General features: G+C 58.3%; 222 protein-coding genes, 10 tRNA genes, 4 pseudogenes and 1 riboswitch (2 of these 237 running past the window's edge). Of the genes and pseudogenes, 137 read left to right on the top strand and 99 right to left on the bottom strand.

What is annotated here, in order from left to right; genetic code table 11:
• The 5 genes from AC6I8F_RS14045 to AC6I8F_RS14025 all read left to right on the top strand — a co-directional run.
• Positions 1-19, top strand: the end of a protein-coding gene (locus tag AC6I8F_RS14045; RefSeq protein WP_498028128.1) for a hypothetical protein. 605 nt of this gene lie to the left of the window's left edge; 19 of the gene's 624 nt are visible here — the last part of the coding sequence; its start codon lies off the left edge, out of view; the stop codon is at positions 17-19.
• Positions 20-225: 206 nt separating this feature from the next.
• On the top strand, positions 226-1,044 hold the full coding sequence (locus tag AC6I8F_RS14040; protein ID WP_498028127.1) for a hypothetical protein: 819 nt from the start codon (positions 226-228) through the stop codon (positions 1,042-1,044).
• 254 nt (positions 1,045-1,298) lie between these two features.
• Entirely contained in the window at positions 1,299-1,631 is a 333-nt protein-coding gene (locus AC6I8F_RS14035) for a phage holin family protein (RefSeq protein ID WP_498028126.1), read from the top strand.
• Entirely contained in the window at positions 1,618-2,094 is a 477-nt protein-coding gene (locus tag AC6I8F_RS14030; RefSeq protein ID WP_498028125.1) for a glycoside hydrolase family 19 protein, read from the top strand. The genes AC6I8F_RS14035 and AC6I8F_RS14030 overlap by 14 nt, the downstream gene beginning before the upstream one ends.
• A 62-nt stretch (positions 2,095-2,156) precedes the next feature.
• Positions 2,157-2,624 (top strand): hypothetical protein, encoded by a 468-nt coding sequence (locus tag AC6I8F_RS14025; RefSeq protein WP_498028124.1) that lies wholly within the window; start codon positions 2,157-2,159, stop codon positions 2,622-2,624.
• A 146-nt stretch (positions 2,625-2,770) separates the two neighbouring features.
• Here the strand turns inward: AC6I8F_RS14025 and AC6I8F_RS14020 are convergent, their stop codons facing one another.
• A complete protein-coding gene (locus AC6I8F_RS14020; RefSeq protein ID WP_498028123.1) occupies positions 2,771-3,166 on the bottom strand; it encodes a hypothetical protein in 396 nt (131 codons plus the stop codon).
• Positions 3,167-3,244: 78 nt separating this feature from the next.
• Here AC6I8F_RS14020 and AC6I8F_RS14015 point away from each other — a divergent pair, with 78 nt between their 5' ends.
• From AC6I8F_RS14015 to AC6I8F_RS14005, 3 genes and pseudogenes are all read left to right on the top strand, one after another.
• The gene (locus AC6I8F_RS14015) at positions 3,245-3,679 is read left to right on the top strand and encodes a terminase small subunit-like protein (protein WP_498028122.1); all 435 of its coding nucleotides are present in this window, start codon (positions 3,245-3,247) and stop codon (positions 3,677-3,679) included.
• Positions 3,676-3,843: pseudogene (locus AC6I8F_RS14010) on the top strand (PBSX family phage terminase large subunit); the annotation flags it as partial. The gene AC6I8F_RS14015 and the pseudogene AC6I8F_RS14010, both read left to right, overlap by 4 nt.
• Positions 3,844-3,924: 81 nt before the next feature.
• Positions 3,925-4,508 (top strand): annotated as a pseudogene (locus AC6I8F_RS14005) (DUF6246 family protein).
• Here AC6I8F_RS14005 and AC6I8F_RS14000 read toward each other — a convergent pair.
• Positions 4,505-5,652, bottom strand: a protein-coding gene (locus tag AC6I8F_RS14000; RefSeq protein ID WP_117111563.1) for an IS3 family transposase whose coding sequence is annotated in 2 segments (ribosomal slippage) — positions 4,505-5,415 and positions 5,415-5,652 — 1,149 coding nt in all. Because the reading frame shifts where the segments join, the coding sequence is not laid out codon by codon here. The pseudogene AC6I8F_RS14005 and the gene AC6I8F_RS14000 sit on opposite strands and share 4 nt — an antisense overlap.
• 22 nt (positions 5,653-5,674) lie before the next feature.
• Complete coding sequence (locus AC6I8F_RS13995) at positions 5,675-6,025, bottom strand: hypothetical protein (RefSeq protein ID WP_498028121.1); 351 nt, start codon at positions 6,023-6,025, stop codon at positions 5,675-5,677.
• A 99-nt stretch (positions 6,026-6,124) separates the two neighbouring features.
• On the opposite strand from AC6I8F_RS13995, the gene AC6I8F_RS13990 reads away from it, so the two are divergent.
• The gene (locus tag AC6I8F_RS13990; RefSeq protein ID WP_498028120.1) at positions 6,125-6,265 is read left to right on the top strand and encodes a hypothetical protein; all 141 of its coding nucleotides are present in this window, start codon (positions 6,125-6,127) and stop codon (positions 6,263-6,265) included.
• Positions 6,266-6,273: 8 nt separating this feature from the next.
• Here AC6I8F_RS13990 and AC6I8F_RS13985 read toward each other — a convergent pair whose 3' ends face one another.
• Both AC6I8F_RS13985 and AC6I8F_RS13980 read right to left on the bottom strand, forming a co-directional pair.
• Positions 6,274-6,720: a hypothetical protein gene (locus AC6I8F_RS13985; protein ID WP_498028119.1), complete on the bottom strand. Its 447-nt coding sequence runs from the start codon at positions 6,718-6,720 to the stop codon at positions 6,274-6,276.
• Positions 6,721-6,794: 74 nt separating this feature from the next.
• A complete protein-coding gene (locus AC6I8F_RS13980) occupies positions 6,795-7,322 on the bottom strand; it encodes a hypothetical protein (protein ID WP_498028810.1) in 528 nt (175 codons plus the stop codon).
• Here AC6I8F_RS13980 and AC6I8F_RS13975 point away from each other — a divergent pair.
• Positions 7,297-7,557, top strand: a pseudogene (locus AC6I8F_RS13975) (hypothetical protein); the annotation flags it as partial. The gene AC6I8F_RS13980 and the pseudogene AC6I8F_RS13975 sit on opposite strands and share 26 nt — an antisense overlap.
• Before the next feature lie 236 nt (positions 7,558-7,793).
• Here AC6I8F_RS13975 and AC6I8F_RS13970 read toward each other — a convergent pair.
• A pseudogene (locus AC6I8F_RS13970) lies at positions 7,794-7,963 on the bottom strand (integrase); the annotation flags it as partial.
• Positions 7,964-8,359: 396 nt separating this feature from the next.
• Here AC6I8F_RS13970 and AC6I8F_RS13965 point away from each other — a divergent pair.
• From AC6I8F_RS13965 to AC6I8F_RS13950, 4 genes are all read left to right on the top strand, one after another.
• Complete coding sequence (locus AC6I8F_RS13965) at positions 8,360-8,605, top strand: hypothetical protein (protein ID WP_498028118.1); 246 nt, start codon at positions 8,360-8,362, stop codon at positions 8,603-8,605.
• 158 nt (positions 8,606-8,763) lie between these two features.
• Positions 8,764-10,308, top strand: a complete 1,545-nt coding sequence (locus AC6I8F_RS13960) for a methyl-accepting chemotaxis protein (RefSeq protein WP_058769414.1) — start codon at positions 8,764-8,766, stop codon at positions 10,306-10,308.
• 360 nt (positions 10,309-10,668) lie between these two features.
• Positions 10,669-11,094: a cell envelope integrity TolA C-terminal domain-containing protein gene (locus tag AC6I8F_RS13955; RefSeq protein ID WP_233209851.1), complete on the top strand. Its 426-nt coding sequence runs from the start codon at positions 10,669-10,671 to the stop codon at positions 11,092-11,094.
• 150 nt (positions 11,095-11,244) lie between these two features.
• On the top strand, positions 11,245-11,460 hold the full coding sequence (locus tag AC6I8F_RS13950; protein ID WP_021508621.1) for a hypothetical protein: 216 nt from the start codon (positions 11,245-11,247) through the stop codon (positions 11,458-11,460).
• A 31-nt stretch (positions 11,461-11,491) separates the two neighbouring features.
• On the opposite strand, the gene AC6I8F_RS13945 is transcribed toward AC6I8F_RS13950, so the two are convergent.
• Positions 11,492-12,571, bottom strand: a complete 1,080-nt coding sequence (locus AC6I8F_RS13945; protein WP_498028117.1) for an FAD-dependent oxidoreductase — start codon at positions 12,569-12,571, stop codon at positions 11,492-11,494.
• A gap of 77 nt (positions 12,572-12,648) precedes the next feature.
• Between AC6I8F_RS13945 and AC6I8F_RS13940 the strand changes: the two genes are divergently transcribed.
• The gene (locus tag AC6I8F_RS13940; protein WP_058769416.1) at positions 12,649-13,104 is read left to right on the top strand and encodes a MarR family winged helix-turn-helix transcriptional regulator; all 456 of its coding nucleotides are present in this window, start codon (positions 12,649-12,651) and stop codon (positions 13,102-13,104) included.
• Positions 13,105-13,304: 200 nt separating this feature from the next.
• Positions 13,305-14,084 (top strand): BPL-N domain-containing protein, encoded by a 780-nt coding sequence (locus AC6I8F_RS13935; protein WP_498028804.1) that lies wholly within the window; start codon positions 13,305-13,307, stop codon positions 14,082-14,084.
• 23 nt (positions 14,085-14,107) lie between these two features.
• Here AC6I8F_RS13935 and AC6I8F_RS13930 read toward each other — a convergent pair whose 3' ends face one another.
• The gene (locus tag AC6I8F_RS13930) at positions 14,108-14,683 is read right to left on the bottom strand and encodes a TetR/AcrR family transcriptional regulator (RefSeq protein ID WP_058757919.1); all 576 of its coding nucleotides are present in this window, start codon (positions 14,681-14,683) and stop codon (positions 14,108-14,110) included.
• Between the two features lie 342 nt (positions 14,684-15,025).
• Between AC6I8F_RS13930 and AC6I8F_RS13925 the strand changes: the two genes are divergently transcribed.
• On the top strand, positions 15,026-16,489 hold the full coding sequence (locus AC6I8F_RS13925; RefSeq protein ID WP_481657774.1) for a sugar porter family MFS transporter: 1,464 nt from the start codon (positions 15,026-15,028) through the stop codon (positions 16,487-16,489).
• 200 nt (positions 16,490-16,689) lie between these two features.
• Positions 16,690-16,950 carry a hypothetical protein gene (locus tag AC6I8F_RS13920; RefSeq protein WP_031279895.1) on the top strand — a complete coding sequence of 87 codons (261 nt, stop codon included), beginning with the start codon at positions 16,690-16,692 and terminating at the stop codon, positions 16,948-16,950.
• A gap of 221 nt (positions 16,951-17,171) precedes the next feature.
• Here the strand turns inward: AC6I8F_RS13920 and AC6I8F_RS13915 are convergent, their stop codons facing one another.
• The gene (locus AC6I8F_RS13915; RefSeq protein ID WP_021508614.1) at positions 17,172-17,411 is read right to left on the bottom strand and encodes a biofilm development regulator YmgB/AriR family protein; all 240 of its coding nucleotides are present in this window, start codon (positions 17,409-17,411) and stop codon (positions 17,172-17,174) included.
• A 312-nt stretch (positions 17,412-17,723) separates the two neighbouring features.
• Here AC6I8F_RS13915 and ycgZ point away from each other — a divergent pair, with 312 nt between their 5' ends.
• From ycgZ to AC6I8F_RS13900, 3 genes are all read left to right on the top strand, one after another.
• The gene (ycgZ, locus tag AC6I8F_RS13910) at positions 17,724-17,966 is read left to right on the top strand and encodes a regulatory protein YcgZ (protein ID WP_021508613.1); all 243 of its coding nucleotides are present in this window, start codon (positions 17,724-17,726) and stop codon (positions 17,964-17,966) included.
• 99 nt (positions 17,967-18,065) lie between these two features.
• Positions 18,066-18,335: a hypothetical protein gene (locus tag AC6I8F_RS13905; RefSeq protein WP_211725768.1), complete on the top strand. Its 270-nt coding sequence runs from the start codon at positions 18,066-18,068 to the stop codon at positions 18,333-18,335.
• A gap of 134 nt (positions 18,336-18,469) precedes the next feature.
• Entirely contained in the window at positions 18,470-18,736 is a 267-nt protein-coding gene (locus AC6I8F_RS13900) for a biofilm development regulator YmgB/AriR family protein (RefSeq protein ID WP_262264294.1), read from the top strand.
• A gap of 32 nt (positions 18,737-18,768) precedes the next feature.
• Here the strand turns inward: AC6I8F_RS13900 and AC6I8F_RS13895 are convergent, their stop codons facing one another.
• From AC6I8F_RS13895 to AC6I8F_RS13875, 5 genes are all read right to left on the bottom strand, one after another.
• The gene (locus AC6I8F_RS13895; RefSeq protein ID WP_021508610.1) at positions 18,769-18,966 is read right to left on the bottom strand and encodes a hypothetical protein; all 198 of its coding nucleotides are present in this window, start codon (positions 18,964-18,966) and stop codon (positions 18,769-18,771) included.
• Positions 18,967-19,046: 80 nt separating this feature from the next.
• Positions 19,047-19,307 (bottom strand): hypothetical protein, encoded by a 261-nt coding sequence (locus AC6I8F_RS13890; RefSeq protein WP_021508609.1) that lies wholly within the window; start codon positions 19,305-19,307, stop codon positions 19,047-19,049.
• 180 nt (positions 19,308-19,487) lie between these two features.
• Complete coding sequence (locus AC6I8F_RS13885) at positions 19,488-19,769, bottom strand: hypothetical protein (protein WP_088516275.1); 282 nt, start codon at positions 19,767-19,769, stop codon at positions 19,488-19,490.
• Positions 19,770-19,835: 66 nt separating this feature from the next.
• Positions 19,836-20,996, bottom strand: a complete 1,161-nt coding sequence (locus AC6I8F_RS13880; protein WP_498028116.1) for a diguanylate phosphodiesterase — start codon at positions 20,994-20,996, stop codon at positions 19,836-19,838.
• A gap of 264 nt (positions 20,997-21,260) precedes the next feature.
• Positions 21,261-22,364 (bottom strand): AI-2E family transporter, encoded by a 1,104-nt coding sequence (locus AC6I8F_RS13875; protein ID WP_058769423.1) that lies wholly within the window; start codon positions 22,362-22,364, stop codon positions 21,261-21,263.
• Positions 22,365-22,556: 192 nt separating this feature from the next.
• Here AC6I8F_RS13875 and AC6I8F_RS13870 point away from each other — a divergent pair, with 192 nt between their 5' ends.
• The 3 genes from AC6I8F_RS13870 (at position 22,557) to AC6I8F_RS13860 (ending at position 24,974) form a co-directional block, all read left to right on the top strand.
• A complete protein-coding gene (locus AC6I8F_RS13870; RefSeq protein ID WP_058781242.1) occupies positions 22,557-22,796 on the top strand; it encodes a DUF1272 domain-containing protein in 240 nt (79 codons plus the stop codon).
• A gap of 779 nt (positions 22,797-23,575) precedes the next feature.
• Positions 23,576-24,037: an RcnB family protein gene (locus AC6I8F_RS13865; RefSeq protein WP_058781243.1), complete on the top strand. Its 462-nt coding sequence runs from the start codon at positions 23,576-23,578 to the stop codon at positions 24,035-24,037.
• A gap of 109 nt (positions 24,038-24,146) precedes the next feature.
• Positions 24,147-24,974 (top strand): Cof-type HAD-IIB family hydrolase, encoded by an 828-nt coding sequence (locus AC6I8F_RS13860; protein WP_021508604.1) that lies wholly within the window; start codon positions 24,147-24,149, stop codon positions 24,972-24,974.
• A gap of 34 nt (positions 24,975-25,008) precedes the next feature.
• Here the strand turns inward: AC6I8F_RS13860 and AC6I8F_RS13855 are convergent, their stop codons facing one another.
• On the bottom strand, positions 25,009-26,154 hold the full coding sequence (locus AC6I8F_RS13855; protein ID WP_058781296.1) for an iron-containing alcohol dehydrogenase: 1,146 nt from the start codon (positions 26,152-26,154) through the stop codon (positions 25,009-25,011).
• A 277-nt stretch (positions 26,155-26,431) separates the two neighbouring features.
• Here AC6I8F_RS13855 and gntT point away from each other — a divergent pair, with 277 nt between their 5' ends.
• Entirely contained in the window at positions 26,432-27,748 is a 1,317-nt protein-coding gene (gntT, locus tag AC6I8F_RS13850) for a gluconate transporter (protein ID WP_021508602.1), read from the top strand.
• 33 nt (positions 27,749-27,781) lie between these two features.
• Here the strand turns inward: gntT and AC6I8F_RS13845 are convergent, their stop codons facing one another.
• Positions 27,782-28,864, bottom strand: a complete 1,083-nt coding sequence (locus AC6I8F_RS13845; RefSeq protein ID WP_058781244.1) for a malate/lactate/ureidoglycolate dehydrogenase — start codon at positions 28,862-28,864, stop codon at positions 27,782-27,784.
• Between the two features lie 101 nt (positions 28,865-28,965).
• The gene (locus AC6I8F_RS13840; RefSeq protein WP_058781245.1) at positions 28,966-29,211 is read right to left on the bottom strand and encodes a hypothetical protein; all 246 of its coding nucleotides are present in this window, start codon (positions 29,209-29,211) and stop codon (positions 28,966-28,968) included.
• Positions 29,212-29,429: 218 nt separating this feature from the next.
• Here AC6I8F_RS13840 and AC6I8F_RS13835 point away from each other — a divergent pair, with 218 nt between their 5' ends.
• Positions 29,430-29,552: a small membrane protein YohP gene (locus tag AC6I8F_RS13835; RefSeq protein ID WP_445081475.1), complete on the top strand. Its 123-nt coding sequence runs from the start codon at positions 29,430-29,432 to the stop codon at positions 29,550-29,552.
• A gap of 33 nt (positions 29,553-29,585) precedes the next feature.
• On the opposite strand, the gene AC6I8F_RS13830 is transcribed toward AC6I8F_RS13835, so the two are convergent.
• Positions 29,586-29,771 carry a hypothetical protein gene (locus AC6I8F_RS13830; RefSeq protein WP_058781246.1) on the bottom strand — a complete coding sequence of 62 codons (186 nt, stop codon included), beginning with the start codon at positions 29,769-29,771 and terminating at the stop codon, positions 29,586-29,588.
• 398 nt (positions 29,772-30,169) lie between these two features.
• On the opposite strand from AC6I8F_RS13830, the gene pagP reads away from it, so the two are divergent.
• From pagP to AC6I8F_RS13815, 3 genes are all read left to right on the top strand, one after another.
• On the top strand, positions 30,170-30,742 hold the full coding sequence (pagP, locus tag AC6I8F_RS13825) for a lipid IV(A) palmitoyltransferase PagP (protein WP_021508599.1): 573 nt from the start codon (positions 30,170-30,172) through the stop codon (positions 30,740-30,742).
• Between the two features lie 150 nt (positions 30,743-30,892).
• Entirely contained in the window at positions 30,893-31,102 is a 210-nt protein-coding gene (cspE, locus tag AC6I8F_RS13820; protein WP_010615627.1) for a transcription antiterminator/RNA stability regulator CspE, read from the top strand.
• Between the two features lie 358 nt (positions 31,103-31,460).
• Positions 31,461-31,886: a GNAT family N-acetyltransferase gene (locus AC6I8F_RS13815; RefSeq protein WP_058769427.1), complete on the top strand. Its 426-nt coding sequence runs from the start codon at positions 31,461-31,463 to the stop codon at positions 31,884-31,886.
• On the opposite strand, the gene AC6I8F_RS13810 is transcribed toward AC6I8F_RS13815, so the two are convergent.
• Positions 31,870-33,225 carry an aminotransferase class I/II-fold pyridoxal phosphate-dependent enzyme gene (locus AC6I8F_RS13810; protein WP_150360912.1) on the bottom strand — a complete coding sequence of 452 codons (1,356 nt, stop codon included), beginning with the start codon at positions 33,223-33,225 and terminating at the stop codon, positions 31,870-31,872. The genes AC6I8F_RS13815 and AC6I8F_RS13810 overlap by 17 nt on opposite strands.
• A 136-nt stretch (positions 33,226-33,361) precedes the next feature.
• Between AC6I8F_RS13810 and AC6I8F_RS13805 the strand changes: the two genes are divergently transcribed.
• From AC6I8F_RS13805 to tatE, 6 genes are all read left to right on the top strand, one after another.
• Positions 33,362-34,321, top strand: a complete 960-nt coding sequence (locus AC6I8F_RS13805) for a substrate-binding domain-containing protein (protein ID WP_481657771.1) — start codon at positions 33,362-33,364, stop codon at positions 34,319-34,321.
• Positions 34,322-34,323: 2 nt separating this feature from the next.
• Complete coding sequence (locus tag AC6I8F_RS13800; RefSeq protein WP_059010522.1) at positions 34,324-35,118, top strand: deaminated glutathione amidase; 795 nt, start codon at positions 34,324-34,326, stop codon at positions 35,116-35,118.
• A 22-nt stretch (positions 35,119-35,140) separates the two neighbouring features.
• Complete coding sequence (locus AC6I8F_RS13795; RefSeq protein WP_058769431.1) at positions 35,141-36,028, top strand: ABC transporter substrate-binding protein; 888 nt, start codon at positions 35,141-35,143, stop codon at positions 36,026-36,028.
• Positions 36,025-36,984, top strand: a complete 960-nt coding sequence (locus tag AC6I8F_RS13790) for an amino acid ABC transporter permease (RefSeq protein ID WP_132465587.1) — start codon at positions 36,025-36,027, stop codon at positions 36,982-36,984. The genes AC6I8F_RS13795 and AC6I8F_RS13790 overlap by 4 nt, the downstream gene beginning before the upstream one ends.
• Entirely contained in the window at positions 36,981-37,751 is a 771-nt protein-coding gene (locus AC6I8F_RS13785; protein ID WP_058757904.1) for an amino acid ABC transporter ATP-binding protein, read from the top strand. The genes AC6I8F_RS13790 and AC6I8F_RS13785 overlap by 4 nt, the downstream gene beginning before the upstream one ends.
• 98 nt (positions 37,752-37,849) lie before the next feature.
• A complete protein-coding gene (tatE, locus tag AC6I8F_RS13780) occupies positions 37,850-38,053 on the top strand; it encodes a twin-arginine translocase subunit TatE (RefSeq protein WP_010618871.1) in 204 nt (67 codons plus the stop codon).
• Between the two features lie 77 nt (positions 38,054-38,130).
• Here the strand turns inward: tatE and AC6I8F_RS13775 are convergent, their stop codons facing one another.
• The 14 genes from AC6I8F_RS13775 to leuS all read right to left on the bottom strand — a co-directional run bounded on the left by AC6I8F_RS13775 (position 38,131) and on the right by leuS (position 52,809).
• Positions 38,131-39,186, bottom strand: coding sequence for a hypothetical protein (locus AC6I8F_RS13775; protein ID WP_211725132.1), 1,056 nt, complete (start codon positions 39,184-39,186; stop codon positions 38,131-38,133).
• A gap of 157 nt (positions 39,187-39,343) precedes the next feature.
• Positions 39,344-40,309, bottom strand: coding sequence for a lipoyl synthase (lipA, locus tag AC6I8F_RS13770; protein ID WP_058757902.1), 966 nt, complete (start codon positions 40,307-40,309; stop codon positions 39,344-39,346).
• A 176-nt stretch (positions 40,310-40,485) separates the two neighbouring features.
• Positions 40,486-41,136: a lipoyl(octanoyl) transferase LipB gene (lipB, locus tag AC6I8F_RS13765; protein ID WP_278427522.1), complete on the bottom strand. Its 651-nt coding sequence runs from the start codon at positions 41,134-41,136 to the stop codon at positions 40,486-40,488.
• Positions 41,137-41,205: 69 nt separating this feature from the next.
• Entirely contained in the window at positions 41,206-41,469 is a 264-nt protein-coding gene (gene ybeD / locus AC6I8F_RS13760; protein WP_010618866.1) for a DUF493 family protein YbeD, read from the bottom strand.
• Positions 41,470-41,562: 93 nt separating this feature from the next.
• Positions 41,563-42,774, bottom strand: coding sequence for a D-alanyl-D-alanine carboxypeptidase DacA (dacA, locus tag AC6I8F_RS13755; protein ID WP_021508587.1), 1,212 nt, complete (start codon positions 42,772-42,774; stop codon positions 41,563-41,565).
• A 118-nt stretch (positions 42,775-42,892) separates the two neighbouring features.
• Entirely contained in the window at positions 42,893-43,993 is a 1,101-nt protein-coding gene (gene rlpA / locus AC6I8F_RS13750; RefSeq protein WP_132465575.1) for an endolytic peptidoglycan transglycosylase RlpA, read from the bottom strand.
• A 10-nt stretch (positions 43,994-44,003) separates the two neighbouring features.
• Positions 44,004-45,116: a peptidoglycan glycosyltransferase MrdB gene (gene mrdB / locus AC6I8F_RS13745; RefSeq protein WP_031279886.1), complete on the bottom strand. Its 1,113-nt coding sequence runs from the start codon at positions 45,114-45,116 to the stop codon at positions 44,004-44,006.
• An 8-nt stretch (positions 45,117-45,124) separates the two neighbouring features.
• Entirely contained in the window at positions 45,125-47,029 is a 1,905-nt protein-coding gene (mrdA, locus tag AC6I8F_RS13740) for a peptidoglycan DD-transpeptidase MrdA (RefSeq protein WP_021508584.1), read from the bottom strand.
• A gap of 34 nt (positions 47,030-47,063) precedes the next feature.
• The gene (gene rlmH / locus AC6I8F_RS13735; RefSeq protein WP_058757899.1) at positions 47,064-47,534 is read right to left on the bottom strand and encodes a 23S rRNA (pseudouridine(1915)-N(3))-methyltransferase RlmH; all 471 of its coding nucleotides are present in this window, start codon (positions 47,532-47,534) and stop codon (positions 47,064-47,066) included.
• Between the two features lie 3 nt (positions 47,535-47,537).
• Positions 47,538-47,855 carry a ribosome silencing factor gene (gene rsfS / locus AC6I8F_RS13730; RefSeq protein WP_021508582.1) on the bottom strand — a complete coding sequence of 106 codons (318 nt, stop codon included), beginning with the start codon at positions 47,853-47,855 and terminating at the stop codon, positions 47,538-47,540.
• A gap of 92 nt (positions 47,856-47,947) precedes the next feature.
• Positions 47,948-48,592 (bottom strand): nicotinate-nucleotide adenylyltransferase, encoded by a 645-nt coding sequence (gene nadD, locus AC6I8F_RS13725; RefSeq protein ID WP_058769435.1) that lies wholly within the window; start codon positions 48,590-48,592, stop codon positions 47,948-47,950.
• The gene (gene holA / locus AC6I8F_RS13720; protein ID WP_021508580.1) at positions 48,585-49,616 is read right to left on the bottom strand and encodes a DNA polymerase III subunit delta; all 1,032 of its coding nucleotides are present in this window, start codon (positions 49,614-49,616) and stop codon (positions 48,585-48,587) included. The genes nadD and holA overlap by 8 nt, the downstream gene beginning before the upstream one ends.
• Positions 49,613-50,212 carry an LPS assembly lipoprotein LptE gene (lptE, locus tag AC6I8F_RS13715; protein WP_021508579.1) on the bottom strand — a complete coding sequence of 200 codons (600 nt, stop codon included), beginning with the start codon at positions 50,210-50,212 and terminating at the stop codon, positions 49,613-49,615. Before lptE ends, holA begins: the two co-directional genes overlap by 4 nt.
• A 14-nt stretch (positions 50,213-50,226) precedes the next feature.
• The gene (gene leuS, locus AC6I8F_RS13710; protein WP_152391253.1) at positions 50,227-52,809 is read right to left on the bottom strand and encodes a leucine--tRNA ligase; all 2,583 of its coding nucleotides are present in this window, start codon (positions 52,807-52,809) and stop codon (positions 50,227-50,229) included.
• 221 nt (positions 52,810-53,030) lie between these two features.
• Between leuS and AC6I8F_RS13705 the strand changes: the two genes are divergently transcribed.
• Positions 53,031-53,513 carry a zinc ribbon-containing protein gene (locus AC6I8F_RS13705; protein ID WP_021508577.1) on the top strand — a complete coding sequence of 161 codons (483 nt, stop codon included), beginning with the start codon at positions 53,031-53,033 and terminating at the stop codon, positions 53,511-53,513.
• 435 nt (positions 53,514-53,948) lie between these two features.
• Here the strand turns inward: AC6I8F_RS13705 and AC6I8F_RS13700 are convergent, their stop codons facing one another.
• The 9 genes from AC6I8F_RS13700 to miaB form a co-directional block, all read right to left on the bottom strand.
• Complete coding sequence (locus AC6I8F_RS13700) at positions 53,949-54,674, bottom strand: amino acid ABC transporter ATP-binding protein (RefSeq protein WP_058757895.1); 726 nt, start codon at positions 54,672-54,674, stop codon at positions 53,949-53,951.
• Positions 54,675-55,352 (bottom strand): glutamate/aspartate ABC transporter permease GltK, encoded by a 678-nt coding sequence (gene gltK, locus AC6I8F_RS13695; RefSeq protein WP_021508575.1) that lies wholly within the window; start codon positions 55,350-55,352, stop codon positions 54,675-54,677.
• Positions 55,352-56,092 (bottom strand): amino acid ABC transporter permease, encoded by a 741-nt coding sequence (locus AC6I8F_RS13690; protein WP_021508574.1) that lies wholly within the window; start codon positions 56,090-56,092, stop codon positions 55,352-55,354. The genes gltK and AC6I8F_RS13690 overlap by 1 nt, the downstream gene beginning before the upstream one ends.
• 161 nt (positions 56,093-56,253) lie before the next feature.
• The gene (locus tag AC6I8F_RS13685; RefSeq protein WP_021508573.1) at positions 56,254-57,147 is read right to left on the bottom strand and encodes a glutamate/aspartate ABC transporter substrate-binding protein; all 894 of its coding nucleotides are present in this window, start codon (positions 57,145-57,147) and stop codon (positions 56,254-56,256) included.
• A gap of 438 nt (positions 57,148-57,585) precedes the next feature.
• On the bottom strand, positions 57,586-59,112 hold the full coding sequence (gene lnt / locus AC6I8F_RS13680) for an apolipoprotein N-acyltransferase (RefSeq protein ID WP_477529667.1): 1,527 nt from the start codon (positions 59,110-59,112) through the stop codon (positions 57,586-57,588).
• A 4-nt stretch (positions 59,113-59,116) separates the two neighbouring features.
• The gene (gene corC / locus AC6I8F_RS13675) at positions 59,117-59,998 is read right to left on the bottom strand and encodes a CNNM family magnesium/cobalt transport protein CorC (RefSeq protein WP_021508571.1); all 882 of its coding nucleotides are present in this window, start codon (positions 59,996-59,998) and stop codon (positions 59,117-59,119) included.
• Positions 59,999-60,080: 82 nt separating this feature from the next.
• Positions 60,081-60,554, bottom strand: coding sequence for an rRNA maturation RNase YbeY (gene ybeY / locus AC6I8F_RS13670; protein WP_010616134.1), 474 nt, complete (start codon positions 60,552-60,554; stop codon positions 60,081-60,083).
• Positions 60,551-61,624: a PhoH family protein gene (locus AC6I8F_RS13665; protein ID WP_058769440.1), complete on the bottom strand. Its 1,074-nt coding sequence runs from the start codon at positions 61,622-61,624 to the stop codon at positions 60,551-60,553. The genes ybeY and AC6I8F_RS13665 overlap by 4 nt, the downstream gene beginning before the upstream one ends.
• 205 nt (positions 61,625-61,829) lie before the next feature.
• Positions 61,830-63,254: a tRNA (N6-isopentenyl adenosine(37)-C2)-methylthiotransferase MiaB gene (gene miaB, locus AC6I8F_RS13660; RefSeq protein WP_021508568.1), complete on the bottom strand. Its 1,425-nt coding sequence runs from the start codon at positions 63,252-63,254 to the stop codon at positions 61,830-61,832.
• 482 nt (positions 63,255-63,736) lie between these two features.
• Here miaB and ubiF point away from each other — a divergent pair, with 482 nt between their 5' ends.
• On the top strand, positions 63,737-64,909 hold the full coding sequence (gene ubiF, locus AC6I8F_RS13655) for a 3-demethoxyubiquinol 3-hydroxylase (protein WP_498028115.1): 1,173 nt from the start codon (positions 63,737-63,739) through the stop codon (positions 64,907-64,909).
• Between the two features lie 106 nt (positions 64,910-65,015).
• Here the strand turns inward: ubiF and AC6I8F_RS13650 are convergent.
• The 12 genes from AC6I8F_RS13650 to nagB form a co-directional block, all read right to left on the bottom strand.
• Positions 65,016-65,090, bottom strand: a tRNA-Gln gene (locus AC6I8F_RS13650).
• 28 nt (positions 65,091-65,118) lie between these two features.
• A tRNA-Gln gene (locus AC6I8F_RS13645) sits at positions 65,119-65,193 on the bottom strand.
• Between the two features lie 7 nt (positions 65,194-65,200).
• Positions 65,201-65,277: transfer RNA gene (locus AC6I8F_RS13640), tRNA-Met, on the bottom strand.
• Between the two features lie 29 nt (positions 65,278-65,306).
• Positions 65,307-65,381: transfer RNA gene (locus AC6I8F_RS13635), tRNA-Gln, on the bottom strand.
• 34 nt (positions 65,382-65,415) lie between these two features.
• A tRNA-Gln gene (locus AC6I8F_RS13630) sits at positions 65,416-65,490 on the bottom strand.
• Between the two features lie 21 nt (positions 65,491-65,511).
• Positions 65,512-65,596: transfer RNA gene (locus AC6I8F_RS13625), tRNA-Leu, on the bottom strand.
• 7 nt (positions 65,597-65,603) lie between these two features.
• A tRNA-Met gene (locus tag AC6I8F_RS13620) sits at positions 65,604-65,680 on the bottom strand.
• Positions 65,681-65,896: 216 nt separating this feature from the next.
• Positions 65,897-67,564 carry an asparagine synthase B gene (gene asnB / locus AC6I8F_RS13615; RefSeq protein WP_058757891.1) on the bottom strand — a complete coding sequence of 556 codons (1,668 nt, stop codon included), beginning with the start codon at positions 67,562-67,564 and terminating at the stop codon, positions 65,897-65,899.
• A gap of 339 nt (positions 67,565-67,903) precedes the next feature.
• Positions 67,904-68,656, bottom strand: a complete 753-nt coding sequence (locus tag AC6I8F_RS13610; RefSeq protein ID WP_021508565.1) for an HAD-IIA family hydrolase — start codon at positions 68,654-68,656, stop codon at positions 67,904-67,906.
• A 41-nt stretch (positions 68,657-68,697) separates the two neighbouring features.
• The gene (nagC, locus tag AC6I8F_RS13605; protein WP_021508564.1) at positions 68,698-69,918 is read right to left on the bottom strand and encodes a DNA-binding transcriptional regulator NagC; all 1,221 of its coding nucleotides are present in this window, start codon (positions 69,916-69,918) and stop codon (positions 68,698-68,700) included.
• Positions 69,919-69,925: 7 nt separating this feature from the next.
• Positions 69,926-71,074 (bottom strand): N-acetylglucosamine-6-phosphate deacetylase, encoded by a 1,149-nt coding sequence (gene nagA, locus AC6I8F_RS13600; protein ID WP_498028803.1) that lies wholly within the window; start codon positions 71,072-71,074, stop codon positions 69,926-69,928.
• 58 nt (positions 71,075-71,132) lie between these two features.
• Entirely contained in the window at positions 71,133-71,933 is an 801-nt protein-coding gene (nagB, locus tag AC6I8F_RS13595) for a glucosamine-6-phosphate deaminase (protein ID WP_325967014.1), read from the bottom strand.
• Between the two features lie 343 nt (positions 71,934-72,276).
• Here nagB and nagE point away from each other — a divergent pair, with 343 nt between their 5' ends.
• The 3 genes from nagE (at position 72,277) to AC6I8F_RS13580 (ending at position 76,761) form a co-directional block, all read left to right on the top strand.
• Positions 72,277-74,310 carry an N-acetylglucosamine-specific PTS transporter subunit IIBC gene (gene nagE, locus AC6I8F_RS13590; RefSeq protein WP_058758041.1) on the top strand — a complete coding sequence of 678 codons (2,034 nt, stop codon included), beginning with the start codon at positions 72,277-72,279 and terminating at the stop codon, positions 74,308-74,310.
• A 151-nt stretch (positions 74,311-74,461) separates the two neighbouring features.
• Entirely contained in the window at positions 74,462-76,129 is a 1,668-nt protein-coding gene (gene glnS, locus AC6I8F_RS13585; protein ID WP_058757889.1) for a glutamine--tRNA ligase, read from the top strand.
• 236 nt (positions 76,130-76,365) lie between these two features.
• Positions 76,366-76,761, top strand: a complete 396-nt coding sequence (locus AC6I8F_RS13580) for a hypothetical protein (RefSeq protein ID WP_021508559.1) — start codon at positions 76,366-76,368, stop codon at positions 76,759-76,761.
• A 61-nt stretch (positions 76,762-76,822) separates the two neighbouring features.
• Here the strand turns inward: AC6I8F_RS13580 and fur are convergent, their stop codons facing one another.
• The 4 genes from fur to ybfF form a co-directional block, all read right to left on the bottom strand.
• On the bottom strand, positions 76,823-77,272 hold the full coding sequence (gene fur / locus AC6I8F_RS13575; RefSeq protein WP_021508558.1) for a ferric iron uptake transcriptional regulator: 450 nt from the start codon (positions 77,270-77,272) through the stop codon (positions 76,823-76,825).
• A 352-nt stretch (positions 77,273-77,624) separates the two neighbouring features.
• Positions 77,625-78,155, bottom strand: coding sequence for a flavodoxin FldA (gene fldA / locus AC6I8F_RS13570; RefSeq protein ID WP_021508557.1), 531 nt, complete (start codon positions 78,153-78,155; stop codon positions 77,625-77,627).
• A gap of 137 nt (positions 78,156-78,292) precedes the next feature.
• Complete coding sequence (ybfE, locus tag AC6I8F_RS13565) at positions 78,293-78,568, bottom strand: LexA regulated protein (RefSeq protein ID WP_010616122.1); 276 nt, start codon at positions 78,566-78,568, stop codon at positions 78,293-78,295.
• A 169-nt stretch (positions 78,569-78,737) separates the two neighbouring features.
• Positions 78,738-79,502: an esterase gene (gene ybfF, locus AC6I8F_RS13560; RefSeq protein ID WP_021508556.1), complete on the bottom strand. Its 765-nt coding sequence runs from the start codon at positions 79,500-79,502 to the stop codon at positions 78,738-78,740.
• A gap of 248 nt (positions 79,503-79,750) precedes the next feature.
• Here ybfF and seqA point away from each other — a divergent pair, with 248 nt between their 5' ends.
• Together seqA and pgm are read left to right on the top strand one after the other, a co-directional pair.
• Positions 79,751-80,290 carry a replication initiation negative regulator SeqA gene (seqA, locus tag AC6I8F_RS13555; protein ID WP_010616121.1) on the top strand — a complete coding sequence of 180 codons (540 nt, stop codon included), beginning with the start codon at positions 79,751-79,753 and terminating at the stop codon, positions 80,288-80,290.
• A gap of 25 nt (positions 80,291-80,315) precedes the next feature.
• A complete protein-coding gene (pgm, locus tag AC6I8F_RS13550; protein WP_498028114.1) occupies positions 80,316-81,956 on the top strand; it encodes a phosphoglucomutase (alpha-D-glucose-1,6-bisphosphate-dependent) in 1,641 nt (546 codons plus the stop codon).
• 42 nt (positions 81,957-81,998) lie between these two features.
• On the opposite strand, the gene kdpE is transcribed toward pgm, so the two are convergent.
• Positions 81,999-82,673 carry a two-component system response regulator KdpE gene (gene kdpE, locus AC6I8F_RS13545; protein WP_021508554.1) on the bottom strand — a complete coding sequence of 225 codons (675 nt, stop codon included), beginning with the start codon at positions 82,671-82,673 and terminating at the stop codon, positions 81,999-82,001.
• 246 nt (positions 82,674-82,919) lie between these two features.
• Between kdpE and AC6I8F_RS13540 the strand changes: the two genes are divergently transcribed.
• From AC6I8F_RS13540 to nei, 11 genes are all read left to right on the top strand, one after another.
• Positions 82,920-83,120 (top strand): YbfA family protein, encoded by a 201-nt coding sequence (locus AC6I8F_RS13540; protein ID WP_031279882.1) that lies wholly within the window; start codon positions 82,920-82,922, stop codon positions 83,118-83,120.
• A 151-nt stretch (positions 83,121-83,271) separates the two neighbouring features.
• Positions 83,272-84,228 carry a YbgA family protein gene (locus AC6I8F_RS13535; RefSeq protein ID WP_498028113.1) on the top strand — a complete coding sequence of 319 codons (957 nt, stop codon included), beginning with the start codon at positions 83,272-83,274 and terminating at the stop codon, positions 84,226-84,228.
• A 12-nt stretch (positions 84,229-84,240) separates the two neighbouring features.
• On the top strand, positions 84,241-85,668 hold the full coding sequence (phrB, locus tag AC6I8F_RS13530) for a deoxyribodipyrimidine photo-lyase (RefSeq protein ID WP_059010770.1): 1,428 nt from the start codon (positions 84,241-84,243) through the stop codon (positions 85,666-85,668).
• Between the two features lie 18 nt (positions 85,669-85,686).
• Positions 85,687-86,430 carry a type 2 GTP cyclohydrolase I gene (locus tag AC6I8F_RS13525; RefSeq protein ID WP_021508550.1) on the top strand — a complete coding sequence of 248 codons (744 nt, stop codon included), beginning with the start codon at positions 85,687-85,689 and terminating at the stop codon, positions 86,428-86,430.
• Positions 86,431-86,591: 161 nt separating this feature from the next.
• A complete protein-coding gene (gene pxpB / locus AC6I8F_RS13520) occupies positions 86,592-87,248 on the top strand; it encodes a 5-oxoprolinase subunit PxpB (protein ID WP_498028112.1) in 657 nt (218 codons plus the stop codon).
• The gene (gene pxpC, locus AC6I8F_RS13515; RefSeq protein WP_058757884.1) at positions 87,242-88,180 is read left to right on the top strand and encodes a 5-oxoprolinase subunit PxpC; all 939 of its coding nucleotides are present in this window, start codon (positions 87,242-87,244) and stop codon (positions 88,178-88,180) included. Before pxpB ends, pxpC begins: the two co-directional genes overlap by 7 nt.
• Complete coding sequence (pxpA, locus tag AC6I8F_RS13510; RefSeq protein ID WP_058769446.1) at positions 88,164-88,901, top strand: 5-oxoprolinase subunit PxpA; 738 nt, start codon at positions 88,164-88,166, stop codon at positions 88,899-88,901. The genes pxpC and pxpA overlap by 17 nt, the downstream gene beginning before the upstream one ends.
• A 57-nt stretch (positions 88,902-88,958) precedes the next feature.
• Positions 88,959-89,687 (top strand): DUF969 domain-containing protein, encoded by a 729-nt coding sequence (locus tag AC6I8F_RS13505; RefSeq protein ID WP_021508546.1) that lies wholly within the window; start codon positions 88,959-88,961, stop codon positions 89,685-89,687.
• Positions 89,687-90,703 (top strand): DUF979 domain-containing protein, encoded by a 1,017-nt coding sequence (locus AC6I8F_RS13500; protein ID WP_058757881.1) that lies wholly within the window; start codon positions 89,687-89,689, stop codon positions 90,701-90,703. Before AC6I8F_RS13505 ends, AC6I8F_RS13500 begins: the two co-directional genes overlap by 1 nt.
• Before the next feature lie 7 nt (positions 90,704-90,710).
• Complete coding sequence (pcp, locus tag AC6I8F_RS13495) at positions 90,711-91,358, top strand: pyroglutamyl-peptidase I (protein ID WP_211726304.1); 648 nt, start codon at positions 90,711-90,713, stop codon at positions 91,356-91,358.
• 12 nt (positions 91,359-91,370) lie between these two features.
• A complete protein-coding gene (nei, locus tag AC6I8F_RS13490) occupies positions 91,371-92,159 on the top strand; it encodes an endonuclease VIII (RefSeq protein ID WP_058769449.1) in 789 nt (262 codons plus the stop codon).
• A 345-nt stretch (positions 92,160-92,504) separates the two neighbouring features.
• Here nei and AC6I8F_RS13485 read toward each other — a convergent pair whose 3' ends face one another.
• The gene (locus AC6I8F_RS13485; RefSeq protein WP_021508542.1) at positions 92,505-93,788 is read right to left on the bottom strand and encodes a citrate synthase; all 1,284 of its coding nucleotides are present in this window, start codon (positions 93,786-93,788) and stop codon (positions 92,505-92,507) included.
• A gap of 755 nt (positions 93,789-94,543) precedes the next feature.
• On the opposite strand from AC6I8F_RS13485, the gene sdhC reads away from it, so the two are divergent.
• From sdhC to AC6I8F_RS13375, 22 genes are all read left to right on the top strand, one after another.
• Positions 94,544-94,933: a succinate dehydrogenase cytochrome b556 subunit gene (sdhC, locus tag AC6I8F_RS13480; protein WP_021508541.1), complete on the top strand. Its 390-nt coding sequence runs from the start codon at positions 94,544-94,546 to the stop codon at positions 94,931-94,933.
• A complete protein-coding gene (sdhD, locus tag AC6I8F_RS13475; protein WP_021508540.1) occupies positions 94,927-95,274 on the top strand; it encodes a succinate dehydrogenase membrane anchor subunit in 348 nt (115 codons plus the stop codon). Before sdhC ends, sdhD begins: the two co-directional genes overlap by 7 nt.
• Positions 95,275-97,041 carry a succinate dehydrogenase flavoprotein subunit gene (sdhA, locus tag AC6I8F_RS13470; protein WP_021508539.1) on the top strand — a complete coding sequence of 589 codons (1,767 nt, stop codon included), beginning with the start codon at positions 95,275-95,277 and terminating at the stop codon, positions 97,039-97,041. It abuts the gene before it with no gap.
• Between the two features lie 14 nt (positions 97,042-97,055).
• On the top strand, positions 97,056-97,772 hold the full coding sequence (locus tag AC6I8F_RS13465; RefSeq protein WP_021508538.1) for a succinate dehydrogenase iron-sulfur subunit: 717 nt from the start codon (positions 97,056-97,058) through the stop codon (positions 97,770-97,772).
• A 206-nt stretch (positions 97,773-97,978) separates the two neighbouring features.
• Positions 97,979-100,786 carry a 2-oxoglutarate dehydrogenase E1 component gene (gene sucA, locus AC6I8F_RS13460; RefSeq protein ID WP_021508537.1) on the top strand — a complete coding sequence of 936 codons (2,808 nt, stop codon included), beginning with the start codon at positions 97,979-97,981 and terminating at the stop codon, positions 100,784-100,786.
• Positions 100,787-100,801: 15 nt separating this feature from the next.
• Positions 100,802-102,016, top strand: a complete 1,215-nt coding sequence (odhB, locus tag AC6I8F_RS13455; protein WP_021508536.1) for a 2-oxoglutarate dehydrogenase complex dihydrolipoyllysine-residue succinyltransferase — start codon at positions 100,802-100,804, stop codon at positions 102,014-102,016.
• A 70-nt stretch (positions 102,017-102,086) separates the two neighbouring features.
• On the top strand, positions 102,087-103,253 hold the full coding sequence (gene sucC / locus AC6I8F_RS13450; RefSeq protein WP_006118458.1) for an ADP-forming succinate--CoA ligase subunit beta: 1,167 nt from the start codon (positions 102,087-102,089) through the stop codon (positions 103,251-103,253).
• The gene (gene sucD / locus AC6I8F_RS13445) at positions 103,253-104,128 is read left to right on the top strand and encodes a succinate--CoA ligase subunit alpha (protein ID WP_021508535.1); all 876 of its coding nucleotides are present in this window, start codon (positions 103,253-103,255) and stop codon (positions 104,126-104,128) included. The genes sucC and sucD overlap by 1 nt, the downstream gene beginning before the upstream one ends.
• 676 nt (positions 104,129-104,804) lie before the next feature.
• Positions 104,805-106,376 carry a cytochrome ubiquinol oxidase subunit I gene (cydA, locus tag AC6I8F_RS13440; RefSeq protein ID WP_498028111.1) on the top strand — a complete coding sequence of 524 codons (1,572 nt, stop codon included), beginning with the start codon at positions 104,805-104,807 and terminating at the stop codon, positions 106,374-106,376.
• Positions 106,377-106,387: 11 nt separating this feature from the next.
• Positions 106,388-107,527, top strand: coding sequence for a cytochrome d ubiquinol oxidase subunit II (gene cydB / locus AC6I8F_RS13435; protein ID WP_021508533.1), 1,140 nt, complete (start codon positions 106,388-106,390; stop codon positions 107,525-107,527).
• A gap of 15 nt (positions 107,528-107,542) precedes the next feature.
• A complete protein-coding gene (gene cydX, locus AC6I8F_RS13430; protein WP_010615998.1) occupies positions 107,543-107,656 on the top strand; it encodes a cytochrome bd-I oxidase subunit CydX in 114 nt (37 codons plus the stop codon).
• Positions 107,656-107,949, top strand: a complete 294-nt coding sequence (gene ybgE, locus AC6I8F_RS13425; RefSeq protein ID WP_058775290.1) for a cyd operon protein YbgE — start codon at positions 107,656-107,658, stop codon at positions 107,947-107,949. The genes cydX and ybgE overlap by 1 nt, the downstream gene beginning before the upstream one ends.
• A 177-nt stretch (positions 107,950-108,126) precedes the next feature.
• Complete coding sequence (gene ybgC / locus AC6I8F_RS13420; RefSeq protein WP_168714917.1) at positions 108,127-108,549, top strand: tol-pal system-associated acyl-CoA thioesterase; 423 nt, start codon at positions 108,127-108,129, stop codon at positions 108,547-108,549.
• Positions 108,546-109,232, top strand: a complete 687-nt coding sequence (gene tolQ, locus AC6I8F_RS13415; protein ID WP_010616001.1) for a Tol-Pal system protein TolQ — start codon at positions 108,546-108,548, stop codon at positions 109,230-109,232. The genes ybgC and tolQ overlap by 4 nt, the downstream gene beginning before the upstream one ends.
• A gap of 13 nt (positions 109,233-109,245) precedes the next feature.
• Positions 109,246-109,674, top strand: coding sequence for a colicin uptake protein TolR (gene tolR / locus AC6I8F_RS13410; protein ID WP_021508530.1), 429 nt, complete (start codon positions 109,246-109,248; stop codon positions 109,672-109,674).
• A 25-nt stretch (positions 109,675-109,699) separates the two neighbouring features.
• A complete protein-coding gene (tolA, locus tag AC6I8F_RS13405) occupies positions 109,700-110,959 on the top strand; it encodes a cell envelope integrity protein TolA (RefSeq protein ID WP_021508529.1) in 1,260 nt (419 codons plus the stop codon).
• A 116-nt stretch (positions 110,960-111,075) separates the two neighbouring features.
• The gene (gene tolB / locus AC6I8F_RS13400; protein WP_021508528.1) at positions 111,076-112,371 is read left to right on the top strand and encodes a Tol-Pal system beta propeller repeat protein TolB; all 1,296 of its coding nucleotides are present in this window, start codon (positions 111,076-111,078) and stop codon (positions 112,369-112,371) included.
• 64 nt (positions 112,372-112,435) lie between these two features.
• Positions 112,436-112,954, top strand: a complete 519-nt coding sequence (gene pal / locus AC6I8F_RS13395) for a peptidoglycan-associated lipoprotein Pal (protein WP_021508527.1) — start codon at positions 112,436-112,438, stop codon at positions 112,952-112,954.
• A gap of 9 nt (positions 112,955-112,963) precedes the next feature.
• The gene (gene cpoB, locus AC6I8F_RS13390) at positions 112,964-113,755 is read left to right on the top strand and encodes a cell division protein CpoB (RefSeq protein ID WP_058757869.1); all 792 of its coding nucleotides are present in this window, start codon (positions 112,964-112,966) and stop codon (positions 113,753-113,755) included.
• 166 nt (positions 113,756-113,921) lie between these two features.
• A tRNA-Lys gene (locus AC6I8F_RS13385) sits at positions 113,922-113,997 on the top strand.
• A gap of 50 nt (positions 113,998-114,047) precedes the next feature.
• Positions 114,048-114,123, top strand: a tRNA-Lys gene (locus AC6I8F_RS13380).
• A 32-nt stretch (positions 114,124-114,155) separates the two neighbouring features.
• A tRNA-Lys gene (locus AC6I8F_RS13375) sits at positions 114,156-114,231 on the top strand.
• Between the two features lie 449 nt (positions 114,232-114,680).
• Here AC6I8F_RS13375 and AC6I8F_RS13370 read toward each other — a convergent pair.
• Positions 114,681-116,147, bottom strand: coding sequence for an AlkA N-terminal domain-containing protein (locus AC6I8F_RS13370; protein ID WP_498028802.1), 1,467 nt, complete (start codon positions 116,145-116,147; stop codon positions 114,681-114,683).
• 158 nt (positions 116,148-116,305) lie between these two features.
• Here AC6I8F_RS13370 and AC6I8F_RS13365 point away from each other — a divergent pair, with 158 nt between their 5' ends.
• The 3 genes from AC6I8F_RS13365 (at position 116,306) to pnuC (ending at position 118,754) form a co-directional block, all read left to right on the top strand.
• On the top strand, positions 116,306-116,821 hold the full coding sequence (locus tag AC6I8F_RS13365) for a methylated-DNA--[protein]-cysteine S-methyltransferase (protein WP_021508524.1): 516 nt from the start codon (positions 116,306-116,308) through the stop codon (positions 116,819-116,821).
• A 126-nt stretch (positions 116,822-116,947) separates the two neighbouring features.
• Positions 116,948-118,009, top strand: coding sequence for a quinolinate synthase NadA (nadA, locus tag AC6I8F_RS13360; RefSeq protein WP_498028110.1), 1,062 nt, complete (start codon positions 116,948-116,950; stop codon positions 118,007-118,009).
• 25 nt (positions 118,010-118,034) lie between these two features.
• On the top strand, positions 118,035-118,754 hold the full coding sequence (gene pnuC, locus AC6I8F_RS13355; RefSeq protein ID WP_058781268.1) for a nicotinamide riboside transporter PnuC: 720 nt from the start codon (positions 118,035-118,037) through the stop codon (positions 118,752-118,754).
• Here the strand turns inward: pnuC and zitB are convergent.
• The 4 genes from zitB to AC6I8F_RS13335 form a co-directional block, all read right to left on the bottom strand.
• Positions 118,751-119,707, bottom strand: a complete 957-nt coding sequence (gene zitB, locus AC6I8F_RS13350; protein ID WP_021508521.1) for a CDF family zinc transporter ZitB — start codon at positions 119,705-119,707, stop codon at positions 118,751-118,753. The two genes, pnuC and zitB, sit on opposite strands and share 4 nt — an antisense overlap.
• Positions 119,682-122,762, bottom strand: coding sequence for an ATP-binding protein (locus tag AC6I8F_RS13345; protein WP_498028109.1), 3,081 nt, complete (start codon positions 122,760-122,762; stop codon positions 119,682-119,684). The genes zitB and AC6I8F_RS13345 overlap by 26 nt, the downstream gene beginning before the upstream one ends.
• Positions 122,744-123,328, bottom strand: a complete 585-nt coding sequence (locus tag AC6I8F_RS13340; protein ID WP_021508519.1) for a response regulator transcription factor — start codon at positions 123,326-123,328, stop codon at positions 122,744-122,746. Before AC6I8F_RS13340 ends, AC6I8F_RS13345 begins: the two co-directional genes overlap by 19 nt.
• Positions 123,329-123,431: 103 nt before the next feature.
• Entirely contained in the window at positions 123,432-123,791 is a 360-nt protein-coding gene (locus AC6I8F_RS13335) for a YbgS-like family protein (RefSeq protein ID WP_058757861.1), read from the bottom strand.
• A gap of 294 nt (positions 123,792-124,085) precedes the next feature.
• On the opposite strand from AC6I8F_RS13335, the gene aroG reads away from it, so the two are divergent.
• A complete protein-coding gene (gene aroG, locus AC6I8F_RS13330; protein WP_021508517.1) occupies positions 124,086-125,138 on the top strand; it encodes a 3-deoxy-7-phosphoheptulonate synthase AroG in 1,053 nt (350 codons plus the stop codon).
• Positions 125,139-125,201: 63 nt separating this feature from the next.
• Here the strand turns inward: aroG and gpmA are convergent, their stop codons facing one another.
• From gpmA to modE, 6 genes are all read right to left on the bottom strand, one after another.
• Positions 125,202-125,954, bottom strand: coding sequence for a 2,3-diphosphoglycerate-dependent phosphoglycerate mutase (gpmA, locus tag AC6I8F_RS13325; protein ID WP_010616013.1), 753 nt, complete (start codon positions 125,952-125,954; stop codon positions 125,202-125,204).
• Between the two features lie 152 nt (positions 125,955-126,106).
• Positions 126,107-127,141, bottom strand: a complete 1,035-nt coding sequence (gene galM, locus AC6I8F_RS13320) for a galactose-1-epimerase (protein WP_058757860.1) — start codon at positions 127,139-127,141, stop codon at positions 126,107-126,109.
• Positions 127,135-128,283, bottom strand: a complete 1,149-nt coding sequence (gene galK, locus AC6I8F_RS13315) for a galactokinase (RefSeq protein WP_059010748.1) — start codon at positions 128,281-128,283, stop codon at positions 127,135-127,137. Before galK ends, galM begins: the two co-directional genes overlap by 7 nt.
• Positions 128,284-129,327, bottom strand: a complete 1,044-nt coding sequence (galT, locus tag AC6I8F_RS13310) for a galactose-1-phosphate uridylyltransferase (protein WP_498028108.1) — start codon at positions 129,325-129,327, stop codon at positions 128,284-128,286.
• 262 nt (positions 129,328-129,589) lie between these two features.
• Positions 129,590-131,062 carry a molybdate ABC transporter ATP-binding protein ModF gene (gene modF / locus AC6I8F_RS13305; RefSeq protein WP_278427496.1) on the bottom strand — a complete coding sequence of 491 codons (1,473 nt, stop codon included), beginning with the start codon at positions 131,060-131,062 and terminating at the stop codon, positions 129,590-129,592.
• A 76-nt stretch (positions 131,063-131,138) separates the two neighbouring features.
• On the bottom strand, positions 131,139-131,921 hold the full coding sequence (gene modE, locus AC6I8F_RS13300) for a molybdenum-dependent transcriptional regulator (protein WP_278427495.1): 783 nt from the start codon (positions 131,919-131,921) through the stop codon (positions 131,139-131,141).
• Between the two features lie 117 nt (positions 131,922-132,038).
• Between modE and AC6I8F_RS13295 the strand changes: the two genes are divergently transcribed.
• The 4 genes from AC6I8F_RS13295 (at position 132,039) to modC (ending at position 134,845) form a co-directional block, all read left to right on the top strand.
• The gene (locus tag AC6I8F_RS13295; RefSeq protein ID WP_021508511.1) at positions 132,039-132,197 is read left to right on the top strand and encodes an AcrZ family multidrug efflux pump-associated protein; all 159 of its coding nucleotides are present in this window, start codon (positions 132,039-132,041) and stop codon (positions 132,195-132,197) included.
• Positions 132,198-132,324: 127 nt separating this feature from the next.
• Positions 132,325-133,098: a molybdate ABC transporter substrate-binding protein gene (gene modA, locus AC6I8F_RS13290; protein ID WP_278427493.1), complete on the top strand. Its 774-nt coding sequence runs from the start codon at positions 132,325-132,327 to the stop codon at positions 133,096-133,098.
• Positions 133,095-133,787, top strand: a complete 693-nt coding sequence (gene modB, locus AC6I8F_RS13285; protein WP_021508509.1) for a molybdate ABC transporter permease subunit — start codon at positions 133,095-133,097, stop codon at positions 133,785-133,787. The genes modA and modB overlap by 4 nt, the downstream gene beginning before the upstream one ends.
• A complete protein-coding gene (gene modC, locus AC6I8F_RS13280) occupies positions 133,787-134,845 on the top strand; it encodes a molybdenum ABC transporter ATP-binding protein ModC (protein ID WP_211726297.1) in 1,059 nt (352 codons plus the stop codon). The genes modB and modC overlap by 1 nt, the downstream gene beginning before the upstream one ends.
• A 107-nt stretch (positions 134,846-134,952) precedes the next feature.
• Here the strand turns inward: modC and AC6I8F_RS13275 are convergent, their stop codons facing one another.
• A complete protein-coding gene (locus AC6I8F_RS13275) occupies positions 134,953-135,771 on the bottom strand; it encodes a pyridoxal phosphatase (protein ID WP_088516308.1) in 819 nt (272 codons plus the stop codon).
• 148 nt (positions 135,772-135,919) lie between these two features.
• On the opposite strand from AC6I8F_RS13275, the gene pgl reads away from it, so the two are divergent.
• Entirely contained in the window at positions 135,920-136,915 is a 996-nt protein-coding gene (gene pgl, locus AC6I8F_RS13270) for a 6-phosphogluconolactonase (protein ID WP_058781274.1), read from the top strand.
• A 78-nt stretch (positions 136,916-136,993) separates the two neighbouring features.
• On the opposite strand, the gene AC6I8F_RS13265 is transcribed toward pgl, so the two are convergent.
• A complete protein-coding gene (locus AC6I8F_RS13265; protein ID WP_058781275.1) occupies positions 136,994-137,470 on the bottom strand; it encodes a kinase inhibitor in 477 nt (158 codons plus the stop codon).
• Between the two features lie 67 nt (positions 137,471-137,537).
• Positions 137,538-138,830 (bottom strand): adenosylmethionine--8-amino-7-oxononanoate transaminase, encoded by a 1,293-nt coding sequence (bioA, locus tag AC6I8F_RS13260; RefSeq protein ID WP_058781276.1) that lies wholly within the window; start codon positions 138,828-138,830, stop codon positions 137,538-137,540.
• A gap of 87 nt (positions 138,831-138,917) precedes the next feature.
• Between bioA and bioB the strand changes: the two genes are divergently transcribed.
• The 4 genes from bioB to bioD are packed head-to-tail and all read left to right on the top strand — an operon-like array spanning position 138,918 to position 142,505.
• Positions 138,918-139,949 carry a biotin synthase BioB gene (bioB, locus tag AC6I8F_RS13255; RefSeq protein WP_058757850.1) on the top strand — a complete coding sequence of 344 codons (1,032 nt, stop codon included), beginning with the start codon at positions 138,918-138,920 and terminating at the stop codon, positions 139,947-139,949.
• A complete protein-coding gene (bioF, locus tag AC6I8F_RS13250; RefSeq protein ID WP_498028107.1) occupies positions 139,950-141,101 on the top strand; it encodes an 8-amino-7-oxononanoate synthase in 1,152 nt (383 codons plus the stop codon).
• A complete protein-coding gene (gene bioC / locus AC6I8F_RS13245; protein ID WP_260641222.1) occupies positions 141,082-141,837 on the top strand; it encodes a malonyl-ACP O-methyltransferase BioC in 756 nt (251 codons plus the stop codon). The genes bioF and bioC overlap by 20 nt, the downstream gene beginning before the upstream one ends.
• Positions 141,834-142,505 carry a dethiobiotin synthase gene (gene bioD / locus AC6I8F_RS13240; RefSeq protein ID WP_498028106.1) on the top strand — a complete coding sequence of 224 codons (672 nt, stop codon included), beginning with the start codon at positions 141,834-141,836 and terminating at the stop codon, positions 142,503-142,505. The genes bioC and bioD overlap by 4 nt, the downstream gene beginning before the upstream one ends.
• A 42-nt stretch (positions 142,506-142,547) precedes the next feature.
• Here the strand turns inward: bioD and AC6I8F_RS13235 are convergent, their stop codons facing one another.
• The gene (locus AC6I8F_RS13235; RefSeq protein ID WP_021508499.1) at positions 142,548-143,264 is read right to left on the bottom strand and encodes an ABC transporter ATP-binding protein; all 717 of its coding nucleotides are present in this window, start codon (positions 143,262-143,264) and stop codon (positions 142,548-142,550) included.
• A 918-nt stretch (positions 143,265-144,182) separates the two neighbouring features.
• Here AC6I8F_RS13235 and uvrB point away from each other — a divergent pair.
• A complete protein-coding gene (gene uvrB / locus AC6I8F_RS13230) occupies positions 144,183-146,204 on the top strand; it encodes an excinuclease ABC subunit UvrB (RefSeq protein WP_021508497.1) in 2,022 nt (673 codons plus the stop codon).
• Positions 146,205-146,234: 30 nt separating this feature from the next.
• Here the strand turns inward: uvrB and AC6I8F_RS13225 are convergent, their stop codons facing one another.
• Positions 146,235-147,137, bottom strand: coding sequence for a gluconeogenesis factor YvcK family protein (locus tag AC6I8F_RS13225; protein ID WP_021508496.1), 903 nt, complete (start codon positions 147,135-147,137; stop codon positions 146,235-146,237).
• Between the two features lie 194 nt (positions 147,138-147,331).
• Positions 147,332-147,468, top strand: a riboswitch (molybdenum cofactor riboswitch).
• Here AC6I8F_RS13225 and moaA point away from each other — a divergent pair.
• From moaA to AC6I8F_RS13190, 7 genes are all read left to right on the top strand, one after another.
• Complete coding sequence (moaA, locus tag AC6I8F_RS13220; protein ID WP_058781280.1) at positions 147,457-148,443, top strand: GTP 3',8-cyclase MoaA; 987 nt, start codon at positions 147,457-147,459, stop codon at positions 148,441-148,443. It overlaps the preceding riboswitch by 12 nt.
• 17 nt (positions 148,444-148,460) lie before the next feature.
• Complete coding sequence (gene moaB / locus AC6I8F_RS13215) at positions 148,461-148,976, top strand: molybdenum cofactor biosynthesis protein B (RefSeq protein ID WP_021508494.1); 516 nt, start codon at positions 148,461-148,463, stop codon at positions 148,974-148,976.
• Positions 148,977-148,978: 2 nt separating this feature from the next.
• Positions 148,979-149,464: a cyclic pyranopterin monophosphate synthase MoaC gene (moaC, locus tag AC6I8F_RS13210; RefSeq protein ID WP_058757847.1), complete on the top strand. Its 486-nt coding sequence runs from the start codon at positions 148,979-148,981 to the stop codon at positions 149,462-149,464.
• The gene (gene moaD, locus AC6I8F_RS13205; RefSeq protein WP_021508492.1) at positions 149,457-149,702 is read left to right on the top strand and encodes a molybdopterin synthase sulfur carrier subunit; all 246 of its coding nucleotides are present in this window, start codon (positions 149,457-149,459) and stop codon (positions 149,700-149,702) included. The genes moaC and moaD overlap by 8 nt, the downstream gene beginning before the upstream one ends.
• 2 nt (positions 149,703-149,704) lie before the next feature.
• Positions 149,705-150,157 carry a molybdopterin synthase catalytic subunit MoaE gene (gene moaE, locus AC6I8F_RS13200; RefSeq protein WP_021508491.1) on the top strand — a complete coding sequence of 151 codons (453 nt, stop codon included), beginning with the start codon at positions 149,705-149,707 and terminating at the stop codon, positions 150,155-150,157.
• A gap of 82 nt (positions 150,158-150,239) precedes the next feature.
• Positions 150,240-151,334 (top strand): DUF1615 domain-containing protein, encoded by a 1,095-nt coding sequence (locus AC6I8F_RS13195; RefSeq protein ID WP_498028105.1) that lies wholly within the window; start codon positions 150,240-150,242, stop codon positions 151,332-151,334.
• 57 nt (positions 151,335-151,391) lie between these two features.
• Positions 151,392-152,099, top strand: coding sequence for a Bax inhibitor-1/YccA family protein (locus AC6I8F_RS13190; protein ID WP_021508489.1), 708 nt, complete (start codon positions 151,392-151,394; stop codon positions 152,097-152,099).
• Positions 152,100-152,235: 136 nt separating this feature from the next.
• Here the strand turns inward: AC6I8F_RS13190 and AC6I8F_RS13185 are convergent, their stop codons facing one another.
• The 3 genes from AC6I8F_RS13185 to AC6I8F_RS13175 are packed head-to-tail and all read right to left on the bottom strand — an operon-like array spanning position 152,236 to position 155,203.
• Positions 152,236-153,201, bottom strand: a complete 966-nt coding sequence (locus tag AC6I8F_RS13185; RefSeq protein WP_021508488.1) for a lysylphosphatidylglycerol synthase domain-containing protein — start codon at positions 153,199-153,201, stop codon at positions 152,236-152,238.
• Positions 153,201-154,445: a cardiolipin synthase ClsB gene (gene clsB, locus AC6I8F_RS13180; protein ID WP_058757843.1), complete on the bottom strand. Its 1,245-nt coding sequence runs from the start codon at positions 154,443-154,445 to the stop codon at positions 153,201-153,203. Before clsB ends, AC6I8F_RS13185 begins: the two co-directional genes overlap by 1 nt.
• The gene (locus AC6I8F_RS13175) at positions 154,442-155,203 is read right to left on the bottom strand and encodes an endonuclease/exonuclease/phosphatase family protein (protein ID WP_021508486.1); all 762 of its coding nucleotides are present in this window, start codon (positions 155,201-155,203) and stop codon (positions 154,442-154,444) included. The genes clsB and AC6I8F_RS13175 overlap by 4 nt, the downstream gene beginning before the upstream one ends.
• A gap of 176 nt (positions 155,204-155,379) precedes the next feature.
• On the opposite strand from AC6I8F_RS13175, the gene AC6I8F_RS13170 reads away from it, so the two are divergent.
• From AC6I8F_RS13170 to AC6I8F_RS13155, 4 genes are all read left to right on the top strand, one after another.
• Positions 155,380-155,772: a YbhQ family protein gene (locus tag AC6I8F_RS13170; RefSeq protein WP_021508485.1), complete on the top strand. Its 393-nt coding sequence runs from the start codon at positions 155,380-155,382 to the stop codon at positions 155,770-155,772.
• Between the two features lie 239 nt (positions 155,773-156,011).
• On the top strand, positions 156,012-157,418 hold the full coding sequence (gene rhlE, locus AC6I8F_RS13165; RefSeq protein WP_278706925.1) for an ATP-dependent RNA helicase RhlE: 1,407 nt from the start codon (positions 156,012-156,014) through the stop codon (positions 157,416-157,418).
• 4 nt (positions 157,419-157,422) lie between these two features.
• Positions 157,423-158,385 carry a tRNA dihydrouridine(16) synthase DusC gene (gene dusC, locus AC6I8F_RS13160; RefSeq protein ID WP_031279875.1) on the top strand — a complete coding sequence of 321 codons (963 nt, stop codon included), beginning with the start codon at positions 157,423-157,425 and terminating at the stop codon, positions 158,383-158,385.
• Positions 158,386-158,559: 174 nt separating this feature from the next.
• A complete protein-coding gene (locus AC6I8F_RS13155) occupies positions 158,560-159,759 on the top strand; it encodes an MFS transporter (RefSeq protein ID WP_222951147.1) in 1,200 nt (399 codons plus the stop codon).
• Here the strand turns inward: AC6I8F_RS13155 and AC6I8F_RS13150 are convergent.
• Positions 159,743-161,350, bottom strand: coding sequence for an inorganic phosphate transporter (locus AC6I8F_RS13150; protein ID WP_338670395.1), 1,608 nt, complete (start codon positions 161,348-161,350; stop codon positions 159,743-159,745). The genes AC6I8F_RS13155 and AC6I8F_RS13150 overlap by 17 nt on opposite strands.
• A gap of 166 nt (positions 161,351-161,516) precedes the next feature.
• On the opposite strand from AC6I8F_RS13150, the gene AC6I8F_RS13145 reads away from it, so the two are divergent.
• Positions 161,517-162,542 (top strand): transporter, encoded by a 1,026-nt coding sequence (locus tag AC6I8F_RS13145; protein WP_058775307.1) that lies wholly within the window; start codon positions 161,517-161,519, stop codon positions 162,540-162,542.
• A 123-nt stretch (positions 162,543-162,665) separates the two neighbouring features.
• On the opposite strand, the gene AC6I8F_RS13140 is transcribed toward AC6I8F_RS13145, so the two are convergent.
• Positions 162,666-163,778 (bottom strand): L,D-transpeptidase family protein, encoded by a 1,113-nt coding sequence (locus tag AC6I8F_RS13140; RefSeq protein WP_058775308.1) that lies wholly within the window; start codon positions 163,776-163,778, stop codon positions 162,666-162,668.
• 199 nt (positions 163,779-163,977) lie between these two features.
• The gene (locus AC6I8F_RS13135; protein WP_394520992.1) at positions 163,978-165,792 is read right to left on the bottom strand and encodes a glycoside hydrolase family 15 protein; all 1,815 of its coding nucleotides are present in this window, start codon (positions 165,790-165,792) and stop codon (positions 163,978-163,980) included.
• A gap of 118 nt (positions 165,793-165,910) precedes the next feature.
• Between AC6I8F_RS13135 and AC6I8F_RS13130 the strand changes: the two genes are divergently transcribed.
• Positions 165,911-166,690 (top strand): SDR family oxidoreductase, encoded by a 780-nt coding sequence (locus tag AC6I8F_RS13130; RefSeq protein ID WP_394520991.1) that lies wholly within the window; start codon positions 165,911-165,913, stop codon positions 166,688-166,690.
• On the opposite strand, the gene AC6I8F_RS13125 is transcribed toward AC6I8F_RS13130, so the two are convergent.
• Entirely contained in the window at positions 166,687-167,262 is a 576-nt protein-coding gene (locus AC6I8F_RS13125; protein WP_021508476.1) for a DedA family protein, read from the bottom strand. The genes AC6I8F_RS13130 and AC6I8F_RS13125 overlap by 4 nt on opposite strands.
• Positions 167,263-167,426: 164 nt before the next feature.
• Here AC6I8F_RS13125 and AC6I8F_RS13120 point away from each other — a divergent pair, with 164 nt between their 5' ends.
• The 3 genes from AC6I8F_RS13120 (at position 167,427) to AC6I8F_RS13110 (ending at position 171,846) form a co-directional block, all read left to right on the top strand.
• Complete coding sequence (locus AC6I8F_RS13120) at positions 167,427-168,014, top strand: Yip1 family protein (protein WP_021508475.1); 588 nt, start codon at positions 167,427-167,429, stop codon at positions 168,012-168,014.
• Positions 168,015-168,238: 224 nt separating this feature from the next.
• Complete coding sequence (pbpG, locus tag AC6I8F_RS13115) at positions 168,239-169,177, top strand: D-alanyl-D-alanine endopeptidase (RefSeq protein ID WP_058781286.1); 939 nt, start codon at positions 168,239-168,241, stop codon at positions 169,175-169,177.
• Between the two features lie 224 nt (positions 169,178-169,401).
• Positions 169,402-171,846 carry a DUF3772 domain-containing protein gene (locus tag AC6I8F_RS13110; protein ID WP_498028104.1) on the top strand — a complete coding sequence of 815 codons (2,445 nt, stop codon included), beginning with the start codon at positions 169,402-169,404 and terminating at the stop codon, positions 171,844-171,846.
• Between the two features lie 109 nt (positions 171,847-171,955).
• Here the strand turns inward: AC6I8F_RS13110 and dld are convergent, their stop codons facing one another.
• Positions 171,956-173,665, bottom strand: coding sequence for a D-lactate dehydrogenase (dld, locus tag AC6I8F_RS13105; RefSeq protein WP_498028103.1), 1,710 nt, complete (start codon positions 173,663-173,665; stop codon positions 171,956-171,958).
• A gap of 155 nt (positions 173,666-173,820) precedes the next feature.
• Between dld and bglX the strand changes: the two genes are divergently transcribed.
• Both bglX and AC6I8F_RS13095 read left to right on the top strand, forming a co-directional pair.
• Positions 173,821-176,118, top strand: coding sequence for a beta-glucosidase BglX (gene bglX, locus AC6I8F_RS13100; RefSeq protein WP_031279874.1), 2,298 nt, complete (start codon positions 173,821-173,823; stop codon positions 176,116-176,118).
• A gap of 145 nt (positions 176,119-176,263) precedes the next feature.
• Positions 176,264-177,145 (top strand): oxygenase MpaB family protein, encoded by an 882-nt coding sequence (locus tag AC6I8F_RS13095; protein WP_141496528.1) that lies wholly within the window; start codon positions 176,264-176,266, stop codon positions 177,143-177,145.
• Here the strand turns inward: AC6I8F_RS13095 and AC6I8F_RS13090 are convergent.
• Positions 177,136-177,429 carry a hypothetical protein gene (locus AC6I8F_RS13090; protein ID WP_058757834.1) on the bottom strand — a complete coding sequence of 98 codons (294 nt, stop codon included), beginning with the start codon at positions 177,427-177,429 and terminating at the stop codon, positions 177,136-177,138. The genes AC6I8F_RS13095 and AC6I8F_RS13090 overlap by 10 nt on opposite strands.
• 226 nt (positions 177,430-177,655) lie before the next feature.
• On the opposite strand from AC6I8F_RS13090, the gene AC6I8F_RS13085 reads away from it, so the two are divergent.
• Positions 177,656-178,765, top strand: coding sequence for a suppressor of fused domain protein (locus AC6I8F_RS13085; RefSeq protein ID WP_166709811.1), 1,110 nt, complete (start codon positions 177,656-177,658; stop codon positions 178,763-178,765).
• A 51-nt stretch (positions 178,766-178,816) separates the two neighbouring features.
• Here the strand turns inward: AC6I8F_RS13085 and AC6I8F_RS13080 are convergent, their stop codons facing one another.
• On the bottom strand, positions 178,817-179,710 hold the full coding sequence (locus AC6I8F_RS13080) for a LysR substrate-binding domain-containing protein (protein ID WP_282954257.1): 894 nt from the start codon (positions 179,708-179,710) through the stop codon (positions 178,817-178,819).
• Positions 179,711-179,810: 100 nt separating this feature from the next.
• Here AC6I8F_RS13080 and AC6I8F_RS13075 point away from each other — a divergent pair, with 100 nt between their 5' ends.
• Both AC6I8F_RS13075 and AC6I8F_RS13070 read left to right on the top strand, forming a co-directional pair.
• Positions 179,811-179,969, top strand: coding sequence for a hypothetical protein (locus AC6I8F_RS13075; RefSeq protein WP_498028102.1), 159 nt, complete (start codon positions 179,811-179,813; stop codon positions 179,967-179,969).
• A gap of 40 nt (positions 179,970-180,009) precedes the next feature.
• The gene (locus AC6I8F_RS13070; protein ID WP_498028101.1) at positions 180,010-180,513 is read left to right on the top strand and encodes a TSUP family transporter; all 504 of its coding nucleotides are present in this window, start codon (positions 180,010-180,012) and stop codon (positions 180,511-180,513) included.
• Between the two features lie 158 nt (positions 180,514-180,671).
• Here the strand turns inward: AC6I8F_RS13070 and AC6I8F_RS13065 are convergent, their stop codons facing one another.
• Positions 180,672-181,244, bottom strand: coding sequence for a hypothetical protein (locus AC6I8F_RS13065; protein WP_152391209.1), 573 nt, complete (start codon positions 181,242-181,244; stop codon positions 180,672-180,674).
• A gap of 43 nt (positions 181,245-181,287) precedes the next feature.
• Positions 181,288-182,700 (bottom strand): hypothetical protein, encoded by a 1,413-nt coding sequence (locus tag AC6I8F_RS13060; protein ID WP_498028100.1) that lies wholly within the window; start codon positions 182,698-182,700, stop codon positions 181,288-181,290.
• Positions 182,701-183,097: 397 nt separating this feature from the next.
• Between AC6I8F_RS13060 and AC6I8F_RS13055 the strand changes: the two genes are divergently transcribed.
• Positions 183,098-184,993 carry a methyl-accepting chemotaxis protein gene (locus tag AC6I8F_RS13055; RefSeq protein ID WP_498028099.1) on the top strand — a complete coding sequence of 632 codons (1,896 nt, stop codon included), beginning with the start codon at positions 183,098-183,100 and terminating at the stop codon, positions 184,991-184,993.
• Between the two features lie 193 nt (positions 184,994-185,186).
• Positions 185,187-185,720, top strand: coding sequence for an isopentenyl-diphosphate Delta-isomerase (gene idi, locus AC6I8F_RS13050; RefSeq protein ID WP_282954256.1), 534 nt, complete (start codon positions 185,187-185,189; stop codon positions 185,718-185,720).
• Between the two features lie 31 nt (positions 185,721-185,751).
• Here the strand turns inward: idi and AC6I8F_RS13045 are convergent, their stop codons facing one another.
• Positions 185,752-187,218 carry an MFS transporter gene (locus tag AC6I8F_RS13045; RefSeq protein WP_498007624.1) on the bottom strand — a complete coding sequence of 489 codons (1,467 nt, stop codon included), beginning with the start codon at positions 187,216-187,218 and terminating at the stop codon, positions 185,752-185,754.
• A gap of 218 nt (positions 187,219-187,436) precedes the next feature.
• Between AC6I8F_RS13045 and osmF the strand changes: the two genes are divergently transcribed.
• The 4 genes from osmF to AC6I8F_RS13025 are packed head-to-tail and all read left to right on the top strand — an operon-like array spanning position 187,437 to position 191,174.
• Positions 187,437-188,345, top strand: a complete 909-nt coding sequence (gene osmF, locus AC6I8F_RS13040) for a glycine betaine ABC transporter substrate-binding protein OsmF (RefSeq protein WP_058757827.1) — start codon at positions 187,437-187,439, stop codon at positions 188,343-188,345.
• Positions 188,346-188,348: 3 nt separating this feature from the next.
• A complete protein-coding gene (locus AC6I8F_RS13035) occupies positions 188,349-189,515 on the top strand; it encodes an ABC transporter permease (RefSeq protein ID WP_166709816.1) in 1,167 nt (388 codons plus the stop codon).
• Positions 189,508-190,443: an ABC transporter ATP-binding protein gene (locus AC6I8F_RS13030; RefSeq protein WP_021508457.1), complete on the top strand. Its 936-nt coding sequence runs from the start codon at positions 189,508-189,510 to the stop codon at positions 190,441-190,443. The genes AC6I8F_RS13035 and AC6I8F_RS13030 overlap by 8 nt, the downstream gene beginning before the upstream one ends.
• Positions 190,443-191,174, top strand: coding sequence for an ABC transporter permease (locus tag AC6I8F_RS13025; RefSeq protein WP_021508456.1), 732 nt, complete (start codon positions 190,443-190,445; stop codon positions 191,172-191,174). The genes AC6I8F_RS13030 and AC6I8F_RS13025 overlap by 1 nt, the downstream gene beginning before the upstream one ends.
• Here the strand turns inward: AC6I8F_RS13025 and AC6I8F_RS13020 are convergent.
• Together AC6I8F_RS13020 and AC6I8F_RS13015 are read right to left on the bottom strand one after the other, a co-directional pair.
• Positions 191,155-191,262 carry a YohO family small membrane protein gene (locus tag AC6I8F_RS13020; protein ID WP_021508455.1) on the bottom strand — a complete coding sequence of 36 codons (108 nt, stop codon included), beginning with the start codon at positions 191,260-191,262 and terminating at the stop codon, positions 191,155-191,157. The two genes, AC6I8F_RS13025 and AC6I8F_RS13020, sit on opposite strands and share 20 nt — an antisense overlap.
• Before the next feature lie 79 nt (positions 191,263-191,341).
• Positions 191,342-192,076 (bottom strand): MerR family transcriptional regulator, encoded by a 735-nt coding sequence (locus AC6I8F_RS13015; RefSeq protein ID WP_031279872.1) that lies wholly within the window; start codon positions 192,074-192,076, stop codon positions 191,342-191,344.
• A gap of 152 nt (positions 192,077-192,228) precedes the next feature.
• Here AC6I8F_RS13015 and AC6I8F_RS13010 point away from each other — a divergent pair, with 152 nt between their 5' ends.
• Entirely contained in the window at positions 192,229-192,792 is a 564-nt protein-coding gene (locus AC6I8F_RS13010) for a helix-turn-helix domain-containing protein (protein ID WP_058757823.1), read from the top strand.
• Positions 192,789-193,307, top strand: a complete 519-nt coding sequence (locus tag AC6I8F_RS13005; RefSeq protein ID WP_021508452.1) for a GNAT family N-acetyltransferase — start codon at positions 192,789-192,791, stop codon at positions 193,305-193,307. The genes AC6I8F_RS13010 and AC6I8F_RS13005 overlap by 4 nt, the downstream gene beginning before the upstream one ends.
• Positions 193,308-193,495: 188 nt before the next feature.
• On the opposite strand, the gene AC6I8F_RS13000 is transcribed toward AC6I8F_RS13005, so the two are convergent.
• Positions 193,496-194,467 carry a LysR family transcriptional regulator gene (locus AC6I8F_RS13000; RefSeq protein WP_021508451.1) on the bottom strand — a complete coding sequence of 324 codons (972 nt, stop codon included), beginning with the start codon at positions 194,465-194,467 and terminating at the stop codon, positions 193,496-193,498.
• Between the two features lie 156 nt (positions 194,468-194,623).
• On the opposite strand from AC6I8F_RS13000, the gene argH reads away from it, so the two are divergent.
• From argH to AC6I8F_RS12965, 7 genes are read left to right on the top strand one after another with little or no spacing between them, the layout of a single operon-like run.
• Entirely contained in the window at positions 194,624-196,051 is a 1,428-nt protein-coding gene (gene argH, locus AC6I8F_RS12995; protein ID WP_498028098.1) for an argininosuccinate lyase, read from the top strand.
• Between the two features lie 9 nt (positions 196,052-196,060).
• Positions 196,061-196,939, top strand: coding sequence for an amino acid ABC transporter permease (locus tag AC6I8F_RS12990; protein WP_021508449.1), 879 nt, complete (start codon positions 196,061-196,063; stop codon positions 196,937-196,939).
• 13 nt (positions 196,940-196,952) lie between these two features.
• Positions 196,953-197,717 (top strand): amino acid ABC transporter ATP-binding protein, encoded by a 765-nt coding sequence (locus tag AC6I8F_RS12985; protein ID WP_021508448.1) that lies wholly within the window; start codon positions 196,953-196,955, stop codon positions 197,715-197,717.
• An 18-nt stretch (positions 197,718-197,735) separates the two neighbouring features.
• Positions 197,736-198,557, top strand: a complete 822-nt coding sequence (locus AC6I8F_RS12980) for an ABC transporter substrate-binding protein (RefSeq protein WP_021508447.1) — start codon at positions 197,736-197,738, stop codon at positions 198,555-198,557.
• Between the two features lie 11 nt (positions 198,558-198,568).
• A complete protein-coding gene (locus AC6I8F_RS12975; protein ID WP_421039390.1) occupies positions 198,569-199,414 on the top strand; it encodes a polysaccharide deacetylase family protein in 846 nt (281 codons plus the stop codon).
• On the top strand, positions 199,407-200,294 hold the full coding sequence (locus AC6I8F_RS12970) for a polysaccharide deacetylase family protein (protein ID WP_498028097.1): 888 nt from the start codon (positions 199,407-199,409) through the stop codon (positions 200,292-200,294). Before AC6I8F_RS12975 ends, AC6I8F_RS12970 begins: the two co-directional genes overlap by 8 nt.
• Complete coding sequence (locus AC6I8F_RS12965; RefSeq protein WP_498028096.1) at positions 200,278-201,639, top strand: MmgE/PrpD family protein; 1,362 nt, start codon at positions 200,278-200,280, stop codon at positions 201,637-201,639. Before AC6I8F_RS12970 ends, AC6I8F_RS12965 begins: the two co-directional genes overlap by 17 nt.
• 181 nt (positions 201,640-201,820) lie before the next feature.
• Here AC6I8F_RS12965 and AC6I8F_RS12960 read toward each other — a convergent pair whose 3' ends face one another.
• Entirely contained in the window at positions 201,821-202,906 is a 1,086-nt protein-coding gene (locus AC6I8F_RS12960) for an iron-containing alcohol dehydrogenase family protein (RefSeq protein WP_498028095.1), read from the bottom strand.
• A 128-nt stretch (positions 202,907-203,034) separates the two neighbouring features.
• Between AC6I8F_RS12960 and AC6I8F_RS12955 the strand changes: the two genes are divergently transcribed.
• From AC6I8F_RS12955 to ybiB, 3 genes are all read left to right on the top strand, one after another.
• Positions 203,035-203,931, top strand: coding sequence for a LysR family transcriptional regulator (locus AC6I8F_RS12955; RefSeq protein WP_104187046.1), 897 nt, complete (start codon positions 203,035-203,037; stop codon positions 203,929-203,931).
• A 54-nt stretch (positions 203,932-203,985) separates the two neighbouring features.
• Positions 203,986-206,121 (top strand): ATP-dependent DNA helicase DinG, encoded by a 2,136-nt coding sequence (gene dinG, locus AC6I8F_RS12950; RefSeq protein ID WP_498028094.1) that lies wholly within the window; start codon positions 203,986-203,988, stop codon positions 206,119-206,121.
• A 72-nt stretch (positions 206,122-206,193) separates the two neighbouring features.
• The gene (ybiB, locus tag AC6I8F_RS12945) at positions 206,194-207,162 is read left to right on the top strand and encodes a DNA-binding protein YbiB (protein ID WP_058769851.1); all 969 of its coding nucleotides are present in this window, start codon (positions 206,194-206,196) and stop codon (positions 207,160-207,162) included.
• Positions 207,163-207,276: 114 nt separating this feature from the next.
• Here ybiB and AC6I8F_RS12940 read toward each other — a convergent pair whose 3' ends face one another.
• From AC6I8F_RS12940 to hutH, 3 genes are all read right to left on the bottom strand, one after another.
• Positions 207,277-208,434: a M20 aminoacylase family protein gene (locus AC6I8F_RS12940; RefSeq protein ID WP_021508439.1), complete on the bottom strand. Its 1,158-nt coding sequence runs from the start codon at positions 208,432-208,434 to the stop codon at positions 207,277-207,279.
• A gap of 467 nt (positions 208,435-208,901) precedes the next feature.
• Positions 208,902-210,587: a urocanate hydratase gene (gene hutU / locus AC6I8F_RS12935; protein ID WP_498028801.1), complete on the bottom strand. Its 1,686-nt coding sequence runs from the start codon at positions 210,585-210,587 to the stop codon at positions 208,902-208,904.
• 10 nt (positions 210,588-210,597) lie between these two features.
• The gene (hutH, locus tag AC6I8F_RS12930; RefSeq protein WP_058757812.1) at positions 210,598-212,151 is read right to left on the bottom strand and encodes a histidine ammonia-lyase; all 1,554 of its coding nucleotides are present in this window, start codon (positions 212,149-212,151) and stop codon (positions 210,598-210,600) included.
• 319 nt (positions 212,152-212,470) lie between these two features.
• Between hutH and hutC the strand changes: the two genes are divergently transcribed.
• Entirely contained in the window at positions 212,471-213,226 is a 756-nt protein-coding gene (gene hutC, locus AC6I8F_RS12925; RefSeq protein WP_021508436.1) for a histidine utilization transcriptional repressor HutC, read from the top strand.
• Here the strand turns inward: hutC and AC6I8F_RS12920 are convergent.
• The gene (locus tag AC6I8F_RS12920; protein ID WP_498028093.1) at positions 213,210-213,749 is read right to left on the bottom strand and encodes a HutD/Ves family protein; all 540 of its coding nucleotides are present in this window, start codon (positions 213,747-213,749) and stop codon (positions 213,210-213,212) included. The two genes, hutC and AC6I8F_RS12920, sit on opposite strands and share 17 nt — an antisense overlap.
• Positions 213,746-215,101, bottom strand: coding sequence for a formimidoylglutamate deiminase (locus tag AC6I8F_RS12915; RefSeq protein ID WP_498028092.1), 1,356 nt, complete (start codon positions 215,099-215,101; stop codon positions 213,746-213,748). Before AC6I8F_RS12915 ends, AC6I8F_RS12920 begins: the two co-directional genes overlap by 4 nt.
• An 84-nt stretch (positions 215,102-215,185) precedes the next feature.
• Here AC6I8F_RS12915 and hutI point away from each other — a divergent pair, with 84 nt between their 5' ends.
• The 7 genes from hutI to AC6I8F_RS12880 all read left to right on the top strand — a co-directional run bounded on the left by hutI (position 215,186) and on the right by AC6I8F_RS12880 (position 222,143).
• On the top strand, positions 215,186-216,400 hold the full coding sequence (hutI, locus tag AC6I8F_RS12910; protein WP_498028091.1) for an imidazolonepropionase: 1,215 nt from the start codon (positions 215,186-215,188) through the stop codon (positions 216,398-216,400).
• Positions 216,397-217,188, top strand: a complete 792-nt coding sequence (gene hutG / locus AC6I8F_RS12905) for an N-formylglutamate deformylase (protein WP_021508432.1) — start codon at positions 216,397-216,399, stop codon at positions 217,186-217,188. Before hutI ends, hutG begins: the two co-directional genes overlap by 4 nt.
• Before the next feature lie 348 nt (positions 217,189-217,536).
• A complete protein-coding gene (locus AC6I8F_RS12900; protein WP_058769505.1) occupies positions 217,537-218,388 on the top strand; it encodes a transporter substrate-binding domain-containing protein in 852 nt (283 codons plus the stop codon).
• Between the two features lie 12 nt (positions 218,389-218,400).
• Positions 218,401-219,120 (top strand): ABC transporter permease, encoded by a 720-nt coding sequence (locus tag AC6I8F_RS12895; RefSeq protein WP_031279871.1) that lies wholly within the window; start codon positions 218,401-218,403, stop codon positions 219,118-219,120.
• 11 nt (positions 219,121-219,131) lie between these two features.
• The gene (locus AC6I8F_RS12890; RefSeq protein ID WP_104187034.1) at positions 219,132-219,860 is read left to right on the top strand and encodes an ABC transporter permease; all 729 of its coding nucleotides are present in this window, start codon (positions 219,132-219,134) and stop codon (positions 219,858-219,860) included.
• 1 nt (position 219,861) lies between these two features.
• Complete coding sequence (locus AC6I8F_RS12885; RefSeq protein WP_127833847.1) at positions 219,862-220,662, top strand: ABC transporter ATP-binding protein; 801 nt, start codon at positions 219,862-219,864, stop codon at positions 220,660-220,662.
• Entirely contained in the window at positions 220,659-222,143 is a 1,485-nt protein-coding gene (locus tag AC6I8F_RS12880; protein WP_211726420.1) for an HAL/PAL/TAL family ammonia-lyase, read from the top strand. The genes AC6I8F_RS12885 and AC6I8F_RS12880 overlap by 4 nt, the downstream gene beginning before the upstream one ends.
• 33 nt (positions 222,144-222,176) lie before the next feature.
• On the opposite strand, the gene AC6I8F_RS12875 is transcribed toward AC6I8F_RS12880, so the two are convergent.
• Positions 222,177-222,806, bottom strand: a complete 630-nt coding sequence (locus AC6I8F_RS12875) for a flavin reductase family protein (protein WP_498028090.1) — start codon at positions 222,804-222,806, stop codon at positions 222,177-222,179.
• A 179-nt stretch (positions 222,807-222,985) separates the two neighbouring features.
• Between AC6I8F_RS12875 and rlmF the strand changes: the two genes are divergently transcribed.
• On the top strand, positions 222,986-223,321 hold the 5' portion of the coding sequence (gene rlmF, locus AC6I8F_RS12870) for a 23S rRNA (adenine(1618)-N(6))-methyltransferase RlmF (RefSeq protein ID WP_021508425.1). Its footprint extends 591 nt past the window's final position; the window shows 336 of its 927 coding nt (coding positions 1-336); it begins with the start codon at positions 222,986-222,988; the stop codon falls past the right edge of the window.

The following is a 223,321-nucleotide window of genomic DNA, read 5'->3' as shown; positions in this document are numbered from 1 at the left end:
TCCTAATTTAGCTGCTTGAATAGAAATAAAGCACAAATAGCTAAAAACAAAGGGCATGTTACCTAGCATATTTCACATAAGCTCGGGGCGTAAAAGCGAACTGAGCAGGTAACAAATTCCATCACTCTGTGATAATCAAAAAGCCCTGCGGCCTCACCAGCTGCGAGGGCTTTTTTGTTATGCCCAAGATCATGTATGTTGTTTCCTTTTGACAAGGAAATCATCATGGCTTGGCAGGGTACACCGTTTCTGTTTGATCAAGGTCTTTCGACAAGTGATTTAGTAATAGCTTTAAGCCGCATGCCTAAAATTATTGTGGATTCGCCTCCTGATTATACAAATCTTGTTGTCACGGCGCTTGTAAGTTTGGTTGCTGGTCTTTTTCCAGCTCTTATAGCAGTTTGGACATTTAAGCGTAACGCCGATAATGTGAGAACTGAGCGAGAGATTCAACAAGAGTTTTTGCGTGAAGAGCGAAGAAATCAGCAAATGTCATTTGAGGAAGATAGAAAAACTCAAATTATAATCGCAGAAAGAAATTTCAATATGCAGGTTCTTTCAGGTAATAGGCAAAGCTGGATAAATGCCTTGAGAGACATAGTTGCCGATTATATGGTTGAAGCGCCTGCTCTGGTTGATGCTACTAATAGTTACAGGTTGCAAACTGAGCATGTGAGAAAGTTTCATAAAATTTTAGAGCAAAAAAAATTAGAGGATCAAAGCGATTACTTTAGAGTTGAGCACGATAAAGCTTTGCAAGAGCTTAGTTCTTCCTCTAAAAAAATGGATGAGAAAAATGAAAAGGTTTCTCTCCTTTCTTCTAAGATTTTAATGATGTTAAACCCTGCTGAAGATGAATATCAAAAGATTAAAAGTTTATTTGGGCGTGTTCGAGTAATCAATTCAGTTGTGGTGAAGCCTGATTTTGATAATGATAAATTTGGACGTGAATATGCGGAAGTCTTAGACATAACGAACAATCTTCTGATATATGCTCAATCTATTTTTAAGAGGGAGTGGGAAAGGGTTAAAGCTGGAATTTGATTTAAATATAGACTCTAAGTATTTGAGTCCTTTTATTATCGCCCCTGCCAATCATTTTAAACCTCACTCGTGATCCTGTGTGGCAGCGGGCGACTTTTCTGCACAAAAAATCCGCACTCAGGCGGATTATTTCTTCGGCTACCCAACGGCGCAAGGCGGGGCTTCTCTCTCGACAAGATGAAGCTTAACCGGGCTTGTTCTGTTCAATATTTAGATAATTCCTATTTGGACAAGTCCCCTATGCGGGGGTGGAAATGAAACGTATGCCTTACAAATCCGATCCTGGCTTAATTGCCGCGCTGATCGCGCTGGGCATGACAGTGCTCGGCTCGGTTGCGGCCTATGCCTATAAGGTTCTGAGCGGCGACTCATTCAGCTGGCGCACGCTCTGTCTTCAGTTAATCGTATCCGTGTTCGCTGGCTTTCTGATGATGCTGCTGGCGACATACTGGACTGGCCTCAGGAAGTCACCGGCGCAATATGTGGTATGGCTGGCTGGTCCGGCTCATCGCTTATCAAAGCACTGGAAAAGCGTTTCCTGCAAAAAGCTTCAGGAGATGCAGGGGTGCCGCAATGATGAATCGTGAGCAGTTTAAGAAGGCCGCAGACATCAGTGATGCGCTGGCCGATAAGTGGTTTCCGCATGTAATGGCGACCATGAAAGAGTTCGGCATTGATACGGCAAAGCGCCAGGCGCACTTCATCGCTCAGGTCGGCACAGAATCCGCTGGATTCACGCGAGTGTCTGAGAATCTCAATTACAGCGTGGAAGGCCTGAAGATTTTTGGCGAGCGTTTAAATCCTGCACAGCGAGAGCAACTTGGACGTCAGCCCGGCGCCGCTTCATTATCTGCAGAGCGTCAGGCAGCGATCGCCAATCTTGTTTACGGCGGCAGATACAGGAATAACCTCAACGGTGACGGCTGGAAGTATCGTGATTGCGGGCTTGAACAGGTAACTTTCCGCGCAAATTACGAAACGTGCGGCAAAGCGCTGAACCTGCCGCTGCTGGATAGCCACGCTGTGAAGCGTTGCGACACTGTGAGATAAAATCTCTTCACTAGGATTAATCCTGGCGCTAATGTATGGATTCCATTTGCTAAGGAGGAACCATGACATCGCTCCGCAACTTGCTTGTAATAGGCACAAACTATCTGGTTGATAATAAACTTATAAATTTAGATAGCAGCAAGGATATAGATGATCCATCTGGGCATGCGTTTACCGAGATATCAGGAAAAAAATCAGTGATAATCTGGCAGGGGATAAGCTGCGAAGAAATTAAGATCTCAGTATGGTGGGACTATGATCACGAAAATCACCCGCAGGCAAATAAAGCGGGTTCATCAAAGGAAAGATTCCAGACAAGTAGGCCCTTAGCAAAATCCCAGCATTATCCAAAATTCATTGGAGCAATGGTGAGTGGATGGCTCGAAAGAAAAACGAGTAAACATCTGCAGGGAGAAAAAAACGAAGGGCTTGTTGATACTTACATCCGGCGTACAAATAAAATCGAATTAGAAGGCCTGCCTAAAACAGATGGCAAAGGTTTTAAATCATCCGGAAAGTTCTTTAGATAACCGCCTACGGGCGGTTTTTTGTTGTTCATATGGCGCTTGGGTAGACCTCGTGCCGGATGACGTGCTTAAGATGGAGTACGTGCCGGTGGATGGGGACAGTAATCAGTAAAGTTGATCACTGCCAGCCTCATGCTGAGCCTAACTTTTTAGTAAGGGAAGGGAATGTTGTCGAGCCAATCTACAATGTTCTTCTTTCCAAACTTACCTGGATCTCCTGGTTCATAACTGGCAGCTTCCGCGCCGTCTAATACACCACGACCAAATTGAGTATCAGGGTTATAGCCAGAGGATGAATGGGCATCAATCGACATTCTGTCTAATGTCACTTGAGGATTGTTAGCAAAATAAGACCTGAAAAGCATCAGTGCTGGAACAATATGATTGAGCCAATCTTCGACAGGTTGATCAGTGGTGTCAAGCTTTGGGTAACGGTATGAGGTGCCACCTAAGTCTTCCCATCCGTACCGTTCAAACATCGTCTTAATACGTCCGTGGTCATTCGCTCCATAACCACTTAAATCAAATGTGACTATAACCGGCATAGCACTCTCCTTTGTTATTTGGATGATCATTCGGCACGGAGACACTTTTCTTTAATAAAAATATCTTATGGAGTTTCTATGGCGACCAAAACAAAAACTGGCCGCCCTTCTGATTATCTACCAGAGGTGGCTGCTGATATCTGCTCACTGCTTGCCGATGGTGAAAGCCTGCGCAAAGTTTGTGAGCGCCCGGGGATGCCGAATAAGGCAACTGTATTCCGCTGGCTTGCTCAGCATGAAGAGTTTCGCGACCAATACGCGAAAGCCACCGAGACCCGCGCCGATGCAATTTTAGAAGAGATGTTCGACATAGCAGACAGTGTTGCCGAAGAGGCCGCAGCTGTAGGTAAAGCACGACTCCGCATCGACGCCCGCAAATGGGCACTAGCGCGAATGAACCCGAAGAAGTACGGCGATAAAGTCAGCCAGGAAATAGATCACAAGTCATCTGATGGCAGCATGGCAACCAAGCCGACGACCATTCAGCTTCTTCCCGTTGAACCAAAAGAATGAGTGATGCCGTTCAACTTCCAATACCCGCCAAACTTGCGCCACTTTTTACTGCCATCAATAAACGCTACCGCTGTTCACACGGTGGTCGTGGTAGCGCCAAGACGCGCACATTTGCTCTGATGACAGCGGTGAAAGCGTACCAGGCGATGATGAATGGCGTTACCTGCGCAGTTAAAGTTACGGGCTCGTAACCATTACAAGGGCGGTTGCGACTGACTGCCCTTGATAATGATTCTGGAGAAACTATGGCCCCGGCAAAAGAGATAGGCGAATGCCTGTTTACAGTGGGTGAGGATGACTATTTCTTCAGGCCATCATTCGCAAACATGATGCGAATCGGCGACCCGCAGGAGATAGTTCAGGCCTTCTTCGACCTGTATGATGATGAGCAATCATCACTGGTAAGGAGCGCTGTCGCGGCTTTTGGCGGTATTCCAGCTTGGCTGGCGAGTTATCTGAGCCGCCCGCAGTCCAGTAAGCGGCTGTGTACGCGGCGATGAATGTGATGGCGGCATGCTGTGATGAAGATATCAGCATCCTGATTGGCGAGTTAAAACCGGGAAAGTCCGGTAAGTGGCTATTCGTCTACCGGAAAGGCTTAATGCCGGTCAGTGACATGTTGCTGATCGCACAGTCACTCATTCAACATGGAATCATCGGCAAGGCAAAGGTAAGGAAACTGCAGCGCCATGAGGGCAGTCAGTCATCATCTGAATTCAATGCTTTCGAGTACATCAACGCAGCGCGAACGCACCTCGGTATGAGCAGGGAAGAGGCTGAGAGACTGACAATGATGGAGTTTCAGATTGAATCGCCACGGATAATCTAGACACTTTCGAGCCGTTGATAATATTTGTTTTCGTATTCAGTTGGTGGCATCTGATCGCTCGAGCCATGCCGACGCTTACTGTTATAAAACATTTCGATGTAATCAAAAATATCACTGCGGGCTTCTTCCCGTGTTCCGTAGATCTTTTTCTTAATCCGTTCGCGTTTCAGTAGCTGGAAAAAGCTTTCCGCAACCGCGTTGTCGTGACAGTTACCGCGACGACTCATGCTGCCTTCCAGACCGTGTGATTTCAGGAACGATTGCCACTCATGGCTCGTGTATTGACTGCCCTGATCAGAATGAACCAGTACCTGTTTTTGAGGATTACGCCTCCACACCGCCATTAATAATGCGTTCAGGACAATCTCTTTTGTCATGCGGGGTTGCATTGACCAGCCGACAACTTTCCGGGAGAACAGGTCAACCACCACGGCCAGATACAGCCAGCCTTCGTGAGTTCGGATGTAGGTTATGTCCGTCACCCAACGCTCATCTGGTGAGTCCGGATTGAACTGCCGCTGGAGCCTGTTCGGTACCACGATGCTGGCTTCGCCTTTACGTGCCCGTGGGCTACGGTACCCAACCTGAGCTTTTATACCGGCACGCTTCATCAGCCGCCAGACCCGGTTCACTCCGCACTGCTGCCCGCTATCCCGCAGGTCCAGATGGATCTTGCGATAACCATAGACGCAGCCAGACGCAAGCCAGAACTGTTTGATCTGCCCGGTCAGCATCTGGTCTGCCTGGTGACGCTGTGAATGTGGCTGCTGAAGCCAGACATAAAATCCACTCGGATGGACGTCCAGAACCCGACAGAGCAAACGAACAGGCCAGCAACGGCGGTTGTCGCGGATAAAGGCGTACCTCAGTCGGACAGTTTTGCGAAGTACGCCGCGGCTTTTTTTAGTATGTCTCTCTCGTCGGTAACCCGCTTCAGCTCTTTCTGGAGTCGGCGGATCTCGGCCTGAGCATCTGACTGTTCTTTATTAGTGGATGAGTCCGGGCCGTACTTCTTTATCCAGGCGTAAAGACTGTGGGTGGTGATATCGAGACGTGTTGCAACGCTGGAAACAGAATGACCGCGATCAACAACCTGTTTGACTGCTTCGATTTTAAACTCTTCGGGATAACGCTTACCGCTCATGGGCACCTCTCTTTAAGCCATCTTAAATGACTCCGAGGTGTCTGTTAAAGCCGTGGCGATTCACCTTGCCATTAAGTAGCATTTCTACGCACTGCGTAGGATAAAGGTCATCAGCAGGTTGAAACCGTTGATAATCTGAGTCAGCACTAAGCATCACATCGTGATTCACACTGACTATCCAACCATCTGGATTAGTGGGATTAGGCTCCCGGACACACAAAAGCCTAGCCTGAAAAAAATTATCAGGTAGGCCATCAAGCATACAGCCTGTTGCCCATTGAAGAAGCTCTTCTGTTGAATGTCCTAGCTTGGAGTTTTGTTGTTTTTGCTGGTTAGTGATTAGTCGCTTGAATGTGGTGAGAAAAGAAAACATACCGCCTCCTTGGTTTTGCCAAAGTTAACATATTATTGCCATCACCATGGACTGTCTCATTTTGATGTCAATATATCTGGGGGGATAAAGAGGTTCTCAATGTCCGACACCTACCGCATTACAGTAACCACCAAATCCGGTGAAACGCTTGAAGGCCTGATGAACAGCTCTCAGCCAGAAGTAGTCAACGGCTTCATTGGAATTGATCTACGGTGGCGGTTGGTTATATCTGGCTCCTAATGACGTGCTTAAGATGGAATATGTGCCAATGCAAGCTGAATACGATCCCAGCGAGCTAGATACTTTTCATCGTCTGCTTTAGATATTTTGAAAAGTGGCACCTGATGATGCCACGTTGACTGAGCATCAACGTCGTTGCTTGGGACAATATACACCGTAGGAACTGAAGTGTTTTTTATATCTTCAGACATATTACAGAAGACATAAAACAAGTCTGGCGACACGATTGGCCTATGATTGCCAACGGTCGATTGCCTTGGAGCAGATCTGGCCCAAGAACCTTTTATCTGAATACTTATGCTTTTAGAACCGTCAACTGTCGCAATGATATCGACCCTGCTTGAACCGCTCGTTGTTAAAGCTGCGCTTATGCCAAGGCGAGAAAGCATATAGGAAATATAATATTCTCCTGCATCACCGGCATTCTTTGCGGTACGTTTAGTAACTTCTGACATATTAAATTCCTGAAATTAAAATGGCACTCACCGACAAACAAGAGATGTTCTGTCGCGAGTGATAATGTTGAATGTCAGTTTTTTTGACGCTCAAAGCGGATATTAACCTTATGCCCTTTGATGGTTACATCTTGTTGCTGACCGGGCAAAATTATACCAGCCCAGTAAATTGATTGACCATTGAGCGCCCGCAGGAAGCGAACAGTATATTTATTATTTTTCTTAGTGACCTGAACTGTTAAGAATTGCATCTCGTCACTCTCTTGGTGAGATGACGTTTGCGGCACGATCAGGCCTAACCCTTGTGTCATAAAGCGCACACCATCAATCGTTACCGATACCCAAAAGGATTCATAGGGGTCAGCACAATCTCTGACAGTCTGCTTAGGTTCCCCGAAGGCTTCAAAAGTAACGGTTGAACATAAATCGCTGTTAGCCAGAGCGGGGTAAGATAGACCTAAAAGGATGAGCGCAAATGCATTGGCGTTAGTTCGTATGTTCATAGTCACCATGAGTGAAAAGGGTTTTAAGAGTATATCGGCCTTATCTATAAAAACTTGATGGGAAATATTGAAAATGGCATCACCAGATTGGGAGGCCATCGAGTCGGCTTACCGGGCTGGGTTGATGTCTATCCGCGAGATTGCATCGCAGCAAGGCATTACCCATACCGCGATTAACAAGCGGGCGAAGAAATAGGGATGGGAGCGCGACCTAAAGGCGAAGATAAAAGCCAAGGCTGAATCACTGGTTTCCAAACGTGAGGTTTCCAGGCAGGTTTCCAGCGAAAAAATGGTTTCCGAACGGCAGATGATTGAGGCTAATCGGCCGATAATCTGAATGGGAATGCAAAAGTATTTGCGTAATCCAGACCTTTGCACTCTGTGTCGTATTTGTGTCGCCACAGAATGCATGCCGACGAAGGTGAATTACATTGAATGACGCTTACGACATAATACGTGTTGCGAGCATGGATTAATGGTCTTGTTTCAATGGTTTATATTAAGGTCTACTATCTTCTAAGCCGTAGGTCACAGGTTCGAATCCTGTAGGGGCCAAGCAAAATCAATTACTTAACAACCTCCTTCAGCCTTCAAAATTTCACCGTGGGACAGATTTGGGACACGACGCCAAAAATCGCGTCAATTTGCCTCGCGTGCTCTGTCAGATGGTTAGGTGACAGATATGCATACCTGCGAACCATTTCGATGCGCTTCCATCCGCCCATCTCTGTGCTGAGGCTACAGCACGGCGTGAAGCGACAAAACGCCAGCTCATTGTGGCCTATGCGCCCTGATGAAATACTCCCGCTGACAGTCAACACGCGATGCCTTTTCAGGCCGGAATTATATACGTTAACCTGATCATTCAGGATAGATACGAGGTTTCCTGCCAGGTGAATTTTCTGAATCTCTGTCAGTCAGGCGCGGATGACGATATTCATTGAAAATGTTTGAGAAATAATTATGGCGCCTGATTCGGGAGCGCGTCAGGCCATTCCTGCTAAATACTTACGGCCGTTAATATCAACCTGTCACCTTTTAAGTGGGGATAGTAAATAATAATTAACCTTTTATAAAAACTTTGCGGGCTATTTTTCTTTTTCTGGTTTAGTGGCGTTACGGCTGGATGATAACAGGTGTTTAGCGTTGGCAGGATTGCAGGTCAGTTGAAGAAAATTCATTCATTATTTTTTTCATTAAAATCAATTGATTGGTTATTGCTCTTGAACGTTGCCAGAATTATTGCGTCAGGAAAAGAAGAGGGTGTCAGCGGTAGCATATCGGTGAAAAATTTCCTGGTGCGGAGGGTTTTAAGCCAGGTATTGATTACCTGCATGCAAGAATTATTTTTCTCAAAAAGCCGCGGATTAATTTTATATTGAGAGTGTCACTAATATAGCGATATGTAACCCGCGTAAATCTGAATAACGGGTCCGAAATTAATTTTAAAATTAACTATTCCGGGTGATGAATCTGCGTCACACAATGCCGATAACACATTCATATCTGACACTCTCATCTACTTACAGCGAGAATTAATATGAAAATATCCACCCGACTTGCAACGGGCTTTGGCCTGCTTGTTGTACTTTTTATTATCTGTACCGGCATTGCGCTCAACGCCCTGAGTAATGCGAGCAAAGGTATGGACGATGCGGTTAACGTCAAAATGAAAAAGTATCAGCTGGTGCTGGATATGCGTGGCAGCATCAGGGATATGGGCATTGCGGTTCGTAACCTGGCGCTCTTAACAGATATTGAGGCAATGAAGCCTGAATGGGAGCGCGTACAAAAACAAGAAGCGCAGTATATAGCCAGCCGTAAGGCTCTGGCTGAGGTGATGCAGGAGGATTCAACACCGCAGGGGCGGGAAGTCATGAGCCGCATTACTGAAGCTGAGGAGCCTGCACTTGCGTCGCTGAAGCAGGCTGGCCGGCTCGGGCTTGAAAATCGTGCCGAGGAAGCCACTGCCTATCTGCTGAATGTCACGCGCCCGGTGCAGAGTACCTTGCTCAAAGCGCTTAATGACATGACGCTGGTTCAGATGAAAAATACGCAGTCCGCTGTTGAAACCAACAGTCAGGCGACACGCCGGGCATCGCTGATCCTGATGTTGCTCGCGGCCGCATCAGCACTGCTGGCAGTGGGAACGTGCGTTATGACCATTCGCGTACTGATGCGTCAGCTGGGCGGCGAGCCTGTACAGGCGCAGACTCTTGCGGCAACCATTGCTTCTGGCGATTTGACGACGCCTGTAACGCTGCGAAACAATGACAGTACCAGCCTGATGGCTTCTCTGGATGGCATGCAGGCAAACCTGCGTGGTCTGGTGTCAAAGATAAAAGACTCTGCTGCTTCAGTGGCGCTGGCGGCGGATGAGATATCACAGGGCAATACAGAATTGTCATCCCGCACCGAGGAGCAGGCTGCAGCGCTGCAGGAAACTGCGGCCAGTATGGAGCAGCTTACCGCCACCGTGAAAAGTAATACGGCCGGCGCGCAGCAGACCGCTGGGTCTGCCCGGGATGCGGCAACGCTGGCACGCGCAGGAGAGGCCGACGTACAGCGTATGTCTGAAACCATGAATGAGATCTCATTGAGCGCGACAAAGGTACGGGACATCACCTCCGTGATCGAAAGCATTGCCTTCCAGACCAACATTCTGGCGCTCAACGCAGCGGTGGAGGCCGCACGGGCAGGTGAAGAAGGACGCGGTTTTGCCGTGGTTGCCGGTGAAGTCAGAACGCTTGCACAGCGCAGTGCAAATGCTGCTCGCGACATCAAACAGCTGATTGAACAGGCCGTTGAGCAAGTCGAAAGCGGCGTTGAGGTGGCAGCAGGTACAGGGCAGAGCATATTGAAGATTGTCAGCATGGTGGGCGAACTGGCAGAGGCCATGGATAATATTTCACTGGCTTCTTCAGAACAGATGCAGGGCATTTCTCAGGTTAGCATTGCGGTAAGTCAGATGGATGGTGTCACGCAGAATAACGCTGCGCTGGTTGAAGAGTCCTCTTCGGCGTCTCAGTCTCTCTCTGAGCAGGCGCACGCTCTGCGGGGGATGGTGGACACATTTCGTGTCTGACGTAAAAGGGCTCAGCGTTCCTGAGTAGAAATCAGACTAAGGACGCCCAATAAATCACTTGCATATTGGGGATTGAGTCGGGTGGGGCGGAAAGATCTTTGCTGAATTTATTCTGCAGCCGTCCCGACCTTTCAACAGAAACTTATCCCTGCATGTCAGGCTGGCCGAAACGCGCCGGCCTTATTCCACAGCCTCAAATGGGCCTGCAAACTGGCTTAATACCTTACGCTGTTTATTCCCACATCTGTAATGCGGTCGGTTGCTGGGTTGTGAGTATTCGCTGCCAATGCGAAAGCAACCCGATAGCAGGCGCGGTTTCCGCAATCTGTCCGGGATGATATAAATGCATAAATGATCTGCATGGAAGCCATGATGAAAAAAACACTCTCACTTATCGCCGTCATGTTATTAGTCGGCTGCCAGTCCCATACTAAACAAACAGCAAGGCAGTCATTCAGGTTTCCAACCGCTTCCGAGATAAGAAGCGAGTGCGAATCGCAAACCTCCTCGCAAATAGCAAATAAAGATACTCATCTGTGGCTTTGTCAGGCCGTTACCGCAATACAGTATCGGTTTTTTGACGCGAATTTATATCACGGTAAGACCTGTGATTTGGTCATTACGCAGCCCTTAGGTCAGCCACCGACAAACGTCACTGCGCAGGGCGGAGATGCTGATCTGTGCGCCGTCGCTATCGACGCGGTAAAGCAGGCGATAGATGCCAACACCTTTCCCATGCGGCCTGCGTATCTGAAAGAAAAGATACCGGTGCGTTTTGCGCCCTGACTGACTTTGTCCTGAGCAGACCGTTGCTGCATAAGCGTAACCATAGGTAACAAAGTTCGCCGTTTAACCCCTGTATATCACGCCGTCAGTTCTGCCAGGCTATGCTCAGCATTACTGACATAACACGTATCTTTATGGAGATTCAAGGCAATGAAAAAACAGTGGATTGCGGCCCTGGCAGCGGCAGGCCTTCTTTTAGTCGTTAGCGCCCAGGCAGAGGCAAAAGGGTGTCTGAAAGGCGCCGTCGCTGGCGGCGTGGCAGGTCATCTGGTTCATCATGGCGTTGCCGGAGCGGCAGCGGGCTGCGCGGTGGGCCACCACATGGCCGCCAAAAAACAGAAAGAGGCGGAACAAAAGCAACAGTAAACCGCGGGTGGCGGGTCACGTAAAACTGGCGTCAGGCTTTCTCATCGAACCAGTTCTGAAACCCCGCTATTGCATCAGGCATCATGTCGCGGGCGCGTTCCATTATCAGGGTCTCCGCAGAGCGTAGTCCGTTCTGCGGGTGCGGGGCTTCGCACAGTGCCTGAGCCAGATCGGCAGCATCAAGCATCGCCAGGTTGACCCCTACGCCAACCGGCGGCATCAGGTGAGCGGCATCGCCAATCAGGGTGATGCCCGGACGCGGTACCCAGCCAAAATCGGCGGGCAGGCTGTAAATCGGACGCCTGATATAGTCACCGGTGGCGTTCACTACCGACTGCAGGGAAGCAGCCCAGTCGCGGTAGCTGTCGCGTACCCAGGCGTTGATGCCGTGAGACGCTATATGCTGATCGATGACATCAATGTCTCGCTTCATCGCCGCATACACGCATATTCTTCCGCCACCGTTGCGTTGCGTGACCAGCGCCTGCGCTCCGCCAAAGCTGAACGCGGTCCCGTTGCCGGCAATGCTGTTGATTTGGTCGGACGGGTGATCTATCCAGCCTTCGAAAAAGGTAATGCCGGTATAAACCGGACGTACCGGTGTCAGATAACGGCGGACCCGCGACCAGGCACCGTCAGCACCAATCACGATATCGGCTTCGTAGCGCCTGCCGTTTCTGAATACCAGCCCGTGCGCTTTTTGCTGGCCATAGTCAACGTAATGCAGTTTGTGATCCCACTGCAGGGTCTGCGGTAACAGGGCGCTCAGCAGCAGGTTTTTCAACTCACCGCGATCGATTTCCGGTTTATCCATTTCACCTTCCGGTGTGAATCTGTCGACCTCAATGTCTCCGGTAAGGTAATTCAGCATCCGGCTTTCCTGATCCTCGTGCCTGGCGATGTTGATGAACTGTTCGAGCAGGCCCGCTCTGCGCAGCGCCGCCTGGCCGCTGTCAGCATGCAAATCAAGCGAGCCGCCCTGACTCTGTGCAGCATCCGCCGGCTCATCCTCAAACACCGTTACGTTAAAACCGTGGCGCTGAAGAATCACGGCCGCCGTGAGGCCTGCCGGGCCGCCGCCCACGATAGCGATAGTCAGTTTGTCCGACATGTCTTTTCTTCCCCAATGTGAAAGTGGATACTGTATAATCACAAAGTTGACATATCAACTACGCCACGGGATAAATAATGGGCAGCACAGAGATTTCAGACGCAGAGTGGCAGGCATGGCGCGGATATCGCCGGCTTGCTGAAATCATCACCGGACGCATTGTCAGAGAGATCAATGAGGCGACCGGGTTGTCCGGTCCGGATTTCATGATCCTGATGGAAATCAACCGCAGTCCGCAGGGCGTACTGCTGCAGCGTGAGCTGCTGGAATACCTTGAATGGGACAAGTCGCGGCTATCGCACCAGCTTTCACGTATGGCCGCCCGGGATCTGGTACAGCGCAGCCGCACGACTCGCGCAGGGATTTCAGTCCGCATGACAGAGGCAGGGAGCCAGCTGCTTGCTACAGCGCGGCCGATACATGCCGCGGGCGTGCGGCGAAATTTCCTCGATTTGCTGACGCCGGAAGACATCGAAGGGTTGATCGCTATCACCGGGCGGTTACGGCAGTCTGCCAGCGGTTTTATCGAATAATTCCCGGCCGGTCAGCTTCAGACACTCCTTCTGCAACCTGCACAATCACGGAAGCCGTTGACGGGATCATGTGAAAGAATAATTAAAACAGGGGTTTGTATTTTTCGCGCTGTCAGGCTGTTGACAGCCTCTTCGTGCTGGCCCTAAATTGAGCGGTCGCTCTAATTTTGAGCCTGGTCCTGCCGCTGATGGTGAAAACAATGTTACTGAGAGCCACCTCCCGTTTCTGGCGTTATCTGATGAAGAACCTTCTGACGTATGCTGCCATTCTGCTTGCCGGCGGATTAGCCACCGCGAATATGGCCAGTGCTGCCGTCACCCATGTCGCTATCTATCGCGGCGGTGCGGGCTGTCCGGGCTGCTCCGAAATGGTCCGTAAATCGCTGGAACAGAGCGGTCTGCCGCTGGACATCGCGTATGTCGGAGAGCAGGAAAAAATAAAGGTCACGGAGGATAATCTCGCCACTTTTGATGTGTACATCCAGCCCGGAGGCGGACAGGACATCCCCGGCGCCTTTGCTGCGCTGGGCGACGAAGGGGCTGAGGCCATACGCAAATTTGTCCGCAATGGAAAAAGCTTTCTCGGATTGTGTATGGGCGCGTATCTGGCTGATGAAAACTGGCTGGGGCTGATCCCCTCATCGCTGGACTCTGAAGTCATGCGCAAGGGGACTAACATACCCGACGAAGGCGATTACGTTGTCGATGTTGTCTGGCAGGGGAAAACCGAAAAATTTTATTATCAGGATGGTCCTTACCTGAATGCCGAAGACGCGCACGGCTTCGTCGCTCTGGCGCGCTATGCCAACGGTGATATCGCGCTGGCGAAATATACTTACGGTAAAGGCACGGTGCTCCTGAGCGGACCGCATCCGGAAGCGGATGAAAGCTGGATGGCGCCGGAGAAAAACAATCCGGCCTACACCTCAGCCGGCAGCAAGATGGCCAGACTGATTAATGATTTAAAGCCCGGGAGGTAAGCGGCTATGTGGAAAAATCCCTGCTAGCGACAAAGTTTCTGCAAGGCGGCCATTATCTCAAGAAAAAAATGTGTCCGCTTATCCGCAGAGTAGTTAAGAATAAGCGCGCTTGAGTAACCGTCAATCAGGGCGTGAAGATTACGCGCCACCTCGTCTTTACCTGCTTCGCTGAGGTGGCCAAATGCCTGGCCTGATAAGCCCTGACGGATGATCGCCGTCCACGTCTGCGTGCTGGAGAGCAGCAGCTGCTCAAATTGCGTATCCCTTGCCGCCAGCGGCCACAACTCGAGGTAGATCAACCAGTGAGAAGCCGGCCCGTCTGGCAGGAGATAATCCACCAGCGCACGAAAAAAGGCGTCATGCTGTGAATCATCCCTCTTTTCGCTCTCTACAGAGAAAGCGGCAACGTCCTCATCCAGCATGAAAGCAATCGAGTCCAGCCTCAGCGCATCCCAGTTTTTGAAATAGTGGTAGATGTGGCTGCGGGATATGCCCAGCGTGTTGGTCAGATCGCGGGTTGAAACATTGTTGAAGCCGCGCTCCCGAAACAGCTGCAGCGCCGCGAGAATGATATTTTTCTTAACCGTTTCTTTTTTCACGTTCAACCTTAAAAGACACCGTTTTCCTGAACGTTAATTCAGCAACCTGTCGACGGACCTGCCTTTCTGCGTTACGCCTCAGCGTGTTTCTCTTTAACCAGCCAGCGTACCTTAGCAGAAAATTTTCCCCCTGTCGGGGGCGGGATCGCAGCAGGCCAGCCAGGATTTGAGCGCAGTGCGAGCGCGCGGCTGCGGCGCAAACATGTGCTGTGCAGTCAGGGCGGTGCGGAATTTTAATCAGTCGCCATCCGGTAAAAATCGTGACCGGCCTCACACTTTCTCGTTTCTGACTATACTCAAACCTCCTTTTTATCCCGTCATTGACCAGGTCTTGAATCACCCATGGACGATAGCAAGCAAAATCCTTTGCAGTCTCAATCAGATGATGGCGGCAGCCTGACGTTTACTGTTCAGCAGCGCCTGTTTTTTGTGGTGTTAGTCGCCACGATGGGCGCGCTGGCGTTTGGCTACGACACCGGCATTATTTCCGGCGCGCTGCCCTACATGACGCTGCCCGTCGCGCAGGGCGGTCTCGATCTCACGCCATTTACCGAAGGGCTGGTGACCTCTGCGCTCACCTTTGGCTCCGCGCTCGGCGCGTTCATCAGCGGTTATGTCTCGGACCGCTTTGGTCGCCGTATCACGTTACGCAGCCTTGCCCTGTTGTTCATTGCCGGAGCGTTAGGCACCACGGTTGCGCCGAATCTGGAAATCATGGTGGTGATGCGCTTTATTCTGGGTTTCGCGGTGGGCGGCGGATCGTCAACGGTTCCGGTCTTTATCGCTGAAATTGCCGGTCCTAAGCGCCGGGCACCGCTGGTCAGCCGCAACGAACTGATGATTGTGTCAGGGCAACTGCTGGCTTACGTCGTCAGCGCCGCCATGAGTTTGCTGCTGCACGATCCGGGCATGTGGCGCTATATGCTGTCGCTGGCGATGATCCCCGGCATTCTGCTGTTTATTGGCACCTTTTTTGTCCCGGCCTCACCGCACTGGATGGTGGCGGAAGGACGCTTTAATGAGGCGCTGCGTATCCTGCGCAAACTGCGGGAAAATCCGCGCGAGATTAAAAAAGAGATGGCAGAGATGCGGCAGAATGCCCGCGAAGCCCGTCAGGGGCCACCCGCGCGCGAACTGTTAAAAGAGAAATGGATTGTGCGTCTGCTGCTGCTGGGCTGCGGCATGGGCATTGTCGCGCAGTTTACCGGCGTCAACGCCTTCATGTATTACACGCCAGTCATTCTGAAAAGTACCGGGCTGGGCACCAGTGCTTCGATTGCGGCTACCATCGGCAACGGGGTGGTATCGGTACTGGCCACCTTTGCCGGCATTAAAGCCATCAGTCATTTCGGCCGGCGCCCGATGCTGATGACCGGGCTGTCGGTGGTGATTGCGATGCAGCTGGCGCTGGGCGCGGTGCTGGTTCTCATGCCACAAAGCCTGACGCAAAGCCTGCTGGCGCTGGCGTGTATTCTGGTGTTCCTGTTCTTTATGCAGATGTGCATTTCCCCGGTTTACTGGCTGCTGATGTCGGAGTTGTTTCCGATGAAAGTTCGCGGGGTATTAACCGGTTCAGCGGTAGCATTTCAGTGGATATGCAACGCCGTGGTGGCGCTGGCGTTTCCGCCTTTGCTGTCGCTGGTGGGTAATAAGGCGTTCTTTATCTTTGCCGCAATCAATGTGGCTTCTCTGGTGTTTATTGCCGTGATGTTACCGGAAACCCGGGGGAAATCACTGGAAGAAATTGAATCCCACATGCGCGAGCATTTTGGTGAACCTGCGGATCAAGCCGCGTCATCAGGCTGAATCGTCGTCATGCTGCGGCAGGTTGCGTCAGCGCCTGCCGACAAAAACCTTTGTCGCGACACCCGCCGCGGCATTTTTTCATGCTCGCTAAAATAAATCCTGTTACAGGCTTCATTTCAGAACTTGCCTGCACCGGTTCGCTCAATAGGGTCTACAGTGTGACGTGAGGTTCTCATCAACGTGAAATGGAGGAAGTAAATTTGTCTATTCAACACGACGGGAAAGGGCACGTCATTATTGGCGAAGCGGCACTAAGCCTGGCTTTGGGCAAAAAGAAGATCAGCGTTAATACGCTTATCGACGAGCTCAGACACATGAAACGCGCTGGCGGCAGCGACACACGTTTGTCCGCGATTTCAGAGGCGATCGGCTGGCTCAGAAGCTTTGATGAGCCTGAGCAGGCCGCGATCCATGTGCCGTACCTGCAGACGCTTGCAGGCCTGAACGACGAGAAGAACTGACGCCATAAGACGTAGTCCGGCTCTGGCCGGAAGACGACAACGTAGATGACCTCATCGGACGCGCGTTAGCGTGTACCGGCCGGAGAAAACTGTCAGGGATGACGTCTTCACCACCATCAAACCTCGTATAAACGATTTTCGGCAACGCGGCATGTGACAATGGATGCGGGCTTTAGCGACGGATGTGCAACGCGCAGAAGGTGAGCGGATGAATCAAACGATCAGCGACCAAACAGCATCGCCAGCAGGGACCGTGCCTGTTCCGCTTCGACGTCATCGTCCGTGTCATTGATGTGCCCGATAAGCTTGAGGCAGATCGCGGTGCGCGTCAGCCGACGTTCCTGACGCAAAATTTCAACGGTGATGCGTCCCAGTAGCGCAATCTGGCGGGGATCGGTGACCTGACTGAAGTAACCGGCTAGTCCGGTATTGTGACAAGGCGGCAGCCCGTTGTTTCTCATTTGTCCACCTGCAGCTCACGATCATCTTGTAGGGCGCAAAGTAACCGATACGATATCGTCTGTACAGCAACAATCCTCTCCCCGTGTCAGGAAATCAGCGGGTTGTTCAGACCTATACCGTTTTTCCTGCCGCTGAACCCATCCATCATGCCGGTTATTTCAGCACGTAAACCCCTGAGATTAAGGTGTTAGCATTTTTTGCACAAGAACGTAGCTAATAAAGAAACAGTATTGCTGTACAAGTTTTATTTCTTTGTATAAGTTTACGCACAGAGAAAAGCGGCGGTATTTTAACCATTCGAGGGGATCATCATGCGTCAGAATGTTGCAAAATTTCCAGATAGCGCCAGTGAGATTGCCCGCTATTTCAGCAGAGCGACAGCACCTACTCAGCAGGAAACGCTGGGGCAGATTGTCGTTGAGATCCTGCGCGCAGGAAAAAACCTCAACCGTAAGGCGATCTGCACCAAACTGCTGAGACGCCTTGAGGTCGCGGCGAATTATGAAGAAGAGCGTCATTACCAGACGCTGATTGGCATGCTGTTTGAACGCTGATACGAAAAGGGATAATCGGTGGTACCTGCAGCATGCGCTTTATGACCCGGGAAGGGTCAGCCACTTGTCCGAAAGGGCACAGTCCCGCAGGGGGTGGGCATGCAGAGAAGTCAAATTGAACGTTTAACCGAAATCGTTCTGGGCGAGGCGGTGGTCAGGCTGCTCGATAATAATGAACGAATCAATGTGGCGACCGTTTCAGCGCGGCTCCGGTCAATGGCCGCAGAGGAATTTAATCCCGACCGTCTGGAGGCGATCAGGATCGCCATCAGTGAGCTGCAGAAGCAGTCAGCAGCCCGGGAAAATCGTGAAAAGCCGATGGCTGCTCTGGGCGGGATGTCACAACCCAGGGCTGGTAAAAAGCATTAATGACAGGGACGGTACGATCTCGTGATTAACCGGAGTGTGGCAGGACGCCCGGCATAACACGGCCATCTCAGGATGGCCTATTTTTTTGGCGACCACCGGGCTGTCAGCAGTGCCCGGTTTACGGATAACGACACATGCAAACCAACGAACACCCATTCAGCGCGGAAGCGACCCTTATTCACCATTTTCGCAGCGGCGGTGAGCGCTATGCAGCCGAAGCCGCGGCCCTGGATGCCGTAATTCGCGATATCGTCATCCATGGCCAAAAAGTGACGAGCAAAACCATCATCCTGTATCTCATCGCAGAGCTTGAGATGACTACCGATATTGTCAAACTGGATGTACTGCGCAACGTGCTTGAAATCGTGGTCGGCAGAACGCCGGATGATGAAGGGTTCTGAAAAGGTTAGTAAGCCGGAGCAGTAGATTAAGCTTAGTGCATCTGCTTCACAAGCATACTGATGGCGTTTAAACAGGCCTGCCGCAGTTCATCTTCACTTGCCGTTTCGCCAAGATGATGCAGTGCATGGGTAATGTCCTGAAGTGTCAGGTGCTGGTCCGGCTTAAGAAGGCGCGCCACAACCGTTCCAATAACGGCGTAGATATCTTCGGCGGTAGTGTCATCGCTCAAATGACCTCCATCCGTTGGTGGATAAGCATACAGTATAGCAGAAACCACAGCGTCAGGCGCGGCAGATTGTCAGGCAGCGATCAGTGCAGCTTGCCGGAAAAAGAAAAATGCCCGGCAGTGAACGCCTCTTTCTTCACCGCGCTCATCTCCATTTCCCGTCTGACGTCCTCAATGACACGCAGCACAGCACGAATGCGGTCACTGTCTGTTTCGCGGTCAAGCATCGCCTGCAGCCTGTCGTTGAGGGCCGCCCAGCTTATGGCGACGTTATCATCGAGTAACGCCGTTACGGCTTCTCCGATGATGATATCCGCCATTTTATCGTCAAAATTGTTTTTCATCAGTCTGTCCGGCTGCGGTTAGGGCAATGAGCTTACCACAGGAATCTCACCCGGACACATTGAGCACATCAAACTCCGCTAAAAGATGCCGGACGCGGGTTATCGGCGCAATGATCAGCATATTGAGTTGCCGGCGTTGCAAAGAGGATGACATTTGCGTTTGCGCCGGCCATCACGGCGCTACTTTCTGACGGGTTCCGCGGCTTCAGCGCGCCCGCTGACCTCTGAAGCCGCCTGATCCAGACGATAAAGTAAGGTGTCGCCGCGTTCGCAGTAACGCGCCGGCCAGATCATCGCCCCGTTACCGTCCTCCACGTACTTCACACCCAGTGCCTCCACCACAGCCCATGGCTGCGCCAGCGCACTGCGGTACCGAAGTAACTCGCGCGCCATGGAAACCGCCTCCGGTTCGTTCTCCTCCGGATGGCTGGATATAAACTGCAGTCGGGCATCGCTCAGCATTGTCTTCTCCTGTGAGCCTGACGTTTTATCTCTTCAGAGGTTCTGCGTCGTCAGGTTTAACCGCTTTCAGATCGCCTCGCGGCTCTCAGGCCATGCCACGGCGCCGCCCTCAGGCGTAAACAGGCTGCCCTGGAAATCGATGATCCCGGCCGCCTCCAGCCACATCCACTCTTCGGGACGCTCAATACCGGCCGCAATGACGTTGATTTCCAGCGCCGAACAACAGCGGATGACCGCCTGCATCACCGCCTGCTTCGGGCCGCTACGATGAATATCACGTACAATATTTGCGCCGATACGTACCCGGTCAGGCTGGACGTGCGCCAGTAAAGAGAGACCGGCCGAGCCGTCGCCGAAGTTATCAATTGAAAGGCTGATGCCCGCCTCTTTCAGCTGTCTGACCGCCGTGGAAAAGTCTTCGAGCCGGGAGATGACTTCCGTTTCGCTCACGCCAAGAATGATTTGCTGCGGCACCAGCTCCGCCTGCGCGATGGCGGTGACCAGTTGACTTACCGCATCGGGAAGACAAACCAGCGTCATCGGCAGGATACTGATATACAGCGTCATGCCATCGGGACAGGCCTGGCCGGCTTTATGCAGTGCGTCTGTCACCACGTTGAGGTCATGAGTGTAACGCTCATGTTCCTCTAATCCGGCGGGTTGCGCGTGCGGAATCGCCTCAATGGCCGTCACTTCACGGCCGAGGGGATCAACCACTGGGCGGAAAGTGACGCCACTGGCCGGCGCGGGAGATTGCCCTTCCGCGGGGATGAACTCCCAGCAATCAGCCGGCGGCACTTCAAAGTAGTTCTCTTTTTCACGCGCTTCGACAAAGGTTCTGAGGAACTGTAGCCCGCGATCGTCATAGGTCAGCTGATATTTCGACGTGCCGCGATCAAGCACCGCCTGCAGCACACTGCTGCTGTGGTGATTACGCAAATCGAACAGCTCCATGCCAGCATTACCGAAACGCCGCGAAGGGGAGTAGTCGCGCATCAGCTCGACCACATTGTGATGACGCCGGTCGGCACAGATGCGGGCGTAGATTGCCAGAACGCCTTGCTCCGGCCCTTCCAGGATTTGAAAAAAGTGCGTGCCGTTAAACAGCAGGATGCCGGTAACATGATGCTCAGCATTGAGCAGACTCGCTTTTGCCACCATCTCCGGCAGGATATTGACGGGAACATCTTTAGAGATGTGGCTGCGATAAATTATTGTTGTAAGCATTATACGCTCCAGATTGTCGCGATTGTCCTCTGACACCTTAGCAGCATGGGTTTAATTGTGAAACGTCCGGGCTGAGTGCTGACTGAGCCCGGTAAAAGGGTGAAGGCAGGAGGGAAAGGTCAATAAAGGCGCAGACAGCGTTGCGTGCGAGACAGCCTGGCGGCCGCGCTGAAAAGACAAGCGGCGCTTTAAAGCGCCGCTTTGGATGAGCCTGCCAGTGAGCGATAGTGGCCCGTCAGCAGGTCTTTAGTTGTTATACCGCTGCTACTCGCGGGTTTTACCCTCTTCGATAAACTCTTCGTCGATCTCTTCGACATTTTCCCGGTTGTCGCGGCCGGAGAGCAGATTCCAGCAGGCGATGAACAGGGCAGCGATCAAGGGACCAATCACGAAGCCGTTGATGCCGTACACTTCCATGCCGCCCAGCGTGGCAATCAGGATCAGGTAATCCGGCATTTTGGTATCTTTGCCAACCAGCAGCGGACGCAGGATGTTGTCCACCAGCCCGACCACGATAACGAAGAAGCCCACCAGGAACAGGCCTTTCCACAGCGCACCGGTGGCGAAGAAGAAGATGGCCGCTGGCACCCAGACGATGGCCGAGCCGACTGCCGGAATCAGCGACAGGAACGCCATCAGCGCGCCCCACAGCAGGCTGCCGTCGATGTCGGTGATCCAGAAGGCGAAGCCACCAAGCACCCCCTGAACCACGGCCACCACCACCGTGCCCTTGACCGTCGCGCGCGATACGGCGGCGAATTTCATCAGCAGATGGTGCTTAACATAGGTGGAGAGCGGCAGCGCTTCGAGAATCAGCCCGACCAGCCAGGCGCCGTCTTTCAACAGGAAAAACAGCAGATAAAGCATCACGCCAAAGCCCACGGTGAAGGTGAAAGTCCCTTTACCGATCAGGAACACGCTGCCCGCCATGTATTGTCCGCCCTTCAGCGCAAAGCCGGAGAGTTTTTGCTGAATCTGTGCGGCATTGTTCAGATCGTGATCCGCCAGCCAGGTTTGTGCCCACTCCGGCAGATGCTGCAGCAGCGAGGCAAACACCGTCGGGAACTGCGCGGAATTGGTTTGCAGCTTGGTGTACACCGTATTGATCTCGACCACCAGCGACGAAGTGATGATCGCCAGCGGCGTGAACACGATCAGGCAGATAATCAGTAAGGTCACAAAAGAGGCCAGCCCGTTGCGGTCGCCCATTTTGCGCCGCAGCAGTGACTTCAGCGGCGCAAAGATCACCGCCAGAATCGCCGCCCACAAAATGGCGGAGAAATAGGGCGCCAGCACATCAAAAAAGGCGATCGTGACAATCGCCAGAATTACTATAAAGAAACCGATATTTAACCCTTTAACACGCATGCAAAAGCCTCGCAGATAAACGTAGCGAATGAACTATAGAACGGCTTTTGCGGAATGTAATGTTTTTAGCGCGCAAGGCAAGGCATGCAGGATGAAAAGCTGTCCCGAACTGTCCGCGCGATGTCCGCTCACAGGCTGGCGCGCCAGGGCGGCGGCGGCGATGATAGCCCTGAACCCTGACAGGAGAGTGCCATGCTGGAATTACGTCCTAACTGTGAATGCTGCGATAAAGATCTGCCGCCGGCCTCGCCTGATGCGCGCATCTGCTCGTTTGAGTGCACGTTTTGCGTTGACTGTGCGGAAGGCGTGCTGGCGCAGCACTGCCCGAACTGTGCGGGTGAGCTGGTACGGCGGCCGATACGTCCGGCGCAGGCGCTGCTGCGCCATCCGGCTGCAACTCAGCGATATCCTGTTTCTGCGCCACCCCGCTAAATTCGCCAGCGCAATTGGATTAATAGCCGGCGCATAATTATTGTGCGCCCGCTTGCTGGTTATTTAACCTTACGCTTCAGCGCAGTGAAAAATTAGCGTTATATTAATCACGCACATCGATTAATTGCCAGGGCAGCAATAGGGCTCGCATTATCAATGAAATGTGTCGGCCAGCTAGTTTGCCGGTCGGCTTAAATGGCGGCATAACTAAAAAATGGTATGGCTTAATTTTTATCTCTTAAATTCAATGCATTGTGATTTTGTGTCGATATCTTATACGGGCTGACTATATTTTCTGACGACAGCTGGTCAGAGCACGGACCTTATTTCCTTTCACGTTATGTACCTTTGGTGGTTATTTTCGCTGCCGTGAACATTTTTACGGTTTTTTCTGAAAATAGAAGTTTTCTGAAAGTATTTTGCCCTGATGAATGTTATTCTTTCCGGGCAATGCTAGTGATGTGGCGTTGTGTGCTTCAGTTTTACCCTCTTTTTAGCAGGGTTTCCCCGCTTTATGCTTTTTATGGAAATAGCATTGTCCGCCCGATCCCCGCGATCGGGTTTTCTTTATTCCCGCTGAATTAACTGCTTATTTCCCTGCCAGCCTTATCGTGCCACGCCACCATAAAGTCTCCACAATCGTTAAGAAAGCGCTAACCTGGCGTAATGTATTGTAAGTATCCGATTTTTAAGACTTTTGGAAATGCTGTTTTAGCTTTGTTTAGGCAATAGTAAGCCTCAACGGCGCGCAGACTGCCGTTATCCCTGGAGGTAACACCATGAAAAAAACAACACTTACGATTATTGCGTCATTTATTGCATGCAGCACACTGTTTTCCAGCGTCTCCTGGGCCGACGGTCCCGGTGACCATCGCTGGGACCCGCACGGCGGCGACCGCCATCAGGATCGCGGCCCGGGTCCCGATCATCATGATCGTCGTGACTTTGGCCACGATCGCGGACCGGGCCCGGATCGTCACGACCACTATGCTGACCACCGTATGCCGGAGGGACATCGCGGCGGCGATCGCTTTGCCTGGCGCGGTCATGATTTTCGCCGTGGTTATCCGGCACCGCCGGAGTTTCGCGGTCCACACTATCGCGTCGACGACTGGCGGGCTCGCGGTCTGTATGAGCCGCCGCGCGGCGAGCACTGGGCCTTTATCGACGGAAATTATGTGTTAGTGGCGGCCGCGACCGGCATTATCACCGCCATTTTGCTGAATAACGCATTTAACTAATCCTGCCGCACGGATGGCGACGGCCATCCGTGTTTCTCTCCGCTTTCACCGCTCACCAGGTTATTCTCTGGACAACCCGTTTTTCCTTTCAACGCGTTAAGGAGTCATGATGACCATGGTAAAAATGGTGGCGGTGGATATGGACGGCACCTTTCTCGACGATAAAAAACAGTACAACCGGGCACGTTTTCAGGCCTGCTATCAGGAGATGACGCGGCGCGGCATCAAATTTGTGGTCGCCAGCGGTAATCAGTATTACCAGCTCAAATCCTTCTTTCCCGACATCGCCAGTGAGATCGCCTTTGTCGCCGAAAATGGCGCGTGGATCCTCGATAGGGATGAGGAGCTGTTCTGCGGCGCGTTCTCGCGTGAGGACGTTAATGCCGTGCTCGATACCCTGCAGCGCGGTAACTATCCCAACCTGAAATACATCCTCTGCGGCCGTAACAGCGCTTATCACTTCAACACCATGGATGAGCAGTGGCTGGTCAAAATGCGTCACTACTGCCATCGCCTCAAGGCGATCGATAGCCTCGCGGACGTGGGCGATGACCGGCTGTTCAAGTTTGCGCTGAATCTGTCCGATGATTATGTCGATATTCTGATGGCTGACATTGAGCGTCTGCATCAGGGCGCAGCAGCGGCGACTTCCAGCGGGCACGGCTCGGTGGATTTGATTGTGCCCGGCTTGCACAAAGCCAACGGTCTGCGCCTGCTGCAGCAGCGCTGGGACATCAGCAGCGATGAGGTGCTGGCGTTTGGCGACGGCGGCAACGATCTGGAGATGCTGGTGCAGTCGCGCTTCAGCTTTGCCATGCAGAATGCGCCGCAGCGGGTCAAAGACGCTGCGCGCTACGGCGCACCGTCCAATAACCAGGAAGGCGTGCTGCAGGTGATTGAGCAGATGCTGGCGGGGGAAGGGCCGTTTGCTGGCTGAATAAGCAACGGGCAGCCTGCGCTGCCCGAAAGGCTCAGGCGACGCGCCACGCGGCGGTAATCATCTCCGTGAGCGTGGCGGGATCATAATTGACCCAGCCGTTTTTGCTGTTGGCGCGCGCCACAATCCAGTCGACCTCTTCCGCAGCGAGGGTTGGTCCTTCCAGCCAGAACGGCACGATAGCCTGCTGCTGCAGCCAGGCTTTCAGCGCCAGCGCCGGCGGTGCCGTTTCATCGGGCAGCAGGCGTTCAGCCAGCGCCGCCATCAGCCGCTGCTGTTCGGGGTGCGCGCTCTCCGCCAGTACATCCAGGAACGGGAACAGCAGACGACCGCAGACTTCGCCGTGATGGAACGGTTTAATCGCCCCCAGCTCGCCGGCAATACCGTGGATCACCCCCAAACCGGCGCTGCTCAGGCTGACGCCGCCGAGCCATGATGCCATCATCATCGCTTCACGTGCCGCATCGCCGCGGCTGTCGTCCTGATTGAGGTACGGCCACGCCTGCATGAACAGTTGCAGGCCGTTGAGCGCGTTTTGCTGACTGAACAGGTTGCCCTTGCGTGACAGATAAGCCTCGAACAGGTGGGTAAAGGCATCAATGGCGCAGGTGGCCAGCACGCGATCCGGCGCCCCTTTGAGCAGATCGGGATCGAGAATCGCCACCTGCGGCACAAACACCGGATGGCGCAGTGAGGCCTTCACCTTAATGTGCTGCTGATCGGTTACCACCGCATTTTGCGTGACCTCGCTGCCGGTGCCGGCGGTGGTAGGAATGGCGATCAGCGGCAGCGTGACCGCCTGTACCGGCGTATCGCCCACTTTCTCGAGGTAGCGCGCGATATTCAGCGGATGCTGCATCATGGCGCCAAAGGCTTTGGCCGCATCCAGCACGCTGCCGCCGCCGATGGTGACAACGCGATCGACGTGGCCACGCCAGCGCGTCACCCAGCCATCGATCTCGTCTGGCGAGGCTTCATGGCTGACAATTTCATAGCCCAGAATGTGATCGTTCAGCGTCGCGCCCAGGCGTGCCCACGCCGGACTGTTGAGAAATGAGCGGCCGCAGAACAGCAGCGTGGGCTGCGGATTCGCCGCCAGCAGCGGGACCAGGCGGTCGATGCTGCCACGGCCAAACAGGGTTTGTTGATTACTGTACAGCTCAATCAGATTCTCACTCACCTGCAGATCCTTATCGGTTGGCATAAAACAGCTAGTGTAACCAAAAGCCACGCCGCTGCCGGGGCAAACATTCTGATAACCCTCCGACAAAAAGTTGATCACCTTCGCAAAACAGAAATTCACCCGCTGCACCAGGTGCTTTCCCGTCAATGTTACCCTTAACATGATACCGGTAACAGGATGTCGCATTCTGAAACATCTGGCACTGATAACCCCTTTGTCCCATTACAACAAACCGCTGCCGGTAATACGCCGAGCGCAAAAGTGGAGAAAAATTATGCCATTACTCTATGTGGCAATTGGCGTGGCGTTACTGCTGCTGCTGATGATTCGCTTCAAACTTAACGGCTTCATCGCGCTGATTCTGGTGGCACTGGCGGTGGGCATGATGCAGGGCATGCCGGTCAATAAAGTGATTGGATCGATCAAAACCGGCGTCGGCGGTACCCTGGGCAGCCTGGCGCTGATCATGGGCTTTGGCGCGATGCTGGGGAAACTGCTGGCCGACTGCGGCGGTGCGCAGCGTATCGCCACCACGCTGATCGAAAAATTCGGCCAGAAGCACATTCAGTGGGCGCTGGTGCTCACCGGCTTCACCGTGGGCTTTGCGCTGTTTTATGAAGTCGGGTTCGTGCTGATGCTGCCACTGGTGTTCAGCATTGCCGCATCGGCGCGCGTGCCGCTGCTGTATGTCGGCGTGCCGATGGCGGCCGCCTTATCCGTCACGCACGGCTTTCTGCCACCGCATCCGGGCCCGACCGCGATCGCCACGTTATTTAATGCCGACATGGGGAAAACCCTGCTGTACGGTACGCTGCTGGGTATTCCGACGGTGATTCTGGCCGGGCCGGTGTATGCGCGTTTTCTGAAAGGCATTGATAAGCCGATTCCGGAAGGGCTGTGGAACCCGAAAACTTTCAGTGAAGCGGAGATGCCAGGCTTTGGTGTTAGCGTGTGGACGGCGCTGGTGCCAGTGATCCTGATGGCGCTGCGTGCCGTGGCAGAAATGCTGCTGCCGAAAGGTCATGTGCTGCTGCCGTACGCGGAATTTTTTGGCGATCCAATCATGGCGACGCTGATTGCGGTGCTGATTGCCATCTTCACCTTTGGCCTTAACCGTGGCCGCAGCATGGATGAGGTGATGGGCACCATCACTGACTCGATCAAAATCATCGCCATGATGCTGTTGATCATCGGCGGCGGTGGCGCCTTCAAACAGGTGCTGGTGGACAGCGGCGTGGATAAATACATCGCTGGCATGATGCACGAAACCAACGTCTCGCCAATCTTTATGGCGTGGTCAATTGCAGCGGTGCTACGTATTGCGCTGGGGTCAGCCACCGTCGCGGCGATTACCGCCGGCGGCATTGTGGCACCGCTGATTGCCACCAGCGGCGCCAGCCCCGAGCTGATGGTCATTGCCGTCGGTTCCGGCAGTGTCATCTTCTCGCACGTCAACGATCCGGGTTTCTGGCTGTTCAAGGAGTACTTCAACCTGACCATCGGTGAAACTATTCGCTCGTGGTCGGCGCTGGAAACCATCATCTCGGTGTGCGGTCTGCTGGGCTGTTTGCTGCTGTCCGCTGCGCTGTAACCGGCTGAGGCACCGCGCCTCAGCCCCGGCGGCTTACTGCGCTAAGGCGCGGAAGGCCGCCAGTTCGTCCTCCGGCATGCCAGCCTGGCGTGCCGCTGCGCAAATCTGCTGCCAGCTGTTGCTGTCCAGCGGAATGCCCTCGCGTTCACGTGCTGCCCGGTTGCGCGTTTCCCATTCGCCTGGCACCAGAATCTCTGCCTCACCACTTTGCGGTGAACGCCTGACCCACGCGAGAAACTCTTCGGCTTCCTGCTGCATCGCCGGTGCGTCAAACGCGTCAGGGTTCAGGATAATGGTGGTCATGCCGTTGAAGATGGCGTCAGTGCCGGAAAGCAGCGTGGCGTCATGCGTAGTGCGACCGCCGGACAGCGCGCCGCCAAGGATTTCGCACATCGTCGCCAGCGCATAGCCTTTATGCAGGCCGAAGGCGGTCAGCGCGCCATACGGCGACTGATGCATCACGCCCGGATCGGTGGTCGGCTGGCCCTGCGCATCAAGCAAATAGCCCGGCGCGACCAGCTGACCTTTGTTATACGCCACACGCGTTTTACCAAAGGCGATGCCGCTGGTGGCAAAGTCCAGCAGCAGCGGTTCGCCGTCGCGACGCGGAAACACCGCGCAGAACGGATTGGTGCCGAAGCGGCGATCGCTGCCGTTAAACGGCGCCACCATCGGATCGCCCATCACATTAACGAAGTGAAAGGAGATAAAGCCCGCTGCGGCACACTGCTCCGCCCAGTGTCCGATACGGCCAATGTGGTGCGAATGATGCAGGCCGACCGCCGCGAGGCCAAACCTGTTCGCCCGCTCAATGCCGTGCTGCATGGCCTCGTACGCGGCCACCTGGCCAAAGCCTTTCTGGCCATTAAGGGTGAGGACCGCGCCAGCGTCTTTTTCGATGCTGACGTGCTGATTGAGCTGGAGAAAGCCCTGCGTCAGCGAGGCCATGTAGCTCGGTATCATACCGACGCCGTGGGAATCATGGCCCGCGAGGTTAGCAGCAACAAGATGGTCAGCCACCAGGCGCGCTTCTTCGGCACTGCTACCGGCATGCAGCCAGATAGCCTGAACAAACTGATGTAAGCGGGAAGGGGAAACACGATGCAGTTCAGTCACGCGGTTAATCTCCTTATGGGGGGAGAGAGCATCCTGCGCTGAAATGGATAATAACCGCAAGTAAGGGCTGATAAAGGGCCACAACACGTGGCCCAACAAACTCAGTGCGGCTGTTCGAAGCCGGCTTTAACCATCTGTTCACGCAGTGCGCGTGCAATTTCACGGTTCCCACCCGTGATTGGATAAATAACGTTGTTGACGACATCGTCAAGATAATGCTCATCAAACTCTTGCAGGGTGAGCTGCGTACCGCCTTCGTCATTAATCGCAATGCTGCCACGAATGTGACTGCCATAATCCTTTGCCTTGAGGCTGTAACGACCCATGCTGGTATTAATCGTGCTCATATTATCTCCTTGTTACGTAGACATAGCGAACAATTGAGGCCTGCTACAGGCGCTGTAATTTTAGACAATCAGCGCGCTACGCGTGCGGCGGGATAGCAACTTAAGCGATAAGCTGCGACCGGGCTCGCAGAAAAAAAGAGCAGGCAACAGTCTCTGAGGCAAGTGACTGGGATCGCGCTCGCAGCGTCCAGCGAAGCCGGAATAATCATCTATACTGAATGCACGATGCGTTATTTTTCATCCTGAAGGAGCGAACTATGAAAATAATACTGTGGATTATTGCCATCATCTTTATTGTCGGGTTACTGACGATAACTGGCGTGTTTAAACTGATTTTCTGACGCGTTCAGGCACCCGGCGGGTGCCTGAAAACATTATTCAACGTGACGGGCGGCAGAAGCCGGTTGCAGGGATGACAGCGGGATCACATCGCGCAGGCTGATCGGCTTGCCGCACGCGGCGCAACAGGCGCCGTGATGATCGGGATCGTCGACCTTTTCCTTGCCGGGTACTGTATAAAAAAATTTGGCGCAACCGCAGCGGCTGCAACGAATTGTCATCTCAGTTCCTCCTCTCTCCGTCCTGGAGTGATGAGATTTATCTCAATCATCGGGTGAGTTCAATTGATAAATTTTATTAATTTATTCATGAAATCAATTTCTACGGATAAGTTGCTGAATATTAAGTAATCACCCTAAGTAATCATCAACTGAGCGGTGCATTTTCTGCACCTTTTACCCTCTGCGTTTTGTTTATTTGCCGTTTCGACTCCGTTCGCGCAGTGAGGTAAAATTAACCAGCTGATTGCCAGCAGAGCCGGGTGCGACTGGCGCCATCGTGGCGCGCGCGCTGTACGCGCTCGTGGCATCAGCCATTAACCCACGGCAGCACGGTGCGGCGCGATGTGGCGCTACGCGGTGACTGCCGGATACAGGATGATTTAACAGGAAGCATTGTTGTGAACTGGCGTATTTCTGCAGCCTTTTGCGGCTGTATTTTGACTTCATCGGTCTCTTTTTCGACACCAGCGGCAACCACAGGCGAAGCGATTAAATCGGGCTGGAATACCTTCTCCGATAACGTGGCGCAAACCTGGACACAACCGCAAAATTACGATCTTTACGTCCCGGCTATCACCTGGCACAACCGCTTTACTTACGATGATGAACACATCAAAAAGTACAACGAGCGGCCGTGGGGCGCGGGCGGTGGCGTTTCGCGCTGGGATGAAAAGGGCAACTGGCACGGCCTGTATGCCATGGCGTTCAAAGACTCGTTTAACAAGTGGGAGCCCATCGCCGGCTACGGCTGGGAAGCGACCTGGCGACCGCTAAACGATCAGAATTTCCATCTGGGCGCCGGTTACACCGCAGGCGTGACGGCCAGGGATAACTGGCGATATATCCCGGTTCCGCTGGTATTGCCGCTGGCTTCGATAGGGTATGGCCCGGCAACCTTCCAAATGACTTACATTCCAGGCACTTATAACAACGGCAACGTCTATTTTGCCTGGTTAAGATTTCAGTTTTAATCGCTGAAGATGCGCAGAAAGTGTGAAGGGCATGGAAAAAATCAATATTTATCACTTTTTCATCAATTCGCGCTGGACAAATGTCACTGCAATTGCTGTACTAGATGCCGACACAGTTTAGTGTCCATTTTTCATGTAAAGGTAATATAGATGTCCAAGATCAAAGGTAACGTTAAGTGGTTTAATGAGTCCAAAGGATTCGGTTTCATTACTCCAGAAGATGGCAGCAAAGATGTATTCGTACACTTCTCTGCTATCCAGAGCAACGGCTTCAAAACTCTGGCTGAAGGTCAGCGTGTAGAGTTTGAAATCACCGACGGCGCTAAAGGCCCATCTGCTGCTAACGTTACCGCTCTGTAAGTTAACAGTCAGAATTTTAAAAACCCGCCTGATGGCGGGTTTTTTTTGTGCTTTTTTCAGCCCTGCCACCAGCTAATGGCCCAGGCGATAATCACCAGCGTACTGAGCGACAGCGCCAGCCATTCATTTAAACAGTGCGGTACCAGATTCTTCATGTGTCATGCCTCGCAACTTCATTTATGCCAGCATGGCAAAGCAAGATTAAGCCAGCCTTAAGCCAGCATGACAGCGGCATGACAAGGCACATTCTGCGGCGTCGCTCACAGATAATTCCCGTAACATACTCATAACAAAGCTTACTTGCAGATTTTTTAGCGGCAACGCTATATAACAGCAGTCAGGGAACGGAGGAGGCAGGATGAACATACGTGAAGCACAGGCCAAAGACAGCTTTGCCCTGAGTGCACTGTTAACCGAGCTGGGTTATCGCGGCACGGAAAAATTTATCAGCGAGCGGCTGGCGCAATTGTGCGCCCATCCCGACGAGACGCTGCTGGTGGCGGAACACGGTAACCAGGTGCTGGGATTTCTTTCGCTGCACTTTATTCCGCAGCTGGCATTAGCGGGCGATTTCGCGCGCATCAGCTATTTCTGTATCGCCGAGGGCGAGCGCAGTAAAGGCAGCGGCCAGCAACTGCTGAACCACGCCGAGCAACTGGCGCGCGCGCGCGGCTGCGACCGCATGGAAGTGCATTGTCACGCCTCGCGACTGAAAGCCAACCAGTTTTATGCGCGAGAAGGCTACGTTGAATCGCCACGCTATCACATCAAAGATCTGGGCTGATATTAAGCTCGCGTCCGCAGGCAATCACTAACGCATCGGCGATGCTGTCGAGCTGATCGGCCGGCAGCCGCGCAATGCTGACGCGAATGAACTGCCCGCTGTTGATGCTGCAGCGTTCGCCTGGCAGCACGGTGATGCCTCTGGCGGCGAGGGTGATCATGGCATACTGCTCTGATGCCACCGGCAGCATCACGCTCAGGCCGTCGCGATCTTCCTGTACCAGCCCGCGCCGCGCCAGTGCGGCCAGCAACTGCTGACGGCGCGCGGCATACGTGCCTTTGGCCTGCTGTATGCGCTGCTGGGTGGGCGCATCGCTCAGCATCCAGGCCACCGCATCCTGCAGAATACGGCTGGTCCAGCTGACCCCGAAGTTACGCCACGACTGCAGCCGTTTCACCAGTTCTGCCGTGCCGGATACTACCGCCAGCCGCAAATCCGGGCCGTAGGCTTTGGAAAAGGAGTGCACGTGCAGCGTGCGCTGCGGATAGTGGCGGCCGAGACTCCACACCGGCCAGCGCGACAAATCGCCGATGCCATCATCCTCGACAATCAGGGTGGCACTCTGCGCCAGCACCTGCGCCAGCGCTTCGCTTCGCTGCTGGCTGACGCTGTAGCCGGTTGCCGAGTGGGTGCGTGGCTGATAAATGAACATCGCTGGCGCTTTCTGTAAGTGTGTCGCCAGCACCTCAGGCAGCGGTCCCTGCTCATCACCGGGCAGCGGCAGGATCTCGGCACCGATGTTGTCGAGCATATCCAGCAGACGCGTCGCCGTCGGATCTTCAATCACTACCCGATCGCCGGGTGACAGCAGCGTCTGCACTATCAGGTTCATGGCATCGAAGCCGCCATCGGTCGCCAGCCACGCCTCCGCCGGACAGGGCCAGCGCGGCGCAATGGCCGCCTGCAGCTGTGGCGAAATCGCCTCACGCTGATAGCTATTCAGCTGCGGTGAAGCCAGCCCGGCCAGCATCGCCGGGCGCAGGTCCGGCAGCAGTGCCGGATCGGGCGCAGCCATCGCCAGCGCGGCTTTGACGTTTTCACCATAGTTGCCAATTTTCTCAAAGCGGACCGGTCGCGGCATCACACTGTTGCCGCACACCCAGATTCCGCTTCGCCCTTTACCCGCCAGCACTTTCTGCTTTTTCAGCTGGGCCCAGGCCGCGGATACCGTGGCCGGACTCACGCCCAGCCGTTCCGCCAAATCGCGCACCGCTGGCATCTGCATGCCCACGGCAATCTGTCCGTCGCGAATCAATGTTGACGCGGCGAGGGTAATGCCTTTTACCGAGGCGTCGTTAATCTGCTGGCTGAGCCACTCTGCATCCACAATTTGCGTCATAAGAAAAAGCTTTGTTCAGTAACAAAGAAATGATTGTTCAGATTAGTATTCGCGTTTTAGACTCAAATTCAAGCACAATTTGCAGAAAAAATGCACAGCGCCAGCGTGGCGGCTGAACAAATGGAGAAGCACAACGATGATCACTATCAGACTGGCGGTGCGCGACTGGGATTACTTCACGCCGCTGGCGCTGGGCGATATTCAGCCACAGGGCTTCAGGCTGGTCATTGACCGCGTAGGCACGCTGGTGGATAACCTGGCCAGCAGTGAACACTACGAAGGCGGTGAGGTGTCGTTCAGCCGCTATGCGCAGGCACGGGCGCGCGGCGACAGCTCACTGCTCGGCCTGCCGCACTTTCTGATGCGTGGCTTTCGCCAGCGCTGCATCATCACCACCACCGCCAGCCCGCTCACCACGCCAGCCCAGCTGAAAGGCAAAAGAATCGGCGTTACCGGCTGGCAGGACTCCGGCAATACCTGGACGCGCACCGTGCTGCGCGAAGCGGGCGTCGATATCAACGACGCCTTCTGGTTTGCCGGACGCCTGACCGCTGATCATCCGATTGTTGACCGGCTGGCGGGATTTGGTCGCCCGGGCCGCATCGAACCGGCGCCCGACGAGCGTCCGCTGATTGAACTGTTGAAAGCCGGCGAGCTGGATGCGGTGTTCACACCGTTTATGCCTGAGGGTTTTTTCCTGAAAGATTCCGGTCTGCGCCAGCTGCAGGCGGATTTCGTCAGTGCTGAGCGCGACTACTTCAACCGCGTCGGCTATGTGCCCGGTATTCATCTGCTGGCGCTGAAGCCGGCGCTGGCGGCGGCGCATCCGTGGTTGCCGCAGGCGCTGAGCGAGGTGATCGATCGCGCGTATCAGCTGTGGATGCGCAAACGCGAGAAGTACGCGGATACCACGCCGTGGCTGCTGGATGATTTGCGACGCACCGCGCAGGATTTGCCTGCCGACTGGAATCAAAACGGATTTACCGCTAACAAAAGGATGATTGCCGACTTCGCCCGTGAGCTGTTTCAGCAGGGCTTAACCACAACGTTGCTCTCGCCGGAGGAGATTTTCCCGGCGGCGGCCAGAGGGGAGTGAAGATGAAAGTAGCCATGGGGCAGTTCGCCGTTAGCCGCGAATGGCAGGAGAACACCGCCATTTGTCGCGGTCTGATGCAGGATGCGCTGGCGGCGGGCGCCGATCTGCTGGTGCTGCCGGAAGGCGTGCTGGCGCGCGATATCGCCGATCCCGATCTGGTGTTAAAAGCCGCACAGCCGCTGGATGGGCCGTTTGTCAGTCAGCTGCTGGAAACCAGCAAAGGTAACGCGCTGACCACCATGATGAGCGTGCACGTGCCGACGCAGGATAACAAAGCGCACAACGTGCTGATTGCCCTGCGTAATGGCGAAATCATCGCGCAGTACGTCAAGCTGCATCTGTACGATGCCTTCGCCATGCAGGAGTCGCAGCGGGTTAATCCGGGTGATGCCGTGCCGCCGCTGGTTGAGGTGGCCGGCATGAAAGTCGGGCTGATGACCTGCTACGACGTGCGTTTTCCCGAACTGGCGCGCCGGCTGGTGCTGGACGGTGCCGACGTGCTGGTGCTGCCTTCCGCCTGGGTAAAAGGACCGTTAAAGGAGATGCACTGGGAACTGCTGACCAGTGCGCGCGCGCTGGAAAACACCTGCTACATGGTGGCGGTAGGCGAGTGCGGGCCGCGCAACATTGGTAACAGTCTGGTGATCGATCCGCTTGGCGTGGTGATTGCTAAGGCACCGGAGTGCGCTGCACTGGTGTTTGCCGAACTGGATCCGGCCCGCATCGCCTACGCCCGCAGCGTGCTGCCGGTACTGGAAAATCGCCGCTTTGCCCGTCCGGAATTGCAATCACTTTGACCTGCCTGGGGGAAACTGACTGATGAAAATGCTTTTAACCGCCATCGCGCTGGCGACCGGCCTGACGGCGAGCGTCGCCCAGGCAGCGGACGCCATTCCGACGCAAAAAATGGATCAGGCGCTGCACGATCGACTGCCCGCGCAGATCAAGCAGGCTGGCAAAATGATCTCGGTAAACAACGGCTCCTTTCCGCCGTATGAGATCGTTAACGGGCCGCACTCAATGGATGGCGCCTCGGCCGATCTTACCGTGGCGCTCGGCCAGCTGTTGGGCGTGAAAATTGAACACGCGACGGTGAGCGGTCTGTCCGGCGTACTGGCCGGCATTAATTCCGGACGCTATCAGATGGCCATCGGGCCGATAGGTGATTATCCGGATCGCCAGCAAAAGGTGGACTTCATCGACTACGTGCAGGAGTTCGTGGTGTTTGGCGTGCAGAAGGGCAATCCGGCGCACATCAACGGTCTGGCAGATACCTGCGGCAAGCGCATCGCGGTAATGGCGGCCGGTTCGGCGGAGCAGGTGATCCGCAAACAGTCAGCCGCCTGTGAGGCTGCGGGCAAACCTGCAGTCGTGGTGCAGTCCTTCACCGATCAGCCTTCGTCGATACTGGCGGTGCGCTCGAAGCGTTCGGATGCCTTCTTCTCCTCGCAGGCGCCGCTGACCTATTTCATTGAGCAGGCGCAGGGGCAACTTGAACTGTCTGGTCAGGGGCAGAAAAACGGCTTTGGCGATATCTTTCAGGGCACGGTCGTTCCCAAAGGCTCGCCGCTGGGCGAGGTGGTGCTGGATGCCTACAAAGAACTGTTTGCCAACGGCACCTACGCGGCCATCATGAAAAAGTGGCAGCTGGACGGCAACATGCTGCCGCAGCCGGGACGTAACCTGGCGCAGGAGACGGCAAAATGAGTGCCGTCGGCCCCAACGCGCGCCCCACGGATCAGGGGGACGTGCCGCAGCGCGACGTCGCTTTTGCCCGTAGCGCGCCCGCGTATGGACGCTGGGTTAGCTGGATCGTGGTCCTGACGCTGGCAGCGAATGGTCTGTGGCTGGTGGCGACCAATCCCAATTTTGAGTGGCACGTGGTGCTGCAGTGGTTTACCGAAGGCTCGGTGCTGAAAGGGCTGCAGGTGACGCTCGGGCTGACGGTGGTGTCGATGGTGCTGGGCACCCTGCTGGGGCTGCTGCTGGCGGTCTGGCGGCTGTCAGAGAATAAACTGCTGAGCGGCGTGTCGGCGCTCTACATCTGGTTCTTTCGCGGTACGCCGCTGCTGGTGCAGCTGATATTCTGGTACAACCTGTCGACACTGTTTCCCACGCTTTCGATCACCGTGCCGTGGACGGACATCACCTTTGCCAGCTGGAATACTAACGATCTGATCACGCCGCTGACTGCCGCCATCGCCGGTCTGGCGCTCAACGAGGCTGCCTATATGGCGGAGATTATCCGTGCCGGCCTGCTGTCGGTCGATCACGGTCAGGTTGAAACCACTCAGGCGTTTGGCATGAGCCGCAGCCGCGCGCTGCGGCGTATCATCATTCCACAGGCGATGCGCGCCATTATTCCCCCGACCGGCAACCAGCTGATTAGCATGATCAAAGCCACGTCGCTGGTGAGCGTCATCGCGATGGGCGATCTGCTCTATTCGGTGCAGGCCGTTTATAACCGTACCTTTGAAATCATTCCGATGCTGATGGTGGCGGTGATCTGGTATCTGCTGATTACCTCGATCCTCAACGTCGGCCAGTCAGCCATTGAGCGCTACTACGCGCGCGGCAGCAAACGTACCGTGGTGATGAACAAACGACGCGCCAGCAGTGACACGGCGCTGGCCGCGGCCCCGCGTTTAAAGGAGGACGTATGAGCGAGATTCAGCCGCTGGTGCGTGCGCGTAATGTGCAAAAGAGCTTCGGTGATAACGCGGTGCTGAAAGGCATCGATCTCGATGTGTTTCCGGGCGAAGTGGTGGTGATTCTCGGGCCTTCGGGCTCAGGCAAGTCGACCTTTCTGCGCTGCATTAATCATCTGGAAGAGATGAATGCCGGCTCGATTATGGTGGGCGACGAGCAGATTGGTTACGCGCTAAAGCGCGGTCTGCTGCATCGCCTGTCGGCGCGGAAAATTGCCCATCAGCGGCAGAAAATCGGCATGGTGTTTCAGCAGTTCAATCTCTATCCCCATATGACGGTACTGCAAAACATCATGGAAGCGCCGATTGGCGTGCACAAGTTCCCACGTGATGAGGTGCTGCAACACGCGCGTGAGCTGCTGGCAACGGTCGGATTGAGCGATAAAGCCGACGCCTGGCCGCGGCATCTGTCGGGGGGACAACAGCAGCGCGTGGCGATCGCCCGTGCGCTGGCGATCAAACCGCTGCTGATGCTGTTCGATGAACCGACCTCAGCGCTGGATCCGGAGCTGGTGGGGGAAGTGCTGGCTACCATGCGTACCTTAGCCAATCGCGGCCTGACCATGATTGTGGTAACGCATGAGATTGGCTTTGCGCGTGAAGCCGCCGATCGCGTGGTGTTCATGGATGGTGGCGTGGTGGTGGAACAGGGACCGCCAGAGCAGGTGATTGGCAATCCGCAGCATCCGCGTACCCAGGCGTTTCTCAGCCGCTTTATCTGACGCTGAGATCTCACTCTGTTACAGATTGCAGTTGAGCGTGGTGAATAACTGCGCGTTAATAGTGCTGTCCGTTTTTCGCGAAGGTTGAAAGGTAAAATATGGAAGGTATCAGTATTGCCAAACTGCTGATCATCGGTGCGCTTATCGTACTGCTTTTTGGCACCAACAAGTTACGTTCACTGGGTGGCGATCTGGGTTCCGCAATCAAGGGCTTTAAAAAAGCCATGAAAGATGATGAATCCACCGCAACCAAAAGCAGTGCCGAAGAAACGCCTGCAGAACGCGTCGGCCACAAAGAGTAATCTCTGCGCTGAACGTCAATAAGTGTAAATATTTATTACGTTAAAAAACCAGACTGCCACAGTCTGGTTTTCGTTTTTTAGTGCCAGACAATGTGATGTTCCAGCGGTTCATCCCAGCCTGGCAGGTTGCCACCGTGATCGCCGCTGGCGGTTAGCGTGCTGTCAGCGCTGTGCCACTCATCCAGCCATGCTTCGCTGAAGGTCAGCGGCAGAAGAGCGGGCGCAATATCATCCTGCTGCATCGCCAGTTCCATCAGTGCACAATCAATCGCGCTGAGATCGCTGTCATCAATTGGCGTGATAATAGCGGCAGGCTGCGGCAGTACGGTAATCAACTTATTGTAACGGCTGCTGACATGCCCCTGTTCATCGACGAACTCTGCACTGAATACATGCTGTGCCGCGCTTAAATCGGCGGGCTGAGCGAACTGCCAGTGACCCTGTGCGTCGCCCGTTACCACTTCAATCAGCACATTATCGATATAAATATGCACCTGAGCGCCCGCCGCCAGCGTGCCGCTAAACATTTTCGGCTCACCGCTGTCGTCGTAATCCACCGCATAGTCGTGTTGCCGTATGTCGCGCAGCACAGCCACCTCTGGCAGACTCAGCGGCTGCCGGACTGGGAGCGTGGGGACAGGCGACGGGTGGGGCGTCTGGTGTTCTGCTGCATACCATGCCGCAGGCAGCGCGCTGACCAGCGACAGCGCCGGGCTGAGCGCCGGAACCTCAGGCAGGCTATGCCAGACGCTCTCGCCGGCGGCCTGCTGGGCTGACTCCAGCGGCAGCAGCGCTGGCAGCAACGGCGTTTCATCCGGCGTTACGCTGCGCAGTTCGGTGAACGGCAGTGCGGGCGCGGGCGCGGGCGCAGACGCAGGCTGCGCGCTTTGCGGCAGGTGCAGATGAATTTCGTCGTAGCGGTGGTCGATGCTGATGGCGGTTGCAAGAAACGCCAGTTCGCACGACGCATGGGGCGTTACGAACGGATTGGTGATATCCATGGGCGTGGTGCGCGCTTTTAGCGCATCCAGGCTTTCGCCCGACGCGCCGCTTCGCGGTCTACCAGAGGATGGACCTGACACATCCGCCGCCCGCATAAAATCGAGCTCATCGATATGAAAGGATGATTGCATAATCTGACCTTTATGAAAAAAACACTGAGAAAATAAAAAATAATAAACAGGCTCTTATGGCCTCAGCGGTTAAAGCGACAGATTTGCGACAGGAATTAAGCGGTTTAAGCAGAATTTTTGCGATTGCGCCGCAGCAGGGCGCAATCGCGGCAGGAGATTACTTCACTTCCAGGCCTTTGGCCTGCATATCAGCGTGATAAGACGAGCGGACGAACGGACCGCAGGCGGCGTGGGTAAAGCCCATCGCCAGCGCTTCCTCTTTCATCTCATCAAATTCAGCCGGGCTGACGTAACGCTGCACCGGCAGATGGTGACGGCTTGGCTGCAGATACTGGCCGAGAGTCAGCATGGTGACACCGTGGCGACGCAGATCGCGCATCACCTCGATGATTTCCGCATTGGTTTCCCCGAGACCGACCATCAGACCGGATTTGGTTGGCACGTCCGGATGCGCCTCTTTGAAACGCTCCAGCAGCTTCAGCGACCACTCATAGTTAGCGCCCGGACGCACCTGACGATAGACGCGCGGTACGTTTTCCAGGTTATGGTTGAACACATCCGGCGGCGTAGCCGTGAGGATCTCCAGCGCGCGATCCATACGCCCGCGGAAGTCCGGCACCAGCGTTTCAATTTTAATGGTCGGGCTTTTCTCGCGGATGGCGCTGATGCAGTCAGCAAAGTGCTGTGCACCGCCGTCACGCAGATCGTCGCGGTCCACCGAGGTGATCACCACATAGCGCAGCGCCATATCGGCGATGGTTTGTGCCAGCTTCAGCGGCTCGTTGGCGTCCGGCGCGTTTGGCCGACCGTGTGCCACATCGCAGAATGGACAGCGGCGGGTACAGATGGCACCGAGGATCATAAAGGTGGCGGTGCCGTGGTTAAAGCATTCGGCGAGGTTAGGGCAGGAAGCCTCTTCACACACCGAGTGCAGGCCGTTTTTACGCATCGCCGCTTTGATGCCCTGAATGCGGCTGGAATCCGCAGGCAGCTTGATCTTCATCCACTCCGGCTTACGCAGGATTTCCTGGCGTTCGGTGACCACGGTTTTTACCGGAATCAGCGCCATTTTGTCGGCATCGCGATACTTGACGCCACGTTCCATCTGAATTGGTTTACTCATAAATCTGCAGGTTCCGGTCGGGATTGCGATTTGAAAGCTTCCTCACTCAAACTGAGAACCAGGCTTTCAACTTTATTTGAAAAAATTGCAAAAATTATATCATCTCGCCGGGGCAGAAGCAGCCGATAAGCCGTGGCGAAAGTTACAATTTTGTAAATGCGCACGTACGGTCAAGGTCAGCACGCGACCTCATCATGCCATTCCGTATCGCTAAAGCCGGTCAGGCGCGCGAAATGCTGCACCAGGCGCGGCTGCACGTCCGCCGGCGTGATGCCGGGCCGGAAGGCGCTGATCTGCGTCATCTGCATGCCGGCATAGCCACAGGGATTGATGCGCAGGAAGGGCGCCAGATCCATCGCAACATTGAGCGCCAGACCGTGAAACGAGCAGCCTTTACGGATGCGCAGGCCGAGCGAACAGATTTTCGCATCGTCAACGTATACGCCGGGCGCATCCGCACGTGCACGCGCACTGATGTCGTAATCAGCCAGCGTAGCGATGACCGTCTCTTCCAGTGCGGTGACCAGATCGCGCACGCCCAGCTTGCGGCGTTTAACGTCAATCAGTACATACATCACCTGCTGGCCCGGGCCGTGATAGGTTACCTGGCCGCCACGATCGCTCTGTACCACCGGAATATCGCCCGGCACCAGCACATGTTCGGCTTTGCCCGCCTGGCCCTGAGTAAACACCGCGGGGTGTTCCACCAGCCAGAGTTCATCGGCGGTGGCGCTGTCGCGCCGATCGGTAAAGTGATGCATGGCATCGGAGACGGGCTGCCAGTCGCGCTGGCCAAGCTGACGAACAAGAAGCGTATTAGCAGACAAAGCAGAAGTCCGGTAGCGAGTGGAGGGCAGAGTATAACGCTGGCAAAGCGGCCTTTACCAGCGTCAGCATTACAGCACCATGCGCACGATTTCGATGTTGCCCAGCTCTTCGTACAGGGTTTCCACCTGTTCGATGTGGGTGGCGTTAATGGTGATCGAGACCGAGTGATAATTGCCTTTGCTGCTGGGCTTCACGTCAGGGCTGTAGTCGCCGGGCGCATGACGCTGCACCACTTCAACCACTTGATCAACCAGCTCCGGTTGCGCCAGGCCCATCACTTTGTAGGTAAAAGGCGTCGGGAATTCGAGCAGTTCATTCAGTTTGGTTTTCATATTAACTCCGGTGCATAAAAAACAGGCTCCCGCCGAAGCGGGAGCAATATAGTAGCTTATCTGGGGACGGATTGGCGATTTTTCAAGCGCGCCTTAGCCGAACCAGTGATGGAACATCAGTTTGATGTAATCGATGATGCGGCTGAAGAAACCGCCTTCCTGCACTTCGTTCAGCACCACCAGCGGACGCTGTTCGATGGTTTTACCATCCAGCTGGAAGTTGATGCTGCCCACGACCTGGTTTTTCTGCAGCGGCGCGTGCAGTTCGGTGTTGTTCAGCACGTAACTGGCCTTGAGGTCTTTCATGCGGCCGCGCGGGATGGTCAGGTAGGCATCTTTTTCCACGCCGAGCTGCACGCGATCGCTGTTGCCAAACCATACCGGCTCAGACGCAAACTCTTTGCCCGCCTTCAGCGGTGCCACGGTTTCGAAAAAGCGGAAGCCCCAGGTCAGCAGCTTTTTACTTTCGGTTTCACGGCCTTTGAAGGTGTGACCGCCCATCACCGCCGAGATCAGACGCATCTGGCCTTCGGTCGCTGACGCCACCAGGTTGTAGCCGGCGGCTTCGGTGTGGCCGGTTTTGATGCCGTCGACGTTCAGGCTGGTATCCCACAGCAGGCCGTTACGGTTCATCTGGCGGATGTTATTAAAGGTGAACTCTTTCTCTCTGTAGACCGCGTACTCATCCGGCACATCGCGAATCAGCGCCTGACCAATCAGCGCCATGTCACGCGCCGTACTGTACTGACCGTCAGCATCAAGACCGTGCACGGTCTGGAAATGGGTATTTTTCAGGCCCAGCGCGCCCACGTAGTTGTTCATCAGGTTAACGAACGCGTCCTGGCTGCCGGCGACGTAATCGGCCATCGCCACGCAGGCGTCGTTACCGGACTGCAGCACGATGCCGCGCGTCAGCTGAGAGACCGGTACGCGATCGCCCGGCTTGAGGAACATCAGCGAGGAGCCTTTGAACACCGGATTGCCGGTTGCCCAGGCATCTTTACCGACGGTAACAATGTCATCCTGATGGATTTTGCCCGCTTTGACTGCCTGGCCGATGACGTAGCTGGTCATCATTTTGGTCAGACTGGCCGGGTCGCGGCGCGCGTCCGCGTTCTTTTCCGCCAGCACTTTGCCGGAGTTATAGTCAATCAGCACGTAAGCTTCGGCATCGATGTCCGGCACGCCCGGAATCATGGTTTTCAGATTAACATCATCTGCAAAGGCAACGTGGCTGAGGGAGAGAGCGACCAGTGATCCCACTGTCAGGCGTTTCAGAAAACGAGAAGGTTTCAGCGTATTCATGTTCAGGACTACAGCATCCGTGGGGTTAAGAGTGAAAAAAGTGCCTTACTATAGCAAAGCTGCCATCGTGCGACATCTGGCTTTATGCCTCAGTGTCAGCAGGCAAGGGCACGGCCCGTCACATTGACGGGCGGGCCGTGGTAATAAAGGAGCTGATCTGCGCTTCAGTGCTCAGACGCTGCTGCAGCGCCGCGGCCTGAGCCCGGCTGCTGAAACCGCCAAGCTGCACGCGGTAGACGTTGCCATTGGCTTCAACCGCGCCGGGTACACCAAAGCGCTGGCCAAGGCTGTCCGCCATCTGCCGGGCGCGAGCGGCATCATTCAGGGCGCCAACCTGTACCACAAAACCGCTGCCGGCATGGGCGCTGGCGTTATGGCTGGCCGGAGCCGGACTCGCTGCCGCAGCCGCAGCCGGTGCGGCAGGGCTGGCGGCAACCGCTGTGGCCGGCGCGCTGCCTTCCAGTACGCCGCTGGCTAACGGCTGCGGTGCGCCGAGAAAGCCGCTGCTCTGCACCGGTGCACCGATGTTGCCGTTGCTCTGCAGTGAACTGTTATCCACCGCGCGGACGTCCTGTGCGGCAGGCGCTGGCGCGCTGCTGGCGCCGGTCATCACCATGCCGCCGCTCAGGTCAGGGCGCGCCGGCAGCGCATAGCTCTGTTTAGCCACGGTGGTGCCGATGGTGCCCGGGCCGGATACTGAACCGTCCGGCGCTACCTTGATGTAATCCACCCGCACGCGGGTGTTATTGGAAATATTCAGGCGATCGCCCGCGGCGCGCGACAGGTCGATAATCCGGCCCGGCGTATAAGGGCCGCGATCGTTGACGCGCACCACAATCTGCCGGCCGTTGGCCAGGTTGGTGACGCGCACGTAGCTTGGCAGCGGCAGGGTAGGGTGTGCGGCGCTTAACGCGTCCGGATCGTAGGTTTCACCCAGCGCGGTGCGGTTGCCCTGCGCCTCTTCGCCGTACCAGGTTGCCAGACCAACTTCACTGTAGTTAGACGGATCTTTAATCACCCGGTAGGTTTTGCCGTTGACGCTGTAGTCCTGGCTGGTAGAAGGATTGATCGGCTCATAGCGCGGCTCCACGCCGGGAATCTCCACCACCGGGCCATTGTAGGCCGGCTGCGGCGGGGCCGTGTTCGTCTGCTGTTCCGGTGTGGAACAGGCAGCCAGTACCAGTGATGCCAGAGCAACCCCAAGCCAGTCCTTACGCATGTGCAGCCTCTTAAACGCTTTTAGATAACATTTTTCGATGAGTGTGGATCGACATCACGATGCCAAATCCGGCCATTAACACAATCAGCGCCGATCCGCCGTAGCTCACCAGCGGCAGCGGCACGCCAACCACCGGTAAGATACCACTAACCATGCCAATGTTAACGAAAACATACACAAACAGAATCAGCATCAGGCCGCCGGACATTACGCGACCAAAGGTGGTTTGCGCGCGTGCGGCAATCACCAGCCCGCGCATGATCAGCAGCAGATAAAGTACCAGCAGCAGCAGGACGCCCACCAGGCCGAGCTCTTCCGCCAGCACCGCGAAGATAAAGTCGGTGTGACGTTCGGGCAGAAACTCCAGCTGCGACTGGGTGCCATGCAGCCAGCCTTTGCCGCGCAGGCCGCCGGAGCCGATAGCAATCTTGGACTGAATAATGTGGTAGCCGGCACCGAGCGGATCGCTCTCCGGATCGAGCAGCATCATCACACGGTCGCGCTGATAATCGTGCATCAGGAAGAACCACAGAATCGGGATGAACGCCGCCACCAGCAGCACGGCCACGCCAATCAGCTTCCAGCTCATGCCCGAGAGGAACAGCACGAACAGGCCGGAGGCGGCGATCAGAATGGAGGTACCGAGGTCCGGCTGCGCCGCTACCAGCAGCGTCGGCATGAAAATCAGCACCAGCGCGATGCCGGTGTTTTTCAGCGTTGGCGGGCAGACATCGCGGTTGATGAAGCGAGCCACCATCAGCGGCACGGCGATTTTAGCGATTTCCGACGGCTGGAAGCGCACAAAACCGAGATCCAGCCAGCGCTGTGCCCCTTTACTGATGTGGCCGAAGGCATCGACCGCCACCAGCAAAATCACGCAGACAATATAGAGGTAGGGCGCCCAGCTTTCATACACGCGCGGCGGCACCTGCGCCATCACCAGCATGATGATGGTGCCCATGGCAATCTGCCCGAGCTTGCGCTCCATCATGCCCGGATCCTGGCCGCTGGCGCTCCAGATAACAATGGCGCTGTAGGCCAGCAGGCTGATGATGATCAGCATAAACAGCGGGTCGATATGGATACGCGTCCAGATCGTTCTTTTCTGGGGACTATCGTTCATCGACATCGTTATTCACCTTCGTAGCCGGGCGGCATGGGTGCGGCTTCTGGCAGCACGGTATTGTTGTCGCCCAGCATTATGTGGTCGAGAATCTGGCGCATCACGGTGCCTACCGCCGGGCCGGCACCGCCGTTTTCCAGAATCATGGTGACGGCGACGCGCGGCTTGTCGTACGGCGCGAAGGCGGTCATCAGCTTATGGTCACGCAGCCGTTCGGCAATCTTGTGCGCGTTGTACGTCTCATTCTCTTTCAGGCCAAACACCTGTGCGGTACCGGATTTCGCCGCAATCTTGTATGGTGCGTCGGCAAAGCTTTTGTGCGCGGTACCGTTGGCGCGGTTGGCCACGCCATACATCCCGTCTTTGGCGATCTCCCAGTAGCCGGAATGAATGTCGCCAATCGGCGCATCCGGCGGCTGGCGATACGGCACCATGCTGTTGCCTTCACGGGTGGCACGCAGCAGGTGCGGCACTTTAATCACGCCGTCGTTAATCAGGATCATCAGCGCTTTGTTCATCTGCACCGGCGTCGCTGTCCAGTAGCCCTGGCCGATACCGACCGGAATGGTATCGCCCTGATACCACGGCTTTTTGAAGCGTTTCATCTTCCATTCGCGCGTCGGCATGTTACCGGGGCTCTCCTGCGGCAGGTCGATACCGGTACGGTGGCCGTAGCCGAATTTGGTCATCCACTCCGACAGGCGGTCGATGCCCATGTCATAGGCCACCTGATAGAAGAAGGTATCCGCCGACTCTTCCAGCGATTTGGTAACGTTGAGGCGACCGTGGCCCCACTTTTTCCAGTCGCGGTAGCGTTTTTCCGAGCCCGGCAGCTGCCACCAGCCCGGATCGAACAGGCTGGTATTGCGGTTGATCACGCCGGCGCTGAGCGCAGAAACCGCCACATAAGGTTTAACCGTGGAGGCTGGCGGATACGATGCCTGCAGCGCACGGTTATACAGCGGGCGGTTCTCATCGCCGAGCAGCGCCTTATAATCTTTACTCGAAATACCATCGACAAACAGATTCGGATCGTAACTGGGTGTGGAGACCAGCGCGAGAATCTCACCGGTGCGCGGATCGCTCACCACCACGGCGGCGCGGCTGCCGGTCAGCAGGGTTTCGATGTACTGCTGTAGCTTGAGATCGATGGTCAGCCAGATATCGCGTCCGGCCTGCGGTGACTGCTCATGCAACTGACGGATCACGCGACCGCGGTTGTTAACTTCCACCTCTTCGTAACCGGTTTTGCCGTGCAGCACATCTTCGTAATAGTTTTCGATGCCGAGCTTACCGATGTCGTGGGTGGCTGCGTAATTCGGCCATTTGCCTTCTTCATCAAGGCGCTTGACGTCACGATCGTTGATTTTCGAGACGTAGCCCACCACGTGCGTCAGCGTCTGGCCGTAAGGGTAGTAGCGGCGCTGGTAGCCTTTCACTTCCACGCCCGGGAAACGGTACTGGTTCACTGCAAAGCGCGCGACCTGCACTTCATTCAGGCCGGTTTTGACCGGAATGGAGGTAAAGCGGCGCGAGCGCTTGCGCTCTTTTTCAAACGCATCGATATCGTCGTCGGTCAAATCCAGCACCGGCCGCAGATCCTGCAGCGTCTGCTTCAGATCATCGACTTTTTCCGGCACCAGCTCGGCCTGGTAAATGGTGCGATTGAGCGCCAGCGGCACACCGTTGCGGTCATAGATGATGCCGCGGCTGGGGGCAACCGGCACCAGTTTGATGCGGTTTTCGTTTGAACGGGTGCTGTAGTCGTCGAAGCGCAGGATCTGCAGATGATACAGATTGACCACCAGCACGCTGGAGAGCAGCAGGATGCCGACAAAGGCCACCAGGGCGCGGCGGACAAACAGTTTCTGTTCGGCAGTGTAATCGCGAAAAGCGTTGCTCTGTAATTTCATCCGCTGCGTTTATTGTCTGGAGGTTGTCAGGCGTTTATTCACGGTGATAAGGGTGATTAGTGGTAATACTCCAGGCGCGATACAGGCTTTCCGCCACCAGCACACGCACCAGCGGGTGCGGCAGCGTTAACGCGGACAGTGACCAGCTTTGCTCGGCTGCCGCTTTACACGCCGGCGCCAGGCCTTCCGGCCCGCCAATCAGCAGGCTGACATCACGCCCGTCCAGCTTCCAGCGCTCTAACTGCTGCGCCAGCTGCGGCGTTTCCCACGGCTGTCCGGGAATATCCAGCGTCACAATGCGGTTGCCTTTGCCCACCGCCGCCAGCATCGCTTCACCCTCTTTTTCCAGAATGCGTTTGATGTCGGCGTTTTTGCCGCGTTTACCGGCCGGCACTTCAGTCAGCTCAAACGGCATATCTTTGGGAAAGCGACGCAGGTACTCCATGAAACCGGTCTGAACCCAGTCGGGCATTTTGGTGCCGACGGCGACAAGCTGCAGTTTCAACGTTTAGCTCCAGAGCTTTTCCAGCTCATACAGCTGGCGGCTCTCTTCCTGCATCACGTGCACGATCACTTCACCGAGATCGACCACAACCCAGTCAGCAGCCGCTTTGCCGTCGACGCCGAGCGGTTTCAGGCCAGCCGCGCGCGATTCCTGCATCACATGGTCAGCGATGGAGGAGACGTGACGGTTGGAGGTCCCGGTACAGATAATCATGCAATCGGTGATACTGGATTTGCCCTGCACATCAATCGCAACGATGTCCTGGCCTTTGAGATCATCAATCTTATCAATAACGAACTCTTGGAGTGCTTTGCCTTGCAAAAGGTTCCCCTTAAAAACAGGTGATTATGGGCAGGCTGAATGCCCCGGAAAACGCAGCCAAAAATGAAGCGGCGCAGTATAGCACGCGGCGATCAATCGCGATATAAGCCCGCGCGATCGATGTAGTCGATCACCGCCGCTGGCAGCAGATCGGCGCAGTCCTGGCCATGATGGCGGCGCTGGCGAATCTCAGTGGCAGAAATGTCGAACAGCGGCGTATCGGCCAGCCAGATGTGGCCTGCCGGCGCGCGATGCAGCTGCTGCACCTCATGCGCGCGGTGCGCATCCAGCCACTGCTGCATCTCTGGCGTAGCCATCTGCGCGGCGTAGCCTGGACGCTGACAGACCAGCAGGTGACACAGCGACAGCAACTCCTGCCAGCGATGCCATTTTCCTAACGTTAGCAGAGAATCCTGACCGATGATAAACCCGAGGGGCTGTTGTGCGCCGCGCTCGGCGCGCAGGGTTTCCAGCGTGTCCACCGTCCATGACGGCGTGGTGCGCGTCAGCTCGCGCGTGTCGATATCAAACAGCGGACGATCGGCAATGGCGCAGCGCAGCATCGCCACGCGCTGTTGTGCGCTGGCTTCCGGCTGTGGCCGGTGCGGCGGCACGTTGTTTGGCAGCAGCGTCACTTTTTGCAGGCCAACCTGCTGCGCCAGCGCGGTGACCGGACGCAGATGGCCGTAATGAATGGGATCGAAGGTGCCGCCAAACAGCGCGTAAAGGTCAGACATCAGTTAAACCCAGCGGAAAATCACGATGGCACAGCAGCAACGACAGCGTCTCCAGCTGCGGCCACAGATTCTGACCGTAGTCCTGCTTCATGGTCAGTTCGAGTTGAGCCAGCAGATGCACCGCTTGCTGCAGCCGTTGCGCATCCAGTCGCTGCAGCGCTTCAGTGAACAGGGCACGGCGGTTCTGCCAGATACGTTGTTGATCCATCAGCGTGCGCAGCGGCTGCTTCGCCTGCTGGCGTTGCAGCTGCAGTAGCGTCAGCAGATCGCGCTGCAGCGTGCGCAGCAGAATCACCACTTCGCTGTCCTCTTTTTGCAGCTGACGCAAAATGTGCAGCGCGCGTTTGCTCTTGCCGGCCAGCAGAGCATCAACCCAGTGAAACGGCGTGAAATGCGCGGCATCGTTCACCGCTTCTTCCACGCGGGGCAGCGTCAGTTTGCCGTCCGGCCACAGCAGCGACAGCCGCTCCAGCGCCTGGGCCAGCGCCAGCAGATTACCTTCATAACAGTAGCAGAGCAGCTGAATTGCCGCGTCATCAATACTCAGCTGCAGGGCTTTCGCGCGGGCGGCCACCCAGCGCGGCAGCTGCGCCTGTTCCGGCGTCTGGCACGGCACCAGCACCGCACTGGCGCTGAGCGCTTTGAACCACGCGCTGTTTTCCTGCGCTTTGGTCAGCTTCGCCATCCGCAGCACCAGCATAATGTCGCTGTGCAGCAGCGCCGCCAGTTTCACCAGCTGTTCGGCGATGGCGGCGTTGGGGCCGTTTTCCGGCAGTTGCAGCGTCAGCGTCTGGCGCTGTGTGAACAGGCTCAGCGACTGACAGCTGGCGAAAATCGCCTCCCAGTCAGTCTGCGCATCAACGCTGACGGAAAAATGCTCGTCGAAGCCCTGCTGAGCGGCGGCAGCGCGGATGGCATCTGCGCTCTCCTGAATCAGCAGGGGTTCATTACCGGTGAGAAAATAACAGGCGCGCAGCCCCTCTCGAAGCTGCGCGCGCAGTTGCTCAGGATAGATCCTGATCATTGCAGACTGGTGGCTGACGAGGAGGGCACTTCCGGTGAGTCCGCGCCTGGCGCAATCACTTCAGGTTGCGGCAGCGTCTCTTTGTTGCTCTCCTGCGCGGCGTGTACCGTCAGCAGCTTACGTACCAGCTGCTCGGCGGCACGCTGACGCATCTCCTGCACAATCATATCCTGCTCGGCATCCTTCGCCAGCGCGGCGTTCGGGTTGTCGAAGAACGAACGGTACACCGTGGTGCTGATCGGATAAATGCCTTTACCCGGCAGCAACACCTGCGCGCTGACGGTCATCACCAGCGAGTATTCCGCGGTGGTGCCGCTGATGAATACCGACGCGGTGTCGCGTCCCTGACTCTCCGCGCCGAGACGCAGCGTCGGGTATTGCGCACTGGCCGCTTTGCTGTCTTCAACGATTTTGACATCGTTGATGCGCAGTTGCTGACGCACGGTGCGCGCCAGCGGGCCATACGGATCGCCGCTCTGGACGATCAGCGTTTTCATTTCCGGTGGCACCTGCGTGGTGCCGCGCGGATGAAAACCACAGCCGGCAGTGACCAGCACTGCAAGCAGGACAAACAGCCTGATAACGAGTTGTCGCACAGTTCCTCCTGAACTTAACCTACGACCAGGTTAAGCAGTTTGCCAGGGACATAAATCACTTTACGAAGGGTGACGCCATCCAGATATTTCGCCACCAGATGCTCCTGTGCCGCACGCGCCTGCACCTGTTCCTGCGTCGCATCCGGCGCCACGGTAATTTTACCACGCACTTTACCGTTGACCTGCACCACCACCAGCAGCGAATCCTCAACCATTGCCGCTTCATCGGCAACCGGCCAGCTGGCGTCGTCGATGCTACCTTCGCCACCCAGTGCCTGCCACAGCACGTAGCTGGCGTGCGGGGTGAATGGGTAGAGCAGGCGCGTTACGGCGACCAGCGCTTCCTGCATCAGGGCGCGATCCTGTTCGCTCTCCTGCGGCGCGCGCAGCAGTTTGTTCATCAGCTCCATGATCGCCGCAATCGCGGTGTTGAAGGTCTGACGACGGCCGATGTCATCCGCCACTTTGGCGATGGTTTTGTGCAGATCGCGACGCAGCGCTTTCTGCTCATCGTTGAGCGCGTTGACATCCAGCGCCACGGTCGCGCCTTTGGCCACGTGATCGTACGCCAGCTTCCACACGCGTTTCAGGAAGCGGTTAGCGCCTTCCACGCCTGACTCCTGCCACTCCAGCGTCATTTCCGCCGGGGAGGCAAACATCATGAACAGACGCACGGTATCTGCGCCGTAGCGCTCAACCATCAGCTGCGGGTCGATGCCGTTGTTTTTGGACTTCGACATTTTGCTCATGCCCGCGTAGATCACTTCGCGGCCCTGATTGTCGATGGCTTTGGTGATGCGGCCTTTTTCGTCGCGCTCGACGTTAACGTCAACCGGAGAAACCCAGTTGCGCTCGCCGTTGGCACCGACGTAGTAGAAGGCGTCTGCCAGTACCATGCCCTGGCACAGCAGGCGTTTGGCCGGCTCGTCAGAGTTGACCAGGCCCGCGTCGCGCAGCAGCTTGTGGTAGAAGCGGAAATACATCAGGTGCATGATAGCGTGTTCGATACCGCCCACATACTGATCGACCGGCAGCCAGTAGTTCGCTGCCGCCGGATCCAGCATGCCTTCGTTGTAGTTCGCACAGGTGTAACGCGCGTAGTACCACGATGATTCCATAAAGGTGTCGAAGGTGTCGGTTTCACGCAGCGCCGGCTGACCGTTGACGGTGGTTTTCGCCCACTCCGGATCGGCTTTGATTGGGCTGGTGATACCGTCCATGACCACGTCTTCCGGCAGAATTACCGGCAGCTGATCTTCTGGCGTTGGCATCACGGTGCCATCTTCCAGCGTCACCATCGGAATTGGCGCACCCCAGTAGCGCTGACGTGACACACCCCAGTCGCGCAGGCGATAGTTTACTTTACGCACGCCGACGCCTTTGGCCGCCAGCGCATCGGCGATGGCGTTGAAGCCAGCGTCGTGGTCCAGACCGTCAAACTCGCCCGAGTTGAACAGCGTGCCTTTTTCGGTCATCGCCGCGGCGCTGATATCCGGCACGGTACCGTCGAGGTTGAGCACCACCGGTTTGATGTTGAGATCGTATTTGGTGGCGAATTCCCAGTCGCGCTGGTCATGACCCGGTACGGCCATTACGGCACCGGTGCCGTACTCCATCAGCACGAAGTTAGCGACCCAGACCGGAATCTCTTCGCCCGTCAGCGGATGGATAGCGTGCAGGCCGGTGGCCATGCCTTTCTTCTCCATCGTGGCCATGTCCGCTTCGGCGACTTTGGTGTTGCTGCATTCAGCAATGAAGTCAGCCAGCGCCGGGTTGTTGACGGCAGCCTGACGCGCCAGAGGATGACCGGCTGCCACGGCGACATAAGTTGCCCCCATGAAGGTGTCCGGACGGGTGGTGTAAACCGTGACTTTTTCCGCGCTGTTGGCCACGTCAAAGGTGATCTCCACACCTTCAGAACGGCCAATCCAGTTGCGCTGCATGGTCTTGACCTGCTCCGGCCAGTCTTCCAGCTTATCGAGGTCGTTGAGCAGCTCTTCGGCGTAATCGGTGATTTTCACGAACCACTGCGGGATCTCTTTGCGTTCGACTTTGGTGTCGCAGCGCCAGCAGCAGCCATCGATCACCTGTTCGTTCGCCAGTACGGTCTGGTCGTTCGGGCACCAGTTGACTGCGGAGGTTTTTTTGTAGACCAGACCTTTTTCGTACAGTTTGGTGAAGAACCACTGTTCCCAGCGGTAATACTCAGGCTGACAGGTCGCCAGTTCGCGACTCCAGTCATAGCCGAAGCCCAGCAGTTTCAGCTGGTTTTTCATGTATTCGATGTTGTCGTAGGTCCAGGGTGCTGGCGCAGTGTTGTTTTTCACCGCCGCCCCTTCGGCGGGCAGGCCAAAGGCATCCCAGCCAATCGGCTGCAGGACGTTTTTGCCCAGCATGCGCTGGTAGCGCGCAATCACATCGCCAATGGTGTAGTTACGCACGTGGCCCATGTGCAGGCGGCCAGAAGGATAGGGCAGCATAGACAGGCAATAGTATTTCTCTTTGCCTTCCTGCTCGGTCACTTTGAAGGTTTCGTTTTCGTCCCAGTGCTGCTGGACGCGGGATTCTATCTCTTCCGGGCGGTATTGCTCTTGCATGGCTGCCTGTGGTCCTTGTGAAATCGTTTTTTAAACACTTTTGATCCGCATAGCATACCCATAAGGCCGCCCCTCAACAACAATTGACGCCCTCCGGCGGCGTGATTTGTGCGGAATGCGCCAGCGCTTTCACCCTTTTGCGATTTCCTCTGCGCTAAGCGCAGCAAATATGGCAAAGCGGCTAAACTTAACTCAGCATCCGCAGCGGAAAGGAGAACAAAATGAATAATGTGGCGCAGGAGTATCGTGCAACCGTAGCAGCATTAACCCAGCGGCTGGAGCGTGGCGAGCGTGATGTCGACGCACTGGTCGCCGAGGCGCGCAGCGCGCTGCTGCAGAAACAGACGCTGACCACCGCCGAAGTCGACGAGGTCATGCGCGCGGTGCGGCGCGATTTGCACGAGTTCGCGCTCAGCTATCAGGAATCCAGCGAAGCGCTCGGCGATTCAGTGTTTCTGCGGGTGATCCGTGAAAGCCTGTGGAAAGAGCTGGCCGATATCACCGATAAGAGCCAGCTGGAGTGGCGCGAAGTGTTTCAGGATCTGCGGCATCACGGCGTGTATCAGAGCGGCGAAGTGGTGGGTCTGGGTAACCTGGTGTGTGAAAAGTGCGGCTTTACCCGGGCGATTTACACTCCGGAGAGCCTGACGCGCTGCCCGGAGTGCGGCCACGATCAGTTCCAGCGTCAGCCGTTTGAGCCCTGAATTATCACCGTGCTCTGTAGCAAAAAAAGTATTGCTGATGAAGGCGTGCGGACTGTCAGAAGGGAACCTGAACACGCCCGGATCGGCAAAACCCGCATCCCTGCGTGCCTCGACACGCGGCATCCCTGCCGCGTGACGTCCGGCTTAGTTCAGGATCCCTTCTGCCGTAAAAAAGCAGGTGCGGCGGTATGAGTGCATTTGTCACCGCGATGATGAAGCTTAATGATGCGCAAGGCATAGCGCCTTGCGGCAGCCTCCGCGCCAGGGAAGGCGCGGCGGCAGGCTCCAGGAGGATTCATGCCGGTGCGGCAAGACGCTATGCCTTGCGCAGTCGGGTACCGCATCACAGCAGCAATATATCGATTTTGGTGAAGTGCAGGAGGGGCAAGATAAGCCCTGATGCTGGCGGTCCGTGGACCGCCAGAATTGTGAGTATTAGTGCAGGATTTTCGCCAGGAAGTCTTTGGCACGGTCGGACTGTGGATTGCTGAAGAAGTCATCCTTGTTGGTATCTTCAACGATCTTCCCTTCATCCATGAAAATGACGCGATTCGCCACTTTGCGTGCAAAGCCCATCTCGTGCGTCACCACCATCATCGTCATGCCTTCGTTGGCTAACTCCACCATCACATCCAGCACTTCGTTGATCATCTCCGGATCCAGTGCGGAAGTCGGTTCATCGAACAGCATGGCGATAGGATCCATGCACAGCGCACGGGCGATGGCGACGCGCTGCTGCTGACCGCCAGACAGCTGACCAGGGAATTTCTCCGCATGCGCCGCCAGACCCACGCGCTTCAGCAGGGCAAGGCCCTTGTCGCGTGCGGCAGTTTTGTCGCGCTTCAGCACTTTCACCTGCGCCAGCACCAGGTTATCAATGATGCTGAGATGCGGGAACAGTTCGAAGTGCTGGAACACCATGCCCACTTTGCTGCGCAGTTGGGCGAGATTGGTTTTTTTGTTGTTCACCTCGGTACCGTTCACCTGAATGCTGCCCTGCTGCACGGGCTCCAGCCCGTTCACCGTTTTAATCAGCGTCGATTTACCGGAGCCGGACGGTCCGCAGACCACCACTACCTCACCTTTCTTCACTTCGGTGGAGCAGTCGGTCAGCACCTGAAAGTGCCCATACCACTTAGAAACATTTTTCAGGCTAATCATTTAAACCGTCCTTTTTCTTTTCAGATAACTTACCAACAGCGAAGCGCTCAGGCTGATCACGAAGTAGACCAGACCGGCAAACAGAACCATTTCTACCTGGGTACCGTCACGTTCACCGATGGTGGACGCGGTGCGGAAGAAGTCCGCCAGGCTTAACACATACACCAGCGAGGTGTCCTGGAACAGCACGATGCCCTGCGTCAGCAGCAGCGGCACCATGGCGCGGAACGCCTGTGGCAGGATGATCAGCTTCATCGACTGCCACTGCGTCATACCCAGCGCCAGCGCCGCGTTGGACTGGCCGCGCGAGATGCTCTGGATACCGGCGCGGATAATCTCCGAGTAGTAAGCGGCTTCAAACAGCGCAAACGCCACCATGGCGGAGATCAGGCGGATATCGGTTTTTGGCGACAGCCCAAGCACCTGCTGCAGGAAGCTGGGAACCACCAGATAGAACCACAGCAGCACCATCACCAGCGGCACCGAGCGGAACAGGTTCACGTACAGTTTGGCGAACCAGCGGATCGGGGCGAACGCGGACAAGCGCATCACCGCCAGAATGGTGCCCCAGATAATGCCAAACACTACCGCCACCGCCGTGATTTTCAGCGTAATGATCATGCCGTTCAGCAGATAGGGCAGGCTGGGCGGAATCGAACTCCAGTCAAAATCGTACATTATTTGCCTCCCAGGTTGCCGGGCAGGCGGATTTTGCGTTCTACCAGACTCATAATCAGCATGATCACCAGGTTAATACCGACGTAGGCCAGGGTGATAGCGGTGAAAGATTCATAGGCATGCGCCGAGTAATCCAGCAGCTTGCCCGCCTGCGCCGCCAGGTCGACCAGACCGATGGTAGAGGCGATGGCGGAGTTCTTCACCAGGTTAAGCATTTCCGAGGTCATCGGCGGCACAATCACGCGGTAGGCGTTAGGCAGCAGCACGTAGCGGTAGGTCTGCGGCAGCGTCAGGCCCATCGCCAGACCGGCGTTTTTCTGGCCGCGCGGCAACGACTGAATCGCGGCGCGCACCTGCTCACACACGCGTGCGGCGGTGAACAGACCGAGACAGATGGTTGAAGAGAGGAAAAACTGGATGTTCGGGTCCAGTTCAGCCTTAAACCACATGCCGAGCTTCTCCCCGACCAGTTCTGGCGCCACCAGATACCAGAAGAAGAACTGCACGATCAGCGGGATATTACGAAACAGCTCCACGTAGCAGGTGCCAATCGTGGACAGCCAGCGATTAGGCACGGTACGCAGAATGCCAAAGAAGGAACCTACCAGGAAGGCGATAATCCAGGCGCAGCAGGAGACCGCGACGGTCACCTGAAATCCGGACCACAGCCAGCCGAGGTAAGTCGTATTGCCGAACGGAGCCTGCTGTAAAAAGATGCCCCAGTTCCAATCGATACCCATAACGAGCTCCGGTAAAAAAAGGGTAGCGAGGCTACCCATAAGATTGTTGAGCGGTGTCTTGTGTCCTGCTTCAGGGGAACGGCCTGTTACAGTCTGTCTGTCCGCACCGCGTGTTCAGCAATCGAGAGGGCAGCAGTGCCGCCCTTGTTTTCATTGTTAATTCAGAGTGCTTTGTCGTTCGGTGCTTTAAACAGCGCCTGCATGTCAGAAGACAGCTCGAAGTTCAGGTTCAGGTTCTTCGGCGGAATTGGCTGTTTGAACCAGGTATCGAACCATTTGGTGGCTTCACCCGACGTCTGCGCTTTGGCGATGGTGTCATCCATCAGCTGTTTAAACGGCGCATCGTCTTTACGCAGCATGCAGCCGTAGGCTTCTTTGGACTGCGGCGTGCCAGTGATTTCCCAGTTATCCGGTTTCTTCGCCTTGGCTCGTTCACCGGCCAGCAGGGCGTCATCCATCATGAAGGCCACTGCGCGACCGGTTTCCAGCGTGCGGAACGAGTCACCGTGATCTTTCGCGCTGATGATGCGCATATCCATTTTCTTCTCGTCATTCAGCTTGCGCAGCAGAATCTCAGAGGTGGTGCCCGAGGTGACGACCACGGTTTTGCCTTTCAGATCGGCGAAATCTTTGATGTCGCCACCTTTCTTCACCAGCAGACGCGTACCGATGATGAAGATGGTGTCAGAGAACGCCGCCTGCTGCTGACGCTCTACGTTGTTGGTGGTCGAGCCACACTCGAAATCGTAGGTGCCGTTCTGCAGCAGCGGGATACGGTTTTGCGAGGTGATCGGCAGCATTTTGACCTGCAGATCCGGCTTATTCAGTTTCGCTTTGATGGCGGCAACGATGGCGTTGGAGTAGTCCTGTGAGTAGCCCACCACTTTCTGCTGGTTGTCGTAGTAAGAAAACGGAACGGATGACTCGCGATGCCCAACGACAATCACGCCGCTATCGTTAATCTTTTTCAGGGTACCGGTGAGATCTTCCGCCTGGGCCGCGCCCGCTGCTGCGCCTAACAGCAGAAGCGATAATGCCACTTTGCGAATCTGCATGTTCCTACTCCTTCGTGTGAATGTTGCGCAGAACATAAACTGCGCAGATTGTGATGTTGTGTGTATTTCCTGCTGCTTTTTTAATTATCCCTTAGCGCAACTGCGCGCAGGATAGTGATTAACATAGCGAATTGTTAACGTAATGAAACAAAAAAGTTTGTTTTTTGCGAGCCGCTCCGCACCAATAAGAGGCAAAAAACAGCCTCTGCGCCAATTAAGTGCGCTTCGGTGCCAGATAATAGTGCGCAAACATGGCATTACGCTGACAAATCACCGATGTTGCTAAAACCACTGAAATAATTAGCAATGATCGTGCCAGTACGCGGAGAGCGGATAAAAAGGCAGCAGAAAGTGGCGGTGACTGAGGATAAAGGGAGCGGAAAACTGCGCAGAAAAAAGGCGAAGCCTGCGCTTCGCCTGGTGAGAGAGGGCGGGATATCAGGTGCGGCGGCGTAAAATCGCCAGCACGATGCCCGCCAGCGTCAGCAGCCATACCGGCCAGATACCGACGCGTGCATACGGCGTTTCACCGCTGGCAGGCGTGACTGTTGCGCTCAACACTTCGCGGGTGAACTGCGGGATGATGTTCTCCACGTCTCCCTGCGCATTCACCACTGCGGTAACACCGTTATTCGTTGAGCGCAGCAGCGGACGACCCAGCTCCAGCGCACGCATGCGCGCCATCTGGAAATGCTGCCACGGACCAATCGAATGACCGAACCAGGCATCGTTCGACACCGTCAGCAGGAAGTTGGTGTCCGGACGGAAGTTGGCGCGCACCTGTTCGCCCAGCACGATCTCATAGCAAATTGCGCTGGTGAGGTTGTAGCCCGCCACTTTCAGCTGCGGCTGCAGGTAGGCGCCACGGCTGAACGAGGACATCGGCAGGTCGAAGAACGGAGCCAGCGGACGCAGCAGACCTTCCAGCGGTACAAACTCGCCAAACGGCACCAGATGGTTTTTCTGGTAACGGTTGCGGCTCTGATAGCTGTAAGGCTGCGCGCCACCCAGCACAATTACCGAGTTGTAATCGTGATAGCGGTTGTCGCTCTCAACGCGCGAATCAACAATGCCGGTGATCAGCGTGCTGCCACGCGCGCGCAGTTCGTCATCCAGCGCATGCAGAAACGGCTGCTGATTACTCTCCAGATCGGTAATTGCCGACTCCGGCCAGATGATGATTGGCGCTTTGCCGATAAACGGCTTGCTGTATGCGGTATAGACGCGCAGCGTGGTCAGCAGCTGCTGCGGATCCCACTTCATTGACTGCGGAATATTGCCCTGCACCATCGCCACATTGACGCTGCGCTGCGGCAGCGGCTGATACCACTGCAGCATCCGCAGTGGCCACGGCAGCAGCAGCAGCGCGACGGCGATAATCAGGTTTTTCACGCTGCGGTGATAGCAGGCTGAGGCCAGCATGCCGGCAATCACCATCAGCAGGAAGGTGATGGTTTCCACGCCAGCCAGCGGCGCCAGGCCTTTCAGCGGCCCATCGATCTGGCTGTAGCCAAACTGCAGCCACGGAAAGCCGGTCAGCACCCAGCCGCGCAGAAACTCGGTGATCTGCCACAGCGCCGGTGCCGCCAGCGCCATGCGCCACAGCGTGGCCCGTGGCCAGAAGCGGTTCAGCAGCAGGGCAAACAGCAGCGGGTAAAGCGCCAGATAGGCGGCGAGCAGCACCACGAGGAACACATTGACCGGGCCGGGCATGCCGCCAAACGTGGCAATGCTGACGTACACCCAGTTGATGCCGCTACCGAACAGGCCAAAGCCCCAGGCAAAACCGATGCCTGCCGCCTGCGCGCTGCGGCGATCCAGCAACAGCAGCTGCAAACCGGCCAGAGAGAGCAGGGCGGCGGGCCAGAAATCATACGGGGAAAAGGAAAGGGTGCCCGCGGCACCCAGAATTAATGCCAGCAGCAGGCGAACCCGCTGCTGCGAGTAGAGAGAGGCTAATGCCATAAAATTATTCGTCTTCCAGTTGCGGTTGCGGAGAGTCTTCCGGAATTTTCACATGCACCTGGATGATACGGCGGCTGTCAGCCATCGCAACTTTGAATTGGTAACCCTCAATGTCGATGCTTTCACCGCGCGCCGGCAGATGGCCGAATCCCTGCATCACCAGACCGCCAATGGTATCGACTTCGTCATCGCTGAAATCGCTACCAAATACCTCATTGAAATCCTCAATCGGCGTCAGCGCACGCACCGTATAGGTGTGGCGATTGAGCTGGCGGATATCGCGATCTTCTTCGTCGTCATATTCGTCTTCAATTTCGCCGACGATCAGCTCCAGGATATCTTCGATGGTCACCAGTCCGGAGACACCACCGAACTCATCAATGACGATCGCCATATGATAGCGCTGCGAGCGGAACTCTTTGAGCATGCGATCGACGCGCTTGCTCTCAGGCACCACCACGACCGGGCGCAGCACTTTTTCCATGCTGAATGGCTCGGCGCTGCTGCTCATAAACGGCAGCAGATCTTTCGCCATCAGAATGCCTTCAACATGGTCTTTATCTTCGCTGATTACCGGGAAGCGCGAGTGGGCAGATTCAATAATCACTGCCAGGCACTCTTCAAGGCTCTGGTTGCGCTTCAGGGTAATCATCTGCGAGCGCGGGATCATAATGTCGCGCACGCGCTGTTCGGCAATATCCAGCACCCCTTCCAGCATGTCGCGGGTGTCCTGGTCGATCAGCTCTTTTTGCTCAGAATCGCGGATCAGCCCCAGCAGTTCGTCACGGTTTTTGGGTTCGCCGTGGAAAAGCTGATTGATTAACAGGGAGAAAAAACCCTTTTTACTACTGGGTGCGTCGTTGTTTTGAGAATGGTCGTCGCTCATGGCGTTTTTATTTAGTTCTCTCGAATGAGGGAAAGGAACTGCCGGCATCCTCGCCAGCAGCGCAATGTCCTGAACCGGCGGTTCAGGCGTCTTCTTTTTCCGAAATGTACGGATCGGGATAGCCAAGAGCAAGCATTATCTCGGTCTCGAGCGCTTCCATCTCTTCAGCTTCCTCGTCTTCAATATGGTCATAACCCAGCAGATGCAGCGTGCCGTGAACCACCATGTGTGCCCAGTGCGCTTCAGGGCTTTTGCCCTGCTCGGCCGCTTCCTGCTCAACAACCTGACGACAAATAATCAGGTCGCCCAGCAGCGGCAGCTCAATGCCCGGCGGAGCTTCAAACGGGAACGACAGCACGTTAGTCGGCTTATCTTTGCCGCGATAAGTCAGATTAAGCTCATGACTCTCCGCTTCATCGACCAGCCGTATCGTGACTTCGCTCTCAGGCTGAAACGGCGTGACCGCCGCCTCCAGCCAGCGCTGAAACGCCGCTTCTGCGGGCAGGCCGTTTTCATCGGCACACGCCAACTGCAAATCTAAAATCACCGTGCTCATGAAGGCTCCTGCGGCGTCGGCTGGCTGGCAGGTTGTGCCGCCTGTGCTTCACGCTTACGCTCTTCCGCCAGTTTATCACGGCGTTTCTGGTCCGCTTCTTCCCAGGCTTCATAAGCATTAACAATGCGTGCGACCACCGGATGACGCACCACGTCTTCGCTGTGGAAAAAGTTGAAGCTGATCTCTTCCACATTGGCCAGCACTTCGATGGCGTGGCGCAGACCGGATTTGGTGCTGCGCGGCAGGTCAATCTGCGTCACGTCACCGGTAATCACCGCTTTGGAGTTGAAGCCGATACGCGTCAGGAACATCTTCATCTGTTCGATGGTGGTGTTCTGGCTCTCATCGAGAATCACGAATGCGTCGTTCAGCGTACGGCCGCGCATGTAGGCCAGCGGCGCGACTTCAATCACGTTGCGCTCCATCAGCTTCTCGACGCGCTCGAAGCCCAGCATTTCAAACAGGGCGTCATACAGCGGACGCAGGTAAGGATCGACTTTCTGACTGAGATCGCCGGGCAGGAAGCCGAGCTTTTCGCCGGCTTCGACCGCCGGACGCGTCAGCAGAATACGGCGAATCTCCTGCCGCTCCAGCGCATCCACCGCGGCGGCGACCGCCAGATAGGTTTTCCCGGTCCCGGCCGGCCCAATGCCGAAGGTGATGTCGTGATCGAGAATATTGGCGATGTACTGCGCCTGGTTTGGCGTACGCGGTTTAATCACGCCGCGCTTGGTCTTGATGTTTACCGCTTTACCGTACTCCGGCACGCTATCGGCCGTCTGTTCCAGCACGCGACTCTCTTTGATCGCCAGATGGATCTGATCCGGTTCAATGTCCGGGATCTGGCCGCGCACCGGCGCGGTATCAACGTACAGCGAACGCAGAATATTGGCGGCCGCCTCGACACTCAGCGCGCGGCCGACCAGCTTAAACAGGTTGTCGCGGCGATTAATCTCAATGCCCAGACGGCGCTCCAGCTGTTTAACGTTGTCATCAAACGGACCGCACAGGCTCATCAGTCGACGATTGTCTGCCGGTTCAAGGGCGATTTCACGAGTTTCGATATTCAAATGAATCCTTTGGGTCACTCAGGGCCAGTTGAAAGAAATAGCAGATACCGCACGCCAGGCGTCAGCATCTTTACGGAATTATTTATGGGGTCGCGCCTGGGCGCAAGCTTCAGGGGAGATATTTGGGCGGCAGCTGCGGAAAGCAAGGGCTGCGGGATGAAACAGGCGACAGCGCGTTGTGCGCTGTCGCTCAGTAATCGCGGTCTCAAGGTTGATACAGGCCCACGCCGATCTCATCCTCTTTACGCGTACGCGCAATCACCGATGCCGGACTCTCCGCGACGCGCAGGCCCATCTCCTCTTCGGTGCGAACCACGACGCCACGCAGCGAATTGGTATAAACATCGACGATTTCGACATCAACAAATTTACCGATCATGCGCACGTCGCCTTCAAAGTTGACCACGCGGTTGTTTTCGGTACGGCCGGTCAGCTCCATCACATTCTTACGTGAGGTACCTTCCACCAGAATACGCTGAACGGTACCAAGCATGCGGCGGCTCCATGCCATCGCCTGCTGATTGATGCGATCCTGCAAAATGTACAAACGCTGCTTCTTCTCCTCTTCCGGCACGTCGTCCGGCAGATCGGCCGCTGGCGTACCCGGACGCGCCGAATAGATAAAGCTGAAGCTGGTGTCGAAATTAACTTCGCCGATCAGCTTCATGGTCTGCTCGAAATCCTGCTGGGTTTCGCCCGGGAAGCCAATGATGAAATCTGAACTGATCTGGATATCCGGGCGCGCGGCCACCAGCTTACGGATAATCGCTTTGTACTCCAGCGCAGTGTGCGCTCGCTTCATCAGCGTCAGAATACGATCGGCACCGCTCTGCACTGGCAGGTGCAGGAAGCTCACCAGCTCCGGCGTATCACGATAAACGTCAATGATGTCGTCGGTGAACTCAATCGGATGGCTGGTGGTGAAACGAATCCGGTCAATCCCGTCAATCGCGGCTACCAGACGCAGCAGCTCGGCAAAGGTACAAATCTGGTCGTCAAAGGTCGCGCCGCGATAGGCGTTGACGTTCTGCCCCAGCAGATTCACTTCACGCACGCCCTGCGCCGCCAGCTGGGCAACTTCCAGCAGGATGTCATCGCAGGGACGGCTCACTTCCTCGCCGCGCGTATAAGGCACCACGCAGAAAGTGCAATATTTATTGCAGCCTTCCATGATCGAGACAAAAGCCGTAGGCCCTTCAGCGCGCGGCTCCGGCAGGCGATCAAACTTTTCGATTTCCGGGAACGAGACGTCAACAATCGGGCTTTTGCTGCCGCGTACCTGATTAATCATCTCCGGCAGACGATGCAGCGTCTGCGGGCCAAAAACGATGTCCACGCACTGCGCGCGCTGGCGAATTTTATCGCCCTCCTGCGAAGCCACACAGCCGCCCACGCCAATAATCAGCTCAGGATTCTTCGCCTTCAGCTTCTTCCAGCGTCCCAGCAAGTGAAACACTTTTTCCTGCGCCTTCTCACGGATGGAGCAGGTATTCAGCAGCAGTACGTCTGCGTCTTCGGCTTCCTCCGTCAGGGTATAGCCGTGCGTGCTGTTCAGTAGGTCAGCCATCTTCGATGAATCATATTCGTTCATCTGACAGCCCCAGGTTTTGATATGCAGTTTTTTGGTCATTGAACTAGCCATTGATTCTGAGCAGAGAAGTGCAGGGCGCGTATTGTAATGCTTTGGCGCGGGTGTGACCAGCATGCCCGTCATACTTCGCACGCCAGGTGCGTTGGCTGCGCGCGGCTCCCCCGGTCACTTACTGATGTAAGCTCCCGGGATGATCCTTGCTTGCCGCCTTCCCGGCATACGAATTATTTAGGGCATGATGCCCGGTTATATTTCACACGCCAGGTGCGTTGGCTGCGCGCGGCTCTCCCGGTCACTTACTGATGTAAGCTCCCGGGATGATCCTTGCTTGCCGCCTTCCCGGCGCACGAATTATTTTGGGCATGATGCCCGGTTATATTTCACGCGACAGGTGCGTTAAACATGCACGGCTGAAGCACAAGATTAGCAGGGCTTTTCTGCTGGTGCGGTAAATTTCCGGTACACTTTGCCACATAGAGTGCTGCCGCAAGGCGTCACGGCAATCAGAAGGATAAGAGTCGATGCAGGATTCACAGTTTGATGTGGTGGTAGTGGGCGGCGGCATGGTCGGTGCCGCGCTGGCCTGTGGTCTGGCGCAGCAGCAGTTTCGCATGGCGGTGATTGAACGTGCCGAGCCGGCCGCGTTTGACGCCAGCCTGGCGCCGGATATACGCATCTCCGCCATTGGTGCGTCATCGGTGGCGCTGCTGCGCCAGCTCAATGTCTGGCCGCGTGTCCAGGCGATGCGCAGCGCGCCCTACCGCAAGCTGGAAACCTGGGAGTGGCAAAGCGCGCACGTCACCTTTGACGCGGCTGCACTGGGCATTCCCGAGCTGGGCTATATGGTGGAAAACAGCGTGCTGCAGCGCGCGCTGTGGGAGCAGATGCAGCAGGATGGCGTAACGCTACTGTGTCCGGCCTCACTGCAGGCGCTGCAAGCGCACAGCGGCGGCTGGCAGCTGCAGCTGGATGACGGGAGCACGCTGGATAGCCAGTTGGTGGTGGGGGCCGATGGTGCTAATTCGCGCGTGCGCCAGCTGGCGGGTATCGGCGTGCGCGGCTGGAACTATGCGCAATCCTGCATGCTAATCAGCGTTGAGTGTGAACACGAGGCCGGCGATGCCACCTGGCAGCAATTTACGCCGGACGGACCGCGCGCGTTTCTGCCGCTGTTCGATCGCCACGCTTCGCTGGTGTGGTACGACGCGCCGGCGCGGATCCGTCAGCTGCAAAATCTGCCGCTCAGCCAGCTGGCCAAAGAAGTACAGGCCAACTTCCCGGCGCGTGTCGGCCGCTTCCAGGTGAAGAACGCGGCGTCGTTTCCGCTGGTGCGCCGCCATGCCACACGCTACGTGCTGCCGGGCCTGGCGCTGGTCGGTGATGCTGCACACACCATCAATCCGCTGGCCGGGCAGGGGGTTAATCTCGGCTACCGCGATGTGGATGCGCTGATTGATACGCTGGTGGACGCGCGCAGCCAGGCGCAGCGCTGGTCATCGCTGCCGGTTCTGCAGCGTTATCACCGTCAGCGCTACAAAGATAATTTGCTGATGCAGGGCGGTATGGATCTGTTCTACTTCGCCTTTAGCAACGCGCTGCCGCCGCTGCGTGTGGTGCGTAACCTTGGACTGATTGCGGCAGAGAATGCTGGCGTGCTCAAGCGTCAGGTGCTGCGTTACGCGCTGGGGTTGTAAACTCACCGGGCGCCGCAATCGTGGCGGCGCCATCTGTTGTATAAGGCGTGAAATTCAGGAACGACAAAAACAACAAAGCCCGCAAAAGCGGGCCTGTTGTGCAATTTGGCTGGGGTGCAGGGATTCGAACCCCGGAATGCCGGAATCAGAATCCGGTGCCTTACCGCTTGGCGACACCCCAATAGGTGTTTGGTCAAATTGTCTTTGTATGGCTGGGGTGCAGGGATTCGAACCCCGGAATGGTGGAATCAGAATCCACTGCCTTACCGCTTGGCGACACCCCAATTTGTTTGGTGGCTACGACGGGAATCGAACCTGTGACCCCATCATTATGAGTGATGTGCTCTAACCGACTGAGCTACGTAGCCAGATTGTACTGCTTTACTGCGCCCGATGATGGCTGGGATACCTGGATTCGAACCAGGGAATGCCGGTATCAAAAACCGGTGCCTTACCGCTTGGCGATATCCCATTCGTCGACTCGTATCCACGAGAGTGCATCGGATTGGCTGGGGTACCTGGATTCGAACCAGGGAATGCCGGTATCAAAAACCGGTGCCTTACCGCTTGGCGATACCCCATCCGGCTGCCGAAGACTGAAATGGTGCGGGAGGCGAGACTTGAACTCGCACACCTTGCGGCGCCAGAACCTAAATCTGGTGCGTCTACCAATTTCGCCACTCCCGCAAAAAGATGGTGGCTACGACGGGAATCGAACCTGTGACCCCATCATTATGAGTGATGTGCTCTAACCAACTGAGCTACGTAGCCATCTTTTTTCGCGTTACCTTCATCGGCGTTGCGGGGCGCATTATGCGTATTGAGCTTTGTAGCGTCAACAAATTTTTTGCCGTTTTTTGCCTTAACGCGCCTGTTTGTCTGGCTTGTAACCAGGCTGATGATTTATTCGGCAATTTTCGATCGTATCCGCGTCAGATGCAAGAAAAAGGGGCCACAATGGGCCCCTTATACGCATAAAGAAAATGCTTATTTGTACGCTGACTGATGCACGCCTACCGCACGTCCGGACGGATCGTCCATCGATTTAAACGCTTCATCCCACTCAATGGCTTTCGCCGACGAACAGGCCACGGATGGACCGCCCGGAACGCACTCTGCCGCGCTTGGCAGCGGGAACAGCTCCTCAAAGATTTCGCGGTACAGATACGCTTCTTTCGAGGTTGGCGTGTTGTGCGGGAAGCGGAAATGCGCGGTCGCCAGCTGCTGCTCGCTAATCTGCTTCGCCGCCACTTCTTTCAGCGTGTCAATCCAGCTGTAGCCTACGCCATCAGAGAACTGCTCTTTCTGACGCCACGCCACGCTCTCCGGCAGGTAAGAGGAGAAACATTCACGCAGAATGTGTTTTTCCATCTTACCGTTGCTGCCGCACATTTTGTCTTCCGGGTTGATGCGCATCGCCACATCAAGGAATTTCTTGTCGAGGAACGGCACACGCGCTTCCACGCCCCATGCCGACATCGCTTTGTTAGCGCGCGCGCAGTCAAACATGTGCAGCGCCAGCAGCTTACGCACGTTTTCTTCGTGGAACTCCTGGGCGTTCGGTGCTTTATGGAAGTAGAGGTAACCACCAAACACTTCATCCGCGCCTTCACCGGACAGCACCATTTTGATGCCCATCGCTTTGATTTTACGCGACATCAGATACATCGGTGTCGACGCGCGAATGGTGGTCACATCGTAGGTTTCGATGTGGTAAATCACATCGCGGATCGCATCCAGACCTTCCTGCACGGTGAAGTGAATTTCATGGTGCACGGTACCGAGGTGATCGGCCACCGCCTGCGCCGCTTTCAGATCCGGCGATCCTTCCAGACCGACGGCAAACGAGTGCAGCTGCGGCCACCATGCATCGCTCTTGTCCTGATCTTCCACTCGTTTGGCGGCATAGCGCTTGGTCACCGCAGAGATGATGGAAGAGTCGAGTCCGCCGGACAGCAGCACGCCGTACGGTACGTCTGACATCAGGTGACTCTTCACTGACTCTTCCAGCGCGTGCTTCAGGCCAGCGGCATCGGTGGTGTTTTGCGCCACGGCGGCAAAATCCATCCAGTCACGCTGCCAGTAACGACGGATTTCGCCATCGGTGCTGGAGAGGTAGCTTCCCGGCGGGAATTCTTTGATGCTGCGGCACACCGGCACCAGCGCTTTCATTTCAGAAGCAACATACAGGTTGCCGTGCTCATCGTTGCCCATATAGAGCGGAATAATACCGATGTGATCGCGGCCAATCAGATACTGCTGTTTGACGCTGTCCCACAGAATGAAGGCGAACATGCCCTGCAGGTCGTCGAGGAAGTCGAGGCCTTTTTCCTGATACAGCGCGAGGATGACTTCGCAGTCTGAACCCGTCTGGAACGCGTAGCGATCGCTCAGTTCCGCGCGCAGCGCCTGGTGGTTATAAATTTCGCCGTTAACAGCCAGTACGTGGGTGTGATCCGCGTTGTACAGCGGCTGGGCGCCGTTGTTCACGTCAACGATGGACAGGCGCTCGTGCACCAGAATGGCTTTCTCATCAGCGAAGACGCCTGACCAGTCCGGGCCGCGGTGACGCATCAGACGGGAACATTCCAGCGCTTTCTTGCGCAGTTCAACAGGATCGGTCTTCAGATCCAGCACACCAAAAATCGAACACATAACTGACTCCTGATCTCACCCTGTGGCGATGTTATTGACTTGTTTGTCCGGCAGACTGCGCTGCGTGATGTATAAGAAAATGCGCTAATTGATAGTGGTAACGCAAGCGAAATCACCAAATACTGATAAAAAGATTGTTGGCGTGAAGTAATGTTGAATTTTATTCAAAAAATTAACGATTAAATTAGATGGTGTCTAATGAATTGTCAGAAGTGATGGTTTTGTGCGCAACCGATGAGGCCGCGTCAGCGGCTGAATCACAGCGCTATGCCAGACACATAAAAAAGCCCTGCACACCGTAACGGCGAGCAGGGCCATAAGCAGACAGCATGACGCGAATCAGAACAGGTCGATATCAGCCACGGAAGGGTAGATCCAGTCCGGACGGAACGGCATGGCGTCGATATCGCTCAGCGTAGAGACGCCGGACAGCACCAGAATGGTTTCCAGACCGGCCTGGAAGCCAGCCAGAATATCGGTGCGCAGGTTATCGCCCACAATCACCGTCTCTTCTGAATGCGCATGCATTTTATTCAGTGCGGCGCGCATGATGTAAGGGCTGGGCTTACCGACATAAAACGGTTTGCGGCCGGAGATGGTTTCGATACCGGCACAGAGCGCGCCACAGGCCGGCACAAAGCCGCGTGCGTGGGTATCGGGATTGGTCGCGATAAAACGCGCACCGTTAGCCACAAAGAAGGCGGCTTTATGCATCATCTCCCAGTTAAACGATCGCGTCTCGCCGACGATGACGAAATCCGGGTTGACGTCAGTTATGGTAAAACCGGCCTTATACAGTTCATGAATCAGCGCGCCTTCACCAATCACGTAGGCTTTTTTGCCCTCCTGACGACGCAGGAAATCCGCGGTGGCCATGGCGGAGGTGTAAAACACCGAATCCGGGATGTCGACGCCGGCGTTGGCAAAGCGGTTGGCCAGATCCTGCGCAGTTTGTGACGGATAGTTGGTCAGTACCACCAGCGGCATCTCTTTTTCCAGAATGCGCTGCAGGAATTCGTTTGCGCCTTTCACGGCGGTATTGTCGTGCATCAACACGCCGTCGATGTCACAGATTACGCTTTTGATGGTCATAGGTGGCTTCCGGTCGGGCCTGCCAGCCGGCAGGCTTTCTATTATTCTTCCAGCAGGTGCTGCAGCAGAATGCCATTCAGCATAGCGCGTTTTGCCAGCGCGAAAGCGCCAATTGCCGAACGATGGTCCAGCTCTGACCGCACCACGGGCAGATTTTTGCGAAACGCGTTCAACGCCTGGGTGTTAATGCAGCCCTCAATCGCCGGGAACAGCACTTTATCGGCATCGGTAATTTCGCCGGCCAGCACCACTTTTTGCGGGTTAAACAGGTTAATGGCGATAGCGATCGCTTTGCCGAGATAGCGGCCAACGTACTCGATCACTTCGCAGGCCAGCGCGTCGCCCTGATTGGCGGCGCGACAGATTTGCGGCATCTGGCAATCATCCAGCGTCAGGCTGCTGGGATAACCCTGATTGAGCAGGTGGCGCACGCGGTTCTCAATCGCGCCGTTGGCGGCGATGGTTTCGAGGCAGCCAAAGTTGCCACAGTGGCAGCGTTCGCCGAGCGGATCGACCTGAATGTGGCCAATCTCACCTACGTTGCCATTGCTGCCGAGAAAAATGTGGCCGTTAGCGATGATGCCGGCGCCGGTTCCGCGGTGTAAACGCACCAGAATGGAGTCTGCACAGTCGCGACTTGCACCGAAATAGTGCTCAGCCAGCGCCAGGCTGCGGATATCGTGGCCGACAAAACTGGTGACGTTAAAGCGTTTTTTCAGGCTCGCCACCAGCGGCCAGTGGCTGACGGCAATGTGCGGCATGTAGCGAATGATGCCGTTAATCGGGTCGACCAGCCCCGGCAGGATCACCGCGATAGCGATCAGCTCATGAATTTTACGCTGGTGCGCGCTCATAAAGGCACTGATGGCGTTGAACAGCGCGTTCTCCAGCGTCTCCTGGGTGCGCTCCGGCAACGGATAATCTTCCTGCGCCAGCGATTTTCCGCTGAGATCGAACAGCGTCAGCGTGGCATCGTTGCGCCCCAGGCGCACGCCGATGGTATGAAAATGGCGGGTTTCGGTGATGATGGAGATGGCGCGGCGCCCACCGGTGGAGGCCTGTTGCTCCACCTCTTTGATGAGGCCGCGTTCGATAAGCTGACGGGTAATTTTGGTGACGCTGGCGGGCGCAAGCTGGCTGAGTTCGGCAATCTGAATACGCGAAATCGGCCCCTGTTGATCAATCAGCCGGTAAACAGCTGCACTGTTAAGTTGTTTGACAAGATCGACATTTCCTATTTGAGTCTGGCCGCCAGTGGTCATTCAGTACTTACTCGCTGAGGACGTTGTCTCCGTTGACGAACGTCTTAGTGATTTGATAATCGCGGGTAAAGACAGTGAGGTTGGCGACTTTTCCTGCTTCCACCGTACCAAACTGCTTTTCCACACCCATTGCCCTTGCCGGATACAGGGTCGCCATGCGCAGCGCTTCGTCCAGCGCGATACCACAATGTTCCACGCTATTCTGCACCGCTTCAATCATCGTCAGCGCAGATCCGCTCAGGGTACCGTTCTCATCTACGCACAGGCCGTCGCGATAGTATATTGTTTTACCTGCAAAAATGAATTGATCAATCGACGCACCGGCTGGCGCGGTGGCATCGGTCACCAGCACCAGTTTGTCGCCTTTGATTCGTTTTGCATTGCGCACGTTAGCGTAATTGACATGTAAACCGTCTGCAATAATGCCGCAGTATACATCAGGCGAATCAAACAGCGCACCGATAAGACCTGGCTCACGACCGCTAAAGGCGCTCATGGCGTTATACAGGTGGGTGGCAAAAGTGACGCCCGCGCTGATGCCCGCTTTGGCTTCGGCATAGGTGGCATTGGAGTGACCGGACGACACAATAATCCCGGCGTCACGCAGCTGGCGAATCACCGCGCTGCCCGCATTTTCCGGCGCCAGCGTAACTTTGGTGATGACGTCAGCGTTGGCGCACAGGAAATCCACCAGATCCGCATCCGGCAGACGAATCAGCTGCGGATTGTGGGTGCCTTTCTTCTCTTTATTCAGCCACGGACCTTCCAGATGCAGGCCCAGCGCCTGATTCTGATGCTTCGCCAGGTAAGCACGCATGGTTTCAATTGCGCGCTTCATCAGTTCATCACTGCTGGTAATCAGCGTCGGTAAATAGCTGGTGCAGCCGGATTTTTCATTGGCGCGCTGCATGATCTCCAGCGTTTCCACGCTCAGGGCATTGATGTCATCGTTGAACTGCACGCCGCCGCAGCCGTTGAGCTGCAGGTCGATAAATCCGGGAGCGATGAACGCACCAGCCACATCTTGTTGTGGAATCGCGGCGTCCAGCGCATCGCGCGGGCAGACACGCTCAATCAGGCCATTGGCAATCACCACGGCGTGATTGTCCAGAACTTCATGACCGGTAAAAATCCGGCCGTTAACTAATGCGTACATCATCTCTTCTCCCGGCTGAACCTGCTGCGCTTAACAGCAGGCTTTCTACAACGTGTTGTTACACACCCTTCATATTTTCCGCTTCCATTTCGCGGAAATATTTCACGGTTTTCACTTTCAGTTCCATGGTGGCTGGCTCATCACACACCACCACCGCTTTCGGGTGCAGCTGCAGGCAGCTGATGGTCCACATGTGGTTGACGTTACCTTCTACCGCCGCCTGCAGCGCCTGGGCTTTGACGTGGCCGGTCACCAGAATCATCACTTCTTCCGCATCCAGTAGCGTGCCGACGCCCACGGTCAGGGCATATTTAGGCACCTGATCAACATCGCCGTTGAAGAAACGCGAGTTCGCCACACGGGTGTCGTGCGTCAGGGTTTTAATGCGGGTGCGGGAAGAGAGCGAAGAAGCCGGCTCGTTGAACGCAATGTGGCCATCGTTGCCGACGCCGCCCATAAACAGGTGGATTTTACCCAGCGCGCGGATCTTCTCTTCGTATTGGCGACATTCTGCGTCAATATCTTCGGCATTGCCATTCAGAAGATTGATATTTTCTGGTTGAATATCAACGTGATCGAAAAAGTTACGGTACATAAAGCTGTGATAGCTTTCCGGATGCTCTTTCGGCAGACCGACATACTCATCCATATTGAAGGTGATCACGTGTTTGAAACTAACCTGGCCCGCTTTATGCATCTCGATCAGGTGCTTGTAGGCTTCCAGCGGCGTACCGCCGGTTGGCAGTCCCAGCACAAAGGGACGGTCTGCGCTGGGTTTAAAGGCATTGATGCGATTAACGATATGGCGTGCAGCCCATTTACCCACCTGGGTCGGTGTGGCCAAAGGGATCAGTCTCATGTCTTCACCTCAGTTAAGATTGGAAAGTTAGGGTCGCGTTTACTGCTGCAGCTGGCTGCTTATAGGGTAACCCGTTTGCGCGCTCGCGGCGTTGGAAAAGTGCGACCTGATATTTTTCATCATAAAATAAGTTTGTGGTGGTGGCTAGCATTTCGCAGTGAAAAACGTCCATTTTGGTGATTAAAGTCACAGTTACACTGGTTTTAATTTGCGAGGCGAATTAATTTATCTTTACACTGCGCCTCGTGGTGAAGTGTGTCATCAAGGTACCGGGTGCCGGGATAATAAAATCAACCCGCATCACGGCAAAACGCCAGTCTCATAGGGGGAGAATAAGGTGAGTATTTTAGGATATCTGCAAAAGGTCGGCCGCGCGCTTATGGTGCCGGTAGCGACCCTGCCGGCAGCGGCAATCCTGATGGGGGTAGGTTACTGGATCGATCCGGACAGCTGGGGCGCAGGCAATGCGCTGGCAGCACTGCTGATCAAATCGGGTTCTGCCATCATCGACAACATGTCCGTGCTGTTCGCCATCGGTGTGGCTTACGGCATGTCAAAAGATAAAGACGGTGCAGCGGCATTAACCGGCTTTGTAGGTTTCCTCGTGGTTACTACCCTGTGTTCACCCGCCGCGGTGGCCATGATTCAGAAAATGCCAGTGGAGCAGGTGCCTGCCGCCTTCGGTAAAATCAATAACCAGTTTGTCGGCATCCTGGTGGGCATTCTCTCGGCGGAAGTTTATAACCGCTTCAGCCACGTTGAGCTGCCTAAGGCGCTGTCGTTCTTCAGCGGTCGCCGTCTGGTGCCGATCCTGGTCTCCTTCCTGATGATCGTGGTCGCCTTTATCCTGATGTACGTCTGGCCGATCATTTTCGGCGGTCTGGTGAGCTTTGGTGAGCACATCCAGAAACTGGGCTCGGTCGGTGCGGGCGTGTACGCCTTCTTTAACCGTCTGCTGATTCCGGTTGGCCTGCACCACGCGCTGAACTCGGTGTTCTGGTTCGACGTGGCGGGCATCAACGACATTCCGAAATTCCTGGGTGGCGCGCAGTCAATTGCCAACGGTACTGGCATACCGGGTATCACCGGTCGCTATCAGGCGGGCTTCTTCCCGATCATGATGTTCGGTCTGCCGGGTGCGGCGCTGGCAATCTATCACTGCTCACGCCCGGAAAACCGCGCCAAAGTCGGTGGTATCATGCTGGCAGCGGCTTTTGCAGCCTTCTTCACCGGCATCACCGAGCCACTGGAATTCTCCTTCATGTTTGTGGCACCGGTGCTGTATGTCATCCACGCCGTGCTGACCGGTATTTCGGTCTTCATCGCTGCCAGCATGCACTGGATTGCCGGTTTCGGTTTCAGTGCCGGTCTGGTGGACATGGTGCTGTCGACGCGTAACCCGCTGGCGGTGCACTGGTGGATGCTGATCCCGCAGGGTCTGGTGTTCTTCGTCATCTACTATGTGGTGTTCCGCTTCACCATTCAGAAATTCAACCTGCTGACGCCGGGCCGCGAGCTGGCTGCCGGTGATGAGACAGACGGCTACGACGTCAACGTTGATCACAGCAGCAACGGTGAGAGCGAAACCGAATCTCTGGCGCGTCGCTATATCGGCGCGGTGGGCGGTTCTGACAACCTGACCAACATCGACGCCTGCATTACCCGTCTGCGCCTGAATGTGAAAGACTCGGCGCAGGTGAATGAGAGTGTGGCTAAACGCCTCGGTGCTTCTGGCGTGATCCGCCTTAACAAGCAGAGCGTGCAGATCATTGTTGGTACGCAGGCCGAAAGCATTGCGACCGCCATGAAAACCGTACTGAGCAAAGGCCCGGTGGCCGGCGCAGCGGCACCTGCTGCGGCAACCACCGCCGCGCCTGCGGCTGCTCAGCCCCAGGCCGTGCGCAACAGCGAGAAAAAGGTGATTGCAACGCTGCTGGCACCGGTCAGTGGCGAAGTGGTAGCGCTGGAAAACGTGCCGGATGAAGCCTTCGCCAGCAAAGCGGTAGGCGATGGTCTGGCGATCAAACCGAGCGATAAAACTGTCGTCGCGCCGGTGGCGGGTACCGTGGTGAAAATCTTCAACACCAACCATGCATTCTGCCTTGAAGCCGAAAATGGCGTCGAGATTGTCGTGCACATGGGTCTCGATACCGTCGCGCTGGAAGGTAAAGGGTTTACCCGTCTGGTGGAAGAGGGCGCAACCGTCACAGCGGGCCAGCCGATCCTCGAAATGGATCTGGACTTCCTCAACGCCAATGCGCGTTCGATGATCAGCCCGGTGGTGGTCAGCAACAGCGATGATTTTGCTGGTCTGAATCTGCTGGCAGGCGGTACCGTGGTGGCAGGCGTTACGCCGCTGTATGAAGTGAAAAATTAACACGTTTTGAGCGTCACTGAAGGCAGGAAGCAATTCCTGCCTTTTTTGTTTTAAAACGACCAACAAACGGTTGTTTCCCTTCAGCGCTTTGTGGATCATACTCCGTTACTTCGTGGTACAAATCACCCGCTATTGTTTTGAGGATTTTGAGATGAGTGAGGCTGAAGCCCGCCCAACGAACTTTATTCGTCAGATCATCGACGAAGATTTGGCGAGCGGTAAGCACAACAGTGTGCATACCCGTTTCCCGCCTGAGCCCAATGGTTACCTGCATATTGGCCATGCAAAATCGATCTGCCTGAACTTTGGTATCGCACAAGATTATCAGGGGCAGTGCAACCTGCGTTTCGACGACACCAATCCGGTCAAAGAGGATATGGAGTTCGTTGAATCGATCAAGAATGATGTGCAATGGCTGGGCTTTGAGTGGAGCGGCAACATTCGTTACTCCTCTGACTACTTTGACCAACTGTTCAACTACGCGGTTGAGCTGATCAACAAAGGCCTGGCCTACGTTGACGAGCTGTCGCCAGAGCAGATCCGTGAATACCGCGGCACGCTAACCGCGCCGGGCAAAAACAGCCCGTATCGCGATCGCAGCGTGGAAGAGAACCTGGCGCTGTTCCAGAAGATGCGTGATGGCGGCTTCGAAGAGGGCAAAGCCTGCCTGCGTGCCAAAATCGACATGGCATCCAGCTTTATTGTGATGCGCGATCCGGTGCTGTACCGCATTAAATTTGCCGAACACCACCAGACTGGCAACAAGTGGTGCATCTATCCGATGTACGACTTTACCCATTGCATCTCTGATGCGCTGGAAGGCATCACCCATTCCCTGTGTACGCTGGAGTTCCAGGATAACCGTCGTCTCTACGACTGGGTGCTGGATAACATCACTATTCCGGTGCATCCGCGTCAGTACGAGTTTTCGCGCCTGAATCTGGAATATGCGGTGATGTCGAAGCGTAAGCTGACGCAGCTGGTGAGCGAGAAGATTGTTGAAGGCTGGGACGATCCGCGCATGCTGACCGTATCCGGTCTGCGCCGTCGTGGCTATAGCGCGGCGTCAATCCGCGAATTCTGCCGCCGTATCGGTGTGACCAAGCAGGACAACATTGTTGAGATGGCGTCGCTGGAGTCGTGCATTCGTGACGACCTCAACGAGAACGCGCCGCGCGCTATGGCGGTGCTGGATCCGCTGAAAGTGGTGATCGAGAACCTGCCGGCCGGGCATGAAGAAATCATCAGCATGCCGAACCACCCGAACAAACCGGAGATGGGCACGCGTGAGGTGCCGTTCAGCCGTGAGGTGTGGATCGATCGCGCCGACTTCCGTGAAGAGGCCAACAAGCAGTACAAACGTCTGGTGCTGGGTAAAGAAGTTCGTCTGCGCAACGCTTATGTCATTCGTGCCGAGCGCGTGGCGAAAGATGAAGCCGGCAACATCACCTGCATCTACGCTACCTGCGATGTCGACACCCTGAGCAAAGATCCGGCCGATGGCCGTAAGGTGAAAGGCGTTATCCATTGGGTATCGGCGATTCACGCGCTGCCTGCCGAATTCCGCCTGTACGATCGTCTGTTCAGCGTGCCAAACCCGGGCGCGGCCGAGGATTTCCTCACCACCATCAATCCGAACTCGCTGGAGATCAAACAGGGCTTCGTTGAGCCGGGTCTGCGTGCCGCCAGCGCGCTGGCACCGTATCAGTTTGAGCGCGAAGGTTACTTCTGCGCTGATAGCGTGTACTCGCAGCCGTCGAAACTGGTGTTCAACCGCACCGTGGGTCTGCGTGATACCTGGGCAAAAATCGGCGAATAATTTTACTGCTTGATAGCACGATATGATCAGCAAAGGGCGAGCAATCGCCCTTTTTTATTGCCCGTTATCTGCAAACGGGAATCGATTATGCTGAACCAGACAAAAAACAGTAATTGCGCGCGATTACGACTAATCTGACTTTAATAAAATTAACTAATTTACCCGTGTGAAATCGTTATTTTCAGGTAGGCTATGCGCTCTTAAATGTTGCTGTGCGGGTTAGCGAAGGAAGAAAAATGACAAGTCTCGCTCTGGAAGCCAAACATAGCGTGGTGGTTTTACATCAGCTTATCGAACGTATTTTTAATCAGGCCGAAGGCAGCGATGACAGTATGGATCTGCTGCTGTCGCACTTTCATCCCGACTTCAAAATGGTGACGCCGCAAGGCAAACAGCTCGATCTCAATGACACTGAAACCCTGTTTCGCAAACTGCACGGGCAGCGGGAAGGGATGCGAATCGCCACCAGTGAGCATGCCATCATTTCCCAGCAGCAGCAGGAAGTGACCATTCAGTATCACGAACTGCAAATGCTTAACGGCAACAACCAGACCCGCATTTCGCTGGCGGTGCTGGACTGCAGCACGCCGGTTCCGCGCTGGCGCTATTTGCAGGAAACGCTGGTCGCCTGAACGCAGCCATAAAAAAACCGGTGCCTGGCACCGGTTTTTTTATACTGCATAGCATATTCAATTACTGATCGTGGAGCGTCTCGTCTTCGCGGCAGTCTCCCAGCGCACAGTGGCCGTATAGATACAGGCTGTGGTTGCTGAGTTTAATACCGTGGCGTGTCGCAATCTCACGCTGACGCGTTTCGATAGATTCATCGCTGAACTCGATCACTTTGCCGCAGTCGAGGCAAATCAGGTGATCGTGGTGATGCTGCTGGGTCAGTTCGAACACGGATTTCCCGCCTTCGAAGTTATGACGCGTCACGATGCCGGCGTCGTCAAACTGGTTCAGAACACGGTATACCGTCGCCAGACCAATCTCTTCGCCCATGTCGATCAGGCGTTTGTACAAATCTTCCGCACTGACATGATGGGACTCGGGTCCGGGTCCCTGAAGCACTTCCAGAATCTTCAGTCTGGGCAGCGTGACTTTCAGGCCAGCCTTTTTCAATGCGGAGTTGTTGTCAGTCATGCGGATATTGTCCTGTTACTTTGCTAGTCACTTACGGCGCAAAGGCCTTGAATGTGTGGTCAACGCGCATTCTCATTTGCGTCTCATTATAGAGCTCAGCCTGCGAAATGAAAACCGGCTGCGGCGGACAATTCCCCGGATGCTGTAAGGAGAAATGTCGTGAGCCTCAGCGGGATCGTGCAGATCGATGTTCCTTTTCGCGCAGTCTCAGTCTGATGCCCGAGGAATAAGCAGATGACCGTTGCGGGTATTCTACAGAATTGAGGGAAAAAGTTAAAAAACCGTAGCTATTATTTTTATAGGTAATTCCATTGCCCGATGTGAGCCAGCGCCCACATCGGACAGGAAAGCATCAGGCTTCGATGATCGCCTGCAGCTGCAGCTCGTCAAAGATCTGCTTAACCCATTTGTCGACGCGCTCGTTAGTCAGTTCAGGCTGACGATCTTCATCGATGGCGAGGCCGAGGAAGTGTTTGTCGTCTGCCAGTCCTTTAGAGGCTTCGAAGTGGTAACCTTCGGTTGGCCAGTGGCCCACAATCACTGCGCCGTTTGGCTCAATGATGTCGCGAATGGTGCCCATCGCGTCACAGAAGTACTCGGCATAATCTTCCTGATCGCCGCAGCCAAACAGCGCTACCAGCTTACCGTTGAAATCAATCTCTTCCAGCGTCGGGAAGAAGTCATCCCAGTCGCACTGGGCTTCACCGTAGTACCAGGTCGGAATACCCAGCAGCAGAATATCGAATGCTTCGAGATCTTCTTTGGTGCTCTTAGCAATGTCATGCACTTCGGCGACATCTTTACCCAGTTGTTTCTGGATCATTTTTGCAATGTTTTCAGTGTTGCCGGTATCGCTGCCGAAGAAAATGCCTACGATTGCCATGGAGTGAGTAACCTCTTAAATCCTGATTGTGAAAGTAAGTCAGAAGACGACACAGTTATGCGAATGATAGCAGACCGGCGAAAAGCGCGGAATGTGTAAAGCGCTGAGTTTGTGTTCCAGCGTGCGGTCTGCGCACGTTACGCCAGTTTGAGCTGCGCCAGCAGCATTTGTTCAATCAGTTCACTGCGGCTGATGTTCTGCTGCTCGGCCAGCGTATTAAGCGCGTCGACCGCTTCGCTGGACATTTTCAGCTCAACGCGGCGCAGGCCGCGCACCCGGTCGCGCTTCAGCTGGTTGCGCTTATTAATGCGCAGCTGCTCATCACGCGACAGCGGACTGGTTTTAGGGCGACCGGGACGCCGCTCGTCTGCGAAGAGATCGAGCGTGGTACGATCTGTCTGTTCTTTTGCCATGGTTTGTGAAACTGCGTGGGCGCGAACGGCGGAAAGGCGCTGCGCGATTTAAACATTTATCGGCCCGACCGCGGCGAAAAAAGCATCCGCGGCAAATTTTTAGCGCGACATCATACTCCAGCGCCCGGCGCGACGCCAACCCTAAACCGCCCGTAGCAAGCTTTTGCTTTTACAGGTTAAAAAAGCGGCGCACCGCGCGCAGTACGGCATCGGGTTTTTCGGCATGCACCCAGTGGCCGGCACCGCTGATAATGTGCGCCTGCGCCTGCGGGAACTGGCGCAGCAGCGCATCACGGTGCTGATTGTCCAGATAGGGTGAATCACCGCCGCGAATAAACAGCGCCGGATGAGGCCACGCGGGCACCTCCTGCCAGCCGGAGAGTACCGGATAATTGTCCCATAACACCGGCACGTTAAAGCGCCATTCGCCTTCATGGAAAGATTTCAGAATGAACTGAATCACGCCTTCTTCGCGCACGTGTTCACGCATCACGTCGGCCGCAGCGCTGCGGCGCGTGACGCCAGCTGCACTGACCGCGCGGATTGCCGCGAAGATCTCATCGTGGCGTCGCGTCTGGTAATCCACCGGCGCGATATCGATCAGCACCATTTTGCCAATTCGTTCGGGCGCAACGGCGCTCAGCGCCATGGCAATTTTGCCGCCCATTGAGTGGCCGATAACATCAACCCGTTCGATGTGGTGCGCATCCAGCGTATCGACCATATCCTGCGCCAGCGCAGCGTAGTGCATCTCTTCGCTGCGCGGTGACAGGCCGTGGTTACGGACATCCACCTGCAGCGTGGGTCGTGCATCGCGCACGCCGCGCGCCAGTACGCCGAGGTTATCCAGGCTACCAAACAGGCCATGAATTAACAGAATGGGCTGGGCATCAGGGGCAGATTGTTCAGTTTGCAGACGGGCGTTCAAAATCATGGCTAAAGTTCTTTCGGTTGAGACCTGGGCTTAGGGTATCATGGATTCACCTGTCCCGGCGCCAGGCGGTCAGGCATTAGGGCATATTCCGACTTTTGCCCGTAAACGATGCCAGCGCTATCGGCTGTCGCGGATTTAACTTTATAATCCTTATGTTAGAGCCCGCTCACATTTTGCACGACCGGATTTTGTTAAGGCCTTTGCAAAGTAGCGTGGTTCTGCCATTTGCCAGAATCGCACGGAAAAAGATGAAAACGATTGAAGTTGACGAAGAACTCTACCGTTATATTGCCAGCCACACGCAGCACATTGGTGAAAGCGCCTCGGACATTTTGCGCCGTATGCTGAAATTCACTGCCGGCCAGAGCGCATCCGCTGCGCCAGCGGCGAATGCGGCGGTAAAAGAAGCACCGGCTGCACGCAGCGAAGCGCGACCTCAGGATCGCGTGCGCGCCGTGCGTGAGCTGCTGCTGTCTGACGAGTATGCGGAGCAGAAGAAGGCGGTTAATCGCTTCATGCTGATCCTGTCAACGCTTTATCGTCTTGATCCGGCAGCCTTTGCTGATGCCACTGCCTCGCTGCAGGGCCGCACCCGCGTCTACTTTGCGGGTGACGAGCACACGCTGCTGCAAAATGGCACCCATACTAAGCCGAAGCACGTCCCCGGCACGCCGTACTGGGTGATCACCAATACCAATACAGGTCGTAAATGCAGCATGGTGGAACACATCATGCTTGCCATGCAGTTCCCGCAGGAACTGGCAGAGAAAGTTTGCGGCACCATTTAAACCGAAGCGTCAGGGAGAAGCGCCAATGGCCAATCACCCCCGTGCCGGGCAACCTGCCCAGCAGAGCGATTTGATTAACGTTGCACAATTAACCTCGCAGTACTACGTCCTGAAGCCGGATGCGGCGAACCCGGACCATGCGGTGAAATTTGGCACCTCCGGCCACCGCGGCAGCGCGGGACGTCATAGCTTCAACGAAGTACACATTCTGGCGATTGCGCAGGCGATCGCTGAAGAGCGTAAAAAGAACGGCATCACCGGCCCGTGCTACGTAGGTAAAGACACCCATGCGCTGTCTGAGCCGGCGATCCTGTCAGTGCTGGAAGTGCTGGCCGCCAACGGCGTTGATGTGATTGTGCAGCAGGACAACGGCTATACGCCGACGCCGGCGATCTCCAACGCCATTCTGGAGCACAACAAGCGCGGCGGCGCGCAGGCGGACGGTATCGTGATTACCCCGTCGCATAACCCGCCAGAAGACGGTGGCATCAAGTACAATCCGCCGAACGGTGGACCGGCTGACACCAACGTCACCAAAGTGGTGGAAGATCGCGCGAATCAGTTGATCAAAGGTGAGCTGAAAGAGGTTAAGCGTCTGGCGCTGGATCAGGCGTGGGCCAGTGGCCACATCGTTGAGCAGGATCTGATCCAGCCATACGTTGAAGGTCTGGCGCAGGTGATTGACTTCCCGGCGATCCAGAAAGCCGGCCTGAAAATCGGTGTCGATCCGCTCGGCGGTTCCGGCATGGCCTACTGGCAGCGCATTGCTGAGCACTACCAGCTGGATCTGACCATCGTCAATGATGCCATCGATCAGACGTTCCGCTTCATGCATCTGGATAAAGATGGCGTGGTGCGCATGGACTGTTCGTCCGAGTGCGCGATGGCCGGTCTGCTGGCGTACAAAGACAAGTTCGATCTGGCCTTCGGTAACGATCCGGATTACGACCGTCACGGCATCGTCACGCCCGCCGGTCTGATGAACCCGAACCACTATCTGGCGGTAGCGATCAACTACCTGTTCCAGCACCGTCCGCAGTGGGGCAAAGAGGTGGCCGTCGGTAAAACGCTGGTTTCCAGCGCGATGATTGACCGCGTGGTGAACGACATTAGTCGCAAGCTGGTGGAAGTCCCGGTCGGCTTCAAATGGTTCGTGGATGGTCTGTTCGACGGCAGCTTTGGCTTTGGCGGCGAAGAGAGCGCCGGCGCCTCGTTCCTGCGTTTTGACGGCTCCGCCTGGTCAACAGACAAAGACGGCATTATCCTGTGTCTGCTGGCGGCGGAAATCACTGCGGTTACCGGTAAGAACCCGCAGCAGCACTATGATGAGCTGGCCGCGCGTTTTGGTGCGCCAAGCTACAACCGTCTGCAGGCACCTGCCACTTCCGCGCAGAAAGCGGCACTGTCGAAGCTGTCACCTGAAATGGTCAGCGCCGATACGCTGGCGGGCGACCCGATCACCGCACGTCTGACCGCGGCACCGGGCAACGGCGCCTCGATTGGTGGTCTGAAAGTGATGACTGAAAACGGCTGGTTCGCGGCACGTCCGTCCGGCACGGAAGACGCCTACAAAATCTATTGTGAGAGCTTCCTCGGCGCTGAGCATCGCCAGCAGATCGAGAAAGAAGCGGTAGAAATTGTCAGTGAAGTGCTGAAAAACGCCTGACAGGGCATCCTGCGTGAAGAAGGCCGCGTTTGCGGCCTTTTTTTATGGCATGAAGCGATAGCCGATGCCGGTTTCTGTCAGCAGGTGCGTCGGCTGGGTGGGGTTGGCTTCCAGCTTTTGCCGCAGGTGTCCCATATAGATGCGCAGATAATGGCTGTGTTCAACGGCGTTAGGCCCCCACACCTGGTTAAGCAACTGGCGCTGGGTCAGCACTTTGCCGGCGTTATTCAGCAGCAGGCTGAGCAGGCGAAATTCGGTCGGTGTCAGATGTACCTCTTCACCGCTGCGCAGCACGCGCCGCGCGGCGAGATCAACGCTCACTTCGCCAAACTGCACCAGCGGTTCCGGCTGGCTGCGCTGATGACGACGCAGCGCCACGCGCACGCGCGCCAGCAGTTCGCCGATACCAAACGGCTTGGTGAGATAGTCGTCAGCGCCGGCATCCAGCGCCTCGATTTTATCCTGCTCATCGCTGCGCGCCGACAGCACAATCACCGGCATGCTGCTCCACTGCCGCACTTCGCGGATGAAGGCATTGCCATCGCCGTCCGGTAAACCGAGATCGAGAATCACCAAATCCGGTTTGCGCGTAGCCGCTTCAATCAGGCCGCGCTGCAGCTGCTCCGCTTCCACAATCTTCAGGCCTTCGCTCTCCAGCGCCAGGCGCACGAAACGGCGAATCTCCTTTTCATCTTCGACAATCAAGATGGTCGTCACGCTGACTCCTGCGGCAAATAAGGTTAACGCATTACTTTAACAATAAACCGCGACGGCGTCCGTCACGATCTCAGTAACTCGCCGTGATCCGAAATTTTACAAAAATGTAACTTCCTTTCATTCCGGCCAGGAAATGACTGAAAAAAGATCAAAATAGTGGTCGGATGAGTAGTAAAATTACACAACCAGGCGTAATATCTGATGCAGATCACATTTCAAAGCAAAATTTACCACGAGGAGGCATTGATGTATCAGGCATATCCACTCGCCAAAATTGTGCTGCGCCGTGTGCTGGTGGTATTGATTGGCGTACTGGCGCTGCCAGTGATGCTGTTCCGCCAGGATCGCGCGCGCTTCTACAGTTATCTGCACCGCATGTGGTGCAAAACCAGCACCAAACCGGTCTGGCTGGCGCAATCGGAAGCGGCAGGCGGTATCTACTGGTAACCCCCGGCTTCGCGGTGATAACCCGGTGACCTCGCTCGAGGCACCGGGTTTTTTTATCTTAAAGTGGTGCGACAAACGCATTGTCCCGCTGTTATCTCGCGGCATTTCAGCTACACTTAAACCTCTACAAGATTTTGGAGGTTGTACAAGTATGAGCGAGAAAATTCCTGTAGGTATCAGTGCCTGCCTGCTCGGGGATAGCGTCCGATTCGATGGCGGCCACAAGCGTTTTGCCTTTGCAACTGACGAGCTCGCGCCATTTGTGCGCTTCGAACCGGTCTGCCCGGAAATGGCCATCGGTCTGCCGACGCCGCGCCCGGCGCTGCGGCTGGTCAAACAGAGCGACGATCAGATCCACCTGTGTTTCAGTAAAGACGGCGGGGAAGAGCTGACCGACGACATGGCCCGCTGGTCTGCGGAGCGTGTCAAATCGCTGCACCATCTGTGCGGCTACATCCTGTGTGCCAAATCGCCGAGCTGCGGACTGGAGCGCGTGCGCGTCTACGAGCCTGACACTAACAACAATCGCAAAGCCGGCACCGGCGTGTTCACCTCATTCCTGCAAAAAGAGCTGCCGTGGCTGCCGCTGGAAGAGGATGGACGCCTGCACGATGATGCGATCCGCGAAAACTTCATGGGGCGCGTCTATGCGCTGCATGAGTTCAACGAAATGTGGCGCAGCGGGCTGACGCGCCACAAGCTGATTGCCTTCCATAGTCGCTACAAATTACTGCTGCTGTCGCATGCGCAGGATGAGTACCGCGAAATGGGGCGGTTTGTCGCAGCGATGGAACAGTGGGAGTCACTGGATGCGTACGCCTTTGAATACCGTAACCGTCTGATGCACCTGATGTCGCACCAGGCGTCGCGTCGTAATCACACCAATGTGCTGATGCACGTACAGGGCTATTTCCGGCCGAAGCTGAGTTCACCGCAGCGTCAGGAGCTGGCGCTGCTGATCGACCGCTACCGTCGCGGTGTGCAGCCGTTGCTGGCCCCCATCACCATGCTGAAACATTACATGGCAGAGTTCCCGCACCCGTGGCTGGCGCAGCAGCGTTATTTCGATCCCTACCCGGAAGCGCTGCGTCTGCGCTACGGCCAGTAAACACGGAGCGTTATGAGCACTCACTTAGTCTGGCTGCGTAACGATTTGCGCATGAATGATAACAGCGCACTGGCCGCGGCCTGCCGCGACAGTCAGGCCGAGGTGCTGGCGCTGTTCATCGCCACGCCCGGCCAGTGGCAGCAACACAGTATGGCCCCCAAACAGGCGGCTTTTATCCATCAAAACCTGTGCCTGCTGCAGCAGTCGCTGGCAGAACGCGGTATTAAGCTGCACTTTCATCAGTGCGATGACTTCGCCGCGTCGGTCGACTATCTGGCGACCTTCTGCCAGCAGCACAAGGTGGATGCGCTGTTTTACAACTATCAGTATGAAATCAATGAGCGTCAGCGCGATGCTGCGGTTGAGAAGCAGCTCGATCAGCAGGGCGTGGTGTGCCAGGGGTTCGATGACAGCCTGCTGTTACCGCCGGGCAGCGTACAGACCGGCAGCAACAGCATGTTCAAAGTGTTCACGCCGTTCAGCAAAGCGTTTATCCGGCGTCTGCAACAGGGGCTGCCAGAGTGCCATCACGCACCGAAAGCGCGCGCCGGGGCACCCGTGGCCGCCGGCAAAAAAATAGCAGCATTCGATTACCCTGTGGAAGAATTCGACGAAACCTGGTTCCCCGCCGGAGAAGAGGCGGCGCTGAAGCAGCTGCGCCAGTTTGCCCAGCAGCGGGTGGAAAAATATGACCAGCAGCGCGACATACCGGCGATTGACGGCACCAGCCGCCTGTCGCCGTATCTGGCGATTGGTGTACTGTCGCCGCGTCAGTGTTTGCATCGCATTCTGAAGGAGCATCCGCAGGCGCTGAACAACGGCAGCGCGCTGGTGTGGCTGAATGAACTGGTCTGGCGCGAATTTTATCGTCACCTGATGGTGGCCTTTCCGGCGCTGTGTAAGCATCAGCCGTTTGTCGACTGGACGCGCAACGTCAGCTGGCAACAGAATGAGCAACACCTTACCGCCTGGCAGCAGGGCAAAACCGGTTATCCGATTGTTGACGCAGCGATGCGCCAGCTCAATACGCTGGGCTGGATGCACAACCGGTTACGCATGATCACCGCCAGCTTTCTGGTGAAAGATCTGCTGATTGACTGGCGCGAGGGTGAACGCTATTTCATGCAGCAGCTGATTGACGGCGATCTGGCGGCCAATAACGGTGGCTGGCAGTGGGCCGCGTCGACCGGCACCGACGCCGCACCTTACTTCCGCATCTTCAACCCGACGACCCAGGGCGAGCGCTTTGATAAACAGGGCGAGTTTATCCGCCGGTGGCTGCCGGAGCTGCAAGACGTGCCGGACAGCGCCATCCATCAACCGCACGCCTGGGCAGAGAAAAATAACAAGAAACTCGATTATCCGGCGCCAATCGTGGAACATAAGGCGGCACGTAAAAAGACATTAGACGCCTTCGAGCGCGCGCGCAGCGCAGCCTGAGGCGGTCACGGAGCCGTTATGAACAATTTCGAGTTAGAACAGATCGTCAATCAGCAACTCAACACCAGTGCCTTCAGCGACTATGCGCCCAACGGTTTGCAGGTTGAGGGGCGTGAGCAGGTGCGCCGCGTAATAACCGGCGTGACGGCCTGTCAGGCGCTGCTGGATGAGGCGGTAAAACGCCAGGCCGATGCGATACTGGTGCATCATGGCTACTTCTGGAAGAGCGAAGCGCCGGTGATTAAAGGAATGAAACGCCAGCGTCTGCGCACGCTGCTGGCCAATGACATCAACCTGTACGGCTGGCACCTGCCGCTCGATGCTCACCCACAGCTCGGCAACAACGCCCAGCTGGCCACGCTGTTTGATATCGACGTCAAAGGTGAAATTCAGCCGCTGGTGCCCTGGGGCGAGCTGGCTGAGCCGCTAAGCGGTCCGGCGCTGGCGGAAAAGATCGCGGCGCGCCTCGGCCGCCAGCCGCTGCACTGCGGTGATAATGCTCCGGCGCTGATTCGCCGGGTGGCATGGTGCAGCGGTGGCGGCCAGGGCTTTATCGATGCGGCCGCCGCCTTTGGCGTTGACGCCTTTATCAGCGGTGAAGTCTCTGAGCAGACCATTCACAGCGCCCGGGAACAGGGACTGCATTTCTTTGCTGCCGGCCATCACGCCACTGAACGCGGCGGCATTAAAGCGCTCGGTGAGTGGCTCGCCAGCCAGCATGGTCTGGATGTGACTTTTATCGATATCGACAATCCCGCCTGACCGCCTCGCTTATGCGCCCGGAAAACACGTGCCGGGCGCAAATCAGTTGACACATCTCCTTCACTTTCGCATAACTTATTGACTTTTCGCATAAGCGAATGCCCTCAGGCGCGCCGTCACTGCGGTCACGGCGCGTTTTATTAATGACCGGGAGGTGGGTTTTGCAACGAGCACGTTGTTATCTGCTGGGTGAGCGGGCGGTGGTACTGGAGCTGGAACCGCCGGTTTCGCTCGTCAGCCAGCAGCGCATCTGGGGATTGTGCCAGCGGCTGCAGCAGAATGAGCAGATCGCGGAAGTGATTCCGGGCATGAATAACCTGACGCTGCTGCTGCGCGATCCGCAGCTGAAAGCGCTGGATGCCATCGAGCGTTTGCAGCGCTGGTGGGAAGAGAGCGAGGTGCTGCTGGCCGGGCCGCGTCAGGTTGAGATTCCGGTGGTGTATGGCGGCGCGGGCGGTCCGGATCTGGCGGAGGTCGCCCGTGCGGCGGAGCTGACCTCGCAACAGGTGGTGGAGCTGCACAGCAGCGCGGATTACGTGGTCTATTTCATTGGCTTTCAGCCGGGTTTCCCTTATCTCGGTGGGCTGGATGAGCGGCTGCACACGCCGCGTCGCGCCGAGCCCCGGCTGGTAGTGCCTGGCGGTTCGGTGGGCATTGGCGGCAGCCAGACCGGCATCTATCCGCTGGCCGCGCCCGGTGGCTGGCAGCTGATTGGCCACACGCCGCTCAACCTGTTCGATCCACAACAGCAGCCGCCGACGCTGTTGCGTCCCGGCGACAGCGTCCGCTTCGTGCCACAACGGGAGGGCGTATGTTAAACATTTTGCGTGCCGGATTAATGACCTCGGTGCAGGATCGCGGCCGCCACGGCTGGCGGCAATACGGTATCAGCCTAAGCGGCGCACTGGATGAGCCTTCAATGCGCACGGCCAATATGCTGGTCGGCAACGCGGAAAACAGCGCGGTGCTGGAAATTGTGCTCGGCCAGTTCAAAGCGGAGTTTCGTCGCGACGGCTGGTTTGCGCTGACCGGTGCCAGCTGCAGCGCCGAACTGGATGGCCAGCCGGTGTGGACCGGCTGGCGTCTGCCGGTGAAAAAAGGCCAGGTGCTGAGTCTGTCCATGCCCACGCGCGGTATGCGCAGCTATCTGGCGGTGAACGGCGGTTTCGCCATCGATGCGATGCTGGGCTCACACAGCACCGATCTCAAAGCAGCCTTTGGCGGCTGGCAGGGGCGTAAACTGCAGGATGGCGATCAGCTGCCGCTGGGCAAGCCGACGCGCCGCTTCAGCCATCAGGCTGGCGTCCGGCAGCTGCTGTGGGGCAACCGCATCCGCGCGCTGCCGGGGCCGGAGTACAACGAATTTACCCACGACGCGCAGGACGCATTCTGGCGTAACCCGTGGCAGCTCAGCCCGCAAAGTAACCGCATGGGCTACCGGCTGCAGGGCAGTCCGCTGCAGCGCAGTGTCGCACGTGAACTGCTGTCGCATGGCCTGGTGCCGGGTGTGGTGCAGGTGCCGCCGAACGGTCAGCCGATTGTGCTGATGGCCGATGCGCAAACCACCGGCGGCTATCCGCGTATTGCCTGCGTCATCGAGGCCGATCTCTATCAGCTGGCGCAGATTCGTCTGGGAGAACCGATTCACTTCATCCGCTGCACGCTGGAGGAGGCGCTGCTGGCCAAACAGCAGCAGCAACGTTCGCTTGATCAGATAGCCTGGGGGCTTGCTCATGAAGATCGATCTTAACGCCGACCTCGGTGAAGGCAGTGCCAGCGATCGGGCCCTGCTGGAGCTGGTGAGCTCGGCCAACATCGCCTGCGGTTTCCATGCCGGCGATGCCGAAACCATGCTGCAGTCGGTGCGCTGGGCCAGCGCCAACGGCGTGGCGATTGGTGCGCATCCGAGCTTTCCCGACCGGGAAAATTTTGGCCGGACCGCCATGCAGCTGCCACCGGAAACCGTCTACGCGCAGGTGATCTACCAGATTGGTGCCCTGAAAAGCCTCGCCGAAAGTGAGGGGGCGAAGCTGGTGCACGTGAAGCCGCACGGCATGCTGTATAACCAGGCGGCGGCCGATGCAGCGCTGGCGGATGCGATTGCGCGCGCGGTGAAAGCCGTCGATCCGGCGCTGATTCTGGTTGGCCTGGCGGGCAGCGCCTCAATTGCCGCCGCCGCGCATCATGGTCTGCGCACGCGCGAAGAAGTGTTTGCTGACCGCGGCTATCTGGCCAGTGGCGCGCTGGTGCCGCGCAGCCAGCCGGGGGCGTTAATCGAAGAGGCTGAGCAGGCGCTGGCGCAGACGCTCACCATGGTGCAGCAGCGTCAGGTGCGCAGCGTCAGCGGCGAATGGGTGGCGGTGAATGCGCAGACGGTCTGTCTGCACGGCGATGGCGCCCATGCGCTGGAATTCGCCCGCACGCTGCGCGCCGCTTTTGCGACAAATCAGATTGCTGTCACCAGCGCCTGATCATTGACTGTTAGCCCGGCCTGTTGCCGGGCTTTTTATTTCTGACGAGGGGAAAACATGGATAACGTGGTCAATCTCTGGCCGTTACTCGGCATTGCCGCGATTGTGCTCGGCTTTGTGCTGCGCTTCAACCCGGTGCTGGTGGTGATTGTTGCCGGTTTTGTCACCGGGCTGGCGGCGCATATGCCGCTCGGCGATATTCTGGAGAAGCTCGGTTCCGGCTTTCTCAATACCCGTAATCTGCCGCTGATCCTGCTGTTACCGCTGGCGGTTATTGGATTGCTGGAGCGCCACGGTTTGAAAGAGCGTGCGCAGACGTGGATCGCCCGGATCAAAACCGCCACCGCCGGCCGTTTACTGATCGTCTATCTGTTCGTGCGTGAACTGACTGCGGCGCTGGGGCTGACCAGCCTGGGCGGGCATCCGCAGATGGTGCGTCCGCTGCTGGCGCCGATGGCCGAAGGTGCCACTGAAAACCGTTACGGCAGCGTATCACCGGAGATTCGTCAGCGGCTGCGCGCCATGTCGGCGGCTACCGATAACGTCGGGCTGTTCTTCGGTGAAGACATTTTCGTGGCCTTCGGCGCGATCATATTTATGCACAACTTTATGCAGGAGTCGGCGGGCATCAGCACCGAGCCGTTGCACATCGCGTTGTGGGGCATTCCGACGGCGCTGTGTGCGTTCCTGATTCATGCTGCGCGACTGGTGCGGCTCGACCGTCAGCTGTCGCGTGAGCTGGGCGCGCTCAACCAGCAGGCGCTGCGCGCAAAAGGAGGTGAGTGATGTTTCAGCAACAGTATCTGATGTGGCTGGCCGGGGCGATCCTGCTGATTGTCGCGCTGCTGTCATGGCGCGATAGCGCTAATCCGCGCCGTTTTACCACCGGTTTATTCTGGGCGCTGTACGGTCTGATTTTCCTGATTGGCGACGGTGCTTATCAACTGATGGGGCAGTGGGCCGGTGATGCGGAGCTGGGACGTCGCTGGTTGCATATTGCCGTGGGCGCGGCGGTGGTGGTCATGGCGCTGATTGCCGGGTTCGGCGGCGTGCGCCTCGGTCGCTACCATCAGCGCAGCGATGAACAGAAGCAGCAGAGTGCGCAGCGTCTCGGCAATAAGCTGTTTCTGCCGGCGCTGGCGATCCCGCTGGTGACGGTGATTGGCGTGCTGGCGTTCAATCATATTCCCGGTCTGCAGGAACGGGTGTTTGGCCCGGGCAATCATTCGACGCTGGTCACGCTGTTTTCGATGATGATTGGCTGCGTGCTGGGCTGGCTGATCGCGCTGAAGTTTACCCACGAGAAGCCGCTGCAGTCGATGCAGGAGACGCGGCGTTTGCTGGATGCGGTGGGCTGGGCGTTTATTTTGCCGCAGATTCTCGCCACGCTTGGCCTGCTGTTTACCAGCGCTGGCGTCGGCACGGCGATTTCACATCTGACCGAACACTATCTGGCGGTGGATAACCGGCTGATTGCGGTGGCGGTGTATGCACTGGGCATGGCGCTGCTGACCATGGTGATGGGCAACGCGTTTGCGGCGTTCCCGATTGTCACCGCCGGCATCGGTATTCCGATTCTGGTGCTGCAGCACGGTGGCAATCCGGCGGTGATGGCGGCGATCGGCATGTTCTGCGGGTACTGCGGCACGCTGATGACGCCGATGGCTGCCAACTTCAATATTGTTCCGGCGCGTTTACTGGAGCTGCCGGATCGTAACGCGGTAATCAAGGCTCAGGTGCCAACCGGTGTGCTACTGTTACTGGTAAATATTTTCCTGCTTTATTTCCTGATGTTCCTGTGAGGTTGCGATGAAAACGGTGTTAATGACGGCGTTCGAGCCGTTTGGCGGCGAGCGCATTAATCCGTCGTGGGAAGCGGTGCGCAGCTTTGATGGTCGGGAGTTCGGCGGCGCGCGGATTGTGGTGCGCCAGCTGCCGGTGGTATTCGCCCGCTGCGGCCAGGTGCTGACCGCTGCGCTGGAAGAGCTGCAGCCGCACCGCGTGCTGTGCGTCGGCCAGGCTGGCGGGCGCAGCGATATCAGCATAGAGCGCGTGGCGATTAATGTGAACGATGCGCGCATTCCGGATAACGACCAGCAGCAGCCGGTCGATCAGCCGATTGTCGCCGGGGGACCGGCGGCCTATTTTTCCACGCTGCCGATCAAAGCGATGGTCGCGGCACTGCGCGAAGTGGGGATTCCGGCTTCGGTGTCGCAAACCGCCGGGACATTTACCTGCAATAACGTCATGTATCACCTGCTGCACTGGCTGCAGACCACAGGCAGCGTAGCTCGCGGCGGTTTCGTGCATATTCCTTATATGCCGCAGCAGGCGGCGCAGCATCCTGGTGCACCGAGTATGTCGACCGCCAGTGTGATTCAGGCGCTGGAAACGTCGCTGCAGGTGATTCTCAGCACAGAGAAAGACATTCGCGAAGTGGGCGGCGCAACCCATTAATCAGGAGCGGTTATGCCAGAGGGACCGGAGATCCGCCGCGCGGCGGATCAACTTGCAGCGGCAATGGTGGGCAAGCCTCTGACCGAGGTGTGGTTTGCTTTTCCGGCGCTGAAGACCTACGAACCGGCGCTGATGGGGGAAACCATCGACGCCTTTGAAACGCGCGGCAAGGCACTGCTGACGCACTTCTCCAACGGGCTGACGCTGTACAGCCATAATCAGCTGTACGGTGTGTGGCGTGTGGTGCCGAGCGGGACTGAGCCCAATACTTCGCGCCAGCTGCGCGTGCGGCTGGGTAATGCCGACCGGGCAATTTTGCTGTATAGCGCTTCGGATATTGAGCTGCTGAACGCAGATACGCTCGGCGCGCATCCGTTTTTGCAACGCGTCGGACCGGACGTGCTGGACGCTACGCTGACGGTGGAAGAGGTGCGCGAGCGGCTGCTGTCGCCGCGTTTTCGTCGCCGCCAGTTCAGCGGTTTGTTGCTGGATCAGGCATTTCTCGCCGGGCTCGGCAACTATCTGCGCGTCGAGATTTTATGGCACGCCGGTTTGCTGGCGCAGCATCGTGCACAGGATTTGAGCGACCAGCAGCTGGATGCGTTGAGCCACGCCATGCTGGCGGTGCCGCGTTTGTCTTATCAGATGCGTGGCAGCATGAAGAAGTATCACGAAGAGGCAGCGTTTCGTTTCGAGGTGTTTCACCGTCAGGGCAAAAAGTGCCGGCGCTGCGGTACCGTCATTGAGAAGGGTGTACTGTCCTCACGACCGTTTTACTGGTGTCCGGGCTGTCAGCATTGAGTTTTGGTCACTATTAGACGAGGCATGAGACAGGCCATCATCGTCTTGCGGCAAACTGCACCAGAGCTAATGCACTGACTGGCTGAGCCCCGGGGCAGGCAATCCGCAGCGCTGAACAGCATGAGGAAGTCAGGATGAGACCGCATGGATGCGGGCGAAAGCCGGAGCCGGGACAGGATGTCCCGTCGACGGCGGTCCGTCAGACTGACGAAGGGTGTGAAGGTACCGCGTCAGCGGCGCGAGGACGCCTGAAACGGGGCTCAGCCAGGCAGGGCTCGGCACGATGCGCCCCAAACTTTCGCCGTATACTAAAAAAGAAAAGGGCGGGATAACCCGCCCTGATTGTTATTTTTTCAGCGCCGAGCTGAATTCGCGCTCGGTGTAACCGGTGTAGAGCTGACGTGGGCGGGCAATCTTCATACCTTCGTCGTGCATCTCTTTCCAGTGCGCAATCCAGCCAACGGTACGCGCCATCGCGAAGATCACGGTAAACATTGATGACGGAATGCCCATCGCTTTCAGGATGATGCCGGAATAGAAATCGACGTTCGGATAGAGTTTACGCTCAATGAAGTACGGGTCGTTCAGCGCGATGTGCTCCAGCTCCATCGCCACTTCCAGCAGGTCGTCCTTCATGCCCAGCTCGTTCAGCACTTCATGACAGGTTTCACGCATCACGGTCGCGCGCGGGTCATAGTTCTTATACACACGGTGACCGAAGCCCATCAGACGGAACGAATCGTTCTTATCTTTGGCGCGACGCACGAATTCCGGGATGTGATCCACGGTGCTGATCTCTTCCAGCATACGCAGCGTGGCTTCGTTGGCACCACCGTGCGCAGGTCCCCACAGCGAGGCGATACCGGCGGCGATACAGGCAAACGGGTTGGCACCGGAAGAACCGGCGGTACGCACGGTAGAAGTTGATGCGTTCTGTTCGTGGTCAGCGTGCAGGATCAGGATACGGTCCATGGCGCGTTCCAGCACCGGGTTCACTTTGTACTCTTCACACGGCGTAGCAAACATCATGTGCAGGAAGTTACCGGCATAGGAGAGATCGTTACGCGGATACACAAACGGCTGGCCGATGGAGTATTTGTAACACATCGCGGCCATGGTCGGCATTTTTGACAGCAGGCGGAAGGCGGCGATTTCACGGTGACGTTCAATATTCACGTCTAATGAATCGTGATAGAAGGCAGCCAGCGCGCCGGTCACGCCGCACATCACCGCCATCGGGTGTGAATCACGACGGAAGCCGTGGAACAGGCGGGTGATCTGCTCGTGAATCATGGTGTGACGGGTTACGGTAGTGCGGAACTCGTCGTACTGCGCCTGAGTAGGGGCTTCGCCGTTCAGCAGGATGTAGCACACTTCCAGATAGTTGGAGTGGGTAGCCAGCTGATCGATAGGGAAACCGCGATGTAACAAAATCCCTTCATCACCATCAATAAAGGTAATTTTTGATTCGCAGGACGCCGTAGAGGTAAAACCGGGGTCGAAGGTGAACAGGCCTTTTGAGCCAAGGGCGCGGACATCAACAACATCCTGTCCCAGCGTGCCTTGCATCACATCCAGTTCCACGGAGTTGTTATCTTGTAGGGTTAGCGTCACTTTTTTATCTGTCATTTTTCGTCTCCATAGCGCCTTAGTAGGTAAGGATCTTAGACACCAGAACAGTCATCATGTTGCGTTTACCCGCCGTATTTTCGGGCCGCCGCTACACTGGCTGCGCGCGCGCAGTGCGGTCATTTACTTGCGTAAACGCCCATCATTTGCACGCTTACTGCCTTGTTGCAACCCGCACGACTTAGGCTAAAACAGAATCTTCACAGCATCACTCAGCGGTAACGTTCATGCTGCAAGGTTACGGAGCGAAATGTGTAAAGCCAATCGGTGGTGTCCGGGCATGACGCGCTGCACATCGTGGATGTTAAAGATCCTGTCACGACATAACTTCTTGGTAACCAATAACCTGACGGTTTGTGTTGCTCGTAAAGGCAATGTTACATAACTTGAGCTTAGGGGAAAGTGTATCCCCATAACTTTTATGCATCATAGGGTTTTAGTGCGTTCGTTTGTAACTGAAATGTTGATCTATTGTCAAATCAGATAATTAAAAATGTATAAATTGTGAAATACGTGAGGCGGATCACTGTTCAGCTTAAATGTGACCAAAGAGATTGTAGGGGAATTGTAATCAGAATGTGATCCTCCTATACTGCCGCCAGGTCTCCGGAATACCCTGACACCAGGAGCCACCCAGCGTTTTACCCGCTTCATTTAACACTGGATGTTGCTATTTTGGTGGCGGTTGCAGTCCGAACACGCACTGTGCTCTTCTGTAACTCAGGACCGGAGGAAGCAAAATAAAAAAGAGCTGTGTGGGCAAAACCGTGAAAAAACAAAGACCTGTTAACTTGGATCTCTCGACGATCCGGTTTCCCGTTACTGCAATATCGTCCATTCTCCACCGCGTCTCCGGCGTGATTACCTTTGTCGCTCTCGGAATTCTGCTCTGGTTACTGGGTCTCTCCCTCTCTTCTCCGGAAGGTTTCCAGCAAGCGGCATCCATCATGGATAGCTTCTTCGCCAAATTCATCATGTGGGGCATTCTGACCGCGCTGGCATATCACGCAGCAAGCGGCATTCGTCACATGCTGGCCGACTTCGGTTTTACGGCAGAAACCCTGCAGGTGGGAACCCGTACCGCGCAAGCGGTTTTTGTTATCACTGTCGTGCTCTCAATTCTGGCTGGAGTCCTCGTATGGTAAGCAATGCTTCTGCATTAGGACGCAACGGTATCCATGACTGGCTGTTACTGCGTGCTGCTGCAATCTTAATTACGCTCTACATTCTCTACATCCTCGGTTTTGTCGTGATGACCGGCACGCTGACGTATGACGTCTGGCGCGGCTTTTTCGCTTCCTCCTTTACCAAAGTGTTCACGTTGCTGACGCTGTTCTCGATTCTGGTCCACGGCTGGATTGGCATGTGGCAGGTCCTGACCGACTACGTGAAACCGCTGGCAACGCGTCTGGTGTTGCAACTGGTGATTGTGGTCGCGCTGTTGTCGTATGCAATTTATGGAACTGTTGTGGTGTGGGGTGTGTAAATGAGTTTGCCAGTCAGAGAATTTGATGCCGTGGTGATCGGCGCAGGTGGTGCGGGTATGCGCGCCGCGCTGCAAATCTCCCAATCGGGCCAGAGCTGTGCTCTGTTATCCAAAGTGTTCCCAACCCGTTCCCACACCGTATCGGCGCAGGGCGGGATTACCGTGGCGCTGGGTAACTCCCACGAAGATAACTGGGAATGGCACATGTACGATACCGTCAAAGGCTCCGATTACATCGGTGACCAGGACGCGATCGAATATATGTGTAAAACCGGTCCGGAAGCGATTCTGGAGCTGGAGCACATGGGCCTGCCATTCTCCCGTCTTGATGACGGCCGCGTTTATCAGCGTCCGTTTGGTGGTCAGTCGAAAAACTTCGGTGGTGAGCAGGCGGCGCGTACCGCTGCTGCTGCCGACCGTACCGGCCACGCCCTGCTGCATACGCTGTATCAGCAGAACCTGAAAAACAAAACCACCATCTTCTCCGAGTGGTATGCACTGGATCTGGTGAAAAACGCTGACGGCGCGATCGTCGGCTGTACCGCCATCTGCATCGAAACCGGTGAAACGGTCTACTTCAAAGCCAAAGCCACTATCCTCGCGACCGGCGGTGCTGGCCGTATCTATCAGTCCACCACCAACGCCCACATCAACACCGGCGATGGCGTCGGCATGGCGCTGCGTGCCGGCGTGCCAATGCAGGATATGGAGATGTGGCAGTTCCACCCAACCGGCATTGCGGGTGCCGGTGTGCTGGTGACCGAAGGCTGCCGTGGTGAAGGTGGCTATCTGCTGAACAAGCATGGCGAGCGTTTCATGGAGCGCTACGCGCCGAACGCTAAAGATCTGGCGGGCCGTGATGTGGTGGCGCGTTCAATGATGGTGGAAATTCGTGAAGGTCGCGGCTGCGACGGCCCGTGGGGTCCACACATCAAACTGAAACTCGACCATCTGGGCGCTGAAGTGCTGGAATCCCGTCTGCCGGGCATCCTCGAACTGTCGCGCACCTTTGCTCACGTCGACCCGATTAAAGAACCGATTCCGGTTATCCCGACCTGCCACTACATGATGGGCGGCGTGCCGACCCGCGTGACCGGTCAGGCGCTGCGCGTCAACGAGCAGGGCGAAGATGAAGTGATTCCGGGCCTGTTCGCGGTAGGCGAAATTGCCTGCGTATCGGTACACGGCGCAAACCGTCTTGGCGGCAACTCGCTGCTCGACCTGGTGGTATTTGGCCGCGCGGCCGGTGTTCACCTGATGGAGTGCATCGCTGAGCAGGGCGAACTGCGCGACGCCACCGAAGATGAAATCGACGCGGCGATGGCCCGCTTCAACCGCTGGGAAAACAACACCACCGGTGAAGACCCGGTTGAAATCCGCAAGGCGCTGCAGCGCTGCATGCAGAACAACTTCTCGGTATTCCGTGAAGGGGATGCGATGCGTGAAGGCCTGGCCGAGCTGAAAGAGATTCGTGAGCGCCTGAAAAACGCGCGTCTCGATGACCGTTCACCGGACTTCAACACCCAGCGTATCGAATGCCTTGAGCTGGATAACCTGATGGAAACCGCTTACGCCACCGCGGTAGCGGCTAACTTCCGCACCGAAAGCCGTGGCGCTCACAGCCGCTTCGACTATCCGGAGCGTGATGATGCCAACTGGCTGTGCCACAGCCTCTATGTTCCGCAAACGGAAAGCATGACGCGCCGTGAGGTGAACATGCAACCGAAACTGCGTGCGGCCTTCCCGCCGAAAGCGCGTACTTACTAATTGCGGAGATCATCATGAGACTCGAATTTTCTATCTATCGTTACAACCCGGAAGTCGATGACAAACCGCGCATGCAGGATTACACCCTCGAAGCGGAAGATGGTCGCGACATGATGCTGCTGGACGCGCTGATCCGTCTGAAAGAGAAGGATCCTACGCTGGCCTTCCGTCGCTCCTGCCGTGAAGGCGTGTGCGGCTCCGATGGCCTCAACATGAACGGTAAAAATGGCCTGGCGTGTATCACGCCGGTCTCCGCACTGGGCAATGGCAGCAAGAAGATTGTTATCCGTCCGCTGCCCGGTTTGCCGGTAATCCGCGACCTCGTGGTGGACATGGGACAATTCTATGCTCAGTATGAGAAGATTAAGCCTTTCCTGTTGAATAATGGGGAAAATCCGCCAGCGCGCGAGCATCTGCAAACGCCTGCGCAGCGCGAGCACCTGGACGGCCTGTACGAGTGTATTCTCTGTGCCTGCTGCTCCACGTCGTGCCCATCGTTCTGGTGGAATCCGGACAAGTTCATCGGTCCGGCCGGCCTGCTGGCGGCGTACCGCTTCCTGATTGACAGCCGCGACACCGAAACCGATGCGCGCCTCGACAATCTGAATGATGCTTTCAGTGTTTTCCGCTGTCACAGCATCATGAACTGTGTGAGCGTGTGCCCGAAAGGCTTAAACCCAACGCGCGCCATCGGCCACATTAAGTCGATGCTGCTGCAGCGCGGGGCGTAACAAACGGAAGTCACGGTCGGGAACTCAGGTTCCCGATCGTTTACGGAAGCCTCTATAAGCGCGGTACTGACCACGCTTATAAAGGTTCCCTTACGGGCCAGGCGCCGGTTGCGCACAGGTTCGTATCGCTGAACTCACTACGGCAAGCCGCGTAAGCGGCAACAAATGAAACCTCAAAAAAGCAGATTAATGCTTAAGGGATCACAATGCAGAACAGCGCGATGAAACCCTGGCTGGACTCCTCCTGGCTGGCCGGCGCGAACCAGTCCTACATAGAGCAACTCTATGAGGATTTCCTGACCGATCCTGACTCTGTTGATGAAGTGTGGCGCTCGATGTTCCAGCAGCTGCCGGGCACCGGTGTGAAACCTGAGCAGTTTCACTCCACGACGCGTGAATACTTCCGCCGCCTGGCGAAAGACGCCACCCGCTACACCTCCACAGTCACCGATCCGGCCGCTAATTCCAAACAGGTTAAAGTGCTGCAGCTGATTAATGCGTTCCGCTTCCGCGGCCATCAGCACGCTAACCTCGATCCGCTCGGCCTGTGGAAGCAGGAGCGCGTGGCGGATCTCGATCCGGCCTTCCACGATCTGACCGACGCCGATTTTCAGGAAAGCTTTAACGTAGGCTCTTTCGCCATTGGCAAAGAGACCATGAAGCTGGCCGATCTTTATGCCGCACTGCAGCAGACCTACTGTGGTTCGATTGGTGCAGAGTACATGCACATCAACAACACCGAAGAGAAGCGCTGGATTCAGCAGCGTCTGGAATCGGTGGTGGGCCATGCGTCATTCAGCGCGGACGAGAAAAAAGGTTTCCTGAAAGAGCTGACGGCGGCAGAGGGCCTGGAAAAATACCTCGGCGCGAAATTCCCGGGTGCCAAACGCTTCTCGCTGGAAGGCGGTGATGCGCTGGTACCCATGCTGCGCGAAATGATTCGCCACGCCGGCAAGAGCGGCACGCGTGAAGTGGTGCTGGGCATGGCGCACCGCGGTCGTCTCAACGTGCTGATCAATGTGCTGGGTAAAAAACCGCAGGATTTGTTCGACGAGTTCTCCGGCAAGCACAAAGAGCACCTCGGTACCGGTGACGTGAAGTACCACATGGGCTTCTCGTCAGACGTGGAAACCGAAGGCGGCCTGGTGCACCTGGCGCTGGCGTTCAACCCGTCGCATCTGGAAATTGTAAGCCCGGTAGTCATGGGCTCGGTGCGTGCGCGTCTGGATCGTCTGGCGGAGCCGGGCAGCAACAAAGTCCTGCCGATCACCATTCACGGTGATGCCGCGGTTATTGGCCAGGGCGTGGTGCAGGAAACCCTGAACATGTCGCAGGCTCGCGGTTACGAAGTGGGTGGCACCGTACGCATCGTGATTAACAACCAGGTGGGCTTCACCACCTCGAATCCAAAAGATGCGCGTTCTACCCCGTACTGCACCGACATCGGCAAAATGGTGCTGGCACCGATCTTCCACGTCAACGCGGACGATCCGGAGGCGGTGGCGTTTGTTACCCGCCTGGCGCTGGATTATCGCAACACCTTCAAACGCGATGTGTTCATCGACCTGGTGTGCTACCGCCGTCACGGCCATAACGAAGCCGACGAGCCAAGCGCAACCCAGCCGCTGATGTATCAGAAAATCAAAAAGCATCCGACGCCGCGCAAAATCTACGCCGATCAGCTGGAAAGCGAAGGCGTGGCCACGCAGGAAGATGCCACCGAGCTGGTAAACCTGTACCGCGATGCGCTGGATGAAGGCGAGTGCGTGGTGCCGGAATGGCGTCCGATGAGCCTGCACTCGTTCACCTGGTCTCCGTACCTCAACCACGAGTGGGATGAGAGCTACCCGGAAACCGTGGACATGAAACGTCTGCAGGAGCTGGCGCGCCGCATCAGCAGCATTCCGGAAGCGGTGGAAGTGCAGTCGCGCGTTGCCAAGATTTACAACGACCGCAAAGAGATGGCGGAAGGCAACAAGCTGTTCGACTGGGGCGGGGCGGAAAACCTCGCTTACGCCACGCTGGTGGACGAAGGCATTCCGGTGCGCCTGTCGGGTGAAGACTCCGGCCGCGGCACCTTCTTCCACCGTCACGCGGTGATTCACAACCAGCAGAACGGTTCGACTTACACTCCGCTGCACCACATCCATAACGGTCAGGGTCAGTTCAAGGTGTGGGATTCGGTGCTGTCGGAAGAAGCGGTTCTGGCGTTCGAATACGGTTACGCCACCGCCGAGCCGCGCGTGCTGACCATCTGGGAAGCGCAGTTCGGTGACTTCGCCAACGGCGCTCAGGTGGTGATCGATCAGTTCATCAGCTCCGGCGAGCAGAAATGGGGCCGCATGTGTGGTCTGGTGATGCTGCTGCCACACGGCTATGAAGGGCAGGGTCCGGAGCACTCCTCCGCGCGCCTTGAGCGCTATCTGCAGCTGTGTGCTGAGCAGAACATGCAGGTCTGCGTGCCATCAACGCCAGCACAGGTGTACCACATGCTGCGTCGTCAGGCGCTGCGCGGTATGCGCCGTCCGCTGATCGTGATGTCACCGAAGTCGCTGCTGCGTCATCCGCTGGCGGTATCCAGCCTTGATGAGCTGGCCAACGGCAGCTTCCAGCCGGCGATTGGTGAGATCGACGACCTCGATCCGCAGCAGGTGAAACGCGTGGTGCTGTGCTCCGGTAAAGTTTATTACGATCTGCTGGAACAGCGTCGTAAGAACGAGCAGACCGATGTCGCCATCGTGCGTATCGAACAGCTCTATCCGTTCCCGCACAAAGCGGTGCAGGAAGCGCTGAAGAATTACGCCCATGTTCAGGATTTCGTCTGGTGTCAGGAAGAGCCACTGAACCAGGGCGCATGGTATTGCAGTCAGCATCATTTCCGCGAAGTGGTTCCATTTGGTGCGTCACTGCGTTACGCAGGCCGTCCGGCTTCTGCTTCACCGGCCGTGGGCTATATGTCCGTACATCAACAACAGCAGCAAGACCTGGTCAATGACGCGCTGAACCTTGGTTAATTAAAAGGAAAGAAAATGAGTAGCGTAGAAATTCTCGTTCCCGATTTGCCTGAATCCGTAGCGGACGCCACGGTAGCCACCTGGCATAAAAAACCCGGCGACTCTGTGACCCGCGACGAAGTGCTGGTCGAGATCGAAACTGACAAAGTGGTACTGGAAGTGCCTGCCGCCGCTGACGGTGTGCTGGAAGCGGTGCTGGAAGACGAAGGCGCCACCGTAACATCGCGCCAGATCCTGGGCCGTCTGAAGGAAGGCAACAGCGGCGGGAAAGAGACCACGGCGAAAGTGGAAAGCAAGGAGTCTACGCCTGCACAGCGTCAGACTGCATCTCTGGAAGAAGAGAGCAATGACGCGCTCAGCCCGGCCGTGCGCCGCCTGATTGCGGAAAACAACCTCGACGCCAGCCAGATTAAAGGCACCGGTGTTGGCGGCCGTCTGACGCGCGAAGATGTGGAAAAACATCTGGCGAAGAAAGCCGACGGCGCGAAAGCGGCACCGGCAGCCGATGCGGCTCCGCAGGCCGTTGCCAACCGCAGCGAGAAGCGCGTGCCAATGACCCGTCTGCGCAAGCGCGTGGCCGAGCGTCTGCTGGAAGCGAAAAACAGCACCGCAATGCTGACCACCTTCAACGAAGTCAACATGAAGCCGATCATGGATCTGCGCAAGCAGTACGGCGATGCCTTCGAGAAGCGTCACGGCGTGCGTCTGGGCTTTATGTCCTTCTACATCAAAGCGGTGGTCGAAGCGCTGAAACGCTTCCCGGAAGTTAACGCGTCGATCGATGGCGATGATGTGGTGTACCACAACTATTTCGATGTCAGCATCGCGGTCTCGACGCCGCGTGGTCTGGTGACGCCAGTGCTGAAAGATGTTGATGCGCTGAGCATGGCCGACATCGAGAAGAAAATTAAAGAGCTGGCGGTGAAAGGCCGTGACGGCAAGCTGACGGTGGAAGAACTGACCGGCGGTAACTTCACCATCACCAACGGTGGTGTGTTCGGTTCGCTGATGTCTACGCCGATCATCAACCCGCCGCAGAGCGCGATCCTGGGGATGCACGCCATCAAAGATCGCCCAATGGCGGTGAATGGTCAGGTGGTGGTGCTGCCAATGATGTATCTGGCGCTCTCCTACGATCACCGTCTGATCGATGGTCGTGAATCTGTCGGCTATCTGGTCGCGGTGAAAGAGCTGCTGGAAGATCCGGCGCGTCTGCTGCTGGATGTCTGATTTTCGCCGGGCGCGCTGGCACGAGGCGCGCCCAAATTAACCCTGTTTAGATCTGAATGGATAGAACATCATGAACTTACACGAATACCAGGCGAAGCAGCTGTTTGCACGGTATGGTATGCCAGCACCGACTGGCTACGCCTGCACTACGCCACGTGAAGCCGAAGAAGCCGCCTCGAAAATTGGCGCGGGTCCGTGGGTGGTGAAATGTCAGGTTCATGCCGGTGGCCGCGGTAAAGCGGGCGGTGTGAAGGTGGTTAACAGTAAAGAAGACATTCGTGCTTTCGCTGAAAACTGGCTGGGCAAACGTCTGGTGACCTACCAGACTGACGCCAATGGCCAGCCGGTAAACCAGATCCTGGTTGAAGCGGCGACCGACATCGATCAGGAGCTGTATCTGGGTGCGGTGGTTGACCGTGCTACCCGTCGCGTGATCTTCATGGCGTCAACCGAAGGCGGCGTGGAAATCGAGAAAGTGGCGGAAGAAACCCCGCACCTGATCCATAAAATGGCGCTGGATCCGCTGACCGGCCCGCAGCCATACCAGGGCCGCGAGCTGGCATTCAAACTGGGCCTGACCGGCAAGCAGGTCAGCCAGTTCACCAAAATCTTCATGGGTCTGGCGACCATGTTCCTGGAGCGCGACCTGGCGATGGTTGAGATCAACCCGCTGGTGATCACCAAACAGGGCGACCTGATCTGTCTGGATGGCAAACTGGGTGCCGATGGCAATGCCCTGTTCCGTCAGCCAGAGCTGCGTGAAATGCGCGACCCAAGCCAGGAAGACCCACGTGAAGCCCACGCGACGCAGTGGGAACTGAACTACGTCGCGCTGGAAGGCAACATTGGCTGTATGGTCAACGGCGCTGGTCTGGCGATGGGCACCATGGACATCGTGAAACACCACGGTGGTCAGCCTGCAAACTTCCTTGATGTTGGCGGCGGCGCAACCAAAGAGCGCGTTACCGAAGCCTTCAAAATCATCCTGTCTGACGATGCTGTGAAAGCGGTATTCGTTAACATCTTCGGCGGCATCGTGCGCTGCGATCTGATCGCAGACGGCATCATCGGTGCTGTGGCTGAAGTGGGTGTCAACGTACCGGTCGTGGTACGTCTGGAAGGTAACAACGCCGAGCTGGGCGCGAAGAAACTGGCGGACAGCGGTCTTAACATCATTGCAGCAACCAGCCTGACAGACGCAGCACAGCGTGTTGTCGCTGCTGCGGAGGGTAAATAATGTCCATTCTGATCGACAAAAACACCAAAGTCATTTGCCAGGGTTTCACCGGTGGCCAGGGAACGTTCCACTCTGAGCAGGCGCTGGCCTATGGTACGCAGCTGGTTGGCGGTGTGACGCCAGGTAAAGGCGGCACCACCCATCTCGGTCTGCCGGTGTTTAACACCGTGCGCGAAGCAGTAGAAGCCACAGGCGCCACCGCTACCGTGATCTACGTGCCGGCACCGTTCTGCAAAGACGGTATCCTGGAAGCGATCGACGCGGGCATCAAACTGATCATCACCATCACCGAAGGTATCCCGACGCTGGATATGCTGACGGTGAAAGTGAAGCTGGACGAAGCAGGCGTGCGCATGATTGGCCCGAACTGCCCGGGTGTGATCACCCCAGGCGAATGTAAGATCGGTATTATGCCGGGCCACATTCACCAGCCAGGTCGCGTCGGTATCGTGTCACGTTCCGGTACGCTGACCTATGAAGCGGTTAAGCAGACCACCGACATCGGCTACGGCCAGTCCACCTGTGTGGGCATCGGCGGTGACCCGATCCCAGGCTCCAACTTCATCGACATCCTGAAAATGTTCCAGGACGATCCGCAGACCGAAGCGATCGTGATGATCGGTGAGATCGGCGGCAGCGCTGAAGAAGAGGCCGCGGCGTTCATCAAAGAGCATGTGACCAAGCCTGTCGTCGGCTATATCGCCGGCGTAACGGCGCCGAAAGGCAAGCGTATGGGTCACGCCGGCGCCATCATTGCCGGTGGTAAAGGCACCGCCGATGAGAAATTTGCTGCGCTGGAAGCGGCCGGTGTGAAAACCGTTCGCAGCCTGGCCGATATCGGCGACGCGGTGAAAGCGGTACTGCCAGCGAAATAACATTTTGCTGCTGAAAGAAAAAAGCCACCTGCGGGTGGCTTTTTTTATGGCTGTCATGCACGGCCATTAGCCGTCCTCACACATTTGCAGTAAAAACGTAACGGCAACATTTTCTGCGGCTATGCTTACTTTGTCGTTGAGTAAAGAAGGGCAAAGAGGCGTGCTTTTTCCCGTCAGCGTCCAGGCGTCTGGCTGGCACAGAGGTTAAATAATTACGGGAAAGGTAATTGTTTTCTTAATTGCGCTATCGATTTATGACAACTAATTAACAACAACTCTAACACTACATATCTGGAAAATTATTGTCTTAATCCAGATCAATAAAAGGCGATATATAGCAAACTTTACCGCTGGCTAAAAGCAACCCAACCGGTATAAATTGCGCTGCATCAATTCAGTCTTTTTCATCATTTTTCAGGAGTTTGTGCCAGGCGTTTTCATATCAATTCTGTCGCCTCCTCATCTTACTCCTGCTCGAAACAGGCTGAAGCGATCGGTTTTTCGGGGAATTTTCACCACTGTTACTCGCTCACTTCGGGCCGCAGTACGCATTGTGCTGTCGGTAACAAAACTGGAATCAATAATCAGTCGTTCCTGACCTTATTCTGCATCGCACTGCCCGCTATTTGTGGTTGTTATTCGCAGGATGAGTTCATGCGAGGAGCAAGGAGTCATCATGTTAGATATTGTCGAGCTGTCGCGTTTACAGTTTGCCCTGACGGCGATGTACCATTTCCTGTTCGTGCCCTTAACGCTCGGTATGGCGTTTTTACTGGCGATCATGGAAACGGTCTATGTCCTGTCGGGAAAACAGATTTATAAAGATATGACCAAATTCTGGGGCAAGTTGTTTGGTATCAACTTTGCGCTGGGTGTGGCCACCGGCCTGACCATGGAATTTCAGTTCGGTACCAACTGGTCTTATTACTCCCACTACGTCGGCGATATCTTCGGTGCGCCGCTGGCCATCGAAGGCCTGATGGCGTTCTTCCTTGAATCCACCTTTGTCGGCCTGTTCTTCTTCGGCTGGGATCGCCTCGGTAAAGTGCAGCACCTGGCGGTGACCTGGCTGGTGGCACTCGGCTCGAACATGTCCGCGCTGTGGATCCTGGTGGCGAACGGCTGGATGCAGAACCCGATCGCCTCCGAATTCAATTTCGAAACCATGCGTATGGAGATGGTGAGCTTCTCCGAGCTGGTGCTGAACCCGGTGGCGCAGGTGAAATTTGTGCATACCGTGGCCGCGGGTTACACCACCGGTGCGATGTTCATTCTGGGCATCAGCGCCTGGTATCTGCTGAAAGGGCGCGACATCGCGTTTGCCAAACGCTCCTTTGCGATCGCTGCCAGCTTCGGTATGGCTGCTGTGCTGTCGGTCATCGTGCTGGGTGACGAATCCGGCTATGAAATGGGCGACGTGCAGAAAACCAAGCTGGCCGCCATCGAAGCCGAATGGGAAACCCAGCCGGCGCCGGCGGCCTTTACGCTGTTTGGCGTGCCGGATCAGGCGACGCAGGAGAACAAGTACGCCATCCAGATCCCGTATCTGCTCGGTTTGATTGCTACGCGTTCCGTCGATACGCCGGTCACCGGCCTGAAAGATCTGCTGGCGCAGCATGAAGTGCGCATCCGCAACGGTATGAAAGCCTATGCGCTGCTGAACGAGCTGCGTGCCGGCAGTAAAGATCCGGCGGTGCGCAGTGAGTTTGAGACGCATAAACAGGATCTTGGCTACGGTCTGCTGCTCAAGCGTTATACCCCGGACGCGGCGAACGCTACGGAAGCGCAAATCCAGCAGGCAACGCAGGATTCGATTCCGCGCGTGGCGCCGCTCTATTTCGCCTTCCGCATCATGGTGCTGTGTGGCGTGCTGTTGCTGGGCATCATTGCGCTGTCGTTCTGGAGCGTGATTCGTAACCGCATCGGTAAGAATCGCTGGCTGCTGAAAGCGGCGCTGTACGGTATTCCACTGCCGTGGATTGCCGTCGAAGCTGGCTGGTTTGTCGCTGAATATGGCCGTCAGCCGTGGGCGATTGGTGAGGTGCTGCCAACCGCCGTGGCCAACTCGTCGCTGACCGTCGGCGATCTGCTGTTCTCGATGATCCTGATCTGCGGCCTGTATACCGTGTTCCTGGTGGCGGAGATGTATCTGATGTTCAAATTTGCCCGCCTTGGTCCAAGCAGCCTGAAAACCGGCCGCTATCACCATGAAACAGTGCAGGCTGTGACTCAACCGGCGCGCGGATAAGGAGAGCGACCATGTTTGACTATGAAGTGTTGCGTTTTGTCTGGTGGCTGCTGATTGGCATTCTGCTGATCGGTTTTGCCGTCACCGACGGCTTCGATATGGGCGTGGGAATGCTGACCCGCATCCTCGGTCGCACCGATACCGAGCGTCGCATCATGATTAACAGCATCGCGCCGCACTGGGACGGTAACCAGGTCTGGCTGATCACTGCCGGCGGGGCGCTGTTCGCCGCCTGGCCAATGGTCTATGCCGCCGCGTTCTCCGGTTTTTACGTGGCGATGATTCTGGTGCTGGCCTCGCTGTTCTTCCGTCCGGTCGGCTTTGATTACCGGTCGAAGATTGAAGATATGCGCTGGCGCGGTGCCTGGGACTGGGGCATCTTCATTGGCAGTTTTGTGCCGCCGCTGGTGATTGGCGTGGCGTTCGGTAACCTGCTGCAGGGCGTGCCGTTCCATGCTGATGAGTACCTGCGCCTGTTCTACACCGGTAATTTCTTCCAGCTGCTTAATCCGTTTGGCCTGCTGGCTGGGGTGATCAGCGTCGCGATGATTCTGGCCCAGGGCGCGACTTACCTGCAGATGCGCACCAGCGGCGAACTGCACCTGCGTTCCCGCACCGCGGCGCAAATCAGCGCGCTGGTGATGCTGGTAGGCTTTGTACTGGCCGGCGTGTGGGTGAAGTACGGCATTGATGGCTATGTGCTGAAAAGCGCAATCGATCATCACGCGGCGTCTAACCCGCTGGGTAAAGACGTGGTGCGTGAAGCCGGGGCCTGGCTGGTCAATTTTGAACAGATGCCGGTGCTGTGGCTGTTCCCGCTGCTCGGCGCGCTGCTGCCGCTGCTGACGATCCTGTGTTCGCGCATGGAGAAGGGCGCATGGGCGTTTATCTTCTCTTCGCTGACGCTGGCGTGCGTCATTATGACGGCGGGCATTGCGCTGTTCCCGTTCATCATGCCATCCAGTACCGTGCCAGGCACCAGTCTGACCATGTGGGACGCGACCTCCAGCCTGCTGACGCTGCAGATCATGACCGTGGCCGCCATCATCTTTGTGCCGATTATTCTGGCTTACACCAGCTGGTGTTACTACAAGATGTATGGCCGCATCACCAAAGAACACATTGAGCGCAATACGCACTCCCTGTACTGATTGAGGAGATTAAGCATGTGGTATTTTGCCTGGATTCTTGGCACCTTGCTGGCCTGTGCGTTTGGCGTGGTCACGGCACTGGCGATCGAGCATGTGGAAGAGGGCGGCGCGCAGGACGACAAGCTCTGATGCGCAGCCTGATACAGACGCTGTATCGTTTGATGGATAAGGGCCCGCTGCGGGCCCTTTCACTGATTCTGGCGCTGTGGCTGGCCGGATGCGTCATCTGGCAGCCGGCGCGCTTTGCCGCACGCACCAGTGAGCTCGCCATCTGGCACGGATTATTGTTAATCTGGGCGGTGTGCAGCGGCGTGATTCACGGCACCGGTTTCCGGCCACAGCGTGCCCGCTGGCAGGCGCTGTTTGCCCCGCTGCCGGCGCTGATCGTGCTGGCGCTGGGAATTTACTGGTTCTACCATTAAGTTCTGTCTCAGCCCGCAAGGGCTGTTTTACCGCTGCTGACGTGAGTTTTTGTCAGCGGTTGGTCAGGAAATCTCCCAAAAATCCTTCCAGTTGTTAACGTCTGATAATTATTTTCTCCTGGCTCTGGCGGACCATTCCCAAGCCGATCTCACTTGCGTATAGTAGCAACGTTTAAAATGAGACCGGGATGTAGAGTGAGTACAACGCTGTTTCGCTGGCCGGTTCGGGTCTATTACGAAGACACTGACGCCGGTGGTGTGGTTTACCACGCCAGCTATCTTGCTTTTTATGAACGAGCACGTACCGAGATGTTGCGCCAGCACCATTTCAATCAACAGGCCCTGTTGGAAGAGCAGGTGGCTTTTGTGGTACGGCGCATGACGGTGGACTTTATTGCCGCGGCACGTCTCGACGACCTTCTGGAGATCCAGAGCGAAGTGACAGCAATGACGCGCGCAACCATGACGTTCTCGCAGCGTATCGTGAATGCTGAAGGCAAAGTGCTCAATGAAGCAGACGTCCTGATTGCCTGCATCAACCCACATCTAATGAAGCCGATTGCGCTTCCCAAGTCTATTGTCGCGGAGTTCAAGCAGTGACTGACATGAACGTTCTTGATTTGTTCCTGAAGGCAAGCCTTCTGGTCAAACTTATCATGTTGATTTTGATCGGCTTTTCTATTGCCTCCTGGGCAATCATCATTCAGCGCACCCGCATTCTTAACGCGGCGGGGCGTGAGGCCGAGGCGTTCGAGGACAAGTTCTGGTCCGGTATCGAGCTGTCGCGTCTCTATCAGGAGAGCCAGGCGCGCCGTGACGAGCTGAGCGGGTCCGAACAGATTTTCTATTCTGGCTTCAAAGAGTTTGCCCGCCTGCACCGCGCCAACAGCCATGCGCCGGAAGCGGTGGTCGAAGGGGCTGGTCGCGCCATGCGCATCTCGATGAACCGTGAACTGGAAGCGCTGGAAAATCACATCCCATTCCTTGGCACCGTCGGTTCCATCAGCCCGTATATCGGTCTGTTTGGTACGGTGTGGGGGATCATGCATGCCTTTATCGCACTGGGTGCGGTGAAACAGGCCACGCTGCAAATGGTTGCGCCCGGTATCGCCGAAGCGCTGATCGCCACCGCAATCGGTCTGTTCGCGGCTATTCCTGCCGTTATGGCGTACAACCGTCTGAACCAGCGCGTGAACAAGCTGGAGCAGGGCTACGACAACTTTATGGAAGAGTTCACGGCTATCCTGCATCGTCAGGCTTTCTCTACCGACAACAGCAAGTAAGTCGAGGTTAACGATGGCCAGAACCCGTGGTCGCGGGCGTCGCGACCTTAAGTCGGAAATTAACATTGTTCCGCTGCTGGACGTGCTGCTGGTGTTGCTGCTCATCTTTATGGCAACCGCGCCGATTATTACACAGAGCGTGGAAGTGGACCTGCCGGACGCAACCGATTCGAAAACCGTTTCCAGCGACGATAATCCGCCGGTGATCGTGGAAGTGGCCGGGGTAGGGCAGTACAGCCTGGTGGTGGATCACGATCGTATGACGCAGCTGCCGCCGGAGCAGGTGGTGAGCGAAGCGCAGCGCCGTATTGAAGCCAATCCGAAGACGGTCTTCCTGATTGGTGGGGCGAAAGATGTGCCTTACGACGAAATCATCAAGGCGCTGAACCTGTTGCATCAGGCTGGCGTGAAATCCGTCGGTTTGATGACGCAGCCGATTTAACGCGAACCGTTTTTGGGAACCGAGAGTGTCGAAGGCAACCGAGCAGAACGAGAAGTTAAAACGCGCGATAATCATTTCGGTGATTCTGCACATCGTGCTGATCGCCCTGCTGATTTGGAGCTCGTTTAACGAACATATCGAAGCCAGCGGCGGCGGTGGCGGCAGTGATATCGACGCGGTGATGGTCGATCCTGGCGCGGTGGTTGAGCAGTATAACCGTCAGCAGAATCAGCAGAGTGATAGTCAGCGCGCCGAGCAGCAGCGCCAGAAGCAGGCACAGCAGCAGGCGGAAGAGTTGCAGCAGAAGCAGGCCGCTGAACAGCAGCGGCTGAAAGAGCTGGAAAAAGAGCGTCTGCAGGCGCAGCAGGAAGCCAAAGAGCAGGCGAAGCAGCAGGCAGAGCAGCAGAAGGCGGCTGAAGCAGCAGCGAAGCAGGCGCAGGAGCAGCAGAAAGCTGCAGAAGCGGCCGCAGCGAAAGCCAAAGCCGATGCCAAAGCGCAGGCCGATGCTCAGGCGAAGGCCGCAGCGGACGCGAAAGCCAAAGCGGAAGAGCAGGCGAAGCAGGCCGCTGCCGACGCGAAGAAGAAAGCGGAAGAGCAGGCGAAAGCCGCCGCAGCCGAAGCGGCGAAAGAGAAAGCCGCGCAGCAGGCGAAAGCCGCAGCTGAAGCAAAAGCCAAAGCGGAGGCAGAAGCCAAAGCTCAGGCCGCGGCAGATGCAAAAGCCAAAGCTGCACAGGAAGCCAAAGAGAAAGCTGCGGAAGCCGCGAAAGAGAAAGCGGCCGCCGAAGCCAAAGCGAAAGCTGAGGCAGCAGCCAAAGCCAAAGCGGATGCGGCGGCCAAAGCTAAAGCGGCCGCCGATGCGAAGAAGAAAGCGGCTGCCGAAGCGGCGAAGAACGAGAGCGATGTGGATGATCTGTTAGGCGGTCTCTCTTCCGGTAAGAATGCGCCGAAAAGCGGTGCCGCTTCCGGTGGTGGCGCGGCGGCAGGTCAGGGCAATCAGAAGAAGGCGGGTGCCTCAGGTGCTGAGGTGAATGCGTATCTGGGTCAGATCACCAGTGCGATTCAGAGCCGCTTCTACGATGCCGATCTGTATCGCGGTAAAAGCTGCGATCTGCGGATTAAACTGGCACCGGATGGTTTGCTGATTGACGTGAAAGCTGAAGGCGGCGATCCGGCGCTGTGTCAGGCGGCGATTACCGCAGCGAAGCAGGCACGCATTCCAAAGCCGCCTTCGCAGGCCGTATATGAAGTGTTTAAGAACGCACCGATGCGTTTCAAACCAGAATAATGCAGTAACGTACGGCAGGTTGAACTAAGGTTAGCTTGCCGTACTCTATGAGTACTCGTGTTTTTTCAGGAACTGTGCGAATTATCATGAACTCAGGTTCAGATAAGGGAGATAAGATGAAGCAGGCACTTCGTGTAACCTTAGGTTTTTTTGTACTGCTGTGGGCAGCGATGCTGCACGCGGAAGTACGCATTGAAATTACGCAGGGCGTGAATACCGCGCGCCCAATTGGTGTGGTGCCGTTCCAGTGGGCCGGTCCGGGCGCTGCACCTGAAGATATTGGTGGCATCGTCGCAGCAGACTTACGTAACAGCGGTAAATTCAACCCGCTGGATCGCTCTCGTCTGCCACAGCAGCCGACCAGCGCACAGGAAGTTCAGCCTGCCGCGTGGAGCGCACTGGGTATTGATGCCGTGGTCGTCGGGCAGGTTACGCCGAACGCCGATGGCAGCTACCAGGTGGCTTATCAGCTGGTGGATACCGGTGGCGCACCGGGTACTGTGCTGGCGCAGAACTCCTATAAAGTCACCAAACAGTGGCTGCGCTATGCAGCGCATACCGCCAGCGATGAAGTGTTTGAGAAGCTGACCGGTATCAAAGGCGCGTTCCGTACCCGTATCGCCTATGTGGTGCAGACCAACGGCGGTCAGTTCCCGTACGAGCTGCGCGTGTCTGACTACGATGGTTACAACCAGTTTGTGGTACACCGTTCGCCACAGCCGCTGATGTCACCGGCCTGGTCGCCAGATGGCAGCAAAGTGGCTTACGTGACCTTTGAAAGCGGTAAATCGGCGCTGGTGGTGCAAACGCTGGCCAACGGCGCTATCCGTCAGGTGGCTTCTTATCCACGTCACAACGGTGCGCCGGCCTTCTCGCCGGACGGCTCTAAGCTGGCCTTCGCCCTGTCGAAAACCGGTAGCCTGAACCTGTACGTGATGGATCTGGCCTCCGGTCAGACGCGTCAGGTGACCGATGGCCGCTACAACAGCACCGAACCTACCTGGTTCCCGGACAGCCAGACGCTGGCTTACACTTCGGATCAGGCCGGTGCGCCACAGATTTACAAAGTTAACGTTAACGGCGGAACGCCACAGCGCATTACCTGGGAAGGGGCTCAGAACCAGGATGCGGATGTGTCATCTGACGGTAAAACGATGGTGATGATCAGCAGCGCCGGTGGCGCGCAGCACGTCGCCAAACAGGATCTGGAAACGGGAGCCGTTCAGACAATAACGGACACGTTCCTGGATGAGACGCCAAGTCTGGCTCCTAACGGCACGATGGTAATCTATAGCTCTACTCAGGGGATGGGTTCCGTGTTGCAGTTGGTTTCAACCGATGGGCGTTTCAAAGCGCGTCTTCCGGCAACTGATGGACAGGTCAAATTCCCTGCCTGGTCGCCGTATCTGTGATGCATCGCTCCCTCGCCTGGCGGGGGAGTAAAATGTATGGCAAACAAAATAATAGGATAAAGAAATGCAACTGAACAAAGTGCTGAAGGGTTTGATGCTGGCTCTGCCGGTTATCGCGGTAGCTGCATGTAGCTCTCACAAAAACAACAACAACGATCAGACCGGTATGGGTGCTGACGGTGCATACGGCGCTGGCGCTGGCCAGAACGGCAACATGTCTTCTGACGAGCAGGCGCGTCTGCAGATGCAGCAGCTGCAGCAGAACAACATCGTTTACTTCGGTCTGGACAAGTATGACGTGCAGTCTGAATACGCTCAGATGCTGGATCAGCACGCTGCTTTCCTGCGCAGCAACCCATCTTACAAAGTGACCATCGAAGGTCACGCGGATGAGCGCGGCACCCCAGAGTACAACATCGCCCTGGGCGAGCGTCGTGCTAACGCCGTTAAAATGTACCTGCAGGGTAAAGGCGTGTCTGCTGACCAGATGTCTATCGTATCTTACGGTAAAGAGAAACCTGCTGTACTGGGCCACGACGAAGCGGCTTACGCTAAAAACCGTCGTGCCGTACTGGTTTACTAAGAGAATCACATGATTAGTAACTTCAGACTTCATCTGTTGAGTCTGTCGTTACTGGTTGGCGTAGCGGCCCCCTGGGCCGCTAATGCCCAGGCGTCAATCAGTAGCGTTGGCTCAGGCTCGGTCGAAGACCGTGTCACCACTCTTGAACGTATCTCCAATGCCCAGGCTCAGCTTCTGCAGCAGTTGCAGCAGCAGATGAGTGATAACCAAAGCGATATCGATTCGCTGCGCGGGCAGATCCAGCAGAACAGTTATCAGCTTAATCAGGTGATTGAGCGGCAGAAGCAGCTTTATCAGCAGATCGACAGTCTGAGCAGCAGTAATGGTGCACAGGCCAGCGGTGGTGCGGATGCAGCAGCCGGTGCCGCAGCGGGAAACGCTGATGCGGGGAGCAGCAATACGGCTGCCGCTGCACCCGCACAAACCGGCGATGCCAACACCGATTACAATGCTGCCGTTGCGCTGATTCTTGAGAAGAAACAGTACGACCAGGCGATTACTGCGCTGCAGGCGTGGGTGAAGAAGTATCCGGACTCCACCTATCAGCCGAATGCTAATTACTGGCTGGGTCAGTTGTTTTACAACAAAGGCAAAAAGGACGATGCGGCCTACTATTTTGCCACTGTAGTTAAAAACTACCCGAAATCGCCAAAAGCGGCGGAAGCGCTGTTTAAGGTTGGGGTGATCATGCAGGAGAAGAACGATACAGCAAAAGCGAAAGCGGTCTACCAGCAGGTGATCAAACAGTTCCCTAACTCTGAGTCTGCTAAGCAGGCACAAAAACGGCTCGCTGCGATGTAATTGCTGCAGTTAAGACCGGATTTCGTCTGATTTCTGGTCTTGCCGCATGAAAGGTAAGCAGTTGAGACATTTAGCGGAAAATAAGGGTTGCGCCCTCCCGCTAAATCAGTAATATATGCCGCCGTTGCCGGGACATATCTTAACAAGTATCGGCAGCACTGAAGATGGGTCGTTAGCTCAGTTGGTAGAGCAGTTGACTTTTAATCAATTGGTCGCAGGTTCGAATCCTGCACGACCCACCATCTCAACCGTTCAGTTTTGATGTCACTTCAGTTTGCTTCACAACCTTGATGGGTCGTTAGCTCAGTTGGTAGAGCAGTTGACTTTTAATCAATTGGTCGCAGGTTCGAATCCTGCACGACCCACCATCAAGTCGAAAGTTGTAAGCCACTTCCCGAGCGGGTCGTTAGCTCAGTTGGTAGAGCAGTTGACTTTTAATCAATTGGTCGCAGGTTCGAATCCTGCACGACCCACCAGTTATGTAGAAAGGCGCCCTAAAGGCGCCTTTTTGCTTTTTTACGTTTTTTACAGTGTTAGATGGGTTGCTTTGAGATTGTGCACCGGCCAGATAAGGCGGGGCGGATCGCAAAGGAACCTCACATCCCTGTGGATCGGCCTCGCCATCCATGGCTCGGACGCTTCGCTCCTCCGCCCCCGCCTTAACTGGCCATCAAGCCTTGTCATTGCTTTAGATAATCGCACCCATGCTCAAAGAAGACGGAAGGGCCGGGCGGTGGAGTAAAGCTTCCGGCGCATGGACAAAAATGCCGGGAGCATTTTTGAACAACGCGTAGCGTTGGCCCACGAGTGGGCGAGCCTCAGGGATGAGGCGAGTAAACCGCCGGCAGAGCCTACAGGGACGTATTCACGGCGACTTTACGGAACCGCCCGGTTCTTTCGGCTGGCTGCAAGGTTTCAAGCTGATCTACTTTTTTACCTTATCCGGCGTCAGGCTCTTCCAGATATGCAGCACCGCGTAACTGCGCCACGGGCGCCACACCTGCGACATCTGCTCTGCGACTTTTGCGCTCACGCCGCCGAGATTATTGCGGATCGCTATGTCCTCTTTCGGAAAGGCATCCGGCCAGCGCAGGGCGCGCATGGCGATATAACTCGCTGTCCATGGCCCGACCCCCTTCAGCGCCAGCAACTGCTGCTGCACCACGTCCGGATTTACCGCGCCATTGAAGCGCAGCGCTCCTGAGGCGCAGGACTCGGCCAGTGCCTTGATCGCCTGCGCGCGGGCGCTCACAATGCCGAGGCTGGCGATATCATCCAGGGTGGCAGTAGCCAGTGATTCGGCCTCTGGCGGTAAGCGGGAGAGTGCAGGCCACGGCGTGGTGAGGGGCGCGCCAAAACGCTCCGCCACGCGACTGCTCAGCGTCGTCGCGGCTTTCACCGTCACCTGCTGGCCGAGGATGGCGCGGACCGCCAGCTCGAAGCCGTCAAACGCACCAGGAACGCGTAAGCCGGGATAGCGTGCCAGACTCGCAGCTAATAGCGGATCCTGGCTGAGCTGCTCGCTGATGCGCTGTGGCTGGGCATCCAGATCAAACAGATCGCGCAAGCGGCGCAGCAGGGCAGGCAGCACCGGCGTCAGCGTGGTGGTAAATTGCACCTTCAGCGCCTGCTTCTCCGGCAAATGGCTAATGCGTACCCAGCCACGACACTGACCGAGCGCCACAGTACGATGATAAACGCCCTCGCTGACCCACTCGACTTGCTTCATCACGCGCTGTTGCAGGAAATCGAGGATGGCGTCCCAGTCATAAGGAGGCCGGTAGCTGAGGCGCAGTTCGGCGCTCTCCTGCTCACCATTCAGGGCTTCCGTCTGAATCTGCTTACGCAGACGCGATGGCGTCATGCGATAGCGAGCCTGAAACACGTCGTTAAAACGGCGCAGACTGCGAAAACCGCTGGCATAGGCAATTTCGGTCACCGGCAATGCGGTTTCAGTCAGTAGCTGCTTCGCCAGCAGCATGCGCCGGGTTTGCCGCAGTTCAAGTGGCGACACGCCCAGCTCCTGCTGAATCACCCGTCTTAGCTGGCGTTCACTCAGGTCAAACTCGCTGGCGATCTCAGCCAGCGTCTCCTGTTCTTCCAGTAAGCCTTCTTCGATACGGCGAATCAGCCGGTCGGCGATGCGATGATGGCTATCGACCGGTGCCGAACCAGGTGCCAGCTCGGGACGACAGCGCAGGCAGGGGCGAAAGTGCGCCTTTTCAGCCGCTTCGGCACTGGTGAAAAACAGGCAGTTCTTCTGCATCGGCGCTTTCACCGGACAGATCGGACGGCAGTAAATACCGGTGGAGGTCACGCCGACAAAAAACACCCCGTCGAAACGGCTGTCGCGCGCCGTCAGCGCCTGATAGGCAATTTCAGGATCAAACATCATCGTCTCCGGCAAATAAACACCATCGTCGCGCAGGTGCGGATGGAAAACTGGCTGCTTTCGGACAGCTAACCAGTTTATGCTCATGGCCGAAAACAGCCAGTTTCGCCGCGCAAAAGTGCGATAATCATCCGCATAGCCCACGCCGGAGGTGCAACATGTATCACGCTAAAATCATTACCACGCCCGTCGGAGAACTGACGCTCATTGCCACGGATCGCGGTCTGTCAGCCATTTTATGGGAAAACGAAGGCGCGCAGCGCGTGCCGCTGAAACCGATCGCGCGTAACGACCAGCATCCGATTCTCTGTGAGGCTGAGCGCCAGCTGCGCCAGTACTTTGCCGGCGAGCGCCAGCAGTTTGACATGCCTTACGACACCGTTGGCACTGCGTTTCAGAAAAAGGTCTGGCAGGCGCTGCTCACCATTCCGTTTGGTGAAACCCGCAGCTATCTGCAAATCGCGGAGCAGATCGGCAACCCGAAAGCGGTACGCGCCGTCGGGGCTGCCAACGGTAAAAATCCGTTGTCGATCATGGCGCCCTGTCATCGCGTTATCGGCAGCAACGGTAAGCTCACCGGCTTTGCAGGCGGCCTGGCGGTAAAAGCTTTTCTGCTTGAGCTGGAAAGCCCACAACAGGCGCAGGCTGGCGCGCAGCTGGTACTTCCCGCATAAAAATCACACGACAGGCTCGGTGTAATCCGCTATTGTGTTTAGCATATAAAACACGATGGCGGATTTAATGCCGCATCATCGTCCTGCTGGGCGATTTTGTTAAATCGATAAAACGAGAGCCGTGTCATGAGTGCAACGTTAGATGCTGAAAGCGCCATTTATCCCTTCCCGCCGAAACCGGCGCGCCTCAGCTCACAGGAAAAAGCCGGTTACATCGAAGAAATTAAACGTCTGCTCAAAGCACGCGATGCGGTGATGGTGGCGCATTACTACACCGATCCGGAAATCCAGGCGCTGGCCGAAGAGACCGGCGGCTGCGTGGCGGATTCTCTCGAGATGGCGCGCTTTGGCAGCCAGCATCCGGCGCAAACGCTGCTGGTGGCCGGCGTCCGTTTCATGGGCGAAACCGCCAAAATCCTTAGCCCGGAAAAAACCGTGCTGATGCCCACGCTGCAGGCGGAGTGCTCGCTTGACCTTGGTTGCCCGATTGACGAATTTAACCGCTTCTGCGATGCGCATCCGGATCGGACCGTGGTGGTGTATGCCAACACGTCGGCGGCGGTAAAAGCACGCGCCGATTGGGTGGTGACGTCCAGCATTGCGGTTGAGCTGATTGAACACCTCGACAGTCGCGGTGAGAAAATTATCTGGGCACCGGACCGCCATCTGGGCCGTTACGTCACGCAGCAAACCGGCGCTGATGTGCTGTGCTGGCAGGGCGCCTGCATCGTGCATGATGAGTTCAAAACCCAGGCGCTGCAGCGCATGAAAGCGCTCTATCCTGACGCGGCGGTGCTGGTGCACCCGGAGTCACCGCAGGCGATCGTCGACCTGGCCGATGCGGTCGGTTCCACCAGCCAGCTGATTCAGGCCGCCAAAACGCTGCCGCATCCACAGATGATTGTGGCGACCGATCGCGGCATCTTTTACAAAATGCAGCAGGCGGTACCGGATAAAGAGTTACTGGAAGCGCCAACCGCCGGCGAAGGCGCGACCTGCCGCAGCTGTGCGCACTGTCCGTGGATGGCGATGAATGGCCTGCAGGCCATCGCTGAAGGGCTGGCGCACGGCGGCGCACAGCATGAGATCCACGTTGATGCCGCGCTGCGTCAGGCGGCGTTACTGCCGCTCAACCGCATGCTAGACTTTGCAGCACAACTCAAACTTACGCTGAAAGGGAACGCCTGAGGCGGCTTGCAGACAGGTGAAGATGATGGACTTCTTTAGCACACACAATATCCTGGTACATATTCCTATTGGTGTCGGCGGCTACGATCTGTCATGGATTGAAGCGATCGGTACGCTGGCCGGCCTGCTGTGTATCTGGCTCGCCAGCCAGGAAAAAATCATCAACTACCTGTTTGGTCTGATTAACGTCACGCTGTTTGCGGTGATTTTCTTTCAGATTCAGCTGTATGCCAGCCTGCTGCTGCAGCTGTTCTTCTTTGTTGCTAATGTGTACGGCTGGTACGCGTGGAGCCGGCAGACCAGCAGCCATGAAGCGGCGCTGAAAATCCGCTGGCTGCCGCTGCCGAAAGCCATCGGCTGGGGCGCCGCCTGCGTGATCGCCATTGCGCTGATGACGCACTATATCGACCCGGTATTCGCTTTCCTCACGCGCACCGCGGTGGGTCTGATGCAGTCGCTCGGCCTTAACGTGGTGATGCCGCAGCTGCAGCCAGATGCCTTCCCGTTCTGGGATTCCTGCATGATGGTGCTGTCGATTGTGGCGATGATCCTGATGACGCGCAAATACGTCGAGAACTGGCTGCTGTGGGTGGTAATCAACGTTATCAGCGTGATGATCTTTGCGCGTCAGGGCGTGTATGCTATGGCGCTGGAGTACGCCATTCTGACGCTGATCGCGCTGAACGGCACGCGCCTGTGGATGCAGAGCGCACGGGAACAGGGTTCGCGCGCGCTGTCCCATTAGTGGTGGTGATGCGCGTGGCCTTCCAGCGCTGCGTGCTCGTGCTGCGTGCCGCTCTCCTCGCATAACTCGCAGTCCGGGCCGACGCAGGGCTGATACTCCATCTGCACCGTGGCATGGGCAATCTGATAATGCTGGTGCAGATACTGATGAATACGTCGCAGCAGGCCGTCGTGATCGTACGGCGGAATCACCTGCACGTGCAGCGTCAGTACCGGCTTTTCGCCCACCTGCCACACATGCACATGATGCACATTACGCACTTCATCAATGTGACGCGTCAGCGCCCGCGCCAGCTTATCCACGTCGATATGCGTCGGTGCGCCTTCCAGCAGCTCGTGCAGGCTCTCGCGCAGCAGCGCCCAGCCACTGCGCACCACCAGCAGCGCCACCAGCAGTGACAGAATCGGATCGATTGGCGTCCAGCCGGTCAGCATGATGATCACTGCCGCCACGATTGCGCCCACCGAACCGAGCAGATCGCCCAGCACGTGCAGCGCGGCAGCACGCACGTTGAGATTCTTCTCTTCGCTGCCGCGGTGCAGCAGCCAGAATGACAGCAGATTCGCCAGCAGGCCGGCAATGGCGATGCCGAGCATCAGGCCGCCTTCAATCGGCTCGGGCTGGTAAAAACGGCGCAGTGCTTCCCAGACGATCAGGACGGTAATCACCAGCAGCGCGATGGCGTTAACAAACGCGGCCAGCGTGGTAAGACGCAGCAAGCCAAAGGTGTGACGCGCATTCGGTTTGCGCCGGGCGAACTGCACGGCCAGCAGCGCCATCAGCAGCGCGGCGGCGTCGGTGAGCATATGTCCGGCATCGGCCAGCAGCGCCAGCGAGCCGGACACCAGTCCACCGATAACCTCGGCAACCATAAACAGCGCGGTGACGCCAAACGCGGCGGCGAGACGCGTGCGGTTGCCGCCGTGCTCACTGTGAGAATGAGTGTGTGCCATAACGTTCCAGTTGGTTAAGTAGCCTGTTCGTTAATGATATCAGTAAATTGAGATTATCACGGTCAGGCTGATGCTGTTTTGCCGCGTCGGCCAGCTGCTGGCAGTGGGCGGCCACGTCGTCAATGCCGAGCATCAGCCAGCTGCCTTTCAGGCGGTGCGCCGCGCGCGCCAGCTGGGGCCAGTCTGCGGCCGCGCTCGCCTGCAGCAGCGCATCACGATCCTGCTGCAGCGTACGCTGCAGGGTGTGGCAAATACGCGGGATGAAAGCCGGATTGTGCTGCGCCAGAATCTGCAGGCTGTCCGGCAGCACCTGCAGCGGATCGCGCACTGCCTGCGCCAGCAGCGGTGCAATATCCCGCAGCGTCACCGGCTTGACCAGCTGCGCTTCGTGCGCCTGCAGTGGCAGTTTCAGCAGCTGTACGTCGGCGGAGCACAGTATGCGCAGCGCAGGCTGCTCGCGCTGGCGCTGACGGCGGCGCAGGATGCGTAGCAGCGTCAGGCCATCCGGGCGTGGCATCATCTGGTCGATAAACAGCACATCAAACGGCTGCTGCGCATCGGCCCGCAGCAGTTCGCGGCCATCCTCAAACACCGCCGCAGTAATGCCAAAGCTCGCCAGCTGCTGCTGCATCACCAGCAGATTGGTCGGGTGATCGTCGACAATCGCCACGCGCAGCTGCGGATAGTGCGGCCAGTGCGTGGCGTCATCCGCCGCCGTCGCCGCACAGGGTTCCAGCGGCAGGCGCACGCTCACCGTGGTGCCCTGCTGCGGTGCGGAGTGCAGCGACAGCGTGCCGCCCATGCGCTGTACAATCTCGCGACAGATAAACAGCCCGAGGCCGCTGCCCTGCACCGCATGGCGCTTGCCCGACGGCGCCTGATACCACGGTTCAAACAGCTGCGCCTGCTCGCTGAGCGGAATGCCGCTGCCGCTGTCGCTCACCGTCAGCGCGATATCCCCGGCGACCGCCAGCGTCAGGCGAATTTCGCCGTGGCGGGTAAATTTCAGTGCATTGGCCACCAGGTTGTTCACCACCTGCTGCAGGCGATCGCTGTCGAGCATCACGCTGGCCGGCAGCGGCGTCAGCGCCGCTACGTGCAGCTGTGGCCCGCCATCGCGCATCAGCGGGTGGTAAAACTGTTGTTGCTGCTGTAGCCATAGCGTGAGATCGAGCGGGCGCGGCGTGAGGCGGAAGCTGTGATTCTCGATGCGCGCATGATCCTGCAGGTCGTTCAGCAGCGTCATCAGCGACCGTGCGCTGCTGTGCATCAGATCGAGCCGCGCGCTCGGATGCTGCTGCTGTTCCAGCTCCAGCAGACCCAGAATCGCCTGCATCGGCGTGCGCAGCTCGTGGCTGGCGGTGGCGAGAAACTGGCTTTTAGCGGCATTGGCGCGCTCTGCCTGCTCGCGCTGTAACCGCTCACGCCGCTGCTGCAGATAACGGCGCAGCAGCAATACCAGCAACAGCAGGATGATCACGGCGGCCGCAATTAAAATCAGCAGCGGCACATTGCGCATCGTCATGGTGGTGCCGGGCTGCGGCGGCTGCGACCAGCTGACGCGCATCTGGTTCAGCGTATCCGCCGGAATCTGCTGCAGCGCATGGTCGAGCAGGGCGCTCAGCTGCGGCTGCTGAGCGCTCACCTGCGGCGCCAGCGGCCAGGCGATATCGCTGGCCACAAACGCGAGATGCACGCGGTTGCCCTCATGGCTGGCCATGCGCCAGCGCGCCGACAGCACGTTATCCACCACTGCATCAATCTGGCCAGTGTTGAGGGCCTGCCACAGCTGGGCGCGATCGTCGAACAGCTGAGGCGCGATCTCAGCCGGAAGCAGACGCTGCGCCAGATCGCCACGCAGCACGCCGACGCGCTGAGCGTGCAGCGCGGACCAGTCCATCGGCTGCCTGTCGGACAGCGTGTAAATGCCCCAGATGGCGCGCCACACCGGCAGCGCGGTGCGGTTAGCATCGTCCCCGTACAGCGGCTGTAACAGGTTGAGCATCACCTGCTGCTGCTGCAACAGACTGGCGGCCTGCTGCGGATTATTGACCCAGCGCGGCGTGAAACGCAGGCCGGTGCTCTGGCTCAGGGCGTTAAGCAGGTCAATACCGAAGCCGCGCGCGTTGCCGCTGGCATCGCGATAGCTCCATGGCGCGTTATCGCTCTCGGCGGCATAAGGGATGGCATCCTGCTGCGCCAGCCACTGTTTCTCTTCGCCCGTCAGCATCAGGGTTTGCGTATCCTGATAGCGCAACAGCGGCGGACTCCAGCGCTGCTGCACGCGATTGCTGAACTCCGCTGGCAGCAAACGCAGCTGGCGGTTGAGCCAGGCAATCAGCGCCGGATCGCGCGTCAGTGCGCGCAGCGACAGCTCGCCGGCACCGGGATCGGCGGTGATTTGATAAATCTGTCCCTGCTGCAGCTGGCCGAGCAGGAAACCGGCACTGGCTTCATCGGCCACCAGATAGTCACTCTGCTGGTTCAGCAGCGCATACAGCGCCTGTAAATTGCCGGGCAGCGTCTGCCAGCGGTGACGATGTGCAAAGTTTTCCGGCAGCTGCGCCAGCGTGTCGGCGGCGATGGTCAGCTGAGCGTTGTCACTGTTGAACATCACCGCGCGCTGGTTGTCGCGATTGCGGTAGATGCGCATCGGGCTGGTGAACCAGCTATCGCTGGTCAGTACGTCGGCGGGCAGATCGCGCTGGCGGGTGCTCAGCACCATATCCACGTCGCCACGCTGCAGCGCCGCCAGCTGGGCGGCAAAGTCAGGATAGCCGTGCAGGCTGAATGTGCTGCCGCTCAGCTGGCTGAGGGCGCTGAGATAATCGGCATCAATGCCCCAGATGCGATCGCCAATGCGCATCGCCCAGGGCGCGCTGTTTTGCGCCGGCACCGCCACGCGCAGCACCGGTCCTGGCCACGGCTCGGCGTGCGGCGCGGGCATCATGGCGGGCAGCATCACGCTGCTGGCGGGCTGCAATCCGGCGCGCGCCAGCAGACTGAAAAACAGCGCGAACAGCAGCAGCCAGCGTGTCACTGCTGCGCTTTCCACAGTTCTGCCAGCTCGACTACCGACTGCACACCGGTCTTCTCAAGGATATTTTTTTTGTGGGTGCTGACGGTTTTATTGCTGATGTGCAGCTGTTCGCCAATCTGAATATTCGACAGCCCGCGCACCAGCAGCGCGACAATCTGCTGCTCTTTCTCCGTGAGCGGTAGCGCAATGCGCTCCGGCAGCGGCGGAAACGCCTGCTGGCCGCCCAGCACCGCCAGAATCGCGCTCAGCAACTGCGCCATGCTTTGACTCTTCACCACATAGCCGGCCGCGCCGAGCGAGGCGGCGCTGAGCAGCGTGTGACGGCTCTGCTGGGCCGAGTAAATCAGCACCGGACACTGCGGATGGCGCGCGCGCAGACGGCGCAGCAGCTCCAGACCATCGCTATCCGGCAGGCCGATATCCAGCACAATCAGGTCAATATGATGCTGTTGCAGCAGCTGGCGCGCCTGGGCTTCGTCACCGGCGGCGTACAGCTGTAATGGAATAGGGGCGTTGAGGCAGGCCGCTTCCAGCGCGACTTCAACTAAAGGGTGATCATCGATAAGCAGCAGCGCGGCCATGAAACAGTTCCTGTGAATTTCATAGCGTTAGCATAGCGGAAATAGGGCAGGGGAAAAACAACAGGGCGAGCCGAAGCTCGCCCTGCATCACGCTCCGCGTGGATTACTGCGTGGTGCCGTCAGTTTTGTGTTTAACGTGACCACCGCCTTCCTTGGTTTCAACTTTCTTGTTCATATCCGGGCAGCGACCATCTTTACACATGGTATTTTTGTGTTCCTGGCTGGCCGACATATTGCCAGAGGTGGTACCAGAAGTCGCGGCACCGTTGGTGTTCATGCTGCCGTTATTAATGTTGCTATTATCAACATTATTTGGCGGCAAATTCTCTTTCGCGCCGCCCGCGGCTGCGCCGGCTTCTGCTGACGCATTCGCCTGGCCGTTGTTGTTATCCGCAGCCAGTGCTGCGCCGCTGCCCAAAGTCATCGCTGCCGTCAGAAAAATCAATGCAAACTTATTCATCATTATGCTCCTGTAATAAATGGATAGTTGCCGCGTGACACCCGCTGGTGCTGTTTGACGAAAAAAGCGTGCCGCGACGGAATTTAATTCCGTCATGAGTGTTCGGCATGAATATAAATAGCGAAAGCACCTCATTCCTCAGTGCTTACGTTTAAAAAGCTTAGTTCAGAAACGAATAAATGCAAATCTGAGCGAGCCATTTGCGCACAGGACATAATTTACACCTGGTGCCTGAAGGGATACATTGGACGGGTTGCGCCCGGCGTACGCAGGGCCAGAAATTTGAATGGAATAAGTATGGATTACCAGAACGACGATTTACGCATCAGAGAGATCAAAGAGTTACTGCCCCCTGTTGCGCTGCTGGAAAAATTCCCCGCCACCGATAACGCTGCTCAAACCGTTGCCCAGGCCCGCCAGGCCATTCACCGCATTCTGCACGGTGAAGATGACCGCCTGCTGGTAGTGATTGGGCCATGCTCCATCCACGATACGCAGGCGGCCAAAGAGTATGCCGCTCGCTTGCTGACGTTGCGCGAGGAGCTGAAGGGTGAACTGGAAGTAGTGATGCGCGTGTACTTTGAAAAACCGCGTACCACGGTGGGCTGGAAAGGGCTGATCAACGATCCTTACATGGACGGTAGCTTCCAGATTAACGACGGCCTGCGCCTGGCGCGTAAGCTGCTGGTGGATATCAACGACACCGGACTGCCGGCTGCCGGTGAGTTCCTCGACATGATCACGCCGCAATACATGGCGGATTTGATGAGCTGGGGCGCCATTGGTGCGCGTACTACCGAATCGCAGGTGCACCGCGAGCTCTCGTCCGGGCTCTCCTGTCCGGTTGGCTTCAAAAACGGCACTGACGGCACCATCAAAGTGGCGATCGATGCCATCGGTGCTGCCAGCGCGCCGCACTGCTTCCTGTCGGTCACCAAATATGGTCATTCGGCGATTGTCGAAACCAGCGGTAATGAAGATTGCCACATCATTCTGCGCGGCGGCAAAGAGCCAAACTACAGTGCGGAACACGTTGCGGCGGTGAAAACCGGGCTGGAAAAAGCGGGCCTGCGTCCACAGGTGATGATCGACTTCAGCCACGCCAACAGCAGCAAGCAGTTCCAGCGTCAGATGGTGGTGGCCGCAGACGTGGCGCAGCAGATTGCCGGCGGCGAGCAGGCGATTACCGGCGTGATGATTGAGAGCCACCTGGTGGAAGGCAACCAGAGCCTCGACAGCGGCAAACCGCTGGTGTACGGCCAGAGCGTCACCGACGCCTGTATTGGCTGGGACGACACGGAAAAAGCGCTGCGTCAGCTGGCGCAGGCGATCAAAACCCGTCGCGGCTAACGGCAGCGCACGGCATAAAAAAAGGCCAGACTCGCGTCTGGCCTTTTGCGTTTCAGCGTGAACTTACTTCGCTTTACCCTGGTTAGCAACGGCGGCGGCTTTCGCTGCGATCTCGTCGGCATCACCCAGATAGTAATGTTTGATTGGCTTGAAGTTCTCGTCGAACTCATACACCAGCGGTACGCCGGTTGGGATGTTCAGTTCGAGGATCTCATCTTCGCTCATGTTATCGAGGTATTTCACCAGCGCGCGCAGTGAGTTACCGTGCGCGGCAACGATCACTTTCTCACCGCTCTTGATGCGCGGCAGAATGCTCTCGTTCCAGAATGGGATCACGCGATCGATGGTCAGTGCCAGGCTTTCGGTGGTTGGCAGCTGCGCGTCGGTCAGGGATTTGTAACGCGGGTCGTGGCCCGGGAAACGCTCGTCGTTACGATCCAGCTCTGGCGGCGTAACGGCAAAGCCGCGGCGCCACTGTTTCACCTGATCGTCGCCATATTTGGCGGCGGTTTCCGCTTTGTCCAGACCCTGCAGCGCACCGTAGTGACGCTCGTTCAGACGCCAGGTTTTTTCGACCGGCAGCCAGGCCTGATCCAGCTCATCCAGCACGTTCCACAGAGTGTGGATGGCACGCTTCAGCACGGAGGTGTAGGCAAAATCAAACACGAAACCTTCTTTTTTCAGCAGCTGACCGGCTGCTTTGGCTTCGGTGCGACCCTTGTCGGACAGATCCACGTCGTACCATCCGGTGAAGCGGTTTTCCTGATTCCACTGGCTTTCGCCGTGGCGCACCAGAACCAGCTTAGTTACGGCCATAGCTTTACTCCTTAATGCTTAATGTTTCGATGATGATAGAAACCGGCTGCGGCCGCTGATTTCAGCGGCACACTGATAGCGCCATACCATAGCGGAAAACAGCGCACGGCGTAAGCCTGTCGGCACCGCAGTGCGCGTTTTTCAACCGGCGCTTAGTGCGGGGTGAAGCGATAACGCGTCACGGAGTGCCATGTGTCGCCGGGCTGCAGCCAGCAATCAGGCTGCGGCCACTCGCTATGGTTGGGCGAATCCGGTAAAAACTCACTCTCCAGAGCGATGCCCTGGAAAGCAGTATAGCTGCCCTGTTCACGGGCGCGCGTTCCCTCCAGATAGTTGCCGGAGTAGAACTGCAGCGCCGGCGCGGCGGTGAACACGCTCACGCTAAGTTTGTCGTCCGCTGACCACAGCTGCGCAGCAGGCTGGCTGCTGTCACCGGCGGTGGTGAGCAGAAACGCGTGATCGTAACCTTTCACCGCGCGCTGATCGTCGTCGGCCAGGAACTCATCCGCCACGCGTTTCGGCTGGCGGAAATCAAAGCTGGTACCGTCTACCGCTTTCAGCGGCGCATTGGGAATGCCTGCGCTGTCCACCGGCAGATAACGATCGGCCTGCAGTTGTAAGCGATGCTGGCGCGCGTCGCCATGATGCGCATCAAGGTTGAAGTAAGCATGGTTGGTCAGGTTGACCGGACAGGCCTGATCGGTCTGCGCTTCATAGCGAATCGACAGGCAGTTATCGTCATCGAGCTGATAAATCACATCGGCAATCAGATTGCCGGGGTAGCCCTGGTCGCCGTCCGGCGAATCAAGACGATAGTGCACTTCGCTGTCACTCTGGCTGAGAATCTGCCAGCGGCGCTTGTCGAAACCCTGCGGCCCGCCATGCAGCTGGTGCGGACCCTGATTGGCCGCCAGCAGCCGGTTAAGCGGCTTCAGCTCAGCGAAGGCGATGCGGTTCGCGTAACGCCCGATGGTGGCACCGAGATAAGCATCCTGATGCAGATAGTCGGACGGCGTGGCGCAGCCGAGCAGCGCTTCGCGCACGCTGCCGTCCTGCATCGGCACGCGCGCCGACAGCCAGGTGGCGCCCCAGTCCATAAAGGTGGCGACCATGCCGTTGCGGTTGCGCAACACGGTGATGCGCCACGGCTGGCCGTCCGGCGCATGAGAGTTGACGTCGCTTACCATTGGCCGGCTCCTGCTGAGGCTTTACACACGTAAAAGGTCTCTTTGATGCCGGTCTGCGCTTCGTACTGCTGCGCCACCGCCGCTTTCACCCGATCGACCAGATCGGTTGGCATCAGGGCGACAATACAGCCACCGAAGCCGCCGCCGGTCATGCGCACGCCGCCGCGCGGGCCGATTTCCGCTTTAACAATCTCCACCAGCTGATCGATGGGCGGTACGGTGATCTCAAAATCGTCGCGCATTGAGGCGTGCGAGGCCGCCATCAGCTCACCCATGCGTTGCAGATCGCCGCTGCTCAGCGCGTCCGCCGCTTCCAGCGTACGCGCATTTTCGGTGATCACGTGACGCACGCGTTTGGCCACCAGCGGATCGAGCTGCTGTTCTGCCGCCGCAAACTCCTCCAGCGTCACGTCGCGCAGCGCCTTTTTGTTAAAGAAGCGCGCACCGGTTTCGCACTGCTCGCGGCGGGTATTGTATTCGCTGCCCACCAGATTACGGCGGAAGTTCGAGTTGATGATCACCACCGCGACATCCTCCGGCATGGATACGGCGCGCGTGCCCAGCGTGCGGCAGTCCAGCAGCATGGCGTGATCCTGCTGGCCGAGCGCTGAAATCAGCTGATCCATGATGCCGCAGTTGCAGCCAACAAACTGGTTCTCCGCTTCCTGCCCGTTAACGGCAATCGCTGCGCCGTCGAGCTTCAGCTGATACAGCTGCTGGAACACGGTGCCCACCGCCACTTCCAGCGAGGCGGACGAGCTGAGACCGGCACCCTGCGGCACGTTGCCGCTGATCACCATATCCACGCCGCCAAAGCTGGCGTCGCGCTGCTGCAGATGTTTCACCACGCCGCGCACGTAATTGGCCCACATCGGTTCGCTGAGCGGCTCAATCGGCGCATCCAGCGAGAAGCTATCCTGCTGATTGTCGTAATCCACCGCCACCACGCGCACCTGGCGATCGTCGCGGCGGGCGCAGGCAATCACGGTCTGATAGTCAATGGCGCAGGGCAGCACGAAGCCGTCGTTGTAATCGGTATGCTCGCCGATCAGGTTCACCCGGCCCGGTGCCTGAATGCTGTGGCTCGGCGCGTAGCCGAAGGTGTCAGCGAAAACCTGTTGAGTGATCGATTTTAAAGACATTTATTGTTCCTCGCGGAAATGGATAGCGCTGACAGAGCGCAGACGTTCTGCTGCCTGTTCCGCCGTTAAATCACGTTGGGTCTCGGCCAGCATCTCGTAGCCAACCATAAATTTTCGTACCGTCGCGGAGCGCAGCAGCGGGGGATAGAAGTGCGCGTGCAGCTGCCAGTGATCGTTGGCTTCGCCGTTAAACGGCGCGCCGTGCCAGCCCATCGAATAGGGGAACGAGCACTGGAACAGATTGTCGTAACGGCTGGTGAGCTGCTTGAGCGCCAGCGCCAGATCGGTGCGCTGCGCCTCGCTGAGATCGGTAATACGTTTCACGTGCGTTTTAGGCAGCAGCAGGGTTTCAAACGGCCAGGCCGCCCACCACGGCACTACCGCCAGCCAGTGTTCGGTTTCAACCACGGTACGACTGCCGTCCTGCAGTTCGCGCGTTACGTAATCCACCAGCAGCGGCGTACCTTTCTCAGCAAAGTAGCGGCGCTGGTTGTCATCCTCTTTTTGCGCTTCATTCGGCAGAAAACTGTTGGCCCACACCTGACCGTGCGGATGCGGATTCGAGCAGCCCATGGCTGCGCCTTTGTTTTCAAATACCTGCACCCACGGATAGTGCTGACCGAGTTCAGCGGTCTGCTCCTGCCAGGTACGCACGATGTCCTGCAAGTTGTGCAACGGCAGTTCGGGCAGGGTTTTGCTGTGATCCGGTGAGAAGCAGATCACCCGGCTGGTACCGCGCGCGCCTTCACAGCGCATCAGCACATCATCGCTCTGCGGCGCGTCCGGCGTATCGGTCATCAGCGCGGCAAAGTCATTAGTGAATACGTAAGTGCTTTTGTAATCGGGATTTTTGTCGCCGGTGATACGGGTATTACCGGCGCACAGGAAGCAGTCCGGATCGTGTGCGGGCAGTTGCTCCAGCGCCGGCGTCTCCTGCGCACCCTGCCACGGACGTTTGGCGCGATGCGGTGACACCAGCACCCATTGATCGATCAACGGGTTATAGCGGCGATGCGGATGATCGACCGGGTTAAATTTTTGCATAACAAGTCCTGGTAATCGGCAAACAGAAGAAAATCACTGCCTTCAACGTAGCATAACGGTGGCGCTGAAAGCGTGATCCAGTCTGGATAAATGGTATCGTTTACACAAGGTGACGATTCTCATTTTGTGGGTTTATGCGCAGCGTTTGCTGAATAATGCGGCAGGCTAGTGGTAGCGGTTACATTTTTAGGGAAGGAAATCTGTCAGGTGCGTACTGTTATCGCCGGGCCGCCATGGATGGCGACCCGCTCATCAATGAAAACTAACGCAACGCCTCCTGCTGATAGACATAGCCCGCGCCCTGTTTTACAAAACTCAGGCGGTGGGTGATGCACTGCGGCGCGTCCTCGGCGTGGTGGGACACAAACATCAGCTGGGTACGGCCTTCGCCGATCAGCACATCAACAAAGCGGCGCACCAGCTGGCGGTTAATGGGATCGAGCCCCTGCAGCGGTTCATCCAGGATTAACAGCGTCGGGTGCTTCACCAGCGCGCGCGCAATCAGCACCAGCCGCTGCTGGCCCCACGACAGGCTATGAAACGGCGCATCGGCCAGCGCATTGTCCATGCCAAGCAGCGCCAGCCACTGGCGCGCCAGCGCTTTCTGCCGATCCGATACCGCCTGATACAGACCGATCGAATCAAAAAAGCCTGAGAGGATCACCGTACGCACGTTACAGCTGACGCGGTAATCCAGATGCAGGCTGCTGCTGACGTAACCGATATGCTGCTTGATGTCCCAGATGGTTTCACCGCTGCCGCGCCGAATACCAAACAGCGTTAAATCATTGCTGTAGCCCTGCGGATGATCGCCGGTGACCAGGCTGAGCAGGGTCGATTTACCCGCGCCGTTGGGGCCGATGATCTGCCAGTGCTCGCCGGGATTGACCTGCCAGTTCAGGCCGTCGATCACCGCATGATCGTTATACGACACCACGCCGTTGCGCAGGATAACGCGCGGCGCATCTGCCGCCAGCTGCGGCAGCTGATCCGGCTGGTCCGGCTCCGGCAGCGCCATGCCCTGCAGGCGTTCGCTGTGCGCCAGCTGCGCCACCAGCGCTTCGGCGAGAATCGCCTGGCGCGCGCCCACGTGCGTCAGCGTGCACTCCGCCAGCACGCCGACCTGCTGGACAAAATCCGGAATATCGTCAAAGCGGTTCAGCACCAGTACCACGGTGTAGCCGTCGCGATTCAGCTGATGCAGCGTATCGGCGAGGCTGGCGCGCGATGCCACATCCAGACCATCAAAAGGTTCGTCGAGGATCAGCAAATCCGGCTGCGCCATCAGCGCCTGACACAGCAGCGTTTTGCGCGTTTCGCCGGTAGAAAGGTATTTGAAGCGGCGAGTCAGTAAAGCGCTGATGCCAAACTGCTGGGCCAGCGCCTGCGCCCGCGCCTCATCCTTTACTTCATCCTGAATGATCTCCAGCGCGGTGCGGCCGGTGTCATCTTCGCCTTCACTCAGCAGATCGGTGTTGTTGCGCTCCCACTCCTGCGTCACCAGCTGTTGCAGCTGCTCCAGCGACAGACGGGTGCGGCGCTGAAAATCCTGCCGCAGCTCGCCCTTTGCCGCCGTCAGCTCGCCGGACAGCGCGCGCGCCAGCGAAGATTTACCGCTGCCGTTGGCACCGACAAAGGCCCAACTTTCGCCGCTGTGCAGGGTTAAGTCCGGCAGGGTCAGGGTACGGCTATCGCTCAGGTGAAATATGCCTTGCGAAATTTGCAATGAGGCCATGATTTGTTCCGTTTTCTGCATCAAGTCGCTCAGTTGTAGCGAGCCAGCGAAATGAAGTCAAATCATGGCGGCCAGATCAGAGCAGTGTGGCGATGATGGCGTGTTCGGCATTAAAACAGGCGGTCACGGCGCTGCCGGGCTGCAGATTATGCTGGCGAAGCACCTGGCTGGGGACGGTGGCGCACAGCATTTCACCGCCCGTCAGCGCAATCAGCACTTCACTCTGCGTTTCGCCAGGTTCAATGGTGTGGACAACGCCCGGCAGCTGATTATTGCCCTCTGCGGCGTCAGGCGTCAGGCGGATCCACGGCGCTTTGATCAGCACCAGCACCTCTTTACCGCTGTCGAGCTGCAGCCGCTCCGCGCTGCGTTCGGTCAGGGCCACCTGCAGGCGCGTCACGCCGTCGTTCAGCAGTACCTCAACATGCTGTTGTACCTGCTGACGATCGCGCGCCTGCACCGTACCAAACAGCTGGTTGCGCGCGCTGGTTTGCAGGGAAAAGCGGGCGATCGCCGCCAGCAGGCTGTCGAGCGGCAGGCTGTCGTTTTGCAGCACGTCAAAGGCTTTTTGCTGGATCTGTTCCATCAGCTGAAACAGCTGAATTAATCGCTCGCCGTAGCGCGTCAGCCGGGCACCACCGCCGCCTTTGCCGCCGGTCGCGCGTTCGACCAGCGTCTGATCCGCCAGCTGATTCATCTCATTGATGGCGTCCCAGGCGCTTTTATAGCTGATGCCCGCCAGTCTGGCGCCCTGGCTGATGGAGCCGGTTTCCTGCACGCGCCTGAGCAGCTCGATACGGCGCGGATCGGCAAACAGCTTCTGCTGAAGACGAATGTGAAGAGAGAGTTCTGCCTGCATGTCAGCTCCTTAGGTGAATGCGCCAATTGTAAGGCCTAAAGTAAAAGCACGAAAAGGGCAGTGCCTTTTTTTCTCCAGCCGTTACAATCACTTTTTTACTCTTTGCGCGAGGTTTCCATGCTGGAACTGTTAAAAAGCCTGGCGGTCGCCATCATCATGGTGCCCATCGTGATGGCGATTATGCTGGGTCTGATTTACGGCCTGGGTGAAGTCTTTAACGTCATCTCTAAATTTGGCCGCCGCGACGACCGTCCCGCCAATAGCTCACACCACTGATTTTTAACGCCCGCACGCTGCGGGCGTTTTGCCCTTAACTTCCCGCCGTTTTTGCCGATATAAAGCTCATGACAGCTTTCAGGCTCGCGTTGTATTATCAACTATATAACGTAACCTGGAGCTCTCTATGCAAAATACGCTTTATCACTGGGCGGCGGCGGCCGTGGTCACCGTGTCGCTGTCGGGTCAGGCGCTGGCGGCGGAGAAAATTACTGTGTTCGCTGCGGCGTCGCTGACCAATGCTATGCAGCAGATTGCCACGCAATATCAGCAAAAAAGCGGCGTTGAAGTGGTATCCTCGTTCGCTTCCTCGTCGACGCTGGCGCGGCAAATCGAGCAGGGCGCCCCGGCAGATCTGTTTATCTCTGCCGATCAGCAGTGGATGGACGATGCGGTGGCAAAAAACAGCGTGATCGGCAGTACGCGCTACACGCTGCTGGGCAACGATCTGGTGCTGGTGGCGGCAAAAAGCGCTAACGCGCAGCCGGTGACCATCAATGCGCAGACCCACTGGCAGAACCTGCTTAAGGGCGAGCGCCTGGCGGTGGGCGATCCGGATCACGTGCCGGCAGGCATTTATGCCAAAGAAGCGCTGCAAAAGCTGGGCGCGTGGGACACGCTGGCTTCACGGCTCGCACCGGCTAACAACGTGCGTGCCGCGCTGGCGCTGGTGGAGCGACGCGAAACGCCGTATGGCATCGTGTACGGTTCCGACGCGGTAGCCAGTGATAAAGTGCAGGTGGTCGGACGCTTCCCCGAAGCGAGTCACAAACCCGTAGAGTACCCGATGGCGGTGGTCAGCGATCACCAGAACGCAGCGGTGCAGGCCTTCTATGACTATCTGCAGGGGCCGGATGCCGCTGCCGTGTTTAAACAGTATGGATTTACGCCGAAGAGATGATACTGAGCGATCCCGAATGGCAGGCCGTGTTCCTCAGCCTGAAAGTTTCCTGCGTGGCGGTGCTGTGCAGCCTGCCGTTTGGCATCCTGATGGCCTGGATTCTGGCGCGCTGTCGCTTTCCCGGCAAAACCCTGCTCGATAGCCTGATTCACCTGCCGCTGGTGCTGCCGCCGGTGGTGGTGGGCTATTTGTTGCTGCTGACGCTGGGCCGGCGCGGCCTGATTGGCAGCTGGCTGTATGACTGGTTCGGTATCACCTTCGCCTTCAGCTGGCGCGGTGCGGTGCTGGCCTCGGCGGTGATGGCGTTTCCGCTGATGGTGCGCGCCATTCGTCTGGCACTGGAAGCGGTAGACAGCCGGCTGGAGCAGGCGGCGCGGACCTTAGGCGCGGGCCGCTGGCGGGTGTTTTTCACCATCACGCTGCCGCTGACTTTTCCGGGCATCATCGTGGGCACCGTGCTGGCGTTTGCCCGCTCGCTCGGTGAGTTTGGTGCCACCATTACCTTTGTCTCCAACATTCCCGGCGAAACCCGCACCATCCCGTCAGCCATGTTTACCCTGATTGAAACGCCCGGCGCGGAAGGCACCGCGGCGCGGCTGTGCGCGGTGGCGATTGCGCTGGCGCTGCTGTCGCTGGTGGCCTCGGAGCTGCTGGCGCGCTGGGGCCGCAAGCGGCTGGGAGCGGCCTGATGCTGAAAATCAACATTGCGCAACAGCTCGGTGAGCATCAGCTCAACGTCGATGTGGAGATTCCGGCCAGCGGCATCACCGCGATCTTTGGCGTGTCCGGTGCAGGAAAAACCTCATTAATCAATGCCATAAGCGGTCTGACGCAGCCGCAGAGTGGCCAGATTGCGCTTAACGATCGTCTGTTGTTTGACCGCGACAGCGGCATCAATCTGCCGCCGGAAAAACGCCGCATCGGCTACGTGTTTCAGGATGCGCGCCTGTTTCCTCACTATCGCGTGCGCGGCAATCTGCAGTATGGCATGGCGCCTAAAATGAAGGCGCAGTTCGGGCCGCTGGTGACGCTGCTGGGACTGGATGCGCTGCTGGATCGCTATCCGGCCTCGCTGTCGGGTGGCGAAAAGCAGCGTGTGGCGATGGGCCGGGCGCTGCTGAGCGCGCCGGATATCCTGCTGATGGACGAACCGCTGGCGTCGCTCGATCTGCCACGCAAGCGCGAGCTGATGCCCTATTTGCAGAAGCTGGCGAAGCAGGTGGAGATTCCGCTGCTGTACGTGAGCCACAGCCTGGAGGAGATTGTCCAGCTGGCGAATCAGGTGCTGGTGCTGGATAACGGTAACGTCAAAGCCTTCGGCGCGCTGGAAAAAGTGTGGGGCAGCAGCGCGATGCGGCCCTGGCTGCCGGCGGCCGAGCGCAGCAGCGTGCTGCGCGTGCAGGTGCTGGAGCAGCATCCGGATTACCCGATGACCGCGCTGTCGCTTGGCGATCAGCACATCTGGGTCAGCCGGGTGAATCAGCCGGTGAAAAGCGTACTGCGCATCCGTATCGCCTCGGCGGACGTGTCGCTGGCGCTGCAGCCGCCGCAAAATACCTCGATCCGCAATATTTTACCGGCGCAGGTGGTGGAGCTGCTGGAGCTGGACGACCAGGTCGAAGTGAAGCTGCGCATCGGCGTCAGCGAGCTGTGGGCGCGCATTTCACCGTGGGCGCGCGACGAACTGAATATCCGGCCCGATCAGTGGCTGTATGCGCAGATCAAGAGCGTGTCGATTACCGCGTAACATAAACCGGACGACAGTGCGGTACGTCCGGTCTGCGGATCAGCGCGATTTTTCGCGCTTTTTTCGGGTTAACCTGACTGATGCCTTGTGCCGCGATCAGCCTGGCGTTACAGCACTTCCTGGTAGATCACCTGCGCAATGCCCGGCTCAAGGTTGGTGCCGATTACTTTGCGCGCGCGCGCTTTGATGGCGTCATCGGCATTGCCCATCGCCACGCCCAGTCCGGCCTGCTCCAGCATGCTGAGATCGTTGTAATTGTCGCCAAACGCCAGCACGTCCTGCATGCTCAGACCCTGACTCGCCACCCACTGCGCCAGGCGTTTGCCTTTGCTGTTGCCGGCCTGGGCGATGTCGACCTGATCGTGCCACGACCATTCACACGCCAGACCCAGCTCGCGTTCGGTGCGTTCGGCAAACTGCTGCAGCGCGCGGGTATCCGGATGCGACAGGGCAAATTTCCAGATCGACTGCGCGTCGTGCGCCGCCTGCGCCAGACTCGGCACCTGCACAAACAGCGGGCGCTGCGCTTCCGGCAGCGACTGCGCCCAGTTAAGGGTGCGCGTCACATGGCCGGTCGCTTCCTGGTACAGCATCGCATCATCGACATACAGCAGACCGTGAATATTCTCCTGATCGAGCATCTCAATCACCCGCGCCGCCTGACGTTTCTCCAGCGGATCGGCAGCCAGTACCCGTTGCGCCTGGTAATCGTACAGGTACGTGCCGTTACAGCAGATGGCGGGCGTTGTCAGCTGCAGCGCCTGATAAAACGGGTGAATCGCGCAGTGATGGCGACCGGTGACGATCAGCACCTGAACGCCAGCCTGTTGCGCGCGGGCTAAGGCTTCAAGGGATTCTGGCAGGATGGTTTTGTTTGGGGTCAGGAGGGTGCCGTCAAGGTCAAGGGCGATTACGCGGTAGCTCATTACACTTTCCGTCCGGAGTTAGCAAAGCATTAAGTCTACACCCGCCAGCGGCCCTGAGACAAAAAGCAGGGCACAAATCAGCCCAGCGCGCGGCGGTGAAACGCGCTACAGTTACTGTTTTTCATCAGGCAGCGAATAAGGAAAACGCATGAAACAAGTCGTGTATACCGCCAGTCCCGAGAGCCAGCAGATCCACGCCTGGCAGATGCAGGAAGATGGCGCACTGACGTTATTGCAGGTCACGGATGTGGCCGGCCAGGTGCAGCCGATGGTGGTGAGCCCGAAGAAAGATTTTCTCTATGTCGGCGTGCGTCCGAATTTTCGCGTACTGGCGTACCGCATTGCGGCCGACGGTACGTTGAGCCTGGCCGGTGAAGCGCCGCTGCCGGGCAGCCCGACTCACATTTCTACCGACCGCCAGGGCAACTATCTGTTCTGCGGCTCCTATAACGATGCCTGCGTCAGCATCAGCCCGATTGGCAGCGACGGCCTGCCGCAGGCGCCGCTGCAGGTGATTAACGGGCTGGAGGGCTGCCATTCGGCGAATATCGACCTCAGCAACCAGACCCTGTTTGTGCCGGCGCTGAAACAGGATCGCATCTGCCTGTATCAGCTGCAGGCGGACGGCACGCTGGCACCGCGCGCGCAGCCGCAGGTGACCACCGTAGAAGGCGCCGGCCCGCGTCATATGGCGTTCCACCCGAACGGCGCCTATGGCTATGTGGTTAACGAACTGGACAGCACCGTCGACGTCTGGGCGCTGAATAATGTTAACGGCCAGGTCGAGCGCGTGCAGAGTCTTGATATCATGCCACCGGGCTTCAGCGACACACGCTGGGCAGCGGATATCCATATCACCCCGGACGGTCGCTTCCTGTATGCCTGTGACCGCACCAGCAGCACGCTGACCGTGTTCAGTATCAGTGAGGACGGCTCGGTGCTGACGATTGAAGGTTATCAGCCGACCGAAACTCAGCCGCGTGGCTTTAACATTGATGGCAGCGGTCAGTATCTGGTAGCGGCGGGGCAGAAATCGCATCACATTGAAGTCTATCGCATTGGCGATCGTGGCCTGCTGCAACCGCTGGCGCGTTACGCCGTGGGTCAGGGGCCGATGTGGGTAGTGATTCACGCGCTGGACTGAGGAACGCGCTTCGGTCATGCAGGGTCGCCATCTACGGCGACCTCTGCCGGGGTGCGCAGCGATGCGCACCTTATGCAATCAGGCGTATTTCACCGTGATCGACGCGCTGGCCAGCGCATGGAAGTGCACGTTGAAGCCGACCATCGCGCCGCTGGCACCTTCGTCCACCTCAATTTTCTCCACGTCCAGCGCATGCACCGTAAAGATGTAGCGATGCGATTCGCCCTGCGGCGGTGCTGCACCACCGTAACCGCTCTGACCGAAATCGGTGCGCGTCTGAATGGCACCCTCCGGCAGTTCCGCCACGCCGGAACCGGCGCCCTGTGACAGCACGGTCACCTCAGCCGGAATATTGGCGACCACCCAGTGCCACCAGCCGGAGCCGGTCGGGGCATCCGGATCGTAGCAGGTCACCACAAAGCTTTTGGTGCCGGCCGGCACTTCATCCCATGCCAGGTGCGGCGACAGATTATCGCCCTGGTAACCCATGCCGTTAAACACGTGGCGCTCGGGCATTTTATCGCCATCGTTAAAATCCTGGCTCACTACGCGCATGATCTCTCCTTTCCTGTTGTGTACTGCTCTCCATGATGGTGGAAAATGGCGGCGAGTGCCAGCGGTGTCAGGGCTGAAAGTGGCCGTCCACCGCCAGTGCAGCGCTTAGCGCCGCCGTCAGCTGCGTCAGCTGTGCGGCAGAAATCAGATAAGGTGGCATCAGGTAAATCAGCTTACCGAACGGGCGAATCCACACGCCGCGTTCCACGAAGAACTGCTGCAGCGCCGCCATGTTCACCGGCTGATGGGTTTCAATCACGCCAATCGCCCCCAGCACGCGCGCATCCGCCACCATCGGATGGTCGCGCAGCGGCAGCAGTTCCGCACGCAGCTGCTGTTCAATCGCCGCTACCTGCGCCGGCCAGTGCCCTTCGTTGATCAGCTTCAGGCTTTCAACCGCCACCGCACAGGCCAGCGGATTGCCCATAAAGGTCGGACCATGCATAAAGCAGCCCGCCGCGCTGCGGCTGATGGTATCGGCGACGTCGCGCGTGGTCAGGGTGGCGGAAAGTGTCAGGGTGCCGCCGGTCAGCGCCTTGCCGAGGCACAAAATGTCCGGCGTGATGCCGGCGTGCTCGCAGGCAAACAGCTTGCCGCTGCGGCCGAAGCCGGTGGCGATCTCATCGGCGATCAGCAATAAACCGTAGCGATCGCACAGCGCCCGCACCTGTTGCAGATAGCGTGGATGGTAAAAGCGCATGCCGCCGGCACCCTGCACGATAGGTTCGAGGATCACCGCGGCGATACTGCGATGGTGCTGCTCGATTAGCCGGGCGAAATCGGCAATATCGTTGTCATCCCAGTCATCGTCAAAGCCACACTGCGGCGCACGGGCAAACAGATGCTCGGGCAGGTAGCCGCGCCACAGGCTGTGCATGGAGTTTTCCGGATCGCAGACCGACATGGCGGCAAACGTATCGCCGTGATAACCGCGCTGCAGCGTGAGGAATTTCTGCCGCGTCTCTCCGCGTCCCAGCCAGTACTGCAGCGCCATTTTCATCGACACTTCGACGGCGATCGAGCCGGAATCGGCGAGGAACACGCACTCCAGCGCCTCGGGCGTCATGGCGATCAGCTGGCGGCTCAGCTCTACGGCTGGCGGATGGGTGATGCCGCCAAACATCACGTGTGACATCTGCGCCATCTGTTGCTGCAACGCCTGATTGAGGCGCGGATGGTTATAGCCGTGGATCGCTGCCCACCACGACGACATGCCGTCGACCAGCTCACGTCCATCGGCAAGCTGCAGCGTGCAGCCGTGCGCGGCCACCACCGGGTAGCACGGCAGCGGATCGCGCATTGAGGTGTAAGGATGCCAGATATGCTGGCGGTCAAAGCGGAGGTCGTCCTGTGTGAACATCTGTCTTGTAAACCATTTTGAAAAGATTTAGTTTACAAGTATAACCACGTTAATCGTCAGGATGAACCCCCTTTTTTGGAGTAAGCAATGGCTAATCGCTGGACACTGGCTCAGGCTCAGGCGCTATTTGATAAACCTTTTCTCGAGCTGATGTTTGAAGCACAGCAGGTGCACCGCCAGCACTTCGACCCGCGTCAGGTGCAGGTCAGCACGCTGCTGTCGATCAAAACCGGCGCCTGTCCGGAAGACTGTAAATACTGTCCGCAGAGCGCGCGTTACAAAACCGGGCTGGAAACCGAGCGCCTGATGGAGGTGGAAGCGGTGCTGGAATCGGCGCGCAAGGCCAAAGCAGCCGGCTCCAGCCGCTTCTGCATGGGCGCGGCGTGGAAAAACCCGCACGAGCGCGACATGCCGTACCTTGAGCAGATGGTGCAGGGCGTGAAAGCCATGGGCATGGAAACCTGCATGACGCTGGGCACGCTCGACCACGATCAGGCGCAGCGGCTGGCCAGCGCCGGGCTCGATTTTTACAACCATAACCTCGACACCTCGCCGGAGTTTTACGGCAGCATCATCACCACCCGTACCTATCAGGAGCGTCTTGATACGCTGGATAAAGTGCGCAACGCCGGCATCAAAGTGTGCTCGGGCGGCATTGTCGGGCTGGGCGAAACGGTCAACGACCGCGCCGGATTGCTGGTGCAGCTGGCCAACCTGCCCACGCCGCCGGAGAGCGTGCCGATTAACATGCTGGTGAAAGTCAAAGGCACGCCGCTGGCGGATAACGATGACGTCGAGCCGTTCGACTTTATCCGCACCATTGCCGTGGCGCGCATCATGATGCCAACCTCGCACGTGCGCCTGTCGGCCGGTCGCGAGCAGATGAGCGAACAGACCCAGGCGATGTGCTTCATGGCGGGTGCCAACTCGATTTTCTACGGCTGCAAGCTGCTGACCACGCCAAACCCGGAAGAGGACAAAGATCTGATCCTGTTCCGCAAGCTGGGCCTGAATCCGGAGCACACCGCCACGACTGCAGGCGATAACGAACAGCAGCATCAGCTCAGCGAGCAGTTGCTGCACGCCGACAGCGCGCAGTTCTATAACGCGGCCGTGTAAATGTGGTCTGAACGTATTGCGCAGGCGCTGACGGCGCAGCGTGCCGCCGACGGCTGGCGGCAGCGGCGGCGCATTGAGCACAACAGCGTGCGTGAAATTACCCTCGACGGGCAGCGCTATCGCCACTTCTCCAGCAATGATTACCTCGGCCTGAGCCAGCATCCGGCGGTGATGGCCGCCTGGCAGCAGGGCGTACGCGAGGCGGGCGTCGGTGCCGGCGCTTCCGGCCACGTCACCGGCTACAGCCGTCACCATGCGCAGCTGGAGCAGCAGCTGGCGTCCTGGCTCGGCTATCCGCGCGCGCTGCTGTTTATCTCCGGCTTTGCCGCCAACCAGGCAGTGATCCATCTGCTGGCGCAAAAGTCGGATCGCATTATCGCTGACAAACTGGCGCACGCCTCGCTGCTGGATGCCGCCAGCCACAGTCCGGCAACGCTGCGCCGTTTTGCCCACAACCAGCCGGCCAGCCTGGCGAAGCTGCTGGCGACGCGCGCGGAAGGCGGCACGCTGGTGGTGACCGAGGGCGTATTCAGCATGGATGGCGACAGTGCGCCGCTGGCTGAACTTGCCGCCGAAACCCGGCGCGCGGGCGGCTGGCTGCTGGTGGACGATGCGCACGGCATTGGCGTCACCGGTGAGCAGGGGCGCGGCAGCTGCTGGCAGCAGCAGGTGAAACCGGAACTGCTGGTGGTGACCTTTGGTAAAGGCTTTGGCGTCAGCGGCGCCGCGCTGCTGTGTGATGACGCCACCGCAGATTACGTCGAGCAGTTCTCGCGCCATTTAATCTATTCCACCGCCATGCCGCCGGCGCAGTGCTGTGCGCTGCTGGCGGCACTGGCGCAGATCCAGCAGGGCGACGCGCTGCGCGCGCGGTTGCAGCAAAATATTGCCCGCTTTCGCGCGGGAGCGGCGCAGTTGCCGTGGCAGCTAATGGCCTCTGACAGCGCCATTCAGCCGCTGATCGTTGGCGAAAACCGTGCCGCGCTGGCGCTGGCGCAGCGGCTGACGCAGGCCGGTTGCTGGGTGAGCGCGATCCGGCCACCGACGGTGCCGCCGGGTACCGCGCGGCTGCGCATTACGCTCACCGCGGCGCATCATCCCGAAGATATCGACGCGTTGCTGGAGGCACTGTATGACGCTGCAGGTGAATAAACAGGCGGTGGCGCAGGCGTTTGGCCGGGCGGCCGCGCACTACGAACAGCATGCTCAGCTGCAGCGCCAGAGCGGCGAGGCGCTGCTGGCGCTGGCGCCGGCCGGATTTGGCCCGCAGCTGCTGGACGCCGGCTGCGGCACCGGCTGGTTCAGCCGCTACTGGCGCGATCGCGGTCGCCAGGTCTGCGCGCTGGATCTGTCACCGGCGATGCTGCAGGCGGCACGCGAACAGCACTCGGCGCACGACTATTTACAGGGCGATATCGACCAGTTACCGCTGGCGGATAACAGCGTCGACGGCGTCTGGAGCAACCTGGCGGTGCAGTGGAGCAGCGATCTGCGCACCGCGCTGCAGCAGTTTCTGCGCGTGACGCGCCCGGGCGGCAGCGTGCTGTTCTCGACGCTGCTCGACGGCTCGCTGCAGGAGGTGCACCAGGCGTGGGCGCAGATCGATGGTCGGCGTCACGCCAATCGCTTCCTCAGCGGCGATGCCTTTGCCCTGGTGACCGCGGGCCTGCCGCTGCGCAGCCAGACGCAGATTGTCACGCTGCACTTCCCCAGCGCGCTCAGTGCCATGCGCTCGCTGAAAGGCATCGGCGCAACGCATCTGCACGATGGGCGACACGCGGCTCTGCTGACGCGCCCCCAGCTGGCGCAGCTGGAGCAGCACTGGCCGCAGGATGCGCACGGCTATCGTCTGAGTTATCACCTGATGTATGGAGTTTTACAAAAATGACACTCTGGTTTATTACCGGAACTGACACCGAAGTGGGCAAAACAGTCGCCAGCGGCGCCCTGTTGCAGGCGGCCAGCGCTGCGGGATTACGCACTGCCGGCTACAAACCGGTGGCCTCCGGCTGCGAGGTCACGCCCGACGGCGTGCGCAACAGCGACGCGCTGGCGCTGCAGCGCTACAGCAGCCTGGCGCTGAGCTATGAGCAGGTAAACCCGCTGGCGTTCATCGAACCGACGTCGCCGCATATCGTCAGCGCAGAAGAGGGCAGACCGATTGAATTTGCGCAGCTCTCCGCTGGCTTACGCGCGCTGGAGCAGCAGGCTGAATGGGTGCTGGTGGAAGGCGCGGGCGGCTGGTTCACGCCGCTGTCCGCAACGCAAACCTACGCCGACTGGGTCGCCGCCGAGCAGCTGCCGGTGATTCTGGTGGTCGGCGTGAAGCTCGGCTGCATCAACCACGCCATGCTGACGGCGGAAGCGGTGAAGGCGCGCGGGTTGCGCCTTGCCGGCTGGATTGCCAATGACATCCAGCCGCCGGGTAAGCGACATGCGGAATATCTGGCGACGCTACAACAGCGCATTGCGGCCCCGTTCCTCGGTGAGATTCCGTGGCTGAGCAGCGCGGCGCAGCAGGCCGACTGTGGCCGTTACCTTACCCTGCCAGAGTAAATGGCGCGGCGGCGCAGCACTCTGCGCCGCAGGCTACCGACGCTAGGTGGCCGTTAACCACTTACTCACCGTTACATCATCCAGCTGCGCCACGCTGCCCTGCGCCACGTTGCGGCCACGATGCAGCAGCAGAAAATAGTCCGCCACGCGGCGAATGAACGACACATGCTGTTCGAGCAGCAGAATCGTCAGGCCATAGTCGCGGTTCAGGCGGCGAATCAGATTCCCCATCTCCTCCTCCAGCCACGGCGACATGCCTTCGGTGGGTTCATCCAGGATCAGCAGTTTCGGCTGCAGCACCAGCGCGCGCGCCAGGGCCAGCTGCTGCTGCTGATCCATCGGCAGTTCGCCGCTGCGCTGATGACGCAGCGAGTAGAGCGCCGGAAACAGATCAAACACCATCTCGGGAATGGCGCGGCTGCGATCGTCCTGTGCCGCCATCAGCGCAATCAGCAGGTTATCTTCCACGCTCATCTGGGAAAAGATGTGGCGTCCCTGTGGTACGTAGCCGATGCCCATGCGCGCGCGTTGCTCAGCAGGCTGCAGCAGCAGGTTTTCCGGCGGCGCGCCGTCTTCCTGCCAGGTCATCGATCCACTATTAATGGGCAGGCGACCCATAATACAGTTCACCAGCGTGGTTTTGCCCATCCCCGGGCTGCCCAGCACGCCGGTGCAGGTGCCTGGCGGCAGATCGAGATCCACATCCCATAAAATATGGTTCTGACCGTAAAATTGATTCACCGAACGTAAACTCAGCATCTGACATTCTCCTTCCAGATTATTCGCCTGAATGCTCCCGCTCTGTGTCGTCTGGCATACAGTCATGCACAATGGCTATTGGGACACTGCTGTCGCCGGCGGCGCTTGTTCATCCTGCCGGCATGGACTCGTCACTCTACCGTTAATTCACTGCAATTCTCAGGCCAGATCCGCCAAAGCAGCCTCAACCGGGGTAAAAGGCAGCGAAACTCGCCATAATTGATGAGAAAAGCTTAACAATTGCCCACAGTAATAACTCGCGTGCACTTTGACGGTGCTGACTGCTTAACGTTTCTGGTGCATCTGTGCTGTCATAAGGCAGGGACTGAAGAAATAAGTGGCCTTAACGCTTGGCTTTTTCCCGTTACGGCACGATGGGGTACGCCAAAAGAATAGTTAAAGCCGCACGGGATGGTGGAAAAATAATCGCAAAAAAAAATTTTTCGCACGGCAGGATAAGCGAGGGGAAAATTATACACAGCCGATGGACGTGGGGCTGGATTCAGTTATCCACTATTCCTGTGGATAACCTTGTGCATTAGCGACTGAAAACCGGGCGCAAGCGAGGAAATACGCGGGTTGCATACATAATGCTGCGAAACTGGGCTTATGAGTCAATCTCTTTTAAATCAGCAGGTTATTTAAAAGCAAGCCTGAGAATTGTCTGGCTTGTCATCAGACTGCAATTTAATGACGCTCTATTGACAATTGTTAAAAGCGTTGCTCGTCTGGGGATAACCTTGCGCAACAAACGCTTCCGGATTACCGCATAAATTACGCTGAAGCGAATCGCGACATCTCCCCATCATCGTGCAGCATATCTGTAATTATATCCAGTATTTTTTTCTGGCAAAATCGCCATAGCAGAGTAGAATTACCAGCCTGCCCGCCGACTTCTTCAGCAGGAACCGTAATACCATGAGTAAAGCCTTTAAACTCAACTCCGCTTTCAAACCTTCAGGCGATCAGCCTGAGGCGATTCGTCGCCTTGAAGAAGGGCTGGAGGATGGACTGGCGCACCAGACGCTGCTGGGGGTTACCGGTTCAGGAAAAACTTTTACCATCGCCAACGTCATTGCCGATCTCAACCGGCCGACCATGGTAATGGCACCGAATAAAACGCTGGCGGCACAGCTGTATGGCGAGATGAAAGAGTTCTTCCCGGATAACGCGGTCGAGTTCTTCGTCTCCTACTACGACTACTATCAGCCGGAAGCCTACGTGCCCAGTTCGGATACCTTCATCGAGAAAGATGCAGCGGTAAACGAGCACATCGAGCAGATGCGTCTCTCTGCCACTAAAGCGATGCTGGAGCGCCGCGACGTGATTGTGGTGGCGTCGGTTTCTGCTATCTACGGCCTGGGCGATCCCGATCTCTACCTGAAAATGATGCTGCATCTGACGCGCGGCATGATCATCGACCAGCGCAGCATCCTGCGCCGCCTCGCCGAACTGCAGTACACCCGCAACGATCAGGTTTTCCAGCGCGGCACCTTCCGCGTGCGTGGCGAAGTGATCGATATCTTCCCGGCGGAATCCGATGACATTGGTCTGCGTGTAGAGCTGTTTGATGAAGAGGTTGAGCGCCTGTCGCTGTTCGACCCGCTGACCGGCCAGGTGATCTCGGTGATTCCGCGTTTCACCATCTACCCGAAAACGCACTACGTGACGCCACGCGAGCGTATTCTGCAGGCGATGGAAGAGATCAAGGATGAGCTGGCGGTGCGGCGCAAGGTGCTGCTGGAGAACAACAAACTGCTGGAAGAGCAGCGCATCACCCAGCGCACCCAGTTTGACCTCGAAATGATGAACGAACTCGGCTACTGCTCGGGCATTGAAAACTATTCGCGCTATCTCTCCGGGCGCGGACCGGGCGAGCCGCCGCCGACGCTGTTTGATTACCTGCCGGCGGATGGCCTGCTGGTGGTCGATGAATCCCACGTGACTATTCCGCAGATTGGCGGCATGTATCGCGGTGACCGCGCGCGTAAAGAGACGCTGGTGGAGTACGGTTTCCGCCTGCCGTCGGCGCTGGACAACCGTCCGCTGCGCTTTGAAGAGTTTGAAGCGCTGGCACCGCAGACCATTTACGTCTCGGCCACGCCAGGTAACTACGAGCTGGAGAAATCGGGCGGCGACGTCATCGATCAGGTGGTGCGGCCTACCGGTCTGCTCGATCCGATCCTTGAGGTGCGTCCGGTGGCGACCCAGGTCGACGATCTGCTGTCGGAGATCCGCAAGCGCGTCGAAATCAACGAGCGCGTGCTGGTCACTACGCTGACCAAGCGCATGGCCGAAGACCTCACCGAGTATCTTGAGGAGCACGGTGAGAAGGTGCGTTATCTGCACTCCGACATTGATACCGTTGAGCGTATGGAGATCATTCGCGATCTGCGTCTCGGGGAGTTTGACGTGCTGGTGGGGATCAACCTGCTGCGCGAAGGGCTGGATATGCCGGAAGTGTCGCTGGTGGCGATTCTTGACGCCGATAAAGAGGGCTTCCTGCGCTCCGAGCGCTCGCTGATTCAGACCATCGGACGCGCGGCGCGTAACGTCAACGGCAGAGCGATTCTCTACGCAGATAAGATCACGCCGTCGATGGCGCGGGCGATGGAAGAGACCGAGCGCCGCCGCGAGAAGCAGCAGCGTTATAACGAAGAGCGGGGCATTGTGCCGCAGGGCCTGAACAAGAAAATCACCGATATTCTTGAGCTGGGCAAAAACGTGGTGAAAACGCGCGGCAAAGGTAAAACGGCTTCACGCACTGCCGCCGAGGCTGAGGCCAGCTATCTGGCGCTCACGCCACAGGCAATGCAGAAGAAGATTCACGAGCTGGAAGGGCAGATGCAGCAGCACGCGCAGAACCTGGAGTTCGAAGAGGCCGCGCGGGTGCGCGACCAGCTGCACGAGCTGCGTGAACTGTTTATCGCCGCCTCTTAATGTGAAGCCGGCTGTCGCGTTGCGCTCCGGCTAAACCGCCTGAATGGCATGTTCCAGCGCGCGGCGCAGCAGCTGGCGGTCGTGACGATAGCGGATATCGGCGGCTTCCAGCGGTTCGCGCACGATCAACCGCTCAGTGACGCCGCGCGTGTCTGCTGACGGGCCAACCACCACGGCGTCAATCACCCGTTTGCCAATGGCTTTTTCCATCATCGCCAGCTTGTCTGCGACCGTCAGGCTGGCCGCCGCCGGACTCAGTTCGCGCCCGAGATTTCCGATGAACACCATGGTGGCGGGCGTCCGGCGCAGCGCGCGTGCCATCTCCTCCATCAGCAGAATCGGCATCAGGCTGGTGTAAAAACTGCCGGGACCAATCAGGATCAAATCGGCCTCGGCGACGGCGTCCAGCGCTTCACGCGTCGGCACCACATTGGGGTGCAGCATCAGCTCTTCCGGCGCCTGCTTCATTTCGTCAATCGCCGTTTCGCCGTACACCATATTACCTTCGCTATCCTGCGCGACCAGGTCCACCGGCTGCTCAGACATCGGAATCAGAAACGCATCCACCTTCAGCAGGTTGCGGATAATGTTGATGGCTTCCAGCGGACGCACGCTGAGATGATCGAGCGCTTTCAGGATCAGATTGCCCAGATTATGCCCGGCCAGTTCGCCGTTGCCGGTAAAGCGATACTCGAACATGGCAGAGGCCACGCTGGGTTCGGTGATCAGCTGATTAATGCAGTTGCGCATGTCGCCCCAGGCAATGCCGCCTTCTGAACGGCGTATGCGGCCGGTGGATCCGCCGTTGTCGGTGGTGGTGACGATGCCGGTCAGGCGTGAGCCCAGTGGCGCCAGCGCCGACATCACGCGGCCAAGGCCGTGGCCGCCGCCGAGTGCCACCACGCGATCCAAATCTGCCAGGGTACGATTCATGCTGCTCCTTAAAACGCCGCACGTGAGGTGCAGACGGCGTTCAACTGATGTGTATCAATATCTGTCGCGCATTTTACCGTATCCTGTCGCGAAAATGCGGTGAAATAACGTTATGTATCAATATATATAGCGATAAATGCCGATGGATGCGAGCGTCAAATCGCGCTACCATTTGCTTTAACCGTGTTGTCCACAATGACAACAGACTCCCAAGCCTTGCGTTCCTAAGTCGTGTGATATGGATGCCTGGCCGCAGCCGCGAGCTGCCAGGGTGCAGAAAGAAATGACTGCATCTCCCGTACTTTGGAAAGGTGTTCAGGTGCCACAATTTACAGATGCCTATGCGCGCAGCTTTTATTATCTGCGCCTGTCGGTCACGGATGTGTGTAACTTCCGTTGTACCTACTGCCTGCCCGACGGCTACCGGCCGAACGGCGTGCACAACAAAAGTTTTCTCTCGCTGGATGAGATTCGTCGCGTGACGCGTGCCTTTGCGGCGGCGGGCACCGAAAAAGTGCGCCTGACCGGCGGCGAACCCTCGATGCGGCGCGACTTCACCGATATCATTGCCGCCGTGCGCGACAACGCGGCAATCCGCCAGATCGCCATGACCACCAATGGCTACCGCATGGCGCGCGACGTCGGCGCCTGGCGTGCGGCAGGCCTCACCCATATCAATGTCAGCGTCGACAGCCTCGACGCACGGCAGTTTCACGCCATTACCGGGCAGAACAAGTTTCACGAAGTCATGGCGGGGATTGATGCGGCCTTTGATGCCGGTTTCAGCACCGTCAAAGTCAACAGCGTGCTGATGCGCGACGTCAACAGCCACAATCTGGAGACCTTTCTGGCGTGGATCCGCACCCGGCCGATTCAGCTGCGCTTTATCGAGCTGATGGAAACCGGCGAGGGCGGCGATCTGTTCCGCCGTCATCATGTGTCCGGCGAGGTGATCCGCGATCAGCTGATCATGCAGGGCTGGCAGCGCCAGCCGCGCGGCCGCAGCGATGGCCCGGCCCAGGTGTTCCGCCATCCGGATTATCAGGGTGAAGTTGGCCTGATCATGCCGTATGAAAAAGATTTCTGCGCCAGCTGTAATCGCCTGCGCGTATCGGCGATCGGTAACCTGCATCTGTGCCTGTTTGGCGACGGCGGCGTGCCGCTGCGCGACCTGCTGGCCTCCGACGATCAGCAGGCCGAGTTGCAGGCGCGCATCGCCCACAGCCTCGGGCAGAAGAAGCAGACGCATTTCCTGCATCAGGGCAATACCGGCATCACGCAGAACCTCTCCTTCATTGGTGGCTAAACACAGGAGTTACGGCCATGGGTAAACCTTCCGGCGATTTTGTCGCCTTAAATGCGGCGGTGATGACCGTCTCTGACAGCCGCGACGCCAGCAGTGACAGCTCTGGCGACTATCTGCGTGAGGCGCTGACCGAAGCCGGGCATCAGGTGGTCGATCACGCCATCGTCCCGGACAACCGTTATCGCATCCGCGCCACGCTGTCGCGCTGGATTGCCAGTGAAGATGTGCAGGTGGTGCTGATTAACGGCGGCACCGGCTTTAACAGTAAAAACAGTACGCCGGAAGCGCTGTTGCCGCTGCTGGATCGCGAAATTGACGGCTTTGGCGAACTGTTTCGCATGATCTCCTACGAGGAGATCGGCAGCGCGACGCTGCAATCACGCGCGGTGGCCGGTCTGGCCAACCAGACGCTGCTGTTTGCCGTGCCGGGCTCAACCGGTGCCTGCCGCAGCGCATGGGAGCGGATCATTGAAGCCCAGCTGGATGCGCGTACGCGTCCGTGTAATTTTGTCTCACATTTGAAGAAGTTATAAGCATGTCCTCGTTAACCCATATCAACGCGGCCGGCGAAGCCCACATGGTGGACGTCTCCGGCAAAACTGACACCGTGCGAGAAGCGCAGGCGGAAGCGCTGGTGCTGATGCAGCCGGCCACGCTGCAAATGATCCTCGACGGCAGCCATGACAAAGGCGATGTGTTCGCCACCGCACGCATTGCTGGCATCCAGGCGGCGAAGCGTACCTGGGAACTGATTCCGCTGTGCCATCCGCTGATGCTGAGCAAAGTCGAGGTGACGCTGGTGGCTGAGCCGGAGCACAGCCGCGTACGCATTACCTCGCGCTGTCGCCTGAGCGGCAAAACCGGCGTGGAAATGGAAGCGCTGACCGCCGCGTCGGTCGCGGCGCTGACCATCTACGACATGTGCAAAGCGGTGCAGAAAGATATCGTCATCGACCAGCTGCGACTGCTGAGCAAAAGCGGCGGTAAATCCGGTGATTTCCAGGCGGTGCGCCATGATTAAGGTGCTGTTTTTTGCCCAGGTGCGCGAACTGACCGGCACCGCCGCGCTGGATCTGGCGGCAGAGTATGCTGACGTCGCCACATTGCGCGCTGCGCTGGCGCAGAAAAGCGATCGCTGGGCGCTGGCGCTGGAGTCCGGCAAGCTGCTTGCGGCGGTGAATCAGACGCTGGTGCCGATGAACCATCCGCTGCGCGCCGGCGATGAAGTGGCGTTCTTCCCGCCGGTTACCGGAGGCTGAGCATGACAACCCGAATTCGCGTCGGCAGCGCGCCGTTTAATGTTGGCGACGAGTATGCGCTGCTGGCGGCGCATGACAGCGACGGCGCGGTCGTCACCTTCACCGGCAAAGTCCGCAATCACAATCTCGGCGACAGCGTGGCCGCGCTGACGCTGGAGCATTATCCGGGTATGACGGAAAAAGCGCTGGCGGAGATTGTGGCGGATGCGCGTCAGCGCTGGGCGCTGCAGCAGGTGACGGTGATTCATCGCGTAGGCGAACTGTTCCCTGGTGATGAGATCGTGTTTGTTGGCGTCAGCAGCGCCCATCGCGGCAGCGCCTTTGCCGCCAGTGAATTCATCATGGATTACCTGAAAACCCGCGCGCCGTTCTGGAAGCGCGAAGCCACTGCGCAGGGCGATCGCTGGGTCGATGCCCGCGACAGCGATCATCAGGCCGCTGAACGCTGGAACTAGCGCGCAAAATCCGCCCGCGCTGATAGCCGCCAGACCACGAAAACGGTAAGGTACGGTTTTTGCTGGCTTATCAGGGAGCAGGATGAACACCACCACGATATTACCAGGCGCTGCGCTGCTGGCTGCGCTGGTGCTGGCCGGATGCAGCACCAAAAAGGAGCCGCAGCTGCCGGCCCGCCAGCCCGCTGACGTGAAAGCGCAAATTCAGCAATTGCTGCCCGCCCATGTGACGCAAAAATCGGCCTGGGCCGACGACATCTATACCGCGCTGCGCGTGCAGCACATCGACGCCAGCGCCAGCAACATTTGCGCGGTGATCGCCGTGACCGATCAGGAATCTAACTTCAGCGCCGATGCCACCGTGCCGGGTCTGCCAAAAATCGCCTGGGCGGAGATTGACCGCCGCGCCGCCAGCGTGCACGTGCCGGCGTTTCTGGTGCGCACCGCGTTACTGATCAAATCCTCTAACGGCGAGAGCTACGCGGCGCGTCTCGATAAGGTGCACAGCGAGAAAGAGCTGAGCGCCATTTTCGATGACTTTATCGATATGGTGCCGATGGGGCAGAAGCTGTTCGGCAATCTCAACCCAATCCACACCGGCGGGCCGATGCAGGTCAGCATTGCCTTCGCCGAAGCGCATGCACAGGGCTATCCGTACCCAATTGACGGTTCGATCCGGCGCGAAGTGTTTAGCCGGCGCGGCGGTATCTACTTCGGCACGCTGCACCTGCTGGGCTATCCGGTGGACTACAGCCAGCCGCTGTATCGCTTCGCTGACTTCAACGCCGGCTGGTACGCCAGCCGCAACGCCGCGTTCCAGGCTGCGGTGGCGCGTGCCAGCGGCATCAAACTGGCGCTGGACGGCGACCTGATCCGCTACGGCAGCGAACAGGCGAGCGCCACCGAACTGGCGGTGCGCACGCTGGCGAAGCAGCTGGACATGAGCACACGTGAGATTCGCCGCGATCTGGAGAAGGGCGACAGCGAAAGCTTCAGCGACAGCACGCTGTGGAAACAGACCTTTATCCTCGCCGATAAGATGGCGGGAAAACGTCTGCCGCGCGAAGTGCTGCCGGGCATTAAGCTGGAGAGCCCGAAAATTACCCGTAATCTCACCACCGCGTGGTTTGCCCAGCGGGTTGACGGGCGATATCAGCAGTGTATGACGCGCCGTTGACGATCGGTGGTGTACACTTCACACTGACGTTATCAGTAACTTTTAAAGAGGTGCATCATGGATCGATATCCACGTAATGGTTCAATCGTGCAGCAGGCGTCGACCGGGCTGCAAACCTATATGGCGCAGGTGTATGGCTGGATGACCTGCGGCTTACTGCTGACGGCGTTTGTGTCGTGGTTTGCCGCGCGCACGCCTGCCGTCATGGAGCTGGTGTTTGCCAATCGCATCACCTTCTTCGGCCTGATTATCGCGCAGCTGGCGCTGGTGTTCGTGCTTTCCGGCATGGTGCAGCGCATGAGCGGCGCCGTGGCGACCGGGCTGTTTATGCTCTATTCCGCGCTGACCGGGCTGACAATGGCGAGTATTTTCCTTGTTTATACCTACTCGTCGATCGCCAGTACCTTCTTCGTTACCGCGGGCATGTTTGGTGCCATGAGCTTTTACGGCTACACCACTAAACGCGACCTGAGCCGCTTCGGCAGTCTACTGTTTATGGCGCTGATCGGCATTCTGCTGGCGTCGCTGGTGAACTTCTGGCTGAAAAGCCCGGCGCTGATGTGGGCGATTACCTATATCGGCGTGGTGGTGTTTGTGGGCCTGACGGCTTATGACACGCAGAAGCTGAAAGCCATCGGTGAGGGCATTGATGTTAACGATAAAGAGAATCTGCGCCGCTTCTCCATCATGGGCGCGCTGACGCTGTATCTCGATTTCATCAACCTGTTCCTGATGCTGCTGCGGATATTCGGTAACCGTCGTTAAGAGTAACCAGCCATTAAGGCTGTGAAAATAATCGCGCCGCTACGGCCAGGTGAACGGTTTGTACTTATCAGCCCGTTTAACCTTTTCCGTAGCGGCGCAATGTATTACACGTTCTTCATCCTCCACCTGGCACGCCTTATCGCGCCGCCATCTTGCGCTCATTCTTCTGCCGTAAATGCTTCGCGCGGCTCTCCAGCCACAGATACAGCACCAGTGCCAGCAGCAGCGGCAGAATAAAATAGAGCACGCGATAGGCCAGCAGCGCGGCGATAATCTCACCGTGCGAAGCATGCTGGCCGCTGAGCAGCGCAAGGAACACCGCTTCCAGCACGCCAATGCCCGCCGGAATATGAATAATCACCCCGGCAATACTGCTGATTAACAGCACCCCCAGCACGATGGGATAATCCACTTCACGCGCCAGCAGCAGCCAGATAATGGTGCCCATCACCATCCAGTTGGCGCAGGAAACGGCAAACTGAAACAGCGCCATGCGCAGCGAGGGCAGTTGCAGATGCTGGCCCTTCACCGTCCAGCGGCGCTTCTTCGCGAAAGCACAGGCCCACAGATAAACCGCCACCATCGCCAGCAGGACCGCACCAATCACCCGTAGCGTGCCTTCGCCGATGAACCAGCCGGGCGGAATCGGCACCATACCGGCGACAAACACTACGCCGCCCAGCAAAATGTAGCCCAGCCAGTTGGTGGCAATACTCAGTGAAAAGATGCGCGTGATGGTGCCGCCGGGCAGGCCGAGGCGCGAATAGAGACGATAGCGCATCGCCACACCGCCCACCCAGGTGCTCAGCGTCAGGTTAAAGGCGTAACAGATGAATGACACCAGCATCACCTGACGTTTCGCCAGTTTATGCCCGCAGTAGGCGCGGCCAATCAAATCGTACAGACCGTAGGTGAGGTAGCTCACCACCACTAACGCGGCGGCGCTCAGCACCACGTAGCGGTTATAACCGACGATGACCTTGTACACGTCCTCCCAGTTCACCTTGCGTGCGTAAACCACCAGCAGCACGATCACCGCAATGAAGAACAGCCAGGTAAGGATTTTTTTCGCTAACTGCCAGCGCGGGTTCTTTTTGCTCATCAGGGTTTCGCTCCTTCGTTATCGGCTTCAACCCGGTCCTGGGTTTCCATTTCCGGCTGCACCGGCGGATCGACCTGAGACAAATGGGGCGTATGGGCAGGCAGCCAGCCGGCGATGGCCGGGAAATGGCGCAGGAAATGGAACACGATGACGCTCTTGGTCAGCTGCCACCAGGTGCGCGGCGGCAGCTTGTCTTCATCGACGCGCACGCAGTCCGCAGCCAGCAGCTGCTCAAGGTTATCGCGCAGCGTCTGGTTGAAGGCGTGGTCGTGAATGATCAGGTTGGCTTCGAGATTCAGCGACAGGCTGAGCGGGTCGAGATTGCTGGAACCGACCGTTGACCACTGCTGATCCTGCACCGCCACTTTGCCATGCAGCGGGCGACGGCAGTATTCGTAAACTTCAACGCCAGCATCCACCAGATAGTTGTACAGCAGCTCGGCACCGACTTTGACAATCGGCATGTCCGGTTCACCCTGCACAATCAGCCGCACGCGCACACCGCGCTGGGCCGCGCTGCGCATTTCCCGCAACAGGCGATAGCCGGGGAAAAAGTAGGCGTTGGCGATAATCACATCCTGCTTCGCCTTGCGCAGCATATCAAGATAGTGCTGTTCGATGTCGTCGCGGTGCTCATCGTTATCGCGGTAGACAAACAGCACCTGCGCATCACCGGGCAGGGCGTTCACCGCCAGGCGCTGGGAGCGCGCGCCCCACCAGCGGCGCGTTACCTGTTCGCTGCCGATCGCCTGCTGTACATAGCGTGCGATGTCCAGCACCACCGGTCCTTTCACCTCCACGGCGTAATCCTGCTTGGCTTCCGGCCCGTAATCGGTGTTGTGCTCGGCGGAGAAATTGATACCGCCGACAAACGCAATCTCCTCATCAATCACCACAATTTTGCGATGCAGACGGCGGAACACGTTGGTGCGCATGCCCATCACCAGCGGGCGCGGATCGTAATAGATAAAGCGCACGCCTGCTTCGGTCAGGCTGTTGATGTACTGAGTGGAAAGATCCGGTGAGCCGTAGCCATCCACCATCACTTCCACCTTAACACCGCGCTGCGCGGCGGCCAGCAGATCGCGGTGCAGCGCCTTACCAACCTCATCTTCAAACAGGATAAACGTCTCCAGCAGCAGCGTACGCTGGGCGCGCTGAATCGCGCCGGAGACGCGTGGAAAGAATTGATCGCCATTCTCCAGCAGCCGCAGCTGGTTACCTTCGCGCCAGCTGAAATTCATAGAAAGATCTCCACGGCCAGCGGGGCGTGATCGGACAGATGTGACCAGGGTTTCACCGGCAGCGCCCACGGCTGGCTCACCGATGCATTACGGATATAGATGCGATCGAGACGCAGCAGCGGAAAGCGCGCCGGGAAGGTGCGCGCCGGGCGACCGTTTTTCATGCTAAACACCTCCTGCAGACCGGCTCCGCGCTGTAAAAATCGATTAGCGCGTACCTGCCAGTCATTAAAATCGCCGGCCACCACCAGGGGCGCATCCGGTGGTAGCGACTCAATCAGTTCACACATCATGCGCATCTGCGCCAGACGGTGCTTCTCTTTCAGGCCGAGGTGCACGCACAACGTGTGAATCGGTTCCGGCCGATCCGGCAGGCTGATCTGGCAATGCAACATGCCGCGTTTCTCACTGCCGGCGACAGAAATATCGCGGTTTTGGTATTCGGTGATCGGAAAGCGTGACAGTATCGCGTTGCCATGATGGCCCTCGGGATAGACCGCGTTGCGGCCGTAAGCGAAATCGTGCCACATGGTGTCGGCAAGGTATTCGTAGTGCGAATTTTCCGGCCAGTTTTCAATGTGTGCGGAGTGGATGGCGTGCGTGCCCATCACCTCCTGTAAAAAGACGATATCCGCCGAAGTCGCGCGCACTGCGTCGCGCAGTTCCGGCAGGATAAAGCGACGGTTAAAGCTGGTGAACCCCTTATGGGTATTGATCGTCAGGACTTTAAATGAAGATCCTTGCGTGTTTTGTGGCATACTGCGACGCGCTCCTTTTCATCATCAACAGAACAAAGTGTAGTCTTTGTCACAAATGGGTGGTGCTGGAGACAGAAAATTAGGGTGTTATCCGAAATTTGCTTTACATTGAGGAAATCCGTCTGGCTGTGGTCAGATACACTTGGGCGACCTGTTGGGTCTGCCAGGAGAAGAGAATGAAATGGTCTAATCGTGTTCAGATTGTTACCGGTCAAACCTGCCTGCATATTGCGACCCACCTGCTGGTGATCGCGGCACTGGTGTGGGGCTGGAAACATAAGGCACTGGTCGAAGTGAGCAGTACCCTGGTGGCAGCTTATGCGCTGGTGTTCATCACCATGCTGGCCCTGCAGCGTAGTGCCCGTTTGCGCCGCTTTGGTGACTCTCTGGAAGAAGTGACGACGACATACTACTTCGGCGCGGCGATGCTGACGCTGTTCCTGATTTCACGCTTCATCCACAACAATCTGCTGATTGGTTGTCTGGGCGTGGTAATGCTGGTGGGCCCGGCGCTGGTGTCGCTGCTGGCCAAAGAGCCACCGCAACGCGTACAGAAAAAACGCAGCTAAGCGGACGTGCCAGCAAGAAAAGAGGAGCCCACTGCGGCTCCTTTTTTATGCGCTACCGCGTAGCGGCCCATCACCCTCACGTTTTGCTGGTCGCGGTTCTTGCGGAAAGCTGCTACACTGCCGCTCTTACGCATGGTAGTTTGTGCCCTTTTCACACGCAGGCCTTGAGGCTGCGTCATATCCCTCCTGAAAACTACATCGCGCAGCGCGATCAGGGCGGTTCGGAGTAATACACCTGCATGTCTTTTGACTCTCTCGGCTTGAATGCCGATATTTTGCGTGCGGTAGCAGAACAGGGCTACCGTGAACCGACGCCAATCCAGCGTCAGGCGATTCCCGTGGTGCTGGCCGGTCGTGACCTGCTGGCGAGCGCCCAGACCGGCACGGGTAAAACCGCCGGTTTCACGCTGCCTCTGCTGCAGCGTCTGTCAGAAAAACCGGCAGCGGCGCGCGGTCGCCGTCCGGTACGTGCGCTGATCCTCACTCCAACCCGTGAACTGGCAGCGCAGGTTGGCGAAAACGTACGTGAATACAGCCAGTACCTCAATATGCGTTCGCTGGTGGTGTTCGGCGGCGTCAGCATTAATCCGCAGATGATGAAACTGCGCGGCGGCGTCGATGTACTGATCGCCACGCCGGGGCGTTTGCTCGATCTGGCGCATCAGAACGCGGTCGATCTGTCGCAGGTGGAAATCCTGGTGCTGGACGAAGCGGATCGCATGCTCGACATGGGCTTCATCCACGACATTCGCCGCGTGCTGGCAAAACTGCCGGCCAAACGGCAGAACCTGCTGTTCTCTGCCACCTTCTCGGACGAGATCAAAGCGCTGGCGGAAAAACTGCTCACTAACCCGGAACAGGTGGAAGTGGCACGCCGCAACACCGCTTCCGAGCAGGTGTCGCAGCAGGTGCATTTTGTCGATAAGAAGCGCAAACGGGAACTGCTGTCGCTGATGATTGGTCGCGACAACTGGCAGCAGGTGCTGGTGTTCACCCGCACCAAGCACGGTGCTAACCACCTCGCTGAGCAGCTCAACAAAGATGGCATCACTGCCGCCGCCATTCACGGCAATAAAAGTCAGGGCGCGCGTACCCGTGCGCTGGCCGACTTCAAAACCGGCGGCATTCGCGTGCTGGTGGCGACGGATATTGCCGCGCGCGGTCTGGATATCGAAGAGCTGCCGCACGTGGTCAACTACGAGCTGCCGAACGTGGCGGAAGATTACGTGCACCGCATCGGCCGTACCGGTCGTGCCGCGGCCACCGGTGCTGCGCTGTCGCTGGTGTGCGTGGACGAGCACAAGCTGCTGCGTGATATCGAGCGCCTGCTGAAGCGGGAAATTCCGCGCATTGCGCTGCCGGGCTTTGAGCCGGATCCGAGCATCAAGGCGGAGCCGATTCAGAATGGCCGTCAGCAGCAGCCACGCGGACGTGGCCAGGGCCGCGCGCCGGGGCAGGGTACTGACGCACCGCGCAGCCGCAGCGGCGGCAATGGTCAGCGTGCCAGCGCCGGTAACGGCGGCGCGCGTCCACAGGGCGAGGCGCGTGCACCGCGTCGTCCGGGCAACAACGGCCCGGCGGCAGGCAACGCGGGTAAACCGGCGCGCTCACGTCGTCCGGCAGCGAAGAGCAACGGGAACGCGTAACGGTATGCGGGTTTTACTGGCGCCTATGGAAGGCGTACTGGATTCGCTGGTACGTGAACTGCTCTCCGGTGTGAATGACTATGACCTGTGCGTCACTGAGTTTTTACGCGTGGTTGATCAGCTGCTGCCGGTAAAATCCTTCTACCGTTTGTGTCCGGAACTGCACCATCACAGCCGGACGCCCTCCGGCACACGCGTGCGCATGCAGCTGCTGGGCCAGTATCCTGAGTGGCTGGCAGAAAACGCCGCACGCGCGGTGGAGCTGGGCTCGTGGGGCGTTGACCTCAACTGCGGCTGCCCGTCGAAGCTGGTGAACGGCAGCGGCGGCGGTGCGACGCTGCTGAAAGATCCGGAGCTGATCTATCGCGGTGCCAGAGCGATGCGCGAGGCGGTGCCCGCTCATCTGCCGGTCACGGTGAAAGTGCGGCTCGGCTGGGACTCGGGCGCGCGGCGTTTCGAGATCGCCGATGCGGTGCAGCAGGCCGGTGCCAGCGAGCTGGTGGTGCATGGCCGGACCAAAGAGGACGGCTATCGTGCAGAGAGCATCAACTGGCAGGCGATTGGTGAGATTCGCCAGCGTCTGACAATTCCGGTGATCGCCAACGGCGAAATCTGGAACTGGCAGGATGCGCAGGATTGCCTGCGCATTACCGGCTGCGACGCGGTCATGCTCGGGCGCGGCGCGCTCAATGTGCCTAACCTGGGGCGCGTGGTGAAATACAACGAAGCCCCGATGCCGTGGTCGCAGGTGGTTGAGCTGCTGCTGCGCTACACCCAGCTGGAAAAGCAGGGTGATACCGGCAATTACCACGTTGCGCGCATCAAGCAGTGGCTGGGCTATCTGCGCAAAGCCTACCATGAGGCCGACGGCCTGTTCAGCGAGATCCGCACGCTGCGTGTCTCCGCCGAGATCGCCAGCGCCATCGAACGCCATGCCGCACGCATGGCCCAGGTGTCCTGCATCTGAACCTGAGCGGTGGTACCTGAACCGTCAGGTCCGCCGTGTTAACGGGCAAGCCAGCGATCACCACGCGAGAGTGTGCGCTGCCGCCATGTTTTATAACAAAAAAAGCCGCGATCCTTAGTCTGCTAACCGGTATAGTGAACCTTCGCTTTCACCACGTTTCTGACGCCATCTTCCATGTCTGACGCCGCTGTACTGAGTAATGCTCAGTTAAATAAACGCATCCTCTCCGTCATCGTTTTCACCTTCTTTTGCTACCTGTCCGTCGGGTTGCCGCTGGCGGTGCTGCCGGGGTTTGTGCATAACCAGCTGGGCTTCAGCTCGTTTATCGCCGGGCTGATCATCAGTCTGCAATATTTCGCTACGCTGCTCAGTCGCCCGCACTCTGGACGGCTGGCCGATCGTTACGGCCCGAAACGCGTGGTGATGATGGGGCTGGTGTGCTGCGGCATGAGCGGCGTGCTGTCGATCATTGCCGCGCTGTGCAGCGGTGCGCCGCTGCTGAGCCTGACGCTGCTGGCGCTGGGGCGGCTGTTTCTCGGCGTCGGGGAAAGCTTCAGCAGTACCGGCTCGACGCTGTGGGGCATGAACATCGTTGGCCCGCGGCAAACCGCGCGGGTCATTTCGTGGAACGGCGTGGCGACTTACTTTGCCATGGCGATTGGTGCGCCGCTGGGCGTGCTGCTGAATCAGATTTTTGGCATCAGCGGCTTTGCTGGCCTGGTCGCTCTGATGGGGGCGATCGGCTTCTGGATGGCCTCCGGCAAGCCGGCGGTCAGCGTCAGCGCCGGCGTGCGCATTCCGTTTCATCGCGTGGTCAGCCGCGTCTGGCTGTTTGGCCTGGCGCTGGGATTTGGCACCATCGGCTTTGGCGTGATCTCCACCTTCATTACCCTCTATTTCGCCAGTCGCGACTGGAGCGGCGCGGCGTTCGCGCTGACGCTGTTCAGCCTCGGCTTCGTGCTGGTGCGGCTGGCGTGCGGGCGCTATATCACGCGCTTCGGCGGGCTGCAGGTCTCGCTGATCTCCTTCGTGCTGGAGGGCGCCGGTCTGCTGCTGATCTGGCAGGCGGACACCAGCTGGCTGGTGGATATTGGCGCCTTCCTCACCGGCGGCGGTTTCTCACTGGTGTTCCCGGCGCTGGGCGTGGAAGCGGTGAAGCGGGTACAGCAGCAGGATCAGGGATCGGCGCTCGGTACCTATTCGGCGTTTCTCGATTTGGGGCTGGGGTTGACCGGACCAGTGGCGGGGCTGTTAATCGGCCACTGGGGCATGCAGTCGGTGTATCTGGCGGCAGCACTGATGGTGCTGGGCGCGTTCCTGATTACACTGCGCCTGCACCAGCAGTCTTCAGAGCCTATCAGGCCAGATGAATAAACAGCGCATACAGCAGCCCTGACAGCAGCACCGATACCGGCAGCGTCAGCACCCACGCCAGCGCCAGATTACGCAGGGTGGCGAGCTGCAGGCCGGATCGGTTGGCCGCCATGGTACCGGCCACGCCGGACGACAGCACATGGGTGGTCGACACCGGCAAACCAAAGGCATCGGCTGCGCCAATGGTGGCCATCGCCACCAGCTCCGCACTGGCACCCTGCGCATAGGTGAGATGGGTTTTGCCGATGCGCTCACCCACCGTAACCACAATCCGGCGCCAGCCGACCATGGTGCCGAGACCCAGCGCAATCGCCACCACCACTTTGACCCACATCGGGATAAAGCGCGTAGCCGCGTCCAGCTCGTGCTTCACCGCCGTCAGGTTACGCGCCGTCTCTTCCGGCAGCGCGACGTTGGCCGATTGCAGATGCTTGATGGTCTCCGAGGCGAGATACATATCGTTGCGCGTGTTGGTGACCGCCTGCGCCGGAATATTTTCTACCGAACCGTACTGGCGAATCTGTTCGCCGATATCGCCGAGCATTATGCCAAGCGCCGGCAGCACCTGCGGCCGGTTCTGGCTGGTGCGCACATATTCCGTCAGCACCTCACGCGCTGCCGGCATCGCGGCGGGCGGCGGCTGCAGCGTCAGCAGCTGCTGTTCGGTGACCTGAGTTAACGCCGCCACGCGCGGAATTTGCTCCGGCGGCAGCGAGCGGTTGAGCGCATAGGCGATCGGCATGGTGCCGACCAGGATCAGCATAATCAGCCCCATGCCTTTCTGACCGTCGTTCGAGCCGTGGGCAAACGAGACGCCGGTACAGGTGAGGATCAGCAGACCACGAATCCACGCTGGCGGCGGCTGATTACCTTCCGGCGCCTGATACAGCTGGCGATTGCGTACCAATGCCTTCATGGCCAGCAGCAGCACGGCGGCGCAGATGAAGCCAATCACTGGCGACAGCAGCAGGGCGTAACCGACTTTAACCGCCTGATCCCAGTCGACGCCGCTGGTGCCGCTGCGGCCGTGCAGCAGCGCATTCGCCACGCCCACGCCAATAATCGAGCCGATCAGCGTGTGCGAAGAGGAAGAGGGCAGGCCGAAATACCAGGTGCCGAGGTTCCAGACAATCGCCGAGCACAGCAGCGCGTACACCATAGCAAAGCCGTGACCGCTGCCCGCCTGCAGAATCAGCTCCACCGGCAGCAGCGAAATAATGCCAAACGCCACCACGCCGCTCGAGAGCAGTACGCCAAGGAAATTACACAAGCCGGACCACACCACCGCCACGCCCGGCGACAGCGAGTGAGTGTAGATCACCGTGGCGACGGCGTTGGCGGTATCGTGGAAGCCATTAACAAACTCGAAGCCGAGCGCAATCAGCAGCGCCACGCCGAGCAGCAGGAACGGCGTATAGCTGGTGACGACCGCGCCGGTCTCTTCTACGTCGTTAAACAGGTTGATGCCGGTAAAGAGCAGCCCGGCCACCAGCAACAGTAGAAAGAGCACGCGCGACGCGCGACCGCTGCGCGGGTGCAGATTGGGCCGTCCGCGGGCGGACGATGATGCAGGGAAACTGTTTTCAGCCATAACACACCCCCCGGGGTGAATTAACGATGCACGAATGGCACCCGTTAACTGCAGTGTGATACGGGTTTTGTATGACAGAATGATGATGCCAGCACGGGCTGTCATCATGCTGTAACAGACCTGTCGCAGGCTGTGGATCTGACCGCTCTGGGATCTTCACGCCGCTATGCTCCAGCCTGTCCTGCCGCTTGCCTCGCTGCCCGACTTCAACAACGAAGTCGCCGGACTGATTCACGGTTACCTGTTCAACCCGGATGCGCCGCCACAGCGGCTCAACGCGCGCGAGGCCGCGCAGCTGGCGCGGCACACCTTACCCGACGGCTGCTTTCTCTGGCTGCACATTAACCTGAATCATGCCCGCGCCGAGCGCTGGGTTCAGGACCACTTCAGCGTAGATGACGATTTTTTCGATGAGATTCATTCGGCCTCACCGCGCACCCGGCTGGCGCAGCAAAACGATGCGCTGCTGGCGGTGCTGAATGACGTCACCTTCAGTAAAGAGGAGCGCAACACGCAAAATGCGACGCTGTGGATCTGGTGCCGGCCGCAGGTGATGGTCAGCGCGCGCTATCGCCCGGTTGGCATGATTGAACGTATGCATCAGCAGATTGATCGGCTGTGCTTCAGCGCGCCGGATGCGATGCTGCTGTGGCTGCTCGGCGAACAGGAAGTGCAGCTGGAGCAGGTGGTGCGGCGCTCCAGCCAGGCGGTGGATGCGATAGAAGAGCGGCTGCTGAGCGCGGCGATCAAAGCCAACCGCAGCGAGCTGGGCCATCTGCGCCGCATGCTGCTGCGCGTCCAGCGGCTGCTGGCGCCGGAGCCGGCCGCGCTGTTTCGCCTGCTTAACCGGCCGCCAAACTGGCTCAACCGGGAACCGCTCAGTGAGCTGCGGATTTTCACCGAGGAGTTCAGCGTGGCGCTTAACGATCTTGCCAGCCTGATGGAGCGCATTCGCCTGCTGCAGGAGGAGATCGCTGCCCGCCTGATGGAGCAGAGCAACCGAACGCTGTTTTTGCTCACCTCAATCACCGTGCTGGCGCTGCCCATCAATATCGTAGCCGGTTTTTTTGGCATGAATGTGGGCGGCATTCCGCTGGCGAACAATCCGCACGGCTTTCTGCTGTTAGTGCTGGTGGTGCTGGTGTTTACCCTGGTGGCGGGCTGGCTGGCGTTACGCCGACCGCACGATTGAGCGCGCAACTGCACCGCGACACAACCGCACAATGATCTGCAGGGGCGCAACTGATGGCGACCCCGGCGATCGGGCAATAAAAAAGCCAGCCCTGCGGCTGGCTTGATCATCGACAGCAAACCCTTACAGGCTGTTGCCGTTGCTGGCAGGCTGTGCCGGCGCGGCCTGCTCAACCGGGGCGGCTTCAGCGGGCTGCTGCGCATCGGCCTGTGGCGCGACGGCGGTGGCACCCTGCGGCGTCATCGGCTCTTCTTTCGGCATCGCGTCAGAAGACTCTTGTACCATCACCGGCGCAGGCTGGGCTTCGCCCGGCTGACCGTTGATTTTGGTCGGCATACCGGTACGTGCCTGGATGGCGTTGTTCACGGCATCCTGATTGGTGCTGGCATCGGCCACCACTTTGGTCACGGCGGACGTCAGGCTGATTGGCACCAGTTCACGTGAGTTGAACTGCTCTTCGGTGGTCGACAGCGGATTGTGAACCTCGATGTAGCGCGAACCGTCTGGCTCAACGGTGGCTTTTACCGGCTGGTCAATGAACTGGACGCGCGTACCGACCGGCACGTTGTCGAACAGCCATTTGATGTCGTCCGCACGCAGACGCACGCAGCCGTGGCTCACGCGCAGGCCGATACCAAAGTTGGCGTTGGTGCCGTGAATCGCATACAGACGGCCAATGTACAGCGCGTACAGGCCCATCGGGTTATCCGGACCTGCCGGGAACACGGCCGGGATGCTCTCGCCGCGCGCCGCGTACTCTGCGTGCATCGCTTTGGTTGGCGTCCAGGTTGGGCCATTCTTCTTGCGCTCAACCGCGGTGGTCCAGTTAACCGGCGTATCTTTACCCAGCTCGCCGATACCGATCGGCAGCACCACGACAGTTTTGGTGCCTTTCGGGTAGTAATAGAGACGCATCTCGGCGCTGTTGATCACGATGCCTTCACGCGGTGCGTCAGGCAGAATCAGCTGCTGCGGGATCACCATTTTAGTGCCTGCTTTCGGCAGGTAAACGTCCACGCCCGGATTGGCTTCCAGCATGTTGCTGAGGCCCATCTGGTACTGCGCCGCAAACGCTTCCAGCGGCAGTTTGCTGTCGTCTGGCACGGTGATTTCAATATTTTCGCCAATCAGGCGGCTATTCGCTGGAGGCAGCGGATAGACGACTGCAAAGGCCGACTGGCTGAACGCCGCCAGTACGAGGGCGAGTGAAGCGAACGCGCGAATGCTTTTTTTCATGTTTTTACAAGTCGTTATGGCCATTTTCATGGCTTGTCAGTGTGTCGAACCCATCAGGGTCAGAATAACCCGCTGCGCATTATATGTGCATAGGCGCAATGATGGGAATCAGGATTTACGCTGGTTGAAGATACTTTACGCAAAACGCGGCGTTTCACAGACTATTCTCTTTGCCACGCCGCCCAAAATGTGAATTTTCTTACGGTTGCCACAGCGTCACTTCGCCGCTCAGTTTACGGTTGAGGAAAAACGCGGCACTGATCAACGCCAGATGGGTCAGCGCCTGCGGCATGTTGCCCAGCGCGTTGCCGTGCGAGGTAAACTCCTCGGCGTACAATCCCAGCGGATTGGCGTAGCTCAGCAGCTTTTCAAACTCGAAGTGCGCCTCATGCACCCGCCCGGCGCGCGCCAGACACTCCACATACCAGAACGAACAGGCGGCAAACGCGCCCTCGCCACCGGTCAGCGCATCGGCGGGCGTCTCACTGATGTTATAACGCCGCACTAAACCGTCGCTCACCAGATGGGTTTTAATGGCATCCAGCGTGGCGATCCACTCCGGATCGGTCGAGCTGACAAAGCGCACCAGCGGCATCAGCAGCATCGACGCATCCAGGTATTTACCGCCGCGCGTGGCGGTGAAGTGGCCGAGTTCATCGTTCCAGAAGTTCTGCCAGATGTCGTCGCGGATCTCACTGCGCACCCGATCCCAGCGATCGTACGGCATCGGCAGCGAACGCTTCATACCCAGCCGCAGTGCGCGGTCTAGCGCCACCCAGCACATCAGGCGCGAATGCAGAAAGTGCTCCGGCTCGCCGCGCATCTCCCAGATACCGGCGTCCGGCTGGTTCCAGTTAACGCAGACGTAGTCAATCATGCTGGACACATGGCGCCAGCCGCGTTGCGAGATGGCTTCGCCGTATTTATTGGCAAGGTAGACCGCATCCATCAGCTCGCCATAAATATCCAGCTGCGTCTGGCGCCAGGCATCATTGCCGATGCGCACCGGGCGCGAGTTGGCGTAACCGGAGAGGTTGAGCAGTTCGGTCTCGTGCAACTCGGTGCCGCTGTCGAGACGGTACATCACCTGCAAATGCGGCGTATCGTCGTGGCTGTGCTCAACGCAGCGGCCGACCCAATGGGTGAAGTCACGCGCTTCTTCCACATAGCCGAGCCGCATCAGCGCGTACATGCTGAACGAGGCATCGCGGATCCACGAGGCGCGGTAATCCCAGTTACGCTCGCCGCCCAGCTCTTCCGGCAGGCCAAAGGTGGCGGCAGCCGCAATCGAGCCGTGCTGGTGCGAGGTGAGCAGCTTGAGCGCCAGCGCCGAGCGCGTCACCATCTCGCGCCAGCGGCCGCGATAGGAGCTGTGACTGCTCCAGCGCCGCCAGTAATCCACCGTATCGCGAAAGCAGCGCTCGGTCGCGATATGCTGCACCTGCGGATCGTCATCGTTGCCAAACACAAATTCGGCGTGCTCACCGGCCTGCAGGGTAAACTGCGCCACCGCGCTGTCCGGTTCGCGCGTCATCACCACCGTGGCGCTCAGGCGCAGCGACGGCTGGCCTTCAGCGACAAAGGCGATGCCGCCGGGGCGCGTCTCCGTGCGCGTTTCCGCACGGGCATAGTCGTGACGCGGCGCGCAGCGCAGATCAAAGGTGGCGGTGCCGCGGATCATTTTTACCCGCCGCACCAGGCGCGGCACTTTGCTGCGCTCGTCGCAGATCGGCATGTAATCAGTGATTTCCGCCACGCCGGCCTCATCAAGCCAGCGGGTTTGCAGAATGTTGGTATCGGGCAGGTAGAGCTGCTGCTGGCGCGCGTTTTGCCACTGCGGTGCCAGCGAAAACAGGCCGGCTTCGTTGCTGTCGAGCAGGGCGGCAAACACGGAGGGGCTATCGAGTTCGGGCCAGCAGAGATAATCAATGGTGCCGTCGTTCGCGATCAGGGCACAGGTGCGTAAATCACCGATGACGCCGTGGTCGTCAATTCTGCGTTTAATCTTGCTCATCCTGCCTCCTGAACGCTATCCGATTGTTAACTATAGACGAAACGGCAGAATCGGCTGCGACGTGGCACAGAACGATAACTTCTATACTGTGAAGACACCCATCAGGCAGGAGAACGTTATGACACTGGGCAAACAGAAAGTCGCCGTAGTGACCGCTTCAGATTCGGGGATTGGACGCAGCTGCGCCTTAATGCTGGCTGAGGCCGGCTACACAGTCGGCATTACCTGGCGCTCGGATGAAGAGGGCGCGCAGGAGACCGCGCGGCTGGTGGAGAGTAAAGGCCAGCAGGCCCAGGTGCGGCAGCTCGATCTGTCCGATCCGCAGGCTGGCGGGCAGCAGCTGGCGCAGCTGATCAACTCGCTGGGTCGCATTGATGTGCTGGTGAACAATGCCGGCGTGATGACCAAAGCCGATTTTCTCGATGTGAGCTTTGAGGACTGGCGCAAAGTCTTTACCGTTGACGTTGACGGCGCCTTTGTCTGCGGGCAGATTGCCGCGCGGCATATGGTCGATCAGGGCGACGGCGGGCGCATCATCAACATCACCTCGGTGCATGAGCATACGCCGCTGCCGGATGCCGCTGCCTATACCGCAGCCAAACATGCGCTTGGCGGGCTGACCAAATCAATGGCGCTGAGCCTGTTGCCGCACCACATTCTGGTGAATGCCGTGGCGCCGGGCGCTATTGCCACGCCGATGAACGACATGAGCAACAACGAGGCGCACAGCCGGCGCATGCCGGAAATCCCGATTGGCCGCCCTGGCGATACGCGCGAAATCGCCAGTCTGGTGGCGTGGCTGTGCTCGGAATGGGCCACTTACACCACCGGGCAGTCATTCGTGGTCGACGGCGGCTTCATGCTGGCCAACCCGCAGTTCAAGGGTTACCACAGTTAACCGGCGCGGCGGCGGTTCCAGCGGCGAATCACAAAGCGCAGCACGATGCCGAACACAATTGCCGCCGCCAGCCAGATGAAGTGCTTGAGGTGCTGATCAAGCTTGTGCAGCCACGGCGTAATAATTTCACCGGCGAAGTAGCCGAGGGTGACAAAAATCAGCGCCCACAGCGCGGCGCCAATGACGTTAAGCACGAAAAAGCGCAGCGGCTTAAGACGGCTGGTGCCAATAATAATCGGTCCAATCAGGCGAAAGCCGTACATGAAGCGCACGCCAATCACAAACAGGCTGGGGTGCTTCTGAATCAGCCGGTTAGCTTTTTTAATGGTGTCCTGATGTTTGCGGAAGCGCCGCAGAATGCGCGTGCCATAGCGGCGGCCAAGCCAGAACAGCAGCTGATCGCCAATAATGCCGCCGCCCATCGCCGCCAGCACCACGCCGCTGAAGTGCAGCAGGCCCTCGTGCGCCGCGACGCCGCCCAGCAGGGTAAAGGTTTCCCCTTCGGCAATGCAGCCAATCAGCAGCGCCAGGTAACCGTACTGGGTGATTAATCCATTGATATCGATATGCAATTGCTCCTCCCTGGGTAAGCGATACAGCTAACAGTCTAGCTGGCTGCGGCTTTTTTTGTGCCGCTGGCCGCAAAAACAGCCGCGCCGATTATACTTGAACTGAAGCTGCCTGCATTGGACAGCCTGATCGCTGGGGCAGCCCGTCGCATCAGAGGAGTGATTGTATGAATCATGTCTGGGGTCTTCTGGCGCATCCCAATCAGGAGATGCGTGATATCAAGCAGGAAAACGAGAGCGTTTCGCACCACTACACCCATCACGTTCTGCTGATGGCGGCGATCCCGGTGATCTGCGCCTTTATTGGCACTACGCAGCTGGGCTGGAATCTGGGCGAAGGGCAGTTCGTGCAACTCAACATGCTGACCGGTATTGGTCTCGGCATTCTGTTTTACCTGATCATCTTAGGCGGTGTGGCGGTGATGGGCCGCGTCATTCACTGGATGGCGCGCGACTATCCGCAGCGTCCCAGCATCCAGCGCTGTACCGTGTTTGCCGGCTATGTGGCGACGCCGCTGTTTATCAGCGGGCTGGTGGCGCTCTATCCGCTGGTGTGGCTGTGCGTGCTGGCCGGAGCGTTAGCGCTGATGTACACCGGCTATCTGCTGTACGTCGGCATCCCGGTATTCCTCAACATTGACCGTGAAGAGAGCCTGCGCTTCTCCGGCTCGACGCTGGCGATTGGCGTGCTGGTGTTCGAGGTGCTGCTGGCGCTGACGGTGATTCTGTGGGGTTACGGACCACGCTTGTTCTGACCGTGATAGGGGTCAGGTCGTCAGCCATGGCGACCTGACTGATCCCGCTGCGCCTGGCAGTGTCTGTCATGCCCGCCTTTTTTAACGCCCGGAAACAATCTCCCTAAGAAATTTCTCAGACGAGCGCGTATGATAGCGCAGCCAGCCCGCGTCGCATCAGGCCTGACGCCGGCGGCCTGTGTTACAACACAGCGCAAACCTCCTCACCGGATTTTTTTGACACGATGTCTGTAAAAATGCGTATTTCTTTGCTGTCGCTGGCGCTGTTTGTCGCCGCGCCAGCTGCGATGACTCCGGCGCTCGCCGCCGCAGCAAAACTGTCCGATCTGGCGCCGATTGCCCAGCCGCAAATCGCCTCCGGCAGCGCGCTGATTGTCGATCTCGATAATAACAAAGTGCTGTTTTCCAGCCATCCGGATCGGGTGCGGCCTATCGCGTCGATCACCAAAGTGATGACCGCGATGGTGGTGCTGGATGCCCGGCTGCCGATGGACGAAATGCTGTCGGTGGATATCAGCCAGACGCCCGAAATGCGCGGCGTATTCTCGCGCGTGAAGCTCAACAGTGAAATCAGCCGCCGCAACATGCTGCTGCTGGCGCTGATGTCCTCGGAAAACCGCGCGGCGGCCAGCCTGGCGCATCACTATCCCGGCGGTTACGATGCTTTTATACGCGCCATGAACGCCAAAGCGCGCGCGCTCGGCATGACGCACACCCACTATGTGGAGCCGACCGGTTTGTCGCTGCATAACGTCTCCAGTGCGGAAGATCTGGTGAAGCTGCTCAAGGCCACGCGCCAGTATCCGCTGATTGGCCAGCTGAGCACCACCAAAGAGGAGACGGCGGTGTTTAAACACCCCAGCTACGCGCTGCCGTTCCGCAACACTAACCATCTGGTGTACAAAAATGACTGGCGCATTCAGCTGACCAAAACCGGTTACACCGACGAGGCCGGTCACTGCCTGATAATGCGTACCATGATTAATAACCGCCCGGTAGCGCTGGTGGTGCTGGATGCGTTTGGCAAATATACCCACTTTGCCGATGCCAACCGCCTGCGCGACTGGCTGGAAACCGGCAAGGCGGCGCCGGTGCCGGCGGCCGCGCTGGCGTACAAAAAGCAGAAAGCGTCGCAGCTTGCCAGCAGTGCGGACGTGGAGTAGCGCAACCCGTTACTCAGCGTAGCGGCGCAAGGGAGTGCGCCGTGTGCCGGGGTGGCGCGTGACTGACGGTCAACGGCGCTTAAATGAACAAAATTTCTTATCGTTAGCACCAATGTTTTACGCCACCATTCCTATAGTTTCCCTGACGGCAAAGTCCTACACTGGCGACCATTCACGGTCAACCTTGCGTTTATAGGCTGTTATTGCGCTGGAATCTCACTCATATGTTCAAGTTTCGTTCTCTGTTTACCCCGTTCCTGCTGCTACTGGTGTTATTCACGCCGGCGCTCAGCTATGCGGATGACAACGCCGCGCCCGCGCAGCAGGAAGAAGACGCGGCACCGAAGGTCAATCCGGCGGTTGAACTGCCGAAGATGCAGAAAATCCTCGACAAAATTAAGGGCCAGGTGTCTGGCGATACCAATGAAAACCAGCTCAACCAGCTCAATGAGATGGCGCTGGAGCTGTCAGGTAATGCGGAAACCCTCGGCCAGGCGCTGATTCCGCAGCGTCAGCAGCTGGATGCGCAGCTGGCGGTGCTCGGCCCGGCGCCGAAGGCGGACAGCGGCGTGAAAGAGACGCCGGAAGTGACGCGCAAACGCGCCGCGCTGGAGAATCAGAAGGGCAAACTGGATGATCAGATCAAGCAGGCCGACGGCATCAAAAACGGGGCGCTGGTGCTATCCTCGCAGATCGTCAACCTGCGGCGCGATCAGCTGAAAAGCCAGCTGGCGCTCAACTCCGGCAGTATTTTAGGGCCACGCTTCTGGTCACCGCTGTTCAGCCGTCAGGACCTGGATGGCGAAAAAATTGGCGACTTTATCAGCGAGCTGCAGGATACCGCCGCGCTGTCGTGGGAGCCGGGCTGGCGCGTGGGCACGGTCGGCTGGCTGCTGGCGGCGCTGCTGGTGATGACGCTGGGCCGGCGTTACAGCGAAGAGTTTCTGGCGTGGGTCAGCATTCACAAACTGCCGGAAGGGCGGCTGCGCCGCAGCTTCCTCGCGGCGGCGATTGCGCTGACCACGCTGGCGGCCGTGGTGCTGACCTTTAATTTTCTCTCGCTGGCGTTTGTGCGCCGCGATGAAGTGTCCAGTGACGTGCAGGATTTTATCAGCCGTCTGGTGCAGCTCAGCGTTTACTGCGGACTGATCGCCGGTCTCGGCCGCGCATTTCTGTCAACGCGCCGCCCGAGCTGGCGTCTGCCGAGCATCTCCAGTGAAGTGGCGCTGGCGCTGAAGCCGTTCCCGCCGATTACCGCCGCGCTGGTGTTTATCTTCCAGACCGCCGAGTCGTTTAACTACACGGTCGGCACCAGCCTGAACACCACCATTTTTGCTAACGGCCTGACGGCGCTGCTGATTGGCAGCACCGGGCTGGCGATCAGCATGCGCACCAATCGCGTGCGTCGTCGCATGGCGCAGGCCGGCAATCCGCCGGAAGCGCGTCCCACAGTCGTCGGCCTGGTGCAGCTGGCGCTGACGGTCACCGCCGTGGCGATTCTGGTTTCGCTGATTGTCGGCTACGTCACGCTGGCGCGCTTCCTCAGCTATGAAGTGATCTGGTGCGGCATCCTGTTTGGCTCGTTCTACTTCCTCAGTCATCTGATCAACGACGGTTGTGAAAGCCTGTTCTCCACCAACAACGCGACCGGCAAGCGGTTGCAGACCTCGCTGAATATTGACGAGCGCTACCTGCAGCAGGCCGCAACGCTGCTCAGCGCCGTAGGTAAAACTCTGCTGGTGGCGTTTGTCGCGCTGGCGCTGCTCAACGGCACGTTTGCCTCGTCCACGCCGATTGAGCTGATCCAGAAAGTCATTGAGTTCTGGGGTGGCAAAGGGCTGGAGTCGCTCAACATTGTGCCGGCGCACATGGTGAACGCCATTCTGTGTCTGGTGGTGGGTATCTACGTGCTGCGCTCGGTGCGGCGCTGGCTGGACAAAGAGTTCCTGCCGAAGACCACCATGGACATCGGCATGCGCGTGTCGCTGGTGACGCTGTTCAGCAATATCGGCTACGTGCTGATTATCCTGCTGACGCTGTCGATTATGGGGCTGCAGTGGAACAAGCTGGCGTGGATCGTCAGCGCCCTGTCGGTGGGTATCGGTTTCGGCTTACAGGAGATTGTGAAGAACTTCATCTCCGGTCTGATCCTGCTGACCGAGCGTCCGGTGAAGGTCGGCGATCTGGTGAGCATCAGCGGCATTGAAGGGGATATTCGTCGTATTAACGTGCGTGCGACTGAGATTCAGCTGGGCGATAAATCCACGGTGATTGTGCCGAACTCGCAGCTGATTTCGCAGAACGTGCGTAACGCCACCATGGGCAATGCGCAGGGCGTGGTGACGATTCAGCTGACCTTCCCGCTGGATATCGATCCGGTGCAGGTGCGCGAGCTGTTGCTGGACGTGTACCGCGAGAACGAGCGTATTCTCGAAACGCCGGAGCCGTCAGTTTCGTTTAAAGATTTGACGCCGGCCGGCATTGTGCTGAGCGTGACCGGCAACGTCGCCAGCCAGCGCCAGATTTCCGGTGCGAAAAGCGATCTGCTGTTCGATATCCTGACGCGCCTGCGCAAAGAGGGCATCGTGCTGTCGACGCCACAGACCATGATCATCGAACGCCGCGCGCTGCCGGCGACGGCACAGGAGCAATCCGATCCATTACCGTGACAACGGTTTGGTTCATAATCGCACGCGGTGGTGAATCCAGGTCGGCATCAATGCCGACCCGACGGTTGTAGGGTGGCCATTTATGGCCACCGGGACAGCGTTAATTCCTTCAGGCTTTCACCGCCCAGCCTTTTTGCTTACTGGTTTTCCCGATGCCCGGGTTAAAGGTATTGGTCGGATCGAGCTGGCGGTAAAACGCCTGCAGCTGAGGTTTGGCCGCATACAGATGGCCAACGTTATGCTCTGCCGGATACTCCGCGCCGCGCGCCGCGAGGATCGCCAGCATCTTCTCCTTCAGCGCATGGGCATCTACGCCTTTCTTCACAATGTAATCCTGATGGAACACATGGCAGAAGAAGTGGCCGTAGTAAAGGCGATGAATCAGATCGTTATCAAACTCCGGCGGCAGGCGCTCAAACCACTCCTGATCATTGCGGCGCAGCGCAATGTCCAGCGCCAGAATATCCTCTACTTCGTCAGCGTGCACCGCGTGATAGCGCACGGCGGCACCGGCTGCGGCAAAACGATGCAGAAAGGCGTGCGCGCCCTCTTTGGCGTCGCAGGCAAAGAACTCACCGCCGCCTTCGCGGAAATACTCCTGCAGATACGCCTGCGCTTCGGCCACGCCGTCGCCGGACATCTTCAGCATCAGGTGGTGCTCGTATTTGTCACGATACTGCTTCAGGCGCTTCGGCAGGTGCGCCGGGAACCAGCGGCTGATGCGTTGCAGCAGGCGATCGGTCAGGTGCGGCTTAACGAAGCTCAGCTTGCTAAGCCAGGCATCCACCCGGCCTTTGAGGGTGAAAAACAGCGGCATCTTGTCGGTGCCGAGTTTATCAATCATCACAAAGGTGTCTTTGCCGTAGACCTCGGCGATGTCGAAAATATCGCGGTGCATGTACTCACCGGCGACCGGTAAATGGGTAAACTCCGCCAGTATGTGGCGACGCAGTTCGCCGAGCGTCGCCGGGTCGTTGGTGCCAATGTAAAACACCTGCTGCTTCGGCTCGGTGGGGAAAGTGTCGAGCCGCACGGCAAACACCGCCAGTTTGCCGGCGCAGCCTGACGCTTCAAACAGGCGCCGCTGGTCGGCGTTGAAACGCGCCGGCGTATCGGCATGAATGTCCCGCACCCGCTCGGCGTATTCGTGGTCGGACGCGTGACGCGCATCCCAGCGCACATCATCCGGCTGCCAGCGCTCGTCGTCCAGCCGGCCGAGAATCTCTTCCGGCGAATGACCGAGGTCGATGCCCAGATGGTTGACCAGCCGGAGCTTGCCGTCGGCGTCCACCTGCGCAAACAGCGCCATTTCGCTGTAGGCCGGGCCGCGTTTGATCAGCGAGCCGCCGGAGTTATTGCAGATGCCGCCCAGCACCGAGGCGCCGATGCACGAGGAGCCAATCACCGAGTGCGGCTCGCGCCCGAGCGGTTTAAGGGTTTTCTCCAGCTGATACAGCGTGCTGCCGGGGAAGGCGAGAATCTGCCTGCCGCCGTCGATCAGCTGCAGTTTGTCGAGACGCAGGGTACTGATGATCACCACCGGGCGATCGTAATCGTTGCCGTTGGGCGTTGAACCTTCGGTCAGGCCGGTATTGGCGGCCTGCATCAGCACGATGGCATCGGCCTGTACCAGCGCCTGCAGCACGCGCCATAGCTCCAGCAGCGAGCCGGGGAAAACCACCGCCAGCGCATCGCCCTCGCCGGAACGGAAACCCTTACGATAGCGCGCGGTCTGCTCTGCGTCGGTCAGCAGCTGTGATGCGCCGACCAGACGGCGCAGCTCGGACAGCAGGGCAGGGTGTGAGGTGTTGTTATTCATTAGCCTATCCTTGTCGTTAACGTGGCGTTTCTACTGTAGCACGCGTCGGCCACGGGGGCGCAGTGTGACAATGGCGGCTACCTGCTATCCTCATCTTGTGGCACACTGCCCCGGTTATTTCGATATTGCGCAGTTACTTAAGAGAACCCGACCTGATGAAATGGATTTACTCTGTTAGCCTCGCTGTTTCCCTTGCCGTGCAACCCGCGTTTGCGGACGATCTGTTCGGCCCCCATCCAATGACGGAACAGGCGCGTGACGCCTTTGTTAATCAGCTGCTGAGCAAAATGACGCTGGATGAAAAGATTGGGCAAATGCGCCTGATCAGCGTCGGTCCGGATACGCCAAAAGAGGCGATTCGCGACATGATTCAGCACGGCCAGGTCGGGGCGATTTTCAATACGGTAACGCGTCCGGATATCCGCGCCATGCAGGATCAGGTCATGCAGCTCAGCCGCCTGAAGGTGCCGCTGTTCTTTGCTTATGACGTGGTGCACGGCCAGCGCACCATTTTCCCGATTCCGCTCGGCCTCGCCGCCAGCTGGGATCTGCAAGCCGTTAGCGAAGTGGGACGCATCTCCGCCTATGAAGCGGCAGACGACGGCCTCAACATGACCTGGGCGCCGATGGTGGATGTGTCGCGCGAACCGCGCTGGGGCCGCGGCTCTGAAGGATTTGGCGAGGATACCTATCTCACCTCGCAGATGGGCAGTGCGATGGTCAAAGCCATGCAGGGCAAGAGCGCCGCCGACCGCTACGCCATCATGACCAGCGTTAAGCACTTTGCAGCTTACGGCGCAGTGGAAGGCGGTCGTGATTACAACACCGTTGACATGAGTCCGCAGCGCCTGTTTCAGGATTATCTGCCGCCGTATAAAGCTTCGCTGGATGCCGGCAGCGGCGGCGTGATGGTGGCGCTCAACTCGCTGAACGGCACGCCGGCCACCGCCGACAGCTGGCTGCTGAAAGATATTCTGCGCAACGACTGGAAATTCAAAGGCATCACCATCAGCGATCACGGTGCCATTAAAGAGTTAATCAAACACGGCGTCGCCAGCGATCCGCAGGATGCCGTGCGCATTGCGCTGAAATCCGGCATCGACATGAGTATGAGCGACGAGTATTACAGCAAATACCTGCCGGGACTGGTGAAAAGCGGCGCGGTGAGCATGGCGGAAATCGACGATGCGGCCCGTCATGTGCTCAACGTTAAATATGACATGGGCCTGTTCAACGACCCGTACAGCCATCTCGGTCCGAAAGGCAGCGATCCGCAGGACACCAATGCGGAAAGCCGCCTGCACCGGGCGGAAGCGCGCGACGTGGCGCGCCGCAGTATGGTGCTGCTGAAAAACTGGCATGAAACCCTGCCGCTGAAGAAAGAGGCCACCGTGGCGCTGGTGGGACCGCTGGCCGATAGCCAGCGCGATATCATGGGCAGCTGGTCGGCTGCGGGCGTGGCGAAGCAATCTGTCTCGCTGCTGCAGGGCATGCGCAGCGCCATGGCCGGCAAAGGCACCGTGCTGTATGCCAAAGGGGCCAATATTTCCGATAACAAAGGTATCCAGAACTTCCTCAACCTGTATGAGCAGGCGGTTAGCGTCGATGCCCGTTCGCCACAGCAGTTGATTGACGAAGCGGTCGCGCAGGCGAAAAAAGCGGACGTGGTAGTGGCGGCAGTGGGCGAGGCGCAGGGCATGGCGCATGAAGCGTCGAGCCGCAGCGACCTGGTGATTCCGCCGAGCCAGCAGAAGCTGCTGGCGGCCCTTAAAGCCACCGGGAAACCGCTGGTGATTGTGCTGATGAATGGCCGTCCGCTGGCGCTGGTGAATGAGGACCGCATGGCGGATGCGATGCTGGAGACCTGGTTCAGCGGTACCGAAGGCGGTAACGCCATCGCCGATGTGCTGTTCGGTGATTACAACCCATCGGGCAAACTGCCGGTGTCATTCCCGCGCTCGGTCGGGCAGATTCCGATTTATTACAATCATTTGCCAACCGGCCGTCCGTACAATTTCGAGAAGCCGAACAAGTACACTTCGCACTACTACGACGCGGTCAACGGTCCGCTCTATCCGTTTGGTTACGGTTTGAGCTATACCCAGTTCAGTGTGTCACCGGTGAAGATGTCTGCACCGACCATGCCGCGTAACGGCACGGTCGAAGCCAGCGTGACGGTGACGAATACCGGCAAACGCGATGGTGCCACGGTGGTGCAGCTGTACCTGAACGATCCGGTTGCCAGTATCAGCCGTCCGGTGCAGGAGCTGCGCGGCTTCCAGCGCATCATGCTGAAGGCCGGCGAGTCGCAGACCGTGCGCTTTAAGATTGATGTCGATGCGCTGAAGTTCTGGAATCAGAAGATGCAGCACGTCGCCGAGCCGGGCAAATTCAACGTGATGATCGGTCTGGATTCGGTCAGAACCCAGGATGCGCAGTTTGATTATTTGTGAGTCTCAGGGTCAGCATAAATGCTGACCCTACAGGTTATGCTGTCGTAGCATTCCGGGGGCGGCATTAACCTGTACATGTTATGCTGGCGTGACATTGTAGGGTCGGCATTCATGCCGACCAGCTTAACCAGCCTGACGCGTCAATATGATGAATCTCCGCCACCGCATCGAACAGCAGGTCTTTCGCCTTAACGGCCTGTCGCTCAACGAGTTTGACATCTCTCAACCGCCGGGCGATCCCGGCCTGTTCGGCCCTGACCACATCATCTGGCAGGTGCACGGCGACTTTCCCGCGATGCTGTGCGGCGGCATCAGCGCGCTGATGCTACAGATGCTGCATCCGGCGGCGCTGGCGGGCGTGTGGGATCACTCCAGTTTCCGCCAGGACATGCTCGGCCGGTTGCGGCGCACCAGCCAGTTCATCGCGGTCACCACCTTCGGCAACACCGCCGATGCGCATACCCTGATTGAGCGGGTCAAACGCATCCATCTGCGCGTCACCGGCATCGATAACACCGGCAAACCTTATGCCGCCAGCGATCCGCATCTGCTCACCTGGGTGCACGTTGCAGAAACCAGCCGCTTCCTGGCCGCGCATCTGCGCTACAAAAATCCACAGCTCAGCCTCGCCGATCGCGATCGTTATTACGCCGAAGCGGCGCGGGTGGCGGAAGCGCTTGGTGCGCAGCAGGTGCCGAAAAGCGTAGAGGCGGTTGAGGCCTATTTACAGGCGATGCGGGCAGAGCTGGTTTACGATGCGCGTACTCACGAAGTGATGCAGCTGCTGCTTAACGCGCCGGCACCCAGCTGGCAGGCGAAACCGGCAATGCGCGTCATGCTGCGGGCGGGCTGTGGTCTGCTGCCCGACTGGGCGCAACAGCTGATGCAACAGCCGATCGGCCCAGTGACGCAATGGCGGATTGATAAGCAGATCGCGTTGATTGCCGCCCTGTTGCGCTGGTCAATCAAGCGTGGCGCCTGGGCGCGTGCCATGCAGCGCATGGGGCGCGATCCGCGTTACAGGTGAAATTCATCCTGCTTGCTGGTGTAGCTACGCGGCGTGCGCGCCTCGCGTTTCAGCAGGAGCTGGCGCTGCTGATAGTGATGCAGCAGCATGCCCAGGCCAACGCCCAGTAGCGCCAGCGGCACCAGCGTGTAGTAGATATCCAGCGGCAGCAGCACCAGCAGCGCGATGGCACCGACGATCAGCGTCAGGGCTGCCATCACCCACGTATAGCGGACAAACAGCCACAGCAGCAGGGCGAGAATCACGATTTCGCGCAGATTGAGATCGAGGGTTTGCAGCACCATGACGACAGCTCCGCAACAGAAGAGTGCGCTGACAATAGCATGCGAAGCGGTAAAAGAATCGCAAAAAAATCTGAAGCTTCGCCGCCGCTGCCCCCGCCATTCTTAAGCCGGGCTGAACGATGGCCTGGCGCACTTTGAGAGTTTTACCCTTGTGTCACATGGCGCGAGTGCCGATCCTGCTCTATTCTCGGGGAAAATGGATCCCTCCAGGCATTGTCGAGGCGTTATGACACACCAACCTCTGATTGCTGAGGTGCCGAATCAGCAACACACTTTAACCGCCATCGTCGAACAGGATGCGCGTACCGCCTATTTTTATATCTGGCCGAACGACCTGTTCCGCAGTCAGTACGCCGTGCGCGGCTGCTGGTTGCGCAATCTGCTGCCGGCACCGGCGCAGGAAGATCGCGAAGCGATGGAGCAGGGTATTGCGCCGCTGCTCAGCGCCAGCTATTGCCGCACGCTGGAAGCGGAGCCGATGCTCGATCCGGCCGGCCTGCAGATTCTGTGGGAGCCCAGCGACGACGGTGCCGCGCTGTGGTATTACGGCCAGCTGCTGGCGGTAATCCCCGGCTGGAGCCTGTATCAGGACAAGCAGGTCAGCTTCTCGGCGGGCTGCATCAAAGAGAACCGTCTCACCGCGCCGCTCGGTTCAGCCTCCACCAACGATTACTACGCGCGCGCCGAACAGCAGCGTCATTTCTGGCGTGACTGGCACGATGGCCAGCAGTGGGATCGCGTGCAGAGCGAGCTGCTGCAGCGTTACCAGGCGCAGTTTGGTGAGTCGGTAAAATATTACGCCATCGATCAGGGCAACTGGCCGCCGATGGCGATTTCGCAGCACTGGCATAACGGCATATGGTATTTCTTCACGCTCGGCATGAGTATCCGGCCGATGCCGCAGGTGGATTACCTGTTTGATGAGCTGGCACCGCAGTACCGGCGTGTAGAGCTGGCGATGGCGGTGGATGGCGAAGTGATGACCGAGGCCAACGCGGTACAGATGGCCAGCGCGCTGGCGGAGTTTGCTCATCTGCCGTGGGCGCGGCTGACGTGGATTGGCGAAGGGCACACGCTGGCGTCGGAAGTTGCGCCGGTCGGCTTTGAAAGCTTCCTGCTGGCCAACGGGCTGGCGGGCGAAAACGCGCAACTGCGGCTGCCGAAGCGCGACGGCGATCGGCCCAATCTGCTGTGGGCGACGCCGATCACCGAAGCCGAGCGGCTGTTTGCCCAGGCGGACGATCGCGGCGGCCAGCAGCTGCTGCAGCGTTTGCTGGCGCAGGGCAGCGATCATGTATTCCGTCCGCGCCAGGAAGTGGTGGAGTCCGCACCGTAGTGCCTGCCGAAAAAGCCCCGACATACCCCTCTGGCAGCGACCAGGCGGGTATTAAGCGGATGCTTCCCGTTCCAGCCATGCGACAAAGCGGTTTAGCGACGATGATTTATCCACGTCAGGCGCAATTAACGCCACGTAGCGGCTTCCCTTCGCCTCAACAGCTAACGGGGTGACAAGCCGGTTGCCCTGCAAATCATGTCCCAGCATTTGTATTCCACCGATACCCACACCGACGCCATCAATAATCGCCTGCAGGCTGATATAATTGTGTTCGAATCGCTGAAAACGTTCCGGACGCACCTCGCCGACGCCAGCCTGCTTCATCCACCGTTCCCACTCGCCTGACCGCGTACTGGATAACACGACAACGTGGGTCGCCAGGTCTGCAGGGGTGTCCAGCGCTTTTGTGGCTAACAGTTTCGGCGCGGCAATCAGGGTGAGTTTTTCCTCAAATAACGCTTTCTTCTCAAAGTAACGCCATTCAGGTTTGTTCAGCGCATCCCGGCGAATCAATACGTCAAAGCCAGATAGCCCTTTCACCTCCGAACTGTTTGAGGTGGATACCGAGATTTCAATGTCAGGATATTGGCTATGGAATGCCGGCAGGCGCGGGATCAACCAGTGCATCGCAAAGGTGGTTTGCGCATTGACGCGTATCGTGCGGGTGTTGGGTGTTTTGCCAAAGCGCACCGCAGCATCGCTGATGATGTCAAAAGCGGTGCTGATCTCTGCGGCAAAAGCCCGGGCATGTTCCGCCGCCACGCTGCGTTGTCCCTGGCGTTCAAATAACGGTTGCCCCAGCCACGCTTCAAGCACTTTGATCTGGCGGCTAACGGCACCGTGAGTCATCCCTAATTCCTCAGCCGCGTCACTCAGGCTGTTGGCGTGCGCGGCCGTTTCGAACAGCCGCAATGCATTCAACGGCGGCAGGTTACGTTTTTTCATCTGTGACTTTTAGTATCAGTGGTGGGCAATATTTATCGATATTATGATCGAATCGCCCTCATTAAGATGCGTGCTTTGCCGTTGAAAATGAGGAAAGTCAGTGGGTGATTATCTCTTTGTGACGCTGATCGCGATCCTCTCCGGGGCGCTGAGTGGCATCATCGGCACCGGTTCTTCGTTACTGCTGCTGCCGCTGATGGTCAGCAATTTCGGCCCCAGAGTGGCGATGCCAGTCGCGCATCGCGGTCTGGTGGCGTGAAATCGACTGGCGCGCCACTCTGGCCTATAGTCTTCCTGGCGTGCCAGCTGCGTCGTTAGGCGCGCATGTGCTGCTCTCTTTACCCGCCTGGATCATTGATGGCGCGCTGGGTCTGTTTTTCTGGGTGATGATTTTGGTCAGACGCAACCTGAAAAACAGTCACTGGACACTCTCGATAAAGCAGTTAGGGCTTTGTGGTGGATTCGTGGGTTTTCTGACCGGACTGGTTCTCTCCACCGGACCGGTGAGCGTGCTGATTTTTACCGCCTATGGATTGAGCCGTGGCGCGTTTATTGGCACGGAAGCATCGAGCGCCTTGCTGTTATATTTCAGCAAGGTCAGTACGTTCGCCTTCCAGCAGGCGCTCTCAATGCAGGTTGTGCTCACCGGTGTGTTAGTGGGCAGTGGCATTATGCTGGGCACCCTGAGCACGAAGGTGATAGTCCAGAGACTGTCAGTCACACAATTTGCCGTGCTGATAGATGCCATTCTGTTTATTTCCGGCGCAGGATTGATCGTTAATGCCTGGTCAGGAGCACCATGAAATTAATCTTTATCACCCTTGAAATAATTTAAACGTAGCGGGTCAGCCCAATCAGCATCGCAACGATAAGTCATAGTTGCAATAGGCAACGAATACTTTTCGCGCGATGCTGTGATGAGTCAGTTATGCAAGGTTCAGGTACGCAGGAAACAGACCTGTCAGATGATGACTACGCCGATTTTTGTGCATTCATCATAATGTGATGCGCCCCGGCACGAGCATAGATACACCGGTTCGTGAAAGCTTTTGGAGTATTGCTTGATCTCTTCCTGTGCACGGTCAACCGTCAAATTATGGAAAGAGTGATAAAAACCCACACACCAAAATGAGCGCTGCTTAATTTCAGTCTCAATGTAGTGTGATTTAACGATCGAATTCACTTTGGATATGTCGTGCAACATTCCTTTGACTAACGTTGTCGCTTTTATTGCCCGCTTAAATTCAAGGTAGATGTACTGATCCTTGGCAGTATTAGGTTTTCTGAAAATCAAATCGACAAACATGTAAAAACGATTGAGTTTGCTTCTTTGATCAGATTTCGCCTTCAACTCCCTTCTGGTGTGAAAACCCTTCTCATTCAAAAGGAAATATTCAAACTCAATTTGAAACCATTTTTCCCAGTCGTTGTACTCATTGGCCACGACATGGGCAAATCTGGCTTTTACTTCCTTTTTTTTAATAAACTCTAACAGTGATTCCTTTACAAGCTCAAAATCTTTAAATTCACTCATTTCAGATACCATAAATAATAAATGCTGTGTGCCTGCCTGCTGATTAACGTATTACACTTACATTTTCCAGTTTCACCAGGCTTTCCGGCTTATCACCTACCTGCATAGCAACGGTGACGAACACATTGAGATCCTGCAGCCAGGCGAGTCTGACACGGCTACCCGCTTGTCCTGAATCAGTTTGCTGACACTCGACTAAGAGATATTTGCCGCTAAATTCATCCGCAATGCTCTTTGCGTCTCCCATCGAGGTTACCTTGCAGCGTAACCGTGAAGACGTAATTTTCTTATCGGAGTCAATACTTTTCCATTGCGCCTGATATTGTTGACCCGTTACTAGCGGAAAACGCAGATCCGTCTGCAACTTATTAAGGAGTGATGCGCCTGTGCTGATGGACATGGTGAACTTAAGCTGCAACTGATTAGCCAGCGTCAAACGTTGCACCTTCCAGATACCGTAATCTTCCAGCTTACGTACATAACCATTTGGCTGTGCATCCAGCTGCACTTCAACCTTACCGAGCGTGCTTACTTCGGTATAACGGATTTGTTTGAAGCGTGGCAGCGCCCAGGGTTTAATCAGTGCTTGTGCCTGCCGTTCAATTTCAGCAGAAAGAGAATACTTATCCAGCCACTGCGAATTATTTTTACTCAGGTCTGGCATTAATGGCCCCATCAACGTGGATGCTGGCTTATTCGCAGCGGACACAAAATGTCCTTCAGCGGTAAACTTTTTTCCTGCGGGTAACTGGCAGAGCTGATCGAAACGTTGTGTCATCTGAGTATCAATTTTGAAGCTACTTTTGCGGCGAACAAGATCAGCAGTGATGAGTGAATCTGTAACGCGCCCCTCGCTGTCGAAATTCATGGCAGCAATTACAGCACCCTGATGGGTTTTACAGTTGTACAGGTAGTGTTCTGTTTTTAATCCCAGCGGCGCATCGTAAGGCGGTTCCCAGATGATATCTGCGTAATCATATCCCAGACGAACCGATAAAATATCGCCAGTGTGTTGAATGCTATTCACATCGACCAGTTTGGTGGTGCCGATTTCAGACGTGGCTGATAACTTTTCCCACTGAGCCTCTTTTATGGGGAGTTTGCACACCTTGTGAATATCGTCTGCGGTAATTTGCTGATCATCCTGTGCAGGCGCATACCGGAGATAGCTGTTACCGTAATAACGAGCGATGGTAAAGCCCTTATCATTTAACAGATCCTTATACAGGAGCTGTGCTTTGCCCTGTTTGCAATCAATCGACCGCCATTGTTGCGCCGTTTTTCCGTTATTGAAGTTTAACGACACCATGAAATTTACCCGATCGTGGATGCGGGTAACGGAAAAGGGATTCGTGATGACACCTGTTAATTCGGGCATATCTGCAGCCTGGACGCAAGAAAACGGCAGGAGAGACAGCAAAGAAAGCAGACGAATTAAAGAGCGTACGAAGTACATATATGGTCCTTCATATATTGATTAAGAAGTTCATGTATCGGCATCTTGCAGCAAATTTTTAGGCTCTGTGCGTGGGCAGCTTAGAAATGCACTATACGTGGGGCGAGTACGTCCGCTGTTAGCACAACACAACGGAACCAGCGCTTGCGCCACATTCCCTTTCAGGACAATTCCGGACGGCGAACTGAAGGCCGAAAGCCTGGCGTAGCGACTGGCACAGAAGTTAACACCAGAGCGGTCAGAAAGGGGGCAGGGTAAGGCCAGTGACAATAAGCGCTCTTATGATCATGTTATTCAATCAGTTAACCATTTTGTGATCTTGCGCACCTCAAGTTCTTCTGTAACAAGCCGTTAACCTCGATCAGGCAACTCGCCACACCAGGGTAAGGGCACACCGATGTTAAAAACCACACAATCCCGTTTCACCGCGACCTTAGTCGCATTCTTCGTTGTTCTTATGCTGGTCACCGTCCTGGTGATCAACCAGTTCATCGCGCCACAGCTTAGCCAGAACGAAAGCCGGCTGGTGCGCTATGAGGTGGATGGTCTCGCCGGACGTATCGTCGAGCAGATGAACCGCGTGCAGGCGCAGCAGCGTGCGATTACCGAAGCGGCGGGCGTGATGGACAGCGCCGCCATTGATACGCTGCTGCCGGCGCTGGTTAACCAGTATCAGGACAGCAACGTGTTCGGCGGCGGTATCTGGCCGTTACCTAACCGGCGCGATCCGGCGAAAGAGAAAGACAGCTCGTTCTTTGCGCGTAACGCCAGCAACCAGCTGCAGGTCAACACCTACTGGAACTCCGATGCTGCCGACAAATACTGGGAGCAGTCGTGGTACAAAGACGGCATGGCCGCCGAGAAGGGCCAGTGCGCGTGGGCGAAGGCTTATCAGGATGCCGCCAGCCCGCAGCCGCGCACCAACTGCGCGATGGCGATTTACCGTAACGGCACTGTCTGGGGCGTCTCAACCATTGACGTCACGCTCGGCTTTTTCAACCAGCTGGCGCAGCAGATGGGTGAGGCGATTCATGGCCGCGTACTGATTGTCGAAGCGGACGGCAAAGTGGTCGGCAATGCCGCGCTGCTGGAGGGTACGCCGAAGCTGGAAAATCTGGCTGATACCCAGCTGCCAATGGCGGCGGCGCTGAAAGGGCTGCTGGCACAGGCCGGTTCTCAGCCGTCGCAAACCACCTTCAGCGGAGAAGATGGTGAGCACACGCTGTTCCTGCAGGCCATTCCCGGCAGCCCATGGTATCTGGCCAGCGACGTGCCGTCCGCGCTGTTGGATGCGCAGACGCACAGCATGCTGACCCGTCTCGGCCTGGTCCAGATCCCGCTGGCGATTCTGCTGCTGCTGGTGCTGCTTGGCTTTGTCCGCGCGATGATGAAACGCCTGAATCTGCTGCATCAAAATATCGAAGCGCTGTCGACCGGTGGTGCGGATCTGACGCAGCGTCTGCCGGCCAGCAATAGCCCGGAATTCAATGCTGTGGCGCAAAGCTTTAACCAGTTCATCGCCCATTTGCAGGGGCTGATGCGCCAGGTGGGCGACAGCGCACTGGCGATTACCGCGGCTTCACGCGAAATTGCCAGCGGCAACGCCGATCTCTCGGCTCGGACGGAATCGCAGGCGAGTTCCATTGTGCAAACCGCCGCGTCGATGGAAGAGCTGACCGGCACGGTGCGCCAGAACGCCGACAACGCCACGCACGCCAACCAACTGGCAGATGGCGCGTCCCAGGTGGCGGCGCGCGGCAGTGAAGTGGTGCGTCAGGTGGTCAGCACCATGGGCGAAATCCATCACTCCTCGCGTAAGGTGGTGGATATCATCAGCGTCATCGACAGCATCGCCTTCCAGACCAACATTCTGGCGCTCAACGCGGCGGTAGAAGCGGCGCGCGCCGGTGAACAGGGTCGCGGGTTTGCCGTGGTGGCTTCGGAGGTACGCAATCTGGCGCAGCGTTCCGCCAACTCGGCGCGCGAAATCAAGAAGCTGATTGAAGAGTCGGTGGCCAATATCGACACCGGCAGCCAGCTGGTGGAGCAGGCCGGACAAACCATGGACGAGCTGATGCAGGGCGTCAGCAGCGTCACAACGCTGATGAGCGAAATCATGTCCGCCAGCCGCGAGCAGAGCATGGGGATCGAACAGGTGAACGTGGCGATTACCCAGCTTGACGGCAGCACCCAGCAGAACGCGGCGCTGGTGGAGCAGGTCTCGGCAGCGGCGCGCGCCATGGAAGAGCAGAGCGTGCAGCTTGAGCAGGTGGTGCACGGCTTCAAACTGTAATTCATCCCGTCAGAAAGCACAGCGGCGCGTTTTTTGCGCCGCTGTCACGCTTTTTCCTGCCTTATTCTCCAGAATTATCCGCTGGCTGCTAAGCTTACTGCTTATCGCGCCAGCGCACGGAATGTGCGCGATTTTCTCCGCTGCCGCTTCCGCTATTGTGTACAATAGTGGGGATTTTTCCGAAGGAGTTGTCATGCCCGCCATTGAAGTTATCCTCGTTGACCACCTCGATCGTCCCACCGGCAAGATGGAAAAGCTGGAAGTGCATGAGAAAGGATTGCTGCATCGTGCGGTAACGGTTTACGTGTTCAATTCGCGCCATGAACTGTTGCTGCAGCGCCGGGCGCAAAGCAAGTATCACTGCGGCGGTTTGTGGAGCAATACCTGCTGCAGCCATCCTTACCCGCAGGAGCCGACGCGCGATGCGGCTGAGCGCCGCCTGCGTGAAGAGATGGGACTGGATCTGGCGTTAACGCCGGTGTTTGAACTGAGCTATAACCTGCCGCTCAGCAACGGTCTGATCGAACATGAGTACGGTCACGTGTTTTTCGCCATCAGTGACGAAGCGCCGGTGCTTAATCTCGACGAGGCCGACGACTGGTGCTACTGCTCTGTCGAACAGATTCAGCAGGAGATGCGCGACAATCCGGCAAAATTCACGCCGTGGTTCCTGCACACTTTTCCGCGCATCCCCAACACGCTGGGCGATTTCCGCCTCACCGCCTGAGCCAACGCCTCATCGCTGAGGCGTTATCCGCTTACTGAAAATCTTCCGCATCGACATCATAGCCTGACGGTTCCCAGCGAATCGCCAGCAGCGCCAGTAATCCGGCCAGCGGTGCGAGCAGGATCACCCAGAACACGCCGGTGCCGAACGCCGCCACCAGCAGCGGAAACACAAACAGGGATACCGTCGAACTGGCGCGCATCAGCGTCTGGTTAAAGCCGACGCCCACGCCGCGCAGCGAAGCCGGATAGCTCAGCGAGGCAAACGTCATGGTGTGCGAACCCGGACCAAACCCCTGACCGAACAGGAACAGCGCCAGCATGGCAATCGCCAGGGCCGCTTCCTCGCCGCCGGCCGGGCGACCAATCAACGCCAGGCCCAGCAGCGCCGCACACTGGCAGGCGTAACCGGCCACCGACATCTTCCACGCGCCCAGTCGCGGCACCAGCCGTACCGCCAGCAGCCCCCCGACAAAGGCAAACAGCAGGTTAAGCGCCAGCGAGACCAGAATGGTGGTCAGCATCGACTGCGCGAGGAAGCTGGAGATGATCACCGGCAGGCCAAAGGCCACGGCGTTATAGGCGAACGACGAGGCAATCGAGGTTATCGTTGCCAACAGCGTACGGCGGCGGTAAACGCCCTGCAGCAGCGCGCCGTAGTTGCGCCAGCTGGCTTTACGTACTGGCTGTGCGGCAGTGAGATCGGCATCCTGCGCGACCTCCGCGTTGATGTTATACGACCGCCGCAGGATTGCCGCTGCACCCTGCAGGTTGCCCTGATTTGCCGCCCAGATCGGTGATTCGCTCATGTAACGGCTGCGGATGGCGATGATCAACAGCGCCGGTACCGCGCCAAAGCCGAGGATCAGCCGCCACAGCCAGTCAGTATGGCTCTCTGGCAGCACCGCATACAGCAGCAGCACCAGCAGATAGGAGATGCTGATCGCCGCGTACCAGGTGGGGCACCACATCGCGACGCTGGCGGCCTTATTGCCCTGACCGCGCAGTCGGGAAAACTCCGCCAGAAACGCCATCGCCACCGGCAGATCGATGCCGACGCCGAGCCCCATCACAAAGCGCGCCGCCGCCAGTACATACTCGTTCGGCGCAAAGGCACAGGCCAGTGCCGCCACCACGAAAAAGAACATATCGGCCATAAAGACCCGATAGCGACCAATTTTATCGGTGAGATAGCCACCGATCAGCGCACCAACGATCGCGCCAAAGGTGATAGCCGACGCCACCATGCCGGTGCCGGCGGGCGTCAGATTGAATTCGCGCGTGACATCTTTAATACCGAAGGCCAGCGCACCAAGATCGTAGGCATCGAGAAAAACCCCGCCCAGCGCAATGGCGATGACGATGCGCGCATTGCTGCGCGAGGCATTACTGTTATTGACCAGCCGCGTCACGTCGGCTGCACTGCGAATCCACTGCGTATCGCCCTGCGGCGTATTCCCTGCCAGCGCCACGTGCGCCGAAGAAGTTAAGTCGGACATGATGTTGTGTGATTTATTGTAAAGAGTGGGGGCTATGAGCATAAGCCGCGCCACGGATGTGAAAAATTCTATTTGGTTATAAGTGCAACCAAAGCGTTCTATAAAACCGGCAACGGATAGCAGAAAAAGAACGAATTGCGCCGCTTGACCGCACCCATCCCGTTTCGCCAGGCTACGCTTGATAATCACTGAAAGAAAATAATGCTGAGGAAAGCGCCATGATTAAGCAGGGTTTATTGGGGATGATCGCATTCGCGATGAGTGTCGGGGCCGTGCAGGCAGCGGACCCGGTCAAGGTAGGTTCCAAGATTGATACGGAAGGTTCGCTGCTCGGCAACATCATTCTGCAGGTGCTGAACCAGCATGGGGTAAAAACCGTGAATAAAATCCAGCTCGGTACCACGCAGGTGGTGCGCGGCGCAATCACCGCCGGTGAGCTGGATATCTATCCGGAATATACCGGCAACGGGGCGTTCTTCTTCAATGATGAGAAGGACGCGGCGTGGAAAAACGCGCAGCAGGGCTATGAGAAGGTGAAAAAGCTCGATGCAGAGAAAAATCATCTGGTGTGGCTGACGCCAGCACCGGCTAACAACACCTGGACCATTGCGGTGCGCGGCGATGTCGCGCAGCAGAATAACCTGAAATCCCTTGACGATCTCAGCACTTACCTGAAAAAAGGCGGCACCTTTAAGCTGGCGGCGTCGGCGGAGTTCATCGAGCGCAGCGATGCGCTGCCGGCGTTTGAGAAAGCCTACAACTTCAAGCTGGGCCAGTCACAGCTGCTGTCGCTGGCCGGCGGGGACACCGCTGTTACCATCAAAGCGGCCGCCCAGCAAACGTCCGGCGTCAATGCGGCGATGGCTTACGGTACCGACGGCCCGGTCGCGGCGCTCGGCCTGCAAACCCTGAGTGACCCGAAGGGCGTACAGCCGATTTACGCGCCCGCGCCGGTGATCCGCGCCAGCGTGCTGCAACAGTACCCGCAGATTGCCGACTGGCTGCAGCCGGTGTTCAGCAAGCTGGATGAGAAAACCCTGCAGCAGCTCAACGCGCAAATCGCCGTTGACGGTCAGGACGCCAGCCAGGTGGCGCAGCAGTGGCTGCAGCAGAATAAGTTGCTGTAAGCGGTGCTGTCACGGATAAACCGACCGCGCCAGCAGCCGGTGCTGCTGGTGCTGACGCTGCTGATTACGCTGGCGCTGGGAGCGCTACCGCTGCTGAGCTATGCGGCCAACCGGCTGGTCTCCGGACAGCCGCTGATGCTTTGGCAGGTAACGGCGGGCTGGCTGCTGCTGCTGCCGCTGTTATGGCTATGGCTGGGATTGTGGTGGCCGCCGGGACACGGTGCGGCGCTGGCGCAGCTGCTGGGCGCAGAGCTACTGTTCGCCCTGCTGATTGGCATCGGCGGCCACGCCGCCAGTGAGCTGGCCCGCAGCGGCAGCCCACTGGCGCGCACCGCGCTGGGCAGCGGCCTCTGGTGTGCGGCAGGATTAGCGCTGCTGCTGGCGGCCGAAGCGATTCGCCAGCTTAGCCAGCAGACGCCGCTGCGTATTCTGCTTAATCTGCAACTGTGGCTGCCGCCGCTGATACTGCTGCTGAGTGGTCAGCTGGACGCGCTGTCGCTGCTGAAAGAGTACAGCAATCGCACCGCTGTCTTTAACGCCGCGTTCAGCCAGCATCTGCTGCTGCTGGGCGGCACGCTGCTGCCCACCTTACTGATTGGTCTGCCGTTGGGACTCGCCATCGCGCGTCGCGCCCGCTGGCAACATGTCGCCTTCAGCGTGCTGAATCTGATCCAGACCGTGCCGTCTGTGGCGTTGTTTGGCCTGCTGATTGCACCGCTGGCCGGGCTGGCGGCGCATTTTCCGCAGCTGGCGCGCCTCGGTATCAGCGGGATTGGCGTCGCGCCAGCACTGATTGCGCTGGTGCTGTATGCACTGCTGCCGCTGGTGCGCAGCGTGGTTGCGGGGCTGCAGCAGGTGCCGCAGGAGGTGCGTGAAACCGCGCGCGGCATGGGCATGAGTAGCTGGCAGCAGTTCTGGCACGCTGAGCTGCCGCTGGCGCTGCCGGTGTGGCTCTCCGGACTGCGCGTGGTGGTGGTGCAAACCGTCGGGCTGGCGGTGGTCGCCGCACTGATTGGGGCCGGCGGCTTCGGCGCCATTGTGTTTCAGGGATTGCTGAGCAGCGCGCTGGATCTGGTGCTGCTGGGCGTGATTCCGGTGGTGGCGCTGGCGGTGATATTCGATGCGCTGCTGCGATTGCTGTCGGCGCTGCTGGAGAGAGGACATGATTGAATTTCATCAGGTGAGCAAAGCGTTCGCCGGTAAAGAGGCGATTCGCAACCTGTCGCTAAAGATTGAGAAGGGCAGTTTTACCGTGCTGATCGGCACATCCGGCTCGGGTAAATCCACCACGCTGAAGATGATTAACCGGCTGGTTGAGCATGACAGCGGCGAAATCCGTTTTGCCGGTGAGCCGATCGAGCAGATGGATGCGCGCGCGCTGCGGCGGCGCATTGGCTATGCCATTCAGTCCATCGGCCTGTTTCCACACTGGAATGTGGCCAAAAATATCGCCACCGTGCCGTCGCTGCTCGGCTGGCCGCGGGAAAAAATTGCCGCACGGGTTGAGGAGCTGCTGGCGCTGCTCAATCTCGACAGTCAGCTGGCGTCGCGCTATCCGCACCAGCTCTCCGGCGGTCAGCAGCAGCGTGTTGGCGTGGCGCGCGCGCTGGCGGCCGATCCGGAACTGCTGCTGATGGATGAACCCTTCGGCGCGCTCGATCCGGTCAACCGGCAGGCGCTGCAGCAGGAGATGCTGCGCATTCAGCAGCTGTCGGGGCGCACTGTGGTGCTGGTGACGCACGATATCGACGAAGCGTTAACCCTCGCCGATCAGCTGGTGCTGATGGACGGCGGAGAGATTGTGCAGCAGGGACGGCCGATTGACCTGCTGACGCAGCCTGCCAGTGATTTCGCGCGCCAGTTCTTTGGCCGCAGCGAGCTGGGCGTGCGTCTGCTGGCGCTGGGGCGGGCCGGCAGTGCGGCACGACGCGGTGAGTGGCTGGAGGCGGAACCGATCGCCGCCGGGCTGACGCTGCGCGAGGCGCTGTCGCAGTTTATTGCGCGCCGCACCGACAAATTACCGGTTGTCGATCAGCATCAGCAGCCGCTGGGCGTGCTGCACTTTAGCGATTTGCTGCGACAGCAGGAGGCGGGCTGATGCGAGTGCTGCGCGATCCGCTCTACTGGCTGCTGGGGATATTTCTGCTGTTGCTGTGGGGGTTACCGCACAGTGCGCCGCTGTTTGCGCACTGGTTTCCACAGCTGGAGCGTCCGCTGTACCAGCAGGAGAGTTTCTGGCAGCTGGCGCTGGCCCATCTGCTGCTGGTGATCAGCGGCAGCGCGCTGGCGATTGTGGTGGGCGTTGGCTGTGCGGTCTTCGCTACCCGTCACGGCGGCAGGGCGTTCCGCCCGCTGCTGGAGACGCTGGCGGCTGCCGGTCAGACCTTTCCGCCGGTGGCGGTGCTGGCGATTGCCGTGCCGGTCATGGGCTTTGGCGCTGCGCCGGCGGTGATGGCGCTGTTTCTGTATGGGCTGTTGCCGATTCTGCAGGGCACGCTGGCGGGACTGGACAGCGTTCCGGCCAGCAGCCGTGAGATCGCCGTCGGTCTGGGAATGGGACCGTGGCGGCGTCTGTGGCAGATAGAGCTGGCGCTGGCGGCACCGGTGATTATGGCAGGCGTGCGCACCTCTGTGATGATCAACATCGGCACCGCGACCATCGCCTCAACCGTCGGAGCGGAGAGTCTGGGTTCGCCGGTGATTATCGGTCTGAGCGGCTTCAATACCGCTTATGTGATTCAGGGCGCGCTGCTGGTGGCGCTACTGGCGCTGATCTGCGACCGGCTGCTGGAGCGGTTGCAGCACGCACTCAGTGGGTATGCAGAATAAGGCTGTAGCCAACCAGCATCATGCCGCCCATGCCGCCAATCGCCATGATGGCAAACAGGGTGCCAATGAGAATTTTATTCCAGTTCATAGGTAAACCTGAGAAAAGTCATGAAGTGCGGCATGATAACGCGCACATGCGGTAAGGCAAAGGCCGCATGTGCGATTTTTCAGGTGGGTTCGTGGACGTGAATCGAGAAGCCCTGAGCCTGCCAGTGTTCAAACTGCTCCAGCTGGCGGCGCGTCGGCTTTTTACCGGTCCAGATAAACAGATGCTGGCCGGGAAACAGCTCCGGACGCGGCATATCCAGCGGTTCCGCCAGCACATCAATGCGCCAGCCCTGCTGCGCTAAGCGCCAGGCTTCCAGCCAGATGCGGGTGCGATCTTCTACGCCCCAGCCAATCATTAAGGCATCTTTGCCGGCTTTTTTACGCGCGCCTGCCAGACAGAACGCGACATAATCAATCAGTGCGCCGTCCAGCAGACTGCACATGGTGCGGGCGGTATTTTGATCCAGCCCGAGACGCTGGCGTACCGGTACAAAAACGTGGTCAATCAGCGCATCGACCGGGTGTTCACGGCCAATGGTGGCGATTTTGGTGCGCAGCTTGGAGGCGCGCACGTGGCGCAGCACGCTCATCAGCTCTTCCTGCAGCGCCGTCCAGCCGTCATGCACGTTGAAGGTCTCTCCTTCAAGCAGGGCTTTGACTTTGCCAACAGGCACACCGCTCTCTATCCAGCGTTTGATCTCTTCGATCCGCTGAACATCTTCATCATCAAATTGTCGATGACCACCCTCAGTGCGCTGCGGCTTTAACAATCCATAACGACGCTGCCAGGCGCGCAGGGTTACCGGGTTAATTCCACAGCGCTCGGCAACATCACCGATACTGTATAAGGCCATGGCATCCTCTAAAATTCTGACCTGCATAACAACACCTTAACCGCCAGAGTGAGCTTGTACAATGATTATTTTATTGTACAACTTGACCCACTGCACGATTTCGGGCTTTATCTCTTATGTGAGATTTATTTCCCGAAAATGAGAGGTTAAAGATGTCTGCTCTAAATACGGAAGATCGGCTTGCGGCACGTCTGGCGGAATTACGCCTGCAGCGCGGCTGGTCGCTGGATGAACTGGCTCTGGCAACCGGCATTAGCCGGGCATCATTGTCGCGCATTGAGCGCGCCGAGACCAGCCCTACCGCCGCTTTGCTTAATCGCTTGTGCGTGGCCTACGGTTTAACCATGTCGCGACTGCTCAGCGAAGTAGAAGAAGAAGCGGCGCTGCTGCTGAAAGCGGAGCAGCAGCCGGTCTGGCAGGATACGCTCAGCGGCTTCCAGCGGCGCAACGTCTCGCCGCCGGCCAGTCAGTTTAAAGCGGAGCTGGTGGAGGGCGTGCTGCGTCCTGGCGCGCGCATTGATTATGATGCGCCGCCGGTACAGGGGCTGGAACAGCATATCTGGCTGCAGTCGGGCGAGCTGACCCTCACCATGGAGACGCAGAGCTGGACGCTTCAGGCCGGCGATTGCCTGCGCTTCCACCTCAGCGGACGTTCCTCTTTTCAGGCGCATGCCGAAGGCGGCGCGCGCTACATTCTGGTGGTGTGCAAACCATGATTGAAATCGACTCTCTCAGCGCCACCCAGGCGCAGCCGCTGCTGGCGTCACTGTGTGAGGTGCTGCACGGCTGCGTGGCAGACGGGGCCAGCGTCGGCTTCATTGACGCGGACGATCGCGCAGTGATGGCGCGTTTCTGGCAGGACAAAATTTACAGCCTGGCGAGCGGCGATAACCAGCTGCTGGTGGCCTGGCAAGCGGGCGAGATAGTGGCCACGGTGATGCTGGGCTTCAGCAGTATGCCCAACGGCCGCCATCGCGCGGAGATCAGCAAGCTGCTGGTGCATCCGCGTGCGCGACGTCAGGGCATTGCGCGCCGTCTGATGTTACGTGCCGAACAGCTGGCGCAGCAGCAGGGGAAAACGCTGCTGGTGCTGGATACGCGCAGCGGCGATGTTGCCAGCGCGCTCTATCTGTCGCTCGGCTGGCAGGTGGCGGGTTCCATTCCGTACTATGCCGAATCCACAGCCGGCGAGCTGGATGCTACCACGGTGATGTATAAGCGGCTGACGTAAGCGTTCTGGTTGCTGTTACCGGACGCCGCCTCTCCCTTATCCGCAGGCTGCGTCTCCCTTGCCCGCAGGCTGCCTCTCCCTTGTCCGCAGGCTGCGTCTCCCTCTCCCGGTGGGAGAGGGCCGGGGTGAGGGCATCAGCGTACACTTTCCCATCCCGTGCCAGCAGAAACCCGGTCACACGCACCAAATCAGTGCGCCGCCGCCGCATCGCTCAACCCCAGCGCCTGCATAAACAGCCGGATGATCGGATTTATTTTCCGGCCTTTCTTCATCACCAGACAAAATGCGGTTTCGCGCCGCAGCGTGTCATCGCCCAGCTCACACAATTGTCCGCGGGCAATAAACGGAGCGGCATAATGTTCCGGTAAATACCCAATAAAGTGACCGGTTAAAATCAACATGGCCACCGATTCCACCTGCACCGCCTGCACACCGCTCTCCTGCACCGGAATCAGGCGGCGTTCATCGCGTGGGGTAACATATAAATGATTAATAATTTTCTGCTGACGTAATACATCCACCGAAATATTTTTATCGCAAGATCCGCAATAGAGAGGATGTGACGCAGCGCAATATAATTTTGCGTATTCTTTATAAAGTTCGAAGTAATCAAACTCATTTTTCATTTCATACACGGGCGCAATGCCGCAATGAAAACGCCCTTCGCTTATGCCGCGTTCAATATCATCCAGCTGTGCGGTTTGCAGACGAATCTGCACCTTTGGCGCTTTCTGGTGCAACTGTTGCACCGCACTGGTGACCGGCGAGTGCGGATCGCTAATGGTGTTATCCACCACGCAAATCGCGATGTCGCCCAGCAGCTCGTTGCGACTGTTGTGCAGCCGCTCGCGAAACAGGTTGAGCGATACGAACAGCTCCAGCGTGGCCTGATAAACATTGATGCCGTACTGCGTCAGCTCAAAACCTTCACGGCCACGGCTGCACAGCGTCATGCCCAGCCGAATCTCCAGGTCAGAAACCTGTTTACTGATCGCCGCCAGGCCAATATTTAATTCGTGACTGGCGGCGGTTAATCCGCCGGCTTCCACCACGCATTTAAATACCCGCAGCAATTTTAAGTCGATATTACTCAGCGCCAGAACCGCATTATCGCCGCGATTATTCGCATTGTTTCCAGACTGGGAAACTTTACTTTCCATTTTTGCTATTCAACTCCGGAATAATTGCGGTGAAAGTACAGTGAATCTGAAATACCACCTATTTGCCAGCGTGGCAATAAAATAAGTTTTTATTATCGCTGCCGGCTGAATCCAAACTTTTTCATATTGCTGCGGCTGATTTGTGAGGGAAATAGCATGTCTGAGAATGCCGAACTGTTATGGGGCGCACGTTTTAAAGCGGCTCCGGCAGCCAGTTTAACCGCGCTGTCGCGTAGCCCGGATTATTACTTTGCGCTGGCGCCGTATGACCTCGCCGGTTGCCGCGCCCATGCGCGCGAGCTGACGCGTGCCGGGCTATTGAGCGCTGACGAGCTGGATACCATGCTGGCGGCGATTGACGCGCTGGACGCCGATTATCGCGCTGGCCAGCTGCAGCCGATTGCCGCCGATGAAGACGTGCATACCTTCATCGAACGCGCGCTGACAGAACGCCTCGGCGCGCTGGGCGGCAAGCTGCGTGCCGGTCGTTCACGCAACGATCAGACCGTCAACGATCTGCGTCTCTACCTGCGGGATAACGGCCGTAAGCTGGTGAGCGCGCTGTTGCAGCTGCAGCAGGCGCTGGTGACGCAGGCCGCGCAACACACCGACAGCGTCGCGCCCGGCTTCACCCATCTGCAACAGGCGCAGCCGATTGTGTTTGGCCATCAGCTGCTGGCGCATGCCCAATCCTTCGCGCGTGACATTGAGCGTATGCAGGACTGGGATCGCCGCAGCGCGCGCTGTCCGCTGGGCGCAGCGGCGATGGCCGGTTCGGCGATTGCGCGTCAGCCAGAGCTGGCCGCTGCCGATCTCGCTTATCTGGCACCGTGCGAAAACTCGATCGATGCGGTCGCCAGCCGCGACTACGCCGCGGAATTCCTGTTCGTCACCAGCATGATCGGCATCAACCTGTCCCGGCTGTGCGAAGAGGTGTGCCTGTGGGCGTCACGGCAGTTCCGCTGGGTGGAGCTGCACGACAGTTACGCCACCGGCAGCTCGATCATGCCGCAGAAGAAAAATCCGGACATTGCCGAGCTGACGCGCGGCCGCAGCGGCCGGCTGGTCGGTAACCTGATGGCGTTGCTGACCACCATGAAAGCCATGCCGCTCTCTTACAACCGCGATCTCAGCGACGACAAACGTAACGTGATTGATGCGGTCGACACGCTGCTGATGGTGCTGCCTGCCATGGCCGGCATGATGGCGACGCTGAAATTCAATACTGAGGTGATGCGCGAGCAAGCGCCGGATGGCTTTACGCTGGCGACCGAAGTGGCCGACTGGCTGGCAATGCGCGGCGTGCCGTTCCGCGAGGCGCACGAGATTACCGGCCAGCTGGTGCAGCTGTGCGAACGCGAAAACTGCGGCCTGGACGATCTCAGCGATGCGCAGCTGCACGGCGTCGATGCACGGCTCACGCCCGAGGTGCGTCAGGCGTTAACGCTGGAAGCGGCGCTGGCAGCCCGCAGCGGCTACGGCGGCACCGCACCGGCACGGGTGCGCGAGCAGCTGGCCCGTCTGCAAACCCTGATGCAGGACCAGCAGCGCTGGGCCGATGATTACGCCGGACCGCGCGCCTGAGGAGAGCCTATGTCACACACCACACCGGTTGAACCGTCGGTCAACAATGGCCGCGTCCAGCCCCATTACGATCTCGATCGCTATCAGGTGGTGCCGCGCCGCTATTATGGCCGCATCACCGCATCGGCAGTGATCCTCGTGCTGCTGGCGCTGCTGGTTAACGCCTTTGCGCACGGCAATATTGAGTGGTCATTCGTCGGCCAGTTCTTTACCGCGCAGGCAATCCTTAACGGCGTGGTTAACACGCTGATTATGTCGGTGCTGGCGATGGCGCTGGGCATCCTGTTTGGCGTCATCACCGCCATCATGTACATGTCGCCCAATCCGGTGCTGCACTATATCGCGGTGGGTTATGCGTGGATCTTTCGCGGCACGCCGCTGATTCTGCAACTGCTGCTGTGGTTCAACCTGGCGCTGGTGTTTCCCACCATCAGCATTCCCGGTCTGTTCAGCGTGCAAACTGTCACGGTGATGACGCCGTTTCTCGCCGCGCTGCTTGGCCTGAGCATCAATCAGGGCGCGTACACCTCAGAAGTGGTGCGCGCCGGGCTGTTATCGGTGGATACCGGACAGTATGAAGCCGCCAAAGCCATCGGCATGCCGCGTTTGCAGGCGCTGCAGCGCATCATTCTGCCGCAGGCGATGCGGGTGATTCTGCCGCCGGTCGGCAATGAGTTCATCAGCATGATCAAAACCACCAGTCTGGCCAGCATGATTCAGTACTCCGAGCTGCTGTACAACGCGCAAACCATCTACTTCGCCAACGCGCGCGTAATGGAGCTGCTGTTTGTGGCGGGTATCTGGTATCTGATTATCGTGACGCTGCTGTCGTTCGGGCAGAGCCAGCTGGAACGCTACTTCTCACGCGGCCATCGTCGTCGCCAGTAACCGGGAGTGAGAGATGAGAAACATCGTGCGCGCCGTCAAGGTGAACAAATATTTCGATCAGTTCCACGCGCTGAAGGACGTCAGCCTGGAAGTGAACTACGGCGAGGTGATGTGCATTCTCGGCCCGTCGGGTTCCGGTAAGAGCACCTTTCTGCGCTGTATCAACCAGCTGGAGAAAGTGGATCAGGGCGGCATCTGGGTCGACAACGAACTGGCGGGCTATCGCATTGCCGGCAACAAACTGCACCCGCTGAGTGACAAACAGATTGCGCGTCAGCGGCTGCAGACCGGCATGGTATTCCAGCGCTTCAACCTGTTTCCGCACAAGACCGCGCTGGAGAACATCATCGAGGGGCCGTGTCGCGTGCTGCTGCGCCCGAAACGCGAAGCCAGCGAAGAGGCGATGGCGCTGCTGGATCGCGTCGGACTGGCGCACAAAGCGCACGACTATCCGCAGTCACTCTCCGGCGGTCAGCAGCAGCGCGTGGCGATTGCCCGCGCGCTGGCGATGAAACCCAAACTGATGCTGTTTGATGAACCGACCTCGGCGCTCGATCCGGAGATGGTCGGTGAAGTGCTGGCGGTGATGCGCCAGCTGGCAAAAGAAGGCACCACCATGCTGGTGGTGACCCACGAAATGGGCTTTGCGCGTGAGGTCGCCAACCAGGTGGTATTTATGGATGAGGGACGCATTATTGAGCAGGGCGCACCGGAAGAGATTCTGCTGAACCCGCAAAACCCACGGATGAAAAACTTTATCAACGCGATTCTTCTTTAACGTGACCGGGGTGAATAGATGAAAAAATTGTTATTGAGTGCCATCAGTGCCGCGCTGCTGCTGCAATCCTCTGCCTGGGCGGAGATTGCCGTACCGGCCAGTATCAAAGAGAAAGGGCTGACCGTCGCCATCATGCCGAACTACCCGCCGATGGATTTTAAAGATCCGGCCACCAATCAGCTGAGCGGCGTCGATTATGAGCTGGGTCAGGCAATTGGCGAGAAGCTCGGCGTGAAGGTTAACTGGCAGGAGATCGCGTTTGAACAGATGGTCAACGCGGTGGTGACCAAACGCGTCGATCTGGTGATGTCCGGCATGACCGACACCAAAGAGCGGCAGAAAGTGGTTAACTTTATCGACTACTTCAAAACCGGTCCGCAGTTCTACACCCTGGCGGCGCGCAGCGACATCAACAGCGCCACCGATCTGTGCGGCAAAAAAGTAGGCACCAGCCGCCGCACCACCTTCCCGCAGGAGATTGCTACCTGGTCAAAAGCGCACTGCGAAGCGGCCGGTAAGCCCGCGATTATCGTGGTGGGCGCGGAAGGCACCGCCGATGCGCGCACGCAGCTGCGTCAGCGTCGTCTGGATGGCGCGGTACAGGGCAGCGAAACCCTGCCGTACATCATGAACCTGGAAAAAGGCACCTTTAAGCCGCTGGATAAAGCCTTCTCCTTCCAGTACACCGGCATGGCGCTGGGTAAAGATGCCGGTGAGCTGACCACGGCGATTCAGGCAGCCATTAATGCCATGATTGCCGATGGCAGCTACCAGAAAATCCTCAGCAAATGGGGCCTGAGCGACAACGGCATTGCCGAAGCCACGGTGAATCAGGGCTAAGGAGCGGGCGTATGCAACAACCGGGCGCAGTGCGCTGGCCGCAGGGCAAGCGTGGCTGTATGGCGCTGGCGTTTGATCTTGATGGTCCCACTGGCGATGCCATGCTCAATGGCAGCCTGTGGTCAACACCAGAGTATTTCACCTTTGGCGCCTACGGGCCGTTTCGCGCGCTCGGTCGGCTGCTGGATCTGCTGCGCGCCTTCCAACTGCCGGCCACGTTTTTTGTGCCGGCGTGGGTGGTGGAGCAGTGGCCGCGGCAGTGCCAGGCGATTATCGAACAGGGCCATGAAGTGGCCTATCACGGTTATCGCCACGAATCGTTCTGGGCGATTACGCCAGATGAACAGCGCGCCGTGATGGCGCGCTCTGCCGCCATCTTTCAGCAACATCTTGGTATCCGCGCCTGCGGTTTCCGCACTCCTTCCGGCGACTGGCACGCCGAAACGCCGCAGATTCTGCGGGAAGCCGGGGTGATTTACTCCAGCAGCATGCGTGGTGACGATCGGCCGTACAGCATTGCCGTCGCCGGGCATACGCCGCTGGTGGAGATTCCCGGCAAATGGGAGATGGATGATTACGCCTCGCTGGCCTACACGCGCCAGCCGGATTTTCCACAGGGCGGCGACCGCATCGCCAGCTATGCGCACACCGGTGACAACTGGCAGCGCGAATTTGACGGCGCGATGGCCGAAGGACTGTGCCTGACCACGCTGTTCCACCCGAAAATTTCCGGGCAGCCTGGCCGTTTGCTGTTGCTGGAGCAGCTGTTTGCCCACATGACGGCGCGCGACGATGTGTGGTTTGCGCGCTGTGATGCGGTGGCCGCGTGGTATTTGCAGGAGCAGCAATATGATTGAACATTCACGCTGGCCGTCGGGCAAACAATCGGCGGCCATCATTACCATCGACTATCACGATATTCACGGCATCCTGACGCAGGCACCTGCGGTCGCCGGGCGCGATAAAACCCTGTCGGTGTGGCGCTATGGCACGCTGCGCGGCGTTGCTCGCCTGCTGGATCTGCTGGCGGAGAAACAGCTGCTGGCCAGCTGGTGCTTACCGGCCATCGTCGCCGAAGAGCAGCCGCAGGTGCTGCAGCGTATTGTCGCCGCCGGCCATGAGATCGCCTGTAGCGGTGAGCGACACGAAGACTTCTCGGCGCTGACGCTGGCGCAGCAGATTGCCAGCGTAACGCGCGGCTGCGAGCGGCTGGCGCAGCTGACCGGCCAGCCGATTGCAGGGTTTCGCACGCCGGCCGGCCAGTGGAAACCGGGCCTTGCTGCGGCGCTGGCAACGCACGGCATCCGCTGGTCCTCCAGCTGGCGCGGTGATGATTTACCCTATTTTCACCCCGGCACCCGGCTGGTGGAGCTGCCCATGCACTACACGCTGGAGGATGCGCCCTATTTTGCCTTCAACCTCAGCCCGGCGATTCCGCCCGGACAGTCGCGCATCGCCCCCTATGGCGAAACGCTGGCTAACCTGACGCAGGATTTCCACGGTTTTCACCGTTTCGGCCTGTGCTACCTGCTGCGGCTGCATCCGGAAATTATCGGCACCGCCGGGCGCATTGGCCTGCTGCGTCAGCTGCTGGAGACGCTGCAGCAGCATGACGTGTGGATCGCTACTGCCGGCCAGGTGGCCGCGCACTGGCAGACGCAGCCGGATAACGATGCCGATCATCCGGCAGAGGTGTTTGCCCGGCTCAGCGGAGGCGAACATGGACACCACGCTTGATCGGCTGGCGGACTTCATCGCGGCCACCCGCTTTGCCCAGCTGCCGGAACCGCTGGTAGCGCAGGCGAAGCGCCATCTGCTGGATACGCTCGGCGCGGCGCTGGCGGGCTGTGACAGCCCGATCTGGCGCGAATGCCGGGCGCTGGTGGCCGAAGAGGGCGGCAGCGCCGTGGCGCAGCTGTGGGGCTGTGCGCAGCAAGCTTCCCCGCGCCAGGCGGCGTGGCTCAACGGCGTGGCGGCGCACATGTATGAACTGGACGACACCGGCGGCTGCGATCACTCCGGTGCCGTGGTGTTACCGGCGCTGCTGGCGGCGCTGCCGCTGGCGACGCAGCCGGTCGACGGACGGGCATTTCTCACCGCGATGGTCGTGGGTTATGACATCGGCCGCCGCGTGCTGGAAGCCTGCGGGGGTTATGCGGCGCACAACGGTGCGGGCTGGCACTCAACTGCCAGCTGTGGCGTTTTTGGCGCGGCTGCCGCCGTCAGTTGTTTGCTGCGGCTGCCGGCCGCGCAGTGTGCCTCAGCGCTGGGCATCGCTGCCAGCTTCAGTGGTGGCCTGTGGGGCTTTATTCATGATGGCTCACACACCAAAAAGCTGCACGCGGCGCGCGCGGCGGAAGGGGGCGTACAGGCGGCGCTGCTGGCACAGCGCGGCATCAGCGGACCGGCCGCGGTATTTGAGGCGCGCTGGGGCGGCTTTCTGCAAACCCTGGCCGGTGAAACGCAACAGCCCGCCGCGCTCACGGCCCAACTGGGCGAGGTGTGGAAACTGGCGCGCTGTTCCATCAAGCCTTACGCCGCCTGTCGCGGTACGCATGCGGCGATCGATGCGCTGGGTCTGCTGCTTGAGCAGCATGCGGTGGCGACCGGGGATATTGCACGCATTGTGGTTGGGCTCAATCCGTTCCTGCTGGAGATGTGCGGCACGCGTGAGCTCACCAGCCTCGCCGCCGCGCAAATGAGCCTGCCGTATGCGCTGACGGCGCGTGCGCTGTTCGGCTCTGCGGAGCTGGCGAGTTATGACGACAGCCGTCGCCTGAGTGCGGAAGCTGCCGCGCTGATGGCGCGTATTGAGCTGGAGATTGACCACCAGCAGGGGCGCGATGATGAGCCGTGGGTTCGGCTGGAGACGGTGCAGGGCCAGCAGTGGCAGCAGCACGTCGCGGTGCCGTCCGGATCGCCGGCGAATCCGCTGAGCGACGCGGCGCTGCACGCCAAATACCGCAGCCTCGCCGCGCGCGTCTTGCCGGCGCCACAGGTGCAGCAGCTGGAAACGCTGTGTCTGACGCTGGATAACGTGGCGGATGTGCGGCAAGTCGCGGCGTTGCTGGCGACCCGGTAACAGTGGGGCGCCAGCCATGGCGTAATGCAGCTCGGTCAGGCCAGCGCGACCTGATGATGACGGTGCGCATAAATGCGCACCCTACAAAAACGCGCGCTGGCCCGTAGGGTCGCCGTTTACGGTGACCTGGGATTTCCCGTTTACGGTGACCTGGGATTTACCACATCCATTGCGACCGCAATCAAACCCGTTCCGCCAGCCCTTCAATCCGCGCCATCGCCGCCCGCAACCGCGCTTCGTTGACCGGTTCGGCCATGTTGGCCATATCCGGCGCGTGGACAGATTCGCGTATAATCAACGCCAGCTCGCTTTCATCCAGCGCGGCAATCTCGGCCAGCGTCAACGGTACGCCGCAGTCGCGCGCCAGGCGCATCTCATCCACCAGCTCTTCGTCGCTGCGATCCTCCAGCGCCAGCAGGCACAAATTGCCGTAACCCACCAGCAGGCCGTGACCAAACTCGCGCGTTTTGTCGCAGAAGGTGAAACCTTCGTAAATGGCATGCGCAGCGGCGGCGTGGGCGCCATTGCTCATCAGCGAGGTCAGACCGGCCCAGGTAAAAATCGCGTCCAGCACCTGATCGAGCGAAGTGCCGCTCTCACCGCGCAGCACCGCTGCGTAAGCCGCCGGACCGTGCTCCGCGATCACCTCATAGCAGATCTGGCTGTGCGCCAGCGATGACAGCGCATTGCCGGTGCGCGCCGGATGGCGCGTGCTTACCGCGCGGAACTCATACCATTTAGCCAGCGTATCGCCGAGGCCCGCGGCCAGCCAGCGGGCAGGGGCGGCTGCCAGCAGTTCACTGTCGATGATCACCGCCGCCGGCGCCTGTGGCAGCGGGAAAATATCAAAGAAGTTGCCGTTATCGTCGTAGCGAATGGTCAGCGGGGTCACCGCAGCGCAGGTAGCGGCAATCGTCGGGACGGTTATCACCGGCAGCCCGAGCTGCGCACCCACCGCTTTAACCGTGTCCAGCGCCTTGCCGCCGCCCGCACCGATCAGCACCTCTGCCTGTTGTTCAACCGCTAACGCCGCCAGCCGTTCGATATGGTTAAGCGAGGTTTCGCCACCAAACCACACCGGTGCCAGCAGCGTGACGCCAGCGGCGTCGAGTTGCGTCTTTACCTGCGTCGCCACCGCCTGCATCGCGCGCTGGCCGCCAATCGGCAGTGCGCGCTGGCCCAGCCCGGCGCAGATGGCCCCCAGCTGGTTAATCACACCCGCACCACGCAGCACGCGCGCCGGGAACAGCAAATTTTGTTGCGACATAGCGAAAGCTCTCTTTTTCAGGGAATGACTGCATCATCGCCAAAGCGGCTTGCAGAAAAAATCCCTGTCAGCCGATAATCACTTCAGCGATTCGTTAACTATTGTCAGCAATCCCTGAAGGAAGTGCGGTGCCAACCTTACCCAATCTGAAACTGCTGCAGGTGTTCGCCAGCGTGGTGGAAAACCAGGGCTATTCGCGTGCGCAGCAGGCGCTGAACATGACCACACCGGCCATCAGCGCCTACATGAGTGAACTGGAAAGCCAGCTGGGCTTTATTCTGTGCCAGCGCGGCCGCGCGGGCTTTGCGCTGACCAGCAAAGGCGAACAGTTCTACGCCTATACCCGGGAAATGCTGGCGACCCTGAGCGGCTGGCAGTTGCAGGTGGAGACGCTGAAAAGCGCGCAGGGCGGCACGTTTGCGCTCGGCGTGGTCGACGCCACCGTCACCGACAGCACGCTGGATCTGCCGGCGGTTATCGCCCGTTTTAATCAGCGCTTTCCGGCGGTGTTTCTCACCCTCAGCGTGTGCGAGCCCAACGAACTGCAGCAGCAGGTGCTGGAAGATCGGCTCGACCTGGCCATCGGACACTTTCCGCTGCGCGCCAGCAATCTGGTGACGCTGCCGCTGTACGAGGAGCAGCAGTGGCTGTACTGCAGTCCGCAACATGCGCTGGCGCAGGGCGATGCGGATGTGCGTCGCGTGCAGCAGACCGGCATGGTAACGCGGCGCTACTGGAACCAGCAGGAGCTCAACAAGCGCGGTTTCCGCCACAGCACCGCCTCGGTGGAGAGCATTGAAGCGCAGCTGACGCTGATTCTCTCCGGGCGCTATATTGGCTTTTTGCCCGAGCATTACGCGCGCAGTCGCGAGCAGCAGGGCCAGTTGCTGCGCCTGCTGCCCCACCATTTTCACTTTCGCGCGCCGTTTTCGTTCGCCTTCCGGCGCGGCCGCGCGCGCGAGCCGCTGATCCGCGCGATGCGCGAAATTCTGAATCCAGCGCGAAAAACTGAGCGCGAAAGCTGACGCTGCGGCAATACTGTGTAAAAATACAGGCCGGTTTAACCAACAGTATTCACTATGGCCCTGACAGCAGCGATAAAAAGCCAGATTGCGCAATGGTATAAGGCGCTGCAGCAGCAGGTTCCTGACTTTATCCCGCGCGCGCCGCAGCGCCAGATGATCGCCGAAGTGGCGAAGAGTCTGGCCGGTGACGAGGGTCGCCATCTGGCCATTGAGGCGCCCACCGGCGTCGGCAAAACCCTGTCCTACCTGATTCCCGGCATTGCGGTCAGCCGCGCCGAAGAGAAACGTTTAGTCATCAGCACCGCTAACGTGGCGCTGCAGGATCAGATCTTCAGCAAAGATCTGCCGCTATTAAAGAAAATTATTCCTGACCTCACTTTCACCGCGGCTTTTGGTCGCGGGCGCTATGTCTGTCCGCGCAACCTGACCGCGCTGGCAGCCACGGACGATCAGCAGGGCGATCTGCTGCTGTATCTCGACGAACAGGCGGTGACCGGTTCGAAAGAGGAGCAGAAATTCTGCGCGCGGCTGGAGAAAGACCTCAGCAGCTATAAGTGGGATGGCCTGCGCGATCACAGCGACGTGGCGATTGACGACAGCCTGTGGCAGCGCCTCTCCACTGATAAAGCGAACTGCCTGGCACACCATTGCCGCTGGTATCGCGAATGCCCGTTCTTTGTGGCGCGACGCGAAATCGAGCAGGCCGATGTGGTGGTGGCGAACCATGCGCTGGTGATGGCGGCAATGGAGAATGAGTCGGTGCTGCCGCCGGCCAAACACCTGATGCTGGTACTGGATGAAGGACACCATCTGCCGGAAGTGGCGCGGGATGCGCTGGAGATGAGCGCGGAGATCACGCCGGGCTGGAGCAGCCTGCAGCTCGATCTGTTTGTGCGGCTGGTGGAGACCATCATGGCGCAGTTCCGGCCGAAATCCCCGCCGCCGCTGAGCAATCCCGAACGTCTGAAAGGACACTGTGATGAGATGCGCGAGCAGCTGCAGACGCTGTGCAACGCGCTCAATCCTCTGCTGCCGCGCGACAATCAGCCAGGCGAGTTTCGCTTTGTGCTCGGTGAGCTGCCGCCAGAACTGCTGACCCTGTGCGCGCGGCTGTTTAAGCTGAGTGATGCGCTGCGTGGCCTGAGCGAAGGGCTGCTCAACGAGCTGGGCGAACAGACCGGCAAGGCCGATATCATGCGGCTGCACAAAGCCATCCTGCAGCTCAATCGCCACTTCGGCTGGTTTGAATCCATCAGCAAACTGTGGCGGCTGGCGGCGATGGAAAAAGCGTCCAACGCGCCGGTGTCGAAATGGGTGACGCGTGAAATTCGTGACGGCCAGGCGCATCTGCTGTTTCACTGCGCCGGGATTCGCGTCAGCGACCAGCTGGAAAAGCTGCTGTGGCGCAAAATCCCGCACGTGGTGGTGACCTCGGCTACGCTGCGTTCGCTAAACAGCTTTAATCGCCTGCAGGAGATGTCCGGCCTGAACCAAAAGGCCGGCGACCGCTTTGTGGCACTCGACTCGCCGTTTAATCATGTCGATCAGGGCAAGCTGATCATCCCGCAAATGCGCTATGAGCCGCTGCTGGCCAATGAAGCGGAGCATATTGCTGAGATGGCGCGCTTCTTCCTCCAGCAAATGCAGGCGCAGCAGCACAAAGGCGTGCTGGTGCTGTTTGCCAGCGGGCGTGCGATGCAGCAGTTTGTCAGCCTGGTGCCGGAGCTGCGTCTGTCGATGCTGGTGCAGGGCGATCAGCCGCGTTCACGCCTGGTGGAGCTTCACCGGCAACGGGTGACCGCCGGACAAAGCAGCATTCTGGTTGGCCTGCAATCTTTTGCCGAAGGGCTCGATTTGAAAGGCGATCTGTTGTCGCAGGTGCACATCCATAAAATTGCTTTTCCGCCGGTAGACAGTCCGGTAATTTTGACCGAAGGGGAGTGGCTGAAGAGCCTCAAACGCTACCCGTTTGAAGTACAAAGTTTACCCAGCGCATCGTTTACGCTGATCCAGCAGGTCGGGCGTCTGATCCGCAGCCATCAGTGTTTTGGTGAAATCATCATTTACGATCGCCGGCTGCTGAGCAAAACCTACGGCAGCCGCCTGCTGGCCGCGCTGCCGGTGTTTCCGATTGAACAACCACCGGTGCCGGAAGCGGACAAACCGGCGAAGCGCAGCAAGAAATCCTGAGTATGCGGCAACAGCCGGATGCACGATTGTTGGCCGCCGGGTGACGGCGCGCCCTGGAAGCGGGAAAGTGTGATGGAACTGAATAAGATCATTAAAGAGATTGGCCGCGGCAAGAATCACGCACGCGATATCGACTTTGACACTGCCGTGGCGCTTTACAGCGCGATGCTGGCGGACGAGGTGCCGGATCTCGAACTGGGTGGCGTGCTGATTGCGCTGCGCATCAAAGGGGAAGGGGAAGCGGAGATGCACGGCTTCTACCACGCGATGCAGCAGCGCATGATGCGGCTGCAGGCCCCGGCACAGCGTCCGATGCCCATCGTCATCCCCAGCTATAACGGCGCGCGTCGCCAGGGCAACCTGACGCCGCTGCTGGCGCTGCTGCTGGTGAAGCTCGGTTTTCCGGTGTTGCTGCACGGCGTCAGCGATGACCCAACCCGCGTGACCAGCGAAGCGGTGCTGGCGGCGCTGGATATTGCGCCGGTGACCAGCGCGCAGCAGGCGCAGGCGAAACTCGACGCTGGCGAGCTGGCGTTCATCACCATCGATAATTTATGTGCGCCAATGGCTAAACAGCTGGCGCTGCGCTGGCGCATGGGCGTGCGCAACAGCGCTCACACGCTGGCCAAGCTGGCGACGCCGTTTGCCGAACGCGCCGCGCTGCGGCTGGCGAGCGTGTCGCATCCGGAATATGTGCCGCGCGTGGGGAAATTCTTCCAGGATATCGATGCACCGGCCATTCTGCTGAACGGCACTGAAGGTGAGGTCTATGCCAATCCGCAGCGCTGCCCGGCGATTAATTATATTCGCGGTGCCGGCGCAGAGGCGGAAGTGTGGGTCGAGCGGCAGCCGGAGGTCGCGCTGGCGTTAGCAGAGAGCAAAGGCGCCCAGGATACCGCAGCGTGGATCCGTCAGGTGCTGGCCGGTGAACGCGCGGTGCCGCAGGCGCTGCGCCTGCAGCTGGCGTGCTGTCTGGTGGCGACCGGCGAAGCCGCAACAATGGCCGATGCCGAAACGCGGTTACAGCAGGCGGGGATTTAACCGGGCTGCCCGGCTGGCCATGCACGAAAAACCTGGGCGGTGACGGCGGTCACCGCAGCGGTTGCGCAGGGGGTGCACGCCTGCGCAGCTGAAATGGCTTGCTGAGCAGCGCCATCAGCGTTTAATCAGTACGCTCTCCACCAGTTGCTGCCAGAACGTAATACCAATCGGCAGCAGCGCATCGTTAAAATCATAGTTGGCATTGTGTAGCGGGGCTGAAGGCGTGGCACCGTCAGCGCCGAGCCAGAAATAGGCGCCGGGACAGGCTTCCAGCATGCAGGCGAAATCTTCAGACGCCATCGACGGGTTAACCTGCCAGTGCACCTGCTGTTCACCCAGCAGCTGGCACGCCACGTCACGCACCTGCTCCGCCGGGGCGACATGGTTGGCGGTAACCGGATAGCCGGGATACCAGTGAATCTCGCCGCTGACGCCAAACGGGCGCGGCAGGGTGGTAACAAAATCTTCAATCAGACCGCGCACGCGATTGCGCACGTCGGTCTGCAGACATCGCACCGTACCGCGCAGCGTGATCTGCTCCGGAATGACGTTAATGGCCTCGCCACCGTGAATCTGGGTGACGCTGACCACCGCCGACGCCAGCGGTGACAGGCGGCGCGACGGGATGGTTTGCAGCGCCAGAATCAGCTCGGCGGCGACCACCATCGGGTCGGCACCGCTTTCCGGCATCGCCGCATGGCAGCTTTTGCCGTGCAGCGTAATCTCAAACGAATCCAGCGATGCCATCATCGCGCCCGGATTTACCGCCAGCGATCCCACCGGCAATCCCGGCCAGTTGTGCATCGCGTACACGGCATCCATCGGGAAGCGCTGAAACAGACCTTCCTCCACCATTTTGCGCGCACCACCGAGATTCTCTTCGGCCGGCTGAAACAGGAAGTGTACCGTACCTTTGAAATTACGCGTGGCGGCCAGCTGACAGGCTGCGGCCAGCAGTATCGCGGTGTGGCCATCGTGACCGCAGGCGTGCATCACGCCAGGCCGGCTCGATTTCCACTGCGGCTCGCCTTTTTCGGTGATCGGCAGGGCATCCATATCGGCGCGCAGCCCGATGACCGGACCGGGACCGTTTTCCAGCGTGCCGATCACGCCAGTGCCGGCGAGGCCGCGAAACACCTGCAGTCCGGCATCGGTCAGCACCTGGGCAACCAGCTCGCTGGTCTGCTGCTCCTGGTAACCCAGTTCAGGGTGTTGATGTAACTGACGACGCCAAGTGAGGGCGTTTTCCAGCAGGACAGCAGGCAGGCTCATAAGGTAAGGCTCCATCAGCAGCGTCAGCTGCGCAATCTCCGACGCGGGAAGTTAAGTGTCCACTGTAGTGGTAAGCGTGGGGGGCGTCTATCGTGGAAAGGAATAATTTGGCTATAGGCTATAGCGGATTGGCATAAGGGGATGGGGGGCAAGGTCGGCATAAATGCCGACATTGCAGGACGCGATGGGATACCGCCATGCTGGCGCTGCACGCGGTCGGCATGAATGCCGACCCTACAGAGCGCGATAGGATACCGCCGTGCTGGTGCTGCACGCGGTCGGCATGAATGCCGACCCTACAGGGCGCGATAGGATACCGCCGTGCTGGTGCTGCACGCGGTCGGCATCAATGCCGACCTTATACAGTGCAACCTTTGGGAACAGTTTTAAGGCTTAACGGACCGACATTGCGGCATTGCCCAGCCGGGGTAACATCCCGTAGGGTGCGCATTGATGCGCACCTGGAACTACTTCAGCATCGGCAAATTGAGACCGTGCTGCTCTGCGCAGGACTGCGCCAGCTCGTAGCCCGCATCGGCATGACGCATCACGCCGGTGGCCGGGTCGTTCCACAGTACGCGACCAAGGCGCGCATCCGCTTCAGCCGTACCGTCACAGACGATCACCATCCCGGAATGCTGCGAGAAGCCCATACCGACGCCGCCGCCGTGGTGCAGGCTCACCCAGGTGGCTCCGCCGGCGGTGTTCAGCAGCGCGTTCAGCAGCGGCCAGTCCGACACCGCATCCGAGCCATCCTTCATCGCCTCGGTTTCACGGTTAGGTGACGCCACCGAGCCGCAGTCGAGGTGGTCACGGCCGATCACGATCGGCGCTTTCAGCTCGCCGTTGCGCACCATCTCATTGAATGCCAGCGCCGCTTTATGACGCTCGCCCAGCCCCAGCCAGCAAATACGCGCCGGCAGGCCCTGGAAGGCGATGCGCTCCTGCGCCATATCCAGCCAGCGGTGCAGGTTTTTGTGATCCGGGAACAGCTCTTTCAGTTTGGCGTCGGTTTTATAGATATCTTCCGCATCGCCCGAGAGCGCCACCCAGCGGAACGGGCCTTTGCCTTCGCAGAACAGCGGACGAATATACGCCGGCACGAAGCCCGGGAAATCAAAGGCGTTTTTTACCCCTTCATCCAGCGCCACCTGACGAATGTTGTTGCCGTAATCCACGGTCGGCACACCCATGTGGTGGAAGTCGAGCATCGCCTGCACGTGCTGCGCCATGGAAGCGCGTGCCGCTTTCTCTACCGCTTTCGGATTGCTGACGCGCTCGGCTTCCCAGCGCGCCACGTCCCAGCCCACCGGCAGATAGCCGTTGATCGGGTCGTGCGCGGAGGTCTGATCGGTCACGATGTCAGGCTTCATGCCGCCCGCTTTCGCGCGCTGCACCAGTTCCGGGACCAGCTCGGCCGCGTTGCCCAGCAGGCCCACGGAGATCGCCTGGCCGGCTTCGGTGGCGTCTTTGATCAACGCCAGCGCCTCATCCAGGCTGTAGGCTTTATGGTCGAGGTAGCGGGTGCGCAGACGGAAATCGATGCGCGACTCCTGGCACTCAATCGCCAGCACGCAGGCACCGGCCAGCACGCCCGCCAGCGGCTGCGCGCCGCCCATGCCGCCCAGACCGGCGGTGAGGATCCAGCGGCCCGTCAGGTCACTGTTGTAGTGCTGGCGACCGGCTTCGGCGAAGGTTTCAAAGGTGCCCTGCACGATGCCCTGCGCGCCGATATAGATCCATGAACCGGCGGTCATCTGGCCATACATCATCAGCCCGGCCTTATCCAGCTCGTGGAAGTGATCCCACGTCGCCCAGTGCGGCACCAGGTTGGAGTTGGCCAGCAGTACGCGCGGTGCATCGGCATGGGTGCGGAACACACCGACCGGCTTGCCGGACTGGATCAGCAGCGTCTCTTCCGGCTGCAGCGCGCGCAGCGAGCGCAGAATCTGCTCAAAGCACGCCCAGTTGCGCGCGGCTTTGCCGATTCCGCCATACACCACCAGATCCTCCGGGCGTTCGGCCACGTCAGGATCGAGGTTGTTCTGAATCATGCGGTATGCCGCTTCAATCAGCCAGTTGGCGCAGTGCAGTTCATTACCGCGCGGCGCACGGATTTCACGGGCAACAGCCTGAGTCAAAGTTTCGCTCATCATCGGTTCCTTAATTAGCAGTAGAACGCTGGCTTGGCAGCAGCGCAGTAAGGGTTTCAGGCCAGACATAACTGCTGGCCCACAGGCGCATGGCATCAATGTCCGGCGCCAGTAAACGGTCCTGATCGAGGAAGGCGACCTGCGCACGAATGCGGCTCATCTCCTGTTCGATCGCGGCAGAGCTTTGCAGCGGGCGGTGGAAGTCGATGCCCTGCGCCGCTGCCATCGCTTCAATGCCGACCACGGCAGCAGTGTTGAAGCACATCTCGCCCAGGCGGCGTGCCGCGTAGGTGGCCATCGATACGTGATCTTCCTGATTGGCTGAGGTCGGCAGGCTGTCGACGCTGCCCGGGTGCGCCAGCGATTTGTTCTCCGAGGCCAGCGCGGCAGCGGTAACCTGCGCAATCATGAAGCCCGAGTTCACACCGCCGTCGCGCACCAGGAAGGGCGGCAGGCCGGAGAGGCCGGTGTCGAGCAGCAGCGCCAGGCGGCGTTCGGATATAGCACCGACTTCGGCAATCGCCAGCGCGATGATGTCGGCGGCAAAGGCTACCGGCTCGGCGTGGAAGTTACCGCCGGAGATCACGTCGCCGCTGTCGCTGAAGACCAGCGGGTTGTCAGAAGCGGCGTTGGCTTCAATCTGCAGCACGCGCGCGGCGTGGCTGAGGTTATCGAGACAGGCGCCCATCACCTGCGGTACGCAGCGGATCGAATAGGGATCCTGCACGCGTCCGCAGTTGCTGTGCGAACTGAGAATTTCGCTGCCTTCGAGCAGCGTCGCCACCGCAGCGGCGACGGCAATCTGCCCGTGCTGGCCGCGCGCCTGATGGATGCGCGCATCAAACGGTTTAACCGAGCCTTTGATCGCTTCAAGCGACAGCGCGCCGGCCATCAGCCCGGCGGCAAACAGATTTTCGGCTTCAAACAGCCCACGCAGCGCCAGCGCGGTAGAGACCTGGGTGCCGTTGAGCAACGCCAGACCCTCTTTTGGCCCCAGCACAATCGGCTGCAGGCCGACGCGGGCCAGGCCTTCGCTGGCGGGCACCAGCTGGCCGTCAATGCGTACCTGGCCTTCACCGAGCAGCATCAGGGAGAGATGCGCCAGCGGCGCCAGATCGCCGGACGCGCCAACCGATCCCTTCGCCGGGATGCACGGCATCACGCCGGCGTTGAACAGCGCCAGCAGCGCGTCAATCAGTTCCATGCGGATGCCCGAGTGGCCGCGTGCCAGGCTGATGATTTTGCTGGCGACCACCAGGCGGGTGACGTTATCCGGCAGCAGATCGCCGAGGCCGACGCTGTGTGACAGCACCAGGTTACGCTGCAGTTCCGCCAGGCGTTCGGCGGGGATCTGCGTCTGCGCCAGCTTGCCGAAGCCGGTGTTGATGCCGTACACCACCTTGCCCGAGGCGACGATAGCCTCGACGGTTTCACGTGCGCGGTCAATATCCGCCCGCGCTTCCTCTGCCAGCTGCAGCGTCACCTTCTCCTGATAAATACGGCGTAAGGTGGCGAGGTCCACTTCACCGGGAACGAGGCGAATTGCCTGAACCGAACCTGACATAGTCTACTCCTGTCTATACAAGTGATCTGCCACGTTGTGGCGGAGCGCAAGATGCGATGGCATCCGCCAGAGGCGCTATAAGTGTTGTGAGTGAAGCATAAGTGTCTAATCTTGTCTATACAAGTAGCAAGCGCTGTGCCAGATTGATCGTATTCTGTGAAACGTGCCGCAATGCGGGCGCGGCAACCTCCAGCCTGGTACGCTGCACCAAAAGCGGGCGGCAGCTGCACCACGCGGGCAGGCTTTGCACTATTGGATGTATATACATTTAGGCGGCGAGACAGTAAACTTCACACATCATTCGGAAAAGGAACAGGAAATGGCGGAGCAAACGGCAATCGCACAGCTGGCGGCAGCGATGGGGGATGAACCCGCGCCCATTTACCAGCGCGTTAAGCAGGCAATCGTCAGCCAGATCCGGGAAGGTCACTGGAAAGCCAATCAGCGGGTGCCGTCGGAGAGCGAGCTGGTCAATGAACTGGGCGTCAGCCGCATGACCATCAACCGCGCGCTGCGCGAACTCACCAGCGAAGGATTTCTGGTGCGCATGCAGGGCGTCGGTACCTTTGTCGCGGAGATGAAGGGCTACACCGCAATGCTGGAAGTGCATAACATCGCCGATGAAATTGCCCAGCGCGGCCACACGCACAGCTGCAAAATTCTCTCGATAGGTCAGATGAAGGCTGATCCGGAACAGGCGGCGGTGCTGGGACTCTCCACCGGCCAGACGCTGTATCATTCGCTGATCGTGCACTACGAAAATGAGCTGCCGGTGCAGCTGGAAGATCGTCTGGTCAATCCGCTGGTCGCGCCTGACTACCTCAGCCAGGATTACCACAGCCTGACGCCGTACACCTATCTGATGCGCGTCGCCCCGCTGACTGCCGGTGAGCATATCGTTGAAGCGGTACTGCCGGATTTGCGCCAGCGCAAGCATCTGGCGCTGGACGAGCACGAGCCGTGCCTGCTTATCCGCCGCCAGACGTGGAGCGACAACAAAATCGTCACCTATGCGCGCCTGCTCTATCCAGGCTCACGCTACAAATTGCTGGGCCGCTTCAGGGGACACGGCTAAGCGCGATAAACAGCAGGCTGGCCTCTGTCGTTTGCGGCACCAGCTGCTGCTGCTCCTGCAGCCACCACATTCCCTGCTGCGCCTGCAGCGTCTCGCCCGCACTGCTGCGCCATGTACCGGCCAGCACATACGCCACGCCATGCAGGCTGCTGACCGTCTGCTGCTCCACGCTTACCGCCGCGCGCCAGCTGTCGCGCCGCGTCATGATGTTGAAGTCCTGACAGCTGCCGCTAACTTGCGCCTCTATCGCCCATTCGCCGGGAAAGGCCCACGGCTGATGGGGCAGCAACGGCTGTTCGGCCTGTTCACAGCGCAGCAGCACGCTATCGCCCTGAAGCAGGGTAATTACCCGGTCGACGCCGGGGAAGGGCGAGAACGGCCCGTCGGCGTCGATGGTGGCGATGCTGGCGCGCCACTGGAACTCTGCTGCGCCCGGCGGATAGCTGATAATTTCGCGCGTTTCCCCGCCGCCGTTGCGCCAGCGGCTGACCGGCAGCTGCGCGTAGTCAAAGCGCGCGTTCATTGCAGCGCCCGCATCGCCCGGGCAAAGCCAGCGGCGGCCGCTTCTTCCGCCGCGTGATGGCCTTGCTGAATCACCGGCTGTCCGGCAACAAACACGTCACGAATCTGCTGGCTGCTGCCGGCAAACAGCCAGCGATTGAGCAGCGCGGCGGAGCTGACGCTGGCCAGCAGCGCATCCTCCTCCAGCACCAGCCAGTCGGCGCGTTTGCCCACCGCCAGCTCACCACTGGCAATGCCACAGGCCTGCGCGCCGCCCTGTGCCGCCTGCTGCCACAGCAGATCGCCGACCGAGGGTTGATCGGCTAGGGTGATGCGGTTGCGGCGACGATCGCGCAGCCGCTGGCCATACTCCAGCCAGCGCAGCTCCTCCAGCGCGCTGAGCGAAACGTGGCTGTCAGAGCCAATGCCCCAGCGCCCGCCGCGCCCGATGTACTCTACCGCCGGGAAGATGCCGTCGCCGAGATTGGCTTCGGTGGTGGGACACAGCCCGGCAATCGCGCCGCTGTCCGCCATGCGCGCGATCTCCTGCTGATCGAGATGGGTGGCATGAATCAGGCACCAGCGTGCATCAACGGCAAAGCGATTATACAGCCACGCCACCGGCCGTTCGCCGCTCCATGCCAGACTGTCATTGACCTCTTTTTCCTGCTCGGCAACGTGAATGTGTACCGGCAGATGCGCAGCGCTGGCGGCCAGCACCTCATGCATCTGGGCTTCGTTTACCGCGCGCAGCGAGTGGAAGCACAGGCCGTGGTTGATCAGCGGCTGCTGCGCGCTCCACTGCGCGACGCGCTGCTGCTGCTGCAGATAGGCATCGGTGTGCTGAATGAAGCGTCGCTGACCGTCGCTGGCCGGCTGCGCACCGAAGCCGCTGTAGCTGTACAGCACCGGCAGCAGCGTCTGGCCGATACCGGCGGTGTGCGCTGCCTGCATCAGCTGGTGCAGCATCGCATCGTCGGCATAGGGCTGGCCGTGCGGATCGTGATGCAGATAGTGAAACTCCGCCACCTGGCTGTAGCCGCCCTTAAGCATATCGATGTAGAGATGGGTGGCGATGGCACCGACCTGCTCAGGCGACAGGCGCTGCACCATGCGGTACATCAGATCGCGCCACGTCCAGAAGCTGTCCTGCGGATCGCCTGCCACTTCCGCCAGCCCGGCCATGGCGCGCTGAAAGGCATGGGAATGCAGGTTGGCCATCGCCGGAATCACCGGCCCGGCCAGGCGCACGGCGTCGCCGGGCGTACTGTCGGCGGTAAGGGCGCGAATAAATCCCTGATCTTCGGTTGCGATCAGCACATTTTCCTGCCAGCCGTCGGCCAGCCGTGCGCGTGGGGCAAAATAAACTGCCATGGTTGATCCTCAATGGCGGAAAGTTGTATATACATATACATACTTTGAGGCGCAGTGTAAATCGCCAGACAAAAGGGGAGTGGGATGGCAAGTAAACAGATCGACAGCCTGTGGCTGGGGGCCGATGTGGTCACCATGCGTGACGGTCGCTATAACCTGATTGAGGATGGCGCCTTGGCGGTGGATAACGGCGAGCTGGTGTGGGTCGGCCCGCGCAGCGCGTTACCGGACTTTGCCCCGCGCCGGCAGCAGCAGTTTGACGGCGGCATCATTACGCCCGGTCTGGTGGATTGCCACACGCATCTGGTGTTTGGCGGCGATCGCAGCCAGGAGTTCGAACAGCGGCTCAACGGCGTGAGCTACGCGGAGATCGCCGCGCAGGGCGGCGGCATCCTGTCGACGGTGCGCGCTACGCGGGCGGCCAGCCAGCAGCAGCTGGTGGCGTCAGCGCGCTGGCGGCTCGATCGCCTGCTGGCCGAAGGCGTTACCACGGTGGAGATTAAATCCGGCTACGGCCTGGACGAAGAGAGCGAGCTCACTCTGCTGCGCGCTATCCGCGAGCTGGCGCAGTCGGTGCCTGCCGATGTGCAGGCCACCTGCCTGGCGGCGCACGGCTTCCCGCCAGAGTTCAGGGATAACCCGCAGGGCTGGATCGATATTATCTGCCAGCGCCTGTTGCCGCGGGTGAAAGCGGAGGGGCTGGCGGATGCGGTCGACGCGTTTTGCGAACACCTGGCGCTGTCACCGCAGCAGGTGAGCGCGGTATTTGATGCCGCCACAGCGCTCGGCCTGCCGGTAAAGCTGCACGCTGAACAGTTGTCGGCACTCGGCGGTGCCGCACTGGCGGCGCGCTATGGTGCGCTCTCTGCCGATCACCTCGAATATGCCACCGAACAGGATGCGCGCGCGATGGCGGAGCATGGCACGGTGGCGGTACTGCTGCCCGGAGCGTTCTATCTGCTGCGCGAGACGCAGCGTCCGCCGGTCGAACTGTTCCGCCAGCACGGCGTGCCGATGGCGCTGGCCAGCGATGCCAATCCGGGCACGTCACCGGCGCTGTCGCTGCGGCTGATGCTGAACATGGGCTGTACGCTGTTTGGCCTGACGCCGGAGGAAGCGCTGGCCGGCGTCACGCTGTGGGGCGCGAAGGCGCTTGGCCTGCAGGCCACGCACGGCTCGCTGGAGCCAGGCAAAGTAGCCAATTTTGTCCACTGGCCGCTGGCTCGCCCGGCTGAGCTGGTTTACTGGCTGGGCGGCGAACTGCCGTGCCAGGTTATCTATCGTGGAGAAACGCAATGACCCCTTTTCATTTCACCGCCGGTAAGCTGCCGCTGCTGGTCAGTATTCCGCATGCCGGTACCCAACTGACGCCGGAGGTTGACGCCGGGCTGAGCGAGGCCGCGCGCGGCCTGCCGGATACCGACTGGCATATTCCGCTGCTGTACGACTTTGTGCGCGACCTCGGTGCCAGCGTACTGATCGGGCACTACTCGCGCTTCGTGATCGATCTCAACCGTCCGCCGGACAACCAGCCGCTGTACAGCACGGCCACCACCGGGCTCTATCCGGAGACGCTGTTTGATGGCACGCCGACCTTCAAACCCGGCATGACGCCGGACAGCGCGGCGCGTCAGCGCTATCTGGAGACTATCTGGCAACCCTATCATCAACAGATTCAGCAGGAGCTGGCGCGGCTGAAAGCCGAACATGGCTATGCGCTGCTGTTTGATGCGCACTCCATCGCTTCGGTGATTCCGCGCCTGTTCGACGGCCAGCTGCCGGACCTGAACATCGGCACTAACGATGGTGCCAGCTGTTCGGCTGCCAGCATCGCGGCGATTGAGCAGGTGTGCGCCGCACAAAGCGACTACAGCTGGGTGGTGAACGGACGCTTTAAAGGCGGCTACATCACGCGCGCTTACGGCCAGCCAGCGCAGGGCGTGCAGGCGGTGCAGCTGGAGCTGGCGCAGCTGAATTACATGGATGAGGCGCCGCCGTTTGCCTGGCAGCAGGATCGCGCCACGCGGTTGCAGCACGTGCTGAAGCCGCTGCTGCAGGCGTTTCTGCAGGCGGGGAAAGCCGTTTAATTGATGCGGGTCGCCATCACGGTGACCCCGTTTCTCATTTGGCGGATGTAAATCCGCTGCCTCACTCCCCAATGCTGTGCAACCCCTGCCCTGAAAGGGTGCACGACGCGTTCCGCCTGACGCCGATCCCCTCCGTTTACCGTCTTTGCCGATCTGGCACAGCCCTTGCTAGCTTGTATGTACAAGTAAAGACCGCGCGGCAATGATGACTATTTATTCTGGCTGGCTCACAAAAAGCTTATGCCGACAATGATCTGCCGCAAGCTAACTTGTATATACATGAAATGTCATTTGCGCTGTATCAGCCAACAGAGACAGCCAGATTTGTTAACCACCAGGAGAAGACGTATGACACACCGTGCCCCGTTTCGCCGTTTTTGCCTTACCACGCTGTTTGCCAGCCTGATGCTGGCCGGCGTGGCTGCCGAGGCCAAAGAGTGGAAATCCATCACCATCGCCACTGAAGGCAGCTATGAGCCGTGGAACCTGACGCTGCCGGGCGGCAAGCTGGGCGGCTTCGAACCTGAACTGATGGAAGATCTCTGCAAGCGCATGAGCATTCAGTGCAAGCTGGTGGTGCAGAACTGGGACGGGATGATTGCCGGACTAAACGCCGGGAAATATGACGTCATCATGGATGCGATTGTGATTACGCCGGACCGGAAAAAAGTGGTCAACTTCACCACGCCGTACGCGTCAACACCGGCGACCTTCATTACCAGCAAAGATAACCCGCTGCTGCCGGCCGATAAGAACATCATCAAACTGCACGACGACGAGGCTGCCATCAATGCGGCCATCGCCCCGCTGAAGGCGGCGCTCAAGGGCAAAACCATCGGCATTGCCTCCGGCACCGTGTATACGCCGTTTATCGATAAATACTTCAAAGATGTGGCCGACGTGCGCGAATACACCGCTTCGGCGGATGCGATTCTCGATCTGCAGGCGGGTCGCATCGATGCGGTGTTTGATGACGTGACCTTCGCGCAGTCGATGCTGGCGCGTAAAGAGAACAGCAACCTGACGTTCAGCGGCCCGCAGCTGGGCGGTCCGATCTGGGGGGAAGGCGAAGCGATGGGCGTGCGCATGGCTGATAACGACCTGAAGGCCAAACTCGATGCCGCCATTCACGCTGCGCTGGCGGACGGCACGGTGAAAAAGCTGAGCGAGAAGTGGTTTAAAACTGACGTAACGCCGTAAGTGAGGTGAAAGATGATGAGCCTGCTGAGTTTTGGTGCAGATGGCTGGGGTCGCCTGATTCTGAGCGCCGCCGGTACCACGCTGCTGCTGTCGCTGGCGGCGCTGATGATTGGCGCTGTGGTCGGTTCCGGCGTGGCGGCGGCGAAACTCTCGCACCAGCGCTGGCTGCGCTGGCTGGGTGAAAGCTATTCGGTGGTGTTTCGCGGCATCCCGGAACTGCTGGTGATCTACCTGTTCTACTTCGGTGGATCGGGGTTGATCACGCTGGTCGGCCAGCTGTTTGGTGCTGACGGCTTTATTGAAGCGCCGCCGTTCCTGATTGGCGCGCTGGCGATCGGGCTCATCTCCGGATCCTATCAGGGTGAAGTGTATCGCGCTGCGCGCCTGGCGCTGGCGAAGGGCGAAGTCGAAGCGGCGGTAGCCATCGGGATGCCGCGCTGGCGTATCGCCCAGCGCATTCTCGTCCCGCAGATTGTGCGCTACGCGCTGCCGGGGATGTCCAACGTCTGGCAGATGAGCCTGAAAGATTCGGCGCTGGTGTCAGTGACCGGCATCGTCGAGCTGATGCGCGCCAGCCAGGTGGCGGCCGGGTCAACGCGCGATTACTTCACCTTTTACCTGATTGGCGGTGGCTGCTATCTGCTGCTGACACTGCTGTCGAACCATGCGTTTCGCCGCGCGGAATCGCGCCTCGGCCGCGCATGGCAAAGTCGCACTGCGGCACAGCACTAAGGAGCAGCAGCATGATCGACTTCGCTTTTCTTGCCGACACTTTTCTTAAGCTGAGCGCGGCGCTGCCGGTGACGCTCGGGCTGTTTATCAGCGCCTTTGTCTGCGGCGGGCTGCTGGCGCTGGGCATTCTGGCGCTGCGCATGAGCCACTGGCGTCTGCTGAGCGGTTTTGCGCGCGGCTATATTCTGGTGTTTCGCGGCTCGCCGCTGCTGATTCAGCTGTTTCTCATCTACTACGGGCTCGGCCAGTTTGGCGTGATTCGCCACAGCTTCGTCTGGCCGTTTCTGCGCGAGCCGTTTATCTGCGCGGTGCTGGCGCTGTCGCTGTGTACCGCCGCTTACACCGCTGAGATCCTGCGCGGTGCGCTGCTGGCGGTGCCGGCAGGTCAGGTCGAAGCCGGGCTGGCCTGCGGCATGTCACGCTGGCTGCTGCTGCGCCGCATCATCGCGCCGATCATGCTGCGCTATGCGCTGCCGGCGTACTCCACCGAGGCGATTCTGCTGGTGAAGTCCACCGCGCTCGCCAGCCTGGTCACGGTATGGGATGTCACCGGCGTGGCGCAGCAGATCATCCAGCGTACCTATCGCACCATGGAGGTGTTTGTCTGCGCTGCGGCGATCTACCTGATTCTCAACTTTATTATCGTCCAGCTGTACGCGCTGTTAGAGCGCCGTCTGACCCCGGTGCACCGCGCTGAAAAAAAGCCGCTGCCCGCCGTTAAACCGCTTGCCGGAGAGTAATATGCATTCCACTTCACCAGTCACCTTGTCCGCCACTGATATCCATAAATCCTTTGGCGCTATGGAGGTGCTCAAAGGCATCTCGCTGCAGGCGCATCAGGGCGATGTTATTTCAATTCTTGGTGCCAGCGGCTCGGGCAAAAGTACCTTGCTGCGCTGCATCAATCTGCTGGAAACGCCGGATGCCGGCGTGGTGAGCGTCGGCGGCGAAACCATTGAAATGAAGCGCCACGCGCGCGGCCATCAGCTGGCGGCGAATCCTAAGCAGATTGAACGCCTGCGATCGCGGCTGGGCATGGTGTTTCAAAGCTTCAATCTGTGGTCGCACATGACGGTGCTGCAGAACGTGATTGAAGGTCCGCACTATGTGCTGAAGCGCGATAAAAAGAGTTGTATCGCCCAGGCAGAACAGTTGCTGGATCGCGTCGGGCTGCTTAACCGCAGGGATTTTTATCCGGCGCAGCTCTCCGGCGGCCAGCAGCAGCGCGTGGCGATTGCCCGTGCGCTGGCGATGGATCCGGAGGTGATGCTGTTTGATGAGCCAACCTCGGCGCTCGACCCGGAACTGGTCGGCGAGGTGCTCAAGGTGATGCGTAGCCTGGCGGAAGAGGGGCGCACCATGCTGGTGGTGACGCACGAGATGGGCTTTGCGCGCAACGTCTCTAATCGCGTGGTGTTTATGCATCAGGGCAACATCGATTGCGAGGGCACGCCGGAAGCGATGTTTGGCGCCAGCGGTTCATCGCGCTTTAAGCAGTTTATCTCCAGCCATCAGAGCCATCACGCGGAGCAGCCAGTATGACCGTCGTCTGGGGCGATGCGCCGCTGACCTGGCAGGCGCTGGTACAGGTAGCGCGACATAACGCCGAACTGACGCTGAGCGCCGCTGCCTGGCAGCGCATTGCGCGCGGTCGCGAGATCGTCGAACAGATCGTTGCCAGCGGCCAGATTGCCTATGGCATCAACACCGGGCTGGGGGCGCTGTGTAACATCACGCTGCCGGAAGACCAGCTCAGCCAGCTGTCACGCAATACGTTGCTAAGCCACGCCTGCGGCGTCGGTCCGCTGCTGACGCGCGAGCAGACGCGCGCCATTCTGTGTGCGGCCATCGCCAACTACAGCCACGGCAAATCCGGCGTTTCGGTGGCGCTGGTGCAGCATCTGCTGGCGCTGCTCAATCAGCAGATCACGCCGCAGGTGCCGTCGCAGGGTTCGGTCGGTTATCTCACCCACATGGCGCATATCGGGCTGGCGCTGATTGGCGTGGGCGACGTTGAGTACCAGCAACAGGTGATGCCGGCGGAGCAGGCGCTGCGGCTGGCCGGTTTACAGCCGTATCGCCCCGGTGCCAAAGAGGGACTGAGCCTGGTCAACGGTACGCCGTGCATGACCGGGCTGAGCTGTCTGGCGCTGGACGATGCGGCGCGGCTGCTGGATTGTGCGGATGTCACCGGCGCGATGAGCTTCGAAGCGCTGCGCGGTCAGCTGGCGGCGTTTGATGCCGAGGTGATTGCGCTGAAAGCCAGCCCCGGTATGCAGCACAGCGGCCAGCGTCTGCGTGCGCTGCTGAGCGACAGCCCGCTGCTGGCGGCGAGCTGCGGCATACGCACCCAGGATGCGCTCAGCCTGCGTTCGATGCCGCAGGTGCACGGCGCCAGCCGCGACCAGTTCGCCCACGCAGCGCGTCAGGTTGAGATCGAACTGAACGCCTGCACCGATAATCCGCTGGTACTGGGCACGCCGGATAACTGGCGCGTGGTGTCGCAGGCCAATCCGCACGGTGAATCGGTCGCCATGGCGGCCGATCTGCTGGCAATTGCCATGGCGGAGATTGGCAGTATTGCCGAGCGCCGGCTGGATCGGCTGGTCAATCCGCTGGTCAGCGGGCTGCCGCCGTTTCTGGTGGCGCAGCCGGGCGTCAACTCCGGCATGATGATCGCGCAATACGTGGCGGCTTCCCTGTGCGCGGAGAATCGTCAGCTGGCGCAGCCGGCGGTGCTGGACAATTACGTCACCTCGGGACTGCAGGAGGATCACCTCAGCCTCGGTACCGGCGCGGCGCTCAAGCTGATCAGACTGCTGAATAACCTCTGGCAGGTGCTGGCGATTGAGTACCTGCTGGCGGCGCAGGCGCTGGATTTTCACGGTGAGGCGCAGCTGGCCAGCGGCACGGGCCGGGCGCTACGCGCGCTGCGCGCTGAGGTTGCTACCTGGCAGGAGGATCGCTGGCTGGCACCGGAGATAGCCCGGGCGGTGAAGGTGTTACAGACGCTGGCCTGCTAGCGGCGCAATGTGTCGCGCCGCCAGTGTCCTGATTTAACCGCGGCGCGCGTCCGGGCGCACCAGATCAAAACGCTGATCTTCGCTGATCGCGTAATAGGCGGAAGGACCGCCGGCGCGCAGAATCGGCTGCGCTTTGGCGGTCTGATAGATGCCGTTCTCCAGCAGCGCTTCATCGATGTGAATCGCCACCGCTTCGCCCAGTACCAGCCAGCTCTCCAGCTCGCCTCCCTGTGCATCCTGCAGGCGAATCAGCTGCGTCAGGCGACACTCAAAGTTGACCGGGCTTTCTGCCACCATGCTGACGTTAACGTGGGAAGCGGCCAGCGGCGTCAGGCCGGCGAGGGCAAACTCGTCGTGAACGGGCGGTACTGAGGCGGAACTCTCATTCATGGCTTCTGCCAGCGGACGCGTCGCCAGGTTCCAGACGAACTCGCCGGTTTCACTGATATTCTGCACGCTGTCTTTCCAGCCGCTGCTGGCAAAACCAATGATTGGCGGATGGTAGTTAAAACAGTTAAAGAAACTATAGGGCGCCAGATTGCGCTGGCCGCTGGCGCTTTGCGAGCTGACCCAGCCAATCGGGCGCGGGCCGACGATGGCGTTGAGCGGATCGTGAGGCAGACCGTGTCCACTGCGTGGCTGATAAGTGTAACGTTGACGCATTTGCGCTCCTGATTCGTCCTGGATACTGCGTGTTCCGGCGGTGCTGGCGGCTGGACGCAGTATTGCGGATTCAGTTTTAGGGAGAATAGATTTAAATTCGTTGCACTAAATTTTCCTGGCGGATTGTGCGCTGCCGTCATCCAGCGTATCTTACGCGCGCATTAATGTCCGGAGAATCTATGAACAAGCCTGCCGCTACCGCGCTCTTTCATCCGCGTAACCGCCATCAGGGCCGTTATGATTTTGCTGCCCTGACTGCCGCGCATCCGCCGCTGGCGGACAAAGTGCGCCCCAACGGTTACGGTGAGCTGTCGGTTGATTTCGCCGATCCGCACGCAGTGCTGCTGCTGAACCAGGCGCTGCTGAAACTGTTTTATAACCTGAACTGGCAGCTGCCGGAAGGCTATCTGACGCCGCCGGTACCAGGCCGCGCTGACTATATCCATGCGCTGGCGGATCTGCTGGCCAGCGATAACGGTGGCGTGCTGCCGCGCGATCTCGACGTGATGGATATT

The sequence above is a fragment of the gamma proteobacterium symbiont of Axiagastus rosmarus genome (genome assembly GCF_059730925.1).
The sequence above is the reverse complement of the archived record's forward strand: the minus strand, read 5'-3'. Positions and strand labels throughout refer to the sequence as shown.

Excerpts from the sequence above, each read along its gene's own strand:
- AC6I8F_RS13960 (WP_058769414.1), top strand. The coding sequence starts at position 8,764 with ATGAAAATATCCACCCGACTTGCAACGGGCTTTGGCCTGCTTGTTGTA.
- modC (WP_211726297.1), top strand. The coding sequence starts at position 133,787 with ATGCTGAAAATCAACATTGCGCAACAGCTCGGTGAGCATCAGCTCAAC.
- AC6I8F_RS13295 (WP_021508511.1), top strand. The coding sequence starts at position 132,039 with ATGCTGGAACTGTTAAAAAGCCTGGCGGTCGCCATCATCATGGTGCCC.
- AC6I8F_RS12960 (WP_498028095.1), bottom strand. The coding sequence starts at position 202,906 with ATGTCGCAACAAAATTTGCTGTTCCCGGCGCGCGTGCTGCGTGGTGCG.
- AC6I8F_RS12875 (WP_498028090.1), bottom strand. The coding sequence starts at position 222,806 with ATGCGTCAACGTTACACTTATCAGCCACGCAGTGGACACGGTCTGCCT.
- ybeD (WP_010618866.1), bottom strand. The coding sequence starts at position 41,469 with ATGAAAACCAAACTGAATGAACTGCTCGAATTCCCGACGCCTTTTACC.
- modF (WP_278427496.1), bottom strand. The coding sequence starts at position 131,062 with ATGGCCTCATTGCAAATTTCGCAAGGCATATTTCACCTGAGCGATAGC.
- AC6I8F_RS13485 (WP_021508542.1), bottom strand. The coding sequence starts at position 93,788 with ATGACAGATAAAAAAGTGACGCTAACCCTACAAGATAACAACTCCGTG.
- AC6I8F_RS13085 (WP_166709811.1), top strand. The coding sequence starts at position 177,656 with ATGACACACCAACCTCTGATTGCTGAGGTGCCGAATCAGCAACACACT.
- AC6I8F_RS13055 (WP_498028099.1), top strand. The coding sequence starts at position 183,098 with ATGTTAAAAACCACACAATCCCGTTTCACCGCGACCTTAGTCGCATTC.
- AC6I8F_RS13525 (WP_021508550.1), top strand. The coding sequence starts at position 85,687 with ATGAACAATTTCGAGTTAGAACAGATCGTCAATCAGCAACTCAACACC.
- sucA (WP_021508537.1), top strand. The coding sequence starts at position 97,979 with ATGCAGAACAGCGCGATGAAACCCTGGCTGGACTCCTCCTGGCTGGCC.
- AC6I8F_RS13025 (WP_021508456.1), top strand. The coding sequence starts at position 190,443 with ATGCGAGTGCTGCGCGATCCGCTCTACTGGCTGCTGGGGATATTTCTG.
- clsB (WP_058757843.1), bottom strand. The coding sequence starts at position 154,445 with ATGAATTTCAGCTGGCGCGAAGGTAACCAGCTGCGGCTGCTGGAGAAT.
- AC6I8F_RS12895 (WP_031279871.1), top strand. The coding sequence starts at position 218,401 with ATGATGAGCCTGCTGAGTTTTGGTGCAGATGGCTGGGGTCGCCTGATT.
- AC6I8F_RS12985 (WP_021508448.1), top strand. The coding sequence starts at position 196,953 with ATGAGAAACATCGTGCGCGCCGTCAAGGTGAACAAATATTTCGATCAG.
- AC6I8F_RS13880 (WP_498028116.1), bottom strand. The coding sequence starts at position 20,996 with ATGCTTACAACAATAATTTATCGCAGCCACATCTCTAAAGATGTTCCC.
- pgm (WP_498028114.1), top strand. The coding sequence starts at position 80,316 with ATGGCCAATCACCCCCGTGCCGGGCAACCTGCCCAGCAGAGCGATTTG.
- AC6I8F_RS13090 (WP_058757834.1), bottom strand. The coding sequence starts at position 177,429 with ATGGTGCTGCAAACCCTCGATCTCAATCTGCGCGAAATCGTGATTCTC.
- AC6I8F_RS13580 (WP_021508559.1), top strand. The coding sequence starts at position 76,366 with ATGACAAGTCTCGCTCTGGAAGCCAAACATAGCGTGGTGGTTTTACAT.
- dacA (WP_021508587.1), bottom strand. The coding sequence starts at position 42,774 with ATGAATACGCTGAAACCTTCTCGTTTTCTGAAACGCCTGACAGTGGGA.
- AC6I8F_RS13835 (WP_445081475.1), top strand. The coding sequence starts at position 29,430 with ATGCACGATGCGTTATTTTTCATCCTGAAGGAGCGAACTATGAAAATA.
- AC6I8F_RS12970 (WP_498028097.1), top strand. The coding sequence starts at position 199,407 with ATGATTGAACATTCACGCTGGCCGTCGGGCAAACAATCGGCGGCCATC.
- AC6I8F_RS13095 (WP_141496528.1), top strand. The coding sequence starts at position 176,264 with ATGATGAATCTCCGCCACCGCATCGAACAGCAGGTCTTTCGCCTTAAC.
- AC6I8F_RS13140 (WP_058775308.1), bottom strand. The coding sequence starts at position 163,778 with ATGAAAAAAAGCATTCGCGCGTTCGCTTCACTCGCCCTCGTACTGGCG.
- cspE (WP_010615627.1), top strand. The coding sequence starts at position 30,893 with ATGTCCAAGATCAAAGGTAACGTTAAGTGGTTTAATGAGTCCAAAGGA.
- ybgE (WP_058775290.1), top strand. The coding sequence starts at position 107,656 with ATGCGCAGCCTGATACAGACGCTGTATCGTTTGATGGATAAGGGCCCG.
- nagA (WP_498028803.1), bottom strand. The coding sequence starts at position 71,074 with ATGTACGCATTAGTTAACGGCCGGATTTTTACCGGTCATGAAGTTCTG.
- cydX (WP_010615998.1), top strand. The coding sequence starts at position 107,543 with ATGTGGTATTTTGCCTGGATTCTTGGCACCTTGCTGGCCTGTGCGTTT.
- AC6I8F_RS13155 (WP_222951147.1), top strand. The coding sequence starts at position 158,560 with ATGTCTGACGCCGCTGTACTGAGTAATGCTCAGTTAAATAAACGCATC.
- gltK (WP_021508575.1), bottom strand. The coding sequence starts at position 55,352 with ATGTACGATTTTGACTGGAGTTCGATTCCGCCCAGCCTGCCCTATCTG.
- dld (WP_498028103.1), bottom strand. The coding sequence starts at position 173,665 with ATGAATAACAACACCTCACACCCTGCCCTGCTGTCCGAGCTGCGCCGT.
- AC6I8F_RS13150 (WP_338670395.1), bottom strand. The coding sequence starts at position 161,350 with ATGGCTGAAAACAGTTTCCCTGCATCATCGTCCGCCCGCGGACGGCCC.
- pgl (WP_058781274.1), top strand. The coding sequence starts at position 135,920 with ATGAAACAAGTCGTGTATACCGCCAGTCCCGAGAGCCAGCAGATCCAC.
- AC6I8F_RS13020 (WP_021508455.1), bottom strand. The coding sequence starts at position 191,262 with ATGAACTGGAATAAAATTCTCATTGGCACCCTGTTTGCCATCATGGCG.
- pbpG (WP_058781286.1), top strand. The coding sequence starts at position 168,239 with ATGTCTGTAAAAATGCGTATTTCTTTGCTGTCGCTGGCGCTGTTTGTC.
- modA (WP_278427493.1), top strand. The coding sequence starts at position 132,325 with ATGCAAAATACGCTTTATCACTGGGCGGCGGCGGCCGTGGTCACCGTG.
- AC6I8F_RS13225 (WP_021508496.1), bottom strand. The coding sequence starts at position 147,137 with ATGAATCGTACCCTGGCAGATTTGGATCGCGTGGTGGCACTCGGCGGC.
- gpmA (WP_010616013.1), bottom strand. The coding sequence starts at position 125,954 with ATGGCCGTAACTAAGCTGGTTCTGGTGCGCCACGGCGAAAGCCAGTGG.
- moaE (WP_021508491.1), top strand. The coding sequence starts at position 149,705 with ATGACAACCCGAATTCGCGTCGGCAGCGCGCCGTTTAATGTTGGCGAC.
- AC6I8F_RS13940 (WP_058769416.1), top strand. The coding sequence starts at position 12,649 with ATGGGCAGCACAGAGATTTCAGACGCAGAGTGGCAGGCATGGCGCGGA.
- nei (WP_058769449.1), top strand. The coding sequence starts at position 91,371 with ATGCCAGAGGGACCGGAGATCCGCCGCGCGGCGGATCAACTTGCAGCG.
- corC (WP_021508571.1), bottom strand. The coding sequence starts at position 59,998 with ATGAGCGACGACCATTCTCAAAACAACGACGCACCCAGTAGTAAAAAG.
- bglX (WP_031279874.1), top strand. The coding sequence starts at position 173,821 with ATGAAATGGATTTACTCTGTTAGCCTCGCTGTTTCCCTTGCCGTGCAA.
- AC6I8F_RS13830 (WP_058781246.1), bottom strand. The coding sequence starts at position 29,771 with ATGACAATTCGTTGCAGCCGCTGCGGTTGCGCCAAATTTTTTTATACA.
- AC6I8F_RS13980 (WP_498028810.1), bottom strand. The coding sequence starts at position 7,322 with ATGGCCTCCCAATCTGGTGATGCCATTTTCAATATTTCCCATCAAGTT.
- ycgZ (WP_021508613.1), top strand. The coding sequence starts at position 17,724 with ATGCGTCAGAATGTTGCAAAATTTCCAGATAGCGCCAGTGAGATTGCC.
- fldA (WP_021508557.1), bottom strand. The coding sequence starts at position 78,155 with ATGGCAATCGTAGGCATTTTCTTCGGCAGCGATACCGGCAACACTGAA.
- AC6I8F_RS13195 (WP_498028105.1), top strand. The coding sequence starts at position 150,240 with ATGAACACCACCACGATATTACCAGGCGCTGCGCTGCTGGCTGCGCTG.
- miaB (WP_021508568.1), bottom strand. The coding sequence starts at position 63,254 with ATGACCAAAAAACTGCATATCAAAACCTGGGGCTGTCAGATGAACGAA.
- AC6I8F_RS13990 (WP_498028120.1), top strand. The coding sequence starts at position 6,125 with ATGTCCGACACCTACCGCATTACAGTAACCACCAAATCCGGTGAAACG.
- AC6I8F_RS13130 (WP_394520991.1), top strand. The coding sequence starts at position 165,911 with ATGACACTGGGCAAACAGAAAGTCGCCGTAGTGACCGCTTCAGATTCG.
- AC6I8F_RS13005 (WP_021508452.1), top strand. The coding sequence starts at position 192,789 with ATGATTGAAATCGACTCTCTCAGCGCCACCCAGGCGCAGCCGCTGCTG.
- cpoB (WP_058757869.1), top strand. The coding sequence starts at position 112,964 with ATGATTAGTAACTTCAGACTTCATCTGTTGAGTCTGTCGTTACTGGTT.
- mrdA (WP_021508584.1), bottom strand. The coding sequence starts at position 47,029 with ATGAAATTACAGAGCAACGCTTTTCGCGATTACACTGCCGAACAGAAA.
- AC6I8F_RS13800 (WP_059010522.1), top strand. The coding sequence starts at position 34,324 with ATGAAAGTAGCCATGGGGCAGTTCGCCGTTAGCCGCGAATGGCAGGAG.
- AC6I8F_RS14020 (WP_498028123.1), bottom strand. The coding sequence starts at position 3,166 with ATGCCGGTTATAGTCACATTTGATTTAAGTGGTTATGGAGCGAATGAC.
- ybgC (WP_168714917.1), top strand. The coding sequence starts at position 108,127 with ATGAGACCGGGATGTAGAGTGAGTACAACGCTGTTTCGCTGGCCGGTT.
- AC6I8F_RS13890 (WP_021508609.1), bottom strand. The coding sequence starts at position 19,307 with ATGAAAAACAATTTTGACGATAAAATGGCGGATATCATCATCGGAGAA.
- AC6I8F_RS13335 (WP_058757861.1), bottom strand. The coding sequence starts at position 123,791 with ATGATGAATAAGTTTGCATTGATTTTTCTGACGGCAGCGATGACTTTG.
- AC6I8F_RS13885 (WP_088516275.1), bottom strand. The coding sequence starts at position 19,769 with ATGCTGAGCGATGCCCGACTGCAGTTTATATCCAGCCATCCGGAGGAG.
- AC6I8F_RS13110 (WP_498028104.1), top strand. The coding sequence starts at position 169,402 with ATGTTCAAGTTTCGTTCTCTGTTTACCCCGTTCCTGCTGCTACTGGTG.
- AC6I8F_RS13900 (WP_262264294.1), top strand. The coding sequence starts at position 18,470 with ATGCAAACCAACGAACACCCATTCAGCGCGGAAGCGACCCTTATTCAC.
- AC6I8F_RS13060 (WP_498028100.1), bottom strand. The coding sequence starts at position 182,700 with ATGTACTTCGTACGCTCTTTAATTCGTCTGCTTTCTTTGCTGTCTCTC.
- AC6I8F_RS13175 (WP_021508486.1), bottom strand. The coding sequence starts at position 155,203 with ATGCCACAAAACACGCAAGGATCTTCATTTAAAGTCCTGACGATCAAT.
- AC6I8F_RS13790 (WP_132465587.1), top strand. The coding sequence starts at position 36,025 with ATGAGTGCCGTCGGCCCCAACGCGCGCCCCACGGATCAGGGGGACGTG.
- rlpA (WP_132465575.1), bottom strand. The coding sequence starts at position 43,993 with ATGCGTAAGGACTGGCTTGGGGTTGCTCTGGCATCACTGGTACTGGCT.
- bioA (WP_058781276.1), bottom strand. The coding sequence starts at position 138,830 with ATGTTCACACAGGACGACCTCCGCTTTGACCGCCAGCATATCTGGCAT.
- AC6I8F_RS12965 (WP_498028096.1), top strand. The coding sequence starts at position 200,278 with ATGGACACCACGCTTGATCGGCTGGCGGACTTCATCGCGGCCACCCGC.
- lipA (WP_058757902.1), bottom strand. The coding sequence starts at position 40,309 with ATGAGTAAACCAATTCAGATGGAACGTGGCGTCAAGTATCGCGATGCC.
- AC6I8F_RS13915 (WP_021508614.1), bottom strand. The coding sequence starts at position 17,411 with ATGAGAAACAACGGGCTGCCGCCTTGTCACAATACCGGACTAGCCGGT.
- AC6I8F_RS13810 (WP_150360912.1), bottom strand. The coding sequence starts at position 33,225 with ATGACGCAAATTGTGGATGCAGAGTGGCTCAGCCAGCAGATTAACGAC.
- pcp (WP_211726304.1), top strand. The coding sequence starts at position 90,711 with ATGAAAACGGTGTTAATGACGGCGTTCGAGCCGTTTGGCGGCGAGCGC.
- AC6I8F_RS12880 (WP_211726420.1), top strand. The coding sequence starts at position 220,659 with ATGACCGTCGTCTGGGGCGATGCGCCGCTGACCTGGCAGGCGCTGGTA.
- AC6I8F_RS13865 (WP_058781243.1), top strand. The coding sequence starts at position 23,576 with ATGAAAAAAACAACACTTACGATTATTGCGTCATTTATTGCATGCAGC.
- AC6I8F_RS13935 (WP_498028804.1), top strand. The coding sequence starts at position 13,305 with ATGTTACTGAGAGCCACCTCCCGTTTCTGGCGTTATCTGATGAAGAAC.
- mrdB (WP_031279886.1), bottom strand. The coding sequence starts at position 45,116 with ATGAACGATAGTCCCCAGAAAAGAACGATCTGGACGCGTATCCATATC.
- pal (WP_021508527.1), top strand. The coding sequence starts at position 112,436 with ATGCAACTGAACAAAGTGCTGAAGGGTTTGATGCTGGCTCTGCCGGTT.
- hutI (WP_498028091.1), top strand. The coding sequence starts at position 215,186 with ATGGCAAGTAAACAGATCGACAGCCTGTGGCTGGGGGCCGATGTGGTC.
- AC6I8F_RS13015 (WP_031279872.1), bottom strand. The coding sequence starts at position 192,076 with ATGGCCTTATACAGTATCGGTGATGTTGCCGAGCGCTGTGGAATTAAC.
- aroG (WP_021508517.1), top strand. The coding sequence starts at position 124,086 with ATGGATTACCAGAACGACGATTTACGCATCAGAGAGATCAAAGAGTTA.
- tolR (WP_021508530.1), top strand. The coding sequence starts at position 109,246 with ATGGCCAGAACCCGTGGTCGCGGGCGTCGCGACCTTAAGTCGGAAATT.
- AC6I8F_RS13985 (WP_498028119.1), bottom strand. The coding sequence starts at position 6,720 with ATGTCAGAAGTTACTAAACGTACCGCAAAGAATGCCGGTGATGCAGGA.
- AC6I8F_RS13185 (WP_021508488.1), bottom strand. The coding sequence starts at position 153,201 with ATGAGCAAAAAGAACCCGCGCTGGCAGTTAGCGAAAAAAATCCTTACC.
- modE (WP_278427495.1), bottom strand. The coding sequence starts at position 131,921 with ATGCAGGCAGAACTCTCTCTTCACATTCGTCTTCAGCAGAAGCTGTTT.
- sucC (WP_006118458.1), top strand. The coding sequence starts at position 102,087 with ATGAACTTACACGAATACCAGGCGAAGCAGCTGTTTGCACGGTATGGT.
- AC6I8F_RS13120 (WP_021508475.1), top strand. The coding sequence starts at position 167,427 with ATGAATCATGTCTGGGGTCTTCTGGCGCATCCCAATCAGGAGATGCGT.
- AC6I8F_RS13190 (WP_021508489.1), top strand. The coding sequence starts at position 151,392 with ATGGATCGATATCCACGTAATGGTTCAATCGTGCAGCAGGCGTCGACC.
- AC6I8F_RS13540 (WP_031279882.1), top strand. The coding sequence starts at position 82,920 with ATGTATCAGGCATATCCACTCGCCAAAATTGTGCTGCGCCGTGTGCTG.
- AC6I8F_RS14015 (WP_498028122.1), top strand. The coding sequence starts at position 3,245 with ATGGCGACCAAAACAAAAACTGGCCGCCCTTCTGATTATCTACCAGAG.
- galT (WP_498028108.1), bottom strand. The coding sequence starts at position 129,327 with ATGCAAAAATTTAACCCGGTCGATCATCCGCATCGCCGCTATAACCCG.
- AC6I8F_RS13925 (WP_481657774.1), top strand. The coding sequence starts at position 15,026 with ATGGACGATAGCAAGCAAAATCCTTTGCAGTCTCAATCAGATGATGGC.
- AC6I8F_RS13875 (WP_058769423.1), bottom strand. The coding sequence starts at position 22,364 with ATGCGTGTTAAAGGGTTAAATATCGGTTTCTTTATAGTAATTCTGGCG.
- AC6I8F_RS14040 (WP_498028127.1), top strand. The coding sequence starts at position 226 with ATGGCTTGGCAGGGTACACCGTTTCTGTTTGATCAAGGTCTTTCGACA.
- AC6I8F_RS13135 (WP_394520992.1), bottom strand. The coding sequence starts at position 165,792 with ATGAGCAAGATTAAACGCAGAATTGACGACCACGGCGTCATCGGTGAT.
- AC6I8F_RS13775 (WP_211725132.1), bottom strand. The coding sequence starts at position 39,186 with ATGCAATCATCCTTTCATATCGATGAGCTCGATTTTATGCGGGCGGCG.
- AC6I8F_RS13265 (WP_058781275.1), bottom strand. The coding sequence starts at position 137,470 with ATGCGCGTAGTGAGCCAGGATTTTAACGATGGCGATAAAATGCCCGAG.
- holA (WP_021508580.1), bottom strand. The coding sequence starts at position 49,616 with ATGATCAGGATCTATCCTGAGCAACTGCGCGCGCAGCTTCGAGAGGGG.
- AC6I8F_RS13950 (WP_021508621.1), top strand. The coding sequence starts at position 11,245 with ATGAAAAAACAGTGGATTGCGGCCCTGGCAGCGGCAGGCCTTCTTTTA.
- AC6I8F_RS13785 (WP_058757904.1), top strand. The coding sequence starts at position 36,981 with ATGAGCGAGATTCAGCCGCTGGTGCGTGCGCGTAATGTGCAAAAGAGC.
- AC6I8F_RS13955 (WP_233209851.1), top strand. The coding sequence starts at position 10,669 with ATGGAAGCCATGATGAAAAAAACACTCTCACTTATCGCCGTCATGTTA.
- cydA (WP_498028111.1), top strand. The coding sequence starts at position 104,805 with ATGTTAGATATTGTCGAGCTGTCGCGTTTACAGTTTGCCCTGACGGCG.
- AC6I8F_RS13505 (WP_021508546.1), top strand. The coding sequence starts at position 88,959 with ATGGATAACGTGGTCAATCTCTGGCCGTTACTCGGCATTGCCGCGATT.
- moaB (WP_021508494.1), top strand. The coding sequence starts at position 148,461 with ATGGGTAAACCTTCCGGCGATTTTGTCGCCTTAAATGCGGCGGTGATG.
- nagB (WP_325967014.1), bottom strand. The coding sequence starts at position 71,933 with ATGAGACTGATCCCTTTGGCCACACCGACCCAGGTGGGTAAATGGGCT.
- AC6I8F_RS13340 (WP_021508519.1), bottom strand. The coding sequence starts at position 123,328 with ATGGCCGCGCTGCTGCTTATCGATGATCACCCTTTAGTTGAAGTCGCG.
- hutU (WP_498028801.1), bottom strand. The coding sequence starts at position 210,587 with ATGAGCGAAACTTTGACTCAGGCTGTTGCCCGTGAAATCCGTGCGCCG.
- pxpA (WP_058769446.1), top strand. The coding sequence starts at position 88,164 with ATGAAGATCGATCTTAACGCCGACCTCGGTGAAGGCAGTGCCAGCGAT.
- bioC (WP_260641222.1), top strand. The coding sequence starts at position 141,082 with ATGACGCTGCAGGTGAATAAACAGGCGGTGGCGCAGGCGTTTGGCCGG.
- AC6I8F_RS13815 (WP_058769427.1), top strand. The coding sequence starts at position 31,461 with ATGAACATACGTGAAGCACAGGCCAAAGACAGCTTTGCCCTGAGTGCA.
- AC6I8F_RS13370 (WP_498028802.1), bottom strand. The coding sequence starts at position 116,147 with ATGTTTGATCCTGAAATTGCCTATCAGGCGCTGACGGCGCGCGACAGC.
- AC6I8F_RS13805 (WP_481657771.1), top strand. The coding sequence starts at position 33,362 with ATGATCACTATCAGACTGGCGGTGCGCGACTGGGATTACTTCACGCCG.
- AC6I8F_RS13535 (WP_498028113.1), top strand. The coding sequence starts at position 83,272 with ATGAGCGAGAAAATTCCTGTAGGTATCAGTGCCTGCCTGCTCGGGGAT.
- AC6I8F_RS13945 (WP_498028117.1), bottom strand. The coding sequence starts at position 12,571 with ATGTCGGACAAACTGACTATCGCTATCGTGGGCGGCGGCCCGGCAGGC.
- AC6I8F_RS13860 (WP_021508604.1), top strand. The coding sequence starts at position 24,147 with ATGACCATGGTAAAAATGGTGGCGGTGGATATGGACGGCACCTTTCTC.
- AC6I8F_RS14035 (WP_498028126.1), top strand. The coding sequence starts at position 1,299 with ATGAAACGTATGCCTTACAAATCCGATCCTGGCTTAATTGCCGCGCTG.
- sdhA (WP_021508539.1), top strand. The coding sequence starts at position 95,275 with ATGAGTTTGCCAGTCAGAGAATTTGATGCCGTGGTGATCGGCGCAGGT.
- AC6I8F_RS13690 (WP_021508574.1), bottom strand. The coding sequence starts at position 56,092 with ATGGGTATCGATTGGAACTGGGGCATCTTTTTACAGCAGGCTCCGTTC.
- ybfF (WP_021508556.1), bottom strand. The coding sequence starts at position 79,502 with ATGATTTTGAACGCCCGTCTGCAAACTGAACAATCTGCCCCTGATGCC.
- bioD (WP_498028106.1), top strand. The coding sequence starts at position 141,834 with ATGACACTCTGGTTTATTACCGGAACTGACACCGAAGTGGGCAAAACA.
- rhlE (WP_278706925.1), top strand. The coding sequence starts at position 156,012 with ATGTCTTTTGACTCTCTCGGCTTGAATGCCGATATTTTGCGTGCGGTA.
- osmF (WP_058757827.1), top strand. The coding sequence starts at position 187,437 with ATGATTAAGCAGGGTTTATTGGGGATGATCGCATTCGCGATGAGTGTC.
- AC6I8F_RS13700 (WP_058757895.1), bottom strand. The coding sequence starts at position 54,674 with ATGATTAGCCTGAAAAATGTTTCTAAGTGGTATGGGCACTTTCAGGTG.
- tatE (WP_010618871.1), top strand. The coding sequence starts at position 37,850 with ATGGAAGGTATCAGTATTGCCAAACTGCTGATCATCGGTGCGCTTATC.
- argH (WP_498028098.1), top strand. The coding sequence starts at position 194,624 with ATGTCTGAGAATGCCGAACTGTTATGGGGCGCACGTTTTAAAGCGGCT.
- AC6I8F_RS13870 (WP_058781242.1), top strand. The coding sequence starts at position 22,557 with ATGCTGGAATTACGTCCTAACTGTGAATGCTGCGATAAAGATCTGCCG.
- dinG (WP_498028094.1), top strand. The coding sequence starts at position 203,986 with ATGGCCCTGACAGCAGCGATAAAAAGCCAGATTGCGCAATGGTATAAG.
- cydB (WP_021508533.1), top strand. The coding sequence starts at position 106,388 with ATGTTTGACTATGAAGTGTTGCGTTTTGTCTGGTGGCTGCTGATTGGC.
- AC6I8F_RS12980 (WP_021508447.1), top strand. The coding sequence starts at position 197,736 with ATGAAAAAATTGTTATTGAGTGCCATCAGTGCCGCGCTGCTGCTGCAA.
- AC6I8F_RS13275 (WP_088516308.1), bottom strand. The coding sequence starts at position 135,771 with ATGAGCTACCGCGTAATCGCCCTTGACCTTGACGGCACCCTCCTGACC.
- AC6I8F_RS13500 (WP_058757881.1), top strand. The coding sequence starts at position 89,687 with ATGTTTCAGCAACAGTATCTGATGTGGCTGGCCGGGGCGATCCTGCTG.
- AC6I8F_RS13065 (WP_152391209.1), bottom strand. The coding sequence starts at position 181,244 with ATGAGTGAATTTAAAGATTTTGAGCTTGTAAAGGAATCACTGTTAGAG.
- odhB (WP_021508536.1), top strand. The coding sequence starts at position 100,802 with ATGAGTAGCGTAGAAATTCTCGTTCCCGATTTGCCTGAATCCGTAGCG.
- AC6I8F_RS13000 (WP_021508451.1), bottom strand. The coding sequence starts at position 194,467 with ATGGAAAGTAAAGTTTCCCAGTCTGGAAACAATGCGAATAATCGCGGC.
- AC6I8F_RS12885 (WP_127833847.1), top strand. The coding sequence starts at position 219,862 with ATGCATTCCACTTCACCAGTCACCTTGTCCGCCACTGATATCCATAAA.
- nadD (WP_058769435.1), bottom strand. The coding sequence starts at position 48,592 with ATGTCTGACCTTTACGCGCTGTTTGGCGGCACCTTCGATCCCATTCAT.
- ybeY (WP_010616134.1), bottom strand. The coding sequence starts at position 60,554 with ATGAGCACGGTGATTTTAGATTTGCAGTTGGCGTGTGCCGATGAAAAC.
- glnS (WP_058757889.1), top strand. The coding sequence starts at position 74,462 with ATGAGTGAGGCTGAAGCCCGCCCAACGAACTTTATTCGTCAGATCATC.
- seqA (WP_010616121.1), top strand. The coding sequence starts at position 79,751 with ATGAAAACGATTGAAGTTGACGAAGAACTCTACCGTTATATTGCCAGC.
- AC6I8F_RS13045 (WP_498007624.1), bottom strand. The coding sequence starts at position 187,218 with ATGTCCGACTTAACTTCTTCGGCGCACGTGGCGCTGGCAGGGAATACG.
- nagC (WP_021508564.1), bottom strand. The coding sequence starts at position 69,918 with ATGACCACTGGCGGCCAGACTCAAATAGGAAATGTCGATCTTGTCAAA.
- moaC (WP_058757847.1), top strand. The coding sequence starts at position 148,979 with ATGTCCTCGTTAACCCATATCAACGCGGCCGGCGAAGCCCACATGGTG.
- pxpC (WP_058757884.1), top strand. The coding sequence starts at position 87,242 with ATGTTAAACATTTTGCGTGCCGGATTAATGACCTCGGTGCAGGATCGC.
- leuS (WP_152391253.1), bottom strand. The coding sequence starts at position 52,809 with ATGCAAGAGCAATACCGCCCGGAAGAGATAGAATCCCGCGTCCAGCAG.
- hutC (WP_021508436.1), top strand. The coding sequence starts at position 212,471 with ATGGCGGAGCAAACGGCAATCGCACAGCTGGCGGCAGCGATGGGGGAT.
- fur (WP_021508558.1), bottom strand. The coding sequence starts at position 77,272 with ATGACTGACAACAACTCCGCATTGAAAAAGGCTGGCCTGAAAGTCACG.
- hutH (WP_058757812.1), bottom strand. The coding sequence starts at position 212,151 with ATGTCAGGTTCGGTTCAGGCAATTCGCCTCGTTCCCGGTGAAGTGGAC.
- AC6I8F_RS14030 (WP_498028125.1), top strand. The coding sequence starts at position 1,618 with ATGATGAATCGTGAGCAGTTTAAGAAGGCCGCAGACATCAGTGATGCG.
- moaD (WP_021508492.1), top strand. The coding sequence starts at position 149,457 with ATGATTAAGGTGCTGTTTTTTGCCCAGGTGCGCGAACTGACCGGCACC.
- AC6I8F_RS14025 (WP_498028124.1), top strand. The coding sequence starts at position 2,157 with ATGACATCGCTCCGCAACTTGCTTGTAATAGGCACAAACTATCTGGTT.
- ybfE (WP_010616122.1), bottom strand. The coding sequence starts at position 78,568 with ATGGCAAAAGAACAGACAGATCGTACCACGCTCGATCTCTTCGCAGAC.
- AC6I8F_RS12900 (WP_058769505.1), top strand. The coding sequence starts at position 217,537 with ATGACACACCGTGCCCCGTTTCGCCGTTTTTGCCTTACCACGCTGTTT.
- idi (WP_282954256.1), top strand. The coding sequence starts at position 185,187 with ATGCCCGCCATTGAAGTTATCCTCGTTGACCACCTCGATCGTCCCACC.
- AC6I8F_RS12940 (WP_021508439.1), bottom strand. The coding sequence starts at position 208,434 with ATGAGCCTGCCTGCTGTCCTGCTGGAAAACGCCCTCACTTGGCGTCGT.
- AC6I8F_RS13010 (WP_058757823.1), top strand. The coding sequence starts at position 192,229 with ATGTCTGCTCTAAATACGGAAGATCGGCTTGCGGCACGTCTGGCGGAA.
- sdhD (WP_021508540.1), top strand. The coding sequence starts at position 94,927 with ATGGTAAGCAATGCTTCTGCATTAGGACGCAACGGTATCCATGACTGG.
- AC6I8F_RS13995 (WP_498028121.1), bottom strand. The coding sequence starts at position 6,025 with ATGTTTTCTTTTCTCACCACATTCAAGCGACTAATCACTAACCAGCAA.
- AC6I8F_RS13235 (WP_021508499.1), bottom strand. The coding sequence starts at position 143,264 with ATGCTGAGTTTACGTTCGGTGAATCAATTTTACGGTCAGAACCATATT.
- AC6I8F_RS13685 (WP_021508573.1), bottom strand. The coding sequence starts at position 57,147 with ATGCAGATTCGCAAAGTGGCATTATCGCTTCTGCTGTTAGGCGCAGCA.
- nadA (WP_498028110.1), top strand. The coding sequence starts at position 116,948 with ATGAGTGCAACGTTAGATGCTGAAAGCGCCATTTATCCCTTCCCGCCG.
- modB (WP_021508509.1), top strand. The coding sequence starts at position 133,095 with ATGATACTGAGCGATCCCGAATGGCAGGCCGTGTTCCTCAGCCTGAAA.
- tolB (WP_021508528.1), top strand. The coding sequence starts at position 111,076 with ATGAAGCAGGCACTTCGTGTAACCTTAGGTTTTTTTGTACTGCTGTGG.
- AC6I8F_RS13905 (WP_211725768.1), top strand. The coding sequence starts at position 18,066 with ATGCAGAGAAGTCAAATTGAACGTTTAACCGAAATCGTTCTGGGCGAG.
- dusC (WP_031279875.1), top strand. The coding sequence starts at position 157,423 with ATGCGGGTTTTACTGGCGCCTATGGAAGGCGTACTGGATTCGCTGGTA.
- AC6I8F_RS13080 (WP_282954257.1), bottom strand. The coding sequence starts at position 179,710 with ATGAAAAAACGTAACCTGCCGCCGTTGAATGCATTGCGGCTGTTCGAA.
- AC6I8F_RS12990 (WP_021508449.1), top strand. The coding sequence starts at position 196,061 with ATGTCACACACCACACCGGTTGAACCGTCGGTCAACAATGGCCGCGTC.
- asnB (WP_058757891.1), bottom strand. The coding sequence starts at position 67,564 with ATGTGTTCGATTTTTGGTGTGCTGGATCTGAAGACCGATCCTGTTGAA.
- AC6I8F_RS12975 (WP_421039390.1), top strand. The coding sequence starts at position 198,569 with ATGCAACAACCGGGCGCAGTGCGCTGGCCGCAGGGCAAGCGTGGCTGT.
- sucD (WP_021508535.1), top strand. The coding sequence starts at position 103,253 with ATGTCCATTCTGATCGACAAAAACACCAAAGTCATTTGCCAGGGTTTC.
- AC6I8F_RS13145 (WP_058775307.1), top strand. The coding sequence starts at position 161,517 with ATGCTCCAGCCTGTCCTGCCGCTTGCCTCGCTGCCCGACTTCAACAAC.
- AC6I8F_RS13795 (WP_058769431.1), top strand. The coding sequence starts at position 35,141 with ATGAAAATGCTTTTAACCGCCATCGCGCTGGCGACCGGCCTGACGGCG.
- AC6I8F_RS12890 (WP_104187034.1), top strand. The coding sequence starts at position 219,132 with ATGATCGACTTCGCTTTTCTTGCCGACACTTTTCTTAAGCTGAGCGCG.
- gntT (WP_021508602.1), top strand. The coding sequence starts at position 26,432 with ATGCCATTACTCTATGTGGCAATTGGCGTGGCGTTACTGCTGCTGCTG.
- AC6I8F_RS12920 (WP_498028093.1), bottom strand. The coding sequence starts at position 213,749 with ATGAACGCGCGCTTTGACTACGCGCAGCTGCCGGTCAGCCGCTGGCGC.
- galK (WP_059010748.1), bottom strand. The coding sequence starts at position 128,283 with ATGTCTTTAAAATCGATCACTCAACAGGTTTTCGCTGACACCTTCGGC.
- AC6I8F_RS13610 (WP_021508565.1), bottom strand. The coding sequence starts at position 68,656 with ATGACCATCAAAAGCGTAATCTGTGACATCGACGGCGTGTTGATGCAC.
- bioF (WP_498028107.1), top strand. The coding sequence starts at position 139,950 with ATGTGGTCTGAACGTATTGCGCAGGCGCTGACGGCGCAGCGTGCCGCC.
- ubiF (WP_498028115.1), top strand. The coding sequence starts at position 63,737 with ATGCAGGATTCACAGTTTGATGTGGTGGTAGTGGGCGGCGGCATGGTC.
- AC6I8F_RS13170 (WP_021508485.1), top strand. The coding sequence starts at position 155,380 with ATGAAATGGTCTAATCGTGTTCAGATTGTTACCGGTCAAACCTGCCTG.
- galM (WP_058757860.1), bottom strand. The coding sequence starts at position 127,141 with ATGGTAAGCGACGTCAACTCTCATGCGCCGGACGGCCAGCCGTGGCGC.
- bioB (WP_058757850.1), top strand. The coding sequence starts at position 138,918 with ATGGCTAATCGCTGGACACTGGCTCAGGCTCAGGCGCTATTTGATAAA.
- zitB (WP_021508521.1), bottom strand. The coding sequence starts at position 119,707 with ATGGCACACACTCATTCTCACAGTGAGCACGGCGGCAACCGCACGCGT.
- AC6I8F_RS13365 (WP_021508524.1), top strand. The coding sequence starts at position 116,306 with ATGTATCACGCTAAAATCATTACCACGCCCGTCGGAGAACTGACGCTC.
- lnt (WP_477529667.1), bottom strand. The coding sequence starts at position 59,112 with ATGGCATTAGCCTCTCTCTACTCGCAGCAGCGGGTTCGCCTGCTGCTG.
- AC6I8F_RS12915 (WP_498028092.1), bottom strand. The coding sequence starts at position 215,101 with ATGGCAGTTTATTTTGCCCCACGCGCACGGCTGGCCGACGGCTGGCAG.
- phrB (WP_059010770.1), top strand. The coding sequence starts at position 84,241 with ATGAGCACTCACTTAGTCTGGCTGCGTAACGATTTGCGCATGAATGAT.
- AC6I8F_RS13705 (WP_021508577.1), top strand. The coding sequence starts at position 53,031 with ATGAATAATGTGGCGCAGGAGTATCGTGCAACCGTAGCAGCATTAACC.
- AC6I8F_RS13840 (WP_058781245.1), bottom strand. The coding sequence starts at position 29,211 with ATGAGCACGATTAATACCAGCATGGGTCGTTACAGCCTCAAGGCAAAG.
- AC6I8F_RS13465 (WP_021508538.1), top strand. The coding sequence starts at position 97,056 with ATGAGACTCGAATTTTCTATCTATCGTTACAACCCGGAAGTCGATGAC.
- hutG (WP_021508432.1), top strand. The coding sequence starts at position 216,397 with ATGACCCCTTTTCATTTCACCGCCGGTAAGCTGCCGCTGCTGGTCAGT.
- uvrB (WP_021508497.1), top strand. The coding sequence starts at position 144,183 with ATGAGTAAAGCCTTTAAACTCAACTCCGCTTTCAAACCTTCAGGCGAT.
- ybiB (WP_058769851.1), top strand. The coding sequence starts at position 206,194 with ATGGAACTGAATAAGATCATTAAAGAGATTGGCCGCGGCAAGAATCAC.
- AC6I8F_RS13030 (WP_021508457.1), top strand. The coding sequence starts at position 189,508 with ATGATTGAATTTCATCAGGTGAGCAAAGCGTTCGCCGGTAAAGAGGCG.
- pnuC (WP_058781268.1), top strand. The coding sequence starts at position 118,035 with ATGGACTTCTTTAGCACACACAATATCCTGGTACATATTCCTATTGGT.